The organism is Paracidovorax valerianellae (genome assembly GCF_900102625.1).
GTDB classification, from domain to species: domain Bacteria; phylum Pseudomonadota; class Gammaproteobacteria; order Burkholderiales; family Burkholderiaceae_C; genus Paracidovorax; species Paracidovorax valerianellae.
Window position 1 is genome coordinate 55,859 of sequence record NZ_FMZC01000007.1, and the last position, 169,506, is coordinate 225,364.

At 65.6% G+C, this 169,506-nt stretch carries 168 protein-coding genes and 1 pseudogene; 68 read left to right on the top strand and 101 right to left on the bottom strand.

Annotated elements, in window-relative coordinates; translation table 11 throughout:
* The first annotated feature begins 56 nt into the window (after positions 1-56).
* Together BLT03_RS12530 and BLT03_RS12535 are read left to right on the top strand one after the other, a co-directional pair.
* The gene (locus BLT03_RS12530; RefSeq protein WP_092744103.1) at positions 57-1,094 is read left to right on the top strand and encodes a GGDEF domain-containing response regulator; all 1,038 of its coding nucleotides are present in this window, start codon (positions 57-59) and stop codon (positions 1,092-1,094) included.
* 32 nt (positions 1,095-1,126) lie between these two features.
* Positions 1,127-1,768, top strand: a complete 642-nt coding sequence (locus BLT03_RS12535) for a mechanosensitive ion channel family protein (RefSeq protein WP_245711358.1) — start codon at positions 1,127-1,129, stop codon at positions 1,766-1,768.
* A gap of 91 nt (positions 1,769-1,859) precedes the next feature.
* Here BLT03_RS12535 and BLT03_RS12540 read toward each other — a convergent pair whose 3' ends face one another.
* From BLT03_RS12540 to BLT03_RS12650, 23 genes are all read right to left on the bottom strand, one after another.
* Positions 1,860-3,908, bottom strand: coding sequence for a DUF3300 domain-containing protein (locus tag BLT03_RS12540; protein ID WP_092744105.1), 2,049 nt, complete (start codon positions 3,906-3,908; stop codon positions 1,860-1,862).
* Between the two features lie 298 nt (positions 3,909-4,206).
* Positions 4,207-5,367 carry a beta-N-acetylhexosaminidase gene (gene nagZ / locus BLT03_RS12545; RefSeq protein WP_092744248.1) on the bottom strand — a complete coding sequence of 387 codons (1,161 nt, stop codon included), beginning with the start codon at positions 5,365-5,367 and terminating at the stop codon, positions 4,207-4,209.
* Between the two features lie 60 nt (positions 5,368-5,427).
* Positions 5,428-5,820 (bottom strand): holo-ACP synthase, encoded by a 393-nt coding sequence (gene acpS / locus BLT03_RS12550; protein ID WP_092744106.1) that lies wholly within the window; start codon positions 5,818-5,820, stop codon positions 5,428-5,430.
* 59 nt (positions 5,821-5,879) lie between these two features.
* Entirely contained in the window at positions 5,880-6,659 is a 780-nt protein-coding gene (locus tag BLT03_RS12555; protein WP_092744107.1) for a pyridoxine 5'-phosphate synthase, read from the bottom strand.
* A complete protein-coding gene (gene recO / locus BLT03_RS12560) occupies positions 6,656-7,435 on the bottom strand; it encodes a DNA repair protein RecO (RefSeq protein WP_092744108.1) in 780 nt (259 codons plus the stop codon). Before recO ends, BLT03_RS12555 begins: the two co-directional genes overlap by 4 nt.
* A gap of 202 nt (positions 7,436-7,637) precedes the next feature.
* Positions 7,638-8,654, bottom strand: a complete 1,017-nt coding sequence (era, locus tag BLT03_RS12565) for a GTPase Era (protein WP_092744109.1) — start codon at positions 8,652-8,654, stop codon at positions 7,638-7,640.
* Entirely contained in the window at positions 8,651-9,334 is a 684-nt protein-coding gene (rnc, locus tag BLT03_RS12570) for a ribonuclease III (protein ID WP_092744110.1), read from the bottom strand. Before rnc ends, era begins: the two co-directional genes overlap by 4 nt.
* Positions 9,335-9,700: a DUF4845 domain-containing protein gene (locus tag BLT03_RS12575; RefSeq protein ID WP_092744111.1), complete on the bottom strand. Its 366-nt coding sequence runs from the start codon at positions 9,698-9,700 to the stop codon at positions 9,335-9,337.
* A gap of 53 nt (positions 9,701-9,753) precedes the next feature.
* Entirely contained in the window at positions 9,754-10,728 is a 975-nt protein-coding gene (gene lepB / locus BLT03_RS12580) for a signal peptidase I (RefSeq protein ID WP_092744112.1), read from the bottom strand.
* A 1-nt stretch (position 10,729) separates the two neighbouring features.
* Positions 10,730-12,538, bottom strand: a complete 1,809-nt coding sequence (gene lepA, locus BLT03_RS12585; protein WP_092744113.1) for a translation elongation factor 4 — start codon at positions 12,536-12,538, stop codon at positions 10,730-10,732.
* Positions 12,539-12,986: 448 nt separating this feature from the next.
* Complete coding sequence (locus BLT03_RS12590; RefSeq protein ID WP_245711359.1) at positions 12,987-14,465, bottom strand: DegQ family serine endoprotease; 1,479 nt, start codon at positions 14,463-14,465, stop codon at positions 12,987-12,989.
* A gap of 149 nt (positions 14,466-14,614) precedes the next feature.
* Entirely contained in the window at positions 14,615-15,685 is a 1,071-nt protein-coding gene (locus tag BLT03_RS12595; RefSeq protein ID WP_245711360.1) for a MucB/RseB C-terminal domain-containing protein, read from the bottom strand.
* 46 nt (positions 15,686-15,731) lie between these two features.
* Entirely contained in the window at positions 15,732-16,361 is a 630-nt protein-coding gene (locus BLT03_RS12600) for a sigma-E factor negative regulatory protein (RefSeq protein ID WP_092744114.1), read from the bottom strand.
* Positions 16,362-16,415: 54 nt separating this feature from the next.
* Positions 16,416-17,042, bottom strand: a complete 627-nt coding sequence (gene rpoE / locus BLT03_RS12605) for an RNA polymerase sigma factor RpoE (RefSeq protein WP_092744115.1) — start codon at positions 17,040-17,042, stop codon at positions 16,416-16,418.
* Between the two features lie 11 nt (positions 17,043-17,053).
* Positions 17,054-17,479, bottom strand: coding sequence for a hypothetical protein (locus tag BLT03_RS12610; RefSeq protein WP_139160384.1), 426 nt, complete (start codon positions 17,477-17,479; stop codon positions 17,054-17,056).
* A 125-nt stretch (positions 17,480-17,604) separates the two neighbouring features.
* Positions 17,605-18,849, bottom strand: a complete 1,245-nt coding sequence (gene fabF / locus BLT03_RS12615) for a beta-ketoacyl-ACP synthase II (protein WP_092744117.1) — start codon at positions 18,847-18,849, stop codon at positions 17,605-17,607.
* A 40-nt stretch (positions 18,850-18,889) separates the two neighbouring features.
* Positions 18,890-19,129 carry an acyl carrier protein gene (gene acpP / locus BLT03_RS12620; RefSeq protein ID WP_003058049.1) on the bottom strand — a complete coding sequence of 80 codons (240 nt, stop codon included), beginning with the start codon at positions 19,127-19,129 and terminating at the stop codon, positions 18,890-18,892.
* Between the two features lie 103 nt (positions 19,130-19,232).
* Entirely contained in the window at positions 19,233-19,991 is a 759-nt protein-coding gene (fabG, locus tag BLT03_RS12625) for a 3-oxoacyl-ACP reductase FabG (RefSeq protein ID WP_092744118.1), read from the bottom strand.
* Positions 19,988-20,947 (bottom strand): ACP S-malonyltransferase, encoded by a 960-nt coding sequence (fabD, locus tag BLT03_RS12630; RefSeq protein WP_092744119.1) that lies wholly within the window; start codon positions 20,945-20,947, stop codon positions 19,988-19,990. The genes fabG and fabD overlap by 4 nt, the downstream gene beginning before the upstream one ends.
* Positions 20,948-20,997: 50 nt before the next feature.
* Positions 20,998-21,975 (bottom strand): beta-ketoacyl-ACP synthase III, encoded by a 978-nt coding sequence (locus BLT03_RS12635; RefSeq protein WP_092744120.1) that lies wholly within the window; start codon positions 21,973-21,975, stop codon positions 20,998-21,000.
* Positions 21,975-23,027 carry a phosphate acyltransferase PlsX gene (gene plsX / locus BLT03_RS12640; RefSeq protein ID WP_092744251.1) on the bottom strand — a complete coding sequence of 351 codons (1,053 nt, stop codon included), beginning with the start codon at positions 23,025-23,027 and terminating at the stop codon, positions 21,975-21,977. Before plsX ends, BLT03_RS12635 begins: the two co-directional genes overlap by 1 nt.
* A 105-nt stretch (positions 23,028-23,132) precedes the next feature.
* Positions 23,133-23,315: a 50S ribosomal protein L32 gene (rpmF, locus tag BLT03_RS12645; protein ID WP_092744121.1), complete on the bottom strand. Its 183-nt coding sequence runs from the start codon at positions 23,313-23,315 to the stop codon at positions 23,133-23,135.
* 101 nt (positions 23,316-23,416) lie between these two features.
* Positions 23,417-23,968, bottom strand: coding sequence for a YceD family protein (locus tag BLT03_RS12650; RefSeq protein ID WP_092744122.1), 552 nt, complete (start codon positions 23,966-23,968; stop codon positions 23,417-23,419).
* A 25-nt stretch (positions 23,969-23,993) separates the two neighbouring features.
* On the opposite strand from BLT03_RS12650, the gene BLT03_RS12655 reads away from it, so the two are divergent.
* Positions 23,994-24,593: a Maf family nucleotide pyrophosphatase gene (locus BLT03_RS12655; protein ID WP_092744123.1), complete on the top strand. Its 600-nt coding sequence runs from the start codon at positions 23,994-23,996 to the stop codon at positions 24,591-24,593.
* A 23-nt stretch (positions 24,594-24,616) separates the two neighbouring features.
* Positions 24,617-25,390 (top strand): SAM-dependent methyltransferase, encoded by a 774-nt coding sequence (locus BLT03_RS12660; RefSeq protein ID WP_245711361.1) that lies wholly within the window; start codon positions 24,617-24,619, stop codon positions 25,388-25,390.
* Between the two features lie 103 nt (positions 25,391-25,493).
* Here BLT03_RS12660 and BLT03_RS12665 read toward each other — a convergent pair whose 3' ends face one another.
* From BLT03_RS12665 to BLT03_RS23920, 5 genes are all read right to left on the bottom strand, one after another.
* Positions 25,494-26,531, bottom strand: coding sequence for a S49 family peptidase (locus BLT03_RS12665; RefSeq protein WP_092744125.1), 1,038 nt, complete (start codon positions 26,529-26,531; stop codon positions 25,494-25,496).
* Positions 26,532-26,534: 3 nt separating this feature from the next.
* Positions 26,535-26,909, bottom strand: a complete 375-nt coding sequence (locus tag BLT03_RS12670) for a Rieske (2Fe-2S) protein (RefSeq protein WP_092744126.1) — start codon at positions 26,907-26,909, stop codon at positions 26,535-26,537.
* A 58-nt stretch (positions 26,910-26,967) separates the two neighbouring features.
* Positions 26,968-27,636 carry an HAD family hydrolase gene (locus BLT03_RS12675; protein WP_092744127.1) on the bottom strand — a complete coding sequence of 223 codons (669 nt, stop codon included), beginning with the start codon at positions 27,634-27,636 and terminating at the stop codon, positions 26,968-26,970.
* A gap of 4 nt (positions 27,637-27,640) precedes the next feature.
* Positions 27,641-28,654, bottom strand: a complete 1,014-nt coding sequence (locus tag BLT03_RS12680; RefSeq protein ID WP_092744128.1) for an RluA family pseudouridine synthase — start codon at positions 28,652-28,654, stop codon at positions 27,641-27,643.
* 407 nt (positions 28,655-29,061) lie between these two features.
* Positions 29,062-29,250, bottom strand: a complete 189-nt coding sequence (locus BLT03_RS23920; protein ID WP_139160385.1) for a hypothetical protein — start codon at positions 29,248-29,250, stop codon at positions 29,062-29,064.
* On the opposite strand from BLT03_RS23920, the gene BLT03_RS12685 reads away from it, so the two are divergent.
* The 4 genes from BLT03_RS12685 (at position 29,234) to queF (ending at position 35,293) form a co-directional block, all read left to right on the top strand.
* On the top strand, positions 29,234-32,485 hold the full coding sequence (locus tag BLT03_RS12685; protein WP_092744129.1) for an Rne/Rng family ribonuclease: 3,252 nt from the start codon (positions 29,234-29,236) through the stop codon (positions 32,483-32,485). The two genes, BLT03_RS23920 and BLT03_RS12685, sit on opposite strands and share 17 nt — an antisense overlap.
* Before the next feature lie 112 nt (positions 32,486-32,597).
* Positions 32,598-33,374 carry a peroxide stress protein YaaA gene (gene yaaA, locus BLT03_RS12690; RefSeq protein ID WP_092744130.1) on the top strand — a complete coding sequence of 259 codons (777 nt, stop codon included), beginning with the start codon at positions 32,598-32,600 and terminating at the stop codon, positions 33,372-33,374.
* A gap of 97 nt (positions 33,375-33,471) precedes the next feature.
* Positions 33,472-34,362 (top strand): 2OG-Fe(II) oxygenase, encoded by an 891-nt coding sequence (locus BLT03_RS12695; protein ID WP_092744252.1) that lies wholly within the window; start codon positions 33,472-33,474, stop codon positions 34,360-34,362.
* 85 nt (positions 34,363-34,447) lie between these two features.
* Positions 34,448-35,293, top strand: a complete 846-nt coding sequence (queF, locus tag BLT03_RS12700; RefSeq protein WP_092744131.1) for an NADPH-dependent 7-cyano-7-deazaguanine reductase QueF — start codon at positions 34,448-34,450, stop codon at positions 35,291-35,293.
* Between the two features lie 36 nt (positions 35,294-35,329).
* On the opposite strand, the gene BLT03_RS12705 is transcribed toward queF, so the two are convergent.
* Entirely contained in the window at positions 35,330-36,181 is an 852-nt protein-coding gene (locus tag BLT03_RS12705) for a SirB1 family protein (RefSeq protein ID WP_092744132.1), read from the bottom strand.
* 71 nt (positions 36,182-36,252) lie between these two features.
* Complete coding sequence (gene murJ / locus BLT03_RS12710; RefSeq protein WP_092744133.1) at positions 36,253-37,818, bottom strand: murein biosynthesis integral membrane protein MurJ; 1,566 nt, start codon at positions 37,816-37,818, stop codon at positions 36,253-36,255.
* Between the two features lie 179 nt (positions 37,819-37,997).
* Here murJ and rpsT point away from each other — a divergent pair, with 179 nt between their 5' ends.
* Complete coding sequence (gene rpsT, locus BLT03_RS12715) at positions 37,998-38,297, top strand: 30S ribosomal protein S20 (protein WP_092744134.1); 300 nt, start codon at positions 37,998-38,000, stop codon at positions 38,295-38,297.
* A gap of 297 nt (positions 38,298-38,594) precedes the next feature.
* The gene (gene mqo / locus BLT03_RS12720) at positions 38,595-40,301 is read left to right on the top strand and encodes a malate dehydrogenase (quinone) (RefSeq protein WP_092744135.1); all 1,707 of its coding nucleotides are present in this window, start codon (positions 38,595-38,597) and stop codon (positions 40,299-40,301) included.
* A gap of 164 nt (positions 40,302-40,465) precedes the next feature.
* On the opposite strand, the gene BLT03_RS12725 is transcribed toward mqo, so the two are convergent.
* Entirely contained in the window at positions 40,466-40,807 is a 342-nt protein-coding gene (locus BLT03_RS12725; RefSeq protein ID WP_092744136.1) for a DUF3579 domain-containing protein, read from the bottom strand.
* A gap of 250 nt (positions 40,808-41,057) precedes the next feature.
* Here BLT03_RS12725 and BLT03_RS12730 point away from each other — a divergent pair, with 250 nt between their 5' ends.
* From BLT03_RS12730 to BLT03_RS12755, 6 genes are all read left to right on the top strand, one after another.
* Positions 41,058-42,254, top strand: a complete 1,197-nt coding sequence (locus BLT03_RS12730) for an aspartate aminotransferase family protein (protein WP_092744137.1) — start codon at positions 41,058-41,060, stop codon at positions 42,252-42,254.
* Positions 42,255-42,264: 10 nt separating this feature from the next.
* The gene (argF, locus tag BLT03_RS12735) at positions 42,265-43,188 is read left to right on the top strand and encodes an ornithine carbamoyltransferase (protein ID WP_092744138.1); all 924 of its coding nucleotides are present in this window, start codon (positions 42,265-42,267) and stop codon (positions 43,186-43,188) included.
* Positions 43,189-43,210: 22 nt separating this feature from the next.
* Positions 43,211-43,867: an HD domain-containing protein gene (locus BLT03_RS12740; RefSeq protein WP_092744139.1), complete on the top strand. Its 657-nt coding sequence runs from the start codon at positions 43,211-43,213 to the stop codon at positions 43,865-43,867.
* Positions 43,868-43,947: 80 nt separating this feature from the next.
* Positions 43,948-44,877, top strand: coding sequence for a glycoside hydrolase family 19 protein (locus BLT03_RS12745; protein ID WP_245711362.1), 930 nt, complete (start codon positions 43,948-43,950; stop codon positions 44,875-44,877).
* A complete protein-coding gene (locus BLT03_RS12750) occupies positions 44,874-45,296 on the top strand; it encodes a DUF4087 domain-containing protein (protein ID WP_092744141.1) in 423 nt (140 codons plus the stop codon). The genes BLT03_RS12745 and BLT03_RS12750 overlap by 4 nt, the downstream gene beginning before the upstream one ends.
* A 51-nt stretch (positions 45,297-45,347) precedes the next feature.
* Positions 45,348-45,806, top strand: a complete 459-nt coding sequence (locus BLT03_RS12755; protein WP_092744142.1) for a hypothetical protein — start codon at positions 45,348-45,350, stop codon at positions 45,804-45,806.
* Positions 45,807-45,826: 20 nt separating this feature from the next.
* Here BLT03_RS12755 and BLT03_RS24680 read toward each other — a convergent pair whose 3' ends face one another.
* From BLT03_RS24680 to BLT03_RS12770, 3 genes are read right to left on the bottom strand one after another with little or no spacing between them, the layout of a single operon-like run.
* Positions 45,827-46,066 carry a FeoB-associated Cys-rich membrane protein gene (locus BLT03_RS24680; RefSeq protein ID WP_092744143.1) on the bottom strand — a complete coding sequence of 80 codons (240 nt, stop codon included), beginning with the start codon at positions 46,064-46,066 and terminating at the stop codon, positions 45,827-45,829.
* Between the two features lie 5 nt (positions 46,067-46,071).
* On the bottom strand, positions 46,072-47,958 hold the full coding sequence (gene feoB / locus BLT03_RS12765; protein ID WP_092744144.1) for a ferrous iron transporter B: 1,887 nt from the start codon (positions 47,956-47,958) through the stop codon (positions 46,072-46,074).
* The gene (locus tag BLT03_RS12770; protein ID WP_092744145.1) at positions 47,955-48,269 is read right to left on the bottom strand and encodes a FeoA family protein; all 315 of its coding nucleotides are present in this window, start codon (positions 48,267-48,269) and stop codon (positions 47,955-47,957) included. The genes feoB and BLT03_RS12770 overlap by 4 nt, the downstream gene beginning before the upstream one ends.
* Before the next feature lie 506 nt (positions 48,270-48,775).
* Here BLT03_RS12770 and BLT03_RS23925 point away from each other — a divergent pair.
* Positions 48,776-48,970 carry a hypothetical protein gene (locus BLT03_RS23925; protein WP_139160386.1) on the top strand — a complete coding sequence of 65 codons (195 nt, stop codon included), beginning with the start codon at positions 48,776-48,778 and terminating at the stop codon, positions 48,968-48,970.
* A gap of 44 nt (positions 48,971-49,014) precedes the next feature.
* Here the strand turns inward: BLT03_RS23925 and BLT03_RS12775 are convergent, their stop codons facing one another.
* From BLT03_RS12775 to BLT03_RS12920, 31 genes are all read right to left on the bottom strand, one after another.
* Positions 49,015-49,263: a hypothetical protein gene (locus tag BLT03_RS12775; protein WP_092744146.1), complete on the bottom strand. Its 249-nt coding sequence runs from the start codon at positions 49,261-49,263 to the stop codon at positions 49,015-49,017.
* 90 nt (positions 49,264-49,353) lie between these two features.
* The gene (locus tag BLT03_RS12780) at positions 49,354-50,112 is read right to left on the bottom strand and encodes a DNA adenine methylase (protein WP_217640165.1); all 759 of its coding nucleotides are present in this window, start codon (positions 50,110-50,112) and stop codon (positions 49,354-49,356) included.
* Positions 50,003-50,311: a Com family DNA-binding transcriptional regulator gene (locus BLT03_RS24685; protein WP_217640162.1), complete on the bottom strand. Its 309-nt coding sequence runs from the start codon at positions 50,309-50,311 to the stop codon at positions 50,003-50,005. The genes BLT03_RS12780 and BLT03_RS24685 overlap by 110 nt, the downstream gene beginning before the upstream one ends.
* 149 nt (positions 50,312-50,460) lie before the next feature.
* The gene (locus BLT03_RS12790; RefSeq protein WP_092744148.1) at positions 50,461-50,964 is read right to left on the bottom strand and encodes a hypothetical protein; all 504 of its coding nucleotides are present in this window, start codon (positions 50,962-50,964) and stop codon (positions 50,461-50,463) included.
* A gap of 14 nt (positions 50,965-50,978) precedes the next feature.
* Positions 50,979-52,358: a right-handed parallel beta-helix repeat-containing protein gene (locus BLT03_RS12795; RefSeq protein ID WP_092744149.1), complete on the bottom strand. Its 1,380-nt coding sequence runs from the start codon at positions 52,356-52,358 to the stop codon at positions 50,979-50,981.
* Positions 52,355-53,281 (bottom strand): hypothetical protein, encoded by a 927-nt coding sequence (locus tag BLT03_RS12800; protein ID WP_092744150.1) that lies wholly within the window; start codon positions 53,279-53,281, stop codon positions 52,355-52,357. The genes BLT03_RS12795 and BLT03_RS12800 overlap by 4 nt, the downstream gene beginning before the upstream one ends.
* On the bottom strand, positions 53,278-59,220 hold the full coding sequence (locus BLT03_RS12805) for a coiled-coil domain-containing protein (protein ID WP_139160387.1): 5,943 nt from the start codon (positions 59,218-59,220) through the stop codon (positions 53,278-53,280). Before BLT03_RS12805 ends, BLT03_RS12800 begins: the two co-directional genes overlap by 4 nt.
* Positions 59,221-59,335: 115 nt before the next feature.
* Positions 59,336-59,671, bottom strand: a complete 336-nt coding sequence (locus BLT03_RS12810) for a DUF1799 domain-containing protein (protein ID WP_353615277.1) — start codon at positions 59,669-59,671, stop codon at positions 59,336-59,338.
* Positions 59,672-59,679: 8 nt separating this feature from the next.
* Positions 59,680-60,096: a hypothetical protein gene (locus BLT03_RS12815; protein WP_092744153.1), complete on the bottom strand. Its 417-nt coding sequence runs from the start codon at positions 60,094-60,096 to the stop codon at positions 59,680-59,682.
* 66 nt (positions 60,097-60,162) lie between these two features.
* Positions 60,163-61,089, bottom strand: a complete 927-nt coding sequence (locus tag BLT03_RS12820; protein ID WP_092744154.1) for a phage tail tube protein — start codon at positions 61,087-61,089, stop codon at positions 60,163-60,165.
* A 31-nt stretch (positions 61,090-61,120) separates the two neighbouring features.
* Positions 61,121-61,291: a hypothetical protein gene (locus BLT03_RS24480; RefSeq protein ID WP_175537745.1), complete on the bottom strand. Its 171-nt coding sequence runs from the start codon at positions 61,289-61,291 to the stop codon at positions 61,121-61,123.
* A 128-nt stretch (positions 61,292-61,419) separates the two neighbouring features.
* A complete protein-coding gene (locus BLT03_RS12830; protein WP_092744156.1) occupies positions 61,420-61,893 on the bottom strand; it encodes a hypothetical protein in 474 nt (157 codons plus the stop codon).
* The gene (locus BLT03_RS12835) at positions 61,890-62,390 is read right to left on the bottom strand and encodes an HK97 gp10 family phage protein (RefSeq protein WP_175537746.1); all 501 of its coding nucleotides are present in this window, start codon (positions 62,388-62,390) and stop codon (positions 61,890-61,892) included. Before BLT03_RS12835 ends, BLT03_RS12830 begins: the two co-directional genes overlap by 4 nt.
* On the bottom strand, positions 62,387-63,055 hold the full coding sequence (locus tag BLT03_RS12840; RefSeq protein ID WP_139160389.1) for a hypothetical protein: 669 nt from the start codon (positions 63,053-63,055) through the stop codon (positions 62,387-62,389). Before BLT03_RS12840 ends, BLT03_RS12835 begins: the two co-directional genes overlap by 4 nt.
* A 120-nt stretch (positions 63,056-63,175) precedes the next feature.
* Positions 63,176-65,554: a phage major capsid protein gene (locus BLT03_RS12845; RefSeq protein ID WP_092744158.1), complete on the bottom strand. Its 2,379-nt coding sequence runs from the start codon at positions 65,552-65,554 to the stop codon at positions 63,176-63,178.
* Between the two features lie 7 nt (positions 65,555-65,561).
* Entirely contained in the window at positions 65,562-65,813 is a 252-nt protein-coding gene (locus tag BLT03_RS12850; protein WP_092744159.1) for a hypothetical protein, read from the bottom strand.
* A gap of 191 nt (positions 65,814-66,004) precedes the next feature.
* Positions 66,005-66,301: a hypothetical protein gene (locus BLT03_RS23935; protein ID WP_139160390.1), complete on the bottom strand. Its 297-nt coding sequence runs from the start codon at positions 66,299-66,301 to the stop codon at positions 66,005-66,007.
* A 2-nt stretch (positions 66,302-66,303) separates the two neighbouring features.
* On the bottom strand, positions 66,304-67,131 hold the full coding sequence (locus BLT03_RS23940; protein WP_139160391.1) for a hypothetical protein: 828 nt from the start codon (positions 67,129-67,131) through the stop codon (positions 66,304-66,306).
* Positions 67,132-67,142: 11 nt separating this feature from the next.
* Positions 67,143-67,625 (bottom strand): hypothetical protein, encoded by a 483-nt coding sequence (locus tag BLT03_RS12860; protein ID WP_092744161.1) that lies wholly within the window; start codon positions 67,623-67,625, stop codon positions 67,143-67,145.
* A gap of 25 nt (positions 67,626-67,650) precedes the next feature.
* The gene (locus BLT03_RS12865) at positions 67,651-68,586 is read right to left on the bottom strand and encodes a hypothetical protein (protein ID WP_092744162.1); all 936 of its coding nucleotides are present in this window, start codon (positions 68,584-68,586) and stop codon (positions 67,651-67,653) included.
* A gap of 837 nt (positions 68,587-69,423) precedes the next feature.
* A complete protein-coding gene (locus BLT03_RS12875; RefSeq protein WP_175537747.1) occupies positions 69,424-70,413 on the bottom strand; it encodes a putative phage head morphogenesis protein in 990 nt (329 codons plus the stop codon).
* Positions 70,410-71,951, bottom strand: a complete 1,542-nt coding sequence (locus BLT03_RS12880) for a phage portal protein (RefSeq protein WP_245711365.1) — start codon at positions 71,949-71,951, stop codon at positions 70,410-70,412. The genes BLT03_RS12875 and BLT03_RS12880 overlap by 4 nt, the downstream gene beginning before the upstream one ends.
* 4 nt (positions 71,952-71,955) lie before the next feature.
* Positions 71,956-72,135, bottom strand: a complete 180-nt coding sequence (locus BLT03_RS12885; protein WP_092744164.1) for a hypothetical protein — start codon at positions 72,133-72,135, stop codon at positions 71,956-71,958.
* A gap of 34 nt (positions 72,136-72,169) precedes the next feature.
* Positions 72,170-73,852 (bottom strand): phage terminase large subunit, encoded by a 1,683-nt coding sequence (gene terL, locus BLT03_RS12890; RefSeq protein ID WP_092744165.1) that lies wholly within the window; start codon positions 73,850-73,852, stop codon positions 72,170-72,172.
* Positions 73,853-73,854: 2 nt separating this feature from the next.
* Positions 73,855-74,352 (bottom strand): DUF1804 family protein, encoded by a 498-nt coding sequence (locus BLT03_RS12895; protein WP_092744166.1) that lies wholly within the window; start codon positions 74,350-74,352, stop codon positions 73,855-73,857.
* Positions 74,352-74,753, bottom strand: a complete 402-nt coding sequence (locus BLT03_RS12900) for a hypothetical protein (protein WP_245711366.1) — start codon at positions 74,751-74,753, stop codon at positions 74,352-74,354. Before BLT03_RS12900 ends, BLT03_RS12895 begins: the two co-directional genes overlap by 1 nt.
* A complete protein-coding gene (locus BLT03_RS24830) occupies positions 74,750-75,340 on the bottom strand; it encodes a hypothetical protein (RefSeq protein ID WP_245711367.1) in 591 nt (196 codons plus the stop codon). Before BLT03_RS24830 ends, BLT03_RS12900 begins: the two co-directional genes overlap by 4 nt.
* Positions 75,341-75,448: 108 nt before the next feature.
* Positions 75,449-75,967, bottom strand: a complete 519-nt coding sequence (locus tag BLT03_RS12910; protein ID WP_092744254.1) for a glycoside hydrolase family protein — start codon at positions 75,965-75,967, stop codon at positions 75,449-75,451.
* Between the two features lie 176 nt (positions 75,968-76,143).
* On the bottom strand, positions 76,144-76,629 hold the full coding sequence (locus tag BLT03_RS12915; RefSeq protein ID WP_245711369.1) for a thermonuclease family protein: 486 nt from the start codon (positions 76,627-76,629) through the stop codon (positions 76,144-76,146).
* Positions 76,630-77,061: 432 nt separating this feature from the next.
* The gene (locus BLT03_RS23945; protein ID WP_139160392.1) at positions 77,062-77,409 is read right to left on the bottom strand and encodes a hypothetical protein; all 348 of its coding nucleotides are present in this window, start codon (positions 77,407-77,409) and stop codon (positions 77,062-77,064) included.
* A gap of 4 nt (positions 77,410-77,413) precedes the next feature.
* Positions 77,414-77,875, bottom strand: coding sequence for a helix-turn-helix domain-containing protein (locus BLT03_RS12920; RefSeq protein ID WP_092744169.1), 462 nt, complete (start codon positions 77,873-77,875; stop codon positions 77,414-77,416).
* A gap of 109 nt (positions 77,876-77,984) precedes the next feature.
* Here BLT03_RS12920 and BLT03_RS12925 point away from each other — a divergent pair, with 109 nt between their 5' ends.
* The 22 genes and pseudogenes from BLT03_RS12925 to BLT03_RS13025 all read left to right on the top strand — a co-directional run bounded on the left by BLT03_RS12925 (position 77,985) and on the right by BLT03_RS13025 (position 89,433).
* Entirely contained in the window at positions 77,985-78,251 is a 267-nt protein-coding gene (locus BLT03_RS12925) for a helix-turn-helix domain-containing protein (protein WP_092744170.1), read from the top strand.
* Positions 78,252-78,598: 347 nt separating this feature from the next.
* Positions 78,599-80,461 (top strand): Mu transposase C-terminal domain-containing protein, encoded by a 1,863-nt coding sequence (locus tag BLT03_RS12930; RefSeq protein ID WP_245711370.1) that lies wholly within the window; start codon positions 78,599-78,601, stop codon positions 80,459-80,461.
* A 58-nt stretch (positions 80,462-80,519) separates the two neighbouring features.
* A complete protein-coding gene (locus BLT03_RS12935; protein WP_092744172.1) occupies positions 80,520-81,263 on the top strand; it encodes an AAA family ATPase in 744 nt (247 codons plus the stop codon).
* Entirely contained in the window at positions 81,263-81,904 is a 642-nt protein-coding gene (locus BLT03_RS12940; protein WP_092744173.1) for a hypothetical protein, read from the top strand. The genes BLT03_RS12935 and BLT03_RS12940 overlap by 1 nt, the downstream gene beginning before the upstream one ends.
* A 17-nt stretch (positions 81,905-81,921) precedes the next feature.
* A complete protein-coding gene (locus tag BLT03_RS12945) occupies positions 81,922-82,350 on the top strand; it encodes a hypothetical protein (RefSeq protein ID WP_245711371.1) in 429 nt (142 codons plus the stop codon).
* Positions 82,340-82,579, top strand: a complete 240-nt coding sequence (locus BLT03_RS12950) for a hypothetical protein (protein ID WP_092744175.1) — start codon at positions 82,340-82,342, stop codon at positions 82,577-82,579. Before BLT03_RS12945 ends, BLT03_RS12950 begins: the two co-directional genes overlap by 11 nt.
* Positions 82,576-82,791, top strand: a complete 216-nt coding sequence (locus tag BLT03_RS12955) for a hypothetical protein (protein ID WP_092744176.1) — start codon at positions 82,576-82,578, stop codon at positions 82,789-82,791. Before BLT03_RS12950 ends, BLT03_RS12955 begins: the two co-directional genes overlap by 4 nt.
* The gene (locus BLT03_RS12960; protein ID WP_092744177.1) at positions 82,784-83,077 is read left to right on the top strand and encodes a hypothetical protein; all 294 of its coding nucleotides are present in this window, start codon (positions 82,784-82,786) and stop codon (positions 83,075-83,077) included. The genes BLT03_RS12955 and BLT03_RS12960 overlap by 8 nt, the downstream gene beginning before the upstream one ends.
* Positions 83,067-83,519, top strand: coding sequence for a hypothetical protein (locus BLT03_RS12965; RefSeq protein WP_092744178.1), 453 nt, complete (start codon positions 83,067-83,069; stop codon positions 83,517-83,519). Before BLT03_RS12960 ends, BLT03_RS12965 begins: the two co-directional genes overlap by 11 nt.
* On the top strand, positions 83,516-83,758 hold the full coding sequence (locus BLT03_RS12970) for a hypothetical protein (RefSeq protein WP_092744179.1): 243 nt from the start codon (positions 83,516-83,518) through the stop codon (positions 83,756-83,758). The genes BLT03_RS12965 and BLT03_RS12970 overlap by 4 nt, the downstream gene beginning before the upstream one ends.
* A 10-nt stretch (positions 83,759-83,768) precedes the next feature.
* The gene (locus BLT03_RS12975; protein WP_092744180.1) at positions 83,769-84,389 is read left to right on the top strand and encodes a DUF3164 family protein; all 621 of its coding nucleotides are present in this window, start codon (positions 83,769-83,771) and stop codon (positions 84,387-84,389) included.
* Positions 84,386-84,583 (top strand): hypothetical protein, encoded by a 198-nt coding sequence (locus tag BLT03_RS12980; RefSeq protein ID WP_092744181.1) that lies wholly within the window; start codon positions 84,386-84,388, stop codon positions 84,581-84,583. Before BLT03_RS12975 ends, BLT03_RS12980 begins: the two co-directional genes overlap by 4 nt.
* Positions 84,580-85,047, top strand: coding sequence for a hypothetical protein (locus BLT03_RS12985; protein WP_092744182.1), 468 nt, complete (start codon positions 84,580-84,582; stop codon positions 85,045-85,047). The genes BLT03_RS12980 and BLT03_RS12985 overlap by 4 nt, the downstream gene beginning before the upstream one ends.
* The gene (locus BLT03_RS12990; protein WP_092744183.1) at positions 85,034-85,483 is read left to right on the top strand and encodes a nicotinamide mononucleotide transporter; all 450 of its coding nucleotides are present in this window, start codon (positions 85,034-85,036) and stop codon (positions 85,481-85,483) included. Before BLT03_RS12985 ends, BLT03_RS12990 begins: the two co-directional genes overlap by 14 nt.
* Positions 85,477-85,680, top strand: coding sequence for a hypothetical protein (locus BLT03_RS12995; RefSeq protein WP_092744184.1), 204 nt, complete (start codon positions 85,477-85,479; stop codon positions 85,678-85,680). Before BLT03_RS12990 ends, BLT03_RS12995 begins: the two co-directional genes overlap by 7 nt.
* Positions 85,677-85,949 (top strand): hypothetical protein, encoded by a 273-nt coding sequence (locus BLT03_RS13000; RefSeq protein WP_092744185.1) that lies wholly within the window; start codon positions 85,677-85,679, stop codon positions 85,947-85,949. The genes BLT03_RS12995 and BLT03_RS13000 overlap by 4 nt, the downstream gene beginning before the upstream one ends.
* A pseudogene (locus BLT03_RS23950) lies at positions 85,946-86,032 on the top strand (DUF5131 family protein); the annotation flags it as partial. The gene BLT03_RS13000 and the pseudogene BLT03_RS23950, both read left to right, overlap by 4 nt.
* 207 nt (positions 86,033-86,239) lie before the next feature.
* A complete protein-coding gene (locus tag BLT03_RS13005) occupies positions 86,240-87,451 on the top strand; it encodes a DNA cytosine methyltransferase (RefSeq protein WP_245711372.1) in 1,212 nt (403 codons plus the stop codon).
* A gap of 15 nt (positions 87,452-87,466) precedes the next feature.
* Positions 87,467-87,748 (top strand): hypothetical protein, encoded by a 282-nt coding sequence (locus BLT03_RS13010; RefSeq protein ID WP_092744187.1) that lies wholly within the window; start codon positions 87,467-87,469, stop codon positions 87,746-87,748.
* A 4-nt stretch (positions 87,749-87,752) separates the two neighbouring features.
* Positions 87,753-88,226: a regulatory protein GemA gene (locus BLT03_RS13015; protein WP_092744188.1), complete on the top strand. Its 474-nt coding sequence runs from the start codon at positions 87,753-87,755 to the stop codon at positions 88,224-88,226.
* A gap of 6 nt (positions 88,227-88,232) precedes the next feature.
* Positions 88,233-88,646: a Mor transcription activator family protein gene (locus BLT03_RS13020; protein WP_245711373.1), complete on the top strand. Its 414-nt coding sequence runs from the start codon at positions 88,233-88,235 to the stop codon at positions 88,644-88,646.
* A gap of 463 nt (positions 88,647-89,109) precedes the next feature.
* Positions 89,110-89,433, top strand: a complete 324-nt coding sequence (locus tag BLT03_RS13025; protein WP_092744189.1) for a YkgJ family cysteine cluster protein — start codon at positions 89,110-89,112, stop codon at positions 89,431-89,433.
* Between the two features lie 32 nt (positions 89,434-89,465).
* On the opposite strand, the gene BLT03_RS13030 is transcribed toward BLT03_RS13025, so the two are convergent.
* Entirely contained in the window at positions 89,466-89,942 is a 477-nt protein-coding gene (locus BLT03_RS13030) for an Lrp/AsnC family transcriptional regulator (RefSeq protein WP_092744190.1), read from the bottom strand.
* Between the two features lie 95 nt (positions 89,943-90,037).
* On the opposite strand from BLT03_RS13030, the gene kynB reads away from it, so the two are divergent.
* The 3 genes from kynB to kynA are packed head-to-tail and all read left to right on the top strand — an operon-like array spanning position 90,038 to position 92,943.
* Positions 90,038-90,688 carry an arylformamidase gene (kynB, locus tag BLT03_RS13035; protein WP_434802397.1) on the top strand — a complete coding sequence of 217 codons (651 nt, stop codon included), beginning with the start codon at positions 90,038-90,040 and terminating at the stop codon, positions 90,686-90,688.
* Between the two features lie 47 nt (positions 90,689-90,735).
* A complete protein-coding gene (gene kynU, locus BLT03_RS13040) occupies positions 90,736-92,043 on the top strand; it encodes a kynureninase (RefSeq protein WP_092744191.1) in 1,308 nt (435 codons plus the stop codon).
* Positions 92,044-92,046: 3 nt separating this feature from the next.
* Entirely contained in the window at positions 92,047-92,943 is an 897-nt protein-coding gene (gene kynA, locus BLT03_RS13045) for a tryptophan 2,3-dioxygenase (protein ID WP_092744192.1), read from the top strand.
* A gap of 59 nt (positions 92,944-93,002) precedes the next feature.
* Here kynA and BLT03_RS13050 read toward each other — a convergent pair whose 3' ends face one another.
* The 9 genes from BLT03_RS13050 to BLT03_RS13090 all read right to left on the bottom strand — a co-directional run bounded on the left by BLT03_RS13050 (position 93,003) and on the right by BLT03_RS13090 (position 104,598).
* Complete coding sequence (locus BLT03_RS13050) at positions 93,003-93,944, bottom strand: 2-hydroxyacid dehydrogenase (RefSeq protein WP_092744193.1); 942 nt, start codon at positions 93,942-93,944, stop codon at positions 93,003-93,005.
* Positions 93,945-94,063: 119 nt separating this feature from the next.
* Positions 94,064-96,544, bottom strand: coding sequence for a penicillin acylase family protein (locus BLT03_RS13055; RefSeq protein WP_092744194.1), 2,481 nt, complete (start codon positions 96,542-96,544; stop codon positions 94,064-94,066).
* Positions 96,545-96,716: 172 nt separating this feature from the next.
* Positions 96,717-97,772, bottom strand: a complete 1,056-nt coding sequence (locus BLT03_RS13060; protein ID WP_092744195.1) for an adenosine deaminase — start codon at positions 97,770-97,772, stop codon at positions 96,717-96,719.
* Between the two features lie 138 nt (positions 97,773-97,910).
* The gene (locus tag BLT03_RS13065; protein WP_092744196.1) at positions 97,911-99,077 is read right to left on the bottom strand and encodes a BMP family ABC transporter substrate-binding protein; all 1,167 of its coding nucleotides are present in this window, start codon (positions 99,075-99,077) and stop codon (positions 97,911-97,913) included.
* A gap of 106 nt (positions 99,078-99,183) precedes the next feature.
* Complete coding sequence (locus BLT03_RS13070; protein WP_092744197.1) at positions 99,184-100,104, bottom strand: ABC transporter permease; 921 nt, start codon at positions 100,102-100,104, stop codon at positions 99,184-99,186.
* Positions 100,105-101,178: an ABC transporter permease gene (locus BLT03_RS13075; RefSeq protein WP_092744198.1), complete on the bottom strand. Its 1,074-nt coding sequence runs from the start codon at positions 101,176-101,178 to the stop codon at positions 100,105-100,107.
* Entirely contained in the window at positions 101,165-102,766 is a 1,602-nt protein-coding gene (locus tag BLT03_RS13080; protein ID WP_092744199.1) for an ABC transporter ATP-binding protein, read from the bottom strand. Before BLT03_RS13080 ends, BLT03_RS13075 begins: the two co-directional genes overlap by 14 nt.
* Before the next feature lie 79 nt (positions 102,767-102,845).
* Positions 102,846-103,778 (bottom strand): LysR family transcriptional regulator, encoded by a 933-nt coding sequence (locus BLT03_RS13085; protein WP_092744200.1) that lies wholly within the window; start codon positions 103,776-103,778, stop codon positions 102,846-102,848.
* Between the two features lie 181 nt (positions 103,779-103,959).
* Positions 103,960-104,598 (bottom strand): flavin reductase family protein, encoded by a 639-nt coding sequence (locus BLT03_RS13090; RefSeq protein ID WP_092744201.1) that lies wholly within the window; start codon positions 104,596-104,598, stop codon positions 103,960-103,962.
* A 238-nt stretch (positions 104,599-104,836) separates the two neighbouring features.
* Between BLT03_RS13090 and xdhA the strand changes: the two genes are divergently transcribed.
* Positions 104,837-106,357 carry a xanthine dehydrogenase small subunit gene (gene xdhA / locus BLT03_RS13095; protein ID WP_092744202.1) on the top strand — a complete coding sequence of 507 codons (1,521 nt, stop codon included), beginning with the start codon at positions 104,837-104,839 and terminating at the stop codon, positions 106,355-106,357.
* Entirely contained in the window at positions 106,354-108,777 is a 2,424-nt protein-coding gene (gene xdhB / locus BLT03_RS13100) for a xanthine dehydrogenase molybdopterin binding subunit (protein WP_092744203.1), read from the top strand. The genes xdhA and xdhB overlap by 4 nt, the downstream gene beginning before the upstream one ends.
* Positions 108,778-108,789: 12 nt before the next feature.
* Here xdhB and BLT03_RS13105 read toward each other — a convergent pair whose 3' ends face one another.
* The 4 genes from BLT03_RS13105 to BLT03_RS13120 form a co-directional block, all read right to left on the bottom strand.
* Positions 108,790-110,928 (bottom strand): TonB-dependent receptor, encoded by a 2,139-nt coding sequence (locus BLT03_RS13105; RefSeq protein ID WP_245711374.1) that lies wholly within the window; start codon positions 110,926-110,928, stop codon positions 108,790-108,792.
* A 102-nt stretch (positions 110,929-111,030) separates the two neighbouring features.
* Positions 111,031-111,357 (bottom strand): hypothetical protein, encoded by a 327-nt coding sequence (locus BLT03_RS13110; protein WP_092744204.1) that lies wholly within the window; start codon positions 111,355-111,357, stop codon positions 111,031-111,033.
* A 123-nt stretch (positions 111,358-111,480) separates the two neighbouring features.
* Complete coding sequence (locus BLT03_RS13115) at positions 111,481-113,586, bottom strand: sensor domain-containing diguanylate cyclase (protein ID WP_092744205.1); 2,106 nt, start codon at positions 113,584-113,586, stop codon at positions 111,481-111,483.
* Positions 113,587-113,891: 305 nt separating this feature from the next.
* Positions 113,892-114,515, bottom strand: a complete 624-nt coding sequence (locus BLT03_RS13120) for a Crp/Fnr family transcriptional regulator (RefSeq protein ID WP_092744206.1) — start codon at positions 114,513-114,515, stop codon at positions 113,892-113,894.
* 238 nt (positions 114,516-114,753) lie between these two features.
* Here BLT03_RS13120 and BLT03_RS13125 point away from each other — a divergent pair, with 238 nt between their 5' ends.
* Positions 114,754-115,782 carry a porin gene (locus BLT03_RS13125; RefSeq protein ID WP_092744207.1) on the top strand — a complete coding sequence of 343 codons (1,029 nt, stop codon included), beginning with the start codon at positions 114,754-114,756 and terminating at the stop codon, positions 115,780-115,782.
* A 120-nt stretch (positions 115,783-115,902) separates the two neighbouring features.
* On the opposite strand, the gene BLT03_RS13130 is transcribed toward BLT03_RS13125, so the two are convergent.
* Positions 115,903-117,348 carry an aminotransferase class V-fold PLP-dependent enzyme gene (locus BLT03_RS13130; RefSeq protein WP_434802398.1) on the bottom strand — a complete coding sequence of 482 codons (1,446 nt, stop codon included), beginning with the start codon at positions 117,346-117,348 and terminating at the stop codon, positions 115,903-115,905.
* A gap of 64 nt (positions 117,349-117,412) precedes the next feature.
* Positions 117,413-117,883 (bottom strand): Rid family detoxifying hydrolase, encoded by a 471-nt coding sequence (locus tag BLT03_RS13135; RefSeq protein ID WP_092744259.1) that lies wholly within the window; start codon positions 117,881-117,883, stop codon positions 117,413-117,415.
* 601 nt (positions 117,884-118,484) lie between these two features.
* Between BLT03_RS13135 and BLT03_RS13140 the strand changes: the two genes are divergently transcribed.
* From BLT03_RS13140 to BLT03_RS13150, 3 genes are all read left to right on the top strand, one after another.
* Positions 118,485-119,885, top strand: coding sequence for a cache domain-containing protein (locus BLT03_RS13140; RefSeq protein ID WP_092744209.1), 1,401 nt, complete (start codon positions 118,485-118,487; stop codon positions 119,883-119,885).
* Complete coding sequence (locus BLT03_RS13145; protein ID WP_092744210.1) at positions 119,882-120,547, top strand: response regulator; 666 nt, start codon at positions 119,882-119,884, stop codon at positions 120,545-120,547. Before BLT03_RS13140 ends, BLT03_RS13145 begins: the two co-directional genes overlap by 4 nt.
* Before the next feature lie 66 nt (positions 120,548-120,613).
* Entirely contained in the window at positions 120,614-122,608 is a 1,995-nt protein-coding gene (locus BLT03_RS13150) for an EAL domain-containing protein (RefSeq protein ID WP_092744211.1), read from the top strand.
* A 32-nt stretch (positions 122,609-122,640) separates the two neighbouring features.
* On the opposite strand, the gene BLT03_RS13155 is transcribed toward BLT03_RS13150, so the two are convergent.
* Positions 122,641-123,894 (bottom strand): urate hydroxylase PuuD, encoded by a 1,254-nt coding sequence (locus BLT03_RS13155; RefSeq protein ID WP_092744212.1) that lies wholly within the window; start codon positions 123,892-123,894, stop codon positions 122,641-122,643.
* Positions 123,895-124,109: 215 nt separating this feature from the next.
* A complete protein-coding gene (gene xdhC, locus BLT03_RS13160) occupies positions 124,110-125,003 on the bottom strand; it encodes a xanthine dehydrogenase accessory protein XdhC (protein ID WP_092744260.1) in 894 nt (297 codons plus the stop codon).
* A gap of 146 nt (positions 125,004-125,149) precedes the next feature.
* Here xdhC and BLT03_RS13165 point away from each other — a divergent pair, with 146 nt between their 5' ends.
* Positions 125,150-125,638 (top strand): hypothetical protein, encoded by a 489-nt coding sequence (locus tag BLT03_RS13165; protein ID WP_092744261.1) that lies wholly within the window; start codon positions 125,150-125,152, stop codon positions 125,636-125,638.
* 45 nt (positions 125,639-125,683) lie between these two features.
* Here the strand turns inward: BLT03_RS13165 and uraH are convergent, their stop codons facing one another.
* Positions 125,684-126,034 (bottom strand): hydroxyisourate hydrolase, encoded by a 351-nt coding sequence (uraH, locus tag BLT03_RS13170; protein ID WP_092744213.1) that lies wholly within the window; start codon positions 126,032-126,034, stop codon positions 125,684-125,686.
* Positions 126,035-126,295: 261 nt separating this feature from the next.
* Here uraH and BLT03_RS13175 point away from each other — a divergent pair, with 261 nt between their 5' ends.
* The gene (locus BLT03_RS13175; protein WP_092744214.1) at positions 126,296-126,730 is read left to right on the top strand and encodes a VirK family protein; all 435 of its coding nucleotides are present in this window, start codon (positions 126,296-126,298) and stop codon (positions 126,728-126,730) included.
* Between the two features lie 180 nt (positions 126,731-126,910).
* Here the strand turns inward: BLT03_RS13175 and BLT03_RS13180 are convergent, their stop codons facing one another.
* Positions 126,911-128,377 (bottom strand): cellulase family glycosylhydrolase, encoded by a 1,467-nt coding sequence (locus tag BLT03_RS13180; protein ID WP_434802399.1) that lies wholly within the window; start codon positions 128,375-128,377, stop codon positions 126,911-126,913.
* Positions 128,378-128,637: 260 nt separating this feature from the next.
* Here BLT03_RS13180 and ggt point away from each other — a divergent pair, with 260 nt between their 5' ends.
* The gene (gene ggt, locus BLT03_RS13185; RefSeq protein WP_092744216.1) at positions 128,638-130,449 is read left to right on the top strand and encodes a gamma-glutamyltransferase; all 1,812 of its coding nucleotides are present in this window, start codon (positions 128,638-128,640) and stop codon (positions 130,447-130,449) included.
* A 257-nt stretch (positions 130,450-130,706) separates the two neighbouring features.
* Here ggt and BLT03_RS13190 read toward each other — a convergent pair whose 3' ends face one another.
* Complete coding sequence (locus tag BLT03_RS13190) at positions 130,707-131,885, bottom strand: alpha/beta hydrolase (RefSeq protein WP_092744217.1); 1,179 nt, start codon at positions 131,883-131,885, stop codon at positions 130,707-130,709.
* Positions 131,886-132,000: 115 nt separating this feature from the next.
* On the opposite strand from BLT03_RS13190, the gene BLT03_RS13195 reads away from it, so the two are divergent.
* From BLT03_RS13195 to BLT03_RS13205, 3 genes are all read left to right on the top strand, one after another.
* Positions 132,001-132,657 (top strand): response regulator, encoded by a 657-nt coding sequence (locus BLT03_RS13195; protein ID WP_092744218.1) that lies wholly within the window; start codon positions 132,001-132,003, stop codon positions 132,655-132,657.
* A complete protein-coding gene (locus BLT03_RS13200) occupies positions 132,654-134,045 on the top strand; it encodes a sensor histidine kinase (RefSeq protein WP_092744219.1) in 1,392 nt (463 codons plus the stop codon). Before BLT03_RS13195 ends, BLT03_RS13200 begins: the two co-directional genes overlap by 4 nt.
* Positions 134,046-134,156: 111 nt before the next feature.
* The gene (locus tag BLT03_RS13205) at positions 134,157-134,690 is read left to right on the top strand and encodes a DUF2867 domain-containing protein (RefSeq protein ID WP_245711375.1); all 534 of its coding nucleotides are present in this window, start codon (positions 134,157-134,159) and stop codon (positions 134,688-134,690) included.
* A 137-nt stretch (positions 134,691-134,827) separates the two neighbouring features.
* Here BLT03_RS13205 and BLT03_RS13210 read toward each other — a convergent pair whose 3' ends face one another.
* On the bottom strand, positions 134,828-136,204 hold the full coding sequence (locus BLT03_RS13210; protein ID WP_092744220.1) for a glycerate kinase type-2 family protein: 1,377 nt from the start codon (positions 136,202-136,204) through the stop codon (positions 134,828-134,830).
* 75 nt (positions 136,205-136,279) lie between these two features.
* On the opposite strand from BLT03_RS13210, the gene BLT03_RS13215 reads away from it, so the two are divergent.
* The 7 genes from BLT03_RS13215 to BLT03_RS13245 all read left to right on the top strand — a co-directional run bounded on the left by BLT03_RS13215 (position 136,280) and on the right by BLT03_RS13245 (position 145,373).
* Positions 136,280-136,954, top strand: coding sequence for a GntR family transcriptional regulator (locus tag BLT03_RS13215; protein WP_092744221.1), 675 nt, complete (start codon positions 136,280-136,282; stop codon positions 136,952-136,954).
* 7 nt (positions 136,955-136,961) lie between these two features.
* Positions 136,962-137,945, top strand: coding sequence for an allantoinase PuuE (gene puuE, locus BLT03_RS13220; protein WP_092744222.1), 984 nt, complete (start codon positions 136,962-136,964; stop codon positions 137,943-137,945).
* 5 nt (positions 137,946-137,950) lie between these two features.
* Entirely contained in the window at positions 137,951-139,726 is a 1,776-nt protein-coding gene (gene uraD, locus BLT03_RS13225; protein ID WP_092744263.1) for a 2-oxo-4-hydroxy-4-carboxy-5-ureidoimidazoline decarboxylase, read from the top strand.
* Positions 139,723-140,964 carry a M20 family metallopeptidase gene (locus BLT03_RS13230; protein WP_092744223.1) on the top strand — a complete coding sequence of 414 codons (1,242 nt, stop codon included), beginning with the start codon at positions 139,723-139,725 and terminating at the stop codon, positions 140,962-140,964. The genes uraD and BLT03_RS13230 overlap by 4 nt, the downstream gene beginning before the upstream one ends.
* Before the next feature lie 469 nt (positions 140,965-141,433).
* Positions 141,434-142,723 carry a C4-dicarboxylate transporter DctA gene (locus BLT03_RS13235; protein WP_092744224.1) on the top strand — a complete coding sequence of 430 codons (1,290 nt, stop codon included), beginning with the start codon at positions 141,434-141,436 and terminating at the stop codon, positions 142,721-142,723.
* An 86-nt stretch (positions 142,724-142,809) separates the two neighbouring features.
* A complete protein-coding gene (locus BLT03_RS13240) occupies positions 142,810-144,648 on the top strand; it encodes a methyl-accepting chemotaxis protein (protein ID WP_092744225.1) in 1,839 nt (612 codons plus the stop codon).
* Between the two features lie 29 nt (positions 144,649-144,677).
* Complete coding sequence (locus BLT03_RS13245; RefSeq protein WP_092744226.1) at positions 144,678-145,373, top strand: GntR family transcriptional regulator; 696 nt, start codon at positions 144,678-144,680, stop codon at positions 145,371-145,373.
* Positions 145,374-145,422: 49 nt separating this feature from the next.
* Here the strand turns inward: BLT03_RS13245 and BLT03_RS13250 are convergent, their stop codons facing one another.
* The 4 genes from BLT03_RS13250 to BLT03_RS13265 all read right to left on the bottom strand — a co-directional run bounded on the left by BLT03_RS13250 (position 145,423) and on the right by BLT03_RS13265 (position 149,278).
* The gene (locus tag BLT03_RS13250) at positions 145,423-145,995 is read right to left on the bottom strand and encodes a DUF2244 domain-containing protein (RefSeq protein WP_175537749.1); all 573 of its coding nucleotides are present in this window, start codon (positions 145,993-145,995) and stop codon (positions 145,423-145,425) included.
* Positions 145,992-147,659, bottom strand: coding sequence for a cytochrome c oxidase subunit I (ctaD, locus tag BLT03_RS13255; protein ID WP_092744228.1), 1,668 nt, complete (start codon positions 147,657-147,659; stop codon positions 145,992-145,994). Before ctaD ends, BLT03_RS13250 begins: the two co-directional genes overlap by 4 nt.
* A 285-nt stretch (positions 147,660-147,944) precedes the next feature.
* Positions 147,945-148,649 (bottom strand): DUF4142 domain-containing protein, encoded by a 705-nt coding sequence (locus BLT03_RS13260; protein ID WP_245711376.1) that lies wholly within the window; start codon positions 148,647-148,649, stop codon positions 147,945-147,947.
* Between the two features lie 146 nt (positions 148,650-148,795).
* Positions 148,796-149,278, bottom strand: coding sequence for a DUF421 domain-containing protein (locus BLT03_RS13265; RefSeq protein WP_092744229.1), 483 nt, complete (start codon positions 149,276-149,278; stop codon positions 148,796-148,798).
* Between the two features lie 340 nt (positions 149,279-149,618).
* On the opposite strand from BLT03_RS13265, the gene BLT03_RS13270 reads away from it, so the two are divergent.
* The 4 genes from BLT03_RS13270 (at position 149,619) to BLT03_RS13290 (ending at position 155,356) form a co-directional block, all read left to right on the top strand.
* Complete coding sequence (locus tag BLT03_RS13270) at positions 149,619-151,073, top strand: NCS1 family nucleobase:cation symporter-1 (RefSeq protein ID WP_092744230.1); 1,455 nt, start codon at positions 149,619-149,621, stop codon at positions 151,071-151,073.
* A gap of 5 nt (positions 151,074-151,078) precedes the next feature.
* Complete coding sequence (locus tag BLT03_RS13275) at positions 151,079-151,828, top strand: aspartate/glutamate racemase family protein (protein WP_092744231.1); 750 nt, start codon at positions 151,079-151,081, stop codon at positions 151,826-151,828.
* Positions 151,829-152,008: 180 nt separating this feature from the next.
* Complete coding sequence (locus BLT03_RS13280) at positions 152,009-152,758, top strand: GntR family transcriptional regulator (RefSeq protein WP_092744232.1); 750 nt, start codon at positions 152,009-152,011, stop codon at positions 152,756-152,758.
* 300 nt (positions 152,759-153,058) lie between these two features.
* Positions 153,059-155,356 (top strand): NADP-dependent malic enzyme, encoded by a 2,298-nt coding sequence (locus BLT03_RS13290; RefSeq protein WP_092744234.1) that lies wholly within the window; start codon positions 153,059-153,061, stop codon positions 155,354-155,356.
* 101 nt (positions 155,357-155,457) lie between these two features.
* Here BLT03_RS13290 and BLT03_RS13295 read toward each other — a convergent pair whose 3' ends face one another.
* Together BLT03_RS13295 and BLT03_RS13300 are read right to left on the bottom strand one after the other, a co-directional pair.
* Positions 155,458-158,517: a hypothetical protein gene (locus BLT03_RS13295; RefSeq protein WP_092744265.1), complete on the bottom strand. Its 3,060-nt coding sequence runs from the start codon at positions 158,515-158,517 to the stop codon at positions 155,458-155,460.
* 146 nt (positions 158,518-158,663) lie between these two features.
* On the bottom strand, positions 158,664-159,476 hold the full coding sequence (locus BLT03_RS13300) for a M91 family zinc metallopeptidase (protein WP_175537750.1): 813 nt from the start codon (positions 159,474-159,476) through the stop codon (positions 158,664-158,666).
* 283 nt (positions 159,477-159,759) lie between these two features.
* Between BLT03_RS13300 and BLT03_RS13305 the strand changes: the two genes are divergently transcribed.
* The 3 genes from BLT03_RS13305 to BLT03_RS13315 all read left to right on the top strand — a co-directional run bounded on the left by BLT03_RS13305 (position 159,760) and on the right by BLT03_RS13315 (position 162,539).
* Positions 159,760-160,800, top strand: a complete 1,041-nt coding sequence (locus BLT03_RS13305) for an ABC transporter substrate-binding protein (RefSeq protein WP_092744267.1) — start codon at positions 159,760-159,762, stop codon at positions 160,798-160,800.
* Between the two features lie 141 nt (positions 160,801-160,941).
* Entirely contained in the window at positions 160,942-161,766 is an 825-nt protein-coding gene (locus tag BLT03_RS13310; protein ID WP_092744235.1) for an ABC transporter ATP-binding protein, read from the top strand.
* Positions 161,763-162,539, top strand: a complete 777-nt coding sequence (locus BLT03_RS13315) for an ABC transporter permease (RefSeq protein ID WP_175537751.1) — start codon at positions 161,763-161,765, stop codon at positions 162,537-162,539. The genes BLT03_RS13310 and BLT03_RS13315 overlap by 4 nt, the downstream gene beginning before the upstream one ends.
* A gap of 88 nt (positions 162,540-162,627) precedes the next feature.
* On the opposite strand, the gene BLT03_RS13320 is transcribed toward BLT03_RS13315, so the two are convergent.
* From BLT03_RS13320 to BLT03_RS13355, 8 genes are all read right to left on the bottom strand, one after another.
* Positions 162,628-163,272 (bottom strand): hypothetical protein, encoded by a 645-nt coding sequence (locus tag BLT03_RS13320; RefSeq protein ID WP_092744236.1) that lies wholly within the window; start codon positions 163,270-163,272, stop codon positions 162,628-162,630.
* A gap of 164 nt (positions 163,273-163,436) precedes the next feature.
* The gene (locus BLT03_RS23955; protein ID WP_139160394.1) at positions 163,437-163,919 is read right to left on the bottom strand and encodes a hypothetical protein; all 483 of its coding nucleotides are present in this window, start codon (positions 163,917-163,919) and stop codon (positions 163,437-163,439) included.
* 420 nt (positions 163,920-164,339) lie between these two features.
* Positions 164,340-164,816: a hypothetical protein gene (locus tag BLT03_RS13330; RefSeq protein WP_092744238.1), complete on the bottom strand. Its 477-nt coding sequence runs from the start codon at positions 164,814-164,816 to the stop codon at positions 164,340-164,342.
* Between the two features lie 24 nt (positions 164,817-164,840).
* Positions 164,841-165,797, bottom strand: a complete 957-nt coding sequence (locus BLT03_RS13335; RefSeq protein WP_092744239.1) for a hypothetical protein — start codon at positions 165,795-165,797, stop codon at positions 164,841-164,843.
* Positions 165,798-165,811: 14 nt separating this feature from the next.
* A complete protein-coding gene (locus BLT03_RS24835; RefSeq protein ID WP_245711377.1) occupies positions 165,812-166,810 on the bottom strand; it encodes a hypothetical protein in 999 nt (332 codons plus the stop codon).
* A gap of 3 nt (positions 166,811-166,813) precedes the next feature.
* On the bottom strand, positions 166,814-167,173 hold the full coding sequence (locus BLT03_RS13345) for a DUF4150 domain-containing protein (RefSeq protein WP_092744240.1): 360 nt from the start codon (positions 167,171-167,173) through the stop codon (positions 166,814-166,816).
* A complete protein-coding gene (locus BLT03_RS13350) occupies positions 167,163-168,503 on the bottom strand; it encodes a DUF2169 family type VI secretion system accessory protein (RefSeq protein WP_092744241.1) in 1,341 nt (446 codons plus the stop codon). The genes BLT03_RS13345 and BLT03_RS13350 overlap by 11 nt, the downstream gene beginning before the upstream one ends.
* A gap of 11 nt (positions 168,504-168,514) precedes the next feature.
* Positions 168,515-169,506, bottom strand: a 992-nt coding sequence (locus BLT03_RS13355) for a type VI secretion system Vgr family protein (protein ID WP_245711378.1), incomplete at its 5' end; no start/stop codon positions are given.

Sequence of the window (169,506 nt, forward strand, 5' to 3'; positions counted from 1 at the left end):
GACTGCGGTCTTTTCAGGCCGCATGGCCTGCCCCCGCCTTCAGGAAAGGGACCGCGATGACCACACCCCAACCCACCCCGTTGCCGCAGCGCAACGGCGGCACGGCGGACGCCATGCCCTTCACCGTGCTGGTGGTGGAGGACCAGACCTCGCTGCGGGCCGTGCTGGTGGCGGAGCTGCGCCACGCGGGCGTGGTCGACGTGCTGGAGGCGGCGTCGGGCGACAAGGCGCTGGACCTGTTCCAGCTGCACCGCCCGGACCTCGTGCTGCTGGACATTCGCCTGTCCGACCACAACGACGGCTACTGGGTCGCCCAGCAGATGCGCGAGGCCGAACCGGGGGGCTGGACGCCCATCATCTTTCTCTCGGGACTGGACAGCGACCTCGACGTATGGCGCGGCATCGAGGCCGGTGGCGACGACTACCTGGTCAAGCCCGTCAAGCCCATCGTGCTGGTGGCCAAGCTGCGCGCCATGCGCCGCCTGCTGGACATGCGCCGCCGGCTGGTGTCGCTGTCGCAGGAACTGCACATCGCCAACCAGCGGCTCAATGAAATGGTCGAGGTGGATGCGCTCACCGGCTTGGTGAACCGCCGCGGCCTGGACCGCATCCTGCACAACGAGATCGCCACGGCGCGACGCGACGGTGAGCCGCTCACGCTGATGCTGTGCGACCTGGACCATTTCAAACGCTTTAACGACTCGGCCGGCCATCTGCAGGGCGATGCCTGCCTGAAAGACGTGAGCCGGCTGCTGCGCGACGTCTGCACGCGTCCACGCGACGTGGCGGCGCGCTACGGCGGCGAAGAATTCGCGCTGATCCTTCCCGGAACGCCCCGCTCCGGCGCCATGACCTTCGCGCGCGCGCTGGGCAAACTGCTTTCGGTGCGCGCCTTTTCCCACCCCGATTCGCCGCTGGGCCCCGTGCTCACGCTCTCCGGCGGCATCACCACGTGCATTCCCGACGAGGGCACCAGCGCGGAGGCCATGCTGATGCGTGCCGACCAGGCGCTCTATGCCGCCAAGGCCCAGGGGCGCGCCCGGTTCTTCAGCTTCGAGATGCAGATGGACACCGTCGAGCAGCTGCGCAGCTGATGGGAGGAATCTTGCCGAGCGACTGGAGCTTCATGCTGCGCCTGAAACCCTACTTCCCCGACTGGATCCAGGACTGGCTGGACATCATCGTGCCGGGCTTGCAGATTCTGCTGATTCTGATCGTCGGGGTGGTCCTGCAGCGCACGCTGCGCCGGCTGGTGGCGCGCGCAGGCCACCACTACCAATGGCCCATCGAGATGATGGTGCCGATCAACGGGCTGCTGCGCTGGGTCATCATGGGCAGCGCGTTTTTGCTGGTGCTGGAGCGGCTGGGCGTGTCCGCCACGGTGCTGTGGACCGCTTTCACGGGCTTCGCCACCGTCGGCGCGGTCGCCTTCTTCGCCGCGTGGAGCGTGCTGTCCAACCTGTTCTGCGCCCTGCTCATCTTCACCGTGGGCCCCTTTCGCCTGGGGGACTACATCGAAGTGCTGGACACCGCGGAAAAGCCCGGTGCCAAGGGCCGCGTGATCGACATCAATCTGCTCTACACCACGCTCGAAGACTTCGCGTCCAGCGAAGACGGCTCGGACAGCGTGCTGCTTCAGATTCCCAACGCCCTGATCTTTCAGCGCGTCGTGCGCCGATGGAAGGGCGGCCCGCCCCGAAAGCCGGGCGCCGAGCCTGCAGAAACCCCACCGGCGGAAGTTCCGCTCATCAGCCAAGACACGGTTTGATTCGCGCCTGCGCGGTACTGGTCGTTTTCACCTGAAATGCCGGCAGGGAACCGGCGGGTCAGTGCCATGGCTCGGCCCTGTCCCTCGCAGGTCAACCCTCGCCGTGGCGATGCCCTTCCGGCCGATGACCGGGCTCCGGACTGTGGCCATGCGGTGCAGGTGGCGACGCATGGACTGGCGGCTGCGGCATGGCCACGGGATGCGGCGCTGACGGAGCATGCGGCGTCGCAGCGGGCATGCGCTGCTGCGGCATGGCCGGCTGATGCACGGGCGCTGGCTGAATGTGCTCCGTTGCCGGCGCAGCGAATCTCTGCGGTGGTGCATGCGGCGCCAACTCAGGCCGAGGCATGGAATGCTGTGCCTGTGCCTGTGCCTGTGCCTGTGCCTGTGCCTGTGCCTGTGCCTGTGCTGCAGCCATTGCCGCCATGGGCGGACGTTGGCCCTCATGGCGCGCGTCCCGCATCGCTGCATTCGCCCCCTCCCCTGCACGCACCGGGCGCGGATCCTGTACTTCAGGTCTTTCCGGCCGGTTGGACGCCGCCGCGAATCCGTGCGCCTGCGCCATTCCAGGCACCGCCATATTCTCGGCAGGGCGCGCAGGAGTGGGAGCCGGCGCGGAATGCGCAGCCAGCGAATTGCCCTGCATGGCCGCGTGCTGGGGCATCGCCCGCTCCTGTGCACGGTCCTGTGGCCGCTCTGCCGCCTGGAAGGCTCGCGGGCCCTGCGCCATCGGTGGTGGCGGCACCATGGCAGCCGCGCTACCAGGCGCCGCACGGCGGTCCTGCGGCGCACCGAAATGCGGTGGCATCCCCGCCGGGACCATGCCTCGGTGTTCGCGGTCTGACGGGTTGGGTGAGGCCATGGGGTTCATTGCAGTCAACGGCGTCGCCGGCATCGCGGCGGCCGCAGCTGCAACGGGTGCAGCCGGTGCAGGGCGCCCGCCATCCGGGCCGCGTTCTCCCCCGTAGAAGTTGTTCACGGTCACCCGGTTGTGGATGTTCTCCACCACCGTGTGCGACTGCGAGATGTAGGTATTGCCCCGGTACACCACCGCCGGCCGCACCATGGGCGGGGGCAAGGGGGCGCCCTGGACCCAGGTGGCGCGCTCGGGCGGACGTCCCCAGTTGACGTCCCAGGCATTCCAGCCCCAGTGGTGGTGCGTGGCCACCGCACCCACCAGCACCCCGGCGCCGAAGGCCAACGCGCCCACGGCCACCGGGTCGGCCCCCACCACCGTCCCCGTCGCATAGACCGGCGCGGGCGCTGACCAGCGATAGCTGGAATACAACGGCACCGGCGCGCCATAGACCACCTGCGGGTCATAGCGCGGCACGTACACCGCCTGCACGTCGGCCGGTTCGATGGCGATGTAGGTTGGGGGCGGCACGACCACGGCCGGCCCGCTGTACACCGCCACGGGTTGCTGAAGGTCCGGCGGGGGTGGCGGGCTCGGAGGCGCGCTGGTCACGGTGGCCACGCGCAGGTGGGGCGAGCTTTTCAGCGTGCCCGCCTTGCTGGCCCGCGAGCGCATCACCTGAATGGCGTTCATCACGTCGGTGGGGTCGTTGTAATAGGCCTTGCCCAGGGCCACAGTCCACGGCAGGTTGGACGCCATCTGCTCCAGCACATTCGGAAAAGCGGTGAGGGATTTGATGCTGGGGTCCCACGGCTGCTGGTCTACCGCGTCCGTCAGCGCTGCGGCCTTGAGGGACGGGTTCTGCCCCATCCAGGTCTCTGCCGCCGTGACCTGCTCGGGATAGGTCGCCCCGGCGAGCACCTGCGCCACGAGCTTGTCGGGGTACAGGGCGATCGGCGCCACCATCTGATAGAGCGCGTCCGCGCTGGGCGGCACGTAGCGGACAGCGACGGGGGCGGCAGCCTGGGTGGCATCTGGAGTTGAAACAGCGGCTGGCGAGGCGGACGCGGTGGGAGCGGGAGGCGCGAGGGGCGGAACCAGGGGCGTGGAATTTTGCCGATTGCAGGCAGTCAGGGCGCAAGCCGCGACGAGCGTGAGGGCGATGCCCTTCGATGCAGCGCGCACCGATGGCAAGCGGGTGGCGCGCTGGAGCCTGGAAACAGCCGGGGCTGGGAAATCCCGAACGGCGGGGTGGTGAGCACGGGGGTCTACAAGGGGCGCCATGGTTTTTCTCCTGAAGGCCATCCGCCGTGGGCTCAGCAGCCTTAGCGGGCAGATGGTCTCTTCAGAACGGCGCTTGGAGAGGGCCGTTGACCCGCAGTTGTAGGCCAATGTTCGCCGCGCGATGCGGGCGCATGGGCCACCGCGAGCCCCTCATGCCGGCTTTTAAGCGAACGTTGGCCGAAAGCCATCCGATTCGGGCGGGTTTTCAACGCACGGCAGAGAATCTCCGGTCCTTGCACTGCCCACGAACAAGCAACGATTGCTTACCAATCGATCGGCCAAACCACTGAGACGGGGGTCAAGGCAGCAATTCGAGGGCTTGCAGATAGGCCGGCTGCAGCATCAGTTCGTCCCACGGCTGGGGCAGGGTTTCAGGCAGCAGGGCCACGCGGCGGGATTCGCTGTCGGGGCTGGCCTGCCAGCGGCCTGCCGAGCGGGCCTGTTGCAATCCGTCCAGCACCTCGTCCAGCACTTCTCCCTTGCGGGCGCCCTCGCCCACTAGGCTCTGGTTGCACAGCAGCACCAGATCGCAGCCCGCATCGAGCGCGGCCACAGCGGCATCGGTGTAGCTGACCGTCTGGCCATCGATGCGGCGCGCGCCCTCCATGCTCAGGTCGTCGCTGAAGATCGCGCCGTCGAAACGCAACTGCTGGCGCAGGATGTCCTGCAGCCAGCGCCGCGAAAAACCGGCTGGCCGGGCATCGACCTTCGGGTAGATCACGTGCGCGGGCATCACGCTGGTGAGCGTGCTCGACAGCCACGGGTACGGCGCCGCGTCGTCGGACAGCAGGGCCTTGAGGCTGCGCGGGTCCACGGGAATGTCGGTGTGCGAATCGGCCCGCACGAAGCCATGCCCCGGAAAGTGCTTGCCGCAATTGGCCATGCCGGCCTGCAGCAGGCCGTGCATCAGGCTCTTGGCCAGCAGCGCCACGACGCGCGGATCGCGATGGAACGCCCGGTCGCCGATCACGCTGCTGCGCGAAGCGGAAGCCGAAGCGTCCTGCGCGGGCCCGGGGGCGTCATCGGACCAGTCGAGGTCAAGCACGGGCGTGAAGCTGAAGTCCACACCGCACGACCGCAACTCGCTGCCCAGCACATAGCCCGCCGCCGTCGCCGCGTTGGTTGCGCGCAGCGCGCCGCCGCCCGGCACGGCCTTGGCGCCCCGCCCGTCGCCGTGCATCCAAAGCTCGCCGAACGCCCGCATGGGCGGCAGTTGCGTGAACCCATCGCTGCGAAAGCGCTGCACGCGGCCGCCTTCGTGGTCCACACAGATCAGCAGATCGTCGCGCACCGCCTTGATGGCGCTGGTGAGTGCGAGCAGCTGCGCGCGGTCCTGCCAGTTGCGCGTGAACAGGATCACGCCGCCCGTGAGCGGGTGCGCCAGCCGGCGGCGGTCGGCTGCGGTGAGTTCGAGGCCGGCAACATCGAGGATGAGGGGCGCGTGTTCGGAAGAAGTCATGGCCAAGGATTCACTCATTTTTTAATAGCAACAAAGGCAATACAGTCGTGCGCTGCAGCCTTATTTCTTCTCAACCACGCAAAAGCTCGCCGCGTAATCGGATTCGTCGGTCACCGTCAGGTGGCACTGCAGGCCCTGCCCTTCGAACCAGTCTTTCAGGGCCCCGTGCAGCACGATCACCGGCTGGCCGCTGGGCAGCTTGGCGACCTCGCAATGGCGCCAGGTCATCGGCATGCGCATGCCCATGCCGATGGCTTTGCTGAAAGCCTCCTTGGCGGAGAACCGGGTGGCCAGGTAGCGCACACCGCGTTCGGGCCAGCGGGCACCGCGCTCGCGCCACGTCTTCAGCTCGCCCTCGGCGAGCACCTTTTCGGCAAAGCGGTCGCCGTGGCGTTCCAGGCTCGCGCGGATGCGGCGGATGTCGCAGATGTCGGTGCCGATGCCGTAGATCATGGTTTCAAGGGTCCAATCTGCCTCAAGGGCATGAAATACCGCGGTGTATTGCTATCAATTCAGGAGCGCTTAGCCGCCATGCCTTCGTCGATGCAGCGCTGGTAGGCCTGCACCGTGGCGGCGTAGCCCAGCTCCAGCGCATCGGCGATCAGCGCATGGCCGATGGACACCTCCAGCAGCCCGGGCACGCCCTGCACGAACGCGGCCAGGTTGTCGCGGTTCAGGTCGTGGCCGGCGTTCACGCCCAGCCCCGCGTCCAGGGCGGCCTGCGCGGCGGCACGGTAACGCTCCAGCTCGGCTGCCTGGCGCTCGGTGCCCCAGGCGGCGGCGTAGGGCTCGGTGTACAGCTCGACCCGGTCGGCGCCCACTGCGCGGGCGGCGGACATCTGCTCGGGCAGCGGGTCCATGAACAGGCTCACCCGCACGCCCAGTTGCCGGCACTCGGCGATCAGCGGCGCCAGGCGTTCGGCATCCTGCGGAAAGCTCCAGCCGTGGTCGCTGGTGAACTGGTCTTCGCTGTCGGGCACGAACGTGGCCTGCTGCGGGCGCACCGTGCGGATGAAGTCCATCAGGTTCTGCGACGGGTTGCCTTCGATGTTGAATTCCCGCTCCGGCCAGTTTTTCAGCAACGCCGCCAGGTCATGCACATCGCCCGAGCGGATGTGGCGCTCGTCGGGGCGGGGATGCACGGTAATGCCCTGGGCGCCCGCCTGCAGGCACAGCAGCGATGCGCGCGTGACGCTGGGAATGCCCAGGTGCCGCGTGTTGCGCACCAGGGCCACCTTGTTGACGTTGACCGACAGAGCGGTGCGGGCGGAAGCGGCGGAAGAACGGGTCATAGCGATTGCAGGTCCATCATGAGCTGGCGGGTGCGCAGCACCGGGCTGCCGCAATGGTATTGCAGCAGCGTGCGCAACTGGGGTTTGAGTTCGCCCGCCACGGGAACGCCCGCCTGGGCGATCACGCGCAGCGTGGCGGTATAGCTGGCGCCCTCGCCGGCTTCCAGGGCCCGCTGCAAGGCCAGCCACTGCGAGCCGGCAAGCGCTGCACGGTCCGTGGCGATGGCGGGACGCAGCCCGGCCTCGGGCACCAGGGCATAGCGAGCGGCCGGCTGCAGCGGCGCCAGCGTCGCCGTCTCGGCCTCCAGACTGGGCAGCAGGCCGATCTCGCGCAGCAGCAGCAGTTCGAAGCTGCGCAGCACTGGTTCGAGCGCATCGCCGTGCTCGCTGCCCAGCACACGCACCACGCCGGCGTAGGCGTCGAACAACGGCGCGTGGGCATCTTCGCGGGCCACGAGCCGCATCAGCAGTTCATTGAGGTACAGCCCCGACAGCAGCGCATCGCCCGTGGGCATGACATGGCCGCCGACCCACTCGGCCCCTTTGAGCGCATGGATCTCCCCCTGCCCGTCGCCGGACAGCGTGTAGTTCACCCGCAGGGGCTGCAGCGGCAGCAGCACGGGGCGAAAGTTGGAGGTGGGCTTTTTGGCGCCTTTGGCCACCAGCGCCACACGGCCGTGGTGGCGCGTGAACACGTCCAGGATCAGGCTGGACTCGCTCCAGTCGTAGCGGTGCAGCACGTAGGCGGGCTCATCGGAGATGCGGCGCACAGCCATGAATTGCTATTCTTTCAATAGCACACTGCCCTAGGTGGACATGTGCTGGAGGCCGATTTTCTCAATATCCGGCTGGGCCGTACAGGCACGGGCACTGGCACTGGCCGCAACGCTGGAACCTGTGCCGCGCCCACCTTGGCGTCACTCGAAGCGCTGCCGCGGCGCCTTCGAGGAAACACAACGCCATCCGTTCGGCAAGGCGTCATTCATACCCGAACGAGCGCACGCGGGCCTCGTCGTCGGCCCAGCCCGAACGCACCTTGACCCAGATCTCGATGAACACCTTGGCGTCCATGAGCTTTTCCAGCTCCTGCCGCGCCTCGGTGCCGATGCGCTTCAGGCGCTCGCCCTTCTCGCCGATCACCATGGCCTTGTGGCCGTCGCGCTCCACCACGATGGTGGCGGCGATGCGGATCATGCGGCTCTTGGTCTTGCCTTTTTCTTCCTCGAACTTGTCGATCACGACGGTCGAGGTGTAGGGCAACTCGTCGCCCGTGAAGCGGAACAGCTTCTCGCGCACGGTCTCCGACGCCAGGAATTTCTCGCTGCGGTCGGTGAGCTCGTCCTCGGCATACCACCAGGGCTGCTCGGGGAGGTATTTGGCACAGATGCCGAACAGGCGTTCGATGTCGCCCTTGTTCTTGGCCGACATGGGCACGAACTCGGTGAATGGATGGCGCTCCTGCATGCTTTTCAGCCACGGCGCGATTTCCGCACGGCGGTGCACCATGTCCAGCTTGTTGGCGATCAGCAGCGTGGGAATGCCGGGCTTGAACAGCGACAGCACCTTGGCATCGGCCAGCGTGAAGTTGCCGGCCTCGACCACGAAGAGGATCAGGTCCACATCGCCGATGGCGCCCATCACCGTCTTGTTGAGCGACTTGTTGAGCGCCGTGCTGTGCTTGGTCTGGAAGCCGGGCGTATCGACGAACACGAACTGCGTCTGCTCCATGGTGCGGATGCCGGTGATCCGGTGGCGCGTGGTCTGCGCCTTGCGCGAGGTGATGCTGATCTTCTGCCCGACGAGCGCATTGAGCAGCGTGGACTTGCCCACGTTGGGCTTGCCCACGATGGCGATCAGTCCGCAGCGCTGGCCCGTGGCATCGGCCGGCGCGCTGGCAGGCTTGGCGGCCGCCAGCATGGCTTCCAGGTCATTTTGGCCGCCAGCGCTTGGTAAATCTGCGCTACCAGCTACATTGTTTGTAGCATCTTCATTCATGGATTCTTTGCTTTCAAGAGGACCAGCATGGCCGCCGCAGCGGCCTGCTCGCCAGCCCGGCGCGAGCCGCCGATGCCGCGTTCGGTGAGGCCCAGTTCGGAGATCTCGCACTCCACATCGAAGGTCTGGCGGTGCGCAGCCCCCACCGTACCGACCACCCGGTACTGCGGCAGCTTCATTTTGCGGCCCTGCAGCCACTCCTGCAACGCGGTTTTGGGGTCCTTGGCGGCGGCATCCATCTGGGGATTGATCTCGACCCCCTGGAAAAGCCGGTGCACCAGGGCCTCGGCCTGCAGGTAGCCCGCATCGAGGTACACGGCACCGATGAGCGCCTCCAGCGCGTCCGCCAGGATGGACGGCCGCAGCTTTCCACCCGACTTGGCCTCGCCCTCACCCAGGCGCAGCACGTCGGAGAGCTTCAGCCGCAAGGCCAGTTCGTGCAGGGTTTCCTGGCGGACCAGGTTGGCCCGCACGCGGGAGAGGTCGCCTTCGGGCAGGTCGCGCAGCCGCTGGTACAGCAGGCTGGAGACGGCCAGGCTCAGGACGGAATCGCCCAGAAACTCCAGGCGTTCGTTGTGGTCGGCGGAAAAGCTGCGGTGCGTGATGGCACGCTGCAGCAGCGAAGGATCGGAAAAAGCATGCTGCAGGCGGTCCTGCAGTGCGGAAAGACTGGGCTGCACCTACTTGGTCTGTTCTTGGAAGCGGTAAACGAGATAGGCCGGGCCGGCCAGGGCGATTTCGCGCGAGTAGCTGAACGACACGACGATCTTGTCGTTGCGCTTGGTCACTTCCAGGTCCTTGCCCGCGATCGAACTGATGTTGTCGATGGCGCCGGCACGGTCGAAGATGGCGCGCACTTCCGGCACGGAACCACCCTCACGCGCGGCCTTGTTCGCCGCCTTGTTGATCGCCTGGTACTCCAGGAAGATCGGCACCGACTGGCCGCCGATGGCGAAGACCGCCACGGCCAGCAAGCCGACAAAAATCAGTCCGATGAACGAAAGGCCACGCTGGCGGGCGCGGCTGGCGGTGCGGTGCAAAGCCATGGTGATCTACCCTCTTTTTGGAATTGGCGGTTGGAAACGTTCGAGGCCCGCGCTCAACGGAACGGGCCGATGCGCTTGAGGTTGCCGAAGTTCATCCAGACGAAGAACGCCTTGCCCACGATGTTGGCGTCCGGCACGAAGCCCCAGTAGCGCGAATCGAGCGAATTATCCCGGTTGTCACCCATCATGAAATACTGGCCTTCCGGCACCTTGCACACCACGCCTTCGACGCTGTAGCGGCAGTTCTGCCGGTTGGCGAAGTCGCTCGCGCCCTGCACGAATGCCGGCACATCGGCGTTGTTGATGATGCGATGGCGGTGGTCGCCCAGCTGCTCTTCGAACTGCTTGAAGTAGCGCATCGTGTCTTCGTCGAAGAAGTCCGGCACGGCGGTGGTTTCCACCACCTGCCCATTCACCGTGAGGCGCTTGTTCAGGTACGCCACTTCGTCGCCGGGCACACCGACCACGCGCTTGATGTAGTCCATGCTGGGCTGCGGCGGGTAGCGGAACACCATCACGTCGCCGCGCTGTGGCGCGTTGCCCTGCGTGAGTTTGGTGTTGATGACCGGCAGGCGAATGCCGTAGGTGAATTTGTTCACCAGGATCAGGTCGCCCACCAGAAGCGTGGGAATCATCGAGCCCGAGGGGATCTTGAAGGGTTCGAACAAGAACGAACGCAGCAGGAAAACGATCGCGATCACCGGGAACAGGCCCGCCGTCCAGTCGAGCCACCATGGCTGCATCAGGATGCGGTCCTTGGCCTCCTGCACGTCGCCATCGACCTTCTGGATGCCCATGCGATCCAGCTCGGCCCGGCGCTGCACGGCCGCGTCTTCGATCGCCTGGGCCGCCCGGCGGCGGCGCGGCAGAAAGACCAGCCGCTCGGCCAGCCAGTACGCGCCGGTCACCACCGTGGCCAGGAACAGCAGCAACGCGAAGTTGCCCTCGATCGCACCCATGTACCAGGCCCCGACGTAGGCCACGAACGCGGCCAGGATCAGGGAGGTCACGTATTGCATGGCCTGCATATCAGTCTTCCACCTGCAAAATGGCCAGGAACGCTTCCTGGGGCACCTCTACTGAACCGATCTGCTTCATGCGTTTCTTGCCTGCTTTTTGTTTCTCGAGAAGCTTGCGCTTGCGGCTGATGTCGCCGCCGTAGCATTTTGCCAGCACGTTCTTGCGCAGCGCCTTGATGGTTTCGCGCGCGATGATGTTCGCGCCGATGGCGGCCTGGATGGCCACGTCGTACATCTGCCGGCTGATGATTTCGCGCATCTTCGCCACCACGGCACGGCCACGGTATTGCGACTGCGAGCGGTGCACGATGATGGAAAGCGCATCGACCTTCTCGCCGTTGAGCAGGATATCCACCTTCACCACGTCGGACGCGCGGTACTCCTTGAACTCATAGTCCATCGACGCGTAGCCGCGCGACACCGACTTGAGCTTGTCGAAGAAGTCCAGCACGATCTCGCCCAGCGGCATTTCGTAGGTCAGCATGACCTGCCGGCCGTGATAGGACATGTTCATCTGCACGCCGCGCTTTTGGTTGGCCAGCGTCATCACCGGGCCGACGTAGTCCTGCGGCATGTACAGGTGCACCGTCACGATGGGCTCGCGCACTTCCTCCAGGCGGCCCTGGTCGGGCATCTTGGACGGGTTCTCGACCATTACCACTTCGCCGTCGGCCTTCACGACCTGGTAGACCACGCTGGGCGCGGTCGTGATCAGGTCCTGGTCGAACTCGCGCTCCAGGCGTTCCTGCACGATCTCCATGTGCAGCAGGCCGAGGAAGCCGCAGCGGAATCCGAAGCCCAGCGCCTGGCTGACTTCGGGCTCGTAGTGCAGCGATGCATCGTTCAGCTTGAGCTTTTCCAGCGCGTCGCGCAGCGAGTCGTACTCGCTCGCTTCGGTCGGGTACAGGCCGGCGAACACCTGCGGCTGGATTTCTTTGAAGCCCGGCAGCGCTTCGGTGGCCGGGCCGGCATTGTTGGGCAGCTTCTTTTCCAGCGTGATGGTGTCGCCCACCTTTGCAGCCTGCAACTCCTTGATGCCGGCAATGATGTAGCCCACTTCGCCGGCATCGAGCGAATTGCGCGCTTCGTTCGCGGGAGTGAACACACCCAGGTTGTCGGCGTTGTACACCGCGCCGCTGGCCATCATCTTGAAGCGCTCGCCCTTCAGCAGGCGGCCATCGACCACGCGCACCAGCATCACGACACCGACGTACGAATCGAACCAGCTGTCGATGATCATCGCGCGCAGCGGGCCATCAGGATTGCCTCGCGGTGCAGGCACCTTCGCCACGATCGCTTCGAGAATTTCGTCGATGCCCATGCCCGTCTTGGCGGAACATGGAATCGCATCGGTCGCATCGATGCCGATCACGTCCTCGACTTCGGCCTTGGCGTTGTCGGGGTCCGCGTTCGGCAGGTCCATCTTGTTCAGCACCGGCAACACTTCCACACCGAGGTCCAGCGCGGTGTAGCAGTTGGCGACGGTCTGGGCTTCGACCCCTTGCGACGCATCGACGACCAGCAGCGCACCTTCACAGGCCGACAGCGAGCGCGAGACTTCATAGGAGAAGTCCACGTGGCCCGGCGTGTCGATCAGGTTGAGGTTGTAGATCTGACCATCGAGCGCCTTGTACTGCAGTGCCGCCGTCTGCGCCTTGATGGTTATCCCACGCTCTTTTTCGATGTCCATCGAGTCGAGCACCTGGGCTTCCATATCACGCTCGGCAAGCCCGCCGCAGCGTTGAATCAAGCGATCCGCCAGGGTCGATTTGCCGTGGTCGATGTGCGCAATGATGGAAAAATTTCTGATGTGGTTCATCAAGGGAAAGCGACAAGTGATTGAATTAAAACGGCGCGCACAAGAAAAAAGGGCGCGTCAAATGGTGACGCGCCCTGAACCAACAATCATTTGGCAACTGCGATGGTTGGAACTTCATTGTAGGCAAAAAGGCCGAGAGAGAAAGTCCGGCCAACAAGGTTGAGAAGGCGTTGCCAGCTTGCAACGGGCATTTTATACACAGCTTATTCACAAAATGCCGCGAATGAGCGGAACAACTTGTGGGCGAACTGTGGATCGCCTGTGCATCGTTTGCAACCATCCCACATGGTGATGATGACGCGCTTCGATATGCATTAATGCCGGCAAAACCAGGCGCCATTCTATCGAAATTGGTAGATGGCAATCTCTGCCAAAACACCGCATCACTGGGGATTTCATGCCGCAAAAGCCCCAAATCCCACTTCGGGATGGGGCTTTGCGGGAAGGTTCAGCGGGCGGGACGAATCAAGGCGTATTGCGCCCACTCGCCACGGCGGAACAGCACATTGATGGCCTTGCCTTTGTCCGCCTTGCCCAACGCGGTTTCGAAATCCTTCAGATTGGCCACCTCGATATTGGCGATCGAAAGGATCACGTCACCCTCGCGAAGGCCGGCGCGTGCCGCTGCATCTGTTGCGGCGTTGACCCGGACACCGCCCTTGAGCTTGAGCTCCTTCTTCTGGGCATCGGTCAAATCGGCCACGGACAGGCCCAGTTGTTGAGCGGCAGGGGACGGCTTGGGCTTCGCCCCTTCCTTTTCAGCGCCCTTGCTGGCCACTGGCTTGTCGTCCGGCTCGATCTCGGCCACGGTGATCGACAGGTCCTTCGTCGCGCCGCGGCGAAATACCGTCACCGTGCTCTTGTTGCCGGGCTTCGTGTTGCCCACGAGGCGCGGCAGATCGGCCGTCTTTTCGATCGTCTTGCCATCGAACTTGGTGATGATGTCGCCCGCTTCCACGCCGGCCTTGTCCGCAGGAGAGCCTGCCTCCACGCCACTGACCAGCGCGCCCTGCGGCTTGCCCAGGCCGATCGACTCGGCCACGTCCTTGGTCACTTGGCCGATCTGGACGCCGATGCGCCCGCGGGTCACCCGACCCGTCGCGCGCAACTGGTCACTGACGCGAATGGCCTCATCCATGGGGATGGCAAAAGAGATGCCCATGAAGCCGCCGGAGCGGGAGTAGATCTGGCTGTTGATGCCAACCACCTCGCCACGCATGTTGATGAGCGGCCCGCCGGAGTTGCCTGGGTTGATCGCCACGTCCGTCTGGATGAACGGCAGGTAGTCGCCCGTGTCGCGCTGTTTGGCACTGACGATGCCCGCCGTCACCGAGTTTTCCAGGCCGAACGGCGATCCGATGGCCATCACCCATTCGCCGACACGCAGCCGGTTCAGATCGCCCACCTTGACGGCCGGAAGGCCGGTGGCTTCGATCTTGACCACCGCCACATCGGTGCGCTTGTCGGCGCCTACGATCTTGGCCTTGAACTCGCGCTTGTCGGTCAAAGTGACGATGACTTCATCGGCGCCTTCCACCACGTGCGCATTGGTCATCACATAACCGTCTTGCGTCAGGATGAAACCGGAGCCGACACCACGCGGCTGCTCTTCGTCGGGCTGGGGACGCTGAGGGCGCTGCTGGCGCGGCACGTTGGGTGGCACCGGCACGCCGAACCGCCGGAAGAACTCCAGCATCTCTTCATCCATGGCATTGGGGCCAGCGCGCTCGGTCGCTTTTTCCAGCGTACGGATGTTGACCACCGAGGGACCTACCTGGTCCACGAGGTCCGTGAAATCCGGCAGTCCACGGACGGTGGGCGGCGGGGTCTGCGCCAGCACGTCGGCGGGCACGACCGCCGTGGCGGCAGTCAATGCCATCGCGACGGCCACAGCGCACGATTGCAGGTTTTTCCAATTCGTCGTCATCGGCATCATCGGTCTTTCTAAATTCAGAGGAGACATCTGGGGCAGCAAAGCACTTCGTACTGCAAGGTTCAGGTTTGGTTCCCGCAAGGCAGCGGGACAGGTGCCGATTTCATGCCATCGCAGGCCGGCGATGACCGGTGGCGAAACGGTCAACGGGCGTATTCCAGCTGCTCCGCCACCAACCGCAAGGTTTCTTGCGGCACCTCGCCCACGGCGGTCAGCCACATGTTGCCTGAAACCCGCAAGGCCAAGGTCTGGGTGGCCCCCATGCTGCCCGCGCTGGGCCCTGCCGGGTGCCGAGAGGCATCGTAGCGTTCCAGGAAAAGCGATACCGTCGCAAGCCCATCGGAAAGCAAACAATGCAGCGGCAGGCCGGCTTGAGACGGCGCTGCTAAAGCCTCTTCCTGCTTGTAGCAATCGCCCGGCGTGAAACCACCGACTGGCGCCCGCAGGCGCCAGCCTTCCGCCTTCGCAGTCGTCTTGCGCATGGCGACCTTGACCAGACGGAAGTCGCCCGCGTCATCCATCATCGCGGCCAGCCGCGCAAATGGAACCGGGTTGTCCAGCTCCAACTGGGAGAACGCTGCCTGCTCCAGCACGCGCCCCCGGGAATCCAGCGTCTGCAGCTTCAAAATCAATCCGGAAGCTTCGGCCACCCACATGCGATAACCGAACCGCAACGCATCACGGGGCCGCAACCACGCGACTTCACTCTCGTGGCCTGCCACGCGCTCGCGTCCCAGGGCTTGAACCGTGTAATGGGCATCGAGTCCACGGTCCGCCGTTTCGGGAAGGCGGGGAAAGAGGCTGGGCATGTCCCGGCGATCTTCACGCACCACCCGCGCCTGGGGCAAAAATGTGCGGACGAGTCCCTCACGGCGATAGACCACCCGCAGCGAACCGTTCAATGCCTCGATGCGCTCGATCTGGTCTTTTCCGTCCGCTGCATGCCATATCCGAGAGCTGACCATGGCGCCAGATGCTGACAGCACTACGAACGTGCCGTTGTAGCTGTGTTCGCGGGACGCGCGATGGATGCGCTCCAGCCAACCGGAAATGGAGCGGGATTCACCGGGCGCAACTGCGGGTGCGATCCCAGTTTCAGCAGAAGGCCCGGCCAGCGCCTGGCCCATTCCCGCCAGCATCAGCCCCCATACCAAGGCATGGCGCAACGACGCGACTCTTTTCAACAAGCCTTTATGCGCATGAGCGATCTTCATGGGAGAACAAGCATGCGCGAGGCCTTCCTGGCCCATCTTCACGGCCTCAGCGCGCAGGGGCCTCGAACGTGGCATTGCGCAGGAAACCTGCCGGCATCTGCAATGCCGAAGTGTTTCCGAATTGCTTGTGCGCTGCCAACAGCTCATCCAGACGCGGGTCTCGGATCATCACTGGCGACTGTGCCGCCGCCTCGCCCCCTTCGGCAACAGCCACGACCGCCGGAGGTGCCACCGTCACTGGCGCAGCAAGGGCCATCTGCCCGCCCTGGTTACCCGACTGCAGGCCGACAAAAGCGGTCCAGCCAATGGCCCCCACCGCGGCCAACGACGCGAAACCCGCCGCCACTTTCCAGCGAAAGACGGAGGCATTGGCAGCCACCGCCGGCTTGGCGATGCTCTGCTTGGTGACCTGCAGAACGGCAGCGTCCGCAATCATCGCGGGGCGCTCCAGCCGCTCTTCCTCGATTTGGGCGCGAAGTCGATCGATCAGCGTCGAGTTGACCGGGCGCGCCAGCTCGGAAGACCGCAGAACGTCTCCAATCAAGTGGTACGTCTGCCAAGTGGCAGCGCCATCGCCGCGGCTGGCGTGGTCTACGGCTTGGGCGAACTCCTGGCCCCGCAACTGCCCATCTGCCAGGGCAGACAAATGTTCGCGCATTTTCAGATCGTCATTCATGGTCGTTCCCCGCCGTCACTGTTTGCTTCAATGTGCTCTGCCATTCGCATCACGCTACCAGCGCTTGCCCGACTGCTTTTCCAGCAAAGGGCGAACTCGAGCCGATATGGCCTCACGCGCCCGAAAGATACGAGAGCGTACGGTGCCGATCGGACAATCCATGGCAGCCGCAATTTCCTCGTAAGTCAGCCCTTCGATCTCACGCAGCGTCACGGCCTGGCGCAAATCCTCGGGCAGCGCATCCATTGCCGCATTCACCGCCACAGCAATTTCCTGGGCTGCGAGCACGGTCTCGGGCGTTTCGTCGGTGGTTAGTTCGTGTCCAAGCCGGGAAGTTTCATCGTCGTCATCACTTCCGCGGAGGGCATTTTCTGAAATGACGGGATTGCGCTTCATATCGACGAGCGCCTTCTTGGCGGTATTGACCGCAATCCGGTAGAGCCATGTGTAGAACTGCGCCTCGCCCCGGAACTGGTGCAAAGCGCGATACGCCCTGATGAACGTTTCCTGGGCAATGTCCTGCACCAGGTCAGAGTCGCGAACCATGCGGCCGATGAGCCGCTCAATGCGCCGCTGGTACTTGATCACCAGCAATTCATAAGCCTTCTGATCACCCGCGACCGTACGCTCTACGAGCTGAAGGTCACTGTCGGCGGGAGGCGGGGGCATTGAAGCAGTCATGTGAAAGAAACTCACGCGTCGCCGCGCCGGACAGGAAACACGCCGTCGGCGCGGAGCTCTGGCTTGGGGCGCGAATATACCGCACGGCGCAAAGCGGCCCATGACTCATTCTGGCCGACGCGCTCCAGGCACAACCAGACAGTACGGCCATCCGGCCCCTTTAAATGCACCAACAAAACCCGCTGGAAGTCCATGTGGACAGTCATGGCGCCAGTGATGGGTGAAGCATCGTTCGCGTTCAATGACCAGTTCAAGCCGTCCCATTGCAGAAAACCGCGAGGCAGGCAACGCCAAAAATGCCACGCCAATCCAGCAGTGCCAGCCCAGAGGACGGCAGAGACAACGAATTGAAGCCTCAGATTCCCGGCAGCCAAAGCCATCCAGGCGCCTAGGCCACCGCCGCTGAACAACAGAACAATGAAGACAAACCAGCCCACCAACCGACTTCTTTCGAAGGCGTATCGTGTACCTGGCGCATGGAAAGACTGCGCCATAGGATCATTGCAGCGTCGGCTTCAGGCCCCGTAAAGCCCCTGCCAACATCTGCGGCCCCGCTATTCCATCAAATGCGCTTGAAAACCAACGTGCCGTTGGTACCGCCAAAACCGAAGTTGTTCTTCACAGCCACATCCATCTTCAAGTCACGGGCAACGTTGGCACAGTAGTCCAGGTCGCACTCCGGGTCTTGTTCGAAGATGTTGATGGTCGGCGGCACTTTTTGGTCGCGCAGCGCCATCACGGTGAACACGCTCTCTATACCTCCGGCACCGCCCAAGAGGTGGCCCGTCATCGACTTCGTCGAACTGATCACGGTGCTCTTGGCGTGCTCGCCCAAAGCGGCCTTGATCGCGTGCGTCTCGTTCAAGTCACCCAACGGCGTGGACGTGCCATGGGCATTCAAATAATCCACATCCTCAGGATTGATGCCGGCATTGCGCAGCGCTGCCTGCATGGCCCGGCGAGGACCATCCATGTTGGGTGCAGTCATGTGGCCGGCATCGGCACTCATGCCGTATCCGGACAGTTCGGCATAAATCTTGGCGCCCCGTGCCTTGGCGTGCTCGTATTCTTCGAGCACCAAAACACCAGCCCCTTCACCCAGCACAAACCCATCGCGCTCTTTGTCCCAAGGGCGGGACGCGGTCTTGGGGTCATCGTTGCGCGTCGACAAAGCACGCATGGCGGCAAAGCCACCAACGCCCAGGGGCGACACAGTGGCTTCAGTACCACCCGCTACGATCACATCGGCATCGCCGTATTCGATCTTTCGCGCAGCTTCCCCGATGCAGTGCAGCCCTGTCGTACACGCTGTGACGACCGAAAGGTTTGGGCCCTTGAAGCCGAAACGCATCGACACGTGGCCCGCCACCATATTGATGATGGAAGCCGGCACGAAAAAAGGCGTGATTCTTCGTGGACCACGGCTTTCCAGTTCAGCATGCGTGTTTTCAATCAGCGGCAACCCACCGATTCCAGACCCGATGATGCAGCCGATGCGCGCCGCGAACTCTTCGTCCAGCGCCTCGCCCGTTGGAAGACCGGCATCCCGCACGGCCTCATCTGCCGCAGCGATGCCGTAATGGATGAAGGTATCCATCGTGCGCGCATCTTTCGTGCTCATGTAAGCACCCAGATCGAATCCCTTGACCTCGCCCGCAATTTTGCAGGCAAAGTTCGACGCATCGAACTTGGTGATGAGGTCAATGCCGGATTTTCCAGCGAGGATGTTGGCCCAGGCATCCGCCACCGTGTTTCCGACGGGGGTGATGCAACCCAGGCCGGTCACGACAACGCGACGACGGCTCATGCGCTAAGACTTTCTACGGATCTGTCTGAATGGAAGGCGCTCAGGCCTTCTGATGGGTATTGGCGTAGTCGATGGCGTTTTGCACCGTGGTGATCTTCTCTGCGTCTTCGTCAGGAATCTCGATGCCGAACTCGTCTTCCAGCGCCATCACCAGCTCCACCGTGTCCAGCGAGTCAGCACCCAGATCGGCCACGAAAGCCTTTTCATTGGTGACTTGCGACTCTTCAACGCCGAGTTGTTCGGCAATGATCTTTTTGACACGTGCTTCGATATCGCTCATGGTTTCCCTTTGAGGGTTGTGAATGAATCCGCGATTCTAGCTGCTTCGGGATCACTCCCCTATCAGCCTGCCGCACGGATGAATCGGCGTTAACTTTGTCTAATTACATGTACATGCCGCCATTGACATGCAACTCCTGACCGGTCACATACCCAGCTTCTTTGGAGGCAAGGAATGCGACGGCATGTGCGATGTCTTCCGGACGGCCCATGTGGCCCATCGGAATCTGCGACTGCAATGATTGCTGCTGCTCTGCAGGCAGTTGCGCTGTCATATCGGTAGCAATGAAACCAGGAGCAACGCAATTGACCGTGATGCCGCGGCTGGCGAGCTCGCGGGCCATCGCGCGCGCCATTCCAGCCACGCCAGCCTTGGCAGCCACATAGTTGGCCTGACCCGGATTGCCGGCCGAACCCACCACGCTCGTGATATTGATCATCCGTCCGAAGCGTTGCTTCATCATGGGACGGATGGCTGCCCGGCTCACCTGGAACACCGCCTTCAAATTGGTGTCGATCACCGCATCCCAGTCATCGTCCTTCATGCGCATGGACAAGGTGTCGCGGGTGATACCTGCGTTGTTCACCAGCACGTGCAGACCGCCGTGCTGCTTGACGGTGCCATCTATCAACGCATCGACCGCTGCCACATCCGTCACGTTCAGGTTGACGCCATAGCTGCCGTTGCCAGCGGACGCCAGGGCCTGGGAGATTCGCTCAGCCCCCTGGTCCGTGGTCGCCGTGCCAACGACCAAATACCCCTTGCCAGCCAAGACCGTCGCGATTGCAGCCCCAATGCCACGGGATGCGCCGGTCACCAGAGCTACCTGGGGCTTCTCATTCAATAAAGAGGTGTCGCTCATGCCAATAATGCTTGTGTCTCGGCCAACGAGGCCGGGTCGTAAAGGGATGCAGCGATCAACTCAGGATCGATGCGCTTCGTGAGGCCCGTCAGCACTTTGCCGGGACCACATTCCACCAGATGCGTGACACCTCGTGACTTCAGGGACTGCACGCACTCAACCCAGCGCACCGGACCGAAGGCTTGGCGATACAACGCTTCGCGGATCGCATCAGCCTCTTGCTGAATAGCGACATCTACGTTGTTGACCACAGGAATCTGGGGCGCGGCCAACGCCACAGAAGACAAAGCCTCCCGCAATTTCTCGGCAGCGGGCTTCATCAAGCTGGAATGGAACGGAGCCGATACGGGCAAAGGCAAGGCACGCTTGGCGCCTGCGGCCTTCAGAACTTCACAAGCCTTGTCCACGCCAGCCTTGGTACCTGCAATCACGGTTTGGATGGGGTCGTTGAAGTTCACGGCTTCAACCACCTCCACGCTGCCTGCGCCGAAGGCGGCCTCTGCCGCCGCACAACCCTCGATCACATTTTGGGCATCCATGCCCAGAATGGCAGCCATTGCGCCGATACCCACCGGAACCGCCTCTTGCATCGCAGCGGCCCGCAGGCGAACAAGTGGGGCAGCCTGAGAAAGGGTAAGGACACCCGCCGCAACCAACGCGGAATACTCGCCGAGCGAATGGCCGGCCACTGCAGCCGGAGCGCGCCCGCCTTCGGCAACCCAAACACGCCAAGCCGCCACACCTGCCACGAGCATGACTGGCTGGGTGTTGGTCGTCAGTGACAACGCCTCCTTGGGCCCTTCATGGATCAACCGCTGGATGTCTTCGCCCAGTGCATCGGATGCCTCCTGCAGGGCATGGGTAACGACTGGATGGTCGCCCCAAGCATCCAGCATGCCGACCGACTGCGAGCCTTGGCCTGGAAAAACAAATGCAAAAGTTTTTTGTGTCGTCATAACCAGATCGTCAAAATCGCACCTAGCGCTTATTTAATAAGCGTCCAATGCTATAACTTCAGTAGCACAGCACCCCAGGTAAAACCGCCGCCGACGCCTTCCAACAGCAGCGTCTGCCCAGGCTTGGCTTGGCCATTGCGCACGGCATGATCGAGTGCCAAGGGAATGGACGCCGCCGAGGTATTGCCATGCTGGTCGACAGTGACGACCACCTTGTCCATCGACAAGCCCAGCTTTTTGGCGGTGCTTTGCATGATGCGGATGTTGGCTTGATGGGGAATCAGCCAGTCCACGTCGGCGTCGGTCATGCCCGCCTTGTCCAGCACAGCGCGTGCAGCTTTTTCCAGAACACCGACCGCCAGTTTGAAAACTGCTTGGCCATCCATCTTGAGCAGGGGATCGCCGAGGATCTTGCCGCCATAGACATTACCGGGCACGCAAAGAATGCCCACATGCCGGCCATCCGCGTGCAGATCGCTCGACAGGATGCCGGGCGTCTCCGACGCTTCCAGCACCACAGCGCCCGCTCCATCACCAAATAGAACGCAGGTGGTGCGGTCGTCAAAATCCAGGATACGGCTGAACACTTCAGCACCCACCACGAGTGCGCGCTTGGCACTGCCGGACTGGATCATGGCGTCCGCCACCGTCAGGGCGTAGACGAAACCGCTGCACACGGCCTGAACGTCAAAGGCAGGACATCCATTGGCGCCGAGCTTGTTTTGCAAAATGCAAGCCGTCGACGGGAACACCATGTCCGGGGTCGACGTGGCCACGATGATCAAGTCAATGTCTTGCGGCTGCACACCCGCTGCATTCAGGGCATTGCGAGCCGCCTCCAGCCCCAAGTCGCTACTACAGACATCGCGCTCGGCGAAGTGGCGCGCCCGGATACCGGTGCGCTCGACGATCCAGTCGTCTGACGTTTCTACGCCGCGTTGAGCCAATTCGGCGACGAGATCGGCATTGGTCAAACGGCGAGGAGGTAGGCTGCTGCCAGTGCCCGTGATGCGTGAGTAGCGTCTCATCAATATGTGGCCCCGACCGCGGTATTGGCTAGTTGGGCGTCCGCAGGCGCCAGCAGGGGGGCCGCGTGCGCCACCCGCGTCCGGACGCGGTCGAGCAAGTTGTTGCGGGCTGCATCATACGCCCGGTTCAAAGCCTGTTCGAAAGCCATTGCGTCTGCGGATCCATGGCTTTTAAAAACCAAGCCGCGCAGCCCCAACAAGGCCGCACCGTTGTAACGCCGATGGTCCATCCGCTTCATGAGCGCAGATAGGACCGGATAAGCGGCGATTGCAGCCAATTTGGTGAAGATATTTTTCTTGAACTCTTGCTTGAGCCCGCCGACGATCATGGTTGCGACACCCTCGCTGGCTTTGAGGGCCACATTTCCCACAAAACCGTCACAAACAACGATGTCGACCGTTCCCTTGAAGATATCGTTACCCTCAACGTTGCCATAAAATCGAAGATCGCCGCTGTTACCAGCTATACGCAGCAATTCACCTGCTTTTTTAATGACATCGCTGCCTTTGATAGCTTCTTCGCCGATGTTCAACAATCCGACCGTCGGCTCCGAGCCTTCTTGAAGCGCAGAAACGAGCGCAGAGCCCATCACCGCAAATTGCAGCAAGTGTTCTGCGCTGCAGTCCACATTCGCACCCAAATCCAAAACCGTGGTAGCCCCACCCTTGGCATTTGGCATTTGCGTGGCAATGGCAGGGCGATCGATACCGTCCAAAGTCTTGAGCAGATAGCGAGCGATTGCCATCAAGGCGCCTGTATTGCCGGCAGAAACCGCAGCTTGGGCAGCGCCATCCTTGACCTGCTGAATAGCGACCCGCATGGATGAATCCTTCTTGCGGCGCAAGGCAATCTCCACAGGATCATCCATGGTGACAACTTCACTCGCAGGAGTGACAGCAGCTCGGTCATGCCCGAAGTCCTTCAGACTTTCGGGTTGCCCTACCAGCATCAGTCGGGCGTCAGGATGGTGTTCGAGAAACTGGCGGCACGCCGCTAGCGTGACGCGGGGGCCGTGATCGCCCCCCATGCAGTCAACAGCCAGTGTGATCATGGGCGACTCGTCCGACCCCATAGAGGGCCGAAAATGAAAATACAGCGAACAAAAGAAAGGCCCGCGCTACTGTTCGTAGCAGCGGGCCTCAGCGCGTGACTTGAATCAGGCTTCAGACTTGTTCTTCAGCACTTGGCGACCACGGTAGAAACCGTTGGGGCTGATGTGGTGGCGAAGATGGGCTTCACCGGTGGTGGGCTCGACTGCCGTACCTGGCACGTTGAGTGCATTGTGCGAACGGTGCATGCCGCGCTTGGAAGGAGATTTTTTGTTTTGCTGAACAGCCATGGTGGCTCCTGAGTCTTGAAGGGTTGGTAAAAAACGCGATCAGCCCAAAAAAGACACGAGGGGGATTCGCGCGAAGCCCTCGATTATAGCCCAAACGGTTTTCAGTCCCCTGATTTGTCTTTTCGCAAAGTTGCAAGCGCGGCAAAAGGATTGGGCTTCTGAGCGCTGGCCTCTTCGAAATCCTCGTCGCTGGACTCCATCGGGACGGGCGCAGGGCACTCATCGTGCCGGGGTACCAGAGGCAATGCCATGAGCAATTCGTCTTCTATCAGTTCACGCAAGTTGAATTCACGGCTCAAAGCCAGCAAATCTTCATCACTCTCGTCGTCCAAAGCTTCAGCCGTGGCCTCATCGGCGACGAAGCGAAATTCCCGCTCCACCTCCAGCGGCACATCCACGGGACCGAGACAGCGCTGGCACGTCATCGGAAAAGCTGCGCGCACCACAAGCCGCAGCCAGATCTGTCCACCGATGCCGTGGGTACTGCGCAGTTCACCATCCGCCTGCCAGTCCACGATCAGATCGGGGTGCAGACCCTTGGCTTCCAAGGCAAGCCGTTCGTATTTCAACAGGGAGTCATGGCCGGACAAATGACCGCCCGCCTGCGCAAAGGCTTTGACATCGAGGCGCTGTGGGGAAAATTCCTTGGTCATGGCGGCAGTGTAAGAGAATCAGCGCATGCCTCAATCCCCTTCCTTGCCCCGCCGTCTGGTACTGGGCTCGACCTCCCGATATCGCAGCGAATTGCTTTCCCGTCTGCACTTGCCTTTCGATGTCATGGCTCCGAACGTGGATGAAACGCCCGGCGTAACCGAAGCCCCCAGCGCCCTTGCCCTGCGATTGGCTTTGGCCAAGGCGCGTGCCGTATCTGCGGCACATCCTGAAGCGATCGTAATCGGCTCCGATCAGGTCGCAGATCTTCAAGGAAAACCATTGGGCAAACCAGGAACACATGATCGTGCGGTGGAACAGTTGCAGCAGATGCGTGGGCAAAGTGTTGTGTTTCAAACCGCCGTCGCTGTGGTCTGTGCCGCCACTGGGTTTGAACAGGTGGAGTTGGCAGCGGTGGACGTCCTGTTTCGTGAGTTGTCCGATGCCGAGATCGAGCGCTATCTTCGCATCGAGCAACCGTACGACTGCGCCGGCAGCGCCAAAAGCGAAGGATTGGGAATCAGCCTGCTGGACAGCATCCGCAGCGATGACCCTACTGCGCTGATCGGTCTGCCACTCATTCGCACGTGCCGAATGTTGCGCGCGGCCGGGCTGGAGTTGCCATGACATCGACTCCAACCACGCCGGCAATGCCATCGAAAGGCACGCTTTACCTCGTGCCCGCACCGCTCGACTTCGGTTGCGACACACAGTCCCCACTGGACCAATCGCTCCCGACCGCCACGCTACAGGTAGCCTCGCAGATCACGCACTGGATTTGCGAGAACGCGAAAAGTACCCGTGCTTACCTCAAGCGCATCGATGCCTTGCATCCGCTGAAGCAACCCATTCAATCGCAGCAGATCGAAGAATTGCCGCGCGAGGTGCATAAGAAAGGTGATCACGGCGCGGAAGGCCATGCTGTGTTCGATGCCCGATCCTTGCTGTCACCCGCACTCGCAGGCCACGACATGGGCTTGGTGAGTGAAGCAGGAATGCCAGCGGTCGCCGATCCCGGCAGCTCGGTGGTGCGCGCGGCGCATGACTGCGGCCTGCGCGTGGTGCCGCTGGTCGGGCCGGTTTCGCTGTTGCTGGCGCTGGCTGCGAGCGGCCTCAATGGCCAGGGTTTCGCGTTTACCGGCTATCTGCCGCAAGATCCGGCGCAGCGCGCTGCACGCATCCGTGAACTCGAAAACCTCGCCCTCAAACAGGGACAGACCCAACTGTTCATCGAAACCCCCTACCGCAACGCCGCACTATGGCAGGCATTGGTCCAGACACTGCAGCCCAATACGCGGCTGGCACTCGCCAGTGGATTGACCCTGCCGCAGGCGCGAACCGCGAGCCGGCTGGTGCGCCAGTGGAGGCAGCAACCCGAAGTGCCGGACAACCGCACGCCAACGGTGTTTGCCATCGGCCGATAAACATACGCTGCACCGGAACCTACCAGCCCGATCGCAGCGTTGTCTTCCTGACTTCACATCCACTCGTGAGCCAGGGATTCAAGAAGAACACTAAGCGACTGGCTTAACGCACCGACGGAGCGCCCTTGATGGCCTGGATGGCGGTTTCGCCCATGGCGGCGCCGAATTTCTTCACCAACCGCTCAGCAACATTGTCGCGGCGGGTGTAATCGATGATGTCTTCGGCCTTAACGACTTCCCGCGCCACGTAATCGAGGTTCCCCAGGTGGTCGGCCAATCCCATCTCGACGGCCTGCTGACCGGTCCAGAACAGGCCACTGAAGGTGTCGGAAGTCGGCTTGAGGCGATCGCCCCGGCCTTCCTTGACCACATGGATGAACTGCTGATGAATCTGGTCCAGCATGGCCTGGGCATAGGCGCGCTGCTTTTCGGTTTGTGGGCTGAACGGGTCAAGGAAGCCCTTGTTCTCACCCGCCGTCAACAAGCGACGCTCCACTCCCAGCTTTTCCATGGTGCCGGTGAATCCAAAGCCATCCATCAACACGCCGATGCTGCCGACGATGCTCGCCTTGTCCACATAGATGTCGTCTGCCGCTGCAGCGATGTAATAAGCCGCAGATGCGCAGGTTTCCTCGACCACGGCATAGACCGGCTTGTTGTACTTGGCCTTCAGACGAATGATTTCGTCATTGATGATGCCCGCCTGCACCGGGCTACCGCCAGGGGAGTTGATGAGCAGCACAACGGCTTGCGAGCCAGAATCTTCGAAGGCACTGCGCATGGCGGCCACCACGAACTCAGCACTGGCTTCAGCCCCCGCAGCGATCTCGCCCTTGATGTCGACCACCGCTGTGTGCGGCGTGCTTTTGCTGGTGCTCGTAGCGTCGCGTGCAAGCAACACCCAAGCCACCGCAATCAGGAAGACCAGCCAGGCCAACCGGGTAAAGATACGCCAGCGCCGTGCAGAGCGCTGCTCGGACAAGGTCGCGAACACCAGTTTTTCCAGCACATCCCGCTCCCAGCCAGGTGCTTTCGCGGCGTCTCTTGCTTCCTTTTCAGGAGCAGGCTTTGCCCACAGATCGGGCGCTGGGGGAGGATTCTGCCCAGAACCAGAAGGTTCGGGCCGGGTGGGTTCGGTCATTTGTCAAAATTCGACAGGTTGCAGGTGGTGGTCAGTATGCCAGCGCACTACGTCCTGGCTCTCGGAGAGTTCGATCTTCACAAGGCCTCCACGGCACGGCCCGCCTGCGCAGGCGCCCGTATCGGGCCGGTAGGCTGCACCGTGCGTGGCACACAGCAGCCACTGACCGGTGTCATCGAAGAAGCGTCCCGGCTGGTAGTCCATTTCCATCGGAACGTGGGTGCAGCGATTCAGGTAAGCGTATGGCTGGCCTTTGAAGCGCACGGCGAAGGCCCGGCAGGCCTGGCCGGCATACACCACGTCAAAGGCCACAGCATCTCCGCTGTCCACTAAGTCGGCGACAGCGCACAAGTCAATGGGCTGCGAAGTGAACGTCATGCGATTTTGTTAACCACTGGAGCGAAGCAGCGAAAAATATTGCGGCCTAGCCACACGATCAGCCGTGCTGCAAAAGCCAGTCGTGCAGTTCTTTCACCGTATGCATCACGCCCAGCGGCTTCAATGCATCAAACCCCCCTGGCTCGTGTGCGCCGTAGCTCACGCCGATGCTCGCGCAGCCTGCCGACAGGGCCATCTGCAGATCATGGGTGGTATCGCCGATCATCAGCAGCCGCTCTGGGGCCACGTCGAACTCGGCCATCAACTCCTGGAGCATGAGCGGATGCGGTTTGCCGGCGGTTTCATCCGCAGTCCGCGAGCCATCGAACATGCCGCGCAGCGCGACCGTGTGCAGCACTTCGTCCAGTCCGCGCCGGCTTTTGCCGGTTGCAACCGCCAGCAAGTGACCGCGGGCTCGCAGGTCTTCGAGCATGGGAAGCACTCCGGCGAACAGACTCAGATCGTCCTGATGCTTGAGATAGTGATAGCGGTAGCGATTGCCCAATTCGGCGTGCTTTTCCACGGGAACATCGGGCGCAGCATGCGTCAGCGCCTGCATGAGGCCCATGCCGATTACCCAGGCAGCGGCCTGGTCAGTCGGCACCGTGCCCCCGACATCGCGCACGGCATCCTGGATACAGCGCACGATGATGGCGGTGGAGTCGTAAAGCGTGCCGTCCCAGTCGAAAGCGATGAGATCGAAGCGGCGGCGTTGGGTCGTGGGCATGGTTTCAGACAGTGGCGCCGGTGAATTCGGCCAGATCGGGCGGCAGTTCTGCGCGCAATTCGATGCGCTCGCCGTTGGAGGGGTGGGCGAACTGTAACCTCCAGGCATGCAGGAACATGCGCTTGAGTCCGTGTTTGCCCAGCCGCTTGTTCAGTTCGAAGTCGCCGTATTTATCGTCGCCAACGATCGCATGGCCCTGGCTGGCCAGGTGCACGCGAATCTGATGCGTACGCCCCGTCTTGATGGTGACCTCCAAAAGTGACATGGCCGGCAACCCTTCTGCCGGACGCACCGGAAGGTAGCTGCGCACTTTCACGAGGGTGATCGAGCGCATGCCGTCAGGGTCCTCTGGCGTGGTGACCCGAACGCGCCGTTCACCATCGGCCTGCAGATACTTGTGCAGGGGCGTGTCGATCACTTTCTTGTTGGCGGCCCAGGTGCCGGACACAAGTGCCAGATACGTCTTGCCCGTCGCGCGCTCGCGAAACTGGTCCTGCAGATGGATCAGTGCAGAGCGCTTCTTCGCCACGAGGAGAATGCCCGAGGTCTCCCGGTCCAGCCGGTGGACCAATTCCAGAAACCGGGCCTGCGGCCGGGCCTGCCGCAGTTGCTCGATGACCCCGAAGCTCACTCCGCTGCCGCCATGTACCGCGACCCCTGCGGGCTTGTCGATGGCGATCAGGTGATCATCTTCCAGCAGCACCGGGAATTCGCGCGCAGGCGCCGGACGCTCGGCTTTCTCGGCCACCTTCTCCGAAATGCGCACCGGCGGCAAGCGAACGAGGTCGCCCGCCGACACCCGGGTGTCAGCGCTGGCACGGCCCTTGTTGATGCGAACTTCGCCGCTTCGAATGATGCGGTACACGTGCGTTTTCGGTACGCCCTTCAGTTCGCGTATCAGAAAGTTATCGAGTCTTTGCCCGGCCGACTCTTCATCGACTTCGACGATGCGGGCTGCAGCGGGGGCGGGGTTTGGGGTACTGTCGGGCGCCGGTTTGCCCCCTATAATGTGTTTCACCTGCGCGATGTTCTGTAAGTGGTTGATTTGTCTGGAGTTTAGTCCACGCAACCTTGCAAGCCGCGCGGGCAGGTCGATGCCAACGGGCGTCGTGTGCGCAGATTGCAGGCCAGATGCCTGTGGTGGCTCCCACGCCGTGCGGCCGGCTGACAAATTGAAACACCGAAACCGGAATCCCCAGTCCGCAGGCCGCCCAACAGGCAGGTTCTGCGGGCGGATCAAAGCGAAAACATGTGGGCATTGTTGGCATGGATTGTGACCCTTTGGCGAAGGCGCCTGCCTTCGGCATGGGCTCAGCAGTCGCCCGCAATGCCCGTGCAGCCTGCGCCATCAGGCACGTCTTTCATGGCAACGCTGCACACATTTCCCCTCGCCCCCATCCACGCGCCCCCGCCACGACTGCGAAGCTAGAGCTTTGCAGCCGCGTGGCATTGCGGCAATTCCCTTCGTTTCAACGCGTCGGCCCTGGCATCCATGGCTCCTGAAGAGCCTGTGTCATTGGTTTGAATGGTCGGGACGCGCGCCGATGCAGCTTTTTCGCTGCGCGCCGCCCGGCCGACAACGAAAAGGAATCCCATCATGAAGCGGATGCTCATCAACGCCACGCAGCCCGAAGAACGCCGTCTGGCCATCGTCGACGGCCAGAAGCTGCTGGATTACGAAATCGAAATCGAAGGGCGCGAACAGCGCAAGGGCAACATCTACAAGGCCGTCGTCACCCGTGTGGAGCCTTCTCTGGAAGCCTGCTTCGTCGATTACGGCGAAGACCGCCACGGCTTCCTGCCTTTCAAGGAAATCTCCCGCCAGTATTTCGCCGAAGGCGTTTCGGTCAGCCAGGCGCGCATCAACGACGTGATCCGCGAAGGCCAGGAACTGCTGGTGCAGGTCGAAAAGGAAGAGCGCGGCAACAAGGGCGCGGCCCTGACCACTTTCGTGTCGCTGGCCGGCCGCTATGTGGTGCTGATGCCCAACAACCCCCGTGGCGGAGGCGTTTCGCGTCGCATCGAGGGTGAAGACCGGGCCGAGCTCAAAGAAGCGATGGACCAGCTCGAGTACCCCAAGGGCATGAGCATCATCGCGCGCACGGCCGGTATCGGCCGCATGGCGCCCGAACTGCAGTGGGACCTGAACTACCTGCTCAAGCTCTGGACCGCGATCGACGGCGCAGCCAAGGGCGGCAAGGGCGCCTTCCTGATCTACCAGGAGTCGAGCCTGGTCATCCGCGCCATCCGCGACTATTTCAATAGCGACATCGGCGACATCCTCATCGACACCGACGACATCTACGAGCAGGCGCACCAGTTCATGGCGCACGTGATGCCCGAGCATGCCGGCAAGGTCAAGCGCTACCGCGACGACGCCGCCCTGTTCAGCCGCTTCCAGATCGAGCACCAGATCGAGTCGGCCTACGCCCGCACCGTGACGCTGCCTTCCGGTGGCGCCATCGTGATCGACCACACCGAAGCGCTGGTGAGCGTGGACGTGAACTCCGCCCGCGCCATCAAGGGCGGCGACATCGAGGAAACCGCCACCCGCACCAACCTGGAAGCCGCCGACGAAGTGGCCCGCCAGATGCGGCTGCGCGACCTGGGCGGCCTGATCGTCATCGACTTCATCGACATGGAAGAGTCGAAGAACCGCCGCGAAGTCGAAAACCGCCTGCGCGACGCGCTGCGCCAGGACCGCGCCCGCGTGCAGTTCGGCACGATCAGCAAGTTCGGCCTCATGGAAATGAGCCGCCAGCGCCTGAAGCCCGCGTTGAGCGAAGGCTCGTCCATCCCCTGCCCCCGCTGCGGTGGCTCGGGCCACATCCGCGACACCGAATCGTCGGCGCTGCAGATCCTGCGGATCATTCAGGAAGAGTCCATGAAGGACAACACGGCCGCCGTGCACTGCCAGGTGCCCGTGGAAGTGGCTTCGTTCCTGCTCAACGAAAAGCGCCCCGAGATCGCCAAGATTGAACTCAAGCAGCGCGTGACCGTGCTGATGGTGCCCAACAAGACCCTGGAGACGCCGAACTACAAGCTCGAGCGCCTCAAGCACGACGACCCGCGCCTGGATCACATTGACGCCAGCTACAAGCTCGTCGAAGAAGTGGAAGACCCCACCGCCGTCACCCGCCGCTCGCAAGAGCCCACCAACAAGCAGACCCCGGTGATCAAGGGTGTGCTGCCCGACGCGCCCGCGCCAATCGCCGAGCCCCGTCCGGAAGGCGCTGCGCGCAGTGCATCGCACAGCCGGCCCGCCGCTGCGGCCGCAGCGGCAGCCGCCGCCGCCACTCCGGTGCCAGCGCCCGCACCGGCTGCAGCCCCTGCGCCGCAAGAGCAGGGATTCTTTGCATGGCTCAAGAGCCTGTTCGGTTTCGGCGAGCCTCCACGCGCCCCTGCGCCAGTGGTCACGCCTGCGCCAGCCCCTGCCGCCGAGCCCGCCCGAGAAGGCCGGCGTGAAGGCCGTGGCGGCGACCGTGGCCGCCGTGGTGAACGCAATGGCGACCGCAGTGGTCCGCGCGACGGACAACGCGAAGGCAGCGGCGAAGGCCGTGGCCGCCGCGACGGCCGCGCAGAACGGCCTGAAGGCGAAGCACCGCGCAACGGTCGCGGACCGCGCGATGGCGAAGCCCGCGGTGGCCGCGACGGCGAGCGCCGTGAAGGCCGCGAAGGCCGTCCCGAAGGCGAAGCCCGCAATGGAAGCCGCGAGCCTCGTGAGCCCCGTGAACCGCGCGAAGGCCGTGGCCGTGAGCGCCGCGATGGCGAGCCCCGCCAGGCCCCGCTGAATGCGGAACAAGGCGCTGCCCTCCCCTCGACCGCTTCGGTGACGCTGGACGGTGCTGGCGAACCCGTGGAAGCACGCGCTGAACGCGGCCCCCGCCGTGAACGCGGTGAACGGGGTGGCGAACGCGGTGGCCGTGGCGAACGCGGTGGCCGCGAGCGCGGTCCCCGTGTCGATGAGACCGCTGGCATTGGCCAAGGCCCTGTGGCGGACTTCGTGGACACGTCGCCCATGGCATCCCTGCCCGATCTCGACCTGACCGGCAACGATGCTGCACCCGCAGCGCCTGCCGCCGGCGGCGAAGAACGCCGTGAACGCCGGTCCCGCGACCGCTACGGCCGCGACCGCCGCGAGCGTGGCGAACGCGCCCCGCGTGAAAACGGTGCCGAGCAGGAGCAACCGCCAGCGAACTTGATGGACTTCGACGCGAGCGCGACGGCTTCGGCCGACGATGCACCTGCAGAAGGCTCGCAAGAACCCGCACGCCGCAGCTACTTCAACGCGTCCGCAGCGCCTGCCGCTCAGCCGCAAGAACCCTTAGCGGCCCCCGTGGCGCCGGTGGCTTCTTCGGAGCCCGTGGCAGAGTCCTTCGCCCCGGCACCGGTGGCACCCCGTCCTGTGCCAGCACCGGCTCCAACACCCGTTGCCGCCCCGGTGGCACCAGTGGCCTCGGTCGCAGCGCCCGTTGCGCCATTGCCAACGCCAACGCCGGCACCCGTGCCAGCGCCTGCGCCAGTGGTCGCGGCACGGCCTGCAGCCGCCGCTCCGGCGCCAGCAGCGATGGCCTCGGCCAACGGCGCCATGCCTCGGGTTCAGGCGTTCACGCTGCCTGTGGACGAGTTGAGCCAGATCGCTCAGACCTCGGGCCTGCAGTGGGTGAACTCCGACGCGGAAAAGATCGCTGCGGCGCAAGCCGCCATCGCCGCGGAGCCGCGCCCGATCCACGTTCCGCGTGAGCGCCCCCCAGCGGTGGCGATCGATGACGGTCCGTTGGTGCTGGTGGAAACGCGCCGCGACCTGCGCGATCTGACGCTGCCGTTCGAGCAGCCTCCCGCCGCCTGATGCGGCCCCGCCGGCCCGCGGTGCAATGCCCGGGCCGGTTGTTGTATTGACCGGAAAGCCCCATTGCGGGCTTTCCGCTTTTCTCAGAGATCACCGGACCATTGCGACCTCCATGCTGTTCCTGCTGTCTCCCGCCAAATCCCTGGACTACGACACGCCCCTGCCCGACGGCGTCGGGCACACGCTGCCGCAGTTCGTTTCCCAGTCGACCGCACTCATCGAAGTGCTGCGACAGAAATCCCCCCAGGAGATTGCCGCCCTGATGGGCATCAGCGATCCGCTGGCCGCGCTGAACGTGGCACGGTATGCCACGTGGCGGCCGAAATTCACCGCCGCCAATGCACGCCAAGCCGTGCTTGCCTTCAATGGCGATGTGTACGAAGGCCTGCAGGCGCGGTCGCTCACACCGGCCGAGCTGGATTGGGCCCAGAGCCACGTCGCCATCCTGAGCGGCCTGTACGGCGTGTTGCGTCCGCTGGACCGCATGCAGCCTTACCGCCTGGAAATGGGCACCCGCCTGGCCACCGGCGCGGGGGCTAACCTGTACCAGTTCTGGGGCGCCACCATCGCGGAATCGCTCAACCGCCAACTGGCGGCGGACGCCACGCCTGTGGTCGTCAATCTGGCTTCGCAGGAATATTTCAAGTCGGTGGACCGCAAGGTGCTGAAGGCCCGCGTCATCGAATGCGTCTTCGAGGACTGGAAAGGCGGGGTCTACAAGATCATCAGCTTCCACGCCAAGCGGGCCCGGGGGCTCATGGCGCGCTATGCCATCCAGCACAAAATGGTCACACCGCGCCGGCTCGAAGGTTTCGACCTGGAAGGCTATGCTTTTGCCTCGGCAGCCTCCACGCCGGAGCGACTCGTCTTTCGCCGCAAGACAGCCTGAAGGGCATCGTCCCGACACCGCCACGCCGAAACGATTGAAGGCACCCACTGCTGCCACAGTCCGTTTTACGTTTCATGCCATCGACGCCACCGAAGCCATGCCTACCACCTCCCGCCAGACCACCGCATCGACCGACGCCCTCTCCCAGCCCGTGACGCCTGAGCTGCGGGATTGGATCATCGCCCAGGCGAAGGCGGGGTTCGAGGCTCCGGTAGTGCTGCAGTCCATGCTGGACGCAGGCTGGAAGGAAGACGTCGCCACGAATGCCATGGAGCACGTGCTGCGCGACCATCTGGAGACGCTGGCCCAGGCGCAGGGGCAGCCGCCTGCTGCGCGCGTGCCCGAGCCGGACATGGGCGAATCGCCACAGTTCATCGACGTCGGCGATCGCCAAGTCGAAGTGCTGATGGCCATGGCCCAGCCCCGCGTGGTGCTGTTCGGCAATCTGCTGTCGCCCGAAGAGTGCGAGACGCTGATCGCCGAGGCCGAGCCCCGCATGGCGCGCTCCCTCACCGTGGCCACGCGCACGGGCGGCGAAGAGGTGAACGATGACCGCACGAGCGACGGCATGTTCTTCCAGCGCGGCGAAAACCCGGTGGTCCGCATGCTGGAAGAGCGCATCGCCCGGCTGGTGAACTGGCCGATGGAAAACGGCGAAGGCCTGCAGGTGCTGCACTACCGCCCGGGCGCCGAGTACAAGCCGCATTACGACTATTTCGACCCTGCCGAGCCCGGCACGCCCACCATCCTGCGCCGTGGCGGCCAGCGGGTGGCGACGCTGGTGATCTACCTGAACAACCCGGAAAAGGGCGGCGGCACCACCTTCCCCGACGTGCACTTGGAGGTCGCGCCACGCCAGGGCAATGCGGTGTTCTTCAGCTACGAACGCCCGCACCCGTCCACACGCACGCTGCACGGCGGCGCGCCGGTCATCGCGGGCGAGAAGTGGATCGCCACCAAATGGCTGCGCGAACGCCAATTCGACTGATTTGAATGAAATCGGCCTCACGCCGCCGTATTCATTGCGGTGGCAGCTATTGATTTGATAGCAAATAGCAAATCTGGAAGATCCCATGAACACGCCTGAACAATCGCAGCTGGGCCGCATTTCGGCCTACGCGGACCAATACGACGCATCACTGCTCTTTCCGATTCCGCGCGCGGGCAAGCGCGCAGAGATCGGCATCGCCACGACAGCGCCCTTTTTCGGCGCCGACCTGTGGACGGCGTTCGAGCTGTCCTGGCTCAACCTGCGCGGCAAGCCACAGGTGGCCATCGCGCACGTGACGGTGCCGTGCGAAACGCTGAACATCGTCGAAAGCAAGTCGTTCAAGCTCTACCTGAACAGCTTCAACAACACCCGCTTCGCCGATGCGGCCGAAGTGCAGGCGCGCATCCGCGCCGATGTGAGCGAAGCCGTCTGGCGCGGCGCCCCACAGGCCGGCACGGTCGGCGTGAAGCTGCTGCTGCCCGAGCTGTTCGACCGCGAGCCCGTGCACGAACTCGACGGCTTGCTGCTTGACCGCCTGGACGTGGAATGCACGCAGTACACGCCAGCGCCCGAGCTGCTGTCGGCCAACCACGCCGAGACGCCGGTGACCGAGGCGCTCACGAGCCATTTGCTCAAGAGCAATTGCCTCGTGACCGGGCAGCCGGACTGGGGCAGCGTGCGCATCCACTACAGCGGCCCGCAGATCGATCAGGCCGGGCTGCTGCAGTACCTGGTGAGTTTTCGCAACCACAACGAATTCCACGAGCAGTGCGTGGAGCGCATCTTCATGGACGTGTGGACGCGCTGCAAACCGATCAAGCTGTCGGTGTATGCACGCTACACGCGCCGTGGTGGCCTGGATATCAACCCGTTTCGCACCAGCCATCCGCAGGCTTTGCCAGCCAACGTGCGCACGGCGCGCCAGTGACGCGGCGGCCGGGAATTCACCCGGCCCCGCCGCCCGTCAGCTGAGCGTGCGGCGCAGCAGGCTCACGCGCTCGGCGATGGCGTCGATGTCGAGCCCCTCTTCCACGCGCTCCAGGTACATCTCCAGATCGGCCACCGCCAGCGCGGTGTCGCCGCGCTCCGCATGGGCCAGGCCCCGGTCGCGCCACTCGCCCCAGGCTTCGGGCAGGAGCACGACGAGCCGGTCCTGCACGGCCACCAGCCGCCCCCAATCCTTTTGCGAGCGGTGGATTTCCTTGAGGTTGCGCAGCATGCGGGCGATCACGTCGCGCGGCGGCGCGGCCTGCAGGTACAGGCCCAGTGGAATGTCGTAGTCGTCCACCAGCCCGCTGCGGCGCTTGTAGGGTTCGAGCCGCTCCGACAGTTCTTCGCGCGACAGCGACTGGCCCGTGGTCGGGTCCATTACTACCTGCCCCTTGGGTAGCAGCACCTTGACCATGAAGTGCCCTGGAAACGAGACCCCTCGCGCGTGCAGGTCGAGCCCCTGGGCCAGTTCCATCCAGACCAGAGCGAGCGAAATCGGAATGCCCCGGCGCGTGCGCAGCACGGCGTTGAGGTAGCTGTTCTCGGGGTCGTAGTAGTCGTTGACGTTGCCGGCAAAGCCCAGGTCGCCGAAGAAGAACTGGTTGAGCGACCGCAGCCGCTGCAGCGACGAGGCATCGACCGGCAGACGCCTGCGCAGCCGGGCCAGCAACTGGTCCACATCGCCCAGCAGTTGCTGCACATCGAACTCGGGATACTCATCCTGGGCAATGGAAGCGGCGGCCTCCAGCAGCGGGAACTGGTCGTCGCTGCGCACCAGGGTAGCGAAATACTCCAGCGGAGTCGGAAGGGAATAGCTCAGGGCCATGCGAGGGTTGTAAAGGGCGTGCCGCGCCGCGTCAAGCAGACGAAAAGGCCGAAAAACAGTACAAAAGCCGCTCAGCGCCGCAGAAGCTCACGCAGCTTGAGGCCGGCGGCCCACAGTGCGCCGAAGTACAGCGCGGCCGCACCGCCCATCAGCAGGGCCAGAATCCCTGCGCGTTGCCCCTCATGCGCCCGCAGCGCCAGCCAGTCGAAATGGCGCGATCCCCACATCAGGAACACCGCCAGCAATGCGCTGGCCGCCACCACCTGCATGCCCAGCCGCGCCCAGCCGGGCCGCGGCGCATAGGTGCCACGGCGCAGCAGGCCGATGAGCAGCCACAAAGCATTGATCAGCGCCCCCAGCCCGATGGACAACGCCAGCCCGGCATGGTCGATCAGCGGCACCAGCGCGGCATTCAGGATTTGCGTGACCACCAGCACCACGATGGCAATGCGCACCGGCGTGCGGATGTCCTGGCTGGCGTAATAGCCGGGCGCCAGCACCTTGATGGCCACCAGGCCGAGCAGCCCTGCGCCGTACCCGGCCAGGGCCAGAGCGATCTGGCCGACGTCGCTATCCTGCAGCGCGCCATGGTGGAAGAGCGTTGCCACCAGCGGCTGGGCAAAGGTCAGCAAGCCCACCGCACAGGGCACGGACAGCACCACGACGATGCGCAGGCCCCAGTCGAGCATGGACGAGTAACGCTCCGCATCGCCCGCTGCCTTGGCCGCCGCCAGTTGCGGAGTGAGCACTACGCCCAGCGCCACGCCGAGCAGCGAGGTCGGAAACTCCATGAGCCGGTCGGCATAGAAAAGCCAGGTCACGCTGCCCGGCGCCAGGTAGGACGCGATCTGCGTGTTGATCATCAACGAGATCTGCGCGACGCCCACCCCCAGAAGCGCGGGGCCCATGAGCGTGAGGATGCGGCGCACGCCAGGGTCGCGCCAGGCCTCGCGCACGGCGCCCGGCGTAACGCCGATGCGTGGCAGCAGCCCCAGCCGGAACAGCGCAGGCAACTGCACCGCCAACTGGGTGATGCCGCCCAGCATCACGCCGCCAGCCATGGCGTAGATGGGCTCGATGCCGCGCGCGGCCAGTTGCGGGGCGCCCAACCAGGCAGCGGCGATCATGCACACGTTGAGCAGCACCGGCGTGGCCGCCGGAACGGCAAAGCGTTTCCAGGTATTGAGCACGCCGGCCGAGAGCGCCACCAGCGACATGAAACCGATGTACGGGAACATCCATCGCGTCATGACGACGGCGGCATCGAAACCGCCAGCGCTCTGGCGCAGGCCGCTGGCCAGCAGCCATACCAGCAGTGGCGCGCCCAGCACACCCAATGCGCAGGTCAGCAGCAGCACCCAGAACAGCACGGTCGCTACGTTGGCGATCAGTTGGCGCGTGGCCTCGTCGCCTTGCTGGGCCTTGTGGGCCGCCAGCACGGGCACGAAGGCCTGGCTGAAGGCGCCCTCGGCGAACAGCCGGCGAAACAGGTTGGGAATGCGGAAAGCGACGTTGAAAGCATCCGTGAGCGCATTGGCCCCGAACATGGAGGCCATCAGCAGATCGCGCACCAGGCCCGTCACGCGGGAGGCCAGGGTCAGCAGGGAGACGGTAGAGGCGGCTTTGAACAGGGACACGGCCGCGAGTGTATGCGCTGCGCCTGAAGTGCCAGGCGGCACGGCGCCACCGGCGCCATGAACGCCCGCCAAGGCGCAGTGGCTTCACGCGCTTCAACGAGCCCTTGGTTCTGCCCGATGCACTGGGCTATAATCGCGGGCTTTGCTGACATCATCCTCAGACACCTAAGGAATTCATCATGGCATCTGCCAAGCCCAAGAAAAAGAACCCCCGCCTGGCCTCCGGTCGCAAACGCGCCCGCCAGGACGTCAAACTGAACGCTGCGAACACCTCGCTGCGCTCCAAGTACCGTACCGCGGTCAAGAACGTCGAGAAGGCCGTCCTGGCCGGCGACAAGACCAAGGCCACCGAACTGTTTGCGAAGATGCAAGCCGTCGTCGACACCATCGCCGACAAGGGCATCTTCCACAAGAACAAGGCCGCTCGCGACAAGAGCCGCCTGTCCACCAAGGTGAAAGCCTTGGCACTGGCCGCCTGACCTTTCAGGCAAACAGCCCGGACGGCCCCGCCGTACGCCGTTTGTAACGGGTGCGCTGTCAGCAAAACGAAAGAACCGCCCTCGGGCGGTTTTTTTGTGCCTGAAACCTTTTGGATAAAGGCATTGCGCGGGTTTCATGGCCATCGCAACAGGCTGATTGGACGGCACCATCAAACATTGATTTTCGTCAGGTCTTTTACCTGATGGGACAATTCCCGATGTCAGGGAGCTCAATTTTTGATAAGCGCTGAAGTCTGCCGCGCGCAGGCTTTGTCTCGCAATCCATCCAACAAATCCATGAAAAAGTCGATCAAAGCATTGTTCGGCGCCGCACTGGTGCTGATCCTCGCGGCCGTCCTGTTCCTCTACTGGCCGCTCTTTCCACGCTCCGTTCCGCCTGCGGAAAACGATCAACCCGTCGACGTGGTGATGGTCGGCGCAGGCGTGATGAGCGCCACGCTCGCCACCTATCTGCAAGAACTGCAGCCGGACTGGAAGATCGAAGTGTTCGAGCGCCTGGACGGCGTGGCGCTGGAAAGCTCCAACGGCTGGAACAACGCCGGCACAGGCCACTCGGGCTTTGCGGAACTCAACTACACGCCCGAGCTGCCCGACGGCACGATCGAGACCAAGCGCGCCGTCGGTATCGCCGAGCAGTTCGAGGTGTCGCGCCAGTTCTGGGCGCACCAGATCGGCCGCGGCAACATGCTGTCGCCCGAAACGTTCGTGAATGCCACGCCGCACATGAGCTTCGTCTGGGGCGATGAAAACATCGAATACCTGCGAAAGCGCCGCGAAGCGCTGGTCAAGAACCCTCTGTTCTACGGCATGGAGTATTCGGAAGACCAGGCACAGATCCAGAAATGGGCGCCCCTGATGATCGAGGGACGCGACCCCAAGCAGAAGGTGGCCGCCACCTTCATGCCCCTGGGCACCGACGTCAACTACGGCGCGGTGACCAGCCAGCTGATCCAGGGCCTGCGCAAGAGCCCCAACTTCCAGCTCAATCTGCAAAACGAAGTGCGCGCGCTGCGCCAGAACGACGACAAGACCTGGAACGTGACGGTCGCCCACCTGGGCGACGGCGGCAAGGAGCGAACCATCAAGGCCAAGTTCGTGTTCGTGGGTGCTGGGGGCGCCGCGCTGCAGTTGCTGCAGGCATCGGGCATTCCCGAATCGAAGGACTACGCGGGCTTTCCAGTGGGTGGGCAGTTCCTCTCGATCGAGAACACAGCGCTCACCGCCCGCCACACCGTGAAGGCGTATGGCAAGGCGGCCACTGGCTCCCCCCCGATGTCCGTACCTCACCTGGATGCCCGCAACATGGACGGCCAGCCGGTCGTTCTGTTCGGCCCGTTCGCGCTGGCCACCACGAAGTTCCTGAAGCAAGGCTCCTGGTTCGACCTGTTCTCGTCCGTCACGCACGACAACCTGGTGGGCCTGTTGCGCGTGGGCATTCACAACCTGGATTTGGTCAGGTACCTGCTGCTGCAAGCCGAGCTGACCGACGACGACCGCCAGCGCGCGCTGCAGGAGTACTTCCCCAACGCCAAACGCGAAGACTGGAAGCTGGTCACCGCCGGCCAGCGCGTTCAGGTGATCAAGCGCGACCCCAAGGAAGGCGCAGTGCTCCAGTTCGGCACCGAAATCGTGTCCGACAAGGACGGCACCATCGCAGCGCTGATGGGGGCTTCCCCCGGCGCCTCCACCGCGCCGCACATCATGCTGAACCTGATGGCCAAGGCCTTCCCCCAGCAGATGACGGATACAGGTTGGAAAGCCCGCCTGAAGGAGATCATTCCGTCGTACGGCCGCCCGTTGAACGCAGACCCGGCATTCACCAATGAGATCCGCCGCATGACCAGCACCGCCTTGCACCTGCCGTACCTGGACGTGCCGGCCGACCTGGTCAAGGCACCGGCAGGCGCTGCGCCCGTGGCGCAGCCACCCAAGGCGCCCGAGGCCACTGGCCCCAAGACGAACAAGGAAATGCAGGCGCTCTGACAGCCTGAACGCCTGACCGCTCCACGCGCCCGTCACGGCGCATCGCCCCGCCTGCGTTCTTCGCAGAGCGGGGTTTTTCATGCCCCATGAAAAAAGGCTTCCGAAGAAGCCTGCTGCCGTCGTCGCGATTGGTGTATCTAGCCGGCCCAGAGTCCGGCGGGCTTTCAGCCCTTGGGGGGCGCTGCCGGCGCTGCGGGATGGCCGTCGGGCAGGAGGCAGGCCTCGGCCACCTGAAGCTGGTTGTCGCGAGCGAAGTTCATCACGAAGTCCCAGGCCATGGGTTCGTGCCCCTGAAGATCGCGGTGCACGATCACGCACTTGACCCCGTTCAGCGTGGTCGGCACGCACCAGGGCGAATAGCTCAGGTGGCTACCGGGGCGTGCGCCACCGGGACGGAACTGGCTCATCACCCCGGCCAGGCGCTCCGCCCAGTCGCTGGGGCGAAAGGTTTTCCCGTCGAGGGTGACGCCCTGGATGAAAACTTCTTTGGAGGTGGGGGAAACCATCAGGATCGGGGGTCGTTGGGGGGAAGTCGCCGCAGGATCGCCGCATGGCGCGCCACAGGCCGGCATTCTAACTCTTATATAAGAGCTAACCGGCCCAAAGACCCCTGGCCCGGCCTTGGACGGCGCATGGCTGTGATGCGCAATCGTCAACAGCCCGGCCAGGCCCTGCCCCTAGAATCGTGCTTCGTTTTCGCTGGCACCGAGCCGGCGCAGCCCACCTTTCGCACTGCACTTCTCTGGAGATTTCCGCATGACCGCATTCGCCGAGGCCGCCTCGCCCCACGTGATGAACACCTACGGGCGCCTGCCGATCGCTCTGGAACGCGGCCAGGGCGTGCGCGTGTGGGACGTGAACGGCAAGCAGTACCTGGATGCGCTCGGCGGCATTGCAGTCAACACGCTGGGCCACAACCACCCCCGGCTGGTGCCCGCGCTGCAAGAGCAGATCGCCAAGCTGATCCACAGCTCCAACTACTACCACGTACCCCTGCAGGAGCAACTCGCCGCCCAGCTGGTCGAGCGCTCGGGTATGACCAACGTCTTCTTTTGCAACTCCGGCCTCGAGGCGAACGAAGCCGCGCTGAAGCTGGCCCGCAAGTTCGGCCACGACAAGGGCATCGACAAGCCCGTGGTCGTGGTCTATGAAAAGGCCTTCCATGGCCGCTCGATCGCCACGCTGTCGGCCACGGGCAACCCCAAGGTGCAGGCCGGGTTCGGCCCGCTGGTGGAAGGCTTCATCCGCGTGCCGATGAACGACATCGAAGCCATCCGCAAAGCCACGGAAGGCAACCCGAACGTGGTGGCCGTGTTCTTCGAGACGATCCAGGGCGAAGGCGGCGTGAACCCCATGCGCATCGACTACCTGCAGCAGCTGCGCCAGCTCTGCGACGAGCGCGACTGGCTCATGATGATCGACGAAGTGCAGTGCGGCATGGGCCGCACCGGCAAGTGGTTCGCGCACCAGTGGGCCGGCATCGTGCCGGACGTGATGCCGCTGGCCAAGGGCCTTGGCTCGGGCGTGCCGATCGGCGCTGTGGTCGCCGGCCCCAAGGCCGCGAACATCTTCGCGCCGGGCAACCACGGCACCACCTTCGGCGGCAACCCGCTGGCCATGCGCGCCGGTGTGGAAACCATCCGCATCATGGAAGACGACGGCCTGCTGGAGAACGCCGCCAAGGTCGGCGCTCACCTGAAGGCGGCGCTGGAGCGCGAGCTGGGCAGCCTGCCCGGCGTGAAGGAAATCCGCGGTCAGGGCCTGATGATCGGCGTGGAGCTGACCAAGCCCTGCGGCGCACTCATGGGCCGCGCGATGGAAGCCGGCCTGCTGCTGTCCGTGACGGCCGACACCGTGATCCGCCTGGTGCCTTCGCTCATCCTTACCGAAGCGGAAGCCGACGAGATCGTGGCGCTGCTGGTTCCCCTGGTCAAGGCGCTGCTCGCCGAATGAACGTTCCGTTATGAAGCATTACCTGCAATTCAACGATCTCACCGCCGACGAATACGCCTACCTGTTCAGCCGTGCGGCCGTCATCAAGGGCAAGTTCAAGAGCTACGAGAAGTACCACCCGCTGACCGACCGCACGCTGGCCATGATCTTCGAGAAGGCCAGCACGCGCACCCGCGTGAGTTTCGAGGCCGGCATGTACCAGCTGGGCGGTAGCGTCGTGCACCTGACCACGGGCGACAGCCAGCTGGGCCGCGCCGAGCCCATCGAGGACAGCGCGAAGGTCATCAGCCGCATGGTGGACCTGGTGATGATCCGCACCTATGAGCAGACCAAGATCGAGGCCTTCGCCGCGCATTCCCGCGTGCCGGTCATCAACGGGCTGACCAACGAGTTCCACCCCTGCCAGATCCTGGCGGACATCTTCACGTACATCGAGCACCGGGGCACCATCCGCGGCAAGACCGTGGCCTGGGTGGGCGACGGCAACAACATGGCCAACACCTGGCTGCAAGCGGCCGAACTGCTCGGGTTCACCGTGCACGTGAGCACGCCGCGGGGTTATGAGATCGATGAAAAATTGGCCCTTGGCGCAGATGGCTCTAAGGCAGGTAGCTATAAATTTTATAGCAACCCACTGGAAGCCTGCGCTGGCGCCGACCTGGTCACCACCGACGTGTGGACCAGCATGGGCTACGAGGCCGAGAACGAAGCGCGCAAGAAGGCCTTTGCCGACTGGTGCGTCGATGCCGAAATGATGGCGGCGGCCAAGCCGGACGCCCTCTTCATGCACTGCCTGCCCGCCCACCGCGGCGAAGAGGTCGAAGCCGATGTGATCGACGGCCCGCAGTCCGTAGTCTGGGACGAGGCCGAAAACCGCATGCATGCGCAAAAGGCGCTCATGGAATACCTGCTGCTCGGCCGCATCACCACCTGACCGCCACGGCTACCGCTACCGCATGAAACCCGGCCACGGCGAACTGATGCCCCGCTGGGAGGCCCTGGGCGCCGCGCTGGAGCGCGCCGGCCCCGCATGGACCGCCGAAGGCCGGCGCCTGCTGCGCCACTGGAGCCGTTGGCCTCGCGCCTACCACGACACCCGCCACCTGCACGCCTGCCTCCTGAACCTGGAGGCCGTGCAGGCCGCCCAGCCGACGGCGCTGCAGCAGCCGCTCGCGGTCGAACTGGCCCTGTGGTTCCACGACGCGATCTACTGGCCCTGGAGCGGGCACAACGAAGAACGCAGCGCGCAATGGGCTCGGCGCTTCCTGCTGGCCCAGCGCCTGCCCGAGGGCCTGGTGCAGACAGTGGAGCGCCACATCATGGACACGCGGCACACCCCGGATGCGCCGCTGGAGGGCGATGCGTGCTGGGTCGTGGACATCGACCTCGCGGTTCTGGGCACCCCGCCCGAGGTGTATCGCAACTTCGAGCGCAACGTGCGGCGCGAATACCGGTTCGTGCGCTGGCCGCGCTACGTGGCGGGGCGCACCGCGGTGCTGCAGTCGTTTCTGGAACGGCAATGGATCTATGCCACGCCTTGGTTCCAATTCCAAAGAGAATCCCAAGCTCGCAAAAATATTAGCATGGCATTACAGGCTTTACGAAAGCATTGACATCTCAATAGAGAACAAGCAGTAATTGCCTTACGAAAATTACAAATTGAAAATTAGAAAACTACAGCGACACCATAAAATTGAATTTTCAGCCAAAATCTTATCCATCAATGTCAGCGCCACAAAAAACCAACTACCACCATATTGGGCCGTACAATAAGATTATTTTTCAAGCGGAATTTATCAAGCAATTCAGCACAAGCGGAAGATATAACGCCGCTGCCATACCAGACATGCTGAATTTACTCAGCATGATTGAACGCGATACGAATATTAATGATGTGCGCCAAGCAGCCTACATGTTGGCAACTGCAATGTGGGAAACAACATCACCCATAAGCATTACAAAAATTGCAAAAAACAAAAAAGGGCAACCTCTACTGGATAAGAACAAAAATCCAGTAATTTTAAAACAAAAAAAATGGCTGATGACCATGGCTCCTGTTAATGAAATCGGTCAAGGTAAAGGCAGGAAATATCACGAACCCGTCAAAGTCAAGTTGATGCCAGATGGCTGGACTCGAATTACCGAGCAGGATGGAGACCAATTTAAAATCTCAGATGGAGGCGCTATTTCACCTCTCACCAAAGGTGCAAAAATGGGAACCAAGGATGGAGGAGCCGCAAGCAAGACTTATGACAATGATGATGGAAGTGAACATGCTTATTTTGGTCGAGGCTATGTTCAGCTTACTTGGTGGTCCAACTATGCCACTGCTGGAATAGCGATTGGACGCGGTCTCACTTTACTGAATGATCCAGAACTAGTAAAAACTCCTGAAATCGCTTATGCCTTGATGTCGTACGGAATGCGGACAGGCAAAGGCTTCGCGAATGGGCATCGATTTTCCCAGTATTTTTCCGGAGATGCCACGAATTATGCATCAGCACGAAGAATGGTTAATGGAAGCGATCATGCCGAAGATATCTCGCAGATCGCAAAAAAAATCGAAGCTGCTCTTTTGAAAGCACGCCCGAACGTCAATACACCTCTCTCCGTCAAGCCATGACAAGTTCTTCATCGAAAAATCTGCGCACTCCCAAAATCACTCGTTATTTCTGTGCTTTGCTATGGATAGGGGCTTGCAATCTCGCATTGGCGGCCTCCCCTGCAGACACAACAACCCGTTGCGGCTGGTTTGACAATCCAACGCCAGGTAATGCCACACTCGTAGACAAGGAGGGGGAATGGACAGTCGGCATGCAGGGAGGCCACCAAGCTGAAGGCAAATGGCCCACCTTTCCAAAAGCACGATGGGTCGCAACTGGAACGGGTAGCGCAGGCTACGGTTGCGCTTGTCTAAAACTGAGCGCTAGATCCGATACACAAGATGTGATAAAAATTTCCTCGGCGCGCTCGTTGCCTCTCACAACATGTCGGCAAGATAAAACGCTGATCGGCAAAGAGCCAGAAAATCCTCTGAAGTAGATCCCAGAATTGATGGACGGCCCGTTAAACCATCATCACGGCATCCGATTAATGGTCAACCGTTACTCAGCAGCGGCAATTTTGACCGGTGCAAGCATCGCATCGTTCGCCTCCTCCACGAGCGATTTCGACAAGACGCTCCAGCCCAAGAAATACCGGCTCGGCCCGATCCAGTCGGTCGTGGTGCAGGGCCGCACTGCCAAGAGTTTCGGCGCGGAGGCCGACTGCGGGCACCTGGCGATCGACGAGAAAAGGGTGCGCTTCTTTTTGGCGAATGCCCAGTTCCGCAGCAAGTATCAATACAGCCAGGAACTTCAGACCGGCGATTGCAACGCACAGGCCAGGGTGACATTCCAGGATGGCCGAACCGCCAAAGTCTCCATCGACAACTGGACGGGTTGGGGCGCGATCACGGCCCGGGAAACGACCTACTTTATGCGGTGCGAAGCCTGCACCGACATCCTTGAGGCCAGCTTTCCATTCGACGCCCGCAAGCCGATCCGGCCCTGAGCCTGCCGCCGCAACGCACTCTACTTCGACACCGAAGAACGGCTGCCCGGCATCTGCACGACCTGCTCCTGCCCCACCGCACCACCGCCCGTTCCGCAGCCCCCCGAATCGCAGCTGCTGCAGCCCCCGCAACCCGTCGACTGCGCCAGCGTCGGATGCACGCGGCCCAGGCGGGAGCGCCAGCGGGCGGGCATCCATTTCCACACGACATAGGCAGCCGCCAGAACGACGATCACGCCGACGATGATTTCCTGGGCCATGGATTTCAGCCTCCTCCCAGCGCGAGGGCCAGGCGATACGTGATGAAGCTGGCCCCGTAGGCCAGCGCGAACAGGTAGCCGGTCATCAGCAGCGGGTAGCGCCAGCTGTTGGTCTCGCGCCGCACCGCGGCGATGGTGGAGATACATTGCGGCGCGAACACGAACCACACCAGCAGCGACAGCGCCGTGGCCAGTGACCAGCTTTGGGCGATCAGGGGTCCCAGTTGCGTGGCGACCTCTTCGCCGGTAGCCGACAGGGCGTACACCGTGCCCAGGGCGCCCACTGCCACCTCGCGCGCGGCCATGCCGGGCACCAGGGCGATGGCGATCTGCCAGTTGAAGCCGATGGGGGCCACGAGCACTTCGAGCGCGCTGCCGATGCGACCGGCGAAGCTGTACTGGATGGCCGCGCCCGCAGCGCCCTCGGGCGGCGCCGGGTAGGTGGACAGGAACCACAGCAGGATGGTGACGGCCAGGATGATGCCGCCCACGCGGCGGATGAAGATCAGCGCGCGCTCGTACAGGCCCTGGGCCAGGCTGCGCACACTGGGCCAGCGGTAGGCGGGCAGCTCCATCAGGAGCGGCGCCTGGCTCGTGCTGCGGCGTGCCAGGCGGGCGACGGCCGCCACGGCCATGGCGCTGACGATGCCGCCCACATACAGCGCGAACAGCACGAGGCCCTGCAGGTTGAAGACGCCACCCACGGTCTGCTCGGGAATGAAGGCGCCGATGAGCAGCGCATACACCGGCAGACGCGCCGAGCAGGTCATGAGGGGCGCGATCATGATCGTGACGAGCCGGTCGCGCCAGTGGGTGATCGAGCGGGTGGCCATCACGCCCGGCACTGCGCAGGCGAAGCTCGACAGCAGCGGAATGAACGAGCGCCCCGAGAGCCCCACCGTGCCCATGACGCGGTCGAGCAGAAAGGCCGCCCGCGGCAGATAACCGGAGTCTTCCAGCGCCAGGATGAAGAAAAAGAGGATCAGGATTTGCGGCAAGAACACCAGCACGCCGCCCGTGCCCGCGAGGATGCCGTCGGTGAGCAGGCTGCGCAGCACGCCTTCTGGCATGTGGCTGTTGATCCAGGCCGACAGACCGTCCACAGCGCCCTTGATGGCATCCATGGGCAAGGCCGCCCAGCTGAACACAGCCTGGAACATCAGGAACAGCGTGCCGGCGAGCAGCAGCAGGCCCCACACCGGGTGCAGCACCACGGCGTCGATGCGGTCGTCGTTGCGCAGGCTGACCGCAGGTTCGCGCACCGAGGCGGCCATGATGCGGCGCACTTCCTGGTGCAGTTGCAAGACCTGAGCACGCAGGTCCACCCCCGCCGTGCGGTGTACGGCAGCGGTCCCGGCCAGCGCCTGAGGCGCTTGCGTGTCGAGCCACTGCAGCAGTTCCTGCGCGCCGTCGCTGCGCACACCTACTGTGGACAGCACTGGCATGCCAAGCTCGCGCGAAAGCGCTTCGCGGTCGATCTCGATGCGCTGGCGCGCAGCCATGTCGCTCATGTTGAGCACCAGCACCATCGGCAGCCCCAGCGCCCGGGCTTCGAGCACCAGCCGCAGATTCAGGCGCAGATGGGTGGCGTCGGTCACACAGACGAGCAGGTCGGGCACCGCCTCGCCCGGCCGTTCGCCGGTGACGATGTCGCGGGTGACGGCTTCATCGGCGCTGTGGGCGTTCAGGCTGTAGGCGCCGGGCAGGTCCAGCACCCGCACCCGGCGGCCGCTGGCGGTGTGCAGCAGGCCTTCTTTGCGCTCGACGGTCACGCCGGCATAGTTGGCGACCTTCTGGCGCGCGCCCGTGAGCAGGTTGAACAGTGCGGTCTTGCCGCAGTTGGGATTGCCCAGCAGGGCGATGCGCAGGGGCGCGATGGCGGTACCGCTCATGCGGGCTCTCCGGCCTGCACGTGCACCAGCGCGGCTTCGTGCCGCCGCAGCGCGAACGTGGCCTGGCCGACGCGCACGGCCAGAGGGTCGCCGCCGGGGAAGCCGCTGGCTACCACACGCACGGGCTCGCCGGGCAGAAAACCGATTTCCATGAGGCGCTGGATCACTGCGCGCTCCTGCTCGTTGCGGGCCGGCTGCAGCGCCGTCACATGGGCGTCGACCTGCCGGGGCAGCCGGTCCAGGCCAGTGGCAGCGGGCAACGCGATGCCAGGGGCCAGCGCAGGGCCCGAAGATTCTTCAGTCATCTTCATGGGAGTGTTATGAATGATATTAGTTCTCATTTTAGGCCGCATCTCCAAGGCGGGTTTGCGGCGCATCAGGGCCCGGCGCACCGCACAATCGCGGTTTTGAGTTGCGCGCCGCGCGCTTTGGCGCTCATTTGCGCTAGCTTTGGCGCTTTTTTGTCGCTCCCTTTGGCGCTGAGTTAAGCATCTTCGCTGTTTCCGAGCGGTGAAATGCGCGCGACAGGCCGGGGCGATACCCTTATGTGATGGATCTACCAGGACGGTATCGCCGAGTCGGTTGCACGCCTGGCTCGGACCACGACAACGCCGAAAGGGCCGCCGCCGGCTGGCCGGCCGTGGTGTTCCGGCTCCGTTTCTGCGGTGTCTACCTGCCCGCTTGGATGGTCAGAAGGCGGCTTAATCCGGAAGGGCTTCTGGTATCAACAGATTTGGGGCCAAGCTGGACCGTTGACCTACATCCCCTGTCAGGCGAGACGGAGCAGCTCATAAACGCTCTGAGCAATGCAGTGGTGATGAAGCGCCGCGATGACGGTGCGGTACTGCTTGCAGGTTATGAATACGACGAGGGCCACCTCGACCGCTGGGTACAAACCTGGCTTTGTGCACCGAATGCTGAAATAGGTCTTGCAGCCTTACGCGGGATGGACCGCTGGCTCTGCGAACGCTACGAGAACAAGGACCAATGGGGACAAAGAAAAGCCCCTTAAAAGGGGCTTTCCGAAAAGCGGGCAGTGTTTGATGGGCTGGTGGCTTATGCCTCCCCGCCAGCCAGTGATGCGACCATCTCTTCCAACCGCCTCTGGACGTTGTACAGGTCGCCTGAAAAGCCGTAGTCGAAGGGCCTTGCTGCCGCTCGAGCCGCGTGGGCATCGAGCCCGTCGATCAATGCTGCCATCAGGATCGAAATGTTGGCCTGCCGAGCTTTATAGGAGCCGGCTGCGGAGCGCTCTGCATCGGCGTCGATCAGGTTGAGGCCGGTGGCGGTTACGGTGGTCTTCATGTGGTGCTCTCTAAAAAGTGTTTCGATGCGCCCAGTACCGCTCTCTTCCCCCTCGGCAGCAAGCAGTGTCAGACGACCATGGTCTGGCACTCAGGCCAGCTTGAAATTACTGATCAGCACCTCGGCCGCTTCCTGCTTGGAACTGCCGCTGATCGAATAGCGCGTCTTGACCGCCTCAATCCGAAAATCCCCGAAGGTCTCGCGCACGCCCGGCGTGTCATTGAGGCTCAGGATGAACTTTCCCTTCAAGGCCCCCAGAAGGGCCGCCAGGCGCCCGAAGTCCTCCCGGCTGAACACCCCCTCGCCATAGTCCTTCTCGCAGTCCCAGTAAGGCGGGTCGACGTAGAAAAACGTGCCCGGCTTGTCGAACCGCTGGATGACCTGGTCGTAGGGCCGGTTCTCAACGAAGACCCGCGCCAGGCGCAGATGCGCTTCGCTCAAGTCCTCTTCGATCCGCAGCAGGTTGAGCCGTGGGGCGCCCGTTGCAGAGATGCCATACGTGGGCCGCACGATCCGCGCTCCGAAGCTGCTCTTGGCCAGGTAGAAGAACCGGGCCGCTCGCTGGATGTCGGTGAGCGTGTCGCCGGGTGTCTTGAGGAAGCGATCGAATTCGTCGCGCGACACCAGCATCCATCTGAACTGCGCCACCAGCTCGGCCAGGTGGTGCTTGACGCACCGATAGAGGTTGGTCAGGTCGGAGTTGATGTCGTTGATGATCTCGACCTTGCTTTCCGGTTTTTTAAAGAGCACCCAGGCCGCTCCCGCGAACACCTCGCAGTAGGTCTGGTGGTCCGGCATCTTTTGGATGATCCGGTCGGCCAGGCGGCTTTTTCCACCCAGCCAGGCCAATGGGCTTTTTGCATGCGTCATCGTTGTTTTCTCGGGTTGATGACGCTCGCGGCGTTCTGGGGTCGGGGCTCGGGCTGCTGTGATCAGCTGCGCTGGCCCTCCAGTGGTTGATGCACCCGCAGCGCGGGCACTTGATCTCTACGTTTCCATCTGCGCGGGCCAGCAGCTTGTGGCACTGGCCGCATCTCACTTCCATCATCTCGGCATCACCTATGATCGCCCCGCCTAGCTAGGTGGCAGGGTCTTCGGTCAATGCCGTGTGTACTCACGGCGGAGGCGTTTGCTTGGGGTGTTAGCGCACCCCTTGCATTCGCCCTGTCTTTTTTGTGCTTCAGTCCTCCAAGGCGTTCACGCAGCAGCCGCGTCGGGCCAGATCAAGGGCGGCAGCTCTTGTTCCAGCGCAGCCCACGTCCTTGGCATGGGCCGCTCACCGGCCTGCACGGCAGTGAGAATTTCATACAGCTTGGCCCACGTGGCATCACGCAGCTCGATCCCGCGTGCCGCTTCGGCGGCGAAGCGCGGCACGGCGCTGTTGGCGTAAGTTGCGAGGCTCAGGACGCCGTCATAGTTCCGGGTCCGAGCCCATCCATCCAGGCGCGCTTGGGCGCGTGCAGTGGCCGCTGCTGTGATGTGCACGGCATCGGCTGGCAGAAGTCGCCACTGCTGGGTGAGCGTTCCGCCCACCAATAGGGGAGTGGTCTCTTCGAGCCTCTGGAACATGTCGTCGTGCGCCATGGTGCTGGGCTCGTACCAGATCCACTCCTCGGCCCAGTTGGGCGACACACCACGCGATGCCATCGCGATCTCGGGGCTGTACCCAAACCTGCCCGAGGGCTTATTGATGTAAGGCATCTTGTCGTCCTCGCTTAAACGATTTGGCCGCCGCTGGAGACGGTCCCAGAGGCCGATCCGGGGGTGTTTTCGCCGGCCGTGTAAATCACTGCGTTGGCGCTGACCGAGAGCTTGATGCCCATAGCCGTGCCGACGTACGTGTTGCCCACCATGATCAGCATTCCCAGGTAGGCAGCCAAGGCGTAAGTCGTGAATGCAGGGTTGCCAGTGAGCGTGACCGTGCGGCCATTGATGACCACGGTGGACAGGTAGACGCAATACACGTGATAGGTCGCAGCGCCCGTGATCGAGTAGTTGCCCGTGGCATTGACCGTGGAAGAGTACTGCGCATAGATGTGATAGCCGCAGGCACCGAAGGCGATGTTGGTGAACGACACGTAGGAGTTGGGGTTGGTCAAGATGCCCACCCCGGCACCGCCCACCGAAATGCCCACGTCCTGGATGTGCAGCCGTGCACGGAAGGAAGTCGACACGACGACACCGCCAGAAGGGGCCGTCAGGAACGTAGAGCCCGAGCCATTACCGGCGATGGTGATCCCCTGGCTCCCGTCGATCAGGGCCGGCACGGACAGCGCTTGGCTGAAGGTGCCCGCATACACGCGGATCGTGATGCCGAAGACTCCAGGGTCCAGCTTGCGACATTCGTCTAGCGCGCGCTGGATCGTGAGAAACGCGCCCACAGCGGTGTTCTCAAGGCCCGCGTTGGCATCGTTGCCATCCTTGCGAACGTGATACGTCCGATCCGCGACGAGGCGCTCGCGCACCGCTAGGTTGGCGCGCGCTGCATCCGCAGTGGCTGCACCCGTACCCCCTTCCGACAGTCCCACCAACGTGGTGACGCCGTAACCGGCCAGCGAGTTAGGCCGGCCGCCGAGGTCGGAAAACAAGGGTGCCACATTGCCCGACTTGCCAGCCCAACTGCTGACGCCAGCGACGGAGGCAATGCCTGTCGTCCACTCCACGCCGCTCCAGACCATGACCTTGCCTGGGGCCACGCCCGTGTAGTAGCAGACGGCGCCGGCTACGAGCGGTGCGCCCTGGTTGTCGGCCACGGGCAGCAGGGCCTTGGCGCCGAGATAGCGCTTGTCCACGTGCAACGCTGCTGCGCTGGCCGCGCTCGCGGCAGGGACCGCCGCCTCCGCGGCATCAGACGCCGTTTTGGCGAACCCAGATGCGTCTTGCGCGGACTGCGCCACCTGATTAGTCGCCTGCGTCAGCTCCCCGAGCATCGTCACGCACCAATTGCGAAACGATGCGAGCCAGTTGCGGAAGCCGGCTTGCCACGTCAAGTAGGTATCAGTCTTGACGTCGAATTGCTCTTGAGGATCAAAGCGACGCGAAGGCACCGCCACCGACTCGGCGGGCCCTCCAGGCGGTTGGGTGAAATTGGTCATAAGGTCTCCAGTCCATCAATGGTCATGTTGCAATCGGAGATGCCCTGGGCGACCAGGACCTGCTCGAAGGCGGTGAGATAGCCGTAGTTCATGAGGCTTGAATAGCCACGTGCGCCGATCCAGACGACGGGCTTGTTTCGATAGGGGATCACCTGGGCGCGCGTGCGTTCGAACTGGGCGCCTTCGACAAGCACCTGCAGCTTCATCTTGTCCGAGTAAGCCGCCTCCGAACCGATCTGCCAGCCGCCCCACCGGTCCCGCGTCTTCTCGGTGAAGTCATCGAAGGTCAGCGATGGACGCCACTGCGCATTGCCCAACCAAAGTGCGCGGCCGATCACTACTTCTGCGCAGCGGGCCTTGAGCCCTGGGTTCTTGACGCGGATGGTGATCGTGGCGCGTGCATAGGCCGGCAGGCCGCTGATCAAGACCCGGTCCTCGCGCTCGATGGGGTTGAAGAAATAGCCCCAATGACTATTTCCGGAAGGCCGCAGCATGACGATGTCACCGCTGTCGAAGACTTCGCCCTCGGTCGGATCAACCATCACGACCTGCACGGCGTGCGTGGCAGCTCCGAAGATCGCGACGTCGGTAACGACGCGGCCTGGTGTGGTGACGATCTCGATCATGTTGTCAGCCTCGACAGACGAGCCCAACGATGCATCGAACAGGCGCATGCGTTCTTCCATCCCCCGTGCCTGCCAGGCCGTCTTGCTGATCGCCGGGAGATTCCCGGCGTTGCCATCCTTGAGGCTGCGATAGATGATCCGGGTGGCGGCATCGATGACCTCCACCCCATTCGCATATGCCGTGTTCTGCGCCCACGGTGGCAACGTGCTCGCGGGCACGTTGATCGTCATGTTGGCCGGCGAGATCGCGATGGGAGCGATCAGTCCCATGCCGCGTGTGTAGGTGCTGTCGCTCATGCGGGAGTTGCCGCCTCCTCGCGTGGCTTGATGCCAATGGCGTCCAGCTTGCGCAAGGTGGTGTTGGCCTCTTTCAAGGTTGCGAGCGTCTCGCGCCCGATGTCGTATTGCTGCGCGGTGAGCTTTTGAATGGCCTCGGCCACCTGCGCATTGCTGGAGCCCCAAGGTGATTGCGCGCCGGGGTTAAACGGGTTGAAGCGCGCGGGAATGACGGCCTCGTCCGCGTGGATCTGTGCCTTCATGTCATGGGGCACTCGATTGATCCCGATATCGAATGACGGCAGGTTCGAGCCCACCATTGCCTGCACCTTGGCCCAGTCTGCTTCCCAGAAGCCCGACAGGCGCGACATATCCCGCAGCGTGGCGCCCTTGGCCTCCATCGCGGCCATCAATCCCGACAGGTCGCCCGTCCCATCGAACGAGTGGTACGTGGGCGCCAGTGCGTCCAGGCGGGCAGTGGTTGCGGCATCCGTGATCGGGGACCGGCCAACGCCTGCCGTGGCGAGGTACATGAGGTCGAAGTACCGCGCAGTGACGACAGGCGCAGCGCTGCCGCTATTACCGCTGGTCCCGCCGAACACGGCGCCGCCCGAGCCCGGCCCTGTGCCGCTGCCGGGCAGGGCTGTGCCAGGCTTCTCCGCGAGCAAGGCCGCATGGAGGTTTCGCGTCGCGGTCCCGAGGTCAAGGACGGCCACATATTGGCCCCGCGCGATGTCCAGCGCGTCCTTGTTGTCTTTGAGCAGTTGATCAAGGCGGTCGGCCTCGGCCTTGGCGGCGCGCAGCAGCAGTTCGTCCGTCGACAACTGCGCCTGGCCAAGGTCGCCGATCTCCTCAAGCCGATTGGCAAGCATGAGCTGTGCGGCTTCGTAGTCCAGGCGGTTGCTGTATGCGCTCTCGGTGATCCCTGCGCGTGCAGCGGCCACGGCATCGGACAAGCCACCATCGTCGTCGTAGCGCTGGCCCGTGCGCAGCGCCTGCAGGGCCGCATCTATCGCCGCATTGCCCTGTGCAGCAGCCAGCGCCGCCGTGTCGGCTACTTGGCCGCGCAGTTCGCGGGCCTGGGCTCGGGCCAGTTCGACCAGCGTCTTGCCAGATGCGACGCGCGCATCGCGCAATTCGATCTCGGCCTGAATCGCTTCCTGCGCTGCGCCGACGGACTTCTCGAAGACGGCATAGGCTTTGTCCGTCGCAGTCGCCCGTGCTGCCTCTGCGGCTTGGCGATCCTCTTCGGCCTTGCGAGCCGCTTCCGCCGCGTCTTCGGCTTTGTAGAGCTGGATCGCCATCTCGGCCAAGGCCGGGTTGAGCGCGAGCAGCGCGTAGTACTCTTTCAGGCGACGCAGATCGAGTGCCTCGCGCTCCTTGCCTTCGGCGATCAGCGTGCGCTGCTGCAAGTCCCAGCGCTTGTCTTCGATGGTCTGTGCGCGCTGTAACTCACGCGCGGCCAGCTCGTCACCCGAGACGGTGGCAGAAGCGAAGGCGCCCTGCAGTGCCAGCAACATGGCGATGTTCTTTCGGCCGGCCTCGGTGTTCTCGTCTTGCGCTTCGATGAGGCGACGGTATTGGTCCCGTGCGTCGTCGGCGTTGATATCGGGCAGCTTCAGGTCAACCGTGTCGAGCTGGTCCTGCATCTGCCGCTGCAGGTTGTTGCGGCGCTCCTCGGCGCTGAAGAAGTTGCTGTAGTAGCCGGTCAGATTGCCCTGCAGGGCTTCGAAGCCTCCCGACAGCTCCGCAAGTCCGGCTGCAGCATCGAACGACATGCCAGCGAGCTTGTCGAGGCCCATCGACTTCAAGGAGTCCTTGAATGCGGTCACCCCTGTGATCTGCACGTTGATCGCCGTGAGGAGTTCGTCCACCCCTTCGGCGGTGAGCTTCTCCGCGTCCACGCCGTCGACCATCTCCTTAATGGACGCGGGGATGTCGGAGACCTTCTGCAGGGCCTGGATGGCCGATTGCTTAAGGTCGAGCGAGAAATTCTCGACGGCCGTCTTGTAGTCTGGGCTGCGGCTGGAAAAGACCTCGTAGAGGGTGCCCGCGTAGTTGTCGCCTTCGCCGGTTTCGCCGAAGGTCTCGCCGTTGCTCAGCCGCCCGCCCGAGAACACGCCGCCCCTGTCCTTGGAGCTGGTTTCCAGCCCTGCAGAAAAACTGGTCAGGCGCACCTGGCTGCCCAGGGCCTTGAGCATGTCGTCAATGCTCTTGGCCGTGCCCGAGACCGCTTTGCGGATCGTGTCTTCGTTGGACAGCGGATCGCCTTCGAGCCGGTAGGCATCACCGTTGTTGAGCGCAACACGCTCGCCGTTGGAAAAGTCACGGTCGTACTGCTGACCCTGGTACGTGTACGTCTGTCCACGGCGGTTGTTGTCGACCTCGCCGTCGTAGGCGACGCCGAATTGACCGCCGATACGTGTCTCGCCCTTGGTGGCCTTAGCCAGCGCCATGAGCGCTCCAACGCCCAGCGCAATCGGTCCCAGTACGCCAGCGGCCATACCGAATCCGCTGGCAAACGAACCGGCACCGATCATGTTCGCCGCGCCCCCCAGCGCTGCAAACCCGTTGCCGGCGAACAGCGCTGAGGCGCCGTAGCCAGCCGCAGTGCCGAACATCCCAACGCTGGAGCCCAGGCCCGCGAGCGAGGAAATGTTGCTCAGCATCCCCAGGCCCCCACCAGAGCCCCCGCTGCCGCCCGAGCCTCCGGCCAAGCCCAGCGCTGACAGCGCGTTGCCCGTGATCCCGTTGATCATCAGCGACACGGGCTGCATGATGGCGGAGATGATCGGCCGCAGCACCAAGGTGCGGAAGGTGTCTTCCAGGTACTCGGCCGCCGTCTTGCCACCGCGCATCAGGTTGTCGGTCAGGGACTGGGCAAGCTGCTCGTTCTCGCGCGTGACCGCCTCGGTGGCTTTCTCGTTGGCCTTGACCGCCGCCTCGGCCTGCTCCGCAGCCCAGTCCTTGGAGGCCTTGTCCGCCATAGCCGCTCGCAGGCGCTTGTGGGCCGCGATCTCGCGCTCGACTTGCTCGATGTACCCAGGGATGACGTTGTCGGTCGCCTCCAAGTCCAGGCGCCGCTTTTCCAGCTGGGCCAGGATGAGGTCTTGCAGCGCCGCAGCGCCCAGGCCGTGCACGCGGTTCTGGGCTTCCAGTGCGGCGGCCTGTTCGTGGATCGCGTCCGTGCTTTGGCGCAGGGCATTGACCTGCTCGAGCTGCGGCTTGATGAGCAGCGTCTCCAGGTCGCGCGCGCCAGCGGCCTGGATGTTCAGGCGCTTTTGCTCCAGCTCGGCCAACTGGCCTTCCAGGTTCGCGCGTTCCTTCGCCGAATCCTTCTTGCCCTGCAGCAGGCGCAGCTCGACGCGCAGCGCTTCCTGCTGGGCGGCGATGTCCTGGGCCTGCAGCGCGGTCTTGCGCTGTACCGCCGTGTATTCGCTGATCTGGTCGCGCTGGCGCAGCGCCTCGATCTCGTCCAGGCCATCGGCCGTCTTGGCCGCCAGCAGCTTGTAACCGTGCTGCACTGCCGCGATCTGCGCGTCGATGGAATGGGCTGTCGCGGTGGCCGCACCGGCGCCCAGCTCCTTGATCTTCTTGTCTCGCTCGGCCGCGAGCGATGCTTCGACCTGGTCCTGCTCTTTTTGCCGAGCTTTGATGGTCTCGGGGCTGGCGTTTGAGGATTCGAGCGCAGCGCGGAAGGTCTTCCAAGCATCGGTGGAAGCGCGAAGCTTGGTCTCGTATTCTTCTTGGATTGCGCTGGCGGTCTTGATGCCCTCCACCGACTTTTTCCAGGCCTGCTCGGCGCCTGTGACCGTCAGCGTGAGATTGCCCGCTCCCTTGTCCAGGCCGGCCTGAGCCTCTTCCGCGCGTTGCATTGCCCCTGCCAGGGTGCCGTACTGCATCAGCAGCTTCTGAAGCAAATCCACCCTGGCCGCTTCCGGCAATGCTGCCCCGCCGTCAATGCCTTTCCCGCTCTGCAGGTTGTTGATCTGGCCCTGCAGCTCAGCGAGCTTCTCGGCCGCCTCGCCACCTTTTTTTGCGGCGTCCACCATGCCAGCCGCAGCCAACGCATTGCGCTTCTGGAGTTTGTCGATCTGCTTGTCAAGATCGGCGATGATTTCTGCGGTGCTGCGTGAGACCTCGCTGCGCACGGTCTTTTCTGCATTGCTCCCGGCAGAACTCCAGAGCGACCACGCTGTAACGCCCACGGTCAATGCCGTGGTGATCGCACCGATAGGTCCGCCCAGAAAGCCCATGACGCCTGACAAAGCTCGCCCGGCCACCGAAACTGCACCCTGCGCTGCCGTCAACGTGCCCGCTGCCGTGGCCGCTGCATTGGTCGCCGCAGTCTGCGCTGCCGTGGCCGCTGTGACGGCCGCCTGCACCCCCGCCTGCTGCTTTCCCAACGTCGCCAGCTCGGTCATCAACAAAGCGTGGCGCGCCTGCGCTGCCGTCAGCTCGGCCGTCAGAACGATCTGCTGGGCCTGGGTGGCGTTGAGGGTGGCCGTCGCCTCACGCGCAGCGGCCAGCGCATAGCTCAGGGCACCCGCACTGCGCGCGGCGGCGAGCTGGGCCTCGGCCTGGGCCATCGTGGTCCGCACGGACACGAGCTGGGCTTCGGTCTGCGCGATGGTCGAGCGCGTGGCGTCCATCTTGGACACCACCTCGGCGCGCGACAGCGCGATGGCTTCCTTAGTGGTTGCGAGGGTAGCGAGCTGGGCCGCCTGGGCGGCGGCCTCGGCCTGCGCGCCGGCCACCTTCGCCTGCAGCTCGGCCAGGTAGGCCGTGAGCTTGGCGCGGGACGTGACGGCCACCTCGGTGTTGGAGGCGGCCTCTGCAGCGGCCTGCGCTGCCGCCAGGCGTGATGCCTGGACCATCTCCACCTTGGCCGCCGTGGCCGCGACCGTGTCGGCCACCAGGTTGCCCAACTTGACGCTCGCCCACACCGCGCCCAAGGCCATCGCGGCCTCGCGGTTGTCCCAAATCACCCCGCCCCACTCGCGACCGACCGCCATGGCCTGCGCCGCTGCCGTCGCGTATTCGCGGATGCCGTCGACCAGTTCGCGGTTGAGCGTGACCTTGCCGCCTTCGCCGATGGTCACGAAGAGTTTGCTGACTTCGCCCAGCGCTTCCTTGGAGGCCAGCACCAGGGGCTCCAGACCCTCGGCCGCCACGCGGGTGGCGCCTTCCTTGAGTTGATCGAGTCGGCCCTTCAAGGTCTGGTCGAACGCCTCGCTCGACATCTTGAAGCCCTGCAGCCGTTGCATCAGGAACGAGAAAAGTCCTTCGCTTGACGCCTTGGCTTTGGCGATGTCCGAATCCTTCAGCCCCAACGCTGTCGCCAGCGTCGAGCTGGCTGGCGTGATCCCCCCAGCCACCAGGTCTCGCAGCTCCTGGACGACCTGGCTGGCGTCAAGCCCCATGCTCTTGACCGCATTGGTGCCGACCACCGTGAGCTGGCGGATCTCGTCCAGCGTCATGCGCGCCGACAGGCCGGGGGCCAGCAGCGCCTGGAAAACGGGGATCAGCTCCTGGCTGGTGGCGGCGGTGCGCAGCGCGTCGTCGTTGAGCTTGCGGATGTATTCCGAACTAATGACCAACGCCGTGTTGTATTCGGTCTGCTTGCCGTTGATGGCAGTCATCGAACCCAGGATGCCGGCCATCCCGAGCTGGCTGGTCTCCAGGTTCTTGGAGTAGTCGAACGCGTTGCGGGGCAGCGCCGTGATGGCGCTGGCGATGGCTGTCAGCCCGCCACTGACCAGATGCAGGCCGGCCGCGCCAACCACCAGATCGCGCACCGAGACGCCGATCTGGCCCAGGCTGCGCGTGGTCCGCGCGGCGGCCCCCTCGGCGCTTGTGCCGAGCTGGGCAAATTCGCGCGCGGCACGGGGCACCTCGGTGGTCACCGACTGGGCGTCCACCACCATCCTTATGCCGATCTGACGTACCACGCTTGCCATGTGTTTTGGGAGTTAAAAAGAGATCGGTTGAGGGTTGGTAACAGGTGGCGCTAAGTCCGGAACTAGAAGCCCCGAGAACCGAGGCCGGTCAATCCGGCGCTGTGCGTTGTCGGGGTCAGCGGGCGTTGCGGATTTCGAGGGTGGCGCCTTCCAGGATTTGCAACTGCTCGAAGACCTCGTCCTGCTCGGATTCGGGTATCCGGTAGCGCCGCATGAGGATTTCCACGGCGACGTAGTCCAGCCCCTCCCACAGCCACACCAGAGTCCCGCCGCCCATCGGACCGCCAGTCCAGACCGGCTGCTTGCGCCACTGCGTGCGGCACAGCGTGTAGACCATCCATGCACGGGCATGCTCGGGCCACAGTTCGAAGTCCTGGGGACGGTCCTGCTGCAGGCGCGGCGGGATGAGCTGGTCGACTTCAATGCCCAGAGTCGCGCAGTCCGCTTGCAGCGCGTCGTCTACGACGTAGCGGTCTGCTTGGTCGGCGCCGAGGTAGTGAGCGACGGCGCCTTCGAGTTTTTTACAGCGGCCGCCCGTTGGTTAATAAACGCATGGTCGAACCAGCTCACGGCCATGGCCTGCTCGACTCCGGAGTACTCGGCGTCGGTCTCCTGCCGCTCTGCGTGGCTGTAGGGCACAGGCTGGCCGGACTCGTCGGCAAAGCCGGCCCAGCCCACCACGATCTCGTCCAGCAGTTGGCTGATAGTGATTTCGCCCTTGATGTAGCGGTCGTTCAGCGCATCGCGCTCCTTGGCTGGCTGGCGCTTGAACTCCACTTCGAAATTGACGACTTCATGTTCGCCGCCATCGCCCGGTAAGAACAGGGCGGCGGGCGCGGTGAAGGTGGGCTTGAGTTTGGAAACTATGACTGCCATGGTTGCTCCGTTGAGAGGCTCTTAAAGGGGTGAGGGGATGCGGAAAGTGGGTGGTGCTGGGCGCGTTCAGATCTCGATGGACCACTCGTCATTGCCCGCGTCGCTGGGGATGAACGAGAGAGGAATCGTGATCATCTGGACGCCATCGCTGTCGCTGTAGGTCGGCTTGCCCAGTTGCGCGCGGGCCGACTTGAACGTGGCCGTGTTCGTGACGCCCTGGCCGTGCTTGAGCACCAGCGGCACCACCGCGCTGGCGCGGGCCATGGCAATCCAGTTCTTGACCGCCACGGGCGTGTTCTCGAACGTCAAGCTGCCGGTGCTTTTGCGGTCCGTGATCTCGACGGTGTCGACGTTCATCAGGTCGCGCTTGACCACGGTGTTGCCGGCCTTGAACGAGAAGGCGCTCGCGGCCACGGCGAGACCGTCCAGCAGCAGCGTGGTGTTGGCCTTGTTCACGCCCAGCGGAGCCATGAAGGCCGTGTAGTTCACGGCTGGCAGCGGGGCGTCCACGGCCGGCACGAACGAGCCCGTGAAGTCGAACTTCCATTTCGGGATGCCCTTGGCGTCGGTGGTCAGCTCCACTTCGCCGCGCGCGCCGTGCATCTTGTGCAGGATGCCGTCGACGTTGCCGTAGATCGTGACCGACTCCATGCCGTCCGTCACGGGAGCGAACACGGTCTTGACGCCGGGTTGCACGGTGGCGCTCATGGCGCAGGCCCGAAGCAGATCTGTCACAGCGGGCAGATCGCCGGCTGCGGCCACGCCAGCGAACTCGACGGAGAACGAGACCTTCTGGTACTCGGTCACCAGGGTGGAGCCGCTGGAGCCGAAGAACGGCCGGATGTTGTTGCGCTCGGCCACGTCCCCTTCAATGGGCGTGAGCGTGGCATCGCTGACCAGCAGCGCGTTGGCGGCTAATGGCACCACGGGCGAGCCGACGACGGTTTCGACCAGGGCCAGGAGGGCCATCTTGCGCATGAGTTTTGCGGGCATGTCAGTCCTTTAAATCGGTGGGATGGCGGGCTTAGCCCTGGCCGAGGGCCTTTTGGGCTTCGGGTTCGTCGGGGTGGTAGGTGCGGTGGACCTCGACCGGAGCGTCCTCGCCGTCCTGGCGCCAGAGTCCGCCCCGCTTGGGGTTTTGGATGGGCGGGGGCTCGGGCGCTTGGGCCGGCGCGGGCGCCGGGGCAGCAGCCACGGCAGGTCCAGCTCCAACGGCAGGGACAGTTGCTGCGGGACCGGCCGGCTGCGCGGACGGTTGGTCGGGCGTGGCTTGCGCCGCTTTCGGGTTTGGATCGGTGGCATCGGATGCCTTTGGTTTGTTGCTCACAGATAGCTCCAGGTGGTGAGGGAAAGAACGACGCTGTGGCACAGCACCCCAGCGAAATGCACGGGTCCGGCGTCGGTGACCTGCACGCCGTCCTCGCTGTCATCGAGCGGGCCGGGTTGCACCACGCCGCCCAAGGTCGGATCGCCGCGAACGACAGCGCGGAACTGCTCGACCAGGTCGTCGAGCAGCAGCTCGCTGGCCTGGGCATCGGCGAACGCCAGATAGCCGCGCACGGTCCAGGTGTGCGCGTTGATCGACCGGCCCACGTTCGGGCTGTGTTCGCGGGTGGCGCTGCGGCGCAGCCACCAGCCGCGCAGGTGGGCAGTGCCACCTGTCGGGGTGAAGAGGTACATGGCCCGGAAGGCCGCCTCGTCCTTGGCATAACGTTCGCGGTCATGCACGTGGCCGATCTCGGGCACCGAGGCCAGGGCGGCCACGATGGCGGCGCGGTGCTGCTGCAGCGTGCTCATGCCGTGCCCCCTGCCAGCAACACCGCCACACGACCGGCAGCGTCTTCCAGCGCGCGCAGCACCTGGCTTTCTGTCGCCGCAATCGCATCAGCGAAATGCGGCTTGGCCTTTGTGCCCTTGCGAGCGATCTTTCGGGCCACTAGGAACGCCACGCTGCGCTCGCGTTTGCGGTCCACGCCCAGCACGGCGCGGACCCACGGAATGAGGGCTTCCACGGGCGGCATGTGGGGGCGCGTGCCCAGCTCGAGGAACGTGGCCGAGGGCTGCGAGCTGCCCACGGTGCCGATCACGCCCACGGGCGTGGCGAAGGCATCGCTGGCCACGCTGGCCGCCGTCATGCCGGTCACGCGCGGCAGACGGTCCTTGACCTCGCGCTCCACCAGCAGCGTTCCCTCGGTCATGCCGGCCAGCAGCTCGCGCCGGGTGGCGTCGGGGGCTTGCTCGAAGCCGCGCTGCAGGGCATCCAGGCCCGCCAGGGTCAGGTGCAGGCTGCTCACAGCACACCTCGCACCAGGCGGTTGCGCGTGCGGCCTGGCCAGGCCACGAACGCGGCTGCAGGGGCCTCGCCGCTGCCCGTGCTCGCGGCCGGCCTGGCGTAGGGGTCGGGCTGGTTGGTGCCCACGTAGTAGGCCGTGCGCAGTTCCTTGGCCCGCGCCGCGTATTCGCGGGCACGCGTCTCGGTCTGGCTGGCGTCGGAGCCCATGGTGGTCTCGCGCTGGCCGCTGAAAAACGTGGCGAGCTGGTGGCACAGCAGGCTGGCCGCGAACTGGGCGACGGCCAGGCTGTGGCGCGCGGGGATGGAGTCCAGCGTGTGGTCGGCGGCATAGGCCACGCGCACCAGGGCGCCGGCAGGCAGCGCCTGCACGGCTTCCAGCCCCCAGGCATTGCCCGACATCCGATAGGCCCCCACGTGGGCCACGGCGGGCGGCTGCTGGCCGATGGGGTACTCGGCTCCGCGCAGCACGGCGCCATCGCTCCAGTCCGAAGGCACGGGGCCGAACACGCCCAGGGCAGGCCAGGTTACGTCTTCGACCAGGTCGCGGGGGAAGTCGGCGCTGTAGCGCAGCAGGGCCGAGGCGATGGCGCGGTCGCGTGTCTCGGGCGAGAGGGTGCCGCCCTGGTCGCGCACCAGGTCATCGACTTGCAGTGGGTAATCGGCCATGGCCTTGGGTTGTCCGTTAAAGGGTGGTGAGCGGAAGGGATCGGGTCGGCTGGGTCGGGCAAGGCGCCAGGGGCGGCGGCTTGACGGACCCACCCCTTGCGGGGCGGGCCGGAGGGTGGGTCAGGCGGGCACCACGGCCTTGGTGGTGGCCTTGAAGCCATCGACCAGGACGCTGCCGCCGTAGATGTGGCGAATCTTGTAAGTGAGCTTGTCGTTGCTGAACATGGAGCCCACCGTGGGTGCGTCCTGCACGAACAGCTCGGGGTCTTCGCGGCCATCCAGGAAACCGATTTCCAGCGCTGGCAACAGGGTCGGGCTGGCGGCGGTGACCCAGTCGTTGCCATCGGTCCAGTAGTTGATCGGGATCACTTCCGGGTTGATGGTCTGGACGAACGTCTTGTCCAGGTTCTGGTTGCGCACGAACAGGTTGTAAGCCGTCTCTTCCAACTCAAACGGCACCATTACGATGGCGGGCGCGGTCGCCAAGCGCTTGCCGCTGCCGGCGCGGGTCTGCTTGAGCATCGCCAGGCGGTGCATGGCAAATTCGGCCGCACTCAGCGCCGCCGTGAAGAGGTTGCCGTGGTCGACGTGGTACAGCGCCTTGGTGTCGTAGATCACCGGGTTCGTACGGAAGAAGTCAAAGACGAACTCGTACAGCGTGTTCTTGGCGGCCAGGGCCAGTTCGACGGGAATTCGGCGCAGGGCCTGCACGTCGTCGTTCTTGATCGCCTCCAAGGTCACGTCTTCGGTGCCGCCGCGCTTGGTCACGGCATACGTCGCCTTGTCGTCGCCCGGCGAAGCGAGCGGCACATAGGGCGCGCCCTGCGCCACAGCCGGCAGGTTTCCGTAGCCGCCGATGCGCACGCGCTCGACCGAGCGAAAATCGTTCACCGGCCCATAAGTCGCCACCTTCTTCCAGGCGTCCAGGTTGGCAAGGCCGGTGTACACCGTCTGCATGCGGCGCGTGATGCTGTCGCCCAGCGCGTCGGCCAGCGTCGTGCTGTCGATGGACTCGCGGAACGAGCCCAGGCTTTCGGCCAGACGGCCCATGTCGCAGTTGCGCAGATCGCCGGTCACGCGGCGGTCGCCCGTGATCTCGATGTAGCACTCTTTAAACGACTGGACGCTGCGGTGGTCCTTGTGGGCAGGGTCCCAGAAGGCGTCCAGCATCTCGCGCATGGTCAGGCTGCGGTCACCGACGGTGATCGCGCCGTCGCCGAACAGCGGCACGCGCACGGCGCCCGATTCGGTCATGCGGGCTATGTAGGCGCCTTCGGCCTTGATCGCTTCGCCCACTGCGGCTTCGGTGAGGCGCTCGGGCGCGGCGATGGTGTCGATCTGCGCCTGCAGGCGTTCCTTGGCCGCCTGTGGCAAGCGGGCGGCAGCGATGCGGGCATGCGCGGCCTGGCGCAGCGTGATCACCTGCAGGTCGGCGCGCGTGACGGGCGTGTTGTCGCCTTGGGCTTCGGTCACGCGCTGTGTGCCGGGTGGTGCCGGATCGAACGGGGCACACACGGCTTCGTGCAGGTTGACCAGCTCGTCGTCGCCAATCTTGGCGGCATCGATGGTGGCGAACTTGGCGGGGTCTTTGGCCTTGATGGCTTCCAGCAAGCGTTGCTTCCACAGCGGCATTGCGTTTCCTTCGGGGGTGGTGGGTTGGTCGGCGGCGGCTTCAGTCAGACGATCCAGGCCGCCGCCAGCGCCCGGTTCGACAATCAGGTCCACGGAATGCACCTTGGTGAACTTCACGGCTTCGCGCAGCGTCTCGGTGCCGGACTTGCGCGGCTTGGTGCGCGCGTCGGCGTCAATGGACAGGCCCAGCAGACCCTGCATGCCGCGCTTGACGGCCTCGGTCATCTTGATGACCACCGCGTCGGTCGGGTCCAGGGCCTTGAAGGCACCGACGAGCGCGCCGGTGTCCGGGGTCTTGCCCTCGACGAAACGCACGCCGTAGATGCCGCCGATGAGGCTGCGCACGTCCTTGCCCTTGCCCGCCAGGTGATCTGCATCGGACTTCGCGAACACTCGCACGCCCTCGAACATGGGCGCCGCCTCGCGCAGCGCGCTGTCGGGGTAGTAGTTGCGATTGCCGCTGCGCCCGGCCTGGATAAGCCGCACATGGATGGAGCCGTCAGCGGCTTCGCGGAAGGGGTGGCCGAGGGCCTCGGTCACGTTGACGGCGGCCGGCTGTAAGACAGGGGCTGCAGGCGCGGCGCTCACCGGCTGGAAGTCGGCGACGACCTCGGTGGCCTCGCCCACTACGACAGTGTTGTCGGCCGAGACGGTGTAGCCGTAGCGGAACATGCGTCCCTTGAAGGCCACCACCACATGCTCGGGCCAGATGCCGCGCACGTCGACGTAGTAGTCGCCGTTAGCAGCCAAGCGCAGCTTGTCGCGCACGGCTTGGCGCACCAGTTCGATGAGTTGGCCGTACTCACTGGTCACGGCCTCGGTGAGACGGGCGTGGCCGGTGCCTTTGGGCAGGAGCTTGATCGTCATGACCGCTTTACTCGTCGCGGTCGGAGAACTTTTGGCCGTCGTTTGTGACCACGACGACGTGCGTGCCATGGTCGGCCACCGCCAGCACCTCGGAGGCACTCAGCGCCACTTGCCGTGTCTTGGGCACCTTGGCCGGCTTGCCTTCGACGCGGCCATCGACCATCTCCACGACGGTGCGACGCACACGCTTGACGGCCTCGGCGGCAGTCATCTGCGAGGCCTGGTCGGCCGGGGTTTGGGTCTCGTCTTTGTCGGACATCTGTCACTCCATCGGTGGCCGCAAGGCGGCGTTGTTGATGGAGTGACTGTGCCGGGGGAGGCACAAAAAACTAAGGCCGACATATGTCGGCCTCAAGTGCGGGAAGTGGCTTTCTAGACTAGCACGTCAGCAAGCCACATCAACATCTGCATGGGTTTGGCAAAGCGGAATCGGGTGCCCCCGCCCGCTATCTAGTCCCGGTGCTGGTCAAACAGTTCGTTAAATTCATGGTGGGCCCTAATAGAAGTCGCGTAACGTGATTCGTTTCCTGTGAGGCTCCCCAAAATGTCGCTGAAAAGCGTGCCCCGATCCTCCGAGCCACCCAGCGCTTTGAGCACTGCAGCACACAATTTTTTGCCCGCCAGGGTTTCGCCTTGCAGATGAAGAAAGCAGCCTGCTGCGAATGCATCTCTTAAGAGCAGCGCACGGTACTCGTCGGCTGACTCGCGTTCGATGATCACTGACAGTTCGCGTATTGCGTCGCCCATGTTTAATCCTCGACAACAGTTGCGGCCGGCGCTGTATCCTGTGGCGCCTTCTTAAGAACGGGCTCGCCTCTTGCAGCCCTTCTCGCCTCCCATTGTTCAACTATGTGGGGAAGGGTGACGAGGTATTTTTCCAGACCACGACCTGCAGTCCCCGCCATGCCGCGCCCACTGTCAATCAATTCGCCCAGATCGACACCATGCAATGGGTCGGGATAGTCTCTATCCCAATTGGAGAAAGCTACAACGACAAGCGCCGAAGCCGTGTCTATGGGACCCTCCGGACCGCCTGAAAAATAAAGCGGATTTCTAAGCGCTGCATCTGATAGTGCCAGGTAGAACTGGTGCCGCCAATACTCTCTTATCTCTTCGCTTAGCAGGAGGTAGGTTTCGCTCTCCAGTCTTTTCGATAGCTTCTCGCAACGAACCAAATGCCGTGCAGCGGTCAGCCAATTCAACCTTATAGGCCTTGGCGGATGGTCTTTACCGTCCCCTGTCAGGACGCCATACGCCCATTCGTAAGAACGCTCGATTTGTGTAAGAAATTCTGACTCACGCGCTTTTTGTTTGTCATCGGCGTGCGCCCTCCTGGCCACATCGGTGCTAAATGCCACCAGTCCCAAAGCCGCTGCCGAAAACAGTGCGTTCACGCCTCCAAAAAGGTCCCCGATCTGCCCCAGCTTTTCGCAGTCGTGTCTCGTACAGATCCAGCCTCTAAACAGTTGAGCGCCGAATAGGCCCCAACTCAACCAGAGCAGTACCGTGACCAATAAAAGTCCCGCGAAAGCGATGCCAAGCTTGTTCCTACCCCACCACCCAGTCCATTTAGACATAAGCCCCTCTATTAGTTTTTGATCGCAGCCTGCTCGAACACCCATTCCAAACTTTTGTCTTTGACGCACCAGGCTGGATCACGCACCCAGTCGGTGAACCAGAGAGTGGGATGCCCTTGGAGATCACCGCATATCGAGTAACCCAGGCTCGGCATGTTGAAACGCACCACCGCTGCGGTTACTGGAATCAACAACATGGAAAGACCGCCCGCCACAATGGAGGCAATGAATGCCCGCTCAAACGGTTTGATCAGAGCGTCGCTGCAGGGCACCGCGCGCATTGATGAGACCACTAGTCCGAGAAGGCAGAAGATCGCGATAAACGGGGCGACCTGTGCAGTAGGCGCGATTCGAACAACGGGCACTCGGTGTGCGATTCCCACAATGGCAGGCACGATGATGTATGTCACCATCAACAGGGAGCCCACCATCAAGCCCAGGTATAGCGGAATACCCCAGACAAGGGTCTTGCGGATTAGTTGGACATCAAACATGGCAGCGAGATCACATTGAAGGTGCTCAATATCGCACGCAAGTCATGCGGCAGAGCCAGTCCTTGACACCTCTGTCGATAGCGCGGCCCGCATCCACTTTTTTTTGCTGGATGGTGTTGCGGAGATCGTCTTGCCAGGATTGGGCCTTGGTGTCGATGTAGTAGAGGCCCTCTGCCGTTTGTTCCGGCAGCATCTTCAACGCGGCAATGACTTTGCTTTTGATCGCGTAGCTACCGTCCAGATAGTTCAGGGCACTTCCCACTCCAACCGCCACGAAGGCCATAGCCACCAGCGGCAGTACTGCGACTGCCGTGCCAGTACCAACAAGGGCAGCAGCACCGTAGGCCACTAAGGCGCCCAGCCCACCCTTGACCGCCTCTACTCCGATGCCTCCCACCAAGTCGTACATGGTCTTCTCGTCATTGAACATGAAGTCCATCAACTCGATACCCGTGGAGACGACCACGCCCAGCATGAAGCCGCCCTTGGCAATGCCCTGCAGGCTCCTGATGCCCAGGCCGAGCTGCAGCATCTTCGGATTGCTTGCCAGATACCGCGTGCCCTGCAGCGCACTGCTGCGCCGTGCCGAGTAGCCCTTGATGATGATGTACGTGCCCGTCGCCGTGGTCTTGATGAAGCTGCCGATGCCGGCAATGCCGATGGCGTTCAGCGTTTTGGTGATCGCGAGGGCGTCGTTGGCGCCCTGGGCCACCGGCCCTACCCACGGCTCGCTGGCATTGGGACTGAACTCCTTTTGCCAATACTGCCCGAACGTGGACTGAGACAACATCTTGCGCAGGCTGAATTCCAGCGCCGCGTTGTTCCTGGCCTTGTCCTGCAGGATGCTCATGTACTGGCTCTGCGTCAGCACTAGGACGTCCACCTGGTTCTTGTCCATGGACTGGGCCAAGGTCTGTCCGTAGCCGACGTTGAAGAACGTGGCCGCAAGTTCTGCGCTCATGCAATCCCCCCTCAGGAATTCGTTTTTGTTGGGGGCGGATGCTAACCGCAGCCGGAATCGGCATGGGCGCCAGGATGCAACAAGGTGTTTAACACGGCTTTAACCGGGCCAGCAGGGGGCCTTTCAGAAAATTCCCGGGGGGATGCCGCAGTAGCAGCAGTTAAAGCACTGTCGCGGAGGGCGGTGATATGCTGATACTGACCGAGTGGCCGAAAGCCATTTGGCAGTGGAGGAATCCACGATCACCCCCAACGAAATTGGAGCATCTCATGCCTGAAGCGACGCGTGCCTATTCGACACTCATTCAGTGTCTATACGACCAATCACATTCGGTCGTTCCGGATTACGACCATTACTCGATCTTCCGGGCCATCGATGCTCGGGACGTCAAGCAACAACCGACGTCTCTTCCGCGCGTGCATGACTTTGCAGTCATCTGGGACAGCGATCACGACATCCGAATCATTCCTGTGCTCGAAGAAATGCTGATGGCTGGCCTGTTGCCTGGCGTGCAATTCATCGGTGAACACAAGGGGACTCTGACAATCATTCTTGCAGCCCCGACATATTTCGCCGTCGACATAGAGGCGTTCAAGGCACAGGTCCATAGCCTTACTGCGGCTGCGGGAGACTACTGGGACGTCCGGGTTGGGATGTTTGATCGCTCACCGGGCAGCATGCGCGATGGGCATCAGTGCGAATTCGAGGGAATTACGGGCTTGGCGGATCACATGCTCCACGCATATCTTCTCGTGATTGATGACATGTGGAAATTGGGCACAAAGGTTTGGCAGGGTGTCTCGTCCCCTGAGAAGGCTCAGCCACCTCGCCAATTTTTTACGGATGCGGACCGTTACGTGGTGAAGGGCCACTCTCACCACTACGCACGTCAGCCTGTGGTGCCAGCGTCACCCGGCGTCCCGCCTTCTTGGCCGCCAGGTCTAATGCCGCCTTTCGCCCATCCAACTGCAGCTCGCGCTCCGTAAAGGGCTTGGCCCCCGGCGTCATCACCGTCCAGCCCTTGAGCCAGGGCAGCGCCACACACCCGCACTGGATGACTTGCTCGGGCGGCGCCTTGGGATCGTGGGGGCACTGCATCAGGTCGAAGCCGCCGCCTGGGTTGGGCACCTTGAATGCTTGGCCCGCGTCAACGACCTGGCCGTCCATGAGGTCGTGGTTCCAGCGGCTGTGAATCTTCCCGCTGCGACGCCACTGCTTGCCCAGGCCCGGCACCAAGGGCGCGGCCTGCACCAGGCGCTCCTGGCCGGCCACCGCAAATGCCCGGCTGACCTCGGTGCGGACGATGGCGCTGGCTCGGCGCATCGACTCGCCGCCCAGCAGCTCGTTGACCGCCTTCATGGCCGCGAAAGGCGTGATGCCTCCAAGCGTGACCAGGCCGAGCTGCTGGCCGATCTTGCCGGCCGCATCGGCCGACACGGCCCGCATGCGCTCCACCCCGAACGTCCGCATGGCGGCAAGCACGCGGGCATCCAGTGCGCCCAGGCGCATCTCCACGCCCATGCCGGCAGCGGCCAGGGGCTTGTCCACGATGTCCTCGCCCTGCTGCCAAGCCGAGCGCAGCGCCTGGTCGACGGCGGCGCCGGCCTGCTGCCCCGTGGCGGTCAGGATGGTGTCGAGATGGTCCCGGAGGCGGGAGAGCTGCCACAGCTGCCAGTCGGCCGGCTGACCGGCGAGCTGCTGCGAGATCTGGAGCTGGGCCGCCTGCAGCAGCGCGACCACCGCCTTATTGGCTGCGAGCAGCGTCCTGGCCCGCTCGGCCAGGCGCACGCGCAGCTCGGCTTCGAAACGCTTTTGCTCCGGGCTCACGCCGGGGCACCTTGGGATGGCACCGCCGTGGCCACGTCCGTCGCCCCCGCATCGATGGCCGCCTGCAGATCGCCATCGTCCGCGTGGAAATTGTCCTCGGCCTGGCGCGCCTTCTTGCGCGCGGCGTGTTCCTTGCGCGCGGCGTCCAGCTCGCTCTTGGCGTCGAAGTCCTGGCCGAACCGCTGCGCCACGTCGGCCACGATCTTGAGCGCCGTCTCCTCCGTCATCAGCCCGGCGTCGATCATCTGCGTCACGGCCTGGACGAGCTGGCCCATGGCCGAGGCGAACTTGGTCACGTCCTTGTTGAGCAGCTCGGGGAAGACGGCGGTCACCTGCCAGCGGTCATCGGCCCAGTCAGGTTGCTTGCCCGCCGTCTTGGCCGCCTGCCACAGCACGTAGCGGCCGATCTCTTCCAGGGAGAGCTTTAAAAAGCCCTGGCGCATCGAATACATCTTGAAGGTGGGCTCTCCCATCTCCGAGGCCGCTGCCCGGTTGACGTCGCCACCGCCACCGAACCAATGCTCGGGAGTGGTGCTGCCGCCCAGCACGTGGTTGCGCAGGAGCCGGGCACTCTGTGTCGTATCGGCCGCCTGCAAGTCGGGGCTCTTGGCTTCCAATTTAATTGAGTCATTGTGGACAAAGGCCGTGTTGGGCTGAGGCGGAACAAACTCTTTCTCGAACTTGTCGACCGTCGCCTGGTCCGCCCCCGTGAGCGTGACGTCCCAGACGAACGAGCGCAGATACCCGATGCGGTCCAACTCGTCCAGCAGGAAACCGTCGTAGGCATCCAGCCAGTCCATCTGGCCGAGCAGGTCGCTGCGGCCTCGGCTGCCGTTGGGGAACTTGTTGAGCTGGTACAGCAGGCAGTCGCCGTCCGTGAAGTCCTCCTCGCGGATGCCAACCGTGTTGGCGCTGAACAGGTCAGTGTCCTCGCCCAGCACGATCACGCGGTACTTGTAGGTGCGCCCCCGGCCGTCGCGCTTGGTGACCACGCCGATGGGCTGCTCGGGGTTGTCCGGGTCATTGACCACGGTGGCGATCTGGCGTGGGTCCAGGTAGCCCAGGCGCACGAAGCCATCGCCGTCGCGCACGTTGGCGATGTAGCACTGCTCCCCGAGCAGCCCCAGGGCGCGCACGCGCGGGGCGAGCTTGAGCGGCCAGTTGTTGATGGGGTCCGACCAGAACGCATTGAGTAGTTGCTGGTGATCGTCGTCCTTGCACTGCAGCGTGACGCCTTCGGCGAGCAGGTAGGCCAGCGGCAGCTCGACCAGGCGGTTGGCGAGCAGGTTGCTTTGCCACAGGTATTCGGCCAGCTTCTGCATGCGGTCCTGCGCCATTGGCACCAGGTCGCGGTCGTTCAGGGTGGAGAGGCCATCGCCCGAGAGCGGGCGCCAGCCCTTTTCGCTGCTGGGGCCGCCGCTGCCTCCACCTTGGGCAGCGGCGGCTTCGCGCACGGGGGTGGCAGGGGCGGGGGCGGGGGCGGGCGATGCTCCATCGTCCAGGCCGATCCACGATTTAAAGCGGTCGATGGCGCGCATGCAGTCAGTCCTCCGCCGCCAGCTCTGCGCCCACCAGGGCCAGCGCGAGGCGGCCGTGGTCGTTGTGGTGCAGCACCACCTCTCGCAGCTTGGTCGCCGCCTGTTCGATGCCTGCGCGGTCGGTGGGCGGCAGGCTGGCGATGGAGCCCCGGATCAGGAGCAAGGTGTGTTGTTCTTCGGTCATGGTTGTCGGTCAGGGTGGGTGGAAGACGGCGGGGTCAGCGGCCGCCACGGAACATGCTTTGTGCCGTGTTGAATCGCCCGTACCGGGCGCGGGCGCTGGTCTGGGTCTTCTTGTTGCCGGACTGCGCGGCGGCGGCGATGCCGCCGGTCACGGCGAGCATCCAGAGCATCACGACGGCATCGGGGCCGTCGTCGTGGTCGGCCTTCGGAAAATGTTTGAACTGGCTCACCAGCGTGGTCTGGCTGGCGTGCAGGCGGATCAGGCCGTTGTGCATGTGGGGCTGCAACGTCTCGATGCGCAGCACCTTGTCTTCGATGGGCTGGAGACCTCGGGCAGGCACCGGGATGCCGAGCTGGGCGCTGCGCTTGACCAGCTCGGTGCGCAGGAACTCCTGGAACTGGACGGTCTCGACGCCCCACACGATGCAGCAGTACTCGCGCTGCAGTTCGATCACGTCGCTGATGATTCGGTCGGGGGTGCGCTTCTTGATCTTGGCCTCGACGACATCCAGGATGCCGGTCTCTCGGTTGAAGCCGCCCACCACCAGTGCGCTGGGATCGCGGCGTCCAGTGCCCCCCTTGCGGCCCAGCGAAGGATCGGCAGCACCATAGAACAACCACTCCGGAAGCCGGTTGACCCAGAACCGGATGCTGTTGGCAAAGGGCGCATCCTCACCAGCGACTGGATCGTTCTGCTGCTCGCTGTCAAAGGCGCTGTGGCCTTCCCGCGCGCGGCGGATCATCAGCTTGACCAGGGGGCGCAGCGCGGGCCAGGACACCTTCGCGCCCCGGTCCATTTCCACCTGCTGCTCACGGTAGAGCGCCATGGCGGCGGCTTCGCCCTCCTGCGGGTTCTCGGCGTTGAGCAGCAGCCCTTCGAACTGCTCCCACAGGTCCATGCGGTCGGGCCACTGGATGATGGCCTTCAGCACCTTGCGGTTCCAGAGCGGGTTCTTGAGGAAGCGCGCGAGGACCGAGTCGTAGTGCAGCACCGTGCCTACCAGGAAGGCGTGCATGCTGTCGTCGGGCGGGCCGAGGTTCAGCACACCGGCCGTCACGAACTTCTGCAGCTTGTCGCGCTGCGCGGGCGTGTTGACGTTTTCGTCGTTCTCGATGTCGTCCAGCACCGCGAAGTCGGGGCGGTGCGCGCCATGGCGTCGGCCGCGAATCTTCTTGGCCGATCCGAAGGCTTCGACCTTGCGCCCGTTGCGCGTGACGATCACGCCCGCGCGCCAGACCTTGCCCTGGCCGCAGGCCTCGGGAAAGTCGCCGCCGATGCGCGGGTTGGCTTCTAGCTCGGCCTTGATGGCCTCCAGCATCTCGGCGGCCTGCTCGAAGGCGTCCATGACGATGATCGGGTACCACAGGCGCTCGGTGACCACGCACCAGGCCACGAAGCTCATGCTGATCTTGGTCGACTTGGCCTCACCGCGCGGTGCGGCCAGGGCGTCGCGCTGGCCGGTCGCCGAGTTGATGATCTCGGGCAGGCGCTTGTAGAGGTACAGGTGCAGCTCGCTCGGGTCGGCCCGGCCGTAGTGCGGGAAGTAGTTCCGGTCCCAGTATTCGTAGCCGGTGACCGGATCGCACACTTTGCGGCGGCGCTCGGCGATGGCCTCGGGCGACATGTCCCAGCCGTCTAGGCTCGCGTCGATCTGGCGGCGCAGGCCGTCGGCGATTGCGGCCAGGCCGTCCAAAAATTCCCTGCTGGATTTCGCCACCGCTACTTCGCCTTTGCCAATTCTTCGCCGAAGGGCTCCAGCAGCTCGACCATCGCGCCGAGGTGCTGGGGGAAGCGAGCCTGGGCGAACGAGACCAGGCGCTGCAGTACGTCGAGCTGCACGGCCTGCTTGTTGAGGTCGGGCGCCAGGCGCTTGAACGAGGCCATCGTTTTGTTGAAGCTGTCGCTCATGCTGGCGAGCGTCTCGGCCCGGTCGCGCGCGGTCATGTTGGTGGCATCGCGCAACTGGTCCATGGTGGCCTGGTGCTGCACCAGGTAGTCTTCCAGCAGCTTCTTGGACAGCGAGCTGAAGTTGTCATCGCCCAGGGCGATGGCGGCTCGCACGGTCTCCCAGTCGTCTCCCTTGTCCGCCGCCTCTTGCTTCCAGCGGTTGCCCGTGCTGCGGGGTACGCCGACTTTCTTGCAGGCGGTTTCCATCGGCAGGCGCTGGTACACGTACAGCCCGCGCAACTGGGTGCGCTTTTCCGATGCGTGGGCCATTACTGTCCTGGGCCTCCGCGGGCGAGCCATTGCTTCACGCCTTCGATGGCGAGGGCAATGCCGATGGATACGGCCGAGCCGCTGATCGCGCCGGCCACAGCGGCTTTCTGCTCGACAACGCGCAAGCGCTCATCGATGGCGTTGTGGCGCTCCTCCTGGCGGGATTCAGCCCGATCAGCCCGCTGTTCATTGGCCTTGTGGCGCTCTTGCTGGCGAGCCTCGGCCTGTTCCATGCGGAGGTCGTTCGCCCGGTGCCGTTCGTCCTGGCGCTCCTCCATCTTGTCCATGCGCTGGTTTTGCTGTGAAAGGCTCACCTGCATCGACTGGACCATGCCGTGGATTTGTCCAAGCAGCATCAGCTCTTCTTTTCGGTCATCTTGCTTCGGGAATGGGTCGCTCATTGGGGACTCTGGTTGAGGTAGTTGATCAAGGCGCGGTACCGCTGGCGGTCGTCGGCGCAGGCCTTGGCGTTGACTCGGTGGTTGGCCCAGGCGTCTGCGATGTCGAGGCCCGAGTCCTCGGCACAAGCAGCGTCGGCGTCTTCGGCGGAACCAGCAGCGCCGCAGGCACCTGCCTGGGCATCGGTGCCGGCGAGGGCGCCGTTCCACATGCGGACAGCAGCCATGGTGAGAGCAGGCACAGGAGCGTCTGCGACAGACACCGGGACGCTCCCTCGCGGCGCAGGGCCTGCAGGGCCTGCAGGGCCTGCAGAGGTTGCCGGCGCACGCCGGTAAACGATGAGCGGAGCGCGTTGCTGCAACTGCGTATAGCGGGCATCCAGATCGGCATAGCGGTCTTCCTGGTCGAGATGTTCTTGGAGGTAGTTGCCGCCCGCGACGTCGGCGCGGCGGGTCTCTGCAGCCAGTTCCTTGGCGGCGGCTTGGTCGGTTTTGGCTTGGCGCGCGGCCCAGGCGTTGTCGGTGGCGGTGTGGCCCCACCAGTAGCCGGCCGCAACAAGGCCGAGCGCGATTAAGAGGCGCGGGTCCATGGCATCAGTGGGGCAACTGCCCGATGGTCCACATGGCGGCGAGGCCCACGGCGGCGGTCAGCACCACCGCAGCCGCTGCCACGGCCTTTGCCGTGCGCCTGGCCCACTTCATGGCTGCATCTCCATGCAGGCCTTGTGGCGCTGTAACTGGCGCGTCCACACGCCGGCACAGCGCTTGTTGCCGGGGGTGCTGCAGTCGTAGCCGGCCGAGAATTTGTAGCGCAGCAAGGCATCGCACGCGGCCACGTAGTTGCCGGCCAGCAACTCGCGCCGCATGCTGGACCGCTTCCATGCAGGGGAGCCGTACTGGTACAGCCAATCCATGTACAGGTCGTATTCGCCCTGGTGCAGCGCCACGCCCGGCAGGCTGTCGCGGAACGCAGCCTCTTCGCGGCTGATGTGGACCTGGGCCTTGATCAGAGCGCGCACCGGGGTGGTGGAGTCGCCCATGCGGACGGCCGTGCCGTTTTCGTGAGAGGTGCTACCAAAGCCCACGGTGGGCCGGTCGCCCTTCGTGGGCACCACGGCCTTGTCCGTGTAGTTCTCGTTCACCACGATGCCGACCAGCCCCGCTGCCGACAGCGAGAGGACCGCGACGGCTTGGCGTGGGGTGATGCCACCGAGCATGCGGCGGCGGTTGCCGGGACGGCCTGCAGCGCGGCACAGCGCCATCAGGCCAGCCGCGATCTGCGCGAACAGCTTGACGGTGTAAGAGGTTGTTTTTGCCATGCCGCGACTGTGGCGGCCGGCCCCCAAAAAACTAAGGCCGACATATGTCGGCCCGTGATGTGTAGAGGTGCTGTTTAAGGTAGCACGGCGCCGGTCGGCTGGTCAATCGTGCGGCGCGGAATGTGCTGCTGCGCCGCCTTCTTGGACTTGCGCCAGTCCCATGGTGGGACCGGGACGGCATCAGCCCATAGACCCTTGCGAGCGCCCTGTGCAGTGGCCTGCAGGCGAGCGATGCTGGGGTCGGTGAGATAGCGCGTGTAGGCCCATGCAAGGCCCGCTCGAGCCTGCTCTTCGCTGGCGTCCTGGCCCTTGCAATTGACCCGCGCCACCGTGCGCCCGTAGCGGTCGGTGGTCTGAGGGCTGATCGTGGCCTGGGTCTGGAAACACAGATCAGCCAAGTGCTGGCGCGACGCCGTGCCAAAGGGCTGGGCGCGCTCCGGTGCGTCGATCTCGGCCAGGCGCACCTTGACTTGCTCGTAGCGGCCGGGATCGCCGCAGCGCGCGGTGAGTGTGTCGCCATCGGAAATGGCGACGATCAAGCAGAGCAGCGTAGGGCTCAAAAGCAACTCTGCTTCCACAGCACGTCAAACTCATCAATCCACGCCTCTTGTTCGGTTCTTTGTCGCCCTCGTGCTTTCATAAAGTCCGTCTCACGCTCCAGCTCCGCAACGATGACGTGAGTAGGCTTCGAACCTCCGTACCAAGCGCCTGTTGGGTACCCCCTGATTGCATATCCACCGGATGTCGCAAGAAACTTGGTGAAGCCTACTGAGCCTCCAAAGGGATTGCGCGAATTCACTTCTCCACACAGCACGCCGCGCTGCGATAGACGCTGTCCGCGAAATTGCGCAGACGCCGGGTCAGTGAGAGAAGCAAGCAACCGAGCTTGCTTCTCTGGCCACACAACCACGGGCTCCCAAAACTTCCAAACGCACGCAGCTGAAATCGCCGCAAAAACCACCAAGCCGAGAGCTGCAGTTCGCCGCTGCATGTCACACCTTCCGGGTGCGGTTGAGGATGGCTTCTGCATACCTGCGCACCCTCAGCAATTGGGAAGGCTGCAGATCGATAACCATGCGAGTACCGAATTGGCGCTCCATGAACAGAAAAACTGTTTCGCTATTTCGCACGCGACGGATTAGTCCTAGGACCTCCCGCTGTTCTGTATTCGTCAATGACCCGGGGAGGTTTTCTGGCGCACCCACGACGGTGACGATGGTGACGTTGCTCGTCACATCACCCCCAACTCTTCCGACTTGAACCGCCCCTGCGCCTTCGTTCTTCTGTGCTGGTAGGAACTTCGATATCAAAGCCAGCAAATTCTTCTGCAATGCACTCAACGAACTATCTCCCTTTTTTTACAGTTACTTTTCCTTGGGAATGGCCGATCTGCACAGCGCCTGCCCCGGCGTTGTGCATTGACATCCCGCTCAAATTCACGCTCCCATCAGAGAGCTTCTCAGTCTTCCGCCGCTGAGGCTTCGCGGCGCTCGCGATGCCCGCGGCCAACAACGCCGACGTTTGCACCAAGTTGGCTTTGCTCTCACGGGAGCAGCGGCGGTAGTTGTCGATCAGCACTGTCTCTGCAGCGTCTAGCAGCGGCCCGCGCTCCCTGTTGCCAGTGAGGATGTACATCACGTCCAGGCTGTGGGCTGCTAAAGATGCCAAGTACTGGGCATCAGGGCTTCGATCTTTTTCGTAGTTCTGCTGCGACCTCAGCGAGATCCCACAGAGATCTGCCAGCGCCTGTTGCGAAAGTCGAGCGGCGTCGCGCTCCTCCCTTAGTCGTTCGGAAATCGTGAGCATGTTTGTTCGCAAAAAACCACGTTGCATTACGCACAAACGTGCGTAATAATTCGCCTTAAGCACTGGTGCAGACATTGCACCTCACTAATTAGGCGAAAGGGTAACAGACATGCATCCTGAAGAAATCAAAGCCGCAATGCGGATGAAGGGAGTTACTCCCACGGCATTAGCGGCCGAACTTGAAATTGCAAACTCCACGATGTCACAGGTCATCTCCGGTAGGGCTGTATCCGCTCGGGTGATGGCGCGGATTGCAACCATCATCGGGAAACCGGTAGACACGATCTGGCCCCCAAAGAACCGCCGACCTAGCCTGCGCCGCACGAAGGCATCAAAGCAAGCTCCGGCCTTGAACCAAGCACCGGCGTGCCGTTGAGTGGAAGTGTCAAGATGACTTGGCTCACAGCACGAGAGCTGGCAGGGCTTTCCGGCATGCCAGCCTCAGAACGGCGCACCAGGGACAAGCTGACTGCCCTTCAAATTGCTAGCCGGCCGCGCTTAGGCCGCGAAGGCGGTGGCGGGCTTGAATTCGACTGTTCGCAACTTCCCCGTGAAACCCGAGATGCCGTAGCGGCACGCTCGGTGGCAGCCGCAGGACACACGACCATTGGGGTCGCCGATTCGGTGGTTCAAGCGCGGCCATCCGCCAGCGCTCTCGCACCAGCACCTGAGTCAATGCGGCGCCCACCCAGCCCAGTAGACCAAGCGGTGGCAGACGCTCGCATGGTCCTGGTCAATCTGGTCCTTGACCTGATTCCCACGCACGGCACCAAGCGAGCCTGCGAAATCCTCTCGCTGCAGCTAGCCACCCGCCAGGCGAGCCCCGAACTGCAAGCCACCGCCCGTGCCGCCAACCAGCGCGCCCGCGCCGACCAGGTCAGCGCCCGCACCCTGGAGCGCTACATGGCCATCCACCGTGCTGACGGCTGGTATGGCCTGCTGCCGGCCGCAGCGCCTGCGCCGACCCTGCACGACATCGACCAGGACGTCGCCGCAGTCCTCGGTCTCTATCACAGCCGCGATGCGCGCTTCCGCAAGCTCACGGGTGCAGCTAAAGAGGTGACTCGCCAGTTGGGCCGCGACTTCGACACGTGGCAGGCGCTCTACGGCCGCGCCCGCCGTGCTCTGGACAAGCTGGGCAAGTCGGCCCAGGCCAGCGTGGCGCTCATCAAGGCCCGCCATGCTCCCGGTGCCCAGCGCGATGCCAAGCTGCCCTTCCAGCGGCGCGACACCTCCGACCTCGGACCCAACGACGTCTGGCTGATCGACGGCCACACGGTCAAGGCCAAGGTGCGCCATCCGGACCACGGGGCACCGTTTGCGCCCGAGCTGACGGTCTGCCTGGACATCGCCTCGAAAAAGGTCACCGGGTGGTCGGTCAACCTGTCCGAGAACGTCCGCGCAGTCGGCGATGCCTTGCGCCACGGCGTGGGCCAGTGCGGCGTGCCCGCCATCCTCTACGGCGACAACGGCGCAGGCGAGACCGCCAAGCAGATGGATTGCCCCATCGACGGTTTCTGTGCCCGACTGGGCATCGACCACCGCACAGGCATCCCTGGCAAGCCCCAGGGCCACGGCTCCATCGAGCGGATGTGGCAGACGCTCGCCATCAATCTGGCACGCCAATTCGGCTCGTACCAGGGCCGGGACGTGGATGGCGGCACCTTCCGCAAGGTCGCTGCCGAGATCGCCAAGGAGCAGCGCGCCGTGCGCCGCGCCGAGCAGACCGGCGAGGTGGTGGTGTTGAGCGCCAAGGTGCCGAGTTGGCAGCAGTTCGTGGAGGCCGTTGAACGCGCGGTCTATGAGTACAACCACGAACACCGCCACCGCAGCCTGCCCAAGCGGCCCGACGGCAAGCACATGACGCCGGCCGAGGCCTGGAACGCTCGTATCAACGTGGCCGAGCAGATCACGCTCTCGCCGGCCGAGCTGCGCGAGATGTTCATGCCCGCCGTGCTTCGCACCGCCAAGCGAGGACAGGTCACTTTCTTTAACCAGACCTACGCCGCGCCCGACCTGATGCGCCTCGACGTGGATGGGCATGAGGTCAGCGTGCGCTACGACATCCACGACCCGAGCTTCGTGCGGGTCTACACGCTGGACGGCGAATTCGTCTGCGACGCCAGGTTCGACGCCAGCGCCCGTGCGTTTTTTCCAAAGCCGGTCATCGAGATGGCCAAGGAAAAGCGCGTGCGCGCCGCCGTCAAGCGCCGCGAGCTGCAGATCGACACCGCACTGCGCGAGCTGGGCACCACCGTCCAGTCCGACACCGTTTTTTCCCTGCCGGAGCCCAGCACCCCCTTTGTGGTGGTGCCCTCCACCGTGGAGGTGGCAACTACCCCCTCCCTCCCTTTTGCTTCCATGGGCGATGCGGTGCGAGCCGCAACGGGCAGGCCTTTCTTTGACGCGTTGAGCGACCGCTACGAGTGGCTCATGCAGCACCGCGATGCCTGGACCGCCGAGGACGGCGCATGGCTGGGCAAGTACGTGCAGAGCGAGGACTACGAGGGGCTGGCCGGCTACTACGCATCGCGCGGCCTGGCCTGGGGTGATGTGGGCGAGGAGCCCCTGAGAAGTGCCCTGTGATGGTTGCAGCCACCACAGAGCGTGCCTGGATATGGACCGAAGCGGAAGGAAATGTACTGTGAAAAAAGGTTTTGTACCAACCGAGAACTTCAAGCGCCTCAAGGAGGCCGAGAAGCTGGTGGCGAAGCGCGGCGCGCTGGAAGCCGGACTGGTGCTGGTGCGCGGCGTGTACGGCATCGGCAAGAGCATGCTCACCGAGCGCTGGGCCACCGATAGCGGCTACGTGTTCGTGCGGGCCAAAGAGACGTGGACCAAGCACACCGTGCTGCGGGAGATCGCCACAAAGATGGGCCTGTCCACCCATGGCGCGGCGGCAGAGGTGCAGGACCGCATCATCGGCCAGCTCGCCGTGACGATGACCCCGCTCATCATTGACGAGGCCGACCACCTGGTTGACCGCCGCAGCGCGAGCATGCTGGAAGTGATCCGAGACATCACGGATATCACCGGGATCATGTGCTTCCTGGTGGGCATGGAGGGCTTCCCGGTGCTGGTGGCCCGCCACGCCCACATCGCCAGCCGCGTGGCACGCATCGTGGAACTGGAGCCCTTGTCGGTACAGGACGTGCAGACGACGGTCACGGCCAAGGCCGAAGTGCCCATGAGCGCAGACGTGGTGGCGATCATTCACCAGCACGCCAAGGGCCGCATGCGTCTGGTCCTCAACGCCATCGCCAACATCGAGCAGTGGGCGCAGGCCAATAGCTGGGCCAGGGTCGAGCTGGATCACATCAAGGGCCGGCCGCTGTGCCCCGAGTTCACGAGCCAGAGCGCCGCAGCCAGCGCACGGGGAGCCCGCTGATGCAGCGCACACAACCCTGGTTCATCGGTGCCGCGCTGCGCGCCCTGGCGCTCAACGTCAGCAACACCCGGCGCGTTTTCACGCGCTCCGATCTGGTCTTGTGGGACAAGGCTCTGGCCGAGCGGCCGGGCCTTGCCAAGATGGCCTTGGATCGGATGGCTTATCACGAACTGGTCGAGCTGCAGCCGGATCGCCAGGTTGCGCAGGGGCTGACGCGCATCGATCAGCGCTGGCGTCTCACCGACAAAGGCCTCGCCACCTGCCGGTCGGTGGCCCAGGCGCTGCCCGGCGCGCCGCCGCCCGATCCCTCTGCGCTCTCCACACGCCTGTGGCAACTGCTGCGCTCGCGCCGCACGCTCACGGCCGAGGAAGCGGCCAGCACGCTGATCGATGCCGGGGAGCGGGACTTTGCGAAGGCCCAGCACCAGCTCGGCGACTACCTGAGCATCTGGTCCAAGCTGGTGCCCGAGAACATCCAGGTCAGCGCGCAGCGCGTCGGCAACGCCAAGCGCTATGTGATGGTCACCGACGGGGGCTTGTACCCGCCTCCCACCAAGGTCGGGCGTGTCCGGCTGGTGCCCCCGCCTGCCGCGCGTCCCGTGCCGCCCCTTGCCAAGCGGGCCAAGGCCACCGACGAATGAGCCAGCCATGCGACTACATGCAACAACCCTGGTTTGCCCTGCTGAGTTCCCGCTGCGAGGGCGCCAAGCGCACGGACGTGGCGCGGCAACTGGGCATCAGCGGCGCGGCGTTGAGCCAGGTCTTGAACGGCAGCGGCAAGTACGGCGAGGGCAAGGCCAGCACGGCCCACATCGCCAGCCGGGTGGAACACACCTTCGGCCGCTACACCTGTCCGCACCTGACCGAGGAGGCCGGGGGCGAGCCGCAGGCGGTCTCCGCCGAGCAATGCCGGGCCTTTGCGCACCGCTCTCCGCCCACGGGATCGCCCCGCGCCATGCAGCACTGGCAGGCGTGCCGCCAATGCCCGCACAAGGCGGCCAGCGCACCGCCCCAGCAGCGCCCCGTAGTGCCCCGCAAGGCCATTCCCATCTCCGTCCAACCCATGGAGGCATCTGATGCCGTCTAAAGCCCCCGCTGCCGCCTATCCCCTCTCGCACTGGCAAAGACTGCGACAAGCCTGGATCAACTGGCGCATCCGCCGCACCACGCTATTCATGGAGCGCGAGCGGACCCTGCACAACATGCACATGGCCCAGCTGCGCGCCGAGCTGGACGCGCTACACGTCCGCATGGCCGACGCGCTGCTGGACCAGATGAATGCCGGCATGGCGCAAGAGCAGCGGAGGCCCTTATGAGCCTGGGCATTCCGGTGACGATCCCGATGTCTGCGGCCCGCTATGACCGCCCGCCGCTCGGCTGGATCATCCGCCGCGCGCGCCGGCTGCAGCGCGCCTACGGCATCGACCGCAAGACGGCGGTGTTCGATGCGCGCCGCGACTACATGGACTTTGTCGGGCTGCACCACAAGCACCTGCTGCGCCTCATTCGCGGAGGCGCCCATGGGTAACGCGATCACACCGGAGACGCGCGCCCTTTGGCTCTTCCTGCGCAACCTGGGCGACTGGTGGACGGCCGCGCAGATCGCCCACCACTGGCGCCCGACCTTCACGGTTGGCGAGGTCGACAACCACATGCGCGCGCTGATGCACGGAGGGTTCGTCGCCCAGCGGCCCACCGAGGGCGACGCACTGTGGGCCTATGCCGTCACGTCCGACTGCCTGTCGCTGCCAGGCCATGAGCGCGCAGCACTGACCACATCCACCACAACCGAGGGAGCGAACCATGCCGATTGAACATTTCAAAAACCCTAAAGGCGAACTGCTCTCGCCCATCACGCAGGCCATCGTGCAGCACCTGCAGACGAACGGACCGAGCGATTCGATGGCGATCAACCAGGCATTGCTGCGCATCGACGGCTACCGCGACGACTCTGGCCCCGAAGCGCTGCGTAGCCGCCTGCGCAAGCTGTGCGCGCAGGATCACATCCACCGCGTGATCCAGGGCGACAAGCTGCTGTACATGGCCGGTGCCGATCCCCAGGCCGCCTATCTGGACGGGGTCCACACCAATGAGGCTGTGATTCCCGCAGCGCTCACGCCGCCACCACGCCACAACGTCATGCAAGGCCACTACGCGCCGAGCTGGACCGTTGCGCGGGCGGGCGCCCTGGACTACGCGAAGCACCCGAGCCTGCACATGGGGCAGCGCCGGGAGTTTCGGAGCGAGGTCGTATGAGCGAGCGCCCGCAACACGAGATTGAACTGAACGCAGTCATTCGCGCCTTGCTGGAGACCGTGAAGGCAGCGTCCACAGAAGGCCTGGCGATGGACGCCCTGCTGAGTGCGTATCTCAACGTCGCGCAAGCCACAGGGCGCTTGCATGAAGTACACGGCGCCCTGATGGCCGTGGCCCAACACCCCGCCGTTGCCCAGGCCTGCGAGGCCACGGCGCCCACCCGCCCATCCATTCACTGAAAGGAATCCCATGTCCGAAGAAACCACCATCCCCAAGGGCTACTGGCAAGACGCCAACGGCAACCTGATTCCCGTCAGCAAGATCAAGGACATCGACAAAGACCGCCATCGCACGGTCACCGACCTGTGCGAGGCCGCCAAGGCGCAAGCCGCCGAACTGGCGTCGTTCAAGCAGGCCGCGATGCGCGAGGTCCTGGAGTTCGTGGAGCGCAGCCTGGCCGAGTACGACGTCAAGACCGGCGGCGCCAAGGGCAACGTCACGTTGGTGTCGTTCGATGGCCGTTACAAGGTCATTCGACAGATGCAGGAGACGCTGCAGTTCGATGAACGTCTGATGGCGGCCAAGGCGCTGATTGACGAGTGCATCCAGGGCTGGAGCAAGGGCAGTAGCGCCAACATCAAGGTGTTGGTCAACGATGCATTCCAGGTCGACAAGCAAGGAAAGATCAGCACAGGCCGTGTCCTCGCTCTGCGCCGCGTGAAGATCGAAGACGAGACCTGGAAGCGGGCGATGGACGCGATCAGCGACAGCATGCAGGTAGCAGGGTCCAAGTCGTACATCCGCTGCTACGAGCGCAATGCCACCACGGGCGGCTATGACCCCATCGTTCTGGATGTGGCGGCAGCATGAGCGCACCGACCAAGAAGCAACTCGCGGCACGCCACACGCGCCGCTTGAGAACCATCCGCGAGACCGTCTTGCAGATGGCCGAGCAATGGGAAGACCTTGATCAGTTCTGCGTCAACGAACTGGGTGGGCTCGCTGAATCCATCGAAGCTGTTGCCGTTTCCCTGAAGGACGACGGATCGGAGGTGACGCCATGAGTACCGACGCCACCCCCATCAAATGCACTCGCTGCCGACATGCCTGCACACGAGGCGAATGGCATGACGTGCCTTCAAAGCGGAAGGGATTCACACGTTGCACGGAAAAGACTTGCCCACGCTGCGGCTGTACGAGCTACTACGACTGCACGCTCCAGGTGGCGTGGTGCTGGGCCTCAGGCTTGATCGAGGTCGGCGACGCATTGCCTCCTGACAAGCCGGACGGAAGCGGCGCCATTGAGATCGCGGGCGGTCCGATGTACGCGCTGCAAGGACATCTGAGCGCAGTGGCACGGCACGGGAAGGGCGATAGCACCGGCCTGCTGTTGGTGCCAGGCGTGCCAGAAGCCGAAGACGAAGGAGGGATGGTCGATGCGCTCGACGCTTGGCTCGCCTGGTGCGGCAAGAGGAAAAACAGCAGCGGTGTCGTCTTTGTGAAGGAGCTTCGCGATGCAGCTCGCTGAAATCATGGGGGCCGCGCTGGGCCTCGTCGGCACCGTGCTGCTCGCCACGCGTGGGCGTTGGGCCGGGTGGGGCTTCGCGATCTACCTTGCCAGCAATGCGGCTTGGCTGCTGTTCGCTTACGACCTGGCGCACTGGGGTCTCTTCGCTCAGCAGACTGGCTTCACCATCACTTCGCTGATCGGTATCTGGACATGGATCGTCCGGCCCGCTTTGCAGCGGCGCGAGAACGGAGCGGAGTGGCTTGCTGCGCGCAACAAGCGCGCTGCCGTCCTGGTCGACCACGAACTTTGGAAAGACTCCTTGGCGCTGGACAAGCGGGTAGCCGCACCGCGCGACATTGAGGTGGTCTCACGCGAGTGCCTTCGCGCGATCTACCTGCAGGGCGAGGAACAGGGCCGCGCGCTGGAGCGCGAAGGAAAGGGGACGCCATGCTGATTCGACTGAGCGAAGTCCGATCCGTCGCGGCACGCACGATCAGCAGCATCGAAGTGCGCACCAATCATGTTGCCGTGCAAACCGATGACGGAACCTGCTACAGCGTGGGTTGCGACTACGGCAAGAGCGCCAGCGCCACGCGCGACCGTCTGGAAGCCGTGATCAATGCCGCCCTGGCATCCAGGAGCGAGCCATGAGCCGCGCCCCTTGCAAAGCCGTGCAGATGGCCTGTCTAAAGATCGGTTATCACGACTACCTGATGCCCGCAGAGAAGGCGATCAAGGTCGCTCAGTTGATGCAGGACGCGTTCGACTGCGAGCGCGACTACGGTGATACGGACTACCGCTACACCGTCAAAGCCACCCAACCCAGCGTGTCGTTCTCGCTGGTGCGTGCCAACCAAGTGCGCATGCCCGAGGGGGAACCCGTCCCGGCGCGCATCGCCAAGCCGAGGTTGCTCAAATGAGTGCCAACACGAAAATCGAATGGTGCGACCACACCTTCAATCCTTGGGAAGGCTGCCAGAAGACTGGCTCTCCAGGGTGCGACGGCAGGGAATGGAACGGGGTGCCCGCATGAAAGGCATCGTGCAAGCCGTTGGCTCCATCGCACTGATCCTATGGATACTGGGATGCGCGAACTTGATCGACGTCCACGTTTGCATCGGCCCTATCGGCTCTTGCAAGGCGCGTTCGCTGCCTGCAGCACGCACTGTCAACGCTGCCACGACGGCAGAGTCGCACAAGGTGGTGTGATGTGGCTTTACGTTCCATCGAACTTTGTGCCGGCGTCGGCATGCTCGGGGAAGGCGCCCGCGCCGGATTCGAGCTACTGGGCATCGAGCACCGAACCGTTTGCTACGTGGAGCGGGAAGCACCTGCAGCCGCGCAGCTTGCCCGCCTTATGGAAGCGGGAGCCCTTGATCAGGCGCCTGTCTGGTCTGACTTGCTCACCTTCAACGGCTCAGCGTGGCGTGGACGCGTGGATGGCCTCGTTGCCGGCTTCCCGTGCCAGGACATCAGCATCGCGGGCCGGCGCGCTGGGCTTGATGGCAAGCGGTCCGGGTTGTTCTTCAACATCCTGGACATTGCCGACGATTGCGACGCGTGGCTCCTCTTTCTGGAGAACGTCAGCGCCATCGCTACTGCCACCGCCACCGCTGTGGACGAAGCCGAAGGCACGCTCGAAGAGCGCGCCGCCGCCCGCGTCGTGGGGGAACTGGCCGACCGCGGGTGGGACGCGGAATGGATCACTCTTTCCGCGTCCGATGTGGGCGCCAGTCACGGGCGCGCAAGGTGGTTCTGCTTCGCATGGCGCGTGGCCGACACCGGCTGTATCGGTGCCGAACGACGAAGAGACTCCAGCGACGTGGCACGCCAGAGCGGCGAAGCTCCAGGCCAAACACGGAAACTGCAACGGGGCGGAAAAGCCCAGCTTTTGGATGACGCCCAGCGTGTCGAACAGCCAGGGCAACGAATACACGCGCGATCGAGGCATGCCGGGCTTGGAGCGTCTGACGTTGACGGGGCAAGCGCAGAACTGGCCCACGCCCACGCTATCGGACAGCGAGCAGTGCGGGGGCGCGACGTGCATAGCGACGGGAAAGCGAGGACACAGCCTGAGCAGCATGGCGGGCGAGTGGCCGACGCCAGCCAGTCGGGACTACCGCACGCCGAACAGCCAAGCCAGCCAGACAAGCCGCAAACATTCGGGCGGCGAGCAGCTTCCGAACTTCGTGGAACACCACTTTTTGCACCCGGTCCTATCGACCCTCGATGGGCGGGCGTTATCGACCACCGCCCGGAGCTTGCCCCGGCGGTTGAACCCGGCGTTTGTCTGCTGGCTAATGGGATGGCCTATCTGGTGGACGAATCCCGCGCTCACCAACTGCGTCAGGTCGGAAATGGAGTCGTACCACTGCAGGCTGCAGTGGCACTTGTCGAGCTTGTGCGGCGTGCTGCAGGTTGATGGGAGCAATGTTTGATGCCTTTCTACCGCCTCAAAACCGGCTTCGTCCACATCAAGGGCAGCAAGCTCCCCAAGCCCTGCGCTGCTCGACTGCAGACCGAGGGCAGCGAGCAAGTTTGCGGGGCCTGGAGCGTGTTCTTGTGCGATGGCCCCGCCGAGGGCCGCAGTACGTGCGATGCGCCCCTCTGCGAGGCCCACGCACGGCAGATCGGGTCCAACCGCCACCTCTGCCCCCCATGCCACCTCCAGCACCGCGATGCAGACCCGCAGCGCGGCCTGTTCACATCCCTCGTTTAAAGCCATGGCAACGACGACCCGACGCGACTTCACGGCCCACGTTTCACCGGCCAACGTGGCCGCCCAGCGCAAGCGCGAGCTGGGCCACATCCACCAGGGCCGAGCATTCCTGCAGTGGTCGGAGGAGGACTACCGCTACCACTTGAGCGAGATGACCGGCAAGTCGAGCGCGGCCGATCTGGACGCAGCTGGCCGGGCGATGGTGCTGGCGCGCATGGCGGTTCTCGGCTTCAAACCCAAGGCCACCTTCAAGCCGTTCGACCAGGCCGCCAAGATCAAGTGGCTGTGGCGCAAGCTGGCGGAGGCTGGCGGGGTGAGCGACCCCAGCGACAAGGCATTGATGGCGTTCGTTGCACGCACGGCCGGCTTGGCCGTGGCCGACCTCAAATTCCTGCCGGTGCAGCATGCATCGACGGTCATCGAAGCCCTGAAATCCTGGCTCGACCGGGCCAAGGCAAAGCGGGCCTCTGGCGCCTGATCTGCGATGACTGGTGCAGCCCTTGACCTCGACCTCCTGCCGCCGCTGCTGCAGGACTTCGTGCGCCTGATCGGGCTCCAGGCGACCATGGCGCTGGTCGAGCGGTCGGGGGGGCTGCGCCTGTACATCCCAGTGCCCAGTCGGGTCAGCGAAACCCACTACCTCGCGCAAGTGGTGGGCCTGGACAATCTGCGCAAGCTCGCCGACGTGTACGGTGGCGAGGATCATTTCCAGTTGCCCAAAGCCGAGCGAGCGCTGATGGCCGTGCGAAACGCCCGTATCGCGGCCGACTATTCAACCCACAAGACTGCCCGGCAATTGGCTGCTGAGTACCGGCTGACTGAGCGCCAAGTCACCCGCATCGTCTCCGACCTTGGAGCGGTGGCGCCGCTGGATCGACGCCAAGGCGCGCTGTTTTAACTGTGCGGAGTTAAAGAGCCAGTTACGTCCGACCTCGTACAGGTCGGACGTTGTGGACAACTTTTTCCGTAAGCTCCTAAGCCATTGTCACCATTGGATTTATTTAGGTCGGACATGCTTTGCCGTCCGACCACACGTTGTCCGACCTTCAGATTGAAAGTCGCAATCGCCAATGCAGCTGCCGCAACATGCGCCAGCGCCCGCCATCCCCAGTGAAAATGACACTCCATCGCATCAAAATCACATCGACCTGCCACAGGCCCAGTTCTAGCCATATGCGGCCTGTTTCGCCCATTCTTGGCCTATCGAGTGTCCATTCGCGCCAAAGCGTGTGTCAATCCAAAACGTCTCTAAATCGGTCGCTAACCCGCGCCAACACTAGCGATGCCAAAAGTTATCCACACCCCCTCCGAGTGCCAAAGCGAGCAGTCCCCCACTTTTGCGCTGAACACCCTGCTTTTCCATGACCCATCCCTGCCTGAGTTGCGGCGCGTGCTGCGCGAGTTTCCGGGTCGATTTCTCGGTGCATGAGTCGGAGGAGCTGGGCGGCACCGTGCCACAGGGCCTGGTGGTGGAGGTGACGGACAGCCTGCGCCGCATGCGCGGCACCGACCATGCATCGCCTCGCTGCGCCGCGCTCACCGGCAAACCCGGCGTGCAGGCGGCCTGCGGCATCTATGAATGGCGACCCTCCCCCTGCCGCGAATTCGAAGCGGGCAGCGATGCCTGCCGCCGCGCCCGCCAGCGGCACGGCCTGGCCGCCCTGCCGGACAGCGCGATCTACTGAGCCGGGCCCTCAGCTACCGGCCAACGCCGCGCTCAAGCCGGCACGGGCAGGCCGCCGACCTGGCCTTTGAACTCCTGCAGCGAAAAGTACGAATGCATGTGCCGCACGCCCGGCAGCCGGTGCAGCCGGCGCTGCAGCAGCTCGGAATACGCGTCCAGGTCTTTGGCGACCACCACGAGCATGAAATCTTCCGGCCCCGATATGCCGTGGAACATGACCACCTCGGGGATGGCGCACACCGCTTCCTCGAAGGCCAGGGACGAAATTTCGGTCTGGTGGTCGATGCCCACCATCACGAACGCCATCACCCCGAACCCGAGCGCGCGCCGGTTCAGGCCGGCGTGGTAGCCGCTGATCACGCCGTCGTCTTCGAGTCGCTTCACGCGCCGCCAGCAGGGCGACTGCGATAGATGCGCCATCTGCGCCAGTTCGCCCGAGGTGAGCCGGGCATTGCCCTGCAGCGCTTCGAGCAATTGCCGGTCGGTGCGATCCAGGTCTGCTGCTTGCATGATTTGTTCTGTTTTCAGGGTTTGGAGAATGGATTATTCAATTTTCAAACCAGCAGCAGATAACCCCTTTGTTTTAACCCCCCGGTGCGCATAGCATGCGCGGCATGACCATGAATTCACGCCGTCTTTGGGACATTTCCGCGCCCGTGCATGCCGCGAGCCCGGTGTTCCCGGGTGACACGGCCTACACGCAGCAGTGGTGCGCCACCATCGGGCCCGGCTGCCCAGTGAACGTGAGCGCCATCACGCTTTCCCCCCATGTCGGCTCGCATGCCGATGCCCCGCTGCACTACGACCCGGAGGGCGCCTCGATCGGCGACGTACCGCTCGACGCCTTCATCGGCCTGTGCCGCGTGATCCACGCCATCGGCGCGGGGCCGCTCATCGAATGGGGGCACCTGGCCCATGCGGTGCACGACGTGCCGGCGCGGGTGCTGGTGCGCACTTACGAGCGCATGCCGGTGGACCGCTGGGACGGCGCCCTGACCGCATACGCGCCGGGCACCATCGAACGGCTGGCCGATCTGGGCGTGGTGCTGGTGGGCATCGACACCGCCAGCATCGACCCGGCCGACAGCAAGGCGCTGGACAGCCACCAGGTGATCCGTCGGCGCGGCCTTCGGGTGCTGGAGAACCTGGTGCTCGACGACGTACCCGAGGGCGACTACGAGCTCATCGCCCTGCCCTTGAAGCTCACCACCGCTGACGCTTCGCCAGTCAGAGCCATATTGCGCTCCCACCGCTGATTTCATTGCCTCTTTTGCTATCAATTTTGATTAACCCGAGCCTTTCCATGACGACTTTGCAAGACTGCCGCGCCCTCGATGCGCAGGACCCGCTGGCCCCGCTGCGCGAGCACTTCGCCCTTCCCCCGGGGGTCATCTACCTGGACGGCAATTCGCTCGGGATGCTTCCCAAGGCTACGGCAGCCCGCGTCGCCGACGTGGTGGCGCGCGAATGGGGCACCGACCTGATCCGCTCGTGGAACACCGCCAGCTGGTTCGATCTGCCCCAGCGCCTGGGCGACCAGCTCGCGCCGTTCATCGGGGCCGGGGCGGGTGAGGTGGTGTGCACCGACAGCACGTCCATCAACCTCTACAAGGTGCTGAGCGCGGCGCTGAACATCGCCCGCGAGGAGAGCCCGGCGCGCACCCGCGTGGTGAGCGAGCGCAGCAACTTCCCCACCGACCTGTACATCGCCGAAGGGCTGTGCAAGGAGCGCGGCCTGGAACTGGTGCTGGTCGAACCCGAGGAGATCGCCGCTTCGCTCACCAGCGACGTGGCGGTGCTCATGCTCACCCACGTCAACTACCGCACCGGGGCCATGCACGACATGGCGGCGCTCACGGCGGCCGCCCACACGGCGGGCATCCTCACGGTGTGGGATCTGGCGCACAGCGCCGGGGCGGTGCCGGTGGACCTGCGCGGCGCCGATGCCGACTTTTCCATCGGCTGCGGCTACAAGTACCTCAACGGCGGGCCGGGCGCGCCGGCTTTCGTGTGGGTACACCCGCGCCACGCCGACCGCTTCTGGCAGCCGCTGTCCGGCTGGTGGGGCCACGCGGCGCCGTTCCAGTTCACGCCCGGCTACCAGCCCGCGCCCGGCATCACGCGCTACCTGTGCGGCACGCAGCCCATCATCAGCCTGTCGGCCCTGCAATGCGGGCTCGACGTGTTCGATGCGGCGCAGCCGCTGGGCGGCATGGCGGCGCTGCGCGCCAAATCGCTCGCGCTCACGGACCTGTTCATCCAGTTGGTGCAAGAGCGCTGCGCAGGCCACGGCCTGGGCCTGGCGACCCCGCGCGAGCATGGCCGCCGCGGCTCGCAGGTCTGCCTCACACGGGACGAAGGCCAGGGTCTGAATGGCCAGGGCAGCGGCGCGTATGCGATCGTGCAGGCTCTGATCGCGCGCGGCGTGATCGGCGACTTCCGCAAAGGCGACGGCGGCCAGGGGCCGCATAAGGACATCCTTCGCTTCGGCTTCACGCCGCTGTACATCGGCTTCGAAGACGTGTGGAATGCGGTCGAGCACCTGCGCCAGGTGCTGGACAGCGCCGAGTGGCAGCGCGCCGAGTTCAACCAGATCAGCGCGGTGACCTGAACCATGTGCCCCCATTCCCAAAGCCCCGCAGCCTCGGCAGACGACGGCGCTGCAACTGCAACCGGCAAGCCCGAAACCATCGTGCATGAAGAGCGCGCGCAGCTCGACTTCAGCCAGAGCATGAGCTACGGCGACTACCTGTCGCTCGATGCCATCCTCACCGCGCAAAAACCGCGCTCGCCGGCGCACGACGAAATGCTGTTCATCGTGCAGCACCAGACCAGCGAGTTGTGGATGAAGCTCATGCTGCACGAGCTGCGCGCGGCCATCGCCCACGTGGCCCGGGACGAGTTGCAGCCCGCCTTCAAGATGCTGGCCCGGGTCTCCAAGATCATGGAGCAGCTCGTGCATGCGTGGGACGTGCTGGCCACCATGACCCCGCCCGAGTACAGCGCCATGCGGCCCTACCTGGGCAGCTCCAGCGGGTTTCAAAGCTACCAGTACCGCAGCATCGAATTCGCGCTGGGCAACAAGAACCGCGCCATGCTGCGCCCGCACGAGCACCGCGCCGACCTGCTGGCCCAGGTGCAGGCGGCCTACGAAGCGCCGTCGCTCTACGACGAAGCCCTGCGCCTGCTCGCGCGCCGCGGCATCGCGGTGCCCGACAGCCACACCGCCCGCGACTGGACGCAGCCCTATGAAGAAAGCGATGCGGTGGAGCAGGCCTGGCTGGTCGTGTACCGCAACCCGCAGCAGCACTGGGACCTGTACCAGCTGGGCGAAGAGTTGACCGACCTGGAAGACGCCTTCCGGCTCTGGCGCTTTCGCCACGTGACCACGGTGGAGCGCGTGATCGGCTTCAAGCGCGGTACCGGCGGCACGGGCGGCGTGAGCTACCTGCGCAAGATGCTGGACGTGGTGCTGTTCCCCGAGATCTGGAAGCTGCGCACCAGCCTTTGACAGCGGCCCGCGCTGCAGGCCAGCGCAGAAAGCGCTATGCCTGCCACTGCCGCACGGCCTTACACCGGGGCCACGACCCCGGTGCCGGCGAAGTGCCCGCCGGCATTGGCGAGGAACTGGTTCACGCTGGCCTGCACGGCCTCGGGCGACCAGCCCGCCACGTGCGGGGTGAGCAGCACGTTGTCCAGGCCGATGAGCGCTTCGGGCGGATGCGGCTCGCTTTCGTAAACGTCAAGCCCCGCGCCCGCGATGGCGCCCACGCGCAGGGCGGAAGCCAGCGCTTCGGTGTCCACCACGCTGCCCCGCGCGATGTTCACCAGGTAGCCGAGCGGGCCCAGCGCCTGCAGCACCTCGACATTCACGGCGTGCCGCGTGGCCGCGCCGCCGGGGGTGGCGCACACCAGCACGTCGCACCACGCCGCCAGCTCCAGCAGGCTGCCGAAATACTGGTGCGCCACGCCTTCGCGCGGCTTGCGGTTGTGGTAGCCCACCGCCATGTCGAAGCCCGAGGCGCGGCGCGCGATCTTCTGGCCGATCGTGCCCAGCCCGAAGATGCCCAGGCGCTTGCCCGACACGTTGGGCGGCAGGCCGATGGCATCGCGCCAGACGCCTTCGCGGCACAGCCGGTCCAGGGGGCGCAGGCCCCGCACGGTGCCGATCAGCAGTCCGAAGGCATGGTCGGCCACGCAGTCGTCGTTGGTGCCCGCGCCCGATGCCACCACGATGCCGCGCGCACGGGCCGCGGCCAGGTCAACGTTTTCGTAGCCGGCGCCCAGCACGCAGATAAGTTCCAGCGCGGGCATGGCCTCGATCTCCTGCGCGGTCAGCCCTAGCGAGCCGATGGTGAGCACCGCGCGAAAGCGCGTGCCCTGGGTGACGATGGCCGCGGTGCGGTCGGCGGCGGTCGGGGCGTAGTGCAGGTCGTACAGGGCCGCGATCTGGGCCTGGCTCTGCGGGGAGAGGTGATTGAGAACGAGCAGGGGAATGCGAGGACTGGACACGTCAGGATGCTTCCATATTGATAGCTAAAGGGGCAGGCGGATCAAGCGCTGCAGGCCTATTTTGCTCCAATCGCTCCGCAGGCGCCACCGGGCGGCGTCAAGGCCCGGTGGCGGTGCGATCACTCCCTCACGGTGACGCTGCTGTAGCCCGCGCTGGACGTGATCTCGGATTCCGAGAACGGCATGCGCAGCCACTGCTTGGCCCCGTAGGCCTTGGTGTAGTCGCCGTAGCGGCTGGAGGCCGGGTCATCCGACAGCGAGAACGTGAGGAACGTGTGCGCCTCCACGCCGCTGGCCGGGAAGCTCACCACCTGCATGTAGCTGTTGCCGTGCGGTTGCCCGTCCATGCTGTAGCCGCCCTTTTCGATCGGGTTTTCCGAGCAGTTGATGGTGAAGTAGCCCGAGTCGCCGCAGCCGCCGTATAGCGGAATCTTGCTGCCGCCGCGCGTGGCGAACAGCACTTCGCCACGCGGCGCATTCACGGCGAAGCCGCTGCGCTGCACGCTGAGCACCGCAGCACCGAAAGCCTGGCGCAGCGCATCGGCGGCGCTGGCGCGCAGGTCACGCGGTGTGTTCAACGGATCGTCGGCGCTGAACGGCACGGCATAAAGCTGCGCGGCGGGCACCTGCACCCGGGTCCAGAACTCGTCCCACACATGGGAGCCACGGGCGGTGGCGTTGCCGGTGTTGTCCCACGCACGCAGCGTGGCGCAGGCAGCGGTCACATCCACCGCGCGGCTCTCGGCCGTGACGGTGATCTGGGGCGTGGTGCACACCAACGCCAGCGCCTGGTCCTTGAACCGCTCGGCGCTGAACACGCGGCTGTTGAGCACCATCTGCCGCACGATGGCGCTGGTGGCCTGCTTGCCGGCGTACTGGTCGGTGCCGGCCAGGCGCTCCAGCGCCATGGTGTGGCCTAAGCGGGTGCGCAGGCTCTGGGCCTGCGTTCCCGCAGCGCCGAAGATCGCCGGAAAGCCCGTGAGCGGGGCCTTGGCATTGGCCAGCCAGTAGCTGTCGTTCATGTTGCCGACGTAGTCGTCGCGCAGCAGGCTGGGCATGCGCGATGCGCCCACGGTGCCTTTTTGCGCCGAGTCGCCGTCGGTCTGCCAGTCGCAGGCGCTGCGCGAGCCGTCGAAGAACGGCACGTTGGGCAGCGCCGCCGCCATCGCCTTGCCGAAACCGGTGGTGCAGGTGGCCACCTGGTCGGGCGACACGTTGGGCACCGCGCCGATGTCGGCATACCAGGCGCGGGGATTGCCACGGCCCACGGCCACGGTGTTGACCCAGGGAATGGCCGACTCCTGCTTCTGGATGGCGATGAAGTCGTCCAGCGAGGTCGCCTGGTTCCAGCGCATCCAGTTGCGGAAGGTGCGGAAGTTGTCGCCGTTGACGTCGCGCATGGCGAACGCCGTGGTCTGCGTCCAGGCCAGCGCCGGGTTGAGGCCGCCCAGGTTCACCAGCGGCCCGTATTCGGTCTTGTAGAGGGTACGCGTGACGTCGGTGACCGCGCCGGAGGCGCCGCGCACCGGCACGGTGATCGTGCTGGCGGTCATCTTCACGGCCTTGCCGTCGCGCACGTAGCTCGTGCGGTCGCCATCGGCCAGCTGCAGCTGGAAGAAGCCGAATCGGCGCGCGGTGGACACGGTGTGGCTCCAGGCCACGTTGTCGTTGAAGCCGATCAGCACCACAGGCACGCCCAGGAACGAGGCGCCGCTCACGTTCAGCTCGCCGGGAATGGTCAACTGGGCCTGATAGAAGCGGTCCGGCCCCTTCCAGTACCAGTGCGGATTGCCGAAGAGCACGCTGCTCGACTCCCCCGTGACGGCCGAGCCGAAGCCGTACATGTTGCTGCCGATGCCCAGCGTGCCGCCCACCTGCATGCGCGGCGGCTGGGTGCGCGCGGGGTCGAGCCGCGCCACCTGTTGTCCGGATAGGGCTGGTGAGGCCGGTGCGGCCTCGGCCGTGGCACTGGCGGCAGCGTTGGGCAGCGTGGCATTGGCCAGCGGCGCGACGAAGTTGCTGTAGCCGCCCGCCAGATTGGCCGCGACCATGCGCCGCCAGATGTCGCGCGCCGTGATGGGCTGCACCCAGGCGGCGGTGCGGCACGCGGCATGGGCCGTGCCGCCGGACTGGGCTTCGCGCACGTAGCGGTTGTAGCCGGCGGCGAAGCCGTCCACCATTTTCTTGAGGTTGTCGGGCTGGGCGGCCACCATGGCATCCACCACGTCGGCGGAGATCACATGGCGGTGAAAGAAATCGGAATCGAGGTTGCGCGGCCGGTCGATCGTGCTGTCATACACCAGTTGCGCGTCGCCACCGAAATAGCGGGAGCGCTCGCCCCGGTAGGTCAGGAACGAATCGGCCATCGTGCACAGGTTGTCCTGCGCCTGCGCGTAGCCGTACCCGAAGCCCGCATTGCCCCAGCTGGAGGCCTTGATGTGCGGCACGCCCATGGCCGTGCGGCGGATCTCCGCGCTGTAGCGGCCGTTGTCGACGCCCCCGCTGCCACCGCCGTCGCTGTTGCCGCCCCCGCAGGCTGCCAGCACCGACAGGGCCAGCACGGAAAGCGGCAGGCTGCCGCGCCAAAGTCTTTCTCTCATGTCTTTGTCTCCTCTTTTGATTCGCCCATCGGCTGTGGAGGGGCGTGGATCGGCTGCGGCCAAGGATCGCGCCGGCCCAACGCGCATTTTTCAGTGCAGCGGCCCGCCGCGTCGATCCGCATCGACCCTGCCCCGAGTCGGATGCGGTGTGTGCATGGCCCGTTGCAACGCCTCAGTAATCCTGCTCCACGCTTTGCTGGAAGCACGTCTTGAGCCGGTGCTCCCACGCGTGCTTGTCGGCCTCGGGAACGAAGCTCGCCTCGAAGCTGTTGAAGGCCAGCTGGTAGGCATGGCGCGCCGTCAGCAGCGGGTCCGCTGCGAACAGCTGCGTGAAGTTCTCGTTGATGTAGCCGCCGAAATACGCGGGGTCGTCCGAGTTCACCGTGGCGGCCAGCCCGGCGTCCAGCAGCTCGCGCAGGTTGTGGTCGGCCAGGTCGGGAAACACGCACAGCTTCTGGTTGGACAGCGGGCACACCGTGAGGGCGATGCGCTCGGCGGCCAGGCGCTGCATGAGCGCAGGGTCGTGCACGGCCTGCACGCCATGGTCGATGCGCTCGGCCTTCAGCACGTCGAGCGCGCTCCAGATATAGGCCGGCGGCCCCTCTTCCCCCGCATGCGCCACGCGGCGCAGGCCCAGTTCGCGGCACTTTGCGAACACGCGCGCGAACTTCTCCGGAGGGTGGCCGACCTCGCTGCTGTCCAGCCCCACGCCGATGAAATGCTCGCGCAGCGGCAGGGCCTGTTCGAGCGTTTCGAGGGCGTCTTCCTCACTCAGGTGGCGCAAAAAGCACAGGATCAGCGCGGACGAGATGCCCAGCGTGCGCTGCGCTTCGGCGCAGGCCCGGTGCAGGCCATGGATCACGGTGGCCATCGGCACGCCGCGCGCGGTGTGGGTCTGGGGGTCGAAGAAGATCTCGGCATGCACGACGTTGTCGGCCGCGGCGCGCTCCAGGTACGCCCACGCCATGTCGTAGAAATCCTGCTCGTGCAGCAGCACGCTCGCGCCGGCGTAGTAGATGTCGAGAAAGCTCTGCAGGTCGGTGAACGCGTAGGCGGCGCGCAGCGCTTCTACGCTGGCATACGGCAGGGTGATCGCGTTGCGCTGCGCCAGGGCGAAGATCAGTTCAGGCTCCAGCGAGCCTTCGATGTGGATGTGCAGCTCGGCCTTGGGCATGCGGCGCAGCAGCGCAGGCAGGTGCTGGGCGGGAATCGGGGGGACCTTGAACATCGGCGGCTCCAAACGTTGATGCCGCGCTCTCCACGGCGGCGGCGGTAGCCCGATGATGCCTTGCCGCCGCTACGGTGCAACCCGGTGCCGGCCCCGCACGCCCCCGCGCGCTGTGCCGGCACCCGCCGATTGACCGATTTACTTCTTGTCGCCGCCGGGCACCGTGCCCTCGACGCCCTTCACGTAGAAGTTCACGCCGCCCAGGAACTTGTCGTCGGCCACCGCGTCCTTGGACAGAACTTCCTTGCCGGCGTTGTCGGTGATCGGGCCCTTCCAGATCGAGAAGCTGCCGTCCTTCAGCCCGGCCTTCACCTGTTCGACCTTGGTCTTGGTTTCGGCAGGCACGTCCTCGGCGATGGAGACGAGATCGATCGCGCCTTCCTTCACGCCCCACCAGCTCTGGCCCGTGGCCCAGGTGCCGTTCAAGGCGTCCTTGGTGGCCTTGATGTAGTACGGGCCCCAGTTGATCACTGCCGAGGCCAGGTGGGCCTTGGGGCCGTAGGCTGTCATGTCGGAATCCCAGCCGAAGGCGCGCTTGCCCTTTTCCTGCGCGGTTTTCAGCACGGCAGGCGAGTCGGTGTTCTGGAACAGCACGTCGGCACCGCCGTTGATGAGCGACGTGGCGGCCTCGGTTTCCTTGGGCGGGCTGAACCATTCGTTCACCCACACCACCTTGGTCTTGATCTTGGGATTGACCGACTGGGCACCCAGCGTGAAGCTGTTGATGTTGCGGATCACCTCGGGGATCGGCACCGAGCCCACCACGCCCAGCGTGTTGGTCTTGGTCATGGCGCCGGCGATCACGCCCGCCATGTAGGCGCCTTCATAGGTGCGGCTGTCGTAGGTGCGCACGTTCTCGGCCGTCTTGTAGCCGGTGGCGTGCTCGAACTTCACGTCCTTGAAATCGGGGGCGATCTTCTGGATCGACTCCATGTAGCCGAACGTGGTGCCGAAGATCAGCTTGTTGCCCTGGCTGGCCATGTCGCGCAGCACGCGCTCGGCATCGGCCGACTCGGGCACGCTTTCCACGAAGCTGGTCTGCACCTTGTCGCCGAATTCCTTTTCGAGCGCCTTGCGGCCGTTGTCGTGCGCGAAGGACCAGCCGCCGTCGCCCACCGGGCCGACATAGGCGAATGCGATCTTCAAAGGCTCGGCCTTCGCGGCAGGTGCAGAGGCCGCAGGGGCCGGGGCGGACGCCGGCGCCGGCGCGGGCTCTTCCTTCTTGCCGCAGCCGGCCAGGGCGGCGGCCGCCACGGCGGAAAGCGCAGCCACCTTGAGCAGCGAGCGTTTGTGCAGATCGGTCATGTCGGGTCCTTTGAGGAAAAAGTGATGAGGAAAAAGTGATGAGGAAAGGCAACGAAAAATAAATTATCGGGGGCACTGCGAGGCTGGCGGCCGGCGGCCGCCAGCATCACGACCCCGGATGGAACGGCTTGCCGAGCGACGCCGGCATGTTCACGCGGATCCAGGCCGGGTTGCGCGAGATGAGCGCCAGCACCACGATGGTGGCCACGTACGGCAGCATGCTCAGCAACTGGCTGGCCACCTGCACGCCCGTGGCCTGCAGGTGGAACTGCAACATGGTCACGCCGCCGAACAGGTAGGCACCAAGCAACACCCGTGCCGGCCGCCAAGTGGCGAAGGTGGTGAGCGCCAGCGCGATCCAGCCGCGGCCGGCCACCATGCCCTCGACCCAAAGCGGTGTGTATACGGTGGAGATGTAGGCGCCCGACAACCCGCACAGCGCCCCGCCCGCCACCACGGCGGCCAGGCGGATGCGCCGCACCGGGTAGCCGAGCGCATGCGCCGATTCGGGCGATTCGCCCACCGAGCGCAGCACCAGGCCCGCGCGCGAGCGGTACAGAAACCACACCAGTCCCGCCACGAGCAGCATGGTGAGGTACACGATGGGGTGCTGGCGGAACAGCGCCGGCCCGACGATGGGCAGATCGCCCAGCCCGGGTACGGCGTATTTGGGCAGCTCCGGCAGCTTGGCCTGCACGTAGCGGATGCCGGCGAAGGCCGAAAAGCCCACCCCGAAAAGGCTGAGCGCCAGCCCCGTCGCGTACTGGTTGGTGTTGAGCCAGATCACCAGCAGCCCGAAGATGGCGGCCAGCAAGGCCCCCGCCGCCATGCCGGCCGCAAAGCCCAGCCAGGTGTTGCCCGTGTGCACCACGGTGGCGAAGCCCGCGATGGCCGCGCAAAGCATCATGCCCTCGGCCCCCAGGTTGACGATGCCGGCTTTTTCGTTGATGAGCAGGCCCAGCGCGGCGATGGCCAGAACGGTGCCCGCGCTCAGCGTGGCGCCTAGAAGCAGTGCGTACGATTCCATTTAAGCGGCCCTTCCTTTCGCACCGACCCAGCGCACGCGGTAGGCGATGAGCGTGTCGCACGCCAGCAGCGTGAACAGCAGCAGGCCCTGGAACACCCCCGTGAGCGATTTGGGCAGCCCGAGGCGCGACTGCGCCAGTTCGCCACCGATGTAGAACATGCTCATCAGCACCGCCGAGAACACCATGCCCACCGGGTGCAGGCGCCCCACGAACGCCACGATGATGGCCGCGAAGCCGTAGCCCGCCGGCACGTAAGGCGTGAGTTGCCCGATGGGCCCCGCCACCTCCAGCGCGCCCGCCAGGCCCGCCGCGCCGCCCGAAATGAGCAGTGCCGTCCACAGCGCGCGCCGCGACGAAAAGCCCGCGTAGCGCGCTGCCGCCGGCGCGAGGCCGCCCACCTGCTGGGCAAAGCCCGCCCGCGTGCGGAAAAGGAACACCCACAGCGCCGCGGCCCCCGCCAGCGCCAGCAGGAGCCCGATGGACACGCGGGAGCCCTGCATGAGCCGGGGGATCTGCGTCACGCGCTCGAAGGTCTTGGTCTGCGGAAAGTTGTAGCCCATCGGGTCTTTCCATGGTCCGTAGACCAGGTAGCCCAGCACCAGCGTGGCCACGTAGACCAGCATCAGGCTCACCAGAATCTCATTGGCGTTGAACCGGTCACGCAGCAGCGCCGTGATGCCGGCCCAGGCCATGCCGCCCAGCACGCCGGCCAGCAAAATGGCCGGCACGATCCACGGCCCGGTGGTCTTGTCGGCCAGCAGCGCAATGCCGCCGGCCGCCACCGCGCCGATCACGAACTGCCCCTCGGCGCCGATGTTCCATACGTTGGAGCGAAAGCACACGGCCAGCCCCAGAGCGATCAGCAAGAGCGGCGTGGCCTTGACCATCAGCTCGCCCACGGCGTACTGGCTCTTGATGGGTTCCCAGAAGAACACCTGCAGCCCGCGCACCGGGTCCTTGCCCAGCGCGGCGAACAGCGCCAGCCCGATCAGCACAGTGACCGCCAGCGCGAGCACCGGCGAGCCGTAGGTCCACCAGCGCGATGCCTGGGGACGGGGTTCAAGCTTGAGCATGGGCTGCCTCCGGTTCTGCGCGTGCCGCTTCGGCTACAGCCAGGTGCGACTGCACGTCGGCATGCCACAGCCCGCTCATCCATTCGCCGATGCGCTCCACCGTGGCCTCGGCGCGCGGCACCGACGGCGACAACCGCCCCTTGGCCACCACGTGCAGGCGGTCGCAGATTTCGAACAGCTCGTCCAGCTCTTCGCTGAGCACCAGCACCGCGCAGCCCGCATCGCGCAGCGCCAGGATTTCGCCGCGGATCTGCGCGGCCGCGCCCACGTCCACGCCCCAGGTGGGCTGCGAGACGATGAGCAGTTTCGGGTTGGCGTCGATCTCGCGGCCCACGATGAACTTCTGCAGGTTGCCGCCCGACAGCGACCGGGCCGCCGCATGCGGGCCGCCTGCCTTCACGTGAAAGCGCTCGATGATGGCGCGGGCCTGCGCCTGCAGTGCCCCGGTGCGCAGCCAGCCGCCGGGACCCACGCAGTTGCTGCGGGTGAGCAGCAGGTTGTGCGCCAGCCCCATGGTGGGCACGGCCCCGCGGCCCAGGCGCTCCTCGGGCACGAAATGCAGGCCCAGCGCGCGGCGGCGGCGCGGGTTCATGCGCCCGGCGGCCTGACCCGCCACCTGCACCATCGCGGGCTGCGCGCGCATGTCTTCGCCCGACAGGGCGTAAAGCAGTTCTTTCTGGCCGTTGCCGGATACGCCCGCAATGCCGACCACCTCGCCCGCCCGTACTTCGAAGCCCAGCTCGATCAGGTCCACACCGAACGGGTCCATGCGCGGCAGCGAAAGCGCTTGCACGCGCAGCACCGTCTCGCCGAGGTGCGCCGGGCGGTGGGTGAGCGCCGGCGGCTCGGCGCCGATCATCAGGCGCGACAGCGAGGCGTTCGATTCCTCGGCCGGGTTGCACACGCCGGTCACCTTGCCGCCGCGCAGCACCGTGCAGGCATTGCACAGCGCGCGGATCTCGTGCAGCTTGTGGCTGATGTAGAGGATGCTGCAGCCCTCGCTGGCGAGCTTGCGCAGCACGACGAAGAGCTTTTCGACCGCCTGGGGCGTGAGCACCGAGGTGGGCTCGTCCAGGATCAGCAACTGGGGCTGGGTGAGCAGCGCGCGGATGATTTCCACGCGCTGCATCTCGCCCACGCTCAAGGTGTGCACGGGGCGCGCGGGGTCGATGTCCAGGCCGTACTCGGCCGCCGTGGCGGTGATGCGGCGCGTCACCTCGGCCAGCTGCAGGCGCTTGTCCAGGCCCAGCCAGACGTTCTCGGCCACGGTGAGCGTGTCGAACAGGCTGAAATGCTGGAACACCATGGCGATGCCGAGGGCCCGCGCTTCCTGCGGGTTGCGGATGGCCACCGCCTGGCCGTTGAAGTGCAGGCTGCCTTCGTCGGGCTTGACCGCACCGTAGATGATCTTCATCAGCGTGGACTTGCCCGCGCCGTTCTCGCCCAGCACGGCGTGGATCTCGCCGGGCTGCACCGTGAGCGACACGCCGCTGTTGGCCACCACGGCCGGATAGCGCTTCGTGATGCCCGACAACTGCAGGCGCGGCACCGGCGCGGCGGCTGCGGGAGAGGTGTGGGAGGAATTCATGCGGGAGATTGTCTCTTTATTTTCAAAGGCGGTTGGGCACGAAACTGGAATGCTGCGCACGTCCTTCATGCATTGTCCGCTATGGTTTTCGTAGCGATGCCGCCACGGTGCGCACGGCATCGCGCAGCCACATGGCCGCCGCCGAATGGTGCGTGCGGCCATGCCACAGCTGGTAGTACATCAGCCGCGGAAACGGCACGGGGCACGGCAGCACGGCCAGGGGGAGGCGGTCGGTGAAGCGTTCGCAGAACTGCCGGCCGGTGGTGAGCACCAGCAGGCTCGACGCGACGATCTCGGGAATCAGGCTGAAGTGGGCGCAGCGCGCGGTGATGCGGCGCTGCAGGCCCAGGGAATCGAGGTGCGCGTCGATCACGCCGCGCGCGCCGGGATGCGTGGGCGTGGGGGCGATGTGCTCGGCGGCCAGCCACTCGTCGGTGTCCCAGCCGCGCCGCACCGCAGGGTGCGAGGGACTCACAAGGCAGACCACGTCGTCGCCGAAGAGACGGCCCATGTGCAGGTCGTCGGGCGGCTGCGGCCAGTTGCCGATGACCACGTCCACCTCGCCCTGCGCCAGGTGCGCGTGGTAGTGCGTGTCGGCCGACAGCGGCAGTACCTCGACCGGGCACAGCGGTGCCTCGGCCTTCAGGCGGGCGACCAGGCGCGGCAGAAAGAGCGGGTCCAGGTAGTCGCTGGCCGCGATGCGGAAAGTGCGCGTGGCGGTGCGCGCATCGAATCCGCGCGCATCGGAGAACAGCGCCTCGGCCGACCGCAGGATCGCGCCCGCGGGCTCCACCATGCGCAGGGCGGCATCGGTGGGCAGCATGGCCGCGCCCGAGCGCACCAGCAGCGGGTCGCCGGACAGGTCCCGCAGCCGTCGCAGGGCCGCCGATACGGCCGGCTGGTGCATGCCCAGACGCACGGCGGCTTTCGATACGCTGCGTTCAGTCAACACGGTGTGCAAGACCCTTATGAGATGGAGGTCTATCTTGTCGAAAAGGGCTTGGTCTCTCATAAGGGTGGGGGCATTCCAGCCATACGCCGTTGCGTATGCCACGCGGGCGTGCCGGTGGCGGAGCGGTGGCGCGGTGAAGAAGGCAGGGAGGACATCGCACTGTAGCGCCGAGGCCGCCGCACCGCGAACCAGGCAAATACCGAGTCACCGAGGCGATGGGCGGTGCTTTCAGGCTCCGGTTTCAGATTTCGTCGATGGCCGTCGAGCGAGCGGCCTCGGCCTGGGATGCCTCGTCGAGCGAGAAGCGGTCGCCGGTCGTCACGTAGAAGCTCGCGCCGAAGCGGCCCACCGGGTGGTAGTCCTGCAGGCGCACGCGCCAGCGCTCGGTGTCCACCAGCCCCTCGCGCACGCCCAGCCACTGCACGCGGCCGATGAAGACATAGCGGCTGGCCGTTTCCATGGTCTCGTGCAGCACGCATTCGAAAGCGACCGGTGCCTCGGCGATGCGCGGCGGGGCCACGCTGCGCGACGGCACGGCGGTGAGGCCCGCATGCACCAGTTCGCTCTCGTGCGGCGGCAGCGCGTCACCACAGGCATGCATGCGCCGGGCCATGGGTTCGTCGGTGATGTGCACCACGAATTCGCCGGTGCGCAGAATGTTGGCCGCCGTGTCCTTCAGCCGGCCGTCGTGCAGGCGGTTGATGCTCACCATGACCACCGGCGGGTCCTCGCCCAGCATGTTGAACATGCTGAACGGCGCCGCGTTCACCGTGCCGTCCTCTCCCAGCGTGGTGATGAGCGCGATCGGGCGAGGCACGATCAGGCTGGCCATGAGCTTGTAGCGCTCATAGGCGCCGAGTTGCGAGAAATCGATGTCCATCGAGGATCCTTGGGGTCTGCAGCCGGCCAGGTATGGCAAGGCCCGGCCGGGGACGCAGCATCCGTGCCAACCGGCGGGGGCAGCACCCGCGCACTGCGGCGGCGGGTTCGGGGGCATGGCGCCCGGCGCATGGTCGTTATACGCTCGCCCATATGCGCCTTCAGCCTTCGGGCCCCTACCCTGTCCCGGAACGGCGCGACGCCTGCCCCAACGATCGAAACCTGCTCCGCACACCGCAATGACCCTTTCACGCCCGCTGCGATTCATCCGCCGGGGCCAGCCTGTAACGCTGGTCCGGGTGCCCCCCGACCGCACCCTGCTGGAGGTGCTGCGCGAAGACCTGGGCCACACCGGCACCAAGGAAGGCTGTGGCGAGGGCGACTGCGGCGCCTGCACAGTGGTGCTGGGCGAGGCGGTGGACGGCAGCGTGCGCTACCGGGCCGTGAACAGCTGCATCCGTCTGGCGCATTCCATCGACGGCATGGCGCTCTGGACCGTGGAAGACCTGGCACAGGATCCCTTGATTCCTGCGGCCTCGGCAGATGCCGCAGCCCTGCACCCTGCGCAGGAGGCCATGGTGCAGTGCCACGGCTCGCAGTGCGGCTTTTGCACGCCCGGTTTCGTGATGAGCCTGTTCGGCATGTACCAGAACCACGTGTGCCAGGGCCGTACCGTCACGCGAGATCTGGCCGTGCAGGATCTGTCGGGCAACCTGTGCCGCTGCACCGGCTACCGCCCCATCCTGGACGCGGCCGAGCAGATGGGCGCCCTGCCCCGCCGGCCGGTGGACGAAGCGCGATTGATCGGGCAGTTGCAGTCCCTGGCCCACCCTGATTCCAATCCCGATCCCTCGCCGGACGCCGCCTACCTGGCGCCGGCAACACTCACCGAACTGCTGGCCGCCCGCGCCGCGCACCCCAATGCCCAGGTGGTGGCCGGCGCCACCGACGTGGGGCTGTGGATCACCAAGCAGCACCGCCAGTTCACGCAGATGCTAGACGTGACCCGTGCGCAGGAACTGCGCCGCATCGACACGCAGGCCGGCCGGCTGAGCATCGGCGCGGCCGTGCCGCTGGCCGATGCGTTCGATGCGCTGCAGGCCCACTGGCCCGTGCTGCACCGATTCGCCACGCGCTTTGCCGGGCTGCCGGTGCGCAACTCAGGCACGCTGGGCGGCAATGTGGCCAACGGCTCGCCCATCGGCGATTCGATGCCGCTGCTGATCGCGCTGCGCGCCAGCGTGGTGCTGGCAAGTGTGCGCGGCGAACGCACGCTGGCGCTGGAAGACCTCTATACCGGCTACCGCCAGAACGTGATGGCGGCGGACGAACTGCTGGCGCGCGTCGAAGTGCCGCTGCCCGCCCCCGGCGAAGTGCTGGCGGCGTACAAGGTGTCCAAGCGCTTCGACGACGACATTTCCGCCGTGTGCCTGGTGCTGAATCTCACCGTTGTCGACGGCACCGTACAGCGCGCCAGCCTGGGCGCAGGCGGTGTGGCCGCCACGCCCGCACGCGCCAGGCTGACCGAGGCCGCGCTGGCCGGCCAGCCCTGGACCGCCGCCACCATCGAGCGTGCCGTGGCGGCGCTGCAAGGCGAGTTCCAGCCCATCTCCGACATGCGGGCAAGCGGCGAATACCGCCTTGCCGTGCTCGCGGGCCTGCTGCAGCGCTTCTGGCTGGAAAGCCAGGGCACGCAGCACGCCGCGCTTCTCTCCATGCCGGTGTCGCTGGAACAACTTCGCCCGGAGGCCCTGGCATGAACTCGCGCGACGAAGCCCCCTTGAGCCGCGACGCGGAAGACGACCCGGTCGCCCTGGCCGCCAACGCCGCCGGCGCGGCCGGCCCGCAAACGCCCGAGGCCAGCCCACCGGAAGGCGCGCCCGCCCCGGCCCGCACCATGGGCCGGTCGCACCCCCATGAAAGCGCACGCGCCCAGGTGGCGGGCAGCGCCCACTACATCGACGACCTGCCCGAGGTAAAGGGCACGCTGTACGCCGCGCCCATCCTTTCCGCCGTGGCCCACGGCCGGCTGGAGGGCGTGGATGCCACGGCGGCGCTGGCCCTGCCCGGCGTGCGCGGCGTGGTGCTCAGCGCCGACGTGCCGGGCGACAAGCTGCTGGCCGCCTTCGCACACGACGAGCCCGTGTTCGCCATCGACACCGTGCAGCACGTGGGCCAGGTGATCGGCCTGGTGGTGGCCGAGTCGGTGATGCAGGCGCGCCGCGCCGCCCGCGCCGTGGTGCCTCGCATCACGCCGCTGCCGGCCGTGCTCACCGTGCACGAGGCCCTGGCGGCCGAAAGCTATGTGCTGCCGCCCGTCTTCGTGCGGCGCGGCGATGCCGAGGCTGGCCTGGCTGGCGCGGCCCACCGGCTGCAGGGCCGCTTCGAGGTGGGCGGGCAGGAGCATTTCTACCTGGAGGGCCAGATCGCCTACGCGCTGCCGCTAGAGCAGCGGCAGTGGTGCATTCACTCCAGCACGCAACACCCGGGCGAGGTGCAACACTGGGTGGCGCACGCCCTGGGCCTGGACAACCACGCCGTGCGCGTGGAGTGCCGGCGCCTGGGCGGCGGCTTCGGCGGCAAAGAGACGCAGGCCGGCCACCTGGCCGTGTGGGCGGCGGTGGCGGCGAACAAGTTCGGCCGCCCGGTCAAGCTGCGGCTGGATCGGGACGAAGACTTCATGGTCACCGGCAAGCGGCACCCGTTCGCCTACGCGTACGACGTGGGCTTCGACCCCACGGGCCGCATCACCGGCCTGCGGTTGCGCATGGCGGCCAACTGCGGGTTCTCGGCCGACCTGTCGGGCCCGGTGGCCGACCGCGCGGTATTCCACAGCGACAACGCGTACTTCCTCGAAAACGTCGAAATCGCCTCGTACCGCTGCAAGACGAACACGCAGAGCCACACGGCGTTTCGCGGCTTCGGCGGGCCGCAGGGGGTGATCGCCATCGAGGCCATCCTGGGCGACATCGCACGGGCGCTGGGGCGCGATGCGATGGACGTGCGCCTGCGCAACCTGTATGGCACGACCGACCGCAACGTCACCCATTACCAGATGCCGGTGGAGGACAACATCCTTCACGATCTGCTACCAAAACTAGAGCAATCCAGCCAATATAGACGGCGGCAGGAGGCCATTTTTGCCTGGAATGCAGCCAGCCCGGTGCTCAAGCGCGGCCTGGCGATCACGCCCGTGAAGTTCGGCATCAGCTTCACCGCCACGCTGTTCAACCAGGCCGGCGCGCTGGTGCACGTGTACACCGACGGCAGCGTGCAGGTGAACCACGGCGGCACCGAGATGGGCCAGGGCCTGCACACCAAGGTGGCGCAGATCGTGGCCGATGAACTGGGCGTTCCCCTGGCGCACGTGCTGGTGACTGCCAGCGACACCAGCAAGGTGCCCAACGCCAGCGCCACCGCCGCCTCCAGCGGCACCGACCTGAACGGCCGCGCCGCCCAGTTCGCCGCGCGCCACGTGCGCGACAACCTGGCCGCGTTCGTGTGCGGCATGGACCATTGCGGCGCCAGCGAGGTGCAGTTCGCAGGCGGACAAGTCATCACGCCCCGCTCGGTGCGCGCCTGGGGCGACGTGGTGAAAGAGGCGTATGCCAACCGCATCCAGCTGTGGAGCGACGGCTTTTACCGCACGCCCAAGATCCACTACGACAAGGCCACCCTCACCGGGCGGCCGTTCTACTACTTCGCCTATGGTGCGGCCTGCACCGAAGTGGCCATCGACACGCTCACCGGCGAGAGCCGGGTGCTGGCCGTGGACATCCTGCACGACGTGGGCCGCAGCATCAACCCGGCCATCGACATCGGCCAGATCGAAGGCGGCTTCGTGCAGGGCATGGGCTGGCTCACCACCGAGCAACTGGTGTGGAACGACCAGGGCCTGCTCACCACCCACGCTCCCAGCACCTACAAGATCCCGGCCACGGGCGACATTCCCGAGCGCTTCACCGTGGCGCTGTGGCCCGAGGCCAACCGCGAGGACAACGTGGGCGGCAGCAAGGCCGTGGGCGAGCCCCCGTTCATGCTGGCCATCAGCGTGTACGAGGCGCTGCGCAACGCCATTGCCGCGGCGCGGCCCGCCGAAGCGGCCCGGCAGCCCGTGCAGTTGACCGCCCCCGCGACGGCAGAGAACGTGCTGAGGGCGCTGGGCGCGATGGCACGTTAAGGCCGCCGGCCGTCAGAAACGGTAGGTGGCCGAGACGAACGCATTGCGCCCCTGCCCCGGCGTGATCCAGCGACTCACGTGCAGGTGGCTCGACACGAAATAGTGCTTGTCGAACACGTTGCGCACCGTCGCCTGCACCTCGATGCTCTGGCCGTCGGCCAGTGGCGAGACCCAGGTCTGGCTCAGGTCGACACGCGAATAGCCGGGCAGCACCGTGGTGTTGGCCTCGTCGGCGAACCGGCGGCTCTGCAGAGACAGGCCGGCGCCCGTCTTCCACCGCGCATCCCATGCGTACTGCGCCCACAGCGTGGCCGCATGCCGTGCCACGTTGGGCACGGCCATGCCGCCGTACACCGGGTTTTGCAGGTACTTCGCATCGGTGAAGGCATAGGTAAGCGCCACGTTCACCCGGTCGGTCACCTGCCCGGTGAGCGATGCCTCGATGCCCTGCGAGCGCGCGCTGCCGGCGGTGGTGAAGTCGAAATTGTTCAGTGGCGTGCTCAGGTCGGCCGCGATCATGTTCTTCTGGTCCAGGCGATAGACCGCCACATCGCTGACCATCAGGCCGTTCTGCCACAGCGATTTCCAGCCCACTTCGACCTGCGCCGCGCGGCGCGAGGGCAAGGACTGGTTGGACGAAGACGCCACCTGGTTGGGCGATGTGCCGGTGGACACGTTGGCATAAACAGTGTCGGCATCCGACAGCCGGCGCAGCACCGCGAGCTTGGGACTCCAGCGCGACTCCTCCACCGGCAGCACGCCCGCCGTGCCATACAGAAAGCGCTGCCGCGCGAAGCGCAGGCCCGCCACCACCGACCACGCGCCGAAGTCGATCTGGTCCTGGGCGGAAGCCGCGAAGGACTCGAGGTTCTGCGTCGTCAGGCTCTGCGCCAGCACCGCCCCGGCCGGCGGCGCGGTGACGCGGCCATAGACCGGGTTGAACACGTTGATCGGCGGACTGGTGGCAGCCGGGACCGACAGCGACGGCTGGTTCAACGTTTCCTTGTAGTACTCGGCGCCCAGGTAGAGCTGGTGCGTCAGGGCGCCCGCGCTGCGGGTGCTGGCGAGCGCGGTCGAGAACGCATCGATCCTGCGCTGCGTGCCCGGCTCCCATGCCGACACCCTGGCATAGGTGCCGGCCGGCTGGCCGGCCAGGGGCGAGCCGTTCAGCAGGTTCTTGATCGATGTGGACTGCGCCTCCAGGTGCGTGAAATCGGCCGACCAGCGCGTGTCCGCCGACAGCGCGACATCGCCGTGCAGGCTGTAAATGCGGTTGTCGGTGGTCGAGTCGCCGAAGGGTTCGCCCAGCTGGCGGTCGCGCGGCACGGCCACTGGCCGGCCGTTCAGCGCGGGCAGGCCGTAGTCGGGCTGGTAGGTCTGGTTGGTCGCCTCCACGCTGGCACGCAGGTGGTAGCGGTTGCCATCGCTCTGGGCGAGCCCGAGCTGGATGCCGTCCAGCCGGTCCTTCACATGCCGCCATTCGCTGGCATCCGACCGCGTGGCCGTGACCCGGGCGGCCAGTTCGTTCTCGGCGGACAGCACGCGGTTCAGGTCCACCGTGGTTTCCAGGGCACCGTGACCGCCCGCACCGAGCGACACGCTGCCGAAGTTCGACCACTGCGGCTGCCGCGTGACGATGTTGACCGTGCCGCCGGGCTCGCTGCGCACGCCCAGCGCCGCGCCCGGGCCGCGCAGCACCTCCACGCTTTCGACGAAGGCCGGGGTGTAGGGGTAGTTGGACAGGCGCACACCGTCGCGCAGCACGCGGTTGGAACCGGTGCCGCTGTCGGTCACCGCGCCGCGCAGGATGAAGAACTGGGTATGCGAACCGTTGAAGCCCGAGTCGGCCTGTGCGCCGGGCACGTTGCGCAGCGCATCCTGCAGCGTCGTGCCGCCTTGCTGGCGCACGAGTTCGCCGGGCACGGTGGTGACGGAAAACGGCGAGTCCAGCGTCGATCCCGCCGTACCGGTGGCGAGGCTGGGGCTGCGCTGGGCCGCAGGGGTGGCGGGCGCCGTGACGGTGACGGCAGGCAGCGACGGACTGCGCGCGTCCCCCGTGTCTACGGGCGTGGAAACCTGGGCCATGGCACTCAGGCCCAGCCAGGGCAGTGCGGCACCCAGTGCGAGGGGCAGCGGAATGATTCGTTGCATGAAGGGCTCTCTAGGGCGCCCCATGGGGCGCCGCTGATCGGTGCGAAAACATCGCGGACCGTGGCAAAAGTTACCCAGGCGCCGCGACTTCGAAAGTGGCGGTCAGCAGAGCCGTGGCGGCCCGCGGGCCGGGAGCGGTGCCGCGGTGGCAGCGGCAATCCGTGCAGCGGGAATGGACTGCACCGCGAGCGACAGCGGCAGCACTGCCGGCAAGACCAGCGAGGGCGGATGGGCCGGCGGCCCGGTCAACACGCACAGCGGACAGTCCGCGTGCACCGCCCCGGCATCTTCCACGCCCGCATCGGTGTGCACGATGGCGGTCACTGAACCAGCGCTGTTGCAAACCCACTCGACCACTTTCGGATGCACGATGGGGGAAGCGATGGCCACGCCCAGCGACAGCACGAGCCACGCCAGAGCCCACCGCATGGCGGATCGGCAACGCGCCCAACCGCCGATGAAGGCCAGGGAACGCGGCAGTGGACGGGGTGGGTGGGGCACGGTGGACGATTATCGACAGCCCGCGCCGGTGCCTGCGGAACGCATGCGCCCTCAGGCCACCCGCGTCACGGCCCGGCCGCCCTGCACCGAGCGCACTTCTACCCGGCCCCGGCCTGCACGCTTGGCTTCGTAGCAGGCCATGTCGGCGGCGTGCAGCACGGCGGTCACGTCGTACACGCCGCTGGACAGCGGCACCAGGCCGATGCTCACGCCCAGCGTGTAGCTGCGCCCCTGGTACGACGGCTCCCACGCGCGCACGGCGGCGCACAGCTGCTCGGCAATGGCCAGCCCGCGGGCCAGGGGGCAGCCGGGCAGCACCACGGCGAATTCATCGCCGCCCAGCCGCGCGGCCCAGCCCACCGGCCGCACCTGCGTTTCGATGAGGCGCCCCACGTGGCGCAGCACGTCGTCGCCCGCGTCGTGCCCGGCGATCGCGTTGACCACGGTGAAGTGGTCCAGGTCCAGAAACAGCACCACGCCCTCGCCTGCCTCTTCCCCGGGGTGCGCAGGGACCGCATCGGGGCGAGCCGCGCGGTCGGCCAGCAGGGCATGCAGGCGCTGGCTGAACGCGTCGCGGTTGGCCAGCTGCGTGAGCGAATCGAGCCCATCGGCCCAGTTTTCGCGGCGGCGCGCCTCGCGCGCGGCGGTGAGGTCTTCCAGCATCCATACCGTGCCTGCGCCGCCGGGAATGCCGCGCACCGAACGGCCCAGCACCCTCGCCCACACCGCGCTGCCGTCCTGGCGCAGAAAGCACACGTCGCCGTCGAACGTGCCGTGCGCCGCGAATTCCGCGCGCACGCGCCGTTTCAGGTGTTCGTATTCGGCATCGCTCACGTAGAGCATGCGCGCCAGCCGGCCCTTCAGCTGCGACGGCTCGTAGCCCAGCATGCGGCCGGCCTGCAGGCCGACCACGTCCAGGCGCTCGCCGCGCGTGATGATGATCCCCGTGGGCGCATGGTCCAGGATGGACTGCAACTGCCCGCGCAGCAGGCCCGCCTGCAGCTGCGTACTGCTGCGCTCGTCCAGCAGGCCCCGGCAGGCCAGAACAAGGGCATCGACTTCGCCCGCGCCCTGCGGCCAGGCATCGTCTTCATGGGCGCCGGGGGCGCGCAGGCCGAGCCGTGTGGCCCGGTGGCACAGCCGGGCGAGCGGCTGGGCCTGCCAGGCCATGCATGCCACGGCCAGCAGCGCGGCCGCGCCGATGAGCGCAGCGGCCAGCCAACCGGCGCGGCGCTGAGCGCCCTGCAGCGGCGCGAGCAGGGCCTGCGCATCGCTCACGCGCGCCACCGTCCACTGCGTCATGGGCATGCCGGCCAGGCTCACCACGTGGCCTGGCAGCCGTTCGGTGAAGGCCCGTCCCGCCACCGGCTGCTCCTTGTCGCGCGACCGGGCGAACACTTCCGAAAGCCCGGGTTCGTCGCGCACGCTGCCCATCACGCGCGCCGGGTCGGGGTGCGAGAGGATGGTGCCGTCGCGCGTGAAGACGAGCAGGCGCGAATCCTTGCGCGCCGGCAGCGACATGGTGGGCGGCAGCAGCCCTTGCGATTGCAGGCGCAGCACCCCCGACACGGCGCCCACCACCGTGCCCTCTTCGCGGTGCAGCGGCAAGGTGAACATCACGCGCGCCTCGCTCGGCCGCCCGCCGATGAGGCCAGAGACCAGTGGCTTGCCCTCCAGCATGGTGCGGCGCAGGCTGTCGCGCTCGGCCGGGTCGAGGTTGGAGCCGCTGTCCAGCCGGCCGGACTGCAGGTTGATGGCCACGGTGCCGTCCTGCCGCACGACCTGCATGGCGTCGAAAAAGCGCACCGCCGGCAGGCCCTGCTGCAGCAGCCACCCTAGCGACGAAGGCGAGTCAAGCATGACCGGCTGAATGCCTTCGGCCACCGTGCTGAGAACCTTCTGGCTTTGTTCGATCTTGCTGGCCAGCAGCCGCGCGACCACTTCGACCTCGTCGGTCTGCTGGCTCACCAGCCGGTGCATGGCCTGCTCGCCCGCTGCGCGCGAGACGGTCCACGCGGCGAGCGCTCCGGCCAGCACCACGGCCAGCACGGTGATCAGCATGAAGCGCTGCACCAGCGTGCCGGGCAGCAGCCAGCCTGGGGAATCGTCGGCCGCGTCCTGCTCTGCCTCGGGCACTTCGTGCGATGGCGGAGTCATCGGCGCTCCGTGGACGAAGCACCTGGAGCAACGGGGCGGATAAGAGCGCGGGGCATGCTGTCAGGCGGAATATGACGGGGTTGCGAATAAATATACGCAGCCCCTTTGCCGCACCGGGTTGGGTGGAACCCTCGGTCGCTGCGGGGGAAACCCTGAGCCCTTTGAACACCCTGGCGCAGCCTGCATCCGGTGCGGCGATGACGCAGCGATGACGCAGCAAGCACGCAACAGATGCGCCGTGGGCCGGCTACGTGCGGGCTGCGGAGCGCCCGCCCGTGCACCCTGCCGTCTCTGGAAAATGCGGCTCAGCCGCCCCCGGCCACCATCTGCAGCGCGCCCGGCTGCGGAAGGCTGAGCACGTTGCCCGTGCCCGCGATCAACCCATGGTCGCGCAAGTGCCGCAGCACGCGCGACAGCGTCTCGGGCGCGATGCCCAGTTGGGCGGCGATGAGCCGCTTGCGCTGGTGCAGCGTGACCCGCAACGCCCCCGCATCGTCGTGCTGCGCGTGCCGCAGCAGCCACTGGGCGCAGCGGGCCTCGGCGTCCTGCGCGAGCCGGCTGACGGCCAGCTCGGTCTGCTGGCAGTAGCCGCGGGCCATGTCGACGACCAGCGCGCGGGCGGGCGAAGGCAGCGCGTCGAAGCCGGTGCGAAAGGCCTCCAGCGGCATGCGGCGCAACTGCACGCGCGTGTCCGCCACCATGTCCACCATGCACGCCTGGCCGAGCAGCGCCGGTGCGGCGTCGAGCCAGCAGGGCCCCTCCACCGCACCCAACTGGTGCCGAAGCTGCCCATCCTCGCGCACCCCGAGCAGCACGCGGCCGCTGTCCAGGTACAGCACGCTGGCCGGCCGCTGATGGCGCTCGCGCAGCACCTCGCCGGCGGCGGCCTCGGTCTTCAGGTGCGTGGGGGTGCTGGGGCTGGGAAACATAGAGCCGCCACTGTGACCGGTGCACCGCCTTCGGGTGTTGAGCGAAGTCAAAGTCGATGCGCTCTAACGCATCGGGCTCGCCACGGCCCCGCTTCCAAGCCATGCCCCCACGCCAGAAAGGGGGAAGGCACGGTCCTTGCTATGACGCATTTGCAAATTGACACGGTTTGGCGGCCCTGCCACCGGACCGTGCGCCTTTTTTCGTTTCCCCTACTTTTTTCCTTTTCGCAGGAGTCGTATGAAAAAGAATTGGATGGCGCTGGGCGCCGCGCTGCTTTGTTCCGCCGGGGCGCAGGCCCAAAGCTCCGTACAGCTCACCGGCCTGGCCGACGTGTTCGCCGGGTCCATCAAGATGGCGGGCGATGCCGGCCGCAAATCCGTGGTGGACAGCGGCGGCCTGACCACCTCGTGGTTCGGCTTCAAAGGCACCGAAGACTTAGGAGGTGGCCTGAAGGCCAACTTCCAATTGACCTCGTTCATCAAGGTGGACAACGGCTCGCAAGGCCGCTTCGCCAACGACACGTTCTTCTCGCGCGATGCCAACGTGAGCCTTTCTGGCGACTTCGGCTCGGTCATGCTGGGCCGCTGGATGGCGCCCAACTTCCTGCCGTCGGTGGTGGGCAACCCCTACGGCGATTCGTTCACCTTCTCGCCGCTGATCCTGCACATGAACGTGCCGCTGTTCAACGGCACCGGCTGGGCCGCAACCACGCCGTCCGACACGGGCTGGAGCAACCAGATCGTCTACAGCACGCCCAAGTTCGGCGGCTTCTCGGCCAACATCCAGTACCAGTTCGGCGAGCAGCCGGGCGACAACGGCAAGAAGAACTTCGGCGCGAACTTCTTCTACTTCGGCGGGCCCCTTACGCTGACGGGTTTCTACGAACGCGACCAGATCAGCAACCCCGCCGTGCCCAACGCCTACCTGGGCACCAAGAAGACCGACTGGATGCTGCTGGGCGCCTACGACTTTGGCATGGTCAAGCCCTTCGTGAGCTACGGCCAGGCCAAGGCCGACAACACCACCAACAAGGCCAAGACCGTGCAACTGGGCGCCTCGGTGCCGGTCGGCCCGGCGGGCAAAGTGCTGGTGGAGTGGGTCAAGACCGAGATGACGCAGACCGACATCGACCGCAAGACCTTCACGCTGGGCTACGACCACTTCCTGTCCAAGCGCACCGACGTGTACGCCATGGTCATGAACGACCGCATCACGGCGCAGACGAAGGGCAACAGCTTCGGCGTGGGCATCCGCCACCGCTTCTGAGCGCAATGCGGCGTCCTGGCGCCGCGTCCGCAGACATGCAGAACACAAAAAGCGCGGGAGGCGACTCCCGCGCTTTTTTGCTTTGGTGCTTGGTGGCCGCGCAGCGCTGCGCGGTTCGGATCAGATCTTGCGCGACAGGTCCCACATCGCATCGACCAGCAGATCGATGTCGCGCGCGTCATGCCACAGGTGGGTGGAAATGCGCACGCCGTAGTGGTTGGCCGGCGCCCCGATGACGGGGAAGTCGGAGTTGCGGATCACGAAACCCTGCGGGTAGTCGCTCAGCATGCGGGCGACGAACGCCGAAGATTTCGGCCCGTTCATCACGTCGTCCTTGTTCGGGAACGGGTTGAACGAGGTCAGCGCGGACAGCAGCTTCGGGTCGTCCTTGGGCGAGTAGAGCGAATCCACGCCCCAGCGCTCGACGATCTTTTCCTTCAGGTACGACGACAGCGTGAGGTCGTACGTTTCGATCTTCTTGCGGCCGATGCCGTCCCACTGTGCGCACGCCTGGGCCAGCGCCATGAACATGGGCGTGTGCACGCTGCCGCAGCTGGTGATGGTCGCGGCGATGTCGTAGGTTTCGGTGCCGTTGGTCGTGCGGTCCTTGCCGGCGTACGAGCTGGTGTGCACCGGATACCACTTGGGCAGCGGCAGCGGGTTGGACGCCCGCATCTTGTTGCGCACCACGAGGATGCCGGTGGAGCCCGGGCCGCACTGCCACTTGTGCCCCGCGCCCGACATGAAGTCCATGCCCAGCTCGGCATAGTTGTAGGCCATCATGCCCGGCAAGTGGGCGCCGTCCACGATGCTGATGAGCTCGTGCGCCTTGACCACCGCCATCAGGTCGGCGATGGGCAGCATGGTGCCGGTCTTGTACGTGGGGGACGACCACATCATGGCGCGCACGCGCTTGCCCTGCGCCTTGAGCGCGCGGATGCGCTCGTCGAACAGGTTCACATAGGTCGCTGCCGTCTGTTTGTTGCCCACGGGCATCGCGATGCGGGACACCTCGATGCCGTAGCGGTCCACCGCGATCTTGAGCGGCGTGTCGCCCCCGCCGTGCTCGTGGTTGGTGGTGACCACCACATCGCCGCGCTGCCAGTCCAGGCCCAGGATGGCGTGGCACATGCCCGACGACGTGTTGGCCGAGAAAGCGAGCTCGTCCGCGTCCACGCCGAACCCGGGCGCAACCTGCTTGCGCAGGTCCAGCAGGTTGCTGTAGCCGCTGCCGGAGTCGGCGGCCTTCTTGCGGTTTTCGGCATCGAACGTTTCCAGCACCAGCTTGGGCATCGAGCCGCCGGTACCGATGTTCATGTAGGTCTTTTCGGGCTTGAGCACGAACATGCCCTGCACACCCGTCCAGAACGCCTCGTCGCGCATGAGCTGCTCGCGAAGCGCTTCGGCCTGCGTCTGTGCGCCGCTGCTGCCGCACGCGGCCACCAGGGGCCCGAGCGTCGCCGCGCCGGCGCCATAGCCGAGCACGCGCAGAAAGTCGCGGCGCTTCGAACTCCAGTGCGACACCGCGGACAGGTCCAGGGGAGCGGCAGCGCCGGGCGCTGCCATCAGGGGATTGGTGGCTTCATTCATGGGAAAACTCCTTGGAGCGTGGAGGCAGGAAAACAGCGCTTCAGCGGCGGCCGACGATGGCCGAGATTTCGATCTTCACGTCGCGCGGCAGGCGCGCCACTTCCACCGTGGCGCGGGCAGGCGCGGCCGTGCGGAAGTACTCGCCATACACCTTGTTCATGGCGGCGAACTCGTTCAGGTCCTTCATGTAGACCGTGGTGGAGAGCACGTCTTCGTACGACAGCCCCTGCGAGCGCAGCTTGGCGCCCATGAAGTCGAGCACGGCACGGGTCTGCTCTTCGATGGTGGTGCCGTTGACGGCGTTGCCCGCCGCGTTGAGCGGCAGCACCCCGGAGAAATAGAGCGTGTTGCCGTGCGACACCATCTGCGAGTACGGCCCGATGGCCGGGTAGATCTGCGTGGTGGACAGCACCTCGCGCTTGGACGACGTTGCGGCACAGCCTGCCAACACGCAAGCCGCGAGGGCCGCGCCCGCCACGGCCATGCTGCGCCGATGAAACCGATTATTCATGGAATGTCCTTTACTTTCGACTTGAAAATAACGCCAGAAAATCACCAGCGCACGATTCATTAAAAACCGTGTTGTCCGACCTTCTGTACGACCGCTTCTTCCAATAATCTTCCGGCGCGCCAGCCACTGTTTGGAAATCCGATTCGCGAAACGATTTTAGGCAGCAATACCGGCCCTGATAAAGCGCCTTTTTCCCTTACGCAGTAGTACGCAGAACGGCCTACGCAGCATTACGGAACATGAGCCAGAAAGGGCCCAACCTCTCAGCCAGCCGCTTCATGCTGGGGCATCGCGCTGCCAGTCGAGGTGCAGCGCGAAAGCAAGCACTCACAAGGTGCGCACCGTGGGGGTGCCGGCGTGCACGCACGGGGCGCAAGGCACCAAGGCGGTGATTATGGTGAATAAAGCCCCATTAATCCCGCATGCCGGATCACATTCATCATTAATCCACCCGATCAGTCTTCTGCGCGACATTCTCCCGGCCGCTCTCTTTACATATCTTCACGAATTCACGGAATATCAAAACAAGCCAGGAAATAACCCGCTTGACATTTGCAATGGCGGGCAGATAGTCATCGCTTTCCTTTTCAAAGAAGCCTCCATGCAATTGCGGCTCAAGCTATTGCTGCTGTCGACCATTCCCATCCTGGTGGCGCTGGGTTCCGTGGCCATTACGGTGCGCCACCAGACGCTGAAGCTCGCGCACCAGGAGCGGGAACTCGTCGAGTCGGCCTATCTGCACAGCAAGGAAACCGAGCTGCACCACTACGTCCAGCTGGCCCAGAGCGCGCTGGCGCGCATCGCGACCGATGTGGCGGACCCTGCGGCGCGCCAGCAGCAGGCGCTGGCCCTGCTGTCGCGCATGCAGTTCGGCAAGGACGGCTACTTTTTTGTGTACGACCGACAGGGCAACGTGCTGCTCGATGCCCAGCGCATGGGGCTGGCCGGTGTGGACCTGTGCGATCCGGCCAATCCGCAGAGCGAAGCGCCGGCCAATCTGATCCTCGCCAAGGCGCGCGAGGGCGGCGGGCTGGTGCGCTACCTGTGGCAAAAGCCTTCGTCGCAGCAGACGGTCCCCAAGCTCGCCTACGTGATGACCTTGCCCGGATGGGAATGGGTGCTGGGCACCGGGCTGTACCTGGACGACGTGCACGACACGCTGCGCCGCATCGACCAGCGCGCGCAGGAAAACATCGACGGCACGCGCCGGCGCATCTACGGCATCGCGGCGCTGTGCATCGTGCTGATCGGGCTGGCCGGGCTGGCGCTGAACCTGAGCGACCACCGCGTGGCCAGCGCCAAGCTGCGGCGGCTCGCGCAGCGGGTGGTGCGCTCGCAGGAAGAAGAGCGCGTGCGCGTGGCGCGCGAACTGCACGACGGCGTGGTGCAGGTGCTGGTGTCGTCCAAATTCCTGCTGGAGACCGCGCAGGTGCAATGGGCCCAGCGCGCGGCCCAGGCGGCGCCCCACATGCTGGACCAGGGCCTGGACCGGCTCAACCACGCGCTGCTGGAAATCCGCCGCGTCTCGCACGGCCTGCGGCCTGCGCTGCTGGACGACCTGGGCTTGGCACCGGCGCTTGCGCTCATGGCGCAGCAGGTCGAGGAGCACGCCGGGTTCCAGGTGCGGTTCGTGCTGCGCGGCACGGCGCAGCCGCTGCCCACCAGCCACGGCACCGCACTGTTTCGCGTGGCGCAGGAGGCGCTCACCAATGCGCAGATGCACGCGGGCGCCTCGCAGGTGGAGCTGCTGCTGCGCTTCGGCCGCCGCCGCGTGAGCCTCTCGGTGATCGACGACGGCCAGGGCTTCGACGTGCAGCGCGTGCAGGCCGATGGGCAGGGCGGCATCGGCCTGCGCAACATGCGCGAGCGCATCGAAGGACTGGGCGGTACGTTCCGCCTGTCTTCCGGCCGCCACGGCACGCGCATCATCGCGGTGCTCGCGCTGACGACCGAGGCGGAAGCGCCCTTCCCCGGCTTCGACCCGTCGCAGGTGCCCGCATGAATGGCGGTGAAGGCTTCATCCGCGTGCTGCTGGTGGACGACCACCCACTGGTGCGCGACGGTGTGCGCATGCGGCTGGAGGCGACCGGGCACATCCGCGTCGCAGGCGAAGCCGGCGGCGTGCAGGAGGCGGTGGAGCTGGCCGCCGCGCTGCAGCCCGACATCGTGGTGACCGACATCCGCATGCCGGATGCGAGCGGCATCCACCTGGCGACCGTGTTCCGCGACCGCTTTCCGCTGGTGCGCGTCATGGTGCTGTCCATGCACCACGATGGCGAATACGTGCGCCGCGCGGCTTCTCTGGGCGTGCGCGGCTACGTGCTCAAGGACGCACCGGCGCGGCAACTGGTCGAGGCCATCGAGGCGGTGCACGCGGGCGGGCTCTACTTCAGCGAAGGCGTGCAGGCGCTGCTGTACGACGCCGCGCCGGCCATGGCGCCCTCGGCCCGCGCCCTCACGCCGCGCGAAGCCGCCGTGCTGCAGCTGCTGGCCGAGGGCCGCTCCAACAAGGACATCGCCCAGCTCATGGGCACCTCGGTGCGCACGGTGGAGACGCACCGCCTGCACCTGCGCCGCAAGCTGCGCATCGAGGGGCAGGCGGCGCTCGTCAAATACGCAGTGGACTACGCAGATTTGCGCGGCGACCCGCGCCCCATCGACTGACGATCTGTCATTTCACTGTCACACGGCCCGGCTATGGTCCGCAGTGAATTGTGTAAGGTTGTAACCATGATCGATGCATCCTTTGGGGACCGGCGCGATGCCCTGCTGGCGGCGCTGTCGCCCGGAGCGCGCAGCGGCACCGGACCCCTGGCGCAGCTGATGCGCGGCGATGGCCTGTACTGCGTGTTCCAGCCCCTGGCCGATCTGCGCGAGGGCAGCATCTACGCGCACGAGGCCCTGATCCGCGGCCCGGCCGGCACGCCGCTGCACACGCCCGACGTCCTGCTGCAGCGCGCGCAGGAAGAGAACCTGCTGCAGGACTTCGAACTGCTGTGCGTGTTCATCGCGCTGCAGCAATGGGGCGTGCTGGGCGCGCCGGGGCGGCTTTTCGTGAACATCAGCGCCGATGCCCTCGTGCGCGGGGTGGCGCTGTTCGGTGGCGCATCGCTCGCCGATGCGGTGCAGGCCATGGGCGTGTCGGCACGCATGGTGGTGCTGGAGATCACCGAGCACGAGCGCGTGACCGACATGGACCTGCTGCGCCACGCGCTGAAGGAAGTGCACGCCAGCGGCGCGCGCCTGGCGCTGGACGATTTCGGCGACGGCCGCTCCAGCCTGCGGCTGTGGTCCGAGGCCAAGCCCGACTTCGTCAAGATCGACAAATACTTCGTGCGCGACCTGCGCGCCCATCCCGAAAACCTGCAGATGCTGCAGGCCATCAAAGGCATTGCCGACGTGTTCGGCACCACGCTCATCGCCGAGGGCATCGAGACCGAGGACGATCTGCGCGCGCTGCGCGACCTGGACATTCCCTACGGCCAGGGCTACCTGCTGGGCCGCCCCGCCCCGTTGCCGCGCGACACCATCCTGCTGCCCGCGCTCGACGCCCTGCGCGACCGCCGCGTGGCCGTGCTGCCCCACCTGGGCCAGAACGTGCGGCCGGGCATTCTGCGCAACCTGATCGTGGTGCAGGCGCCCACGGCCACGCCAGACACCCGCAACGACACGGTGGCCGGGCTGTTCAAGGCGCATGCCGACCTGCACGCGCTGGCCGTGGTGGACGGCACGCGGCCGGTGGCGCTCATCAACCGCCAGCAGTTCATGAACCACTACGCCACGCTGTACTTTCGCGAAGTGCACGGGCGCAAGCCCTGCATGGCGTTCGCCAACCACGCGCCCCGCGTGGTGGAGCTCGACTGCGACGTGGACCAGCTCGTGGGCATCCTCACATCGCAGGACCAGCGCTACCTGAACGACGGCTTCATCGTCACCGACAACGGCCGCTACGCCGGCCTGGGCACGGGCGACCAGCTGGTGCGCAGCGTCACCGAGGCGCGCATCGAGGCCGCGCGCCACGCCAACCCGCTCACCTTCCTGCCGGGCAACATTCCCATCAGCCTGCACATGCAGCGCCTGCTGGACAGCGGCACCGAGTTCGTCGCCTGCTACGCCGACCTGAACCACTTCAAGCCGTTCAACGACTACTACGGCTACTGGCGCGGCGACCAGATGATCCGCCTCGTGGCGCGCCTGGCCGTGACCCATTGCAATGCGCAACGCGACTTCGTGGGGCACGTGGGCGGCGACGACTTCATGCTGCTGTTCCAGAGCGCGGACTGGCTGCACCGCTGCCAGCAGATCATCGAAGAGTTCGCGCAGGAGGCCCTGGCGCTGTTCGACGACGCCTCGCGCAAGGCCGGCGGCATCTGGGCCGAAGACCGGCACGGGGTGAAGCGCTTTTTCACCTGCACCACGCTGTCGATCGGCGCGGTGCGCATCACGCCCGGCGCCATCGCCCACGCCGAAGAAGTGGCCAACCTCGCCGCCCTGGCCAAACACGACGCCAAGCTGGCCACCAGCGGCCTGGCCTGGCGCGATGCCGACGCCGACACCGACCGCACCGCAGGCCCGGGCAACGCCAAAGCCGGCCATAACGGCAGCCGAGGCGACGTCACCCGCGCGGAACCGGGCAGCGGCAACGGCGCCGACCGGCCTCCGCCGCCCCGGCCCGGCGCTTCACTGGGCGGCCGAAGAGCGGCGGCCCGGGCGGCGATGGACTGAGGTTTCGGCGGCATCGCCGGCACGCGGACCGGTCATGGCACCGGCGCGCCGCCTTCGAACCAGCGCCGCACGATGTCGCGCTCCTCGTCCGTCATGCCGGTGGCGTTGTTCATGGGCATGAGCTTTTGCACCACGGCCTGCTGGTAGATCGCCTGGGCGTGCTGCTGGATGGACTGCGGCGAATCGAGCCGCAGGTTCTTCATCTGCACCTGTTCGCCATGGCACAGCGTGCAGCGCTGCGCCAAGACGGCCTGCAAACGGTCATAAGACATTTTGGCCTCCACCGCAATATCATCGCCATTCTTTGCTATTGAATTTATAGCAACACCTGCGGCGAGCGGCGCAGCGGCTGGCCGGGGCGCGGGCCGCATCCAGACGATGGCGCCGGCAATGGCCGCCACCCCCACCAGCGCGTACGGCAGCGGATTGCCGTTGCGCCCCAGCTTGTAGCCGTGGCGCATCACGAAGAACTGCCGGATGGCCGCACCCGCGAACATCATCACGATCAGCACCAGCCAGTTCTGCGGGTGGCCCCACGTGAAGCTGTAGTGGTTGGACAGCATGGCGAACAGCACCGGCAGCGTGAAGTAGGTGTTGTGCACGCTGCGCTGCTTGCCACGCTTGCCGTGGATCGGGTCCACGGGCTGGCCGGCCTGGATGGAAGCGACCATTTTTTTCTGCCCTGGAATGATCCAGAAGAACACGTTGGCGCTCATGGCCGTGGCGATCATCGCGCCCACCAGCAAAAAAGCCGCGCGCCCGGCGAACCAGTGGCAGGCGAGCCACGAGGCCACGCACACCAGCCCGAACACCAGCGCGCCGACGATGGCATCCCCATTCCTGCGCTGCCCGAACACGCGGCACACCGCGTCGTACAGCAGCCAGAACACCACCAGGAAACCCAGCGCCGCGCCGATGGCCGCAGGCGGCGCCCAGTCCATGCGCGACTTGTCGATGAGGTAGGTGCCCGCGCTCCACAGGTACGACACCGTGAAGAGCGCAAAGCCGCTCAGCCAGGTGCTGTAGCTCTCCCAATAGAACCAGTGCAGGTGCGCGGGCAGCTTCGGGGGCGATACGGCGAACTTCACCGGGTGGTAGAAGCCGCCGCCGTGCACGGCCCAGAGCTCGCCGCTCACGCCCTGCTTTTTGAGGTCGTCATCGACCGGCGGCGTGAGGCTGCTGTCCAGAAAGACGAAGTAGAACGACGAGCCCACCCAGGCGATCGCGGTGATGACGTGGACCCAGCGCAGCAGCAGGTTGGCCCAGTCGAGGAGATAGCTTTCCATGTGTGTCAGCCTCGGCGGCGCACGGGGCGCCATGGGGCGGCGCGTGGCACCACCCGGTCGACCTGCTCACCACTGCGGGCGCTCTGAGCAGAAGAAAAGGCCGCGCACCTGGGGGCTGACGACACATCGGCTCCGGGCACCGCTGCGACCTGTGCGGCAAGTGTATGCAGGAATCGTTCCTGCAAAGCCCCTCGCGCGGCGCGCCGCCTGCGGACTTACCCGGGCAGCCCGCCGGCTTCACGCGCTGCTTCAGGCCCTGCCTCAAGTCCTCCTACCGGCACCGCAGCCCCGCGCAGCGCCAGCAACTGCGCCGCCACCGACACGGCAATCACCTCGGGCTCCTTGCCTTCGATGCCGGGCAAACCGATGGGGCTGGTGACCCAGGCCAGTTCCTGCGGCGCAAAGCCGCGCGCCGCGAGCCGGTGCGAAAAGGTCGCCCACTTGGTGCGGCTTCCGATGAGCCCGATGAACGGCAGGTCGCCCCGCTCGCGCTGGCGCAGCAGGCAGGCGGCGATCACGTCCAGATCCTCGGCGTGGCTGAAGCTCATGACCAGCACGTGCGAGCCGGCCGCCAGCGACGGCACGGCCGCGTGCACCGGATCGGAGTGCTCGCACGCCACGCCGGGCGGCGAGTCGTCGGGGAACACGCTGTCGCGGCTGTCGATCCACGCCAGGGCGAACGGCAGCGGGGCCAGCACGCGCACCAAAGCGTGGCCCACGTGGCCGGCGCCGAACAGCGCCACGGGCGTGCACCGGGGCGCCAGCCGCCGCGCCAGCGCCGCACGGTCATCCGGCCCGACCAGGGTGAAGCGCAGGAACACGACGCCGCCGCAGCACTGGCCCAGGCTGGGTCCGAGCGCGAAGCGCAGCACTTCCGCCTGCGTCTGCGTCTGCGTCTGCGGGCCACCCTCACCCGCCAGCCGTCGGCGCGCCTGGGCGATGGCGTCGAATTCGAGCCGGCCACCGCCGATGGTGCCGACCAGCCCGTCGGCGCACACGGCCATCCACGCCCCGCGCTCGCGCGGCACCGAGCCTTGGGTAGACTCCACCTCGACCACGCAGGCCGGGCAGTGCGCCAAGCCCGCCAGCAAACGATGCAACGCCGCCATCACCATCCGAGTCCTCCGGTACGCCCCGCGCAACGGCCGCGCAGGCACCGCACAGCATAGCCACAGAGAGACCCTGCACCATGTCCTCCCCTTCTCCTGAACGCCAGCCCCGCCGCCCGCGCGGCCGGTGGCTGGCGGCCAGCGCCATGGCCGCCCTGGCATCTCTCATCGCGGCCTGCCGATCGTCTGGGCCGGAACCGGAGCCCCCGCCCGCCAAGCCCGCTTCGGACACCAGCAGCCCGCTGGAAAAAGAGGTGGTCGGCCCGGTGCCCGCCGAAAAAGGCTCTGCGCGCCCCTCGGCCGCCGAAACGCCACGCGCCTACCGGCAGGACGCCGCCACCCACCTCTATGAGCTGAACGCCCAGCGCATCTACAAAGGCAAGCTGCCGCCCCTGCTGTATGCCATCGGCACGCTGCAGGTGGACATCGACCGCGCCGGCCGCGTCACGCGGCTGAACTGGATGCGCGCGCCGCGCCATGCACCCGAGGTCATCGCCGAGATCGAGCGCACCGTGCGCGCCGCCGCGCCCTACCCCGTGCCCTCGCGGATGGGCAAGGTCACCTACACCGACACCTGGCTGTGGCACAAGTCCGGGCGCTTTCAGCTCGACACCCTGACGGAAGGGCAGCTCTGAGGCTGCCATGGAATCTGCGCGGCCTGCCCGGCTTGCGCAGCGGGGCTACGAGCCGCGGTAGGTGGAGTAGCTCCACGGGCTGACCAGCAAGGGCACGTGGTAGTGCTGGTCCGCATGGGCCACGCCGAAATCCAGGCTCACCTGGTTCAGGAAGTTGGGCTCGGGCAACTCCACCCCGCGGCTGCGGAAATAGCCCGCCACATCGAACGTCAGGCGGTAGGTGCCGGCCCGCAGGCTGGCGTTGTCGAATAACGGCGCATCGGTGCGGCCATCCTGGTTGAGGACCAGGCGCTGCAGCAGCGTGGCCGCCTCGCCGTGCGTGGCATACAGCGCTACGGCCATTCCTGCGGCGGGGCATCCGTGCATGGTGTCGAGAACGTGGGTGCTGAGGCCCATGGGCCATCTCCTTGGGTGAATGGAACGACAAAACGGGGGAGCGAAATGGCGACCGCCGCCTGGGGCACGCCGGTACTGGCCGAGTATGCATGCGGCCATGCAGCCCGGCTTGCAAGGCATTCAGCCCGAATCTTTCGGACATTTACAAACAGGGGTCGGCGCATACAAATAATCGGCATGAATAAAGCCTGCCCCTGGATATCATCGCCACGCTTGAATTTTCAAGCCGCGATTTTGATAACCATGAATGGAGGTTTTTACATGCAACGCTTCGCAGCCTTGTTATTGGCTTCGTCTTTTTCCTTGATGGCGCTGCCCGCCAGTGCCAAAAGCCGCCTCGATAATCTCGCCGACATCCAGCAGGCGCTGGCATCCGGGAGCGATGTGGCGGTGGCCATCGACCTGTCGCAGTGCACCGCCAACTCGGCCAACGCCACGCCCACCCGCACGCGCGGCGGGCTGCGCATCGAGGCGTACCGCATCGTCGAAGACGGCACGCTCTCCTTCAGCGACGGCCATTTCACCGTGGCCCGCGACGGCCAGCCCATCCAGCAACTGCTGCGCTACCAAGTGCGGCCGGACGGCACCATCGACTTCACGATGTTCGTCTTTGACCTGCCCAGCTACCAGCAACGCTCCGAACCGGTAGCGTACCGCTGCGCGATCAACCAGGGCCTGCGCTTTCACGCGGATTAATCCTGCCAAGGGCTGAAAGCAGGCCGCCCCAGATATTCCGATGAATATCCGGGGCGGCTTTTTCGCTATGGCTTCCAGGCTGCTTACCAAAAAGCGGCCCGGTCGCATTTTCAGGCCGCCCAGAATCTACCGGGGTGCATTTTTCTTTGGATTATCAAAATCCGAAAGAAAACATCGATTTCAGCGCGCGGCGCAGAATCCGAACTCCGCTTTCGCGCCGGGTGAGAGTGTCTTGTTCCAGTCCACGCCGGAAGCATTGAGCGTGCTGCCCGACTGCGACCACACCGCGTTCCACAGGTTGTTGACGGTGCCGCTGATGGTCAGGTTGAGCGCCCAGTTGCCCGCAACGCTGCCCGTGTTGGTGACCTGCACGCGCTCGCAGTAGCCCGTGTTCCAACTGCTGTCCACGATGATCTCCGTGCTGAAGCTGGCGGTGCCTGAAGGAGGCGTGGTGGGAGGCGTAGTAGGAGGCGTAGTAGGAGGCGTGGTCGGGGGAGTCGTTGGCGGCGTGGTGGGTGGCGTCGTGGGCGGGGTGATCGTGCCATCGCCCCACAGTCGCTTGAGCAGCGTGACCTTGTCAGCGCGCACCGTCGTCCAGTCATCGTTCAGGATGCCGCCCGTGTCGCCGCTGTTGGGGTTCCACGACCAGTAGAAGCCGCTGCGGATGCCCTTGCCGATCAGGTAATCCACCAGCTTGTTCTGCCACGCCACGTCGCGTGCATCGCCCTGGCCGAACTTGCCGCCGAACTCGCCCAGCAGCACGGCATGGCCGGCTTGCACGAAGCGGCCGAAGTGCTGCTCCCAGATGGCCGGCATGTTGTCAGGAAAGTCGGAGGCACTGAAATACGCTTGCCCGAACACGTCCGGCCCGTAGGTGTGCGGCGCGAGCAGCAGGCGGTCGGCCGGAATGTTCAAAGGCGTGCATGCCAAAGGCTCCAGGCTGCCGCCCCACCAGTGGCCTCCGCTGCTGGAGCAACTCGGGTTCTCGGCAACGCCTTCCACCACGATCAGCCAGCGGGGCGCCACTTGCAGCACGGCGGCCGAGGCGCGCTCGGCGGCGCGGTTCCAGTCGGTGGCGTCGTTGCCGGTGCCCCAGGTGGCGGCGCCGTGCGGCTCGTTCTTCAGGTCCAGCCCGATGACGCCGGGCACGCTGGCGTAGCGCTGCGCGACGAAGGTCAGGTCGGTGATCCACTGCTGCTCGCTGTAGGACGGCGTGTACCAGAGTTCGGAAATGCTCTGGCAGTCGGGCGTGTGGTGGTCGAGCAGCACGTACATGCCGCGGCTGCTGATCTCGTTGACGACCTTGTCCATCACCTGCAGCGCGCTCAGGCCTTGCAGGTCGGCGTTGCGGCCGTAGTCGATGCTGTTGGGGGGCGTGCCGCGCAGGGTTTGCGGGCAAAACGGCAGGCGCACGGCGTTGAAGCCCTGGTCCTGCATCTGCGTGATCATGTCCTTCCAGTTGCGGGCCCACAGCCCGTGAACCACGTTGTTGTTGGTTTCAAAGCCAAACCAGTTCACGCCCCGAAGCTGCACGGCACTGCCGCTGTCGTCCACCACCTTGCCCGCATTGATCGCATAGCTCCAGGAAAGGCTGCTGGCCGCCATCAGGCACCCACCCAGCACCAGCTTTTTCAAAAAGGATTTCATCGCCATGTCGCACCTCCGAGGTTGATAGGAAGCTCCCGCCCGGACGCCGCACCAGCGGCCAAAATTCTTCCTGGCGGAAACCGCAGCCATGCTAGTGCTCGAGTTCCTTTTAAAAGTGCAACTTTTGAAGGCAGACGTTCGCAATTGCAAATGGAATGGCCGCGTTCGGCCCCACCCCGTGGGGCGGCAGAGGCAACTTCTCTACACTCGCCACGGCGCCGCCCCCTGGGCCGCCCACCGATCAATAACGAGGAGAGAGCATGAAACCCATCCAACGCACGCTGCTGGCCAGCAGCCTGGCGCTTGCACTGGCCAGCCTGGCCGCCTGCACCAACCTGCCCACGGCCGGCACGGGCAGTGTCGAAGGCGCACCGGCGGCACCGCCGCCCCCGGTGCAGCAGACGGCAGCCGCCCGCGCCGCCGGCAGCTCGTACGACTTCGACATGGATGTGTTCCACCCCGTCGTGGCACGCAACGGCATGGTCTCCACCGAGCAGGAACTGGCCTCGCGCGTGGGCCTGGACATTCTCAAAGCCGGCGGCAACGCGGTGGACGCCGCCGTGGGCATCGGCTTCGCGCTGGCCGTGGTGCTGCCCAATGCCGGCAACCTGGGCGGCGGCGGTTTCATGATGGTGCACGACGCCAAGACCGGCAAGGACATCGCGCTCGACTTCCGCGAAGTGGCGCCCCAAAAAGCCACGCGCGACATGTACCTCGATGCCAGCGGCAACGTGGTCGAGGGCAAGTCGCTGTACACCCCCTATGCCGTGGGCGTGCCGGGCACCGTGGCCGGCATGGAGCACGCACTCAAGAACTGGGGCACGCTGCCGCTGTCGCGCGTGATCGCGCCGGCCATCGCGCTGGCCGACAAGGGTTTTCCGGTCAGCCTGACGCTGGCCAAGACGCTGCACCAGGAGAAGGCGAACATGGGCAAGTGGCCCGCCACGCGACAGATCTTCTGGCGCGGCGACGGTCCGCTGAAGGTGGGCGACCGGCTGGTGCAAAAAGACCTGGCCCAGTCGATGCGGCTCATCGGCCAGCAGGGCGCCAAGGCGTTCTACCAGGGCCCCATCGCGCGCCGCATCGCCGCTGAAATGGCGCCCCACCCCGGTGCCCTCACGCTGCAGGACCTGGCCGCCTACAAGGTCGTGGAACGCGAGCCGGTGCGCGGCACCTACCGCGGCTACGAGATCGTGACCATGCCGCCTCCATCCTCCGGCGGTGCGCACCTGGTGCAGATGCTGAACATGCTGGAGCAGTGGCCGCTGTCGCAATGGGGGCAGAACAGCGCGCAGACCATTCACTACATGGCCGAGAGCATGAAGCTCGCCTACGCCGACCGCTCGGAATACCTGGGCGATCCGGACTTCGTGAAGGTGCCGCTCAAAGGGCTGACCTCCAAGGCCTACGCGCAGTCGCTGGCCAAGGGCATCAACGCCACGGCGGCCCGCCCCAGCAAGGACATCAAGCCCGGCAAGCCGCAGCCCTATGAAAGCGACCAGACCACGCACTACTCGGTGGTGGACAAGGCCGGCAATGCAGTGGCGGTGACCTACACGCTCAATACCAACTTCGGCAGCGGCATCGTCGCCAAGGGAACGGGCATCTTGCTGAACAACGAGATGGACGACTTCTCCGCCAAGCCCGGCGTGGCCAACGCCTATGGCCTGGTCGGCGGCGACGCCAACGCCGTGGGCCCCAACAAGCGGCCCCTGTCGTCCATGACGCCCACCATGGTGCTCAAGGACGGCAAGCCCATGCTCGTGACGGGCAGCCCGGGCGGCGCGCGCATCATCACGACGGTACTGCAGACCGTGGTGAACACCATCGACTTCGGCATGAACCCGGCCGAAGCCGCCTCGGTGCCGCGCGTGCACCACCAGTGGACGCCCGACGAACTGCGCGTGGAAAAGGGCCTGAGCACCGACACGCTGACGCAGTTGCAGGCACGCGGCCACAACATCGCCATCAAGCCCTCCATGGGCCGCACGCAGACGATTCAGTTCCAGGACGGCCTGCTGTATGGCGCCTCCGATCCGCGCAACCCGGACGGCGAGACGCTGGGGTATTGAGAGTCACCGCCTACCCAGCCATATGGGCCGTGCTCCGTGAGGGGCGCGGCCTTTTTTCATGGGGTTGTCACAACGGCCAATGAAGAGGATGTAAGTACCACCGCGTTGGACGAACGAGCCGACCTTTGTTCCATGCGCATTCCAAGGTTGGAACCGTCCATCCAGCCCAGCTATTAGCCCGTCTATTTGTCGATGCGAACTTGATCAAGCAGATTCCTTCGTCGGAAACGATGCGGCTTCAGGTTGCATGCCTTCACTCAGGGGCTGACGAACGACTGAAGAAAGGACAGGGTCTCCTGGCGTGTCGTCTTCAAGGCTTTCGATGCTTCGATGGACCCCAGACCCTGCGACGCCCAGGCGTTGGGCGAGAAGCCGGGCACGTAGAAGCTCAACACCCATTTCAGATCGCTGAAATCCATATGACCGGCATCTTGCACCGTGACGCTTCGGTGGGGACCGCTCGCAAGCCGCAACACCGCATCGACGGTCGGGTCCGCTGTGTGGTTGGACGCAAGCAGGAACATGACCGGCTTGTGCCACCGACCCGCAGTGCCGCCATAAACGGTTCCGTCGACGTCCAAGCCTGCCATTACGCGTTCATCGGACCGTGCCGTCTGAATAGCGGCTGCGCCGCCGATGGAATGTCCAATGATTCCGATGCGTGCAAGGTTCAGGTGGCTACCCAGCATGCCGGTGTTCGGGCCCTGCAACCAGTCGAGCACATAGCGTTGATCCGCCACAAGCGTGGCTACCGCATCATCCAGGAATTCTTCCATCGGCTGCCCGGCGGCCGCGCCGGCCAGTGCCTCCACCACTTGCCCGTTGTCCAGGGAAGTCGCCCCTGAAATGTAGGGATGGTCGATGGCAACAACGACCATGCCCTGGCTGGCCAGGTCTTCCAAGAGGGTCGAATAGAGTTCGACGACCATGCCATACCCAGGCGAAAAAATGACCACCGGATAACTGCTGCCCGCCTGCAGTGCGGCTGCCGACCCGGCGTTGGTCACAACGTTGGGCGCAGTGGCGGGGATAGACATTTGCGCCTTCACCAAGGGAGCGATGGTTGGATCCAGATAGTGGGCTCGCAGGCCACCAGCGGCTGGGTTCGTGGGGTACCAAACCTTGACACTCAGTTCGCGCCGGCGGGTTTTATCAGGAACGTTTTTTTCCGCGCGGGAGCTGTCCACCAAACGGAATCCAAGCTTGCCGATGCATCGTTCACCGGTGGGTGCAGGCAGCACAAGAGCATTTGGCGAACCGGGTGGCAACTGGCATCGAACAGCGTAGGTTTCCGGGGGCGGCGCCGTGCCGACGGCGGCGTCGGAGCCACCGCCGCATCCACTCACAAGAAGCAAAGCGATGCCGCAGGCGGCCCAGCTGAAACGGGCCATCGGCGCAGAGGTGCAGCGAGACTGTCGGGGGAGGTCAGGTTTCATCGTGATGTACGGGAGCAGTTGACCGCACCGATTGTTGGGCCGCCAACCTTGGGCTTAGCCAAAGGTTGGCGTGATCCCGACAGCCCTTGGCTGGGTCGCTGACACAATTCAGGACATGCACGTATTACTGATCGAAGACGATCTGGACCTGGGTCCCGCCTTGCAGAAATCGCTCAAGCTGGAAGGTATCAGCAGCGTATGGCGCAGGCGTGCCGAAGACGCGGCGCGCACGCTGACGGATGAGGGCTTCGATTGCGTACTGCTGGATTTGTCGCTGCCCGACGGGGACGGCCTGGACCTCGTCACCCGATGGCGGCGCCAAACGGAGCAGGTCCCCATCATCATCATTACTGCTCGAGGCACGTTACCGGATCGTTTGGCGGGGCTCGACAGCGGTGCAGACGACTTCATCGTGAAACCTTTTGCCCTGGAGGAACTGGCATCACGCCTGCGCGCCGTCGTGCGGCGTTCCGCCCGGCAGGCCAGCGATGTCTGGACGATCGGAGACCTGGAGATCGAACCCCGCGGGCACTGCGCGCGGCTGCGCGGCGAAACCCTGGTCTTGTCGCCGCGTGAATTTCAGTTGCTGCTGGAACTGGCGCGTGAGCCCAGTGCCGTTGTAGTGAAAGGCAAACTGGCTCAGCGCCTGGAGCCCCTGGGGGAGCCGTTGGACTTCAGCCTGGTCGAGGTGCACGTGTCCAATCTGCGGCGCAAGGTCGGTGCCGAGCGCATCAAGACCGTTCGGGGCGTCGGCTACATGCTCTTGCCGTGAAGACCCTGTTGCGCCCGACACTGGTCCGCCGCATCGTGTCCGCGTTATTGATTGCATTCGTGCTGGCGTGGTGCGCCGTGGCCGCCCACACCTACCTGGGTTTTCGCGCCCGATTGCAGAGCAATACCGGCTTGCAGCAAGCGGGCCGTGGCTTGTCGAACGCACTCGCCGACATTCGCCGCGACGATCTTGCGGCCAGCGCGGTGCAGATCACGGCCCAGCAGTTGAACGCAACACGCCGTCACGGCGGTCAACTCCCAGGCGACTTGCTGTTCCAGCTGCGATCTGCGCAAGGGCGCGTGCTGTTCACATCGCCGGAGATCGCCGACGCGAGCTTGCGCGGCAAGTCCGATCACGTCGTTGATATCAGCCTGAATGGCCAGGCATATTGGCTGTTCGCCAGCCACCCCGGCCCTTGGCAACTGTGGATGGCCGAACCGCAAGTCAGCACGCAATGGGTGCTGCGGTGGGTTTTTGATTCACTGGCGCTGCCGTTCCTGGTGGCCTTTCCCTTTGCGCTCATTCCCGTGTGGGTGGCTGCGGCACGCGGCCTCGGGCCCTTGCGCAGTCTGGGCAGAGCCATCGCGCAGCGACGGACGGGGGACCTGTCCCCGCTGGGTTTTGCACCGCGTTATGCCGAACTGGCACCGCTGGTGACTGCGCTGGACGCCATGCTTTTGCAACTGCGCGGCACAGTGGCCCGCGAACGTTCGTTCGTGCATGACGCAGCCCACGAGCTGAGAACACCGCTCGCCGTCATCAGCGCCCAGGCCCATGTGATGTCCCGCACGGTCGATCCGCACGAGCGCGAGCAGGCCACCTTGAATCTGCAGCAGGCTGTTGCCCGCGGGTCGCACCTGGTGCAGCAACTGTTGGAATTGGCGACGCTGGACGGAGCGGCCAATGCGCCGGCGCAGTTTGTCGATGTCGCGGATCTGACCCGCCAACACCTGGCGCAAGCCATGAGTCATGCAACAGGCCAGAACGTGGAACTCATCCTGGAAGCCCCTGACAGCCTGACACTGGCCCTACCCGTCAATCTGTACGAGTCGGTGTTGCGCAACCTTCTGGACAACGCGGTGAAGTACGCGGGCGGCGCTGGCGAGGTCACGCTGACCCTCGTCTTGCTTGACGGCGCGCTGCAGCTGACCGTTGCCGACCGCGGACCCGGCATCCCCGCAAACGAGCATGCCCTCGTGTTCGAGCGCTTTTACCGGGGCACGGACGCGCCAGCGTCGGGCACGGGATTGGGTTTGGCCATCGTCCGCCAGGCGTGCCTTCGCGTCGGCGGCAGCATCGCACTGCACGACCGCCGCGGAGGCGGTTGCGCGTTTGTGGCCACGATGCCTGCGACCGTTCCGGCAGGGGCCGTCCAGAGTGGCTGGTAGCTCACTGCATCGCTCTTCAGGACGGCAGGTCGTGATGCATCGCGACAGTGGCGCGGTCGTTGAACTCACGATCTTGTAGATGCGCTCTCTGTCAGGACTAGACTGAACCGCATGAGCCTCCTTGAGAACATGACATCGACCAAAGCGCGCGCTGTGCCCATGCCCGGCAACAGCGTGCTGGCGCCGCTTTACCCGCGCGCAAACCTGTTGGATGCCTTTGCCATTCAGTTGCCGGCGCAGGCAAGCGATGATCTTGAAGTGCTGGCACGCATCGCGCTCGAGCATCCCGCTTGGTGGATTCGCGCGCTCACGCATGTTCGCGATGTGGCGATGGCCACAGTGGGCGTTAAATCGTCTCAAGCCGTCGGCCTTGCCGGAGCGGCGCATGGGCCGGTCATCGGCTACTTGCCGCTGCTGACGAAGAGCGCGACGGAGTTAGTCCTGGGCGCGGATGACCGGCATCTCGACTTCCGCGTCACCGTTCAACTCCGCGCCGACGCGGCGAATGGTCGCGAGTTGCTGGTGGGTACGGTGGTGCATTGCCATAACAGACTGGGACGCGTCTATCTCGCGACGATTGCGCCGTTTCACCGCGTGATCTTGCGGGCGAACCTGGAACGGGCCGTGAGAGAAATGAGGGCATGAGCATGCATAGGCGATGCGACCGGCATGCCGAAGTCAGCCCCGGACTTCTTCTGCTTTAAGACGTCGAGGATAGCCACCGGCCAGCGTACGATTTGAATAAAAACAGCCTCCAGCGCATATTCCCCTAGGGCAGTGCGCTACAAAATATATAGCACCCTGAAATCATTCACATTGGTGTGCGTGGGCCCGGTCATCACCAGATCGCCCAGCGCCGAGAAGAAACCGTAGGCGTCGTTGCGGTCGAGGTGGCGGGCGACGGACAGGTCGGCGCGGCGGGCTCGCTCCAGCGTGTCGGGCGTGACGATCGCGCCGGCGTTGTCCTCCACCCCGTCGATGCCGTCGGTGTCGGCCGCCAGCGCCCACACGCCGGGCTGGCCCTGTAGCGCCTGGGCCAGGCCCAGGCAGAACTCCCCGGCGCGGCCGCCGCGCCCGCGTGCTGTGCCGTCGGTCTGCGGGCGCACGGTCACGGTGGTTTCGCCGCCCGACAGGATGACGCAGGGCCGTGCAAACGGCTGGCCGCGCTGCGCCACCGAACGCGCCAGGGCGGCGTGCACGCGGCCGACCTCGCGCGACTCCCCCTCCATCTCGTCGGAGAGGATGTACGCCGCCACACCGGCCGCACGGGCGGCCGCCGCGGCGGCTTCCAGCGACTGCAGCGGCGTGGCGATCAGGCGCACGGCGTGGCCGGTGAACGCGGCGTCGCCGGGCTTCGGCGTTTCCAGCGCGCAGGCCTGCAGCGCCGCGCGCACGGGCGCGGGAATGTCGATGCGGTAGCGCGCCAGGATGTCGAGCGCTTCGGCGCAGGTCGTGCCGTCGGGCACGGTGGGGCCGCTGGCGATCACGGCCGGGTCGTCGCCCGGCACGTCGCTGATGGCCAGGGTGACCACGCGGGCTGGCGCGCACGCTGCGGCCAGCCGGCCGCCTTTTATGCGCGACAGGTGCTTGCGCACGCAGTTCATCTCGGCAATGCCGGCGCCGCTTTCCAGCAGTGCGCGGTGGATGCGCTGCTTTTCAGCGAGCGTCAGCCCTTCGGCCGGCAAGGTGAGCAACGCGGAGCCGCCGCCCGAGATCAGGCACAGCACCAGGTCGTCAGCCGTGAGCCCTTGCGTGAGCGCCAGCATGCGCTCGGCCGCCACCATGCCGGCGGCGTCGGGCACCGGGTGCGCGGCCTCGACCATCTCGATGCGCTGCGGAAGCCCCGGCGGCCGCTCGGGCACATGGCCGTATCGCGTGACGACCAGGCCCGACAGGGGGGCATCGGCCGGCCACAGCGCCTCCAGCGCATGGACCATCGAGCCGCCGGCCTTGCCGGCGCCCAGCACCAGCGTGCGCCCGCGCGGCGGGGACGGCAGGTGTGCCGCCAGGCCGTGCACCGGCAGGGCGGCATGCACGGCCACGTCGTACAGATGGCGCAGGAACTTCGCAGGGTCGCTGGGGGACGGTGCCGTCGAAAGCGATGGCGCCACGGGCGACGCCTGGAAAGCAGCGGCAGATGGAGATGGGTGGGCGGTCATCCGAAGATTCTGGCCGAACGCGGCGAGCCACTTCGTCCACCAAAACTGTATACACATTGGCAGGCCACCGCTATCATGCGGCCGATGGAAATATCGACCACCAGCGCGATCGTCAGCCACCTGACCCGGGCCATCGTCGATCACCGCCTGCTGCCGGGCGCCAAGCTGGCGGAGCAGAAGCTGGCCGACCATTTCGGCGTCTCGCGCACGCTGGTGCGGCAGGCGCTGTTTCAGCTGTCGCAAAAGCGGCTGGTGCGCCTGGCCCCCGCGCGCGGCGCCTTCGTGGCCGCGCCTTCCGCCGACGAGGCACGCCAGGTGTTCGCCGTGCGCCGCATGCTGGAGGCCGAGATGACCCGCGCCTTCGTGCGCGAAGTGACGCCCGCCCGCATCCGCGCGCTGCGCGAGCACGTGGCGCGCGAGAAGGCCGCCGTGGACGAGGCCGACGTGCAGGGTCGCACCGAACTGCTGGGCGACTTCCACGTGCGCATGGCCGAGCTGATGGACAACCAGGTCCTGGCGCAGATGCTGGGCGAGCTGATCTCGCGCTGTGCGCTGATCACGCTCATGTACCAGAGCGCCGACGAGGCCGCGCATTCGCACGACGAGCACGCCGAGATCGTGAAAGCCCTGGCCGCGCGCGACGAAGAGCGCGCCGTGCGCCTGATGGACGCACACCTGCTGCACGTGCAGGCCAGCCTGGCGTTCGACCGCAAGCTGCCCCCCAACGACATCTCCATGGCTCTTTCCTGAGGACCCGATGACCGCCGCCCCCATCTACGACGCCACCCTGCCCTACCCGCGCGACCTCGTGGGCTATGGCCGCAATCCGCCGCATGCGCGCTGGCCGGGCCATGCCCGCATCGCCGTGCAGTTCGTGCTGAACTACGAAGAGGGCGGCGAAAACGCCGTGCTGCATGGCGATGCGGGCAGCGAGCAGTTCCTGTCGGAAATGTTCAACCCCGCCAGCTATCCCGAACGGCACATCAGCATGGAAGGCATCTACGAATACGGCTCGCGGGCCGGCGTATGGCGCCTGTTGCGCGAGTTTGAAAAACGCGGCCTGCCGCTCACCGTGTTCGGCGTGGCGACGGCATTGCAGCGCCATCCGGACGTGACGGCCGCCTTCATGGAACTGGGCCACGAGATCGCCTGCCACGGGCTCAAGTGGATCCACTACCAGAACGTGCCCGAGGCGGTGGAGCGCGCCCACATGGCCGAGGCCATGGACATCCTGCAGGCACTGACCGGCGAGCGGCACGGCACGCCCGGCGCGATCCACGGCGCAGGCTGGTACACGGGCCGCGACAGCCCCAACACGCGCCGCCTGGTGGCCGATTACGGCGGCTTCGCCTACGACAGCGACTACTACGGCGACGACCTGCCCTTCTGGATGAAGGTCGCCAAGACCGACGGCAGCACGGCCCGGCAGCTCATCGTGCCGTACACGCTCGATTGCAACGACATGCGCTTTGCGCTGCCGCAGGGCTATTCGCACGCCGATCCGTTCTTTCAATACATGAAGGACACGTTCGACGCGCTGTATGCCGAGGGCGACCCGGCCGGCGACGACCGCCCCAAGATGATGAGCATCGGCATGCACTGCCGGCTGCTCGGCCGTCCCGGCCGCATCACCGCGCTGCAGCGCTTTCTCGACCATGTGCAGCGGCACGACCACGTCTGGGTGTGCCGCCGCATCGACATCGCACGCCACTGGGCCGAGGCCCATCCCTGTCCGGAGTGAACGCCATGCCCCTCACCCTCGAACAACTCAACGCCGCCGACGCGCCAGAGGCTGCGCGCCTGCTGGACGGCCTTTACGAGCATTCGCCATGGATCGCCGAGCAGGCGCTGGCCGCGCGGCCGTTCCGCTCGCTGGCGCAGTTCAAGCACGCCATGGTGCGCGTGCTGGCCCAGGCGCCGCGCGATGCGCAACTGGCCCTGGTGCGCGCCCACCCCGAGCTGGCGGGCAAGGCCATGGTGGCCAACGCCCTCACCGCCGAATCGGCGCGCGAGCAGAACAAGGCCGGCCTCACGCAATGCACGCCCGAGGAATTCGCGCGCATTCAGCAGCTCAACGCCGACTACAACGCGCGCTTCGGCTTTCCGTTCATCCTGGCGGTGCGCGGCCCGCGCGGCACGGGGCTGGCGAAGCAGGACATCATCGACACCTTCGCGCGCAGGCTCTCCAACCCGCCCGACTTCGAACTGGCCGAGGCACTGCGCAACATCCACCGCATCGCCGAGATCCGCCTGAACGATCTGTTCGGTGTGGAGCCCACGCTGGGCAACGGCGTGTGGGACTGGCAGGAAACCCTGGCGCAGCACAGCGACCCGGGCTTTGCCGAAAAGGGCCAGCTCACCGTCACCTACCTCACCGATGCGCACCGCGCCTGCGCGCAACGCATCAGCCACTGGATGCGCGAGTGCGGCTTCGACGAAGTCGCCATCGATGCGGTGGGCAACGTGGTGGGCCGCTACCACGGCGCCACGCCGGATGCCCGCCTGCTCATGACCGGCAGCCATTACGACACGGTGCGCAACGGCGGCAAATACGACGGGCGCCTGGGCATCTTCGTGCCCATGGCCTGCGTGCGCGAACTGCACCGCCGCGGCCAGCGCCTGCCCTTCGGCATCGAAGTGGTGGGCTTTTCGGAAGAGGAAGGGCAACGCTACAAGGCCACCTTTTTGGGCTCGGGCGCGCTCATCGGCGACTTCAACCCGGCCTGGCTCGACCAGAAGGACGCCGACGGCGTGACCCTGCGCGAAGCCATGCAGCACGCCGGCCTGTGCATCGACGACATTCCGAAACTGCAGCGCGACCCGGCCCGCTACCTCGGCTTCGTCGAGGTGCACATCGAACAGGGGCCGGTGCTGAACGAGCTGGACCTGCCCCTGGGCGTGGTCACCTCGATCAACGGCAGCGTGCGCTTCGTGGGCGAAATGCACGGCATGGCCAGCCATGCCGGCACCACGCCCATGGACCGCCGCCGCGACGCGGCTGCCGCAGTGGCTGAACTCATCCTGGCCGTGGAGGCCCGTGCCGCGCGCGACGGCGATTCGGTCGGCACGGTGGGCCTGCTGAACGTGCCCGGGGGCTCCATCAACGTGGTGCCCGGGCGCTGCCAGTTCAGCCTGGACCTGCGCGCGCCCACCGATGCGCAGCGCGACGCGCTGGTGGCCGACGTGCTGGCCGCCCTGCAATCCATCGCCGCGCGCCGCGGCCTGCACTACACGCTGGAAGAAACCATGCGTGCCGCCGCCGCGCCCAGCGCGCCGGCCTGGCAGCAGCGCTGGGAGCGCGCCGTGGACGCGCTGGGCGTGCCGGTGTACCGCATGCCCAGCGGCGCCGGCCACGACGCGATGAAACTGCACGAAATCATGCCGCAGGCCATGCTCTTCGTGCGCGGGCTGAACAGCGGCATCAGCCACAACCCTCTTGAAAGCACGACCAGCGACGACATGCAGCTCGCCGTCGATGCCTTCTCCCATCTTCTGAACCAACTGGCCACCGAAACCCCATGAGCACCTACCAATCACTGGACGCCTGGATCGACCAGCACTTCGATGAAGAAGTGCGCTTTTTGCAAGCGCTGGTGCGCGTGCCCACCGACACGCCACCCGGCAACAACGCCCCGCACGCCGAGCGCACCGCCGAGCTGCTCCAGGAATTCGGCTACGCCGCCGAGCGCCACCCCGTGCCCGACGCCGACGTGAAGGCCTACGGCATGGAATCGATCACCAACCTGATCGTGCGCCGGCCCTACGGCCCGGACGCCACCGCCGCTGGCGGCCGCACCGTGGCGCTCAACGCCCATGGCGATGTGGTGCCGCCCGGCGAAGGCTGGACGCACGACCCCTACGGCGGCACCATCGTGGACGGCAAGATCTACGGCCGCGCCACCGCGGTGAGCAAGAGCGACTTCGCATCGTTCACCTTCGCCCTGCGCGCCCTGGAGGCCGTGGCCCGCCCGGCGAAGGGCGCGGTGGAACTGCACTTCACCTACGACGAAGAATTCGGCGGCGAACTGGGCCCCGGCTGGCTGCTGCGCCAGGGCCTGACCCGGCCCGACCTGCTGCTGGCCGCCGGCTTCAGCTACGAAGTCGTCACCGCGCACAACGGTTGCCTGCAGATGGAAGTGACCGTGCACGGCAAGATGGCCCACGCCGCCATTCCCCACACTGGCGTGGATGCGTTGCAAGGCGCGGTCGCCATCCTGAACGCGCTCTACGCACAGAACGCCCGCTACCAGCAAGTCACATCGCAGGTCGATGGCATCGAGCACCCCTACCTGAACGTGGGCCGCATCGAAGGCGGCACCAACACCAACGTGGTCCCCGGCAAGGTGGTGTTCAAGCTCGACCGCCGCATGATCCCCGAAGAGAACCCGGCCGAGGTCGAAGCCGACATCCGCCGCGTGATCGCCGAGGCCGCCGCAGGCTGCGCCGGCATCACCGTGGACATCAAGCGCCTGCTGCTCGCCAACGCCATGCAGCCACTGCCCGGCAATGCCCCGCTCGTCGCCGCCCTGCAAAAGCACGGCGAAGCGCTTTTCGGCCAGCCGATTCCCGCCATGGGCACGCCGCTGTACACCGATGTGCGCCTGTACGGCGAAGCCGGCATTCCCGGCGTGATCTACGGCGCCGGCCCCCGCACCGTGCTGGAATCGCACGCCAAACGCGCCGACGAACGCCTGGACCTGGAAGACCTGCGCCGCGCGACGAAGGTGGTGGCGCGGACGCTGCATGACCTGTTGAGCTGAGAGGGACAGCGGCTGCCCGCTACCGGTTACTGCATGACGGCGGAGTCGGGCAGCCGCGAGGGGTCGGTGCGTTCGGGCGGGACGTTCTTGAACACGACGTACGCCCAACCAGCACCGCGTTGACCGGAAACCGCTTCATAGCGGCTTGCACCATCGCGCAACCGAAAGCCCATTGCCGGGTGACGCCCGCGGCACCTTCGCCCTGGCGTGCATGGTCATCACCCCCTTTTTGCATGCCTCAATCCGCTGTTGCGAATGCCAGAGGCCCAGCATTAAGCTGCGCTCCATTGATTATCAGTCACCAAAATCCATTGCAATAAGTTGCGCATCTAGCAACTCACGTCCCAGAGCGCTCATCCGTGGACCCGACGCCACACGCGGGATAACCCCGAATCCGAGCGGGCCGTGAATGTCTACATTTCTTGTATGCAAGATTTGTGAATCAATGTCACGACTTCCCGGAGACTCCATGCAACGCTTTTTCCGCTCCCTGTTCGGCCGGGTCGTCCTGGCTTTGATTGCCGGTGTCATCGTCGGGCTGCTGTGGCCCCAGTGGGCGGTGCAACTGAAGCCGCTGGGCGACGGCTTCATCAAGCTGATCAAGATGCTGATTCCGCTCATCGTCTTTTGCGTGGTGGTGCACGGCATTGCCGGCACGGGCGACCTGAAGCGGGTGGGCCGCGTAGGTATGAAGTCGCTGATCTATTTCGAAGTGGTCACCAGCATCGCGCTGCTGCTGGGGCTGGTGCTGGCCTTCGTGTTCGAGCCGGGCGTGGGCATGAACGTGGACCCGCGGGCGCTCGATGCCTCGGCCATGGGTGCCTATGCCGACAACGCCAACAAGCTGGCAGGCGGGGGTTTCAGCGACTTTCTGCTCAAGCTGATTCCGAACACGGCCATCAGCGCGTTCTCCACGGGCGATGTGTTGCAGGTGCTGCTGTTTTCCATCGTGTTCGGCTGTGCGCTGTCGCTGGTGGGGGAGCGCGGGGCGCGGGTGGTGTCGCTCATCGATGATTTTTCCGCCGTGCTGTTCAAGGCCATGGGCCTGATCATTCAACTCGCGCCGCTCGGCGTGCTGGGCGCCATCGCGTTCACGGTGGGCAAGTACGGCATTGGCTCGCTCAAGCAACTGGGCCTGCTGGTCGCGCTGTTCTACGCGGCGGTGTTCATCTTCGTGGTGGTAGTGCTGGGGCTGATCATGCGGTTTTCGGGCTTCAGCCTGTTCAAGCTGCTGCGCTACCTGCGCGAGGAACTGGCGGTGGTTTTCGCCACCACGTCGTCGGACAGCGTGCTGCCGCAGGTGATGGCCAAGCTCAAGCACCTGGGGATTCGCGATTCGACCGTGGGCCTGGTGATTCCCACGGGCTACTCGTTCAACCTGGATGCGTTCTCCATCTACATCACGCTCGCAGCGGTGTTCATCGCCCAGGCCACGAACACGCCGATCTCGATGGCGGACCTGCTCACCATCTTGGCGATCTCGCTGGTGACCTCCAAGGGCGCGCACGGCGTGCCGGGCTCGGCCATCGTGGTGTTGGCGGCCACGCTGCACGCCATTCCGGCGATTCCCGCCATCGGGCTGGTCCTGGTACTGTCGGTGGACTGGTTCATGGGCATCGCCCGCGCGGTGGGCAACCTGATCGGCAACTGCGTGGCCACGGTGGCCATCGCCTCATGGGAGGGCGACATCGACCGCGAGCGCGCCCATGCCGTGCTGAACGGCCAGGCGCCCGAGCCGGACGCCGGCCGCACCGACTGACGTTTCCACGCCCATTCCAGATTGCTGTAAACATTGGTAACCCTATTTACGGTGTAATGCAGCCTTCTTTACGCAATGGTTTCGCCATGATCCAGTCCCTGCGCTCCAAGATCCTCATCATCAGCACCGCAACGGTCGTCTGCGCACTCGCAGTCACCGGGGCTGCCACCTACACCATCACCCGCGCCAACACGTTCCAGACCATCGAGCAGGATCTGGACGCGATCACGGCGGGCAACACCATGGCCATCGACCAGTGGGTGTCGGCCAAGGCAGCGGCGGTGAACGCCACCGCCGCGGTGGTGGAAATTGGCGACCCGCAAGGCTTCGTCGCGCTGATGGGCAAGGCCAACGGCTTTCCCATCACCACCGTGGGCTGGGAGGACAAGACCTTCAAGTCCACCACGCAGACGCCTGCGGGCTACGACCCGACGGCCCGCCCCTGGTACAAGGCCGCGGTGCAGGCCGGCAAGCTCGCCGTGACCAAGCCGTACGGCGACTCCACCACCGGGGTGCCTTATGTGGCCTTCGTCGCCCCGCTGCTGCGCAGCGGCGCCCTGCAAGGCGTGGTGAACGGCGCCGTGCCGCTGGAAGGCGTGCGCGAAGTGGTGTCCGCCATTCGCCCGACGCCGAGCAGCCTGGGCTTCGTGGTGAACAGCGATGGGCAGATCCTCGCCCACGCGGATGCCAAGCTCAGCCTCAAGCCCGTCACTGAACTCTCGCCCCTGCTGACCCCGGCCGCAATGGCCTCCCTCACGGGCGCCACCCGGCCGATGGAAGTGGAACTGAACGGCAGCGCCAAGCTGCTGAAGGCCCGCCCGGTGCAGGGCACCGACTGGCAGCTGATCGTGGCGCTGGACAAGGCCGAGGCCACCACCGGCCTCAAGAGCGTGCTGCAAACGCTGGCCGTGGCCATCGTGCTGCTGGCCCTGCTGGCCGCGGCCGTGGGCGCCATGCTGACCGCCAAGTCGTTCCGCCGCCTGTCGGAAGTGCGCGACGCCATGGACGAGATCGGCTCGGGCAGCGGCGACCTCACGCACCGCCTGCCCGTGTCGGGCAACGATGAAGTGGCGCAGATCGCCTCGTCGTTCAACGTGTTCGTGGACAAGATCGGCACCGTGCTGCAAGACGTGCGCCACGGCGTCGAATCCATGAAGACGGCCACCGACGAAATCAAGGCCGGCAACCACGATCTGTCCAACCGCACCGAGACGTCTGCCAGCAACCTGCAGGAAACCTCGGCCTCGCTGTCGCAGCTCACCGTCACCGTCAAGCAGTCGGCCGAAGCCGCGGCGCAGGCCACGCGCCTGGCCACCTCGGCCAGCGCATCGGCCAGCAAGGGCGGCGAAGTGGTGGCCAGCGCGGTCAGCACCATGGACGAGATCTCCAAGTCCTCCGCCAAGATCGGCGAGATCATCGGCGTGATCGATTCCATTGCCTTCCAGACCAATATCCTGGCGCTGAACGCCGCCGTGGAAGCGGCCCGTGCCGGCGAAAACGGCCGCGGCTTCGCCGTGGTGGCCAGCGAAGTGCGCAGCCTGGCGCACCGCAGTGCGACGGCGGCCAAGGAAATCAAGACGCTCATCGACGCCTCGGGCGTGAGCGTGACGACCGGCACCCAGCGCGTGCGCGCAGCGGGCGAGACCATGGGCGAGATCGTGGACAGCATCCAGCGCGTGACGCAGATCATCGGCGAGATCAATGGCTCGATGACCGAGCAGAGCGCCGGCATCGGCCAGATCAACCAGGCCGTCGCCGAAATGGACCGCGCCACGCAGCAAAACGCCGCGCTGGTCGAGGAATCCACCGCCGCTTCGGCCGTGCTCAACGAGCAGGCGCACAATTTGTCGCGCACCGTGGCCGGCTTCACGCTGGACAAGCACGCAGGCGCGGGCGGCGCGTCCATGCTCGCCCTGCCCCGCTGACCGGCCAGCCCGGCAGCCCCACCCCCGCCATGAACGGTGCCAGCAGCCAGACGCAGATCGCCCAGCAAGTGGTGGAGTCGATCCTGGCGCAGAAGCTGGCACCCGGCGAGCGCCTGGGTGAACAGGCCCTGGCCACCCTCTTCGGCGTGAGCCGCACCCTGGTGCGCGAAGCGCTTATGCAATTGCAGGCGCGCGGCTTCGTCGAAGTGCGCACGCGCCGCGGCTGGTACGTGGTGGAACCCTCGGTCGAGGATGCGCGCGATGCCTTCTCGGCACGGCGCATCGTCGAGGCGGGTATCCTGGCCGAAGCAGGCCGCCCGCTTCAATCCGCCGTGCACCGCCTGCGCGACCACATCGCCCAGGAGCAACAGGCCATCGAGGGCGCCGATGCGGCAACCCGTGCGTTCCTGCTGGCCGACTTCCATGTGTGCCTGGCCGAAGCGCTGGGCCACCGCAGCCTGAGCGGCATCCTGCGCGACCTCACCGCACGCACCACCTTGGCGGCCTCGCTCTACCAGTCTCGCCACGAAGCCAGCCAATCGTGCGCGGAGCATGCCGCCATCGTCGAGGCCATCGAGCAAGGCGATACGGCGCTCGCCCGTGAACGCATGCTGGCGCACATCGGGCACGTGGAGCAAGCGCTCGATTCCCAGGCGCCGCGCACCCACGACCGCCTGCGCGACTCGCTGGCGCCACTCGCGGCCCGGCGCGCCTCCAGCCCCTGATCGATCACCGGGCAGGCCGGCAGCCACGCACTGGCCAGCCGCGCACCACTCAGCGCAACACGCTGGCGCCGTCGCCCTGCCAGCGGTGCCCGTCACCCGGCAGCGCACCGCCCTCGTCCACAGCGCCGAATGCCGCCAGCCGCCGGACGGCCGCGCGCAACTCCTGGTGCAGCCGCTCCCGCTGCAGCCGCGAGGCATGCCGGCCGACCGCGATGCGCTGGCGGCCACAGGCGATCCACAAACCGGGCGGTGCCGTCCCCCGGCCCGCCGGCGTGCGCTCGAACCGGCACCACGCTGCCGGAAAGCGGTGCCGCCGCTCCTGCGCTCCACAGGTGGCGCAGACCTCCAGCTCGCCCGTGTCGTACAGCACCACCTCTTCGCCGTCCAGCGCATGCCGGGCGCCGTGCCAAAAAGCGATGCCCAGGCCCAGCACCTGCACGCCGTAGAACGCGGCCACCGGCCAAAATCCCAGCACCAGAAACCACAGGCCCAGCGCCGCCAGCACTGCCGCAGCCACCGCATACGCCGTGAGGTACTGCCGCGGCGACAGCGACAGGTTGCGCCGCAGCCGCCAGCGGCGCAGGGCGCGCGGCGCGCCGATGGGCTGCGCCAGCGCGTTCACGGCAGCACCCGCGTGGCGGTTTCGTCGAGCCGGGGCGGCGTGACGAATGTGTGCATGGGCGCAGGCGACGGCACTTCCCACTCCAGGCCTTCGGCCCCTTCCCACGGCCGTTGCGGGGCCGGCGCACCGCGCTTGCGCAGCGCTGGCAGCAAGATAGCGAACAGGAAGTAAACCTGCGCGAGCCCGAAGACGATGCCCGCCACGCTGGTCAGCCGGTGGAAGTCGGTGAACTGCGCCGCATAGTCCACATAGCGCCGCGGCATGCCGGCCAGGCCGAGAAAATGCATCGGAAAGAACGTGACGTTGAGCGACACCATCGACAGCCAGAAGTGCACCTGCCCGCGCCGCTCCGAGTACATCACCCCCGTCCACTTCGGCACCCAGAAGTAGTAGCCCGCAAACATGGCGAAGAGCGACCCTGCCACCAGCACGTAATGAAAGTGCGCCACCACGAAATACGTGTCGTGGTACTGGATGTCCACCGGCGCGATGGACAGCATCACCCCGCTCAGCCCCCCGATGCTGAACACGAAGATGAACCCCACCGCGAAGAGCATGGGCGTCTCGAACGTCATCGAGCCGCGCCACATGGTGGCCGTCCAGTTGAACACCTTCACGGCCGTGGGTACGGCGACCAGCATCGTGGCGTACATGAAGAACAGCTGCCCCGTGATCGGCATGCCGGTCGTGAACATGTGGTGCGCCCACACGATGAACGAGAGGATCGCGATGGACGCGAGCGCATAGACCATCGAGCTGTAGCCGAAGAGCCGCTTGCGCGCGAAGGCGGGCACCACATGGCTCACGATGCCGAAGGCCGGCAGGATCATGATGTAGACCTCGGGGTGGCCGAAGAACCAGAAGATGTGCTGGTACAGCACCGGGTCGCCGCCGCCCGAGGCGTTGAAGAACGTGGTGCCGAAATGCCGGTCGGTCAGCGTCATGGTGACCGCGCCGGCCAGCACCGGCATCACCGCGATCAGCAAGTAGGCCGTGATGAGCCACGCCCAGCAAAAGAGCGGCATCTTCATGAGCGTCATGCCCGGCGCGCGCATGTTCAGCACCGTCACGATGATGTTGATGGCGCCCATGATGGAGCTGATCCCCATGAGGTGAATACCGAGAATCGCCACGTCCATGCCCGGCCCCATCTGCAAGGTCAGCGGGGCATACAGCGTCCACCCCGCCGCCGTCGCGCCGCCGGTGGTGAAGAACGACGAGATGAGCAGCACGCCGGCGAAGAACAGCAGCCAGAAGCTGAAGTTGTTCATGCGCGCGAACGCCATGTCGGAGGCGCCGATCTGCAGCGGAATCATCCAGTTCGCAAAGCCCACGAACGCCGGCATGATCGCGCCGAACACCATGATCAGTCCGTGCATGGTGACGAGCTGGTTGTATAGCTCCGGGTTGAGCAACTGCAGCCCGGGCTGCATCAGCTCGATGCGGATGAGCAGCGCGAACACGCCACCCACCAGGAACATCGCAAAGCTGAACAGCAGGTACAGCGAGCCGATGTCCTTGTGGCTGGTGGCGTACAGCCAGCGCCGCCAGCCATGCGGCGTGGCATGGTGCGGCGAAGCGGAGTGACTTGATTCAGGATGCGGCGAGGCGTGGCCTGGCGCGGCAGGCGACGGGTCCGGGGAAGCGACGGCGGTATCGGTCATGGTCGTGGTCTTTCCGGGCAGGACCGCGCGATCAGGCGGTCGATACGAAACGAGCGCATTGGCAGCGGGCTGGACCGGTCAAGCGGGTTGACTGGCTCGACCCGGCAGCCTTCGCTGAGCCGGCCGGCCTGCAAGATTTGCCGGCATTTTTGGACGGCGGCCGGTAAAAGGCGGACGGCAAAAGCGGACGGTCAAGGCGGCCGCCACGCAAGGGTCCGGCAGGGCGGCCAAGCGCGCGGCCGCCCTGGCCGGCGCGCTGCGCGCTGTCGCCCTGCCGCCCCCGGGTTACTTCTTGCTGGCCTTGGTGTTGTCGTTGGCGCCCGGCAGTTGCTGGGCCATCGACAGGTGGTGCTCCAGCTTGGGCAGCGTCTTGGTCGCGAAGGCCTTCACCTCGGGGTCCTTGGCGTTGCGGGAAGCCTTCTGGAACAGCGCGATGGTGTCGCGGTGCGCCTGCAGGCCCATCGATTCGACGTAGCGGCGGTCGAAGTCGTCGCCATCGGCGGCGGACAGCAGCTTGAGCTTGCCTTCCTGCATCATCGACGGCCCATCGGGCAGCTTGACGTTCTTGGCCGTGGCGATGGCCATCAGTTCCTGGTTGGCCTGCGTGTGGTCGTCGATCATCTGCTGGGCGAATTCACGCACCTTGGGATCCTTGGCCTTTTGCAGGGCCACTTGGCTGCCCTTCACCTCGGCATGGCCGTTTTGCGCGGCGTTCTTCATGAACGAGGCGTCGGCGCTGGCCAGTTGCCGCTGGTTGCCGGACTGGCTGCCGGCCTGCCCGCTGGCCGAGCCATTGGTCGCGCCGCTGGAGTTCATGCCGGCCGAACCCGTGGAGCCCTGCCCCGTCGAGCCCATGCCCGAGCTGCCCTGGCCGGAACCGCCCTGGCCCGAGCCGCCCTGGCCGCCGGTACCCTGGGCCACCACCGCAGCGCCCGACAGCGCCAGGGCTGCGGCCATCGCCGCAGAAAGGAAGAACTGCTTGTTTTTCATAGAGACCTCACCTGGATGAAAGTGGATGGGAACGCAGCCCGCGAAGGCCATGGCACTTCGGCGGACTGGCCTGCCGGGTCTGGCAAGCCGCGTTCCTGATCGCATCCGTAGTCCCTGCCGCCGCGCTTCCTGGCGTCCCTGCCCTCTCAGTCTTCCCACTGGCTTCCGCCCTGCTTTTTCTGGATGACGAGGCTGCCGTCGGCCTCCAGAAACGCCAGGCGCACTTCGTCCTCCTCGCAGTCCGCCGAGCGCAGCGCTTTTTCCATGTCGCTGCGCGACACGTGGTGCCGCCGCAGGATCGAATGGAAGATCTTTCCGTCCCGGCCGACCAGGACCGCCTCGCCCTCCAGCAGCGATTCCAGCCGGCGGCTGCGGGCCGAGAGAAAGCCCACGATGGTGTTCATCACGATCAGCACCAGGCACACCAGCAGGCCGCCGCCCAGCGAGTCGTCGCCCCCGGTCATCGAATTGCTGGCCGCCTCGCTCAGCAGCATGATCACCAGCAGGTCGAAGGGCGTGAACTGCCCCACCGTCCGCTTGCCGGACACCCGCAGCATCAGCAGCAGCGCGCCGTACACCAGCACGCCCCGCAGCACCAGTTCCGTCCACTCCACATCCAACTGCCACATGTCGTTCTCCTTGTTGAGATTCCTTGGGGCAGGGCAATCGGTATGCCTGAGTTAACGCGAGCGTTGCGGGAGGACGCGACCCGACGCGGCGAGCCGCAGAAAGGCGCGGCTTGGAAGAGTCTGAAGGGGCGCCTGCCGGCCATTTGCTCCTCGCCAGCCGTTTTGGCAACCGGGTAAGCACCAGCCCGCCGGGACGCTTGAGCCCTTTGAATGCATCCATTTTTTGTATACAAACACGTCTGCAATGCGCCGCCGATACCGGCGGCTTGTCCGGCCAGAACCTTCCCCTGAGGAGAGCACCGTGAACCCTGCAGTCACCCCACCCGGCGCCGAATTGCCGATGCCGCCGAAGACCGGCGCCTCCCCGCACCACGGCGAAGCGCTCATCAAGCCGGGCTACGACCCGCGGCTGACCAACGAAGACCTGGCGCCGCTCAAACAGCAGACCTGGGGCCAATACAACATCTTCGCGTTCTGGATGTCCGACGTGCACAGCGTGGGCGGCTACGTCACCGCCGGCAGCCTGTTCGCGCTGGGGCTGTCGAGCTGGCACGTGCTGGTGGCGCTGCTGGTGGGCATCCTGATCGTGCAGTTCTTCTGCAACCTGGTGGCCAAGCCCAGCCAGGTGACCGGCGCGCCCTACCCCGTCATCTGCCGGGCCTCGTTCGGCGTGCTGGGCGCCAACATTCCGGCCATCATCCGCGGGCTGATCGCGGTGGCGTGGTACGGCATCCAGACCTATCTGGCGTCCAGCGCCTTCATGATCCTGGCGCTGCATTTCTACCCGTCGCTCGACGTGTATGCCGACGTCAGCCGGCACGGCTTCGCCGGCCTGTCCACGCTGGGCTGGGTCGCCTTCATGGTGATGTGGGTGCTGCAGGCGCTGGTGTTCTGGCACGGGATGGAGGCGATTCGCCGCTTCATCGACTGGGCCGGCCCGGGCGTCTATGTGGTGATGGCGATCCTGTGCGGCTGGCTGGTCTGGAAGGCGGGCTGGAAGAACATCGACCTGAACCTGGGCGGCGTGCGCTTTCAGGGCTGGGACGCGGTGCCGGTGATGCTGTCGGCCATCGCGCTGGTGGTGAGCTACTTCAGCGGACCGATGCTCAACTTCGGCGACTTCTCGCGCTACGGCAAGAGCTTCGACGCGGTGAAGAAAGGCAACTTCTGGGGCCTACCGGTCAACTTCGTGTTCTTCTCGCTGCTGACGGTGGTGACCACCGCCGCCACGCTGCCGGTCTTCGGCGAACTCATCACCGACCCCGTGCACACGGTGGGCCGCATCGATTCGACCACCGCCGTGGTGCTGGGCGCGCTGACCTTCATGATCGCCACCATCGGTATCAACATCGTGGCCAACTTCGTGTCGCCCGCGTTCGACTTTTCCAACGTGGCGCCGCAACACATCAGCTGGCGCACGGGCGGCATGATCGCCGCCGTGGGCTCGATCTTCATCACGCCCTGGAACCTGTACAACAACCCGCAGGTGATCCACTACACGCTGGACATCCTGGGCTCGTTCATCGGCCCGCTGTTCGGCATCCTGATCGCCGACTACTACTTCGTGCGCAAGCAGCGCATCGATGTGGACGCGCTCTACACCATGAGCCCCCAGGGCATCTACTGGTACAGCAAGGGCTACAACCCCAAGGCGGTCTACACCATGGTGCCGGCGGCGCTGGTGCCCATCCTCTGCGTGCTCGTGCCGGCCTGGCGCGGCGCGGCGAGCTACGCCTGGTTCATCGGCATGGGCCTGGGTTTTGCCATCTACCTGGCTTTCAACCGAAAGAGCTGACCGACGTGCGCATCCAGATCATCAATCCCAACACCACCTGGAGCATGACCGAGAAGATCGGGGCCTGCGCACGCGCCGTGGCGCGGCCGGGCACCGAGATCGTCGCCGTCAGCCCGGCCATGGGGCCGGCCTCCATCGAGAGCCACTACGACGAGGCGCTGGCCGTGCCCGGCCTGTTGCAGGAGATCGCCAAGGGCGAGGCGGCGGGCGTGGACGGCTACGTCATCGCGTGCTTCGGCGACCCCGGCCTGAAGGCCGCCCGCGAACTGGCGCGCGGCCCCGTGGTCGCCATCGCCGAGGCGGCGATGCACCTGGCCAGCATGGTGGGCACGCGCTTTTCCGTGGTGACCACGCTGGGCCGCACCATGGGCCAGGCGTGGCACCTGGCCGAGATCTACGGCATGGAGCGCTTTTGCGCCAACGTGCGCGCTTGCGAGCTGCCCGTTCTCGAACTGGAAGTGCCGGGCTCGGACGCGCGCGAGCGCATCACCGAAGAATGCCGGCGTGCCCTGGCCGAAGACGGTTGCGACACGATCGTGCTGGGCTGCGCCGGCATGGCCGACCTGTGCGAGCACATCGGCCAGACGCTGGGCGTGCCGGTGATCGACGGCGTGGCGGCCGCCACCGCCCTGGTCGAGTCGCTGGTCACGCTGCGCCTGCGCACGAGCAAGCACGGCGAGCTGGCGCGGCCGCTGCCCAAGGCGATGTCGGGCGCGCTGGCTGGCTTCACGCTGGCGACCGGTGCGCACGGCTGAGCGAGAAGCGACGCCCTCTGCAGGCGACGGCGCCAAGCATCATGCTATTAAATCAATAGCTGCCAGCGCATGATTCCCTAGGGTGGGAGGCCAAAAAGATGCTGATCTTCGCCCCGCAGCCTCTGCGGCCTTCCCCGCCGGGGCGCCGGGGCCGCCAGCCGTGCCGCCACAATCCGCCCCATGCCCCGCGCCGCCAAAGCCTCCCCTGTCCCTGCCCCTTCGCCCGCCGCCCCGCTGGCGCCGCACGACGCGGCCCAGGCGTCCATCGAGAGCATCGCCCGCGACCTGGCCACCGCCATCGTGGAAAAGCGCCTGCCGCCTGGCACCTGGCTGCGCGAGGAGGCCCTGGGGCGCGTCTATTCGGTCAGCCGCACGAAGATCCGCGCGGCGCTGGTCATGCTGGCCAAGGACCGGCTGATCGAGACGGTTCCCGACAAGGGCTCGTTCGTCAGCCGCCCGAGCGTGAAGGAAGCGCGCGAGGTCTTTGCGGTCCGCCGCATCCTGGAGGTCGAAGTCGTGCGCCTGTTCGTGGCGCAGGCCACCCGGGCCGACTACCAGCTCCTGGAGCAGCACATCCGCTTCGAACGCAACACGCTCCATGGCCGCACCACCACCGGCCGGGTGCAGGAAAAACTGCTGGGCGACTTCCACGTCGCGCTGGCGGAAACCACCGGCAACCAGACGCTGGCGCAGCTCGTCAGCGACCTGGTGGCGCGCAGCTCGCTCATCGCCATGCTGTACCACTCGTCCAACGACCCGCATTGCTCGTCCGGCGAGCACGCGGAGTTTCTGCGCGTGTGCCGCACCGGCGATGCGGACGCTGCGGTGGCCTGCATGGTCGGCCACCTGGACCGCATCGAAGCCAGCCTGGAGCTGGAAACCGAACGTGCGGACCGCCAGCTCGATCTGGTGAAGGCCCTGCTGACCTGATCCGGCGCCGGTCGAATCCGGTATCCTGGCCGCCTCGATCACCGCCGTGTTCCTGAACGGTTTCAACAAAGGCGCCCGCCGCAACACCTTCTGCGGCCACCGGCGCCGCCCGGCCCGGCCGACGCGCACCGACGCCGGCCAGCCACCGCAGACCCCATCCGGGCCTGCGCACGGGTTGGAGCCATTGCGCCAGGCCAAGGGTTTTCATGCACACAACGCATGCCGCAACCCCTTCTTCGCGCCGGTACGGCGTTAAGCTCGATTGACCTCCTAGCTCCTTCGCTCACTCTCGGAACCTGTATGACCCAGCAACTTTCCGCCGCCGAAGCGGCCCTGCGCGAAGCCGCGCTCGAGTACCACCGCAGCCCCGTGCGCGGCAAGATCTCCGTCACGCCGACCAAGCCGCTGTCCAACCAGCGCGACCTGTCGCTGGCGTATTCGCCGGGCGTCGCCTATCCGTGCCTGGACATCCAGGCCGACCCGTCGCTGGCCTTCGACTACACAGCGCGCGGCAACCTGGTGGGCGTGATCACCAACGGCACCGCCGTGCTGGGCCTGGGCGACATCGGCCCGCTGGCCGGCAAGCCGGTGATGGAAGGCAAGGGCTGCCTGTTCAAGAAGTTCGCGGGCGTCGATGTGTTCGACATCGAGCTGGCCGAGCGCGATCCCGACAAGCTCGTGGAGATCATCGCGGCGCTGGAGCCCACGCTGGGCGGCATCAACCTGGAAGACATCAAGGCGCCCGAGTGCTTCTACATCGAGCGCGAACTCTCCAAGCGCCTGAACATTCCGGTGTTCCACGATGACCAGCACGGCACGGCCATCATTTCCAGCGCCGCGCTGCTGAACGGCCTGGAACTGGTGGGCAAGGAGATCGGCGCGGTGAAGGTGGCGGTCTCCGGCGCCGGCGCCGCCGCCATCGCCTGCCTGGACGTGATGGTGGGCCTGGGCGTGAAGCGCGAGCACATCTTCGTGGTGGACTCCAAGGGCGTGATCCATGACGGCCGCACGAACCTGGACGAGTCCAAGGCCCGCTACGCCCAGAAGACCGACGCGCGCACCCTGGCTGACGTGGTCAACGGCGCCGACGTGTTCCTGGGCTGCTCGGCCCCCGGCGTGCTGACGGCCGAGATGGTCAAGACCATGGCCGACAAGCCGATCATCCTGGCGCTGGCCAACCCCGAGCCCGAGATCCGCCCCGAACTGGCCAAGGCCGTTCGCCCGGACTGCATCATCGCCACGGGCCGTTCGGACTACCCGAACCAGGTCAACAACGTGCTGTGCTTCCCGTACATCTTCCGTGGCGCGCTCGACTGCGGCGCCACCAAGATCACGCAAGAGATGAAGCTGGCCTGCGTGCGCGAGATCGCCGACCTGGCCAAGGCCGAGATGAGCGACGAGGTCGCCGCCGCCTATGCGGGCCAGGAACTCTCGTTCGGCCCCGACTACCTCATTCCCACGCCGTTCGACGTGCGCCTGATTCTGCGCATTGCGCCCGCCGTGGCCAAGGCGGCCGAAGCATCGGGCGTGGCCACCCGGCCCATCCAGGATTACGCGGCCTACCGCGAAAGCCTGACCCGCTTCGTCTACCAGACCAGCATGTTCATGCGGCCCGTGTTCACGGCCGCCAAGGCCGCGCCCCAGCGCGTGGCCTATGCCGAGGGCGAAGACGACCGCGTGCTGCGCGCCGCGCAGGTGGCGGTCGATGAAGGCCTGGCCCGTCCGATCCTGATCGGGCGGCCTGCCGTGATCGCCACGCGCATCGCCAAGGCCGGCCTGCGCCTGCAGCCGGGCAAGGACGTGGAAATCTGCAACCCCGAAGACGACCCGCGCTTTCGCCAGTACTGGGAGGCCTACCACCAGCTCATGGGCCGCGACGGCATCACGCCCGAAGCCGCCAAGGCGGCGGTGCGCCGCTCCAACACGCTGATCGGCGCGCTCATGGTGCGCCTGGGCGATGCCGACGCACTGCTGTGCGGCCTGGTGGGCCGCTTCGACCACCACCTGGAGCATGTGCGCCACGTGATCGGCCTGAAGGAAGGCACGCCCGGCTTCGCCACGGTGAACGCGCTCACGCTGGACCAGCACACGCTGTTCATCGCCGACACGTACATCAACGAAGCCCCCGATGCCGAGCAACTGGCCGCGATCGCGCAGATGGCGGCCGAGGAAGTGCAGCGCTTCGGCCTGCCGCCCAAGGTGGCGTTCCTCTCGCACTCCAACTACGGTTCGTCCACGCGCCCCTCGGCCCTCAAGATGCGCGCGGCGCGCGACCTGTTTGTGAAGGCCGCGCCGCACATCGAGTGCGACGGCGAGCTGCACGGCGATTCCGCCCTGTCGGAAAAAGTGCGCCACAACGCGCTGCTGGACAGCACGCTGTCCGGCTCTGCCAACGTGCTGATCTGCCCCAACCTCGACGCGGCGAACATTCTGTTCAACGTGCTCAAGACCACCGGCAGCCACGGCACGACCATCGGCCCGATCCTGCTGGGCGCGGCGGCCTCGGCCCACGTGCTGACGCCGTCATCCACCGTGCGCCGGGTGGTCAACATGACGGCCCTGGCGGCTGCGAACGCGGCAGCGGCCAAGACGCGCTGACCCAGGAACCGGAAGGCGCCGCCCGGCGCCTTCCGCCCCTCGGCGCCGGGCTGGCGCCCCGAACCCGCGCGGCCCTGTGCGGCCATGGCGGCCATGCGCGACTACGTGCGGCGCGGCCTTTGCGCCGGCACGTCCAGGCGGTTGTCGATGTGCGACGCCTCGGCCGCGTCCACGCTCGCCAGTTGCACCACCACATCGACGCCCTGGGTCTGCTGCACCATGTTGCGCTCGTACGAGCGCAGCGAATACGGCTGCACGGCCGTGGGGTCCGTCCACTTCGATTCGATCGTTTCCGCCAGCGCCAGGACGGCTTGCGGCAGGCCGCTCGGGTGCTGCCCGCACAGTTGCATCGATGAGCGGTAGGCATCGTTCTGGGCCCGGGCTTCGGGCGTCACGATGTAGCGCGCCGCAAAGCTGTGGGTGGGCGCGGCGTGATCGTGAATGTTGTTCAAGAGCCCCTGCAGGCGCTCGGGGTCGGCGCCGGCCTCCACCCAATCGCCCACCTGCGGCTTGATCGCCTTCATGAAGACATCGACCGTCTGGTATTCGGTCTCGACGAACGACAGGGGATGCAGGCGCCCGGCTTCATACACCGCCTCCCGCCGCTCGAACACACCGGAAAGAATGTGCTCCGCGCTCACGCCGAACTGGGCCGTCGCGAGCGACACATCGACGCTGCCGGAAAACGGGGTCTCCGACGCAGCGGTCATGGACGGGCCGGCCGATGCCTTGACCCCCGCCCCCGCCCGCAAGGCATTGCCCTGGATCGACCGCTCCACGCGCATGTGCCCGGTGGCATCGGCATAGTGCTTGGTCACGTTGCGCTGGGCCTCGATGAAAGCGCCCACGCCGGCGCTGGCCTTCACACCCAATTGGCCGACCGAGCCCATCAGGTCCGCGCCCGCCCCGTGCCGGCGCCGGCCGTCCCCGGCCAGGCCGATGCGGTTCACGGTCAGCTCGGGAAAGTCCTGCAGCAGGCGCTGCAGCAGCGGGGTGGCGTCGTCCGCCTGTGCCCCGCCCTGGCTGCCGTCGAGCAGTGCGTCCACCAGCGCCGAAAACTCCGCCCGCAGTTCCGGCACCGGCCGGCCGACGCGCGGCAGGCGCAGGGAGATGCCCTGGATGTCGGCCTTTTCCTTGCCGTAGAGCAGCGTATCGACGTTGACCCCGGCCTTGGCCACGCCGATGTCCGGCCCGACGAAAGCGCCGACCCCGATCTGCTTGGAGGCCTGGCGCTGCGAGCCCAGCACCAGTTCCATGTCGTAGGGCGGCATGGCAATCTCGAAGATCGCCTGTCGGCCACGCTGCGCCCGGCCATCGATGCGCCCCCGGAAAAAGAAGGCGCTCGCCACCGCGCTGATCGATGACGTGATCTGCCGCAGCCCCACCCCGACGAGCCCGCCGCTGCTCAGCCGCAACCGGGACGAACCCTCGATGTTTTTGATGATGTCCTTCAAGGCCGAACGCACCGTCTCGCGGGTGATCACCGGCACCCGGGTGTCGCGACCTTCGGCCTCTTCCTCGGCCCGCGCCAGCGCGGTGGCGACGGTCTGCACCCAGGGCACCTCTTGCGCTTCCTGCGCTTGTGCCCCCTGCGCGCCTTGCCCTGCGCCGCTGCCACCCGCCGGGCGGGCCGCGGCGAACCATTCGCCCATCGCCTTCGCATCCAGGCGCAGATTGGCCAGGGCCTTCAATTGCGGCATTTGCGCCAGTTGCCGCTGCAGGCCGGGCGCGGGAGCGGGGGTGAGCAGCTTCGCCAGGCGGTCGGCGATGTCGGCGCAGGCGTCTTCATCGAAGCGGGCCCGTTCCAGCGGCTGCGGCGCCGGCGTCTCCAGGCAATGCGCCAGCACGGCCGCCCGCAGCAGCCCTTCGGGCACCTGCCCGGGCCTCGGCGAACGGGTGCCCGGCGCAGCAGCGATCAACTGGTCCCGCAACGCGGCAGCGGCCTCGCGCAGTGCCGCCTCGCGGGCCGGGCGATGGCGTGCGATGGCCGGGCCCCGCTCCACGTTCTGCGTGCCGTGCCGCAACGCCCGGAAAGGCGACTTGCCGAAAATCGGGTTGCGCAGCAGCCGCCCGCGCTCCGGCGTGGCGCGCTCGATCCAGCGCCCGGTCTTCATCAGGCGCGCGTTGACGGCTGCAAAGTCGGTTCCCGGCCCGGTATCAAACAGGTCATTGCGCACGGCGGTCAGCGCCCACTGGTGGGGCCGGGCCGCATCCACCTCGCCCGCCATCCGTGCCGCAGCGCAGGCGACGGCCTTGCCGGTCAGCGTGCCGAGGGCATCCGCGCTGCCGAGGATCGAGGCCGGGTCGCCCCGCTCCGCGCGCACGGCCGGCATTCCGGTGGCCGCCTTGAGCAGCAGGGCGAAGTCCTCGCAGTGCGCCGCATCCACCGGGCGCGCCACGACGGCCTGGAGCACATCCAGCCCGGTCGGCGTGCCGGCCAGGGCCGCCGCGACCTGCCAGGCCGTCCGCCGCGCCGGCAGCGACCCGTCCGGGTCGTCGCCATCCACCGAGCGGTCTTCGGCCGTGTAGTAGGAATAATCCGAACTCCTGGGCGTGTCGTAGACCGATTCGCCCTCCGCCGAGGCGTCAGGCTGCAGGCCATCCGCCCGCTGCCGCCAGGCCGTGGCGATGTCCCGTTGCGGATCGAGCCCTCGCAGGCTTTCCAGCACGTCCCTGGCCAGCCGGGCATCGCCTCCCGTCGCTGCCGCCAGCGCCTGGGCCAGCAGCACGGTGGGCGCGCCGGGCAACCCCGGCACCGGCGGCATGCGCGAAAAATCCACGCTGCGCAGCTCGAACGCAAGGTCCGCCACGCCGAAGAGCTGCGTCGTTGCCGGCGCGAACAGCGCCTTGGTCAGCACGGAACAGTCGGGCGACGCCTGCGCCATGGCGTCGATCAGCACATGGCTGGGCCGGGACCGCGCGGTGGCCTCTGCGTTCGCTGGGGCGGGGGCGTTGCCGGCCGGGACAGGGGCCGGCGCCGATGGAATCGCCCCGCGCGGCGGCAGCGTCGATGCCGCACTGGCACGCCGGCGCGCCGGGCCGTCCAGCGGTCGCACCGCGGTGCTGGGAATGGAGGGGGTCTTCTGTTTCTGGCCCGTGGGCGTTTCCACGCTGAAACGGGAGATACCGAGGCGGTTCGAGAGTTTGGAGAGCAGGGACATTCGCGCCATCGTGTTCTCCGGCTTCCCGGCCTTTCGATGGAACCCCGAAGCACCCGCCGGGGAAGCGAACCCCCTACCTGGGGGAAACCCGCATTTCGATAGACGGAAAACGTATAAGCGGTTAAGCGGGTAGGCCCGGCTGAGCGTCAGGACGAACGGTCCTGCGGGTCCCTGGGCGCAACGGCCGATGCAACCGATGCCGAAGCCGCTGCGTCACCGTGGCCATCGGTGGTGAAGCCGTGGTAACTGGGGCGCTGCGTGAGCCCTTGCTCCGCACGAATCGTGTTTTCAGAAGGCTCGGCACCGGCATGGGCCCCCACGCCGACCGTGCGCAATTCAACGGGCAGCAGCGATCGGCGGATCGGCGCGTCGATGACGGGATGCAGATAAAGGGTTTGGTCGGCTGTGGGCTGCGGCTGGATGCCATGCAGGCTGTCGCGGGCATGAATCAACTCATGCCCCAGCGTGGCGACGTAGTCAGCGGGGCTGGGCTCGCCTTCGCCGGACTCCGGCGTGGGGTAGCGCCACGCAACCTCGGGGTCGGTATAGACCCACGCTTCATCGGCGCCGGGCGTTTCGCGTCCGGGCAAGGGGGTTGCCGCCACCACCGGCATGAACGCATCGGGCGCGCGCCATTCGCTCAGGTAGGCGCTGGTGTCCGCAGCGTTGTTCAAGCCGACCCGCGACTGCGTGGCATCGTCACGCCGGAACGCCCGCACATGGACTTTGCCATCCTGGGCGGGGGTCAGCACGACCCGCTTGCGCGGAGCCATCGTGGTGATGGCTTCGATCTGCCGCAGCAGCGCACGGCCAGAATCCCGCGAGGCCAGTTGCTGCAGCGCGGACTCGTTGCGCCGGACGAACTCGGCGCCCTGCAGCGCGGGCCCGCTCCCGTCGTGCGCCGCCCTCTCGGACGTGCGGATGAAGATGCCAGGAAAGGCACTGGGCTGGATCGGCATGGCTCCGCCTCGGTCAAAAAAGGGAGGCATTTGAATCCCGCCGGGCGGGATCGAGCGCCACCGACGCGAAGACCCTTCCGGAATACCGAACCTGGACGGCCAGGATTCTCCAGCCGCTCGCCCGGCACACCGTCGCCCTGCCCGCAATGCACCAAAGTGAAAACCTTCCCGCAACGTGCACCGCATTGGTTCATGCCGACGTCGCCCCGCCAGAGTGCGGGCCTGGAACCGGGCATCGATCTTGCTGATCGCCCTGCCATCGACCGACATGACCGGAGCCCCCATGCAGAAACGTTCCCTCCTCAAAGCCGCTGCCGCCGTTGCCGCCTTTTCCGCCGCCAGCGCGTTCACCATGGCCCACGCCCAGACCCCCACGCCCATCAAGTTCCAGCTGGACTGGCGCTTCGAGGGCCCGGCCGCGTTCTTCCTGCTGCCCACCGCCAAGGGCTATTTCAAGGAAGCTGGCCTGAACGTGACGGTCGATGCGGGCAACGGCTCCGGCGGCGCCGTGCAGCGCGTGGCCTCGGGCACGTACGACATGGGCTTTGCCGACCTGGCCGCGGTGATGGAGTTCCACGCCAACAATCCCGACGCGCAGAACAAGCCCGTGGCGGTGATGATGGTCTACAACAACACGCCCGCCTCGGTCATGGCGCTCAAGAAGAGCGGCATCGCCAAGCCGGCCGACCTGGCGGGCAAGAAGCTGGGCGCGCCGGTGTTCGACGCCGGGCGCCGCGCCTTCCCCATCTTCGCCAAGGCGAACAACATCGGCAACGTGCAGTGGACCGCCATGGACCCGCCGCTGCGCGAGACCATGCTGGTGCGCGGCGACGTGGACGCCATCACCGGCTTCACCTTCACCTCGCTGCTGAACCTGGAGGCGCGCGGCGCCAAGGCCAGCGACGTCGTCGTGCTGCCCTATGCCGACTTCGGCGTGAAGCTGTATGGCAACGTGATCATCGCCAGCCCCAAGCTGGTCAAGGAGAACCCCGAGGCGATCCGCGCGTTCCTCAAGGCGTTCACCAAGGGCGCCAAGGAAGTCATCGCCAACCCGGGCGCGGCCATCGCCTCGGTGAAGGAGCGCGACGGCATCGTGAACGTGGCGCTGGAAACGCGCCGGCTGCAACTGGCCATCGACACCGTGGTGAACAGCCCTGACGCGCGGGCCGAAGGCTTCGGCCAGGCGAAGCCGCAGCGCCTGGCGCTGATGGCCTCGCAGGTGTCGGATGCGTTCAGCACCAAGTCCCGCGTGAACGCCGAGACGGTATGGAACGGCAGCTTCCTGCCCTCGGAGGCCGAGCTGAACATCCTGCCCAGGAAGTGACGGCACTCAGGCGCCAGGGCCTGCCGGGCGGTCGATACCGCCTCGCACGGCCCTCACACCAATTGCTATTAAATTAATAGCATACTGCCCTAGTGGATATTGCGCTGGCGGCCTTTTTCATTCAAACCTCCTTTCATAACCATGCAGGCCGAAGACTCCTATTTCGTGGATTTTCGCGATGTCTGGCTCGCCTACAACGAAGAGTTGCTGCGCGCCAACCACTTTGCCGTCGAAGCGATCGACCTGCAGGTGCGCCGCGGCGAGTTCATCGCCATCGTCGGGCCTTCGGGCTGCGGCAAGTCCACCTTCATGAAGCTGGCCACGGGCCTGCGCATGCCGTCGATGGGCAAGATCCGCATCGACGGCCAGCCCGTGACCGGGCCGCTCAAGATCTCGGGCATGGCCTTTCAGGCGCCCTCGCTGCTGCCCTGGCGCACCACGGTGGACAACGTGCTGCTGCCGCTGGAGATCGTCGAGCCACACCGCAGCCAGTTCAAGGCGCGACGCAAGGAATACCAGGCGCGCGCCCGCGCCCTGCTGCAGAAGGTGGGCCTGGCCGGCTATGAGGACAAGTTCCCCTGGCAGCTGTCGGGCGGCATGCAGCAGCGCGCCAGCATCTGCCGCGCGCTCATCCACGAGCCCAAGATGCTGCTGCTGGACGAACCCTTCGGCGCGCTCGACGCCTTCACGCGCGAGGAACTTTGGTGCATCCTGCGCGACCTGCAGGCCGAACAGCAGTTCAACGTGATCCTCGTCACGCACGACCTGCGCGAAAGCGTCTTCCTGGCCGACACCGTGTACGTGATGAGCAAAAGCCCGGGCCGCTTCGTCGTCAAGCGCGACATCGAACTGCCGCGCCCGCGCGAACTGGAACTCACCTACACCAAGGAATTCACCGACATCGTGCTGGAACTGCGCGGCCACATCGGCGCCCTGCGCAAGACCGGCGGGGAGATCACGCAATGAACGCGCTGCACAAGAAACGGGTGGAGCGCTGGTCGCCCTGGGTTCTGCTGTTTTCGGTCCTGGTGCTGTGGCAGGTGATCTGCTCGGGCCTGGGCGTTTCGGAATTCATCTTCCCCAGCCCCTGGGCGATCTGGACGCAGTTCGTCGAATTCAAATGGATCATCGCGGGCCACGCCTGGCGCACCTTCTGGGTCACGATGGCGGGCTTCGGCATCGCCATCGTGGTGGGCGTGCTGCTGGGCTTCGTCATCGGCTCGTCGCGCCTGGCCTATGCCGCGGTCTACCCTTTGATGACCGCCTTCAACGCCCTGCCCAAGGCAGCCTTCGTGCCCATCCTGGTCGTGTGGTTCGGCATCGGCGTGGGGCCAGCCATCCTCACAGCATTCCTGATCAGCTTCTTTCCGATCATGGTGAACATCGCCACGGGCCTGGCCACGCTGGAGCCCGAACTGGAAGACGTGCTGCGCGTGCTCGGCGCCAAGCGCTGGGACGTGCTCACCAAGGTCGGCCTGCCACGCTCCATGCCTTACTTCTACGGCTCGCTCAAGGTGGCCATCACCCTCGCGTTCGTGGGCACCACCGTGTCGGAGATGACGGCCGCCAACGAAGGCATCGGCTACCTGCTGATCTCGGCCGGCTCGTCCATGCAGATGGGCCTGGCCTTCGCCGGCCTGATGGTCGTGGGCGCCATGGCCATGGTGATGTACGAGCTTTTCAGCGTGCTCGAAAAGCACACCACGGGCTGGGCGCACCGCGGCTCGCAAGGGGAGTGAAACTGCGGGGCCGCTGGTCCTCCGGCGTTCGAGTGCCAATGACCAGCGACCAGCAATCAGCGTGTGGGCGGCTACCGCTTCAAGGGCTTCAAGGAAAAGACCGCCGCGCGGGAAACTCGCCGTCCGATTCCCACAGCCCCGGCTGCGAACGCTCCAGCACCCGCCAGCCCTGCGGTCCGGGAACGTAGCGGCTGAAACGGGTGGTGAACTGCCCGTCCTGGTGCGGCTCGCTGCGCACCACCAGGAACTGGTCCGCTCCGCGCACCGTCACCTTCTTCCAGCCGGCCTTGCCGGTCTGGGCGAGCGCAACGGGCTGCATTTGGCCGTCCGCAGCGCGGGCCTGCGCCGGGTGCAACCGGTTGCCGTCGATCTGGAACGGCCGGGTCAGCGGGCCGCTGTACGAGCCCATGGGGGCCCTCAGGTCCACCGTCACGAGAACGGTCAGGGGGCGCACGCCACGCAACGGGGCGGGGTCCAGTTTGGCCAGGGGCGCCTCCAGCGTGCGGCTGTCCAGCAATTCGCCGTTGCAGCCGTGGAGCTGCAAGACCGCATGCACGTCGGTCGCTGGCGTCTCGCCGCTGGCCCATAGACGGTCCAGTTCGCTCGGAGTCACCCGTTCGTCCAGCACGAGCTTGACGGTCTTGCAGCCCACCGTGGCGGGCTCTGCCGCGTTGACCAGCGAATGGGCTGTGAGCAGCGCTGCCATCGGCATCATGTAGGCGAGTTTGAGCATGTTGGATGGATTGCGGAAGACAGCCCGAAAGGGGCTGGAGTGTAGGGGCGAGACGCTGGTGCCTGCGCCATTTTGCGCAGGCGCGTCCCTCACCGCCTAGCGAATCTCGTCTCCTTATTCGATGCTCAGGGCCCAGGAATCAACGGATTCGACAGCCCCTCTCTCTATGCGTTGGCCCGGGCGTTGACCATCTGAGTGAACACGCCATTGGTGCGATTCCACTGCTCTGCGGTCAATCCGCTGGCCTGCACAGCGGTTTCGATCTGCTGCAGCATTTGCGCCTGATCGGGATGGTTTTGGAGCTGCTGAACGGTATGCCGCGCAGCCACCAGCAGCCGGCCCTTGCTTTGCCAATCCTGATGGTGTTGCGCCGCCTGAACGGCGCGACCCACCGCCAGGGAGACCTCACCGCTCGGCGTACCTTGATGGATGTTCAGCAAGGCATGGACCCCTTCGATGGGGTGCATCACATCACGCTCACCACGCGGCATGGCCTGATGAAAGGTGTGCGAGGTTTGCCGGAGCGCCGCACGCCCCGTCCTGGGCAACAAACTCCCGATGTGGTGCTGCACATCTGCCGGCAAACCACTGAATGTGTCGGCATTTTCATCGCTGCTGGTGCTGCTGCGCCGAGGGCTGATGGGCATGGAGGTTGCACCGGTATGGCTGCTGCTGCGCCGTGGCACATCAGTCGAGGGACGGCTCGATTCGGCGGGGGAGTTCTGACGGCTGGCTCGACCGCTACCGGATACCGGCGTGCAACATGAGTTTCCCATTTCGATTCCTACAAAAAAGGGAAGACCTTAGTCAGGCATGAAAGGTAAGGCATCGGAAAAAGCGAACGATTTCTGCACCACACGAAATTGGTCGGAACGCCGATGCCTCTGCGGACCCGACCTCTTGCGGAGCATTCTCAGGGACCACGCCGCAGAGCCCGTCATGGGCCTCAATGCCCGTCAAGGAACCAGCACGGTCAGCGCGGACGCCGTTGCGTGAATGGTCACCCGGCGAAGGCAGTGCAGCAATCGCCCGCGAAGTCCACCATCGCAGCCTCCACGCCGACGATTTCAGGCACAAAGGCCGTGTTTGCGTTTGCCTTCCGTCGGCACCCCCACCTGGAGAAACCGCAATGTTTCGCCATCGAACGCCACCGTCCAGACGAGGCCATCCACGAAGTAGCTGTCGTTGTCGGGCAACCGCCTTTTCAGATTCTTCAGTTTGCGCTCGACATCGCTGCGTGAATCCGTCGCGAGCAGGCTGTGCGGCAACAGGCCCGTATACGCGCCGTTGTCCTGGCGGTTGCACGCCAGCATGATTTCCAACTGGTAAAAGACGAAGGCGCCTTCGCTTTTCTGCGCAATGCCCTCGCCTTCTGCGTCGATTTCAAAGGACATGGAAAGGCCCTCGCCCGGTACCGCGACGAGGGTGTCGAGTGACTTGCCGAGTTTTGGCCGCTTCTTCAAACCGGCAATCGTCAGGTGTTCGTCGAAGGGCTGGTAGATGCTGCTGTGCCCCAAAAAATCGATCAGTTCGGTGGCGTTCATGATTGATGGCAATAGATGGCTGCTCTAGTTGTCCGGATGCATCAGCTCCTCCCATGCCCCCGCATCGAGTCGGTGGATATTTTTAGGGCCGACGCACAGCAAAACACCCCCAGCGACCGAGAGATCGTCGCATTCGGGAAGGCCGTTCACCTTTTCAAGTCGTGCCTTCGTCCGATCCGGGTCCAACCGGAAGAGGCCCTGGTTGGACGATAGATACAGCTGTCCACTGAAGAAGGCCAGGTTCGTGAGGATCATGTTGTCGTCGTAATGGCTGACGTCCTGAAAGCCCTCGGTGGCATTGCCTCGCATCACCGCGCCGTTGAATCCGCAGGCCCAGACCACCCCATCCGGTGCACACAGCACAGCCATGAGGATTTCATCGGTAGACACCTCGCACGCCGTCCACTGGTGGCCGTCATAGTGGTACAGGCCTTGCCCGCCCGCAGCGTAGAGGTCATCGGCTGCGTAGCCGTCGATGTCGGCAATGTCGTCGCCCAGTTCCGGCGACTGCAGTGCCAGATTGGCACTCAACACCGGCGCCGGTTGGCGCAAGGCGCCAGCGATATCGATCCACCCGCTTCCGTCCCGACGGTAGATCTGCCCGCCCCCGCCGCAGGCATACAGCATTCCGTCGATTTCCCTCAGGGCATTGAGGTAGCCGAACACCGGCTCCCCTGCTTGCAGTCCGGCGCCTTCGATCTTTTCGGCGAGTTGGTCCCCTGGCCAGTAGTAGACGACGTCGCCTTCGTTGGAGAGCACGGCGTAGCGGCGTTGGCCGAAGGCCTGACCCACCACGCAAAGGTCTGCCACGGTGAAAGAGGGAAGGTCCGTATGGCGCCATGCACTGGCGGCCTGGGCATCGAAGTAGAAGATTCGGGTGAACTCTTCCTCGGCATCCAGCGCATCGGGCTTCGCGGCGATCATGTAGTAATCGCTCTCGATGGCTGCGCAATGGCTGAAGGTGACGGGTGCAGCATTCATAGTCTTCGTTCCCGCTAGCGCAGCGGGCCTCCTTGGGTGGTTTTTCCAGGACCGATTTTCGAGAAATCGATCGGTATCTTTCCGCTGGGGTCTGCTCTCACGACCGTATCGACGTTCAACCCCTTGAGTTGATGGAAGGCACGAAGTTGCGCTTCCAGCAGTATGGGATTGCACCCGGTGATTTTTCCCACGGACAGGGCGCCTGCTGCCTCGAGCACGCCCAGTTTCGCCGTGCCTGGCGGATTGCCCGCCAGGCCCGCGGCCCTCTCCATCGGGTCATAGATGGCATGGATTTTTCCGTGCTCTTTCGATCTTGAGACATTCGCGCCGTCAACGCAGATAACAAGGCCTTCGGCTTCCGTGATGCCAAACGGATGGGGGCTGCCCCGCGGGCCGGTTCTGAACACGCGATCCGGCACCACATGGTGGCCGGTGCGGCCTTCCGCCTTGCAGGTGTCGGGGCTGTAGGGCCGCAGGACGCACCGTGGGTTGCCCTTGTCCTTGCCCCCGCCATTGCCCTCCGCCTTCTTCGCAGCGGCTTCCTCCGCCTCCTTGGCCTCCCGCTTCGCCAGCGCCTCTTCCGCCTCGCGGGCCGTCTTCTTGCCCACGGCTTCCGCGGCGGCGCCCACGGCTTTCTTGCCGTACTTGGCGCCGGTGGCCGCCATGCCGGCGCCCGGGATCATGGCCGCCGCGCTGATGGCGGCATTGACCTTGTCGCCTTCCGCCAGGTAGATGAGCGCGTTGGCGCCATCCGCGATTTCGCCGGCGCCCGGGATCAGCCCGACCACGTCCAGCCCGGTGTGCACCACATCGCTGCCCCAGCGGCTCCACCAGCTTTTCTCGGGCTCGGTGGGCTTGATGGGCGGGGCGCTGTTGCCGTGCGGATTGGGCGCGGTATCGGGCACCACGATGCCCGTGGTGTTGCCGATCGGGCCCGGAGACGGGTAGTCGTTGGGCTTGACGCGGGCGTTGCGTGTGTCGGCTTGCGGCGGCCGGGGTCTCTTGGACGCCATGGGCTACGGCTTCTTCCAGTTCATCCACATCTTGTCGGCGGTGCGCACGATGGCGCGGCCGTTCACGTACACGCTCTGGCTGTGGTCGATGTCGTGGCTGATGAACACGTTGGTCTGGCTGACGACGCCCTTCCCTTGGCCCGGCTCGTCGCCCTTCACGTTGTCCACGTAGCTCTGGTTGTGCAGGTACGCCGGCTTGCCCTGCAGGAAGACGTTGGGCGAGCAATGCTGGCTCTGGTCCAGCTGGTGGGTGATGGGGTACGGCACGGGCACGCCGTTCTTGCTGGGGGTGAGGCACACGTCGGGCACCAGCGAAACCACGCGAAAGCGCCCGTCCTTGGACACGATGTTTTCATGGGCCATGGCGCGCGCTCCCGGCGTTTGCGCGGGCCTTGGCCGCCTGCTGCATGGTTTCGTCCAGCTGCATGCCGGTGCCTGGCGGCCAGGTGCCCAGCTCCAGTTGCCGCACATCGGTCTTGGCGCTGACGACGGCGCGGCGCACGATGCCGAGCGTTCCGGCCTCCAGATCGAGGACCACGGTGTCGATGTGCATGGGCGCGAACATGAGCACGCCCACCTTCAGCCGCACGAGCAGTTGCAGGTCCTGCCGGGGCAGCCAGAAGCGGTAGGGGCCGGCATGCCGCGCGGCCGCGGTGAAGTGGGCGAGCACCACCTCCTCGCCGCCCTGCGGGTAATCGATCTGCTGGTCCTCGGGCGCGCAGTTCCAGTAGCGGTAATCGTGGTCGAGCGGGCTCTTGGGCCATTGGGTCTGCTTCCAGCGCTCGTCGTGCGTGCCGGCCAGGGCCACGCGGGGGCTCCACCAGCGGCCCACCGGCCCGAGGCCGACCACCGGATAGTCCGTCTGCCCGGTGTAGGGCTGCTGAAAGGCTTCGATCTGCGGCGCGCGCCACGCGGGCGCAGCGCCCTGCCCTTCGGCCGCCAGCCGGCCGGCCACGCCGCCGCTGCGCGCAAGCTGGGCCAGGGCGTCGTCGGCCTGCGCCACCGCGGCGGGCTGCCGGCCGCAGCCGATGGGGTTGGCGCCGTAAAAACCCGGCAGCGCGGCGTGCGCCTTGGCGGCCAGGCGCCGCTGCGCATCGGTCACGCCGCTGTCGGGCGCGCTGTCCAGAATGGCCTGCAGCGCACGCTCTTGCCGGATCAGGTGCGGGCCGCCGAACGCCAGTTCGTAGCCGATGCGCACGCGGTCCACCGGCTCCGGGTCGGTCAGCTGCAGCGTGCCCAGTGCGGCCACGGAGCGCGCAAAGCGGCGCGGCCCGGTCACCTGGAAGGTTTTTTCGATGGCGTCGCCGAACCGGAACCCGACCGGCCAGCGGGGCAGCGGCTTGCCGTCCGGCGCGTGCGCGGTCGCGTTGACCACGAGCACATCGCACCGCGGCTTGAACGGCGCGTAATCGCTTTCCTGCAGCAGGCTGGCTTCGTTCACCTCGCCGGCGAACGCATCGGCCTGGCACAGCGGCGGCTGCTGTTCGGGGGGCAGCAGCACGGGCTCCTTGCGCCCGTCCACCTCCTGCAGCTGCAACAGCGAATACGACATGCGCGACACCATCACATGGAAGACGTCGCCGTGCGGGTCCACGTGCTGGAAGTACTGGCTCGGCCAGGGCGTGTGGTTGATGACCTCCGGCACGCCGGCGGCATCGATGGGGCTGGGCAGAGCGTGGGAGGGCAGCGCCATGGCGTCGTGGCTCAGTTCAGGTCGATGCGCTTGGAATCGAGGCCGATGTGTCGGGAGCCCACCAGATCGATGTCCTTGCCGTTGACGGTGACCTGGCCGCCCTTGTCCATGCGTAGCACCGAGGCGCCGCACACCAGTTCGATGGAATCGCCCGCCTCGATGCGGATCGCCTTGCCCGTGCTCTGGCTCCAGTTCTCGCCGACCTTCGTCGTCTGGCTCTGCCCCACGCTGACCGATCGGCTCAGGATCACGTTCGTGCTCTGCGTCAGGCCCACGTTCACCACCATCGCCGCGCCCACGTTCACGTTGTAGGCCGCGCCGATGTTCATCATCTTGGCCAACCCCACGTTCTGCAGGTACGCCAGGCCCACGGTCTCGGTCTTGAAGCTGCCGACCTTGATCGACCAGTTGTTGCCGATCTTGTCCTTTTCGTTGCGCCCGATGGTCTTGCTGCGGTTGTTGCCGATGCTCACCGTCTCGTCGATGCCGACGTCCTCGCTGCGGTTGTCGCCGATGCTGATCTTTTCGTCGTGGTCCACCCGCTCGGTGCGGTTGTTGTGCACGGTGATCTTTTCATCGCGGTCCACGGTCTCGGTGCGGTCGCGGTGAATGACATTCGTCTCGTCCCGGTCGACGGTCTTCCTGCGGTCGTTGCCCACCCACTTGTCTTCGTCGTTCTCGACTTCGGTGAGCTGGTCTTTCTGCGCATGCAGCCACAGCTGCTCGGCGCCGGCCTTGTCTTCGAAGCGGATGGCGTTGGCATCGCCCGCACCGTTCTTCATGCCGTCCCCGAACGCCCCGCCCTTGCTCGATTTGGTCTTGATGCCCGATTGCGTGGCGTTGGCCGGCAACGCCCACGGGGGCATGTTGTCGGCGTTGTAGACGCAGCCGGTGATGAGGGGATGGTCCGGGTCGCCATTGAGGAAGTCCACGACGACTTCCATGTTGATGCGGGGGATGAACATGGCCCCGAAGCCGGAGCCGGCCCAGCTGCTGGAGACGC

Coding starts and splice junctions, on each gene's coding strand:
- acpS (WP_092744106.1), bottom strand. CDS start 5,820: ATGATCTACGGCATCGGCACCGACATCTGCGACATCCGCCGCATCCGC.
- BLT03_RS13330 (WP_092744238.1), bottom strand. CDS start 164,816: ATGAACGCCACCGAACTGATCGATTTTTTGGGGCACAGCAGCATCTAC.
- BLT03_RS13245 (WP_092744226.1), top strand. CDS start 144,678: ATGAACGGTGCCAGCAGCCAGACGCAGATCGCCCAGCAAGTGGTGGAG.
- BLT03_RS12925 (WP_092744170.1), top strand. CDS start 77,985: ATGCATCCTGAAGAAATCAAAGCCGCAATGCGGATGAAGGGAGTTACT.
- BLT03_RS12995 (WP_092744184.1), top strand. CDS start 85,477: ATGCTGATTCGACTGAGCGAAGTCCGATCCGTCGCGGCACGCACGATC.
- BLT03_RS24835 (WP_245711377.1), bottom strand. CDS start 166,810: ATGGCGTCCAAGAGACCCCGGCCGCCGCAAGCCGACACACGCAACGCC.
- BLT03_RS12535 (WP_245711358.1), top strand. CDS start 1,127: ATGCTGCGCCTGAAACCCTACTTCCCCGACTGGATCCAGGACTGGCTG.
- BLT03_RS24830 (WP_245711367.1), bottom strand. CDS start 75,340: ATGGACCCGCGCCTCTTAATCGCGCTCGGCCTTGTTGCGGCCGGCTAC.
- fabD (WP_092744119.1), bottom strand. CDS start 20,947: ATGACGACACAAAAAACTTTTGCATTTGTTTTTCCAGGCCAAGGCTCG.
- BLT03_RS12600 (WP_092744114.1), bottom strand. CDS start 16,361: ATGAATGACGATCTGAAAATGCGCGAACATTTGTCTGCCCTGGCAGAT.
- BLT03_RS13210 (WP_092744220.1), bottom strand. CDS start 136,204: ATGACCGCCCACCCATCTCCATCTGCCGCTGCTTTCCAGGCGTCGCCC.
- BLT03_RS12805 (WP_139160387.1), bottom strand. CDS start 59,220: ATGGCAAGCGTGGTACGTCAGATCGGCATAAGGATGGTGGTGGACGCC.
- BLT03_RS13110 (WP_092744204.1), bottom strand. CDS start 111,357: ATGCGGTGGGCTCTGGCGTGGCTCGTGCTGTCGCTGGGCGTGGCCATC.
- BLT03_RS23935 (WP_139160390.1), bottom strand. CDS start 66,301: ATGGGCGACGCAATACGCGAACTGTCAGTGATCATCGAACGCGAGTCA.
- BLT03_RS12865 (WP_092744162.1), bottom strand. CDS start 68,586: ATGAGCGCAGAACTTGCGGCCACGTTCTTCAACGTCGGCTACGGACAG.
- xdhA (WP_092744202.1), top strand. CDS start 104,837: ATGACCCTTTCACGCCCGCTGCGATTCATCCGCCGGGGCCAGCCTGTA.
- feoB (WP_092744144.1), bottom strand. CDS start 47,958: ATGAGCGGTACCGCCATCGCGCCCCTGCGCATCGCCCTGCTGGGCAAT.
- BLT03_RS13070 (WP_092744197.1), bottom strand. CDS start 100,104: ATGGAATCGTACGCACTGCTTCTAGGCGCCACGCTGAGCGCGGGCACC.
- BLT03_RS23925 (WP_139160386.1), top strand. CDS start 48,776: ATGAAGCGCCGCGATGACGGTGCGGTACTGCTTGCAGGTTATGAATAC.
- BLT03_RS13180 (WP_434802399.1), bottom strand. CDS start 128,377: ATGAAATCCTTTTTGAAAAAGCTGGTGCTGGGTGGGTGCCTGATGGCG.
- BLT03_RS13025 (WP_092744189.1), top strand. CDS start 89,110: ATGACCCATCCCTGCCTGAGTTGCGGCGCGTGCTGCGCGAGTTTCCGG.
- BLT03_RS12910 (WP_092744254.1), bottom strand. CDS start 75,967: ATGCTCGGTGGCATCACCCCACGCCAAGCCGTCGCGGTCCTCTCGCTG.
- BLT03_RS12575 (WP_092744111.1), bottom strand. CDS start 9,700: ATGGCTTTGCACCGCACCGCCAGCCGCGCCCGCCAGCGTGGCCTTTCG.
- BLT03_RS23940 (WP_139160391.1), bottom strand. CDS start 67,131: ATGTCTAAATGGACTGGGTGGTGGGGTAGGAACAAGCTTGGCATCGCT.
- BLT03_RS13030 (WP_092744190.1), bottom strand. CDS start 89,942: ATGCAAGCAGCAGACCTGGATCGCACCGACCGGCAATTGCTCGAAGCG.
- BLT03_RS23955 (WP_139160394.1), bottom strand. CDS start 163,919: ATGCCCATCAGCCCTCGGCGCAGCAGCACCAGCAGCGATGAAAATGCC.
- BLT03_RS13165 (WP_092744261.1), top strand. CDS start 125,150: ATGGCCGCCCTGGCATCTCTCATCGCGGCCTGCCGATCGTCTGGGCCG.
- argF (WP_092744138.1), top strand. CDS start 42,265: ATGAAGCATTACCTGCAATTCAACGATCTCACCGCCGACGAATACGCC.
- BLT03_RS12990 (WP_092744183.1), top strand. CDS start 85,034: ATGCAGCTCGCTGAAATCATGGGGGCCGCGCTGGGCCTCGTCGGCACC.
- BLT03_RS12945 (WP_245711371.1), top strand. CDS start 81,922: ATGCAACAACCCTGGTTTGCCCTGCTGAGTTCCCGCTGCGAGGGCGCC.
- BLT03_RS12970 (WP_092744179.1), top strand. CDS start 83,516: ATGAGCGAGCGCCCGCAACACGAGATTGAACTGAACGCAGTCATTCGC.
- BLT03_RS12965 (WP_092744178.1), top strand. CDS start 83,067: ATGCCGATTGAACATTTCAAAAACCCTAAAGGCGAACTGCTCTCGCCC.
- BLT03_RS13175 (WP_092744214.1), top strand. CDS start 126,296: ATGCAACGCTTCGCAGCCTTGTTATTGGCTTCGTCTTTTTCCTTGATG.
- BLT03_RS12730 (WP_092744137.1), top strand. CDS start 41,058: ATGACCGCATTCGCCGAGGCCGCCTCGCCCCACGTGATGAACACCTAC.
- BLT03_RS13085 (WP_092744200.1), bottom strand. CDS start 103,778: ATGAGAGACCAAGCCCTTTTCGACAAGATAGACCTCCATCTCATAAGG.
- rpmF (WP_092744121.1), bottom strand. CDS start 23,315: ATGGCTGTTCAGCAAAACAAAAAATCTCCTTCCAAGCGCGGCATGCAC.
- BLT03_RS12840 (WP_139160389.1), bottom strand. CDS start 63,055: ATGGCCGATTACCCACTGCAAGTCGATGACCTGGTGCGCGACCAGGGC.
- uraH (WP_092744213.1), bottom strand. CDS start 126,034: ATGGGCCTCAGCACCCACGTTCTCGACACCATGCACGGATGCCCCGCC.
- BLT03_RS13145 (WP_092744210.1), top strand. CDS start 119,882: ATGAATGGCGGTGAAGGCTTCATCCGCGTGCTGCTGGTGGACGACCAC.
- BLT03_RS12960 (WP_092744177.1), top strand. CDS start 82,784: ATGGGTAACGCGATCACACCGGAGACGCGCGCCCTTTGGCTCTTCCTG.
- BLT03_RS13115 (WP_092744205.1), bottom strand. CDS start 113,586: ATGACTCCGCCATCGCACGAAGTGCCCGAGGCAGAGCAGGACGCGGCC.
- BLT03_RS12895 (WP_092744166.1), bottom strand. CDS start 74,352: ATGGCCCACGCATCGGAAAAGCGCACCCAGTTGCGCGGGCTGTACGTG.
- xdhB (WP_092744203.1), top strand. CDS start 106,354: ATGAACTCGCGCGACGAAGCCCCCTTGAGCCGCGACGCGGAAGACGAC.
- BLT03_RS13215 (WP_092744221.1), top strand. CDS start 136,280: ATGCGGCCGATGGAAATATCGACCACCAGCGCGATCGTCAGCCACCTG.
- BLT03_RS12795 (WP_092744149.1), bottom strand. CDS start 52,358: ATGACCAATTTCACCCAACCGCCTGGAGGGCCCGCCGAGTCGGTGGCG.
- BLT03_RS23920 (WP_139160385.1), bottom strand. CDS start 29,250: ATGAGCATCCGCTTCATGATGGGATTCCTTTTCGTTGTCGGCCGGGCG.
- BLT03_RS13310 (WP_092744235.1), top strand. CDS start 160,942: ATGCAGGCCGAAGACTCCTATTTCGTGGATTTTCGCGATGTCTGGCTC.
- era (WP_092744109.1), bottom strand. CDS start 8,654: ATGAATGAAGATGCTACAAACAATGTAGCTGGTAGCGCAGATTTACCA.
- BLT03_RS12590 (WP_245711359.1), bottom strand. CDS start 14,465: ATGACGACGAATTGGAAAAACCTGCAATCGTGCGCTGTGGCCGTCGCG.
- BLT03_RS12750 (WP_092744141.1), top strand. CDS start 44,874: ATGACAAGTTCTTCATCGAAAAATCTGCGCACTCCCAAAATCACTCGT.
- BLT03_RS12880 (WP_245711365.1), bottom strand. CDS start 71,951: ATGCGCGCCATCGACCGCTTTAAATCGTGGATCGGCCTGGACGATGGA.
- BLT03_RS24685 (WP_217640162.1), bottom strand. CDS start 50,311: ATGATGGAAGTGAGATGCGGCCAGTGCCACAAGCTGCTGGCCCGCGCA.
- BLT03_RS13075 (WP_092744198.1), bottom strand. CDS start 101,178: ATGCTCAAGCTTGAACCCCGTCCCCAGGCATCGCGCTGGTGGACCTAC.
- BLT03_RS13150 (WP_092744211.1), top strand. CDS start 120,614: ATGATCGATGCATCCTTTGGGGACCGGCGCGATGCCCTGCTGGCGGCG.
- BLT03_RS12775 (WP_092744146.1), bottom strand. CDS start 49,263: ATGAAGACCACCGTAACCGCCACCGGCCTCAACCTGATCGACGCCGAT.
- BLT03_RS13135 (WP_092744259.1), bottom strand. CDS start 117,883: ATGAATAATCGGTTTCATCGGCGCAGCATGGCCGTGGCGGGCGCGGCC.
- recO (WP_092744108.1), bottom strand. CDS start 7,435: ATGGCTGTGCGCCGCATCTCCGATGAGCCCGCCTACGTGCTGCACCGC.
- queF (WP_092744131.1), top strand. CDS start 34,448: ATGAACACGCCTGAACAATCGCAGCTGGGCCGCATTTCGGCCTACGCG.
- BLT03_RS12540 (WP_092744105.1), bottom strand. CDS start 3,908: ATGGCGCCCCTTGTAGACCCCCGTGCTCACCACCCCGCCGTTCGGGAT.
- BLT03_RS13300 (WP_175537750.1), bottom strand. CDS start 159,476: ATGCCGATCCAGCCCAGTGCCTTTCCTGGCATCTTCATCCGCACGTCC.
- BLT03_RS12985 (WP_092744182.1), top strand. CDS start 84,580: ATGAGTACCGACGCCACCCCCATCAAATGCACTCGCTGCCGACATGCC.
- BLT03_RS13305 (WP_092744267.1), top strand. CDS start 159,760: ATGCAGAAACGTTCCCTCCTCAAAGCCGCTGCCGCCGTTGCCGCCTTT.
- BLT03_RS12820 (WP_092744154.1), bottom strand. CDS start 61,089: ATGCCCGCAAAACTCATGCGCAAGATGGCCCTCCTGGCCCTGGTCGAA.
- BLT03_RS12530 (WP_092744103.1), top strand. CDS start 57: ATGACCACACCCCAACCCACCCCGTTGCCGCAGCGCAACGGCGGCACG.
- BLT03_RS13010 (WP_092744187.1), top strand. CDS start 87,467: ATGCCTTTCTACCGCCTCAAAACCGGCTTCGTCCACATCAAGGGCAGC.
- ctaD (WP_092744228.1), bottom strand. CDS start 147,659: ATGACCGATACCGCCGTCGCTTCCCCGGACCCGTCGCCTGCCGCGCCA.
- BLT03_RS12555 (WP_092744107.1), bottom strand. CDS start 6,659: ATGACCCGTTCTTCCGCCGCTTCCGCCCGCACCGCTCTGTCGGTCAAC.
- BLT03_RS13020 (WP_245711373.1), top strand. CDS start 88,233: ATGACTGGTGCAGCCCTTGACCTCGACCTCCTGCCGCCGCTGCTGCAG.
- BLT03_RS12705 (WP_092744132.1), bottom strand. CDS start 36,181: ATGGCCCTGAGCTATTCCCTTCCGACTCCGCTGGAGTATTTCGCTACC.
- BLT03_RS13140 (WP_092744209.1), top strand. CDS start 118,485: ATGCAATTGCGGCTCAAGCTATTGCTGCTGTCGACCATTCCCATCCTG.
- rpsT (WP_092744134.1), top strand. CDS start 37,998: ATGGCATCTGCCAAGCCCAAGAAAAAGAACCCCCGCCTGGCCTCCGGT.
- BLT03_RS12595 (WP_245711360.1), bottom strand. CDS start 15,685: ATGAAGATCGCTCATGCGCATAAAGGCTTGTTGAAAAGAGTCGCGTCG.
- BLT03_RS12695 (WP_092744252.1), top strand. CDS start 33,472: ATGCCTACCACCTCCCGCCAGACCACCGCATCGACCGACGCCCTCTCC.
- BLT03_RS13230 (WP_092744223.1), top strand. CDS start 139,723: ATGAGCACCTACCAATCACTGGACGCCTGGATCGACCAGCACTTCGAT.
- BLT03_RS13265 (WP_092744229.1), bottom strand. CDS start 149,278: ATGTGGCAGTTGGATGTGGAGTGGACGGAACTGGTGCTGCGGGGCGTG.
- BLT03_RS12920 (WP_092744169.1), bottom strand. CDS start 77,875: ATGCTCACGATTTCCGAACGACTAAGGGAGGAGCGCGACGCCGCTCGA.
- BLT03_RS24680 (WP_092744143.1), bottom strand. CDS start 46,066: ATGGCCCAGGAAATCATCGTCGGCGTGATCGTCGTTCTGGCGGCTGCC.
- kynB (WP_434802397.1), top strand. CDS start 90,038: ATGCGCGGCATGACCATGAATTCACGCCGTCTTTGGGACATTTCCGCG.
- BLT03_RS12790 (WP_092744148.1), bottom strand. CDS start 50,964: ATGCCTTACATCAATAAGCCCTCGGGCAGGTTTGGGTACAGCCCCGAG.
- fabG (WP_092744118.1), bottom strand. CDS start 19,991: ATGAGCGACACCTCTTTATTGAATGAGAAGCCCCAGGTAGCTCTGGTG.
- BLT03_RS12975 (WP_092744180.1), top strand. CDS start 83,769: ATGTCCGAAGAAACCACCATCCCCAAGGGCTACTGGCAAGACGCCAAC.
- BLT03_RS12845 (WP_092744158.1), bottom strand. CDS start 65,554: ATGACGATCAAGCTCCTGCCCAAAGGCACCGGCCACGCCCGTCTCACC.
- BLT03_RS12660 (WP_245711361.1), top strand. CDS start 24,617: ATGCCATCGAAAGGCACGCTTTACCTCGTGCCCGCACCGCTCGACTTC.
- BLT03_RS13345 (WP_092744240.1), bottom strand. CDS start 167,173: ATGGCCCATGAAAACATCGTGTCCAAGGACGGGCGCTTTCGCGTGGTT.
- BLT03_RS13315 (WP_175537751.1), top strand. CDS start 161,763: ATGAACGCGCTGCACAAGAAACGGGTGGAGCGCTGGTCGCCCTGGGTT.
- acpP (WP_003058049.1), bottom strand. CDS start 19,129: ATGAGCGATATCGAAGCACGTGTCAAAAAGATCATTGCCGAACAACTC.
- nagZ (WP_092744248.1), bottom strand. CDS start 5,367: ATGACTTCTTCCGAACACGCGCCCCTCATCCTCGATGTTGCCGGCCTC.
- BLT03_RS12655 (WP_092744123.1), top strand. CDS start 23,994: ATGCCTCAATCCCCTTCCTTGCCCCGCCGTCTGGTACTGGGCTCGACC.
- BLT03_RS12830 (WP_092744156.1), bottom strand. CDS start 61,893: ATGAGCACGCTGCAGCAGCACCGCGCCGCCATCGTGGCCGCCCTGGCC.
- BLT03_RS12725 (WP_092744136.1), bottom strand. CDS start 40,807: ATGGTTTCCCCCACCTCCAAAGAAGTTTTCATCCAGGGCGTCACCCTC.
- BLT03_RS13060 (WP_092744195.1), bottom strand. CDS start 97,772: ATGTTCAAGGTCCCCCCGATTCCCGCCCAGCACCTGCCTGCGCTGCTG.
- BLT03_RS13295 (WP_092744265.1), bottom strand. CDS start 158,517: ATGTCCCTGCTCTCCAAACTCTCGAACCGCCTCGGTATCTCCCGTTTC.
- BLT03_RS12635 (WP_092744120.1), bottom strand. CDS start 21,975: ATGAGACGCTACTCACGCATCACGGGCACTGGCAGCAGCCTACCTCCT.
- BLT03_RS12950 (WP_092744175.1), top strand. CDS start 82,340: ATGCCGTCTAAAGCCCCCGCTGCCGCCTATCCCCTCTCGCACTGGCAA.
- kynA (WP_092744192.1), top strand. CDS start 92,047: ATGTGCCCCCATTCCCAAAGCCCCGCAGCCTCGGCAGACGACGGCGCT.
- kynU (WP_092744191.1), top strand. CDS start 90,736: ATGACGACTTTGCAAGACTGCCGCGCCCTCGATGCGCAGGACCCGCTG.
- BLT03_RS12740 (WP_092744139.1), top strand. CDS start 43,211: ATGAAACCCGGCCACGGCGAACTGATGCCCCGCTGGGAGGCCCTGGGC.
- BLT03_RS13335 (WP_092744239.1), bottom strand. CDS start 165,797: ATGAATGCTGCACCCGTCACCTTCAGCCATTGCGCAGCCATCGAGAGC.
- BLT03_RS12860 (WP_092744161.1), bottom strand. CDS start 67,625: ATGTTTGATGTCCAACTAATCCGCAAGACCCTTGTCTGGGGTATTCCG.
- BLT03_RS13290 (WP_092744234.1), top strand. CDS start 153,059: ATGACCCAGCAACTTTCCGCCGCCGAAGCGGCCCTGCGCGAAGCCGCG.
- BLT03_RS12955 (WP_092744176.1), top strand. CDS start 82,576: ATGAGCCTGGGCATTCCGGTGACGATCCCGATGTCTGCGGCCCGCTAT.
- BLT03_RS12770 (WP_092744145.1), bottom strand. CDS start 48,269: ATGAAGATGACTGAAGAATCTTCGGGCCCTGCGCTGGCCCCTGGCATC.
- mqo (WP_092744135.1), top strand. CDS start 38,595: ATGAAAAAGTCGATCAAAGCATTGTTCGGCGCCGCACTGGTGCTGATC.
- yaaA (WP_092744130.1), top strand. CDS start 32,598: ATGCTGTTCCTGCTGTCTCCCGCCAAATCCCTGGACTACGACACGCCC.
- BLT03_RS12930 (WP_245711370.1), top strand. CDS start 78,599: ATGGTCCTGGTCAATCTGGTCCTTGACCTGATTCCCACGCACGGCACC.
- BLT03_RS12650 (WP_092744122.1), bottom strand. CDS start 23,968: ATGACCAAGGAATTTTCCCCACAGCGCCTCGATGTCAAAGCCTTTGCG.
- BLT03_RS13015 (WP_092744188.1), top strand. CDS start 87,753: ATGGCAACGACGACCCGACGCGACTTCACGGCCCACGTTTCACCGGCC.
- BLT03_RS13120 (WP_092744206.1), bottom strand. CDS start 114,515: ATGTTTCCCAGCCCCAGCACCCCCACGCACCTGAAGACCGAGGCCGCC.
- BLT03_RS13280 (WP_092744232.1), top strand. CDS start 152,009: ATGCCCCGCGCCGCCAAAGCCTCCCCTGTCCCTGCCCCTTCGCCCGCC.
- BLT03_RS12800 (WP_092744150.1), bottom strand. CDS start 53,281: ATGAGCGACAGCACCTACACACGCGGCATGGGACTGATCGCTCCCATC.
- BLT03_RS12980 (WP_092744181.1), top strand. CDS start 84,386: ATGAGCGCACCGACCAAGAAGCAACTCGCGGCACGCCACACGCGCCGC.
- BLT03_RS13205 (WP_245711375.1), top strand. CDS start 134,157: ATGAGCCTCCTTGAGAACATGACATCGACCAAAGCGCGCGCTGTGCCC.
- ggt (WP_092744216.1), top strand. CDS start 128,638: ATGAAACCCATCCAACGCACGCTGCTGGCCAGCAGCCTGGCGCTTGCA.
- BLT03_RS13270 (WP_092744230.1), top strand. CDS start 149,619: ATGCCGCCGAAGACCGGCGCCTCCCCGCACCACGGCGAAGCGCTCATC.
- BLT03_RS12815 (WP_092744153.1), bottom strand. CDS start 60,096: ATGGCAGTCATAGTTTCCAAACTCAAGCCCACCTTCACCGCGCCCGCC.
- BLT03_RS12665 (WP_092744125.1), bottom strand. CDS start 26,531: ATGACCGAACCCACCCGGCCCGAACCTTCTGGTTCTGGGCAGAATCCT.
- rpoE (WP_092744115.1), bottom strand. CDS start 17,042: ATGACTGCTTCAATGCCCCCGCCTCCCGCCGACAGTGACCTTCAGCTC.
- BLT03_RS13130 (WP_434802398.1), bottom strand. CDS start 117,348: ATGGCAGCGCCCGGCGCTGCCGCTCCCCTGGACCTGTCCGCGGTGTCG.
- BLT03_RS13190 (WP_092744217.1), bottom strand. CDS start 131,885: ATGAAACCTGACCTCCCCCGACAGTCTCGCTGCACCTCTGCGCCGATG.
- BLT03_RS13105 (WP_245711374.1), bottom strand. CDS start 110,928: ATGCAACGAATCATTCCGCTGCCCCTCGCACTGGGTGCCGCACTGCCC.
- xdhC (WP_092744260.1), bottom strand. CDS start 125,003: ATGGCGGCGTTGCATCGTTTGCTGGCGGGCTTGGCGCACTGCCCGGCC.
- BLT03_RS12900 (WP_245711366.1), bottom strand. CDS start 74,753: ATGAGCGACCCATTCCCGAAGCAAGATGACCGAAAAGAAGAGCTGATG.
- BLT03_RS12940 (WP_092744173.1), top strand. CDS start 81,263: ATGCAGCGCACACAACCCTGGTTCATCGGTGCCGCGCTGCGCGCCCTG.
- BLT03_RS13065 (WP_092744196.1), bottom strand. CDS start 99,077: ATGACCGATCTGCACAAACGCTCGCTGCTCAAGGTGGCTGCGCTTTCC.
- BLT03_RS12685 (WP_092744129.1), top strand. CDS start 29,234: ATGAAGCGGATGCTCATCAACGCCACGCAGCCCGAAGAACGCCGTCTG.
- plsX (WP_092744251.1), bottom strand. CDS start 23,027: ATGATCACACTGGCTGTTGACTGCATGGGGGGCGATCACGGCCCCCGC.
- lepB (WP_092744112.1), bottom strand. CDS start 10,728: ATGCAGGCCATGCAATACGTGACCTCCCTGATCCTGGCCGCGTTCGTG.
- fabF (WP_092744117.1), bottom strand. CDS start 18,849: ATGAGCCGTCGTCGCGTTGTCGTGACCGGCCTGGGTTGCATCACCCCC.
- BLT03_RS13320 (WP_092744236.1), bottom strand. CDS start 163,272: ATGCTCAAACTCGCCTACATGATGCCGATGGCAGCGCTGCTCACAGCC.
- lepA (WP_092744113.1), bottom strand. CDS start 12,538: ATGAACCACATCAGAAATTTTTCCATCATTGCGCACATCGACCACGGC.
- BLT03_RS13235 (WP_092744224.1), top strand. CDS start 141,434: ATGCAACGCTTTTTCCGCTCCCTGTTCGGCCGGGTCGTCCTGGCTTTG.
- BLT03_RS13055 (WP_092744194.1), bottom strand. CDS start 96,544: ATGAGAGAAAGACTTTGGCGCGGCAGCCTGCCGCTTTCCGTGCTGGCC.
- BLT03_RS13155 (WP_092744212.1), bottom strand. CDS start 123,894: ATGGAAAGCTATCTCCTCGACTGGGCCAACCTGCTGCTGCGCTGGGTC.
- BLT03_RS12675 (WP_092744127.1), bottom strand. CDS start 27,636: ATGCCCACGACCCAACGCCGCCGCTTCGATCTCATCGCTTTCGACTGG.
- BLT03_RS12885 (WP_092744164.1), bottom strand. CDS start 72,135: ATGACCGAAGAACAACACACCTTGCTCCTGATCCGGGGCTCCATCGCC.
- BLT03_RS13080 (WP_092744199.1), bottom strand. CDS start 102,766: ATGAATTCCTCCCACACCTCTCCCGCAGCCGCCGCGCCGGTGCCGCGC.
- BLT03_RS13240 (WP_092744225.1), top strand. CDS start 142,810: ATGATCCAGTCCCTGCGCTCCAAGATCCTCATCATCAGCACCGCAACG.
- BLT03_RS12755 (WP_092744142.1), top strand. CDS start 45,348: ATGGTCAACCGTTACTCAGCAGCGGCAATTTTGACCGGTGCAAGCATC.
- BLT03_RS13090 (WP_092744201.1), bottom strand. CDS start 104,598: ATGGACATCGATTTCTCGCAACTCGGCGCCTATGAGCGCTACAAGCTC.
- BLT03_RS13125 (WP_092744207.1), top strand. CDS start 114,754: ATGAAAAAGAATTGGATGGCGCTGGGCGCCGCGCTGCTTTGTTCCGCC.
- BLT03_RS13350 (WP_092744241.1), bottom strand. CDS start 168,503: ATGGCGCTGCCCTCCCACGCTCTGCCCAGCCCCATCGATGCCGCCGGC.
- BLT03_RS12670 (WP_092744126.1), bottom strand. CDS start 26,909: ATGACGTTCACTTCGCAGCCCATTGACTTGTGCGCTGTCGCCGACTTA.
- BLT03_RS12850 (WP_092744159.1), bottom strand. CDS start 65,813: ATGTCCGACAAAGACGAGACCCAAACCCCGGCCGACCAGGCCTCGCAG.
- puuE (WP_092744222.1), top strand. CDS start 136,962: ATGACCGCCGCCCCCATCTACGACGCCACCCTGCCCTACCCGCGCGAC.
- BLT03_RS13195 (WP_092744218.1), top strand. CDS start 132,001: ATGCACGTATTACTGATCGAAGACGATCTGGACCTGGGTCCCGCCTTG.
- uraD (WP_092744263.1), top strand. CDS start 137,951: ATGCCCCTCACCCTCGAACAACTCAACGCCGCCGACGCGCCAGAGGCT.
- BLT03_RS13000 (WP_092744185.1), top strand. CDS start 85,677: ATGAGCCGCGCCCCTTGCAAAGCCGTGCAGATGGCCTGTCTAAAGATC.
- BLT03_RS13260 (WP_245711376.1), bottom strand. CDS start 148,649: ATGAAAAACAAGCAGTTCTTCCTTTCTGCGGCGATGGCCGCAGCCCTG.